Consider the following 176,864-nt stretch of genomic DNA (forward strand, 5'->3'; position numbering starts at 1 on the left):
CCGGCGGACCGCTGGGCTGACCGCGGCCGGTTGGAGGGTCGGGTGCACCGTGTTGCACTCGGCACCGTGACGCTCGTCCGCTTCCTCCAACGGGCTCGACGGCGGGGCCGGCTCCTGGTGGGATCGGCACGTGAACCTGTACCTCCGGCTGTTCCTGCTCGCCGTGCGTGTCCGACTGGCCGGCGCGCGACCAGGACGGCGACCCTCGCTGTGGGGCGAGGCGCGCACGCCGTTCCGCGTCGTTCCGACGGACCTCGACACCCTGCGCCACGTCAACAACGGCAAGTACCTGGCGATGCTCGACCTGGGGCGGTACGACCTGCTCTTCCGGTCCGGCTTCTGGCAGGAGGCAGCGCGACGGGGCTGGTACGCGGTCGTCGCCGCGCAGACCATCACGTACAAGCGGTCCCTGACGCTCGGTCAGCGGTTCACGCTGCACACGCGGGTGCTCGGCGTCGACGAGCGTGCGGTGTACATGGAGCAGACGTTCGTGCGCCACGGCGCCGTCGTCGCCCGGGCGGTCGTGCAGGCGCGGTTCCTCCGCCGGACCGGCGGCGCGGTCACGCCGGACGAGCTCGTCGCCGCGACGGGCGGCACCACGCGGGACCTCACCCTGCCCGCGTGGGTGCACGCATGGGCCGACGCCGTGCGGATCAGCAGCAGCGAGGTGCGCTGACCGGTCGGCCACGCCGTGTCCTCCGCGCGGACGATGGCCGGCGCGCGGCGGAGGCGTAGACAGGTCGCGTGCAGCAGGAGCGACCACGCGACGACCGACCGCGCGACGACGACCGCGACGACCGGAGCCGGCGGGCCACGCGCCGGACGGTGCTCGCCGGCGGGATCGGCCTCGGCGTCGCCGGGGTGCTCGCCGCGTGTTCCCGGCCCGATCCCGCTCCGTCCGGCAGCCCGAGGCCGTCCGGGCCCGGATCGGCCGCACCCTCCACCGGCACCGGTACCCCGTCGTCCTCGCCGACCCCAGGCGGCCCGGACTCCTGGGACGCCCTCGCCGCCGTCGTCACCGGCACCCTGCTCCGGTCGGGGTCGTCCGGCTGGGACGCCGCCCGCGTGCTGCAGAACCCCCGCTACGACGACGCCGACCCGCAGGCCGTGCTGCGCGTCGCGGGCGTCGGTGACGTGCAGGCAGCCCTGGCGTTCGCCCGGAACACCCGTACACCGGTCGCGCTGCGCTCCGGCGGGCACTCCTACACCGGGTGGTCGGCGGGCGGCGCACCGGGCACCGACGTCCCCCGGTCTTTGGTGATCAGCACGCAGGACCTCGACGACGTCCGAGTCGACGGCGACACCGCGACGATCGGCCCCGGTGCCCGACTGGCGGACGTCTACGCGACCCTGGCCCGTGCCGGACGGGCGATCGGCTCCGGCTCGTGCCCGACGGTCGGCATCGGCGGACTCACGCTCGGCGGCGGTGTCGGCGTGCTCGTCCGGTCCTCCGGCCTCACCTGCGACCAGCTGACCGGTGTCACGCTCGTCACCCCGGACGGCCGGGTGCACGAGGTGTCGGCGACGGCGGAGCCCGACCTGTTCTGGGCCTGCCGCGGCGGCGGTGGCGGGACGGTCGGCGTCGTCACCTCGATGACCTTCCGGACGCAGTCCGCGCCACCGGTGCTGCTGTTCAGCATCGTGTTCCCGTGGTCCGCCGCGGCCGCGGTGGTGCGGGCCTGGCAGGACTGGGCGCCGGTCGCGGACCGCCGGCTCTGGTCGACCCTGAAACTGCTGAACGGGACGCGGCACAGCGCACCGACGGTCACCGTCACCGGCGTCTGGACGGGGCCGGAGCGCGGCGCCGACGCATCCGTCGACGCGTTCGTCGCAGCGACCGGTGCGACGCCGACGTCCCACACCGCCGACGAGCTGACGTACGGCGCTGCCGTGGTCCGCCTCGCCGGGACGCCCCAGCGGGTGTCCGAGGCGGCCACCTCGTCGATCGGGACGCGGAAGCTCACCGGGGCGGAGATCGCGGTCCTCGTCCGCCAGGCGGCCGCCGCGGGGGACGTCGCGGGCAACCGGGAGGGCGGCGTCGCCCTCGACGCCCTCGGCGGTGCCGTCGCCGACGTCGGACGCACCGACTCGGCCTTCCCCTGGCGGGACGCGCTGATGACCGTGCAGTACACCGCGGTGTTCGCCGACGGCGCGGACCCCGCCCCCTTCGACGCCTACGTCCGCGGGTTCCGGCAGGCCATGGAGCCGGCCTGGGGGACCGGTGCCTACGCCAACTACTGCGACGCGGCGATCACCGACCCGTCGGCGTACTTCGACGTGAACACCTCGCGCCTGCACCGCATCGCCGAGCAGGCGGATCCCGACGGACTGCTCGACCAGCCCCACTGGGTCTGAGCCGGACCGCCGTCCTACGATGACCGCATGGACGACGAGGACCTCGTGCTGCCGGACGCCGCCGCGTGGCGCACGTGGCTCGACGCGCACGAGGACGACCCGGACGGCGTCTGGCTCGTCCTCGCGAAGAAGGGCACCACGGAGCCGACGACGCTGACGTACGACCAGGCCCTCGACGAGGCACTGTGCTCCGGGTGGATCGACGGCCAGAAGCGCGGTCGCGACACGGCGACGTTCCGCCAGCGGTTCACCCCGCGCCGCCGGGCGTCGCTCTGGTCCGAGCGGAACGTCGGCCTCGTCGCGGCACTCGAGGACGCCGGGCGCATGCGGGACCGCGGCCGTGCCGAGGTCGACCGCGCGCGGGCCGACGGTCGGTGGGACCGCGCCTACGCCGGTGCCGCGTCCGTCGCCGTGCCCGACGACCTCCGGGCCGCCCTCGACGCGTCGCCGGCCGCCGCCGCCCTGTTCGCCGACCTCGACGGCACGAACCGCTACGCCGTGCTGCACCGGGTGGTGACCGCTCCGAGCGACACCGCCCGGGCAAACCGGATCGCGAAGCTCGTCGCCGGCCTCGCCGTCGGCGACGCCCCGTACCCCCGCCCGACGCGGTAGGGCCGTCGCCGGTTGCCGCTGGTCGGCGGTGACCAGGGGGACACCGACCCAGGAACGGGTCACGGCACGGGCGTAGACCGGATCCATGACCACTGGTACCGACACCACGAACCGTCCTGCCGCCGCATCGGGCACGTTCCGCATCGGCGGCGACCTCGAGGTCCACCGCCTCGGCTACGGCACCATGCAGCTCACCGGCCCGGGCGTCTGGGGGCCGCCGAAGGACCACGACGAGGCCGTCCGCGTGCTCAAGCGCGCCGTCGAGCTCGGCGTCGACTTCTTCGACACCGCCGACTCCTACGGCCCGTACGTCGCCGAGGAACTCCTCCGCGAGGCGCTGCACCCCTACGGCGACGACATCGTCATCGCCACCAAGGCCGGCCTCACCCGTACCGGCCCGAACGAGTGGCCGCCGGTCGGCCGCCCGGAGTACCTCCGCCAGGAGGCCGAGATGAGCCTCCGCCGCCTCGGGCTCGAGCGCATCGACCTGTTCCAGCTGCACCGCATCGACCCGAAGGTCCCGCTCGAGGACCAGATCGGCGAGCTGAAGAAGCTGCAGGACGAGGGCAAGATCCGCCACATCGGTCTGTCCGAGGTGTCCGTCGACGACGTCAAGGCCGCGCAGGAGCACGCCGAGATCGTCACCGTCCAGAACCTCTACAACCTGACCGACCGTTCGGCCGAGGAGCTCCTCGACTGGTCCGAGGAGCAGGGCATCGGCTTCATCCCGTGGTTCCCCCTCGCCACGGGTGGGCTGACCGGCACGGACTCGCCGCTCACCGAGCTCGCGGAGGAGAAGGACGCCACGCCGGCGCAGGTCGCGCTCGCGTGGCTGCTCAAGCGCTCGCCGGTGATGCTGCCGATCCCGGGGACCTCGAGCGTCGACCACCTCGAGGACAACCTGCAGGGCGCGACCATCGAACTGACGGACGCGGAGTTCGAGGAGCTGTCGAAGCTGGGCGAGTAGTCCCCACCAATCGACGGACGGGAGGCGCGGTGCCGGCTGGCACCGCGCCTCCCGTCCGTTCGTGGCCGATTCGTGACTTGCCTGCTGCCGGTCTGCTTGTGCATACTCGGTATGGGCATACGGAGTATGCCTCCGACGGTACGAGGGGGAAGTCATGAGCGTACGGATGGGCGTGCTCGCGCTGCTGGTGGGAGGACCCGGGTACGGGTACCAGCTCCGGGGGGAGTTCGAGCAACGGACCGGGGGGAGCTGGCCGCTCAACATCGGCCAGGTCTACACGACGCTCGACCGTCTGGAGCGCGACGGTCTCGTGGCCCGCGGCGACGCCGACGACGACGGACACGTCGTCTACACGGCGACCGACGCGGGTCGCGAGGCGGTCGCCCGCTGGTTCAGCGAGCCGGTGCCGGCGAAGCGCGGGCGCGACGAGCTCGCGATCAAGTTCGCCCTCGCGGTGACCGTGCCCGGTGTCGACGTCCCGCGGCTGGTGCAGGTGCAGCGTTCCGCCGCCCTCGGCACCCTGCAGGACCTGACGCGGCTCAAGCGCTCCGCCGACCCCGCGACCGACCTCGCGTGGTCGCTCGTCCTCGAGTCGATGGTGTTCCAGGCGGAGGCCGAGGTGCGCTGGCTGGACCACGTCGAGTCGGCCGTCACCCGGCACATGCCGCCACCCGCCTCCGTCACGGACGTCGCATCGGTGCGCACCGCGGAGCAAGCACGATGACCGCCCCGCTCCTCGAGCTCGACGCCGTCAGCGTCCAGTACGGCGGCGGCGCCAACGCGGTGACCGCCCTGGCAGGTGTCGACCTGCGCGTCGCGCGCGGTGAGATGGTCGCGGTCATGGGCACGTCGGGCTCCGGCAAGTCCACGCTCCTCGCCTGTGCCGGGACCCTGCTCCCGCCCACCTCCGGCGAGGTCAGGATCGACGGTGAGTGGGTCTCCGACCGCCCGTCCCGCGAGCTGTCCGCGCTCCGTCGCCGGATGATCGGGTTCGTCTTCCAGGACTTCAACCTGATCCCCTCGCTGACCGCCGTCGAGAACGTGGCGCTCCCGCTCGAGCTCGACGGCTGGAAGGCCAGCAAGGCTCGTCGCGCCGCGGAGCTCGCGCTCGAGAACGTCGAGCTGTCCCACCGTGCCACCGCCTTCCCCGACGACCTGTCCGGCGGCCAGCAGCAGCGCGTCGCGATCGCCCGCGGGGTGGTCGGCGAGCGTCGACTCGTGCTGGCGGACGAACCGACCGGTGCGCTCGACTCGCAGACCGGCGAGGTCGTCCTGCGGATGCTCCGCCGGCACGTCGACAACGGCGCCGGAGCCCTGCTCGTCACGCACGACGCGCGGCACGCGGCATGGGCGGACCGGATCGTGTTCCTGCGGGACGGCCGGGTCGTCGACGAGACGGTGTACGCCGGCGTCGAGACGCTCGTCGGTCGAGCGGCGTCGTGAGCGGCCGTCGGCGCAGCGCTGGCGACGACCGGGAACGGGTCGAACGACGCGGTCCCCGGGTGTCCCGGACGGTCGTCCGGAGCCGCACGCGCACGCCCGTCGCACTCGGCCCCGCCCTCCGACTCGGTCGTCGACTGGCCTTCGCGAAGGCCGGCCGCGCGGTGCTGATCATGTCGCTGATCGGCATCCCCACCGCGGGCTTCGCGGCAGCGGCCGTGGTCGTCCAGTCGACGCTGCCCACCGTGCAGGAGCAGCTCCGGTACGACCTCGGCCACGCGGCGGCCCAGATGCGGCTGTCGGGCCCGGACCTGCCCGGGATGCGGCAGGACCCCGTGCAGTGGCAGCTGACCGACTCCGCACGGGACAGCCCGGTGACGACCGCCGACGAGGACTCGCCCTGGGCCGAACTGCTCGACCACGTGCCCGCGGGGGCCGAGGCGATCCCGGTCCGGACCACGCAGGTGGTCGTCGCCGGCCCGGAGGTCCCCGTCGCCGTCTCCGCGGACGAGGGAGCGACGTGGTCGCCCGCCCTCGACGGGCACTGGCACGTGCTCTCCGGCCGTGCACCGACCGCGCCGGACCAGGCGATGGTGACCCCCGCGACGCTCGAGCGCCTCCACCTGACCGTCGGCGACACCCTGACCGTGACCGATCCGGTCCGCCAGCGGTTCACCGTCACGGGCACCATGCGCGACGCCGCCTCCGGCCCGGACGCCGAGGGGGTGTTCCTGCCGTCGGGGTCCCTGCCGGCCGAGCTCCCGCACTCCGTGCAGCGCGGTGGGTCGGACACGACCGTGTACCTGCCCGAGGTCGCCCCGACGTGGTCGGAGATCCGCGCGTTGAACGCCCACGGCATCGTCGTCGAGTCCCGTCCGGTCGTGCTCGACCCGCCAGCGGACCGGCTCGAGGGCGTCCCGACCGGGACGACCGTGGACGCGTACCTCGGTGCCATGGCACTGGTCGGGGTGTTCGCCGCCTTCGAGGTCGCACTGCTCGCGGGTGCGGCGTTCCTGGTCGGCACCCGGGCGGACACCCGCACCTACGCGATCGTCACGAGTGTCGGCGGTGGGCGGGGCTTCGTCCGTGCGGTCGTCGCCGGTTCCGGGCTGGTGCTCGGTGCGGCGGGTGCGCTGCTCGGCACCGCGCTCGGTACGGGGCTCGGCGTGCTCGCCTTCCACCTGCTCGACGACGGCAACGTCGGGACCTGGCCGGGGCTGCACGTGCCGACACTCGCCCTCGTGACGATCGCGGCGGTCGCCGTCGCCGCCGGACTCGTGGCGGCCCTGGTCGCGGCCCGTTCGGCGACGCGGGTCGACGTCCTCGCGGCCCTCCGCGGTTCCCTGCGCCCCGCGGCGGCCCGTCCCCGGACGGAACGTCGGCGGCGGGTCTGGGTCCCCGTCCTGGTCGTCACCGGGACGGTGATGACCCTGGCGTGCGGTGCCGGCGTGCTCCTGCTCAACGACCGGCCCGTGCAGCAGGACCGTTGGGCGGTGCTCGCCGGCGTCGGGGTCGCGCTCGGGCCGTGCCTGGTGCAGCTCGGCGTCGCCCTGGCGTCGCCGTGGGTCCTGGCCGGCGTCGCACGGCTCTCGGCGCGCCTCGGCCTGTCCGCCCGGATCGCCGCGCGGGACGCCCGGCGCAACCCGGTCCGCACGGTCCCGGTGCTCGCGAGCGTGATGAGCGTCGTGTTCGTCGCCTCGGTCGTGATCACGTGGAGCGCCTCGGAGCACGCCCGGTTCGTCCGGGGGTACGAGTACACGACCGCCGTCGGGGTCGCGACCGCGACCGTCTCGCTGACCGACCCCGACGGGTACGGCGACGGGTACGACGCCGCCGTCACCGACCGGGCCGCGCGCGTGCTCTCCGGAGCGTTGGACGGCGTCCGGCTGCACGTGCTCGCCGTGAACCGCGAGGACGCCGGCCAGGAGTCGACCACGATCACCACGCCGCACGACTTCGTCCGGCGGGACTGCCCGACCTCCGACACGACCGGCTGTGCGACCTTCCTGCAGAGCGTCGGGAGCGGTGAGCCGCACATCGCGGCGGGGACGCTCGACGACTACGCCCTGCTCACCGGGCACCGCCCGTCCGCCGAGGTCCGACGGGCGCTCGCGGACGGCGAGGCCGTGTCGCTCTGGCCCGAGTACGTCCACGACGGGGCGGTCCGGATCGACAGCTTCCGGGACCGCACGATCGACGACGCCGCACTGCTCGAGGACACCCGCCCCGACGCCTCGACGACGATCCCGGCCGTGGTCGACGTGCAGACGCCACGGATCAAGATCGGGGTCTTCATGACCCGCGAGACCGCGGCGGCACACGGGGTCCCCCTGGTCGACGGCCTGCTCGCGATGCACCTGTCGCAGGACCTGACCCTGTCCCAGTACGACGAGCTGTCGTCCGCGTGGCAGAGCAACGGCGGCGCGGACCGGGAACGATGGGGTGGTCCGGGCTTCGCCTACGAGCGCGGACCGGTGGACGAGCAGGCGACGGTGCAGGCCCTCGTGCTCGCCCTCGCCGCGGCGGTGACGATCGGCGCCACGGCCGTCGCCGTCGGGCTCGCCCGGTCCGACGGTCGCCTCGACGACGAGGTCCTCGACGCGATCGGGGCCGCACCGGTCCTGCGCCGGCGGGTGTCCGCCTGGCAGGCAGCGATCCTCACCACCGTCGGCGCGGTCGTCGGCACGCTGCTCGGACTGCTGCCGATCCGGGCGCTCACCCTGCGGTTCGACGGCGGCCCGACGGGGACCACGCACCTGCCGTTCGTCGCGGACTGGCCGGTGCTGGCCCTGCTCGCCCTGGGGCTGCCGCTGCTCGTGACGGCGGGCACCTGGCTGACCGCCGGCCGGGGCCGTCGACCGGTGGTGCGCCGTGCGCACTGACCGCGAACCTGTGAGCCGCCGCGAGGACCCTCAGCCACGCCGCCGGTTCCCCAGGTCGGGGGACTGGTCCGCGCGGTCGATCCGCGGGATACCTGTACCTGTGACCCGCACCACCCGCCTCGCCCTCGTCGCGAGCATCGTCTCCGCCTCCTGCATCGTCGGCGCCGGCGCCTTCGTCCTCTCGTCGACCCACACCGCCAGCGCCGACGACCGCCCGGTCGCCGCGGCGGTGGGCACGCGGGTCGAGCGGAGCGCCGAACTCCCCCGGCCGAGCACGCCGGACCAGGTCGTCACGGGGGCCCTCGACACCCCCGCGCTGTCCGACGCCGTGCCGTTCGCGTACGCCGGGGACTCGATCACCGCCCGACCCGACTCGTGGCTGCACCAGCTCGAGGCAGACGACCGGCTGCACGCGGTCGGCGGCTACGCCCACAGCGGGTACCGCGCCGACCAGGTGCTCGCCGAGATCGGTCCGGTGCCGCAGGCCCGCGTCCTCGTGGTCGAGGTCGGCACGAACGACGTCAACCAGGCGGTCCCGACCGAGCGGACGATCGCGGGCGTCGACGCCATCGTGCGCAAGGTCGGGGCGGAGCGCGTGCTCGTCGTCGCCGGGCCGCCCGCCGACTGGACGTGGAGCCGCTGGGGAGCCGACCGACGCACCGGACAGCTCGTCCTGACCGACGCGCTGCACGCCGACGCCGACCGGCACGGGTGGGCCTTCGTCGACCCCTTCCGGGCGATCCGCGCCGCGGACGGCGCCTACGTGCCGGGCACCTCGCCCGACGGCATCCACCCGACGGCCGAGGCGAACCGCGGCGTCGCCGCGGCGATGGCCGACGCGATCGAGCGCACCGCGCGCTGACCGCGACCACCGACGGACGGAAGGCCCGTGGCGACCCCGCCACGGGCCTTCCGGCCGTCCCGGCTCACTCGGGCAGCGGCTCGGCGTACGTCCGGAAGTCCCCGCGCTCGGTGTGGATGGTCCAGAGGCGCTCGGCGATGGCCGCACCGGAGTGGTCGTCCTGGCCGTCGTCGATGCCGAACGGGATGATCAGCTGGCCGACGTGCACCTGCTCCTCGGCGACGGCGTCGTGCAGGAGCTGCGCGTAGGCGCTCTCCCCGGCGAAGGCGACGGAGGTCCCGGTCACCCGCGCGCCCGGACGGACCGCGCTGCCGCCGTTGACGAACAGGATCGTGCCCTTGCCGATGGCCCGCATGCCGGGCAGCACCTGGCGCACGGCGTTCACGGAGCCGTAGACCGAGAACTCGATCGGGCCGACGAGGTCCTCCGCCGTGGTCTCGAGGACCGGACGCATGTACTCCTTGGCCGGCAGCGGGCTGTACTGCAGCACCTCGATCGGGCCGAGCTGCTCGGTGGCGGCCTCGAGGGCGGCGCGGAGCGAGTCCCCGTCCCGTACGTTCGCGGCGAAGCCCTGGGCGCGGTACCCGGAGTCGCGGAGCTCGGCGGCCAGCGAGTCCAGCCGGTCCTGGTTGCGGGAGATCAGCGCGATGTCGAAGCCCTCGCGGCCGAAGCGGTCCGCGACGGCGAGCCCGAGGCCCTTGCCGGCGCCGACGATGGCGATGGTGGTCATGGATGGTCCTCTCCGACCGGGAACGATGTGCTGCCGACGGTAGGCCGGTGCGCGCAGCGGTGAGGGGTTGTGCCGGGAACCCCCAGGGCTTTCCCGACCGCAGCGTGTGGACTCGCACCACGACCCGGGAGGAACACCGTGGACAGCACCCGCACGACCCGCAGCACGCTCCGCAGCCGCCGCACCTGGTCCGCCGTCGGGCTGGCCGCCGTGACCGCCCTCGCCCTGGCCGGTTGCTCGGACGACCGGAGCGCGACCGACTCGGGCGACGCCGCGCAGAGCAGCACCGCCAGCCCGCCGCCCGACCTCGCGGCCGGTCAGGTCGCTCCGGACGGTGCCACCTCCGACGTCGTCAGCGGGCTCGAGGCCCCGTGGTCGGTCGTCCCGGTGGGCGACGACGGCGACGCGTTCGTCAGCGAGCGGGACTCCGCCCGCGTGCTCGAACTGCGCGCGGACGGCTCGACGCGCGAGGTCGGCACGGTCGCCGGCGTCCGGCACGGCGGCGAGGGCGGACTGCTCGGCCTCGCCCTGCACGACGACGACCTGTTCGTGTACTCGACCGCCGAGGACGGCAACCGGATCCAGCGCTACGAGCTCACCGGGGACACGGGCTCGTGGCGGCTCGGTGACGCCACGACCGTGATCGACGGCCTGCCCGCGAACACCTTCCACGACGGCGGCCGGATCGCGTTCGGTCCCGACGGCATGCTCTACGCGAGCGTCGGGGACGCCGGCAACCGGTCCGAGGCGCAGGACCGCGACTCGCTCGCGGGCAAGATCCTCCGGATGACGCCCGACGGCGCGGTACCCGACGACAACCCGTTCGACGGCTCCCCGGTGTGGTCGCTCGGCCACCGGAACGTGCAGGGCATGGGCTGGGCGGCGGACGGCACGATGTTCGCCGCGGAGTTCGGCGAGAACCGCTGGGACGAGCTCAACGTCGTCGAGCCGGGGAAGGACTACGGCTGGCCCGAGGTCGAGGGCACCGGTGGCGAGGACCGCGGCTTCGTCGACCCCGTGCAGCAGTGGTCCACCGACGAGGCGTCGCCGAGCGGGCTGACCGTGATCGGTGACACCGTCTTCGTCGCGAACCTCAAGGGCGAGTCCGTGCGGGGTGTGCCGGTGTCCGACCCGTCGACCGCGACCGAGTACTTCGCCGGGGACTTCGGCCGCATCCGGACGGTGCTGCCCGGGCCGGACGACACGCTCTGGTTCGTGACGAACAACACCGACGGCCGCGGCGACCCCCGCGACGGTGACGACCGGATCGTCTCGGTCCCCCTGACGACCGGCAGCTGACGACCGGCAGCTGACGGGGGTTCCGGCAGCACCTCGTTGCCGTGGCCGTGCCGTCGTAGCGTGGAGCGCATGGACCACCGTGACGAAGCCCGAGACTTCCTGTCGAGCCGTCGCGCCCGGATCACCCCGGAGCAGGCCGGCATCCGGACCTCCGGGACGCGGCGACGCGTCACCGGCCTCCGGCGCGAGGAGGTCTCGGGCCTGGCAGGGGTGAGCATCGACTACTACACCCGGCTCGAGCGCGGGAACCTGCAGGGCGTCTCCGACAGCGTGCTCGACGCCGTCGCCACCGCGCTGCAGCTCGACGCGGCCGAGCACGAGCACCTGCGCGACCTCGCACGACACCAGAACGAGCCGCCGCGCCGGGCCGTTCGGAACGTCCGGGTCGCCGCCGTGCGACCGGAGCTGCAGTACCTGCTCGACGTCGTGACCGAGGCCCCCGCGATGATCGTGAACAACCGCCAGGACATCGTCGCCGCGAACGCCCTCGGGTGGGCCCTGCACGCCGCGCTCGTCACCGGGGACCGCCCGATGAACTTCTCGCGCTTCATCTTCCTCGACACCCGGGCGCGGGACTTCTACCAGGACTGGGACCGCGCGGCGCACACGAACGTCGCGATCCTCCGGCGCGAGGCCGGCCGGAGTCCGCGCGACCGGGACCTCGCGGCGCTCGTCGGCGAACTGTCCGTGCGCAGCGAGGACTTCCGCCGGCTGTGGGCCGCGCACGACGTCCGACGGCACTACGCGGGCGTCAAGGCGTTCGACCACCCGGTGGTCGGCCCGATCGAGCTGCACTTCCAGTCGCTCGAGCTGGCGGAGGACCCCGGCCTGAGCCTCACCGTCTACCCCGCGACGCCGGGCAGCCCCACCGCCGACGCGCTCCGGGTCCTCGCCTCGTGGGCGGCGACCGAACGGATCGCCGACCGCGCGACCGGGCGAATCGCCGACCGCGCGAGCGGGCGGACCACCGAACGGGAGGACGCGTGAGCGACACCTCGTCGGTCGAGACCGCACGGGCGCTGCCGGCGTCGTCGCGCTGGGACCGTCTCCGCTTCCGCTGGCACGCCGAGCAGGAGATCCACGACCTGACCCGCGACCGGGAGCACGAGGAACGCGTCGTCGCCGAGGCGACCGTCCGCCTGCAGCCCGGGCCGTGGAACATCGCGCTGCTGTTCCGTCGGGACGCCGGGTCCCGCCGGTGAGCGCCGCGATGACGACCGGTCGCACGGTCCTGTTCGCCGTCGCGGGCGGAGCGGCCGTCGGCAACCTGTACTGGGCGCAGCCCCTGCTCGACGACGTCGCCGCCGACCTCGGGACGTCCTCGGCGCTGGCCGGGCTGCTCGTCACCCTGACCCAGGTCGGCTACGCGCTCGGCATCCTGCTCGTGGTCCCGCTCGGCGACGTGCTCGACCGGCGTCGGCTCGTGCCGGGCGTGCTGCTCGCCTCGGCCGTCGCACTGGTCGGCGCGGCCGTCGCCCCGGGGTTCGCCACCCTGCTCGTCGCGCTCGCCCTGGTCGGCACGACGACGGTCGCCGGGCAGCTGCTCATCCCGCTCGCGGGCGACCTCGCCGACCCTGCGGCGCGGGGCCGGGTGGTCGGGACCATCGCCTCCGGGGTGCTGACCGGCATCCTGCTCAGCCGGACGGTGAGCGGCGTGATCGCCGGGTTCGCCGGGTGGCGCACGGTGTACGTCGTCGCCGCGGTCGCCGCGGTCGTGCTCGCCGTCCTGCTGCGGCGGGCGATCCCCGAGCTGCCCCCGCGCGAGCGGGTGGCGTACCCCCGGCTCATCGGCTCGGTGTTCCGCGCCGTCGGTGCGCACCGTGCGGTCCGCGTCACGCTCGTGATCAGCGCCGCCGTGTTCGCGGTCTTCACGATGTTCTGGACCTCGCTGACGTTCCTGCTCAGCGCCCCGCCGTACGGTTGGTCGACGACCGCGATCGGTGCCGTCGGACTCGTCGGGCTGGCCGGTGCGGTGGCCGCGCAGCGGGTGGGACGGTTGCACGACCGCGGGTGGTCGGTGCCGGTCACCGGCGGTGCGCTGGTCCTGGTCCTCGTGTCGCTCGTGGTCGCCGGGCTCGGTGCCGGATCGGTCCCGGTGGTGCTCGTCGCCGTCCTGCTGCTCGACGTGGGCGTGCAGGCGACGAACGTGCTCAACCAGACGCGCCTGTTCGCGATCGACCCCGCCGCGCGGAGCCGGCTGAACACGGCCTTCGTCACGAGCAACTTCGTCGGCGGTGCGATCGGCTCGGCCGTGGCCGGGGTGCTCTGGAACGCCGGCGGGTGGACCGCGGTGACGATCGGCGGTTCGGTGCTCGTCGGCTTCGCGACGACCGTCTGGGCCGTCCACCGGCGCCGTGCGCTCGTGGTGCCGGAGCGCACGGCGTCCGCCTGACGCGACCGCGACGACCGCGACCACCGCGCAGCCCCGCGCAGCCTAGAGCAGCCCCCGGCCGGACCCGGTGCCGTCAGGGACGGAAGGACGCGTCGACCGCGAGGTCGCCGTGCTCGGCCTGCCACCGCAGGGCATCGCGGACCGTCTCGGACGCGGTGTACGCCGGTGCGTACCCGAGCAGCCGCTGCGGCTTCTCGGTGCTGAACACCTGACTGCGCGACAGGTGCTCCCAGCTCGCGTCGGCGTGCTCGGTGGCCGTGGTCTCGCGGAACCGGTCCCAGCTGACGGACTCGAGCCGTGCCTCCCGGCCGGACCACGACGCGACCAGCGCGGCGTACCCGCGCACGGTGAGCGCCGTCGGGGCGGTGGCGAAGAAGTCCTCACCGGCGGCGGCGTCCCGCTGCTCGACGGCCAGCTGGAAGAGCTGGGCGACGTCGTCGGCGTGCACGTGCGCCATCGACTCGGCGCCGAGCCCGGGGACCTCCACGACCTCGCCCGCGGACAGCCGGGTGACGACCGTCGGGTCGAGGTTCCCCAGCGGGCCGATCGGCAGCCACCCCGGACCGCTGATGTGCCCCGGGTGGATCGAGGTCGTGACGACACCCCCACCGGCGATTTCCTGCTTGAGCATCCGGGCGATGGCGTCCTTCTGGGTGCCGTACTCACCGAAGGGCGGTGTTGCCGTCTCCTCCGTGATCGGCAGGACGTGCGAGACGCCCGCGCGCCAGATCGACCCGCAGTGCACGAGGTGCGTGCCGCTCCCCCGGAGCGCACGGACGAGCTGCTCGGCGGACTCGAGCGTGAAGCAGACGAGGTCGACGACGGCGTCCGCGGCGAGCGCCGCGATGCGGTCGCCGAACGTGCCGTCGCGGTCCTCCTGCTCCCGGTCAGCGGTGACGCGCTCGATGCGCTCCCACTCCGGGGCGTCGGCGTACGGGGTGCTGGTGCCGCGCGAGACGGCCACGACGTCGTGGCCGGCGCGGACGAGACGGGGGACGAGGAACGTGCCGATGTGGCCGGTGGCTCCGATGACGACGATGCGCATGGCGCTCACGCTAGGCGCGCGTCCCCGGGAGCGGCAGGCCCTGGTGGTGCCCCCGACGTCACGAACGGGAGGCGCGGGTCGTGGCCGACCCGCGCCTCCCGTCACGTCGTGGTCGGGTCAGACCGTGCGGACCGCCTGCACCGACCCGGCGATGACCGCCGCGTCCTCGGCGACGGCACCGACGGCGTCCGGGAGCCCGGCGCTGCTGAGGAGCTTGCGCGCGGCCCAGCCCGCGAAGCTGCCGACGATCGCGCCGACGCCGCCGAGGATCGCACCCTCGAGGCGGAGGTCGCGGCTGCCGGTCGTGCCGAGCGCCGCACCGGCGAGCGCACCGGCGCCGATGCGGCCGATCAGCCCGACGGGCGAGATGCGCGCGGGCGCCTTCTTCGACTTGTCACCGATGAGCTCGCCGACCGCCGACGCGACGAGCAGCCCGCGGCCGAGCGGCGTGCTGAAGGCCTTCCACTGCTGCCAGTCGCCCTTGAGGGCCTTGTTGTCGTGGTTCAGGGCGAGGACGGCCAGCGGGGTGCCGCTCCGTCCGCCGCTGAGGACCCCGAGAGCCAGGGTGCGGACCAGGGTGTGCTGTTCGTGCTGCTTGCTCATGGTTCTCCCGTCGTGTCAGGTCGGACGGTACTCGCGCACCGCTCGGGGGACGCAGCGGTCCGCGTCGTTCGGAGCCGCCCCGCGTACCGTCCCGGCCATGAGCAACGTCATCCTGTTCGGCGGCCACGGCAAGGTCGCACTCCTGGCCACCCGCATCCTCACCGAGCGGGGGCACCGCGTCACGTCGGTGATCCGGAACCCCGACCAGCAGGACGAGGTCCGCGCGCACGGCGGGGACCCGAAGGTCGCGAACGTGCAGGAGCAGTCGCTCACCGACTTCGCCGACCTGGTCCGCGGGCACGACGCCGTCGTCTGGTCGGCCGGTGCCGGTGGCGGTTCGGCCGACCGCACGTGGGCGATCGACCGCGACGCCGCGGTGCTCTCGGTGCAGGGCGCGGCGCAGGCCGGGGTGGACCGGTTCGTCATGGTCTCGTGGGCCGGGTCGCAGCTCGACCACGGGGTGCCGCAGGACCAGGACTTCTTCGCGTACGCGCAGTCCAAGATGATCGCCGACGCGGTGCTCCGCGACTCCGACCTGCAGTGGACCGTCGTCGCACCGAGCACCCTGACCGACGACGAGCCGACCGGGTCGGTCGACTGGGACGGTTCGGCGTCGCAGGTGCCGCGCGGGGACGTGGCGCACGTGGTGGCCGACGTGCTCGAGGACCCCTCCACCGCGGGGCGCACCATCCGCTTCAACGAGGGGTCGACCCCGATCGCGGACTTCCTGCGGGCGTAGTCACTGCGCTCTGGCTGTCGCGCGACGCGCGTTGCGCGACGCTCGTCGCGCGACGAGCGTCGCTGTGAGCGAACCGGGCGGACGAGGGTCGGGCTGGGTGCCTAGGTTCGGTCCATGACCGCAACCGGCACCGCCCCGACCCTCGTCTTCGTGCACGGCGCCCTCGTCCGTGACGGCGCCTGGTGGTGGCGCCCCACTGCTGACCTGCTCCTGGAACGCACCGGGGTCGCGAGCGTCGCCGTCGCCCTGCCGTCGTGCGGCGAGACCGACGCCGACGGGGGCGACCTGCGGGACGACGCGGCCGCACTCCGGGCGGTGCTCGACGCCCACGACGACGTCGTGCTCGTCGGCCACTCGTACGGCGGCACGGTCATCGCCGAGGCCGGCGCGCACCCGTCCGTCCGGCACGTCGTGCTCGTGTCGAGCTACACGCCGCCGGTCGGGGCCTCCCAGGGTTCGATCATGAGCGGCGAGCCCGACCCGGTCACCGTCCGGGTCGACGACGGTCGGATCCTGCTCGACGGGTACGACGAGGCGTCCTTCGGGGCCCGCTTCCTGCAGGACGCCGACGAGCCCCTGCAGCGCGACGCGTTCGCCCGGACGACGTCGCAGGACGCGGCGGCCTTCGGCACGACGACGACCCGGACCGGGTGGGCCGACGTCGACTCCACCGCCGTGGTGTGCACCGAGGACCGCAGCACCACGGTCGCGCTGCAGCGGTCGCACGCCGCCCGGGCGACCGCCACCGTGGAGCTCCCGACCGGGCACCACCCGTTCATCAGCCGTCCGGACCTCGTCGTCGACCTGCTCGAGCCGCTGCTCGCCTGATCCGGCTCAGGCGAACTGGGCGTAGAACGCCTCCGGCGCACCCTGGAGCGATGCCTTCACCCCGCGGCTCCACTCGTCGACGAGGACCTCGGCCACACCGGCCTCGACCCCGTCGAGCGACGCACGGGCGACGTCCGCCGGGTCGACCATCGAGCCCTCGTACCCGGCCATGATGTCGGTGTCCGCCGCTCCGAGGTGCAGCCCCTGCACGGTGATCCCGGCGGACGCGAGCTCGAGCCGCACGGCGTTCGTCAGGTTCCACTCGGCGGCCTTCGCGGCCGCGTACCCGCCCGACCTTGGGTACACGAACCACGACAGGGCGGACAGCACGTTGACGACCGCGCCGCCGCCGTTCCGCTCGATGACCGGCGCGAAGGCCCGCAGCACCGACAGCGTGCCCCAGTAGTGCGTGTCCATCTCGCGACGGGCGTCGGTCAGGTCGCCGCGCAGGAGCGACCCCGTCGTGGCGATGCCGGCGTTGTTGACGAGCAGCGTGACGTCCTGCGCGGCCGCGGCTGCGGCGGCGACCGAGGCCTCGTCGGTGATGTCGAGCGGCAGCACCTCGACGCCCTCGACGTCGACGAGCTCGGGGCGACGTGCGGTCGCGTAGACCTTGCTGGCGCCCCGCTCGAGCAGCTGCGTGACGAACCGGCGGCCGATGCCCCGGTTCGAGCCCGTGACGAGTGCGACGGATCCGGCGATGTCCATGATGTCCTCCTGCCGAGCGGGCGTCTCCCGCACCGGCTCGGCTACGGTAGGACCTGACATCAGTGTCAGGTGCAAGCACGGATCGGAGCAGGCATGCGCATCGGGGACCTCGCGGCGGCGACGGGGGCGAGCGTCCGGTCGCTGCGGTACTACGAGCAGCAGGGACTGCTCACGGCGACCAGGACGTCCGGCGGCCAGCGCTCGTACGCCGGGACCTCCGTCGAGCGGGTGCAGCTCGTGCAGCAGTTGTTCGCGGCCGGTCTGCCGAGCCGGACCATCGTGCAGCTCCTGCCCTGCGTCGACGCCGGCGTGGCCACGGCGGAGTCGTTCGCGCTGCTCGTGGCCGAACGCGACCGGATCACCGCACAGCTCGCCGACCTCGAGGCCGCCCGAGCCCGCCTCGACGAGGTCATCGCGATCTCCGAGCACCCGACGCCGGAGCACTGCCCGGCCCTGCGCGAGCCGACGACCGCCGCGGCCTGAGCCCGGGTCGGGCCCGATCGAGCTGTCGGTGGCCGGTCGTACCGTGACGGCATGCCCGAGGGTGACTCCGTCCACCGCCTGGCTGCCCGGCTCCGCAGCACGGACGGTGCCCTGGTCGCGCGGGGTGAGCTCCGCGGCGGTCCCGATGCCGGTGCGACCGTGGTCGGCCGCCGCATCCTCGCCCACGCCACGCACGGCAAGCACCTGCTGACCCGTTTCGACGACGGCTCGACCCTGCACACCCACATGCGGATGACCGGCTCGTGGACCGTCACCGCCGCCGGCCGCCGGCTCCCCGTGCACGCCGCGCGCGAGGCCCGGGTCCGGATGGCCCTCGACGACGGCCGGACGGTGTGGGGCATCGCACTGCCCGTGGTCGAACTGCTCCCGACCCGCGACGAGCACCGCGCCGTCGGGCACCTCGGCCCCGACCTGCTGCACGACGACCCGGACCTCGACGAGGCCGTCCGGCGCTGCACCGCCGACCCGGACCTGCCGGTGCGGACGGTCCTGCTCGACCAACGCCGGGTCGCCGGCCTCGGGAACCTCTGGGCGAACGAGCTCGGCTTCATCCGCGGGCTCCACCCCGACCGGCCGATCGGCTCCGTCGACGTGCCGCCCCTGCTCGAGACCGCGCGTCGGATGCTCCGGCACTCGGCGACGACGCCCGACGCGTACCAGGTGACGACGGGCGTCCTCCGCCGCGGCGAGCGCCACTGGGTCGTCGGCCGCGCCGGGCGTCCGTGCCTGCGCTGCGGCACGCGCGTCCGGGCCCGCGATGACGTCGAGGTGGTCGGCTCCCCGCCCCGCCGGGTCTGGTGGTGCCCGCGCTGTCAGCCGGCGGCCGTCTGACCGTCGGCGATCAGACGGGCCACCTGCTCGGGGCTGCGGTCGACGGTGGAGACGACCTCGGCAGCGTCGTGCAGCCAGCTCCGCGCCGCGTCCGCGTAGGGCTCGAGGCGGCTCATCCGGAAGGTCGAGAAGCCCATCACGGCGTCGTCCTCGATCCGTCGCCGCAGGGTGTCCTGGTCGGCGTGGAGCACGACGTGACGCACCGGGATCGCGTGCGCGTCGAAGCCGTCGGCGATCTCGCGCCAGTACGCCTCGACCAGCACGGTCTGCGGCATGACGAGGGTCCCGCCGACGTGGTCGAGCAGCCGACGAGCGGTCTCGACGACGAGTGGCCGCCACGGATCCCAGTGCTGGAAGTCACCGTGGTCCGGCAACGGAGGACGCACGTCCATGAGGACCTCGCCGATCTTCTCGGGGTCGAGCACGTGCGCGTCCGGCAGCATCGGCTGCAGCAACCGCGCCGTCGTCGTCTTGCCGGCCCCGTGGGTACCGTTGATCCACACGATCACCCTGCGGACGCTACCGCACCCGCGGCGGCGAGCGCGGTTCGCGACGGACCACGCGCCGGACGGGAGGCTCCCCCACCGGCCCGCCCCGCGCCTCCCGTCCGGCGCACCGGCCGTTCACCGCGGTGCGGCAGGATGGCCGGGTCCCCCAGCCCGACGACCCTCCCGGAGCAGACCGTGTCCGACCAGAAGCCCGCCGTCCTGTTCGTCTGCGTCCACAACGCCGGCCGGTCCCAGATGGCTGCGGGGTGGCTCCGGCACCTGGCGGGCGACCGCGTGGACGTGTTCTCCGCGGGGTCCGAGCCCGCGGACCGGATCAACGCGGTCGCGGTCGCGGCGATGGCCGAGGAGGGCATCGACATCGCCGGCGAGCAGCCCGCCGTCCTGACCACCGACGCCGTGCGACAGGCCGACGTCGTCGTGACGATGGGGTGCGGGGACGCCTGCCCGGTCTTCCCGGGCAAGCGGTACGAGGACTGGGCGCTCACCGACCCCGCCGGTCTGCCGATCGAGCAGGTCCGACCGGTGCGCGACGAGGTCCGTCGCCGGGTGGAGACCCTGCTCGGCGAGCTGCTCTAGCGTCCGCCGGCCCGGCTCAACGTCGGCGCGGCCCGACGGGCGTCCGAGGCGGAGCCCTCCGGGTACAGGGTGAGCCCGAGCACGGCGAGGAGCGCCAGCACCGCGAGCACGAGGGTCAGCCGGGGCGCCCGGGCCAGCAGCACCCCGAGGAACGGGGCGACGACGACGACCACGACGAGGACGCCGAAGGCGAGCCAGGGCACCTGGACGAGCAGGGTGGAGAGCAGGGTCAGGTCCTCCGGGGAGCGGGGAGGGGCAGCTCCCGCGCCTCGTCCCACGGCTCCGACCAGCCGAGCCGGTCGAAGAGCGCGTCGAGGAGCATCGCCGTGAACCCCCAGAGCGTGTGGTCGCCCTGGTCCGACCGTACCGTGAACGCCGGCCCCCGCCACTCCTGGCCACCGCGCCGCAGCACGGTCACACCGCGGTTCGCCGGGTCGAGGAGGTCGGCGACGGGGGTCCGGAACACGGCGGCGGACTCCCGTTCGTCGACGACCCGCACGGGGGTGGGCTCCCGCCACCAGCCGAGCACGGGCTGCACCAGGTGGTTCGAGTGGGCGAGCGGTACGGCCGGCAGGGTCCCGAGGACCTCGACGCCGGACGGGTCGAGACCGGTCTCCTCCCGGGCCTCGCGGAGGGCGGCGGACACGGTGTCCGGGTCGCCCGGGTCGACGCGTCCGCCGGGGAAGGCGACCTCACCGGGGTGCGAGCGGAGGGTCGACGCGCGGGCGAGCAGCAGCACGTCGAGGTCGCGGTGCACGGCCGGTGCCGCGGCGGGGCGCTCGCTGGGCGTGCGGTCGAGGACGCCGAACAGCATGAGGACCGCGGCCGCACGTGGATCGGGCGTGGCCGGCATCGCGGGGACGAGGGGCGCGGCCCCGGGAGCGGCGACGGCGGCGAGCGCTGCACGTGCGGCACGTGCGGTGCCTCCCGCGTCAGCCGGTCCGGCGCCGTCGGCCGGCGTCACCGGTCGGTGCCGTGCTCGGCCGTGTCGGTGCCGTCCGCGCTGTCGTCGGCTGGCGCAGAGTCGGCCGGCGCAGAGTCGGCCGGCGCAGAGTCGGCGGGCACGGCGGTCCGACGGGTGCGCAGGGCGCGGATGCCGACGACGGCGGCGAAGGCGACGACGGCCAGTGCGACGAGCAGCAGCAGGACGGTGTGGTGCTGGTGTCCGCCGACCGGGGCGGTTGCCTGCGTCGCGGTGATCTCGTCGGTGGTCCCCGTCACGGCGTCCGCGGTCGCCGTCGCGGTCGCGGTCGGCTCGGAGGCCGCCGTCGTGGGACCGGCGGTCGGCGTCTCCGCGGTCGCACCCGTCGACGTGAAGCCGTACTCGCCGGAGATCGGGTGCCCGTCGACCGAGACGCTGCGCCACTGCACGCGGTACGCACCGGCGGCGGTGAGGTCGACGTCCTTCGCGATGGTCGTGCCCTCGATCCGGACGTCGCCGACGGTCCGTTCGGCTCCCCCGCCGTCGGTGACGCTGATGACGATCCCGGTCTGCAGCCCGGACAGCGGCGGCTCGGACAGGGTCAGCGTGACGCGGTCGAGGTCACCGGAGACGCTCGAACCGGCCGCCGGGTCCGAGCCGACGAGGGCGTCGTGCGCGGATGCCGGACCGGCGACGAGGACGATCGGTGCGATCGCTGCGACGACGACGCTGGCGAGGAGGGCTCGGAGACGCACGGGTGCCTTTCATCGGCTGACGACCCGGCAGGGACCGGACGTCCCGAGCGTACCCGGGCTCCTCCTCGCGGAGCCGCGGTGTCAGGCCTTGCTGACGAACTGCACGTCGGACGAGCCCAGCTGCAGCTGCTCCTCGATGCCCTTCTGGTCCGTCGATCCCCACCGCTCGGCGATCTTGCCGTCGACGAACTTCGACACCTGGATGCCGCGGACCGTGAAGTCGCGACCGGTCGGCTCGTGGCCCTGGAACGGTCCGGTGTGGGTGCCGTGGATGGTGAAGACGGCGGTGATGAAGTCGTCGGTGACGACGAGCGGGTCGGCCTCGAGCGTGAGGTCCGGGAAGGCCGTCGTGAACTCGGTCCAGAAGTCGACGATGCCGGCGAGACCGGGTGCCTGTCCGGGCGCCGGGTCGTGGTCGACGACGTCCTCGTGCCAGGCCTCGTGCATGCGGCTCCAGTCGCGGGCCTCGAGGATCCCCCCGAGCTGCTCCTGTGTGGCGGCGTTCGCGTCCTTGCTCATCTGTGTTCCTCCCGTGGTCGGACGGTGAGCGTCCTGACTACGCCCGCTCCCCGTGTACGACCGGGGCGTCCGCGGGACGGCTGTCCGGTCGGCGAACGCGGGACGCGACGGACGGGAGGCGCGTGGCGACCGCGCCACGCGCCTCCCGTCCGGCAGTCCGTCCGGCCGGGGTCAGCGACCGGCGGCGAAGTGGTTCGCGACCTGGGTCGCGGTGAGCTCCGTCGTGTACACCGCCGCGAAGCGCATGGTGCCCGTGAAGTAGTAGTTCGCCGGAGCGCCCGGCCACCCGCTGATCGTGTCGTACCCGACGCGGAAGTACCCGGTGTAGTTCTCCGGTGCCGTGAACACCGTGTTCGAGGCGACGAGGGTACCGTCGAGGTACAGCCGCATGCCGTTCGCGGGCGACATCGTCGACACGACGTGGTGCCACGCACCGTCGGTCACGGCCCGCGGCGAGGTGATCACCTGCGTGGTGCCGTTGTACGAGCCGAACACGAGCTGCCCGGCGGTGTTGACGTAGATCTGCCGGTCGTGCTGGCCCGAGGTGGCGACCTGGTTGCTGCCGAAGCCGATGAGCAGCCCGCCGGCGACCGTGGTGCGGAACCAGACCTCCTCGCTGAAGGTCGTCGGGTTCACGACCGACTTCGGCGTCGACACGAAGCTGTTCGAGCCGTTGAGCTGGTACGACGAGCCGGTGTCACGGACGCAGGCGTTCGGGCTCGGCGTCGTCGCGGTCATCGTGCCCTGGTAGGTGCCGTTCGCCGCCTTGCCCGATGCGTCGACGGCGGTGGTCGAACCGGACGCCTCGCCGAGTCGGTACGCGAAGAGGGCACCGGAGGCGTCCGACGCGACGGCGGCCGAGCACGTGAAGTACGGCGCCGTCGCGGCGGAGTTGCCGCTGTTCGTGACCCGCGCGCTGTAGGCGGAGCGGGTCGGCGCGAACTGGTTGAGCATGACGACCACGGCGAGGGCGAGGACGAGGAGGGCGGCGACGACGCGGCCGTCGCGCAGGGAGCGGGCGATCACGAGGCGCGCACGGGTTCGATGCGGCCGACCGACAGGCAGAGCACGAGCGGCACGAGGCAGACGGCGATGAGCGCGGCCCAGCCGACCGGGTCGAGGTCGATGTTCGACGTCAGGTGGTAGTACCCGTTGCGGCTGAGCTCGTCGATGACGACCCGGCCGACCTGACCGTCGACGAGGTGGACGGTGTTGCCTCCGTGCGCCTCGACGCGGACCGGGAAGATGCCGGACGACACGATCGTCGCCTGGACGCCGTCGGGGCTCGAGGTGTTCGTGATCGTGGTCACGTTGACGAAGGGCTTCAGCACGAAGGCGGCGTACGAGGTGGTCAGGGCACCGCCGGCGATGCGGAGGCAGGTGCGGGTGACCCGGTCGGTGAACGCGCTCGTGAGGGTCCAGATGAGCAGGGTGCCGACGAGCAGGATCGGTGCGGCGCGGAACAGCCAGCCGAGGTGCGGCACGAGCAGCGCCGGCGTGCCGATGACGTCGTGCTGGGTGAGCGTCCACGGGTCGGTGGCGCCGTTGATGTCGCCGCGGGTGTGCAGCCCGCCGTCGGCGTCGACGGCGATGATGCGGTGCGTGTAGACCACGCCGGGGTTCGCGTCCGTCGAGAAGGTCACGACGTCCCCGACGCGCAGCGTTGCGACGTCGACCGGCATGTCGAGCACGAGGGTGCCGACCGGGGCGGCCTGGCCCATCGAGGGGGTCTCGACGACGAACCAGCGCCCGCCGGCGGAGAGGAACAGGACCGCGGCGGTGAGCAGCACGGCGGCGATCGCGGCGACGGTCCAGGCGAGGACGGTCTCGGTGCGGCTGGTGGCCCGTCCGCGCAGGACCGGCAGGTCGAGCGTGCCGCTGAGCGGGATCGCTGCGGTCTGGCTCATGTGCTGCTCCGGTGGGGGTCGGCCGCGCGGGGCGGCTGCAGGTGCGTGGTGCGCGGTGCTGTGTGTGTGGGGGGGAGGCGGCGCTCGACCGATGGGGGGCGGGTCGAGCGCCGCCGGGGTGGACGTCACCCGGCCGGAAGGGGGGAGGCCGGTCGGGGGGCGTCGGTCCTGGGGGGTGGGGGTGTGGGTGGTGCTCGCGCACCGGCGGATCGGGATCAGGGGCGACCCGCCGGTGCGCCGTCCGGTGATCAGGCCGTGAAGGTCCAGGTCATCGGGACCGAGGCCGCGAGGCCCTGGTAGGTGTTGCCGGCGGACGGGTCGAGGGTCACCGCGAAGTTGAACGGGACGCTCGCACCGGCGGCCGGGGCCGCGGGCATCGTGAAGGCCGTGGCCGCCGCGCCCTTGAAGCTGGCGAGGGTACCGCTGAAGACGGTGGTCGAGCCCGAGGTGATGACGAGGTTCATCTTGGCGCAGAGGTCGGTCGCGGTGCCGTTCTGGGCGCCGTTGTTCGACTGCGTGCAGGTGGCGCCCGGCGTGAGCGTGAAGGTCGCGGCGTTCGCGGTGCCCGTGTTCTTGATCGAGATCGCGGTGTTGACGGTGTTGCCCGGCGTCATCGTCGTGCTGCCACCGAACTTGTTGATCGTCGAGCAGGTCGCGGCGTTGGTCGAGACCGAGCCGCCGTCGGTGCTGAGGCAGGTGACGGTCGCGCCGGCGTTCTGCTCCTGCATGACGAGGGTGCCGGTGGCGGCCGAGTTGGCGTTGTTCGTGATGCTCGCGGCGAACCCCGACAGCGTGCCGGTGAGGGAGAGCGAGAGCAGGACGGCCGCGAAGATGCCGGCGAGGAGCGCCACGGGGGCGAAACGGATCCGCTTCAGCGCGGAGGTGCGGAGCTTGGTGGACACGGTGTACCTCATCGTTCGGTGGTTTGTCGGAAGCGTGGGGAGCAATTCGTTCGGGCCGACTTGCTTCAATGATCAAGATAGTCACTCGTTCACCAAGTTGACCACTCGTATACTCACCCCAGAGCGGGGGACGCCCCGTGTCCCCCCTCCGACGGAAGCAGACCAGTGACCCAGATCGACGACGCCGACCTGATGACCGCGTTCGCCGCCGTGGTGCGGGCGAACGCGAGCCTGGTCGGGCAGTTGAGCGCGCGTGCCGGCATCCACGAGAACGCCCTCCGCGCCCTCGTGCTGATCAGCGACACGGGGTACTCGACCCCCACCGAGGTTGCGGGGTACCTCGGGCTCACGTCGGGCGCGGTGACGAACATGGTCGACCGCATCAGCACCGCCGGTCTCGTCGAACGGGCACCCAACCCCGACGACCGCCGCGGCTCCCTGCTGCGCCTCCTGCCCGCGGGCGAGGCCGTGGTCGAGGACTACCGGACGCGGTACGGCGCCATGCTCCGCGCCGTCGACGGCTCGCACGACGGTGCGTTGCACGAGGTCCTCAACGCGCTGGCGACGAGCCTCTACGAACAGGCGGCCGACGCGCTCGGCGAGCGCGGGTAGACGGCGACCAGCGGGACGGCCTGGAGGCGCGTGGCAGAGTCCGCCACGCGCCTCCAGGCCGTTCTGCACTCCCCGGTTGCTTCGAACTCGAAGCAGGTGTAGCGTCTCCCCCAGATGCTTCGAACTCGAAGCACACGACGGAGGAGCACATCATGAAGGCAGTCCGGTTCCACGAGGTCGGCGGACCCGAGGTCCTGCGCACCGAGGACGTCGAGCGTCCCGAGCCCGGCGCGGGCGAGGTCCGGGTGCGGGTGGCCGCCTCGGCGTACAACGCGGCCGACGGCGGCATGCGCGGCGGCTTCCTGCCGATCCCCGTCGTCCTCCCCCACGTCCCCGGCTACGACGTCTCCGGCACGGTCGACGCGGTCGGCGAGGGCGTCGCGGACCTCGCGGTGGGCGACCCGGTGGTCGGGTTCCTGCCGATGGAGCACGACGGTGGCGCGGCCGAGTACGTCGTCGCCCCGTCCGGCGCACTCGTTGCCGCACCGACGAGCATCCCGCTCGTCGACGCCGCCGCGCTGCCCTCGGTGGCCCTCACGGCGTGGCAGGCCCTGGTCGACGACGGCCACCTGACCGCCGGGCAGCGTCTGCTCGTGGTCGGCGCCGGCGGCGTCGTCGGGAAGTACGCGGTCCAGCTCGCGAAGCGGCTCGGCGTGCACGTCGTCGCGACCGCGAGCCCGCGCAGCGCCGAGGCGGTGCAGGCGGCCGGGGCGGACCAGGTCGTCGACCACACCACCACCGACCTGCACGACGCCGTCGACGAGCGGGTCGACGTGCTCCTCAACCTCGCGCCGATCGACCCCGAGGCGTTCCGTGCTCTCGTGTCGCTCGTCCGCGACGGCGGCGCGGTCGTCAGCACGACGGCCTTCATGGCGACGCCCGGCGACGAGGACCGTGCCGTCCGTGCGGCCACCGTCTTCGTGCGACCGGACCGCGAACGCCTCACGGAACTCGTGTCCCTGGTCGACTCCGGCGCGCTGCGGGTCGAGGTCACGCGGCGCATCACGCTCGACGAGCTGCCGGCACTGCACGCCGAGGCCGAGGCGGGACGCATCGCGGGGAAGGTCGTCGTGACGGTCTGACCGCGCGTCGTGGCCGACGGGGTCCAGCGGTGCACCGCTGGACCCCGGCATGCCCCAGACTGGAACGATGCCCCAGCTCCCCGTCGTCTTCGAGGTCGGCTCCATCATCGCGCTGGTCGCGATCCTGCTCGTCGACCTGCTCATCGTCGCCCGGCGGCCGCACGTGCCGTCGCTGCGGGAGTCCGGGGCGTGGGTCGGCGTCTACGTCGGACTGGCGCTCGTGTTCGCCGTCCTCATGCTCGTGTTCGCGGGCGGGGACGCCGCCGGGCAGTTCGTCGCCGGCTGGCTGACCGAGTACAGCCTGAGCATCGACAACCTGTTCGTCTTCGTCATCATCATGGCGCGCTTCTCGGTGCCGAAGCAGATCCAGCAGGAGGTGCTGATGCTCGGCATCATCATCGCGCTGGTCCTGCGGGGCATCTTCATCCTGGTGGGCGCCCAGCTCATCGAGGACTTCTCGTGGATCTTCTACCTGTTCGGCGCCTGGCTCATCTGGACCGCCATCCAGCAGCTGCGCGAGGACGACGACGCGGAGCAGCAGGACAGCGCGCTCGTGCGACTGCTCCGCCGGCGGGTCCGGATCACGGACGACTTCGACGGCATGAAGTTCCGGGTGACGCACGACGGGGCGAAGCACTTCACGCCGCTGCTCATCGTGCTCATCGCGATCGGCACGACCGACCTGCTGTTCGCCCTCGACTCGATCCCGGCGATCTTCGGCATCACCGAGAGCGCGTTCATCGTCTTCACCGCGAACGTCTTCGCCCTGATGGGGCTCCGGCAGCTGTACTTCCTGCTCGGCGGGCTGCTCGAGCGCCTGGTCTACCTCAAGTACGGGATCGCGCTCATCCTGGCGTTCATCGGCGTGAAGCTCGTGCTGCACGCCCTGCACGAGAACGAGCTGCCGTTCCTGAACGGCGGCGAGGGCTTCGCCTGGGCGCCGGAGATCCCGACGTGGGTGTCCCTCGTGGTGATCCTCGTCGCCATGGCGGGTGCGACCGGGGCCAGCCTGGTGCGGATGCGGCGCGACGGGGAGCTCAGCCGGCGCTGATCGCGCGGGCGGCGAGCGTGGAGCCGAGCATCATCTCCATCGCCTCGCCGACCAGGCGGTCGCCGTCGCCGCGGGCGATGCGCCGCGAGGACACCAGCGACGCGATCCCCTGCACGGTGGCCGCGAACAGCATCCCGAAGGCATCTCGGGCAGCTTCATCGACGTCATCCGAGCGCGGGCCCATCGCGCTGTCGAGCACCGTGAACAGCTCCCCTGCCGCCTCGGCGACCCGGGGTGGACCGCCACCCGCCTGCGCCTTGGCCTGGAACATCAGGTCCATGAGGGCCGCGTCGTCGATGGCGAAGTCGACGTAGGCCCCGGCCACGCGGAGGAAGCGTGCGCGCACGTCGTCGCGCCGCTCCCCCAGCGCCGCGCGCACGTCGGCCGCGAGCCGCTGGAAGCCGCTCTCGGCCAGGGCGTCGAGCAGCGCCTGCCGGTCCACGAAGTGGCTCCGGGGTGCGCCGTGGCTGACCCCGGCGCGCCGTGCGAGGTCGCGCAGGGAGAGTCCGTCGACGCCGGACTCGCGCAGCACCCCCGTCGCCTCGTCGAGCAGCACCGCGCGGAGGTTCCCGTGGTGGAACGGTCGCTCGGCCATGCGGCCATCCTACCGACGTCTAGTCATTGACTACTTTCTTGTCACTGCCTAGATTGAACGCATGACCACGACACAGACCCTGCTGGTGTTCGGCGCGACCGGCCAGACCGGCCAGCACTTCACCCGACTCGCGCTCGAGGCCGGCCACCGCGTGCGCGCCGTCGCCCGGACGCCCGCCAAGCTCACGGCCCGGCACGACGCCCTCGAGGTCGTCCAGGGGAGCATCGACGCGGACCTCGACCTCGACGCGCTGCTCGACGGTGTCGACGGCGTCGTGCTCATGATCGGCGACCGGGTGGCGCAGCAGGAGCGGCTCGTGAACACCGAGTTCGTCCGCCGACTCGTCCCCGCCATGCGCCGTTCCGGCACGCGCCGGCTGCTCTACCAGGCCGGTGGCCTCAGCGCCGCGCCGGGCAAGCGGCTCATGCCGGTGCTCCGTCTCGTCCGCTCGACGATCGCGCGGTCCTTCGACGGGCAGCACCGGGACAACGAGGCCGTGATGCGGTACCTCGACACCGAGGCCCGTGACCTCGCATGGGTGGCGCACCGCGCGGGCATCGGGTCGGACGGACCCTCGAAGGGCGTGCTCCGGCGGTCGGCGACGTGGATCAGCATCGGGACGTTCGTCGACTGCGCGGCGTACAACCTGCGGCTGCTGTTCGACGACGGCGCGGTGCACTCGTGCGACGGGAGCGCCTACCGACGGGGCCGTTGAGCCACGGGGGCTCACCCGTCTACCGCTCCCCGGTCCGTCCGGTCAGCGGGGCTCGTCCACCAGGGCGACGAACCGGCTGCCGACGCCGTAGACCGCACGGCGCTCGGTGCCCGCGGCCGGGCGGGGTGCCTCGTCGAGGTCGTGGTGGTCGCAGACCAGGACCGTCCAGTCCGGCCACCACTTCTTCGGCCGCTCGGCCTCGGAGAACCCGCAGACCGCGCACTCGAGGTCGGCCCACACCCGCTTCGCACCCGTGCGGTTCGCCCGCGACTGCACGAGCCACGCGGGCGGGTCCTGCTCGATCCGCTCGAGCTCGGCCTCGCTGACGTGCGACGGGATCCCGTGGCGGGCCGCCATCTCGAGGGGGATGTCGAGCCGTACGGCGGCGTCACGTCGGGAGAGCATCCGCCCAGGGTAGGTCGTCGCGCACGCCCGTGCCGACCACGACGGCGGGCCAGGCGACGAACTCCGCACGCCGCGAGCGCACCACGCGCCATCCGTGCAGGAAGCCACCGTCACGCATGGACCGATCTTGTCCCCCGACCCCGAACATGCGCACGGCCCGAGTGGTACAAGTAGTTAGTCGAACTAGTCAGCGGTCGAGACGAGGACGCCGATCCGGCGTCACTCCCGACTGCGGCTCCCGGGCAACACCGGCGGGCTGCGTCCCCCACACGGCACTCCGGTGCCCGACCGTCCACACCGACCAACACTGCAAAGGACTTCCCATGAGCTTCCTCGGCTTCATCCTCCTCGGCCTCATCGCCGGCGCCATCGCCAAGCTGATCCTCCCCGGCCGTCAGGGCGGCGGCTGGCTCGCCACCCTCGTGCTCGGCGTGATCGGCGCCCTCATCGGCGGCTGGATCGGCGGCGCGGTCTTCAACGTCGGCTACGCCGGCTTCTTCAGCCCCCAGTCCTGGATCATCGCGATCCTCGGCGCCCTCGTCGTCCTCGTCATCTGGGGCTTCATCACCGGTCGTCGCGGCAGCCGCGCCTGACGCGACCGCACGACGGACGGGAGGCGCGGTGCCAGCTGGCACCGCGCCTCCCGTCCGTTGTGCGGTGACCAGGATCCGTTGTGTGGTGACCAGGAACGGGACGCCGTCAGGACGGCGCCTCCCAGAGTTCGATCGGCAGACCCTCCGGGTCGTGGACACGCACGAAGCGTCCGTACTCGGTGTCCCACTCCGCGCGCCGCTCCACCGGCACACCGGCCGCCTCCAGGCGCGCGACGAGCGCGTCGAGCTCGGTGACCCGGAGGTTGAGCATGACGGCCTGGTCGCTGGCGAAGGAGTCGGTGTCGGCGGGGAAGGGTGCGAAGACGGTCGCGCCCGCCTCCTGGTGCCAGGCTCGGTCGCTCCCGGCGTCCACCCCGAGGTGCTGCCGGTACCAGGCGGCACGCGCCTCCGGGTCCCGACTCCGGAAGAAGAACCCGCCGATGCCCGTCACGGTCATGGCGGCACGCTACCCCGGGAACGGCGTGCCGGTGAGCGCACTCGCAGGTCCGCCCGGAGCAGGACGTGGGAGCATCGGTCACGTGAGTCCTGTGCAGACCGACGTCCGTCAGGTCGTCGAGTCGTCCGGGAACGACCTCGACGCGGCGCGCGCACTGTTCGAGTCCGCCTACGACGCCTCCGGGTTCCTGCCCGAACGCTCCGACCGGACGTTCGGCTACCGGTTCCGCTCGGTCGGCGACGCTTCGCTGACACTCGACGCCAAGCGGTTCGACGCCCGCATGGTCGGCGAGGTCGACGCGACCAGCCACTACTTCGTCAGCTGGGTGAGCGACGGCGGCGGGGTCATGGACACCGGACGTGACGAGGTCGCCCTCGTCCCCGGTCGCCCGGTGGTGTTCCCGAGCGCCCGCCCGTTCGGCTTCGACCTGGCCGACGTCCGGCAGAACGTGGTGCAGTTCGACCGCCGTCTGCTCGAGCGGGTTGCGGCGGAGATGTACGGGACCGAACCGGCGCCGCTCCTCTTCGACCACGCCGCCGTCCCGCGGCCGCCCGCGGTCCGGGCCTGGAACGCAGAGCTCCGGGCGACCGCGCAGGTCGTGCTCGGTCCGGTGCCGCTGACACCGCTCGCCATGGCCGAGGCGACGCGACAGACCGCGACGGTGATGCTGCGCACGTTCCCGCACGTCACGGTCGTCCCGGCCGTGCCGGACGTCCCCGGCGCGCGTGGCCGGGTGCAGGAGGCCATCGAGTACATGCACGCGAACGCGGAGTCGCCGATCACCACCACCGACGTCGCGCAGCACGTGGGGCTCAGCATCCGCGGCCTGCAGCAGGGGTTCCAGCGGCAGGTGCAGGTGTCGCCGAACTCGATGCTCCGCGGGATCCGCTTCGACCGGGTGCGCGCCGAGCTCCGGTACCACGCGGTCGGCGAGGCCACCGTGTCCGAGGTCGCGCGGCGCTGGGGCTTCGCCCACGCTGGGCGCTTCTCGGCGGCGTACGCGAAGCGGTTCGGGGAGCTGCCGAGCGAGACGCTGCGGCGGCGGGGGTAGTCGGTCGGCAGGCCGGTCACCCGTCCTGCGGTCAGCGGTCAGCGGGTCGGGCGACCTGCAGGACGACCCGTCCCACGCGGCCCGCATCGACGTCCTCGTGGGCCTGGGCGATCCGCTCGAGCGGGAGCACCTCGCCGACCTCCAGGCGCAGCGACCCCTCGGCAACCGCGGCCACCAGGTCGTCCATCGCGGAGCGCTTCGCCTGCTGCGGGAAGTCGTCACTGCCGAGGAACCGGACGGTCACGTTCGCGAACAGCAGGGGCGGGAACGGCAGCGTCACGCGCTCCCCGTGTGCGAAGTACGTCGCGATCACGCCGTCGTTGGCGATGACCGCCGCGTCGAGGTCGGCGTTGGCGTCGAGCGCCACCTCAACCACCCGGTCGACGCCGTCGGGAGCGATGCGCCGGATCGCGGCCGCCGGGTCGTCGTCGAGAGCGACGACGTGATCGAGCCGCGGCAGCCTGGCCGCGCCGAGGTCGGAGGACCGGCGCACCGTCCCGATGACGGTGGCACCGCCCCACCGCGCGAGCTGCGCGGCGATCCCGCTCACAGCACCGCGGACCCCGTGCACGAGGACGATCCTGCCGGCGACGGGTCCGTCGCCGAAGACCGCCCGGTGCGCGGTGATCCCGGGGATGCCGAGCAGCGCCGCGACGTCGTCCGCGACCGCGTCCGGGAGCGGGGTGACGAGCGCCTCCGGGACGACCGTGTACTCCCCCGCCGTACCGGACGGCCGGTAGGACTGTGCGCCGTGCACGGCGACGCGGACGCCCACGAGGTCCGGATCCGCGCCCGCGCCCACCTGGTCGACGATGCCGGCGCCGTCACTGTGCGGGACGACCTCGGGGTGGGGCATCGCCGACCCCAGCCAGCCCTCGCGCTTCTTCGTGTCGCCCGGGTTCACGCCCGAGAAGGTCAACCGGACGCGCACCTCGCCGGGGCCCGGTACCGGGTCGGGACGTTCGCCGACGCGGAGTACGTCGGCTGCGGGTCCTTGCTCGTCGTACCAGGCAGCTCGCATGCTGTCGCACCCTTCGTCGGCGCCAGCCTACGTCCGGGTGGTCGGCCAGGTGGCGACCCCGAACCGTCGCCGCCGGTCAGTGCTCTTCCCGTGTCAGGGCCCGGTGCGCGTACGCGAGGCGTGCCACCGACCGGTCGGCAGGAAGACGCTTGCTGATCTCGAGGGTGGCGAGACCGTGGACCGTCGCCCACGCGACCTCGGCTGCGGTGTCGTCCTCGTCGGGGAACGCCGCACGGACGGCGGCGAAGGCACGCTGCAGCGGAGCCGGCCCATCGCCGGTCCCGAACGACAGCCCGGACGGCAGCGAGAACATGGCCTCGTAGACGCGCGGCTGTGCGGCGGCGAAGGCGAGGTAGGCCTGCAGTCTCGGGAGCGGCTCGGCCGGGACGGCCTCGAGCGCGGCCGCGATCGCGTCGAACCCTCCGAGGGCCACGGCGTCGATGAGCGCCTGTCGTCCCCCCGGGAACGCGGAGTAGATCACCGGTTGCGTCGCCCCGAGTTCGGCGCCGAGCCGTCGCATCGTGACCGCCTCCCACCCGTCGGTCTCCGCCACCGACCGAGCGGCTCGGGTGATCTGGTCACGCCGCTGGTCGAGGTCGGGAGCAGGCCGTGGAGTCATGGAGGAAGTCTAACCGTGCGCGTTAGGTAACAACGGTAGACAATGACAGCCCATCGTCGTACGCTCGTAGGAGAACAACGTTATACAACGAAGGAAGAGCACCATGTCCACCGCCGCCCTCATCGTCGCCGTCGCCGGATGCCTGTTCATCCTCTTCATCGGAGCCCGCTTCCTGATCGCTCCGACGGTCGCGACCGCCGGCTTCGGTGTCGCCGAAGACCGCCGACGCGCGTTCACCTCGATCAAGGGCGTCCGCGACGTCACCTCGGGCGTCGTCCCCCTGGTGGTGCTGCTGTTCGCCGGGCCGCACGTCTTCGGCTGGGCACTCATCGCAGCGGCGATCACGCCCGTCGGGGACGCCGTCATCGTCGTCACGAACGGCGGGACGGTCCGCCAGGCGATCGGCGTGCACGCATCGACCGCGGCCGTCCTGGTCATCGCCGGTCTCGTCCTCGCGCTCGCCTGAGACGCAGCTCGAACGTCGCCCCCCGTCCACATCCGCACGACCCGCTTGGAAGGCCCACACCGATGAACACCACGCACGACACCACCGACTCCGCCGACTCCGCCGAGGACCTCGTTCGCGCTTTCTACGAACCGTTCCGCACCGGAGACAGCAGCGTCCTCGACGACGTGCTCGCCGAGGACTGGATCGACCTGCCGCTCGCCCCCGGGCAGGAACAGGGCCCGGCCGGCATGGCCGCACAGATCACGCAGTTCCGCCGTGCCATGCCGGACTACACCGTCGAGCACCAGGACATCATCGTCCAGGGTGACAAGGTCGCGGTGCGGAACACCGTCTCCGGGACACACCGGGGCGCGTTCATGGGCCTCGAACCGACCGGCAAGCGCATCGAGATGCGGACGATGGACGTCCACCAGGTCCGCGGCGGCAAGATCGTCGCCACCTGGCACCTCGAGGACTTCGCGGGCCTCCTGCACCAGCTGAACGCACCGGTCGACGCGCCGGTCCCGGCGGCCTGGGGCTGACACCGGAGGCCTCCCCGACGACTCAGCCACGTACATCCCAGTTGCGACGCGTCGCGCTGGTCACACACTGGCAGGTAGCCGGGCGTCGGTGCCTGCCCCCGAGCGATGCGGGGGCAGGCACCAGTGTCGTCCTAGGCCGCGAGTTCGTAGTGTGAGACCTCGACGTCCGCGACGTCGCTGCCCATTCCCGCGAACATGCGCACGTGGTCCTCGCCGAGGTAGACGTCGCACTTCGCCTCGTAGAAGGAGCGGTCGTACCACGCGACGCCGAAGCGGACCTGCCCGCCTGCAACGCCGTCACGACGAGTGACGATCGCGACCTTCCAGTCGTAGTTCGCCGCGCTCGCAGCAAGACGCTCGTCCGACTCCGCGAGCTGATCGAGGCACCACTGCACCGCGTCCTCGAAGTCGAGCGTGATGGTGACATCGCTGTGCGCCACCGCTCGGCGGCCTCGGACGCGCTCCGGAACGTTTCCGGCGAGCGACACCAGTTCCGACCTGTTCATGTGTTCCTCATTCCCCTGCGGACCCCCCGCGGTCGAGCCAGCATACTGATACTCCAGTACGAGGAACAGGGGTTCGGATTTGAACAAGCTGCACACGCTCACCGCTGCGCAGGGGGTCTGCGCCGCGGGGGACGCGATCACGACCGTCGCGCTGCTGTTGGCCCTCCAGGAACGGGGCGCATCGGCGTTCGTCGTCTCGGCGCTCGTCCTCGCCGAGTTGCTGCCCTCGGTCGTCCTGGGGCCCGTCCTCGCTCCACTGCTGGACCGGATGGACGTCTCACGGATCGTCTCGGCTGCACTCGCGCTGCGGGCGCTCATCGCCATCGGCATCGCCTTCGCCCCGTCGGAGGGAGGACTGCTCCTGCTGGTCGCTGCAGCGGCGGCGGTCTCGGCGGTCGACTCCCCCGCGATGGCACTCCTGGTCCCGACCACGGTCCCCGCAGGACGTGCGGTCGCCGTCGGGTACGCCCGATCCGACACCTCTCGCACGATCGGGGCGCTCGTCGGACCGGCCGTCGCCGGGTTCCTGGTCGCGGCCGTCGGCACGCACACAACCCTCCTCGTCGACGCCGGCACGTTCCTGCTCCTCCTGACCGTCGTCCTGGCGCTGCGGCTCCGTCGACCCCCGGAGCGCACCCCGGTGACTCGGACGCCCTGGCTCCGGCAGGTCGCCGCCGGACCACGGACCCTGTTCGGTGACCGTGTCATGGCTGCGTCGGTCCTCGCACTCGCGACCGCGATCGTGTTCACGGCCATGATCACGGTCGCGGAGGTGTTCTTCATCCGGCAGGAGCTCGGACAACCCGCTGCTGTCTACGGGGTCCTCGTCACCACGAGCGCGCTCGGGCGGCTGACCGCCGCGGCGCTCGTCGCTCCACGGATCCCGCCACATCGCCAGCAGGCGGCACTCTGGAGCGGTGGAGTGCTGATGGGCTCGGGACTGCTCGTGATGGCGTGGGTGCCGTCCGTGGCGCTGACGGCGGGAGGACTGTTCCTCGTCGGCGCCGCGAACGCGGTCCAGAGCCTCGCGATCCGGTCGATCGTGCACGGACGAGCCCCGCGGGACGTGCAGGGCCGGGCCTTCGCAGCGATGATCGGCACCAACAACGCCGCGACGATGGCCGGGACCGCGGTCGGCGGTCCGGCGGTCGCCCTCCTGGGCGGTGGCGGGACGCTGCTGCTCGGCGGCGTCGGGACGCTGCTCGCGACGCTCGTCGGCACCGGGTGGCTCCTCCGCCGCGAGCCGACGTCGTGAGCGACGGACCGCAGACGATGTGGGTCGCGCCGTGGACGCGGGCAGGAGACGGACGGCATGTGAACACGGCTTGAACTGCACCAGACCGCGCGTTCGCTCTTCTCCGGATCGCAAGCGCCATCTTTATGAAGGTCGTCGCCTCCGTGTGGAGCATCCAGATGCTCGCCGACTTGATCGGTCTCACGATCGTCGTGCCCCGCGACCCACGCTGGCTGCGGCAGGATGCGCCGTTGAATCGCATGGAGCCGGGTGAACTCGCGCTGTTGCGCTCGCTCACCCGGCCCGACTGAGGTGTCCTCTGCGCAGGCAGTCAACCAGACATGAAGCTGGCCGCGAACAATCCGAAGGAGACGACGGCTATAGCGATGCCTGCCCAGAACCAGGGGAGAGCGGACGGCTCCCAATGCCGATGGCCCCAGCCATGCGTGCGGACAGACTTCGCTGCTGCAACACCGATGAGCACGGTGCCGACGAGGAACGCCGCTACAGCTCCGAGTAACACGAGTGGCTCCGTTCGCTCCTGATGGTCATTGCGGTGATCCGGGTCGATGTGCGCGGCTCTGCGTGTGACGCTTCACCGCTAGTCCGATCGTGGGCCCCCAGAAGGCTCCGATCGCCACGAGCCAGGGCGGCCAGCCCCAAGAGAGCACACCGATGAACAGAAGCACGAATGTCACGAAGCATGCAGCACTCAGGATCAGTATTGCCTTCACGGCTAGCCTCTCGTCGCGTTCACGATTGCATTCGCAATCTGACTGAGGAATGGTCGAAGGGCTCCTGCGATGGATCCAAGGGCTGCTCCCCTCAGGAATGCCGACTGCACTCCCGCGGCTGAGGCACCGGAATCTGCAGCGAGGATACCTGCCGAGATACCCCCGCCGATTGCGCCGTAAACGGCGCCGGCGGCGACGCACCCGATGAGCGGAAGTGCCGCGCAGAAGATGCCGCTGATGAGGGTCGTGAGAGCGGCAACAGCTGCTGCTCCGATGACACCTGCTGCGGAGAGCAGGCCGTTGGTGTCGGAGAAGTTGATCGGGTTCGCGTTCGAGTACAGGTACGGGTTACTTTCCTGCCCGGAGGGGTCAACCTGTGTGAATCGACCAAGGTTCGGGTCGTAGTACCGCGCCCCGAACTTGTAGAGCGGACCTTCCTTCTCGCCTCCGGCGTACTGGTACACGTTGGTCGAGATTGCCGATGTGGCGGAGCTCGACCTCGTCTCGCCATACGGCGTGTAGCTGTAGCCACCCTCGAACTGAGCAGTCGCGGAAACAACCCCGACGACCGATCCGATCATGTCGTTCATGAAGTAGTGCGTTGCCCCGCCGGCTCGATAGCCGAGGGCGACACCATTAGGTGCGCGCAGAACGCTCATGGTGCTCGTCCGGACATTCCCGAGAGCCGAGTCGAGTTTCTGCACGCTTCCAGCTCGAAGCTGAAGAGTGTTGCCCTGACCGACGGACGCGTACGTGGTGGAGCCATTCGCCTGGACCTGCGTACGGTCGCCGTACGTCGACTTTGCGCCAGTCAGTCCGTTCTGCGTGAGGCTGCCGTTCTTGTCGTACGTCCAGGTGCTCGTGCTCCCGGTCGCAGAGATAAGCTCGTTCACCGCGTTGTACCCGTACGAGATGGTCCCCTGGCTAGCGCCGGTGGAACCTGCTCGTGTCTGGCTGAGGCGATTGCCGTTGACGTCGTAGGAGAAAGCCCAACTCGCGGTGACGCTGGAACCGCTGCGCTCCGTGGCGCCCGTCAGGCGGTTGTTGCTGTCGTACGCATACGAGGTCACTGCGCCGGCGGTGACGCCGACCTCTTTGTAGCTGGTCCTGGTCTGGACCATCGAACGGTCCTTGCCCGCGTTCTGGAAGCTGTAACCGATGTCGACGACCGGCTGCCCAGTCTTGTCGGTGCCGGTGACACGCGTGATCCGGGACGCAGCGTCGCGCTTGATGTTCTGCTCTGCTCCGTACGGCATCACCCGTCGGATCTCGGTTCCGTTCGAGTCGTAGGCGAAGCGGATGCAGCCAGTTGCAGAGGCATCAAGGTCAGCAGGGCAGCTGGCGGCTGGTTCAGCGACAGATACAAGCTGGTTAGCAGCGTCATATGCGTAGGAAAGCGACAGGGACCCGTCGTTGTGCGTGAGGAGATTCCCCATCGGATCGTAGGTCGCGACTACAGAGGCGGACAGGCCCGAACCAGAAGGCGTCGCGACCTGCCTCTTGGTCTCGAGGCCGAGCGCATTGCGGGCGAAGGTGATGGTGGTCGCCGTGCCGCTGTCGGTCTGCGTCTTGGTGCCACGGAAGCTGTCGTAGGTGTTCGTGATCTTCTGACCGTTCGCGTACGTCTCAGTGACGATGTTGTCGTCGGAGTCGTATGCGTACTTCGTCGTCGCGCCAGTGCCGTCAATGACGCTGGTGGCGCGGCCGAGAGTGTCGTATGCGTAAGAAGTCGATCCGAGGGGGGACGGTGGGGTGACCTTCGTGAGGTTGCCCGCCGTGTACGTGTAGGACGTCATGGCACCCTTGCCGTCCTTCGTAGAGCACACCTGACCGGCGTATCCGCCGCAGCGAGAGCCACCCGCGACCTCGTACGTGGTCTCTCGCAAGGTGGTGTTGCTGGAACCGGTCGTGTTGGCGGTCTTCGTGAGGTTGCCGACGCTGTCATAGGTCATCGCGGTGCGATTACCGGCGTCGTCGATCTGGCACTTCGCCAAGTACGGGAGGCCCGACTGGGCAGAGCCGCACTCCGAGTTCAGAGAGTAGACCGCCTGCGCGCCAGCGCCAGTCGGGAGCTTGGTCGTGGTCTGGTTGTTCAGCGAGTCGTACGTAGCTTCCTTGATGCCGCCGGCGTTGTCCGTGGTGGTCAGGACGTCGCTGTTCGGGGTCCAGTCTTGAGCGCGGGAGCGGCCGATCTGGTCGGTTGTCTTGGTGACACGCCACTGGTCGTCCCAGGTGACCGAAGAGGTCTTCCCGCGGGGATCGGTGATCGTCGTCGTGCCATCGCCGTAGGCGAACGAAGTCTTGGCGAAGGTGTTTCCGCTCTCGCTCAAGGTGACAGATGCGATCTGCCGAACTCCCCCGTTGTAGGTGAATGTCAGCGTGCGACCACCGAGCGTGAGAGTGGAGAGACGACCGGCGTTGTCCGACGTCATCCGCCAGGAGCCCGCTTCAGTCAAGGTCTGCGAGAAGGGATCAGTATTGTAGGTGATCAAGCGGTAGCTGCTGTCGAACACCGTGTCGATCGTGCTACCGCCGTTGGCGTACTCGATCCCGATTCGCTTCCCGGTTGCATCAGTGATCGCGATGAGCTGCCCACCGGGGTTGTAGCCGTAGGCGACGCCGGTGCCGTTCCGGTCCGTACGCTTGGTGAGCCAACCCGACGAATTGAACGTCAGTTGGTCACCAGACTTGTTGTAGGTCACGATCCAGTCAGAGCCTGACTGCTTCAGCGAGATGCCCATCCCAGGAGGAGGTGTCCAGGATGAGCCGGACTTCGTGAACCGCCCGCTGGCCCCGGTGCCGTCGAAGAAGTTCACGCTGTCCGAGCTGCTGGCCAATCCCAGCCCAGCCAGGCGGAGATCGGTCTTCCAGGTACCGAGGTCGCCGGACGTGTCGTCGTTGCTGTTGTAGACGCGCTGCAGTGTGGCCGGCACGCCAGGACCGTTGAGAGCCCGCTCGATGGTGCGGATGTAGAGGTTGCCAGTACCGAGGTTCACCCCGACCACTGTGTCAGGGCCGAAGACGTTGAACTCCTGGAATGAGTACTTGCCGAGGTTGCCGATGCCGCCGTACATCCCGGGAGCACTGGCCGCGGCTGCTCGAGACTGCACACGAGCGGCAGGAGCCGCTTCGGGATAGGTCCAGGCCTTCGTTGGTGCTGCGCCTCCCGGATCGATGTCGATCTGCTTCGGCGTGAAGATCTCCGCATGCGGCGCAGCCGACGCCGGCGAGGCGATCACGCTGATGGACACGCCTATGACGGCAGCGATCGCCGCCGCGCTGAACACTTTTTGGAACCTCATTGTTGCCCCCAAGCTGTGAGAATGTTTAGGCAACGCTAGGTGCTCACGGCAAGCAGAATGGGTCGACTGATGTGAACACCGTGTAACGATCGAGCGGGCACCCACCCATGCATCAGCATCGAGCAGGGTGACCTCACGCTGTTCGCTCGCTCACCTGGCTCGACGGAGTCAGGACCGCCCCTTCGATCAGAACGGCGTTCACGACGAGCGCGATCGCCCGGGGTCCGGGGAGGCCGGCGGAGAGGAGCCGATGGCACACATCGACTGCCAACTTCGTCCCCGCGCTCACCCGGACAGTGCGAGTGCGGCTCCATCCCAGTCCTGGTCCGGCCAGTTCGGACCCGGTCGACCTTGAGCATCTGCTCCTCGGCCCGCCGGATACTCCACCCGAGGCGCAGTGTCGTGGCCACGCAGGACCATGGTCACGTCGGACTCGACGGTGAGCTGCTGAGCGATGTGGAGGTCCTGCTTCGGGGAGCGGTTCAATAATCCGCCGCTGCGCTGTGCGTGTACATCACCGCGAGGAGTTGCCTGCCGAAGGCAAGATCGCTGCATCGCTGAGGCTTCTGCTGTCGCTGGCTGTCGGGGCTCTTGTCTCACCCAGGTGGTTCGCGATCCATCTCCGCGAGGACGCCGCAATCGGACGCGCCCAGGCCGCGGGGAGCAACAACCCGTCGTCCTCCCTCGTCCGGCAAAGGCTTGCGTGCGAAGGAGTCAGGTCGCGTGCGCGACGACAAGTCTGTCGATGCCATCACTACTTGTCGCCGACCCGTCTCACGAGACTCGCAGTCGACGTGCGTGTCACTCGAATCGACCAGATAACTTGTCGCCGAATCGCGTACAACCGCGACGGGGCTGAGGGGCAACCGTCTACGACGGTACGGGTGGGCGGTCCGCACGAGGGGCTCCGTGCCCGCTTGCCTCTAAGCGCGATCCGTCCTCGCGACATCGGCACGCCGTGAGGTGGTCGCCGATCCATAAGCCGACTGGCCACCACGATGGTTGACGAGCCGACGCCGGGCGATGGTGCCCGACGCTCGTGACGTCGCGACTGTCTCAATGGCTGCCAACGGTTGAGCCGACGTTCACACAATTAGACCACGGAAAGGGGGTCGTTGCGTCGGTCGAAAAGATCTAGGAGCGATTCAACCATGTTCAAAGCCGCGTCAAAGAACATGGAAACGGTGACAAAACTGGACGTGACGTTGAAGGAAGCGGACCGGCCGTCGAACTCCTCGACCTGCTGACGCTCGAGGACCGCTGTCATCATGCTCGTGTTCCCGTGCGCGATGCCGCTCGCCATCCTCCAAATGACCAGAGGCGGATGGTGCCGAGGCGGAACCATGGTCGTTATAGAACGAAGCCGGTCGGTAACCGGTTCAAGCTTCGTCAGGTCAGCTCCCACGAGACTGGGGCGAACCGTTGCCTGGTCTTTGAGGCGTTCTTCTACGACTTCGAATCGCGGGTCGGATCTACCAAGATCGCTCAGAACTGACCGGAGCTGGCGCCGATTCTCACGAGTCAGTCTCATGGATCTCAGCAGTCGTTCATCGCGCGCCGCGGGCTGAAGCAGCCACAGCCCTGTTCCTGCCACTTCGATCGCGCTCCGGATCAGAGTGAACGATGACATGGCTAGCAGGGTCCCACCACTGCTCTCGACGCTGACCTGCAAGCCGTGAAGATGGTCCAGCGCAGCGCCGAGGAGGTTCACAATCTGGTCGGGAACAGGGTTGTACGGAGCCGCCGCTCTGTCACCGGCGAGTGAGGATTTGGGGCGTACCGCTAACTGCTGGTAGCGGTCATCGAGTCGATCACGCCGCGCGAATCCGAACTGCAGAAACAGCAACCCGCGCTCGGCGTCCGCGTCCGCCTCACGATTGTCATAGGGTCCTGAGACTTCGGCGTCATCCACGCTCTCATCATCCCTTAGTGCTGGCCGCGGTGTCGTGGCGCTTCCAGTGTGGGGCGCCGAACGCGGCTAGGTGCTGAACGAGTTCGCTGGAGCGCACCGCTTCCGCGCGTGGTCCTCTAGCCGCATCTGGTCCGATGTATCGTCCTCACGGGCCAGCTGATCGAGGACGGACGCTGAGCCGGCGCACGCGACTATCCCGACTGCCCGCGGAAGCGCGAGCTTGGATTGGTCGGGGTGGCACGTTCGGTAGGAGCGCGCCAAACTTCGACGAGGCGGCGAAAGTGAAGCAGTCTGAGTGATCGCGGCTCGTCTCGCAGTACACCGGCGACCGAGGCTGCATGATGGGGTTGAATCGGGGAGGGAATCGTGGCATTACTCGGCGTCAACGGCACCACAAACGAGCTGTGGCTCGCAGTTGTCTCGGAGGACGGTGACGTCCTAGATGCCCAGTTGCGAATCGTGCCTGCACCAGATTCGCCGCTCGCAACACAGATCCGGACTGCCCTCGATGAGGCCGAGCGACTCATCTCAACCAACGGCATCACAGTCGTAACCATTCTCGAACCCGAGACGGGCCGATTCCAACCCAGCTACTTCCAATCTGTGGTGAGGATCTCCCTGGAGTCAGCGGTGGTGCTCGCCGCAGACCGAGCAGGTATCCCTTCTGTTCGGCGGAGCCGAAAGTGGGTCCGCTCCGCGCTAGGTCTTCCGAAGATCGGTGCACTCTCGGGGCACGCCGGGGATATCGTCGATGCTCATCCCCCGCACTGGAAGGGGAAACGGGATCTCGCCGCTCTCGCGGCGCTGGCGGAGCGTCTCTCCTGATGGCGATCTTGGGAGATAAGGCGCGGGTCCGCAGGGTGCTTCACGCTCCCACCTACAGCTTCCTGCGTACCATCGACGAGGGCAGCGCTGCGGAGACCAAACTCTACGAGCACACCGTTCTCGGCGGTCTCCGTGTACAGAAGTCGATTTCCGTGCTTGGCCTCCCTGACGGCGTCGCCCGTAGTGAGCCGCGTCTTCTCGAAAGCATGGATCACCCTCATCTCATCAAAGTCAGGGACGCGCAGTGGGATCCAGATTACGATGATTCACTCAAGGTGATCACGTTCACCACCGACTATTATGAAGGGCAGAGTATTCATGCGGCACTGAACGAGGGCCACGCATTCGGCACTGCGGATGCTGTCGCGATCATCGACTGCGTTCTTGATGGGCTTCACTACCTGCACGTCTCCGCAGGGGTCGTCCACCGCGATATAAAGCCTGGCAACGTGATGCTCAACGCAGCACGGAATCAAGGTTTCGTTGGTGACTTCGGGAGCGCTGCTTACCTGGATGCCGACTCGCAGAAGGTAGATGCGTCCGGCGGGACCTTGCTCTACCGCCCGCCCGAGTACTCCTCCGGGTTGCTCGATGTGCGTAGCGACCTGTACTCGACGGGGCTGACAATGTTTGAGTTGCTGAACGGCCCGTTTGATTACCAAGCACTAGACGGAACTGTCCTGTTGCAGCGAGCGGAAGCGGGCAAGCCCGCTCTTACGCCTCGGCACCTCAGATTCCAGCCATGGGTGAGCCCAAGTCTGGTGACGTTCGTTCGACGATTGATGGCCACAAAGCCGGAAAGCCGATTCGCTTCGGCCGACGAGGCTCTCAGATCCCTACGAGGGCTGAGATATGTGGACTGGACTCCCGTCAGCTCTGCAGAGTGGATCGGGAAGTGGCCGCCACGCCAGGTGAGCGCACGCCAACGACTGCTTCGGGTGAGTTCTGAACATCTGGGCGGACGCAACGTCGGGCACGTCAGTGTGACGGCAGCCACCAGCATCGATGGTGGGCGGACGTGGAGGAATTATGCGCGCTTCGCGCGCCGCGTTCCTGAGGTGGAAGGCGCAGAAGGTCTTGCTCTTGTGTTCCGAGACGTCGAGGCTGCTGCCCAGTCGGTCGCAACTCGGTAGACCTCACTCGCCTGCTCAGCCGGAAGGCGGCTCAAGAGCTGCCTCGCCTCGGCTTGGCGGCCTGCGGCGAGCACGAATCCCGCCCGAGGGCCATGCTCAACGACTTGCAGCGAACCAGTCGTCACGGCATCCCACAGCGCGCCGGTTACGCCGGGCACCCGCAGCCCTACTTCGGGGTCGGGTCGCCATATTCGGGGTACGTCGAAACTAGCTAGAACTTCGGCGCCGCTTGCAGTCTCGCTGAGACCTGTAAGCGCTGCATGCGCGAGCCGGTGGTCGCGAGCATCTAGCCACTCGACGCCTCCAACAGCCATCATGGTTGTAAGGAGGTTTGACATACCTCGCTTAGTCATACATCTAAGGTAGCGAGGAGGTCAGACATGGCAGAGACACGACACTCAGTGAACGCCGCAGAGCTGCTCCGTACCAGCCGCGACCGGCAGGTCAGCCTGCGCTTGCAGCTCGCTTTGGACCAACGACTTGACGCGCTCGTCGAGCGCGCCATCGATAGGGGTGAGCGGACCACAAGGGCGGAGATCCTGCAGGCACTCGTGCTCGATTGCAAGCTGGATGGCGCAGAGCTCGGAGATCGGCTGCGCCACCTGCGAACTGCCACTTGTGGGGATGCCGTGCTGGACCACTCAGTCCCTGACGACAACATCTTACAGTTCTTGGGTCGTAAGCCTGGTCCGCGCACGCGGCACGCTTGAGGGTGCTGCGCTGAGGTACTACGGATTGTGGCGGTAGCCCGGCGGCAGAAGCACCGCCGGTGGTTGCTGGGTAGCGATTGCGGCTGCGCCGCGAACGATCCCGGCGGGTCTCTCACACTTCGTGCGTCCTAGGAAACTTCCACATGCGCACCGTGGTGGCAACGAGCGACGTGGAGCTCTAAGTTGCCGGGCGATCAGGGCCACGGGCGAGGCCTAGTTATAGAAAGGATCTGCATAGTCAATGCGCGACTTCCAATTGATGGTGGTCCGCGGCTGTCCGCTCGGCACAGGATGCTCGGCAAGGGCCCATCGAACGTGACGTGGGCTTCGTTGCAGGTCAATCGCCAGGTGAGTGAGGGCGTACTCGCCCGCTCGCACCCGATCGTGCAGCTGAATGAAGTCGATGTCGTCAAGTTCTGGTGCGAGCGGAGACTCGGATGGTCTCCATCGCGGCGGTGCCCACACGAGGGGTTCGTCCTCGAAGGGTCGAACGTGCCCAACCTCAGGGAACGTACCGACCATGCGGTGTTTCGGGAGCCAGGCGGCGAGGTAGTCGTCGATCGCGGATTGAAGCTCCGCACTCATCGTTGTGAGGAAGCGGGTGTAGTCGGTCGCGTCTGGCGTACCTGATTGAAATTCGAGGTGCCGCGGAAGGTCACGGGTATCGGCGGCAGTGAGTCGTAGCCAGGCGTAGCGCTGAGCGTTCAGCAGCCTTCTGCCTCTGCCGGGGTGCTCTCCGACGCTGCTACTCAGTAGGTGCCAGTCCGCTTCGGGGAGTAAGCCGCTCCATCGGAGGTATCGGCGCGCGACGTAGTTGATGGGCGACGGGTTGAGACGGAGCCATCCTGCTAACTCTCCGAGTTGCTGAAGCACTGCAGTCGCCTGTTCAGGGGTGCCGAGCATGGAAGGGCGGAGCTTCCGGCCGATCCCGGCGATTCGTTCGCTACCGCCTTCGATTCCATCACCGGCGACACGAAGCGCGTCCGCGAGTCCTCGCTGTAAAGCGGAGGGATCGGTGATGTTGTCGACGCCGAGGGGGTTCGCCCAGGTCGGCCACATGAGAGGTGGAATGAGGACGTCGGTGAGGGATTGTTCCGTCGCCAGGGCGAGGGTGTTCCAGGACCACCCGGTGCGCTCGATCCGTGGGTCCGGTTTCTCAAGAGCGACGATAAGTTCCGCGAAGCCGGGCGAGACGGCGGTGGCGTGCACGAGCCGTTGCATGTCGGGAAGGTCTCCGTCGAGTGCCCGGAGCACTCTTCCTCGCATGGGCGCGCCGATGCCTGACCAGAACTCGAGGAGGTGCGATGCGCTGCCGGGACCGGACAGCTCCTGGGTTGTGCGGACGGGTCGCGAGAAGGTGATGCGACGGATAGTCGTGCTGACCTCGGGCTCGGGGTCAGTTGCAAGGCGGTGTGCCGCCCCGATGAGCGCGCTCATGGCGAGCGCGTCGATAAATGGGCGCCCGTCGCACCGGGGCTGCAACAGGACCGCAGCGATGGTGCGCCACACGCTGGCCTCGGCACGCTCAGCCATGCATAGCTCTGATGTGCTGTCCGCTCAAAGCTGGCAGAATCTCAGCATGACAACGCGCTTCTGTCCCTACTGCAAATCGAACTCCGACGCCATGCCGCGATGGTCCTTTACTACACCCCTGGGCAGGGACGCCCAGAACTACAACCTGTACACGGTCCGCATGGTGTGCATATGCGCCAACTGCAAGAATCTGACGACAGCCAAGGTCGTGCGCACCAGGACTGACCCGGGCATGGACACAGATGCAATGCGCAAACTAACCGCACTCTCTAGTTGCGAATGGGCACCGAACAGCGCGTCAGCACCCGAATACCCTCATGTCCCCGACCACGTGGCTCGATGCGCGTCCGAGGCGCACATGAGTCATGGCATCGGAGCAGAGGCGGCCAGCATCCTCATGACCCGCACCACCATCGAAGCAACGGCTAAGAGCAAGGGCATCGAGAACGGTTCCCTCTTCGCCAAGATCGAGGCGATGAGTGACCAGAACGTGATCCGCCCCGCAACGCTTACACTCGCCCACGCGATACGAGTGCTTGGCAACGACATGGCGCACGGTGATGTCGAAGAACTGCCGACTACCGAAGACGCCGCGGATGCCCTCCACCTCATGGACATGATCCTCGAAGAGGTCTACCAAGCCACGGCAATCGCGGACGAGATCCTTGCGCGACGCACCGCCCGCGGGGAAGGGGCGTCAACGTCGCCAACGAGCTGAACCGCGTATCACCCCCCCCGCCATGAGTGTTCCTCTCCCCCGCGTTTCTGACGCGTTTTTGTCACCAGGGGGCCCCAGATTCATGCCTGAGGCGCGAAAAACCGTCAGCCGGGAGCGCAGGGCCGCCGTGACGAGCATGCTGAGGGCCACTGGGCTGCTCCGGATCCATGAGGAGGCCCCGCTCGTCGCCCTCGTGAAGTTGTTGGCCAAGGAGACGGACGAGGGCGGCGGATCACGCAGCTACTCGGCGTACGAACTCGAGTCGAACGTCGACCTGGCGAAGCTGCTCGGGTGCACCACCGCGACGCTCTACCGAGTGATGACCAGCGCGGTCGCCCCGTCGAGCAGCTTCATCGCTCGCACGAAGCTCGCGTTCCCGTCCGACTCGATCGACTCCCTGTTCTACGTCGACCGGCTCGGTGCCACTGCCGGCCTCGTGGCCGTCGAGTGGCCGACAGGCCTGGTGGCCTAATGGTCTGGCTCACCGTCGATGAGGCCGCTGCGGAGGCCCGACGGCACCCGCGGACGATCTCCGACGCGTGCCGAGCCAAGTCCCTCCGCGGGGTGCAGCGATCAGCGAACGCGTCATGGCGCACCGAGGACACCTGCCTCGACGCCTGGGTGCGGGCACGACGTGCGTTCACCAGCCGTCCGAAGATGGATCGTCAACCGGGCTCGAGGTCGGGCAGGGTCGTCGATCGAAACCGAGTGCGGTCGGGTGCTTAGCGAGAGATAGATTGCCGCCATGAGCGAGTACCGGCAGCATCCCAGTCGGACTGCCGAATGGGCGGGATCTTCGCTCGCGCCGATGCAATCGGCGTCCGATGCGGATACCGAAGTCTGGTTCGCGGTTCCCTCCGACTCCGGTGGCGTGTTCTGGGAAGCGTTGAACGCGAAGACAATCGGGCCAGACCTCGTGCAGGTTCGCGCAGTGCCCGCATGGGTGTTCGGCGTGAACTTCGGCGACACAGTGGCCACCGTCAGATCTGCGGAAGGATCGATCGTGGCAACGACCATCAGTCAGCGCGGCAACCAGGCCACCTTCCGACTCTGGCTCGGCGAAGATCCGGACCTCGCCGCGGCGTGGCTGTCGATCGCAGGACGCTACGCCCAGCGCGGGTGTCTCGTCGACGCGGTCTCGAAGAATCTCATCGCCCTGTCCTGCCCCGTCGAGAATGCGCCGCTGATCCGCGACCTGCTCATCCACGAGGAGCAGACGACAGCGCTGGTGTGGGAAGACGGCGCCCCTACCAGCTCCGTCCGTTAGCCGATCAACTATCAGACGGCCACCCGTGCCGAGGCAGCGTAGCTTCGGCTCATGTTCGCGGCAGGTGCATATGGAGACTGGTGGGCGCTGCCGGTGCTCGGCGCCATCCTGGTCTTCGGCTTGATCCTCGCCTGGTGGCGGAAGAAGAACGGCAGCGAGTAGCGAGCATCGTAGGACGATTGGATATCGGACGCTGCTGCTCTGAGTCCGTTGCCGCGCCTGAGGCCGCTGCGTCGCTGCGGTCGTCCTGCTCGCGCTGACTGTCGGCCGCCTTCGTCTCACATAGGTGGTCCGCGATCACTCGCGGTGAAGGTGCGTCAAACGGACGCGTCGCGCAAGCAGCCAGGTCTCGGGCTGCGCGGAGAGACCGTGGTGACGCAAGCCCGCGCGGGACGGCGACGAGTTGTGTGCGAAGGAGACAAGTTGTCTGCGCGGCGACAAATGTCGACTGCCAGCCAACTTGTCCGATATCGATCTTGGCTGACATGAAAGGCGCCATGACGGTCCAGAGCTACTGCCAAATTACGTGTCCGTTCTGGACGTGAACCTCAGAGACGGCAGGACCGATTGGAACTGAAGACGTTCGGCTCGCTTCGGCCCGAGTGCCGTCCATCTCAGAGGGAGACGACAGGTCGGTGCTCGCTACCCGCAAGGACGACGTCCCGGAATATGGACTCTGGGAGTTGACTAGCTGCTGCGAGTCGGTCGACCCCGAATCCAGCCTCTTCGAGCATCGCCACCGCACGTCCGACCGCGACCGGCTGCTCGCGCGGACCCAGGGGCCCTCGCTCGGGTAGTCCCTCCGCGGAAAGACGCTTATTCGCGCGCAAGTATGTTGCATCGGACCAGAGCCCTAGGCGATGGGCACGGAAGATCAAAGCGCGGAGACTGATTTTCCATTTTCGTTTCGCCGCAAGTAGCGCTTCCCAATCCGCCTTTTCCGGGAGATCCGGGAGCAGATCGTTGTCTGGCGCTAGAAACTGGGACGCGAACGTGTGTGCCTGGTCCTCAACGATCTTCGAGCCGGGCTCGACGTCCGGGTGCATGACAAGGTGCCCGAGCTCGTGAGCCGCGTCGAATCGACTGCGAGCCTTGTCGTCCTTGAAGGGCGAGAGCAGGACGAGTGGCCGGCGTCCGATGTCGGTTGAGAACGCGTCCACCTCGCGAACGTCGCTTTCCGGTGGCATTGTCAGCACTACGACGCCGGCCGCTTCGAGGGTACGAATCATGTGCGCGATCGGTCCCCGGGGAACTCCCAGAGCAGCACGCGTCGACGCTGCGATGCTGGCAATTTGGTCGACCGTCACCGCACTATCGACGAGGTGCGTTGGTACACGAAGTTCTGGAAAATCGACGTAGTCCTCGAGAACGTTGACCACAGCAGCGCCGAGCTCAGCAAACGCTAATGCTCGTTCACGAGATATTGCAGGGGTTGAGCGGAGGGAACGGAAGTGAGCGGCTTCCGTTGGAATCCGCGGGATCTCCGCACCACGCTGGAAGAAGGCAATGGGCAGTCCGAGGTTCAAAGCGAGTTGCGCAGCAACAGCGGTCGTTGGCCGGCTCTGGTTCCGCTCAAATTGAGTGATAGCCGCCGCAGACACGTCCGCGCTTCCCGCGAGGCTTGTTCGAGTGAGCCGGCGGAGTCGTCGCGCCAAGGACAGACGACCACCGTCGAAATCCTGCATTACCCCGCCAGCACGGCGGGCTCGGGCACGTCGGAGCGCGTCCGACTCAGCGCCCATTGTTGCCCTCTCGGATGTTCTTCTTCAGACGGATGTGGAGCTTCGGCTCTTCGCCGACGTTCGGCCCGAGGGGAACGTCAGGGCGGGCGTCAACGCTGTCGCCCGCGGCTTCGTCACGCCAAAGGGGCTCGGCCGCAGCCACGTGGTCGGACCGCAACGTCGGGATCGCGAGCCATCCTGCAGTAAGCGGCGTTTCACTGAGGAGCCCGTTCCAAACGAGGAAGAACTCGTTCAACGACCCGGATGCCCCAAGGCCAGAAGCGGGGAACAGTGCCTCATGCCCGTGCTCCTGATGAGGGGCTCGGTAAACATTGTCGTTACGAGACGCTGATTCGCGGCGAACGTTGCTCTCCCATTCGAGGTCTGTTGACCAGTCCGGGTGCAGACCACTGGTGGAGGGTGCTTTCACCAAGCGGATCGTCACCTCCCCGAACGAGCAGAACACAACGCCGCTGCGACGCCCGACCGTCAGGCCGGCGTCGAGGAGCACGTCGTCCCGCCGAGAACGGTAGAGCCGCTTGCCAAGGTTCTCAGAGCACTGCATGCCAAGCGACCGAGCCGTGTCGCCAAGTGCATCGTCGTAGCGAGCGACGTTCGTCGTCCACATCGACGCGACCAGATCGTGGAAGAACGCCAGAGCGCCCGCTTGCTGCAGCCGCTCGGCGACAGCCGCCGCACGAATGGCGGCCTCAGTGTCGAACGTCATCGTCTCCCCTTCAAGCAGAATCATGCCGAGGGGCTACCCCTCCTCAAGTAGGATACGCACGAGCCCGTCGGAAAATCAAGTAGCACGCCAAGATCGGCTCCGCTCACTTCCGTGAGCCCCAGACGACGCGCTCTTGAGTGCTCTCTCTCATCCCGGCATGGACTAGGCCATGCGTACCCTTCGTCTCCCTTGGCTGAGCGTCGAGTATCGCTGCGCTGAACTTCCAGCGGACTCGCTCCGAGCGTTGAGGACGCGCCACTCGCTGATGAACGGTACGTCTGAACATCGTTGTTCTCCTCCGCGAAGGCGCGTCACCCGCCGCGACCGCTGATTATCAGTGCCAGTCGATGAGGTGATTGCCGAGCGCTCCGCGGTAGACGCGGGCGCCGTGCCAGCCGTAGGGCACCAGCACGGTCACGTCCTGGTCGGTTTTGTTTTCGTTTCGCCGAGTCATTCGCATGACCGGAAGGTACGGCTGCCACGGAACCTCGCGTAGATGCGGGTTCCAGTCGATGGGGAAGATCGGCCGGTCGGACGGGATTGGGTGCCTGCGGAGGGCCCAGCGGACGTGCTGCGGCGTGCGGTGCACTGCTGCGGCGAGGGCTCTGACGGTTGTGACGCCGGAAGTGACGTGATCGTGGAGCACCGAGACGTCGATGTTGTCAATCTCGGGGCCGAGGTTGACCCCTTCTCGTCCAGCCCATCGCTGGGGCTCCCAGACAGCGGCTGATGATGTGCCGTTGCCTTGGTCGTACGCGTTCACGGCATCGATCGCGACCGCAAGCCAGGCCTCTAAGTACGCGTCGAGGGCTGCCTGCAGCTGAGCCGTCATGCGGATCTGAAAGTCCGTGTACTCAGCGGCATCTCGTCCGTTCGCGACGATCGCCCAATGAGCGGGGAGAGCGCTGATCGGTTGTGCTGTGGCTCGAAGGTAGAGGTATCGGCGTGCGTTGAGGAGCCGTCGGGGGCCGCCGGTAAAGGTGCTGACGCTGGCGCAGATCATGTCCCAGTGCGTCGGCTTGAGGAGTTGCCACCACGGCAGGTGTTGGCGCCGGGTCGCGTAGTTGATGTGCGGTGTGGACGCTGCGAGGTAGCGGGCGAGTTCGCCGAGTTGACGCAGGATCGCGGTGGTCTGCGCGGGTGCCCCGAGCATGGTCGGCCTGAGTCTTCTTCCGATGCCGGCGATCACCTCCGGTTCGGGTGCGTCCCGGTGGGTGCCGGCGAGAGCAGCGGTAAGTCCTAAGGCGAGTGATCGTTGGAGCGTTTCGGGATCGGCGCCGCCGGCCACGCTCAACGGTACCGCCCAATTCGTCCAGAGCAGTGGTGGGATGTGGTCCGCGGTCCACTCTGGGGTCCGGAGGGAGTCGCGGGGCATCAGGAAGTCGACGTAGGCCGCGACGGCTGGTTCATCGAACTCTGCTCGCACTGCGCTACCAGTCACGAGACGTTGCATCGCGGGGAGGTCCTGATCGACGGCGCGGAGGACGCGGCCTCGGAATCGCGGTCCGACGCCCGGCCAGTAGCCGAGGAGGGTCGCGGCGCTCCCGGGACCGCGTGCGCTCTGCCCCCGCTCGGAGGGCCGCGCGAACGTGAGCCGCCGGATGATGTGCCGGACCTTCTCCTCCGGGTCGAACATGAGTGCGAAGGCGGCGGCCATGAGCGCCCCCATCGCCAACGCGTTTTTCGGAGGCGCGGTTCCGATACGTGCCGTCTCGTCGAAGAGACCGTGCAGCTGGGAGGGGTCGAGCGTGGCGAGCTCGGCGATGAGAGGGACGTCGTTCGCGGCGAGGAGTGCGATGCCGACGCCGCGCAGCGTGGGGAAGAGGTGCTGTGCGTCTGGGATGAATACGTCCAGCGTGTCCCGGTCACGTCTCCAGGCGGCTGAGATCGCGGCCTGTGCGCGGACGATGGGAGCGCTTTCGTCGAAGGGTGCCTCGTCCCAGGTGATCCGCAAGTCGTGACCACACCTGCCAGCGCCGGCGATGCGTGCACGGCAGCAAGAGGGGTCGACGGGGTGAGCTTCCATGAGCGCAGGATCTGGGATGCCTTGCCCGCAGGCAGGGCATGCGTCGTGCAGTGGCACGAGGTGCGTTTCGCAGAGGAACGACCACCACAAACGCCAATGGGCGAGGAAGACGGCTGGCCGCTCGGTGAGGCACTGTGGGCAGTATCGGGTCCCGGAACCTCGGGTCCAGTTCTTCGCATGCGCGGGGAGACCGTCGTCGCCAGGCGCGAGCGCGTCGTTGACAAAGGACCGCATCATCCCGTCCAGAAGTTCGCTCGTGTCGCAGCCGACGGCGGTTGCGATGGACTGCGCGATCTCGTTCGGAAGGATCATGTCAAGGCGTCGACGATCTTCGGATCGAAGTGCACCGAGCCCGCACCATCGACTGATCGCTGCCGGGGGCTCGCCGACGTAGGCGGCGATCCGCAGCAACAGGCTCGGCAGGTGCTCTCCGGGCACGACGGTCGTCCGAAAGCCGAAGGGGACCGCGTCGTCCGGGTCGGAGGCACCCGCTCTTGGCGGCGACGCCTTCATCTCAGCGCCAGCGCTGCCGGAACGAGAACCGGCCGGCGTCCCACAGTTGCAGGCGTTGCGCGCGGCCGTCCTGGGCGCGTTTCTCCACAGCGACCAGGTCGAGAATCTTCCGGGTGATGCGCTGGTCAGCGGTCGCAGCCGCGACGTTGATGGCGCCGGATACGAGTGTCGACACGTGGCTCATGTATCCGAGGGTCGACACCCAGAGGTATTCCTCGAATTCGCTGCTGAGTACTGCTTCTCCTGGCTCGTGTCCTCTGAGCCGGATCCGTTGCTCGATGCGTTGCAGGAGCTTCCTCCATTCGGTGATCTCGCCCTTGGTGCTGCGTCGGTACGGCTCGAGCTCGATGAGCATCCAGCGCGCTTCAGACTGGACCCGTGCTGCTTCTCGAGCGCCGCTGCGCTGTGCGGCGAGCTGCTGTCGCATGTCATGGCCGGTGAGGACGACTCGGACGCCCATGTTCTGCAGTGATTTGAAGCCGTCGTGGACGTACTTGCCTATTTGCCCGTCGAAGTTGATGAATTGGATCTCATCGACGAATACCCACCGGATTCGGTGACGTTCGACTGCGCGGCCGAATGCCGCGCGAGCGTCCTTGTCGAACGGCGCGCCAACCTGTTGGCAGAGCAACGCGAACAGCTGCTGCTCCGCCTGCTTTTTCGGCAGGTCCACGATGACGACGTCCCTGCGGGGTGCGGTGAACAAGCCGTCGTCGTAGAGCGGTGCGCTGATGCCGATCCGAGCTTCCCAAGCCGCTTGGCACATCGTCTCCGCCGCGATGCGACGCATCAGCTTGGTTTTGCCAGTTCCGGGCGGCCCAGTGATGAGTGTGATCGGGATCAGGTCGGCGGTGCGGCGGGGCCGCGGGCTACGGACGGTCCGGTACTGCATTTCGGCCTCCGCTGTCTGGAGCGTGCGTGAGTAGGGCCACGAGTGGTGCCAGTCTTCGAGTGCGATGCCGTAGCGCCGCCGCTCGTCGGGCCCGGCATCGAGTTGGGGTCGGCCGGGATCGGGAACATCTGCGCCGGTGACACCGCGGACAAACGCTTGATCCTGCGCCGTCATGAGCGCCCAGCTTTGCTCGGGGTGTGGATCTGCGCCGAAGAGTCGCCGGACCGTGGGCGGGAGGCCCAGTTCGTGGTTGAGAGTCATGCGAACCGGCCGAAGAGGTCGTCGATGTCGTCTAGATCATCGTCGAGTTCGGCGCCGTCGCCCGCGTCATTGTGGCCAAGGACTTCCTCGAGGTCGTGATCCATGTCGGCCGGGATCATCGTCCCTGAGTCGAGCGCTTGCAGCCGCTCGTAGGCAGCCGCGGTCATCTCGTCAGTCCGCGACAGCTCCGACCGGCTCCCACGGATCAGGGCATCATCAGCGCGCCACCGAATGAGCAGCTGCAGCATCCGGTCCTGGAACTCCGCCCGCCGCAAGGTGAGATCGCCAACCTGCCCGCCGAGGACGGTCAGAGAGTGGTCCGAAAACTGGGGCGTGTCCTCCGTTCGGAGCACCCAGGGCACCTCCCATGCGGCTCCGTCGGGGTCGAAGCAGTACACCTGCCGCAGGTCGGACGGGTTGTAGTGGAACGTCCAGTAGCCATCACGGGAAGCACCCGGGGTACGCAGCAGGGTTTCGATGATGGGTGCGTTGAAAACCTCGTATCGGCGGGTGATGCCGTACTTCCCGAGCTTGGCGCGGAAGGTCGGCAGGAAGCGGATCCACTCGTTCTCCCATTTAGGCATCTCGACGAACCCGGTCTCGCCGACGAGTTCCGCCCATCGCTGGTACGGACTGATGCGCCGTCCGAGCTCAGCGCGAAGGCCCCGGTGCTGACGGAAGTTGTAGAGGTCCGTCCATTGCTGGTCGCGTTCCCAAAGCTGATCCCAGGTGAGGAGGGCCTCGGTGTGGAGGCCGCGTTCGTCGATCGACCCGCCGACATAGCCGGCGCAGAGTTCCTCGAACTCGGTCTTGTAGCTGAGGAAACTGCGCTCGATGAAGGCTTTTGCGCGCGGGTCACGAACGCGAGCGAACTCGACCTCGCACCCCAAGCGGGCGAGCTGGCCGACGTGGAAGTTGGAGAGGAAGTCCTTGCCGTTGTCGGTGATCAGGCGGCGAGGCGGGATCGGCCACCGAGTGAGAGCGCGCGGCATCCCAACGAAGGGACGCGGGTATACGCGGCCATCGACCGTGACCGTCTCGCGGTCGTCGACCATCGACGCGAACGCGTCGGCCACGGCGAGGACGACACCAACGCCGGAGGAGTGCTCGCTGATGGAGCGTCCGACGATCATGCGGGTGGCGGAGTCGATGATCTTCACCAGCGTGACCCGGTATGTGCGGGTCCTTCCGGTGCGATCCTTCGGGTCCCAGAGCATCACGTTCGAGGTGGTGGCGTCGATCTGCCAAAGCGACCCGGGGCGTTCCAGATGGCGCGGCGCGAAAGACTGCTTGGGTGCTTGTGCGGTGCCGTGCTTCGTCTTCGACTTGGTCTTCAGATGCGGCATCCGCTTGTGCACTCGCCCGACGAGACGGTAGAACGTCCGCTCCGACGGCGGCTTCGTGATGTCTGGAGCGGTACCGAGGAGCCAGAGGCGGAACTCGAGGTACTGCGTCTGCGTGTGCAGGGCCGGATCGAACACGCGGTCGAGCAGGAACTTCTCCACGAGGACGGGGATGTCAGCGTCGCGGTTCTTCCGACGTTCCCGCGTGTAGCGACCGTCGACCGTGGCGGTGGGGCCAGCCGCTTCTCGCTTGATAGCGCGGCTGACGCGCTTGCGAGCCGTCTCGTAGGGGATCTCGTCGTGCTCGGCGATGCGTCTCGCGATCGCGGCGATACGTTTGCGTTCGTTGTGGATCACGTCCGGGTCGACGTCCCGTAGGGGCTTGTCGTTCTCGCCTTGCCAGGGCGCGATGCCGGTATCGATGTAGCGGATGAGCGCGCGGTGGTCGTCGCGCTTGTCGATTGCGTGGTCGCTGAGCCGGTCGTCGAGGTCGTGCAGCAGCATCGACGCCGGTGGCGGGTTCTCCGGGCTGGCGATCGCTTTCACGACCGCTCGCAGCGGTCGTGGGGTCACGGGTCTGTTCGCGGCGTCGAGGAACTGCACCCACCCGTCACCCCACGACTGCACGAAGACTTGCTCGCCGTCGAACACCACCGGCATGCCCACACGCAGCTTCAGAACCCACTCTGAGTCCTTCGTCACGATGCCACCGTCCAGACGATCGACGTTGACCGGAATGGCAAGCGCATGTCGGTACGGAGGTCACGCCGCCAGAGCATCCTGCGGATCAGCATCATCGCAAACCCGGGCTCATAGCCCCGAGCCGCGACGCGCGTCACGAGCTCGACGACGGGCATGGGACGAGAACACAGCTCCGCAGCGACCGGCGCCCAACGCAGGTACGACGGCTCAGGGACGCGTGCTTCAGTGAAGTTCTCGAGATTCGCCTGCATCAGCCGCGGCATCCCCGTCCACACCTCGTAACCGATGCCGGCTTCGGCAAGGACGTCCCGGATAAGAGACGCGCGAGCCCGCCACTTCGGCGTCGACGCCTGCTCAGCGTTCTTCACGTCCACAACCAGCGGCGGCAGCCCGTCCCCAAGAAGGACCAGATCCGGCGTGTGCAGCTTGCACAGCGCTCCTGGCTCGAACGCCAGCGTGAATGGTTGCCCGCCGATGTACCTCACGGCCGGGTGGAAGTCGGCGAGGGTGATGAAGTCGCGTTCGAGATGCGACTCGGCACCGATGAGTGAGCCAGTCGTGTGCGTCCAAACCGCTACGGGTTTGTGCGCCTGCGTTAGCCGGCGGGAGAATTCCCTCATCGGATGAGCGGCGGATAGCATCTCCGCCGTCAGATCAGCCACCTGAACAGTGCGGACGGTGCGCCCGTCCGCCGAGTACCCGGCGACCACGCCTTCGGAAGGGCTCGCTGGCTTCAAGCGGTACGTCGACCACGGACGGTGAAACCGCATCCGTAAGCCCCGCACCGAGCCGCTGACTCGCACCGTCCGGCCACGGGGATGAGCCGCCCACGAGTTGAGGATCGTCATGGGGTCGGTGTCCCACTCGGCGACGCGTGTCCGGCCGCGATGTACAAGCCGTTCGCTGTCCCGAAGAAGCGTTCTAGCAAGGTCGCCTGCCCATGCAGGAAGCACGCTAGCGATTCGTACGCGTGGCGGTCGTTGAGGTCGACTGGGTTCTTCAGACGAATTGCACACCGGTGGGCGCGATGTCATGCTCCGTTCCCCCCGAGCGAAGGCGCGACCACATGGTGGCCGCGCCTGGAAGGGTGCCCCTGCACCCACGACGCGACGGGAGGGATGGACAAGGGTGCGGTCATGGCGGCACACTAATCTGACTCCGAGACAAAAAACAACCTCGGCGAGAGGATCAGTGCTGTTGCGACTTCGCCTGCTCTTTCGCCGCCCGGACCCATCTTCCGACCGCCACATTGCTCACACCGAGCGCGTCTCCGATGGCGTCCAACGTGAACCCTTCCTCGTGAGCCTGGAGCGCCAGCCGTACGCGTTCCTCGGTCGTCTCACGAAGCACACGTTCGGCGTTCCGCATTGCCTCGAGGAGAGCGTCCGCCCGCTCCTGATCCTTCACACGCTTCGGGGGACGACCCGTCCTGCGGGCAGGGGTCGATGCGTTCATAACTGCGTTCCTACGGTCGGTTCGAGCGTCGGAACGGCGCTTGCACGGCCTATGGACACGTGGAATGATCCGACGCGAACCTCGCTCGGATCAGACAGGCAGTCTCGAATTGTGGCGGGCACCACACGCGGTTTGCCGATCGCGTGCCGAGGGGTCAAAGACGACCCCTGCGAGTCGTGCCTGCCGGTCATCGTAGCTCCCCGATCTCTCCAACATCTCCCCGGCACAGAGCCGGACCAACCTCGCCATTCTCCCTCGTTTACGAGGCGAAACACCGATTTGAAGACTCTAAGAGAGGGCAAGCGGCTCGATCCGTCGCTCACCGCACCCGCAACGCGCCGGGACGTCCACGGACCCGTCAAAGCTCGTCGATCGGCAACTCAGTGACCCGCCCAGAACCAGACTCCGGTGAACCTGCTTCAGACGCCCGGATCCAGATGATCCGCGCAGCCGCCCTGCGGCTGACGGACTCGGTCCTGCGTCGGCTGCTCGAGCAATTTGCTGACGGGACGGTGTCTGCGTCCGACGCCGTCGAGAGTGCCATGAACCACGTTGATCGCAATCGTCGGAGTGACACTCATGGCGGTGACGTCAACCGGGCGATGTCGCTTGCTGATGCGGCGCTTGGCGCGGAGGGCTTGCAGGTCAGCGGCACTGCCGTTCGGGAATTGGGCCGACGAGTTGCCGAGGGGCGCATGACGGGCGACGAAGCTTCCGCCCTCATCCACGTACTCCTCGCATACGGCACCCCAAGGACGGAGGGGCCGGCTTCTGTCGCCACCCTCGACGATCGAGTCGGACCGTTCTTCGACAGCACCTCGCTACTCGACCTACTTCGACTGAGCGCCGACGCACTCGCTGCGTCGGTCGAAAATCGTGACGTGCTAGCGGTCGTTACAGCTGATGGCTTCCTCCTCTACCCCTCGTTCCAGTTCAACGAGAACGGTGAGCCCCTACCCCGACTCACGGAGGTGCTCGCTGACCTTGACCCAGACCTGGTCGACCCGTGGGGAGACGCCGTTTGGCTCAACGCTCCAGGCGATGATCTGGACGGCATGAGTCCAGCAGCTGCCCTTCGGAACGGGCGAGCTGAGGACGTGATTCGTCTGGCCGGCCAGTCGGCGTTCCGCCGCGCCCGATGAAGGCCGACGCGCAGCTCAGCTCCTCGGCCGTCTCGTTAAGCGGACCTTCATCGGAACCTATTCCGGACCACTCATCCGGACTGTGCGGCGGCGCAGTCCTTGAAAGACCCCGCCCTCACAGCTGAGCGTCCGGTTGACGACCGGTTACCGGTTCACTCGTGCCTTGCCGGTGAAGGCAGCTGAAGCCTCGCTACATCCGACGCGTCCCTGCGGCGAGTCGGAGTGCCTGGACGGAACGTCGGTGCTGTTCCGCGCGGTGGCGGCCGTTGGCGGGAGAGGGGTGTGGTGCCGCGATGACGGGGACGAGTCGGGCGTGCTCGTCCAGGGTGAGGTGTCGCATGACTCCCTCGAGAGCGATGCTCCCGTACGTGACGATCGCCTCGACGGAGGGAAGCGCCCTGAGGAGAACGCCGAGGGCATGTCGTCCCTCGTCGATGTCTGCGGGTCGTCCACGGCCGGGGAGTTCCCACGGGATGAGGTTCCAGCGGAGGTACTCGTTGCGTGCAAGTCCGGACTCGATGCGGGCTGCGCGGAACGCGGCCGCGGTCGGCCCCGGGTTGTCCTCGCTGCAGACCGCCGAGTGCGCTGCGGCAATGGTCTGCGGGCCGGGTGACTGCATGAGGACCAGCACTCGGCTGGACGTGCCGCCGGATCGTGGGTCGAAGCTCGGGACGAACCGTCGCGAGCCGTCGGGTGCGGTGCGCCATGCCTCCGCGAGGACGTTCAGCGATCGAACGTCCGCGACCTCATCCGCGAGTTCGTCAGGGGTGCTCACGCCGGCTGTGGTGGTGCGAGGAGCGTGCCGCGGATGACGGAGCCGTGGAAGGTGCGGACGGCAACGGTGATCCACGCGGCGACGAGGCCGGCGTAGTAGACGACTGCGAGGACGGCGACGACGGTGAGTCCGGAGTGCAGGGCCAGGCCGTTCAGCCCGGTGACGCAGGTACCGACGGGGAACGTGAACGACCACCACGTCAGGCTGAAGGGCAGGTGTTCTCGAGCGGTGCGGATGGTGATGGCGAGGGCGATGACGGTCCACAGCAGCGCGAAGCCGAGCATCGCGAACCCGTACACGAGCGCGACGACGAGGAGCGCGTGGGCGGTCGACGCATCAACCACGGTCGGCGCGTTCGAGGCGAGGAGGTTCACTGCGGTGATCGACTGCCCGACCGGTCCGAGGACGATCCACAGGGTCGGGACCATGCCTGCGGCGCCGACCTTGTGCTGCGCGAGTCGGTTCCAGATCAGCGTGATCACGACCAGGGACGTGACGAGGCTGAGGCCGAAGAATCCGTAGCAGGACCACAGCAGCGTCTCCCGCACTTGCCCGGCGGGTGCGTACGGCAGCAGGAGCGCGCCGGTGGAGGCGGACACCATCGGCGGGACGATCGGCATCAACCAGCCGCCGAACGCGGAGTCGGGTCCGTTCTCGTGACGGGTGAACGCCAGGTACGGCACCAGGACCGCAGTGAGCAGGCCGCCGATGGTGCCGATGCTCCAGAGGACCCAGTCGATGTGGACGGCGGCGGGGAGGCCGATCCAGTCCTTGCCGAGGAGGATCGTTCCGGCTCCGACGGTCAGGAACGCCATCGGCGGTGCCCCATAGAAGTGCGAGATCACCGGATGGAGGTGGTGCTTGGCTGCGGTACTCCGGTACCGGACCCAGTGCAGCACCATCGCGACCGTGAGGGCGACGAGCAGCACCGCCGCGATCGCCCAGACGAGTGTTGCGGCGGTGCGGAGCCCCGGGAACTGCAGCGGCAGCGACGCAGCCGCGACGGCGACGATCCCGGTGCCCATGATCGACGCGAACCAGTTCGGGGTGAGGTTCGACACGATCAGGCCGGGCCGCTCCAGCTCTCGGAACAGCCGCCGGTCGCGCACACCGTGCTCGGACGTTGCGGGTGCGTGGGCGGGATGAGCGGACATGCATCAAGCGTGCGCAAGTTGCCCACGGTTCGGGAACGGCGAACTCGTTGGCAGGGCACAATGGTCGTTTGTGGCACTGCGGCGGTTGACGGACCGGACTCTGGACCTCGACACCCTCGAGGTCCTCGTCCGCGTCGCGGAGACCGGTTCGTTGACCCGCGCGGCTGAGGTGTTGGGGGTGACGCAGCAGGCGGTGTCTGCGCGTTTACGTGCCGCGGAGCAGGCGGTCGGTCAGCCGCTGGCGCTCCGGGCGGCATCCGGGACCGCGCTGACCGACGCCGGTCGGGTGGTGCTCGGTCTGGCTGTTCCGGTGTTGGAGACCTCCCGGCGGCTCGAAGCAGGAGTCGCCGCACTCGGAGAACCCGTGGGGTCCCTCGTGGTTGCGGCGTCGCAGACGATCGCCGAACTCCTGCTGCCCGGATGGTTGCTCGCCCACCGGGCCGTGACACCCGAGGCGTCGGTGCGCCTGATCGCGGGGAACTCCGCCGCGGTGACCGACCTCGTTCGCTCCGGCGCTGCCGACGTCGGATTCACGGAGACCCCTGCTGCGCCACCTGACCTGTCCTCGCTGGTGGTCGACGAAGACGAACTCGTGGTCGTCGTCGCTCCGCATCATCCGTGGGCAAGCGCTTCGGTCATCACCGCGGATGAGCTCGCGGAGACGCCGCTGCTGCTCCGGGAGGAAGGGTCCGGCACCCGCGCCACGGTCGAGGCATGGCTCGACGACGCGGGACTGACCCTAGCGCCGCCGGCGGCGGTGCTGGAGACGACGGGCATCATCCGCGCCAACGCTCGGGCAGGCATCGCGCCCGCGGTGATGAGTCTCCGCACGGTCGACACTGACCTCGCCGACGGCGCCCTCGTCCGGGTGCCGCTGCTCGGCCCGCCACTGATCCGGTCGCTGCGTGCGATCTGGTCGGGCCACCCGAGGCCTGCTGTGACGGCGTTCCTGGACACCGCCCGCAGCTCGAGCGTCGGTGGTCAGATCAGTCCGTAGGGCAGATCCGGGTGCTGCTCGGCGATCTCGGTGAGCCGGTTGTACTTCGCGACCCGTTCCCCCCGGGCGGGTGCGCCGGACTTGATCTGCCCGGTGCCGGTTCCGACAACGAGGTCCGCGATGAACGTGTCCGTGGTCTCCCCGGATCGGTGCGACACCATGCTGCCCATCCCGATGCTGGTGGCGGTGGCAATCGCTTCGAGGGTCTGTGAGACGGTGCCGATCTGGTTCGGCTTGATCAGTGCCGCGTTCGTCAGCTGCTGTTCGCCGCCGTCGCGGATCCGTTGCGGGTCGGTGACGTAGAGGTCGTCGCCGACGGTCTGGATCCGGCCGCCGAGCGCTGCCTGCATGCGGCGGAACCCCTCATGGTCGTCCTCCGCGAACCCGTCTTCGACGCTCCGGACCGGATACGTGTTGATGAGGTGTCGGTAGTAGTCGACCAGTCCGTCCCGGTCGAGGCTTTCGTCGAGCATCCGGTAGGAGCCGGCGCCCTGGTGGAACTCGTTCGCGGCCGGGTCGAGGGCGATCGCCACCTGATCGACGCCCGGCTCGTGGCCGGCGGCGCGGATCGCGGCGACGAGCAGGTCGAGCGCTTCCTCGGGTGCAGCGATCGAAGGGGCGAAGCCGCCCTCGTCGCCGAGGCCGAGGCTGCCGAACCGGTCCCGCACCAGGCTCGCGAGGGCGTGGTAGACGTCCGCGCCGGTTCGGACGGCGTCGGCCATCGAGCCTGCGTTGACGGGGGCGATCATGAACTCCTGGAAGTTCAGCTTGTTCGCTGCGTGCGCGCCGCCGTTGAGGACGTTGAAGTGCGGGACCGGCATCCGCGGCGTCGAGCCGGTGATCTCGGCGATCCACTGCCAGAGCGGGAGGTCCGCGGCGTGGGCGAGAGCCCTGGAGGCGGCGATCGAGGTGGCAACGACGCTGTTCCCGCCGAGCCGACGGTACCCGGTGGTGCCGTCGAGGTCGGCGAGGGCGGCGTCGATCTGCCCGATCGCCGACCAGGACCGGCCGGTGAGGAGCCCTGAGATGTCGGTGTCGATCAGGTGCAGCGCCTGGGTGACGTCGCGGCCGCCGAACGCGGAACCGCCGTCGCGCAGCTCGACGGCTTCGTGGGCGCCGGTGGAGGCGCCCGCTGGGGCGTCCCCGGTGACGGTGCTGCCGTCGTCGAGTTCGAGGGACACGCGGACGGTCGGGTAGCCGCGGGAGTCGAGGATGCGGGCGGCGTGGACGGCGTCGATGGTGATCGGGTGGTCGTGGTGGGTGACGTACTCGCCCTGATGGGCTCCGTGATGGTGGATGCCGCTGATGTAGTCGTTCATGGTGACGCTCCTTCGGTTCGGGTCATACGTCGAGCTGGCGGGTGGTTGCGGGAAGCCGCGGGGAAGCGGAGGGACAACCTGCTGGCGATCACTCGGCGCCAGTGCCTCCCCGCGGCAGTCTGTGGACCCGTAGGTCACGGGTGTCGGGTGTGGGCGTCCTGTGCGGTGCGGATGATGGCTTCGGCAGCAGCACGGTCGGCCCACCCATTGGTGGTGACGTGCTTGCCGTGCTCGATCTCCTTGTAGTGGGAGAAGAAGTGCTCGATCTCCGCCAGCGTGTGCTCCGGCACGTCGGTGATGTCCTGCAGCTGCGCGAAGCGGTCGTCGTTGGCGGGGACGGTGAGGATCTTGTCGTCGCCGCCGTTTTCGTCGACCATGCGCAGCATCCCGACCGGCCGGACCGTGATGACGACGCCGGGGAACGTGGGACGGGGTAGGAGCACGAGGGCGTCGAGGGGGTCGCCGTCATCGCCGAGGGTGTTGTCGATGGAGCCGTAGTCCTGGGGGAACACCATGCTGGTGAACACCGCCCGGTCGAGCCGGATCCGGCCGGTGGCGTGGTCGACTTCGTACTTGTTGCCGCTACCGCGGGGAATCTCGATCGTGACGTCGAACAGCATGGATGCCTCCGGTTCTGGAGCGGGTGTGTGGTCCGTGGGCGGGGTGGTCACAGGGTGCCGCCGAGGAGGATGCCGGCGGTCGCGGCGGTGACGGAGACGACGAGCATTCCGAGACCGTTGATCGCGGCGGCGGTGATGCGGCCGCTGCGGGCGAGGCGGACGGTTTCGAAGCTGGCGGTGCTGAACGTGGTGTAGCCGCCCATCACCCCGGTGCCGAGGACGGCGACCGGCACCGCGCCGAGGTGGGTGGCGGCGCCGACGGTGATCCCCAGCAGCAGCGACCCGGTGATGTTGATCGTCAACGTGCCGACAGGGAGCCGGAACTCTCGGCCGGTGTTGATGAGCCCGTCGAGGAGGAACCGGCCGGCAGCGCCGGCACCGCCGCCGAGGGCGACGGCGAGGACCAGGAGCGGGCTCATGCTTCCTCCGTGCGGGGTCGGAACCAGCCGGCGACGACGAGACCGACCGCGGTCGCGATCGCGCCGGACAGGACGGTTAGGAGTGCGTAGCCGGTGCCGGCGAGGCCGTGCCCGTCGAGGAACAGGGCGGCGGTGGACTCGGCGAGGGTGCTGTAGGTGGTGAACCCGCCGAGGACCCCGGTGCCGAGGAGCAGCCGCAGCACGCGTCGGCGGCCGGCGTCGGGCCCGCGGTGCGCGAGCGCTTCCAACAGCACACCGAGGGCCAGCGCTCCGGTGATGTTGATCCAGAAGATCGACCAACTCGCCCCGCCTTGGGCGGGGAGCAGGCTACTGATGACGTCGCGGAGAGCAGTACCGGCTGCCCCACCGATGGCGACGAGGCCGACGTACCGCCACCGCAGATGCACCGGCCGCATCGCCGTTGACGGGTTGGAGACGTCGACGTCGGGGTCGGAGGGGAGCTGGTCGTCGGGCATCGGGGTGTCCGTTCGGGTGGTCATGTTCCGCCTTCTGCCGCGACCAACGCCGCGGCGTGCTGTGCTGCTACCGGATCGAGGAACGCCCCACCCCGAGGGACGAGAGCACCCGTCGGGGCGAGGTGGTACTGCACGGGTTGCCCGGTCGGCAGGTTGAGCTGCTCGAGCTCCGGGTCGGTGAGGTCGTCGATGCATGCGCAGAGTGCGCGGAGCGAGTTCCCGTGCGCGACGACGAGGACGCTCCGCCCTGACCGCACCATCGGCAGGAGCCGGTCGTGCAGCACGGGACGGACCCGCTCGATGACGTCCGAGAGCGCCTCGGTGCGTCGGAGGGCACCGTCGGGCAGGCCGTGCAGCGCGGAGCTCGACCGCAGTTCCTCCCACAGCTGCAGCGACATCGGTGGCGGTGTGCCGGTACGGGACCTGCGGAGCCGCATGTACTCGTCGTCACCGAGCGTGTGACGGGCGTCGGTCTTCGTCATCCCGGTCAGGGCGCCGTAGTTGCGTTCGTTGAGCTGCCACACCGCTTCCGTGGGCAGCTGCGTCCCGAGGGCGTCGCAGACCAGTTCGGCGGTGCGGACGGCACGGCGCAATGTGGAGGTGACCACGACGTCCGGCGTGATGTGGTTCGACCGGAGGAGCCATCCGGCTGCGGACGCTTGCCGTCGTCCGTGGGGCGTGAGCGGGACGTCGAGGAGCCCGGTGAAGGTGCCGGCTTCGTTCGCGGTGCTCTCCCCATGCCGCAGGAGCGTCAGCGTGCCAGTCACGGGGCTTCCGACGGGAGGAGGACGGTGGCGCCGACCGGGTCGTGCGGGACGACCAGCACCGGCCGGTGCTGCTGATGCGTCAGATGCGCGGCGACGGACCCGGTGAGCAGTTCCGCCATCCGGCGTCGGCCAGCCTGGGATCCGACGACGATCATCACCGCGTCACGTTCCTCAGCCACCGCAGCGAGTGCGTGACTCGGATCTCCGACCCGGGAGAGAATCTCGACGCCCACTGACCGCGCCGCAGCAAGACCGTGAATGACCCGCACGTCATCGTCGGGAAGCTGCTGCGGGTCGCTGTCCGCCGTGTCCGGGTCGATCGGTTCGATGATCTCCGACCCGTCCGCACGCATCCCCGCTGACAGCAGCGCCGGATCGACGACCACACACACCATCGGGGCGCTGAAGCGTTCAGCGACGGCAGCCGCGACACCGACGACGTCGTGCGCCTGCCCGGACTGCACACCGACGACGACAACACCGGCAGTGTTCGATTCGACCATGACATCTCCCTACCTCAGGCGTGCAGAAGCGCGACCAGCTGAGATAGGGACTGTTGTCGACGAGTGTCGAGGTTGGGTCCGGCAAGCCCCACCGCCGGGTCCGAAGACACCACCAGTATGCACCCACCACCCCATGCCCGCACCGACGATCTTCCGCACCTCGAGAACCGGTCCGCTTCGTAACGCGGGACGACAGGGAAAGAAGCTTGAAGGGCGACACTGAGCGGAGCTGCTCACAGCCGACGCGGACCGCCTCCGAGGGCCCAAGTGTCCGGTTGGGGATCGTCTAGTGAGACATCGTCTGCCTTGCGCGTGCGTGCTTTCACACGTTCGCGCCAATACCGAGATCGTTGCAGCGGAGCAAGGTTGAATTCCGACGAAGGAGGGTCCCGTGTTCGTGCTGCGAGGAGTTGGTGATGCGCTGGCGGCTGCTGGCTCGATGGGGTGGGAGATCCTCTGGCCCCTCGTGCTCGGCTTCACCCTGTCCGGCATCATCCAGGCGATCGTCCGTACGGATCAGATCACCAAGCTGATGCGCGACGACTCGCCACGCGCGATCAGTGTCGCGACCGGGCTTGGCGCCCTGTCATCGTCGTGCTCCTACGCCGCGGTCGCGCTCGCGCGGGCCCTGTTCCGGAAGGGTGCGAGCCTGAGCGCCGCGATGGCGTTCGAGGTTGCGTCGACGAACCTCGTTGTCGAGCTCGGGCTGATCCTGGCGTTCGTGATGGGGTGGCAGTTCACGGTCGCGGAGTTTGTCGGCGGGCCGATCATGATCATCCTCATCGCCCTCGGCTTCCGGCTCTGGATGCGCGGCAGGATCCTCGACGCCGCCCGTGAGCAGGCCGACAAGGGGCTCGCTGGGTCGATGGAGGGGCACGCGGCGATGGACATGTCGGTGCCGGGCGATCAGGGGTTCTGGCGACGGTTGTTCTCGAAGCCTGGGCTGACGAGCGTGTCGCAGTACTTCGTGATGGACTGGGCGTCCGTGCTCCGCGACATCATCATCGGTCTGCTCATCGCCGGCGCGTTCGATGCCTGGGTGCCGAAGGCTTGGCTGCAGGCGGTCTTCTTCGAGGGACATCCGACGTTGGCGTTCATCATCGACCCGATCATCGGGCCGGTGCTGGCGATGGTGAGCTTCGTCTGCTCCGTGGGGAACGTGCCCCTCGCGGCGGTGTTGTGGAACGGTGGGATCAGCTTCGGCGGGGTGGTCAGCTTCATCTTCGCGGACCTGATCATCATTCCGATCATCGTCATCTACCGGAAGTACTACGGCTGGAAGGCAGCCCTCTGGATCACCGGGATCTTCTACGGGGCGATGGTCCTCGCCGGCTACGCCGTCGAACTGCTGTTCACCCCGCTGGGCCTGATCCCTACGAACCGGCATCTGAGCATCGTGGCGACCTCTATCAGCTGGAACTACACCACCTGGCTCAACATCGTGTTCCTGCTGATCGCGTCGTTCCTGCTGGCCGTGTTCATCCGCAGCGGCTCCTGGTCGATGCTACGGATGATGAAGGGCGCACCCGACGACGGCGGCCACGACCACCCCGCACACGAACACTCACACGCCTGACCGCGCGCCGCGATCGAGTTGACTAGCGGACCGGTCAGTGGTGGCCGTGGACGACGGCGTGGCCGAGGCCGCGGCTGATCATCCACCGGTTCACGGGCGTGGTGATCACGAATGCGATCGCGAGGGAGAACAGCAGCGCCGTCCAGAACAGCCAGTCGCTGAGCTGCGCGTCCATCGCGCCGGGGATCGCAACGATGACGGTGTTGTCGATCAGCTCCATGACCGCGATCGACACGGTGTCCGCGGCGAGAGCGACCTTGAACGCAGCGCCGAGGCTCAGACCCGACTTGATGACGCCGCGCATGGTGAGGGCGTAGCCGAAGATGAACGCGAGGACGATTGACAGGACGATCGTGCCGGCGTTGTGGAAGCCGGCAGCGGTGCCGATGACCATGCCGAGGACCTCACCGATTGCGCAGCCGGTGAGGCAGTGCAGCGTCGCTTGCGCAGCCATCGACCACGTCGTCGCCCCGTGCCCGCCGCTGTGGCCGGCGTGCTCGTCTCCGCTCATCTGATGGTGCTCGTGCGTGTCCATGCTGCTCCGATCTGGCGCGGTCGACGCCAACAGTTCACATATACCCCTAGGGGGTACCATGCGCTGTAACGCGAAACTCCACGCGATGTTCCCGGTTCGGCCGGTCGCGGCGGGTTCGGTGTGAATCCGGACACCAGGTTGCCGCCGCCGTTCGGGGTACCGCACCATAGAAGCGCTCCTCCGACCCGTCTGCTCGAAAGACTGATGCTCACCACCGCCACCTCCCCGCGTCGCCGGCTGCTGTTGCAGGCCACGGCGACGCTGGCGTTGCTGCTGCTGGTCGGGTTCACGGTCCTGATGCACACGATGGCCGGGCACACCGCCGGCCACGAGCACCCGATGGCTGCTCCCGCAGCCACCGCCGAGCACAGCCACGTCGCCGCCGGCCACACCGAGCACGCGGCTCCTGCGACTGCGGTGATGACCGTCCTCACCGATGCGGGCTGCGACAGCGGCCTGTGTGCGCTGATGTGCTCGCTGATGGGGATGGCGTGCGCGCTGACGATCGCCCTGTTCACGTGGGCGCTGCTGCGCGCACGGACCGGCGGCATCCTCTACCTGCTCGCGCGGCTTCTCGCGCTGGCTGACCGGCTGCCGCGCCGCATCGCGGCACCGAAACCGCCATCACTGACGGCGTTGCAGATCATCCGCATCTGATCCGCCCCCAGCGGGATCCCACCCCCGATGGGTGGCCTCCGCATGCCCAGAACCGGGAGGCGTCCGCCTGCCCGGAACGCCTGACGCATTCACGGGAACGGAAGATCATGCACACCACCACCACGCGCACGCTCGCGATCGCTGCCGCGCTGACCCTCGGCCTCACCCTCGCAGGCTGCTCCACCAGCAATAGCGGCTCCGACACGGGCTCGTCGTCCTCGTCGACGTCGGCGGCGTCGGCGCACAACGACCAGGACGTGATGTTCGCGCAGATGATGCTGCCGCACCACAAGCAGGCCGTCGAGATGAGCGACATGCTCCTCGCCAAGGGCTCCGGCGTCGATACCGACGTCGCTGGACTCGCGAAGCAGATCAAGGCCGAGCAGTCCCCGGAGATCAACCAGCTCACCGGTTGGCTCAAGGGTTGGGGCGAGCCGGTCGAGTCGGAGCACTCCGGGATGGGGCACTCCATGTCCGGGATGATGTCCGACTCCGACATGACCGACCTCGACCAGGCGTCCGCGAAGGACGCCGGGAAGCTCTACCTCGAGCAGATGATCCAGCACCACAAGGGCGCCGTCGACATGGCCAAGACCGAAGTCGACAAGGGCAAGAACACCGACGCCGTCGCGATGGCGAAGTCGATCGTGTCCAGCCAGACCGAGCAGATCACCCAGATGCAAGACATGCTCGCGTCCCTCTAAACCCCGGCGTGGGTCGCGGCAGGCTCCCCCCCTTCCTGCCGCGGCCCACGACCGGCCCCACCCTCTCCTCCCTGCTCGACTTGCGTTCGGGCCACCCCACGTTTCGGCCTGCCGGCCACCACCCCTCTTGGAGCCTGCCCGTGCCTCAGCAGCACCCCCAGACCCCCGCCATTCCCGCACCCCGGACGCGCCGCGAAGCCCTCGCCGCCGAACGCGCCGCCGCAGCCCCGACCGCCAGCCGCACCCGAACCGCGACGATCACTGCCGCTGCCCAGCCGGCACTGCGGCCGCTACCGACCGTCGCGACTGCACCCGCAACACCGGTCCGCTCACTGCGGTCACGCGTTCTCGCCGCGGTCCCGATCACTGGTGCCACGGCCGCGATGGCGCTGTTCACCGCTGCCGCAGCGCTGCCCGCGCAGGCAACGACCGGCTCCGCCGCAGTCGTGTCCAGTGTCGCTCCTGCCACCGCCGAGCAGAGCTTCACCGCGTCCGGGCTGGCCCTCACGGTCGACCGCGATGGGTACACGATCACCAAGCCGGCCCCGAAGCCCGTGATCACCAAGACCGCACCCGCCTCGCAGGCCGCGCCAACGGGGGCCACACCGGCCTCGACGAAACAGAGCGTTCCCACGACCACGGGCGGCACGATCGTGAACACCGGAATCGGCGACATCCGATGGCCTGTCGCCGGAACTATCACCGTCAGCTCACCGTTCGGTCCGCGAAGCGCCCCATGCGCGACCTGCTCGTCGATTCACCAGGGCGCGGACCTCACCCCCGGCGCCGGCACCCCCATCGGAGCTGTCGCTGCCGGCACTGTCCGAGTGTCGACAACGCACCCCGAGTACGGGCAGTACGTCATCATCGACCACCAGATCGACGGTCGCCTCGTGTCCACCCTGTACGCGCACATGATATTCGGCTCCTCGCCGCTTCGCCCAGGCGACACCGTCGCCGTCGGGCAACTCGTTGGCCTCGTCGGCAACACCGGCGCGAGCACCGGTGCGCACCTGCACCTGCAGGTCATGCCTGGCGGCACCACACCCATCGACCCGATCCCGTGGCTCACCGCCAACGCCGGACGAACGCTGTAGCACCTAGCCCCAGCGGTGTCCAACCAGCCATCGGCTATTAAGACGGGTGGAGGGGGCGCCCTCGTATAACAATGCGAGTCAGCGCCCACTGCCTTGTCGGAGGCCTTGGAGGTAGGCGTTGTAGTTGTCGAGCTCAGTGTCTCCATGCCGGTCGGCTTCGCGAGTGGCGCGAGCGGCTTTTCGGGAGTCCTGTCGCTGCCAACGGATGATGCTGGCGAGCAGGATGATGGCGACCGGTAGCTCGCCGTACGTCCAGACCAGACCTCCGGCGAGTTGCTGATCGCGAAGTGCGGTGGTCTCGAACTCGGCGCTCGGCGAGGCGAATGTCGCCACAAGGGGTGCGCTGCTGAACATCAGGGTGAGCCCGAATGCGGCATGGATCTGCATCTCGACGAACGCATCGACGATGCGGATGACGTACGACGTGCGCCGGGGAAGTGGGTCAACGGTTGCGAGCGGCAGCATGATCACTGTGCCAAGAGCCACGAACGTCAGTTGGAGCGCGATTCGACCTGCTTCCGTGGAGAGAAGCGCATCCGCTGCCCCGGTGAGGTAGAGCCCGAAGAGGGGCACGACGAGCAGCGGCACGACTGCCAGCGGATGCAGGATCAGCCGGGCGAACGGGGATCGGAGAACGCCGACCGCCAGCCTGAGCACACGGCGGCCGAATCCGCGACGCGGCATGCCTCGCAGGAGCACCGTTCCCGGGGAACCGAGAATCAGCAGCGGCGGGACGATCAGCAGCAGAGTCAGCTGCTGGAACATGAACGCTGAGAGCAGCTCGCGGCTGTAGGTCTGGAGGCCGGTTGTCGTCGCTGTGAACATGACCGCGCACCCGAGGATGAACACCACGGCCCGACCGAGAGCTGGGGCACGCGGTCCGCGCCGGGCGTTGACGTACAGGACGAGGTAGGTCGTCGCTAGGAGAACAGCGACGACCGCTACGGGCGACAGCGGTCCCGTCGCCCAGGACCAGAGGACGTTCGAATCGAGACGGGGCATCGTTACAGTCGCTCCTGCTGTTCAACCGGGCAGCTCCGTCGAGCTCGTTCTCGGTGAACGCTGTCGGTGAGTGGCGGTTGCATCGTTTCCTCGTCTGCGGTGGTGACGGCTGATCGCGTTGAGTCGGCGACTCAGCGGGGGGAACTGGGTCGTCGTGGCTTGGTCTCAGATCGGCATCGTGGTTCCGGAGATGAGGGCTTGCATGGCGTACATGATGCGTGTCCATACGCCGGTGACCATGGCCGCGCCGGTGAGGATGAGGATCGCGCCGCCGATGATGTTGACCGCGCGGATGTGGGTGCGTAGGAACCGGACGGTGTTCTTCGCCCAGCCCAGTCCGGCTGCGATGAGGACGAACGGGATCCCGAGGCCGAGGCAGTAGGCCAGGCCGAGGAGTGCGCCCCGGCCCGCGGTGCCCGCGTCGAGGCTGAGTGCGGTGATAGTGGCGAGGGTGGGGCCGAAGCACGGGGTCCAGCCGAGACCGAAGGTCGCGCCGAGGAGCGGTGCGCTGGTGAGTCCCGTGGGTGGCCGCCAGGACGTCCGGACGGTGCGCTGCAGTGGGCGCAGTAACCCGATGAAGGCTGCTCCCATCACGATGACGATGACGCCGAGGAGCCTGATGATGAGGTCCTGCCATTGCACGAGCCAAGTACCGAGGGCGCCGAACAGTGCACCGTAGGCGATGAACACTATGCCGAATCCGGTGACGAACAGCAGCGCGCCGATGATGGTGCGTCTGGTCGTGGATGCGGCGACGGATCCGGTGACGTAGCCGAGGTAGCCCGGCACGAGTGGCAGCACGCACGGGGATGCGAAGGAGATCAGGCCGGCGAAGAGCGCGATCGGGATCGCTGCAATCATCTGCCCGCTGAAGACGGCTTCCTGCCAGTTCATCGTTCCAGCTCCTCACGTGGGCAGGTTGCGTCGAGCGAGGTCATCGCAGCTTCTCTGACGTCGAGGTCGCCGCGTTGGTGGTGGCGGTGGTAGCTCCGCGGTGGCGGCGTTTGGACGGCGAGGTGCGTGCGTAGGTGAGGGCGAGGAGGCCGACGCCGACCGCGATGGCGATATCGGCGATGTTGCCGATGGCCAGATTGGCGTAGTTGATCATGTCGACGACGACGCCGCTGCCGAATTGGTCGCCGCGGGCGAGCCGGTCTAACAGGTTGCCGACGGCGCCGCCGAGCAGCACGCCGACTCCTGCGGTGTATTTCGGCGGGATGCCGAGGACGGTTCGGGTGAGGAGTCCGATGACGACAACGGTCGAGGCCAGCGACAGGATCCAGGTCGTGTCGCTACCGAGGGAGAACGCTGCCCCGGTGTTGAAGGCCAGCCGCAGGCCGAGCAGCTCTCCGACGAGGGGGATCGTCCGGTGCGGGTCGAGGTGCCAGAGGGCCCACTGCTTACTGATCTGGTCGAGGACCGCGATGGCGGTACCGGTGACGATGACCGCGATGAGTGTGCGCCGGGATCGCCAGCGTGATCGTTGTCGGTCAGCGCCGACGGGTGCGGGCTGCGTCATCGGCGCAGCTCGTCGTCGATGAGTGTGGACAAGGTGCCGGGTCCATCGATCGCGCCGACGATGCGAGCGGCGACGCGACCCTTGGTGTCGAGCACGATGGTGGTGGGGACAGCGTTCGGGGCTACTTCACCGGAGAGCGCCAACTGCATCCGGGCCTGATCATTGTCGAGCACGCTGGGGTAGGGGATGTTGAAGCGCCGTTCGAAGGCGTCCGCTGTGCCCTTCGCGTCGCGGACGTTCACGCCGATCATTTGCACGTTCTGGTCCTGGTAGCGATCCCAGACGGTATTGAGGTGCTTCGCTTCCGCGCGGCACGGCGGGCATGCGGCGTACCAGAAGTTGAGCACGACGACCTTGCCCTGAAGGTCGGCGGAGCGCATCGGTTCTCCGTCCGAGGAGACCTCGTCGAAGTCGATGACGGTTTTCCGGTTCGCAGTGGGCACTTGGGTGACAGTGCCGTCCCCGGAGACGTAGTTTTTCGTGCCGCCGTCACGGTATTGCGCGCTCAGACCGGTGTTGGTGTCGCTGTTGGAGGAGCAGCCGGTGAGCACGAGCGCGCTGCTGACGGCGAGCACAACGGTTGCCACGATGATCCGGGTTTGCCGGGGCCTCATTGGGCTTCCTCGAGTGCTGCGTCGACGGCGTCCTGCAGGTCGGTGTACGACTGCAGCGTGACCGGTTTGCCGTTGATGAAGAACGTCGGGGTGCTGCTCACACCGAGCTGGGTGCCGAGGTTGACGTCGTCCTGGATGAGCTTCTGCACGCTGGAGCTGTCGACGTCGCGGTCGTACTGTCGCATGTCGAGGCCGAGGTCTTCGGCGTAGCCGCGGAACCGGTCGGCCTGGGAGTCGGTGCCCCGCTCACCCCACTCGGCTTGCGTCTCGTACATCCGCTGGTACATCGGCTCGAGCTGGTTCTGGCGAGCTGCTGCTTCGACTGCGCTTGCGGAGGTGCGGGAGTTGCCGTGTCCGGGGAGCGGGAAGTAGCGGAACCCGAACGTGATCTTGCCGGCGTAGTCCTTCCGGAGCTGTTCGACGTAGGGGTAGAACGCACCGCACGCTTCGCATTCGAAGTCGAGGAACTCAACGACGGTGATCGCTCCGTCGCCTTCCTCGCCGAGTACGTGCGTCGGCGTGAGCGCTTCAGCTGTGGCCGCTGCCGTGCTGGCTGGAGTACCAGCACGGGTGTTTTCGATGTTCGCCCGGATGACGAACACGGCGATGAGGATGATGACGAGCGCTCCGGCGATGACGCCGGAGATGATGCCGATGCGGGCGCTTTTGGTCATGTGCTGGCCTTTCAATCACGCGCCGCGCGCGTTGAGGAACGGTGTCGGGGGGACGGGGGTGCCGTTCTGACGGATCTCGAAGTGGAGGTGACAGCCGGTGGACAGGCCGGCGTTACCGACTGCGGCGACGGTCTGGCCGGCGCTGACTTTCTGGCCAGCTCGCACGAGCACCCCCGAGGAGAACATGTGCGCGTAGTTGCTGGTGACGCCGCCGCCGTGGTCGATGGTGATGAGGTTGCCGTAGTCGCCATAGGGGCCCGCGTAGGTGACGGTGCCGGCAGCGACGGCGTAGAGGCCGGTGCCGCACGCGGCTCCGAAATCGTCGCCGGCGTGCAGCCGGTAGTAGTTGAGAATTGGGTGGAGGCGGTTGCCGTAGGCCTGGTACGACGAGTACGACCGGATCGGTTTCGTCCATCCGGACGACGACGCGGCCCCTGGGTTCCCGCCTGGTGCAGCCGCTGAGTCTGCAGTGCTTGGTGGGGTCTGTGCTGCGCGGGCCGCAGCTGCTGCTGCGGCGATCCGGGCAGCTTCCGCTCGGGCTGCTGCGACGCGGCGCCGTTCCGCTTCTGCGTACGCCGACTCGGTGTTGAGCGTGTGGTCCCGCAGGACTGCAAGCTGGTCGGTGAGTTCCTGCTTCCGGGATCGTTGCGCCGTCTCGGCCTCGGCAGCCTCTGTGGCGGCTGCCGTAGCGGCAGCGAAGGTGTCAGCTGCCTTCTGCTGCAACCGGTCCCGTTCGCGGCGGGCGGCGGCTGCTTGCTTGGTTAACGCCTCCGCGGTTCCGGCGCGGGTTGCCGCGTCCTCGAGCGCAGCGTTCATGGTGTCGGTCACCTTTGACGCGGTGCCGAGCCGCTCGAGGAGGGTGTCACTATCCGCGGTGATCGATGCGGTCAGGTCACGCCCGGCCGACCGGGACAGGTACGCCGACCACGCCGCGATCTGCTCCTCAGCGCCTGCTGCTTCTGAACGGGCGGTGCTGGCTTGCTTGGTGAGGGTGTCGTACTTGCCGGTTGCGGTGTCCGCTGCATCTTGCGCAGTTTGCAGCTCCTTGCCGCGGGCTGCTGCAGTCTGCTTCGCTGCGGCGGTCGCGGTTTCGAGCTGCTGCACCAGGGCAGTGATCTCCGCGGCTTTCGATTCCGCGGCCGCTTCACTCTTCCGCGCCTCGAGCACATCAGCCCATGTCGGCGCGGTCGCCGCGGCGGCGGGGACGGCTATGACAAAGCTGGCGACGGCGACAGTGAGGGCAGTCACGGCGGCGAGGACATGCCGGCGCATCACTCGGGTGCCTTCGGGCGGCGGCGAGTGAGGAGAAGAATCCCGACGATTGCCACGATGAAGAGGGCGGTCAGGCCGGCAAGGACCCAGATTCCGGCGCTGTTACTCGGGGCCGATTCCGCGCCGGAGGCGGCAGGAGTCGCCGCGGATGACGCTGCAGCTGTCGGAGTGGGGGTCTCCTGCGGGGTTGACGCGGATGGGGTGGGGGAGGGTGTGCTGCCGGTGGAGGTGAACTGGTAGCTGCCGGAGATGGGGTGACCGTCGACAGACACGCTCCGCCAGGTGACGGTGTAGGAACCGGGCGTGGTGATGGTGATCGGCTTGGTGAGGGTGCTGCCGTCCACGGTGATCTGGCCGGTGGTGACTTCTTCATCGTCCGGGTCGACGACGCTGATGATGATGCCGCTCTCCAGCGCTGCGAGCGGCGGCTCTGAGTACGTCAGGGTGATCTGGTCGAGGTCCCCGGCGACAGTACTGTCGGCGGCTGGGTTGGCGGACGCGAGGGCGTCGTGGGCTGCGGCTGGGGTTGCGGTGACGAGGACAGCGGCGAGGACCGCAACGGGAACTGCGGTGGCGATCAGAGCGCGAAGACGCACGGGGAACCTTTCCTAGAAGACACGGCCAGCGTTGGCGCGAAGCCACGTGTCCGGATTGATGGGCGTGGTGCCGTCCTGGTGCACTTCGAGGTGCAGGTGCGCGCCGGTGCTCCGGCCGGAGGAACCGACGAGACCGACCCGGTCGCCTGCGGCCACGGTCTGCCCGACCCGCAGCGGCGAGGAGCCGACGATCATGTGTGCGTAGAGGGTGGAAACCAGTCGACCGTTGATGCGGTGGTCGATGATCGCGTACTGGCCGAATTCCGAATGTCGGCCGGCGACGCGCACGGTGCCGGCAGCGACGGCACCGATCGGCGTCCCCATACCAGGCGTCAAATCCAGCCCCTGGTGGGCGCTTGAGCAGGTTGCGCATGGGGCGATCCGGTACCCGAACCCGGAGCTCATCGGCACCGGGCCGGGGAACGGCCACTGCACGTCCCCACCGCCGGTCGACGCCCCCACTGCCGGTATTCCTGACGAGCCTGCCGACGTCGCGGGGGCCGGTGCAGGGGCGGAGACCGTGAAGCTGTCGCGGGTGAGGTTCGGGTCGAGTGCTGCGGCTGCGACGGTCAGTGTCTGCGCGGGCGCCGCAGTTGCTAGTGGCATCCCGGGTGTGGCCGCGACCGCAGTCGGGCCCGGGAGGGCTGCGGACGCGAATAGCACCACCGCTGCCGCTGCCGCCGTCGCGGCTGCAGCTGACGGGACGGGACGCGCCCGACCAGCGGACGTTGCGACTGGAGCCGGCGGCGTCACAGTCCGGCGAGGGGTGCTGCGACCACCGGTTCCTGCAGTCACCCGTCTGCGGGTGACGGGGCGCGAACGGGTTTCGAGGCGCTCAGCGGCAAGGGCTTCACGGCGGGTCAGTGGAGCCAAGGGACGTTCGGAGTTGGCAGGGGTGGGTGCGGGAGTATTCACGCGTCGAAAGGTCTTCCGGTGAGGTGCGGGCAGGACGCAACTGACGGCCCCGCAGCGCAGGGTCGTCTGGAAGAGTGATCAGACGCGCGCGATCGAGAGCACCGTCAGCGATACCGCTGATGGTGCTGCCATACGCCGCGGCACCATGGCCACACGGGCGAGCATCTGCGACAGGGTGAACAGCGACCGCCGCGGCGAGGTGATCGCTGCCAGCGCGGCGACCGCGCCAACGACCATCGCCGCCAACCCGAGCAGGGCGCAGAAGATGCTCGCGGCACCATGCTCCGCATCCACATGCGTCGCCGCCGGGTCGACTTCGGCTGTGTCGAGGGCAGATGCGACGGCGCCGGTGAGCGTCGGGATTGCTTCGTCGGTGTGGCTGGCGAGGTTCTGCAGTGTTAGCGCACCCAGCAGCAGCAAGACGGCAGCAACGACCGCGGTGACTGCTCGAAGCAGCCGGAGCGGGAGGTCGTGGCGAAGTGTCGTCATGATCATGTGGGGGCCGTGCGCGGCTTCATCCAGTGTGCAGGACGCGTTCGCGCCGCACAGACTGGATGGTGGCGTGTTGCCGCCGCGCTGATTGTCGGGGATCCGGATGGGAGAGCACTGCAAACCGGCGCCAGTGGCGGGTCGTGCTGCTGTTGGGCTAGTCACGGTCGTTGAGGGCGGCGAGCCGGTCGTTGTAGGCGGTCAGGTCTGCGTCGCCGTCCCGGTCAGCTTGCCGGTCGAGGCGTTTCGCGGTGCGCTCTTCCGAGCGTCGCCAGTTCCGGACGACGAGGAGCGCGACGAACACCATCGGCAACTCACCCGCTCCCCAGGCGATCCCGCCGCCGGTGCGTTGGTCCGCCAGGAGCGCTGCGGTGTCGGTCTGTCCGAGAGCACGGAACCAGTCGAGCGCGTACACGGTTGCGCTGCTCATCACCGCGACGCCGAAGAACGCGTGGAACGCCAGCGTCGCCAGCAACGCGATGATCAGGATCGGGTACGGCGGCCGGCGGGGGCCGGGGTCGATTCCGACGAAGACCCAGAAGAACAGGTACCCGCTGAGCACGAAGTGCAGCACCATCGCGACGTGCCATTCATGGGACTGCATCGACGCTTGGAACGCACCTGTGAAGTAGAACGCGACCAGTGAGCCGGCGAAGATGACACCGGCGACGGCGGGTTGGGCGAGGAACTGCATCCACTTCGAGTGCACGAACAGCAGCAGCCACTCGCGGGCGCCACGGGAGCCGTCGTTGCGGATCGGCAGGGTCCGGAGGGCAAGGAGAACTGGACCGCCAAGGACCAGCGGCAACGGGACGAACATCATCAGCAGCATGTGCTGGATCATGTGGCTGGAGAAGTGGATCATGCCGTACACGGCGGGGCCGCCGTTCATCGTCCAGATGAACACCGCGCAGCCGAGCACCCAGCTGATCGTGCGACCGATCGGCCACCGATCGCCGCGCTGCCGTAGTTTCCGGACGGCCAGGAGATACCAGACGATCCCGGTCACGGCGAGGGCGGTCCACACCCAGTCCCAGTGCCATGCGGTGAGAAACCGTTGAAGCGTCTGCGGATCCGGGTACGTGTACCCGATCAGCCCGTCGCGCGTGTCCGCGCCAACTGTAGGGGCCTGTGGGATCGGCGGCTGGCTGCGAGATACGGCCACGGATGCGCCGATGGCGATCGCCATGAACACGATTTCCGCTAACGCGAACCGGACGAACAGCCGTCGGTTCGTGGGCTCGCGCAGCAGCCCCGGGACGATTTTTCGTCGTTGGACCGCACCAGCAACGCCGAGGAGCACCAGAGCTCCAGCTTTCACGGTAATCAGCCACCCGTAGGAGGTGGTGACCAGGTCCAGCGGGCCGGTGAGACGGAGCGAAGCGTTCACAACGCCGGAGAACGCGACCGCGCCGAACGCCCACCCGGCAAGGGCCGAGTAGCGGGCGATGACCCGGCCGGTGGCACCCTTGGTGCGGGTCCGCAGCAGCAGCACCGCGACGAGCCCCCCGACCCATACGCACACCCCGACGAGGTGAATCGCCAGGGAGTTCACGGCGTTGGCGTGTTCCAGGGAACCCGCGGCGTGACCGGAGAGAGATAGTGGCAGCAGCGCGAAGAGCGCAGCAACGGTCGCGACAGCGAGGGTCGTTACGCGAGTCGCGAAGGCGGCGAGGACTGTTGCAATCAGCGCCGCGATGGCGGACACCAGGTACACCTGGCCTGCCTCCAGGCGGAACAAGAACTCCGGGAAGATCCGGTTGAACACGGCGCTGCCGATGGGAGCGCCAATTGTGTTCGCGCCGGTGAACACGATGCCCGCGACAGCGGCGAGGAACCAGACTGCTCCCGATGTTGCCGCCCACCGGGCAGCACGGTGTTGGACGCTGGAGACAGCGCCGTGGTCGGTGCGGCGGGCCGGCAACGCGAACGCGGCCACGATCAACAGCCCAACAGTGACGGCCGCCATCGCGTCATGTAGGACTCGTGCGACGGGCATGCCCCAACGGACGAGGCTGCCGGCGTCGACGAGCTGCGTTTCCTCGTTCAGCGCGCCGGTCATCGTCAGGCCGAGCAGCGCGCAGCCAAGGGCAACGGGCACGGCGACGGTCAGCACCGTCACCGTATTGGCACCCTGTCGGCTGAGCTGCTGAGGGGCTGTGGGAGCGGTCACCGAAGCCACCTGCCTGCGCGGGTTTGGGTGCGGTGGTCGGTGCGGGGCATGGAGTCCGATCAGGTGTGTGGGGTGTGCTCGTGCTGCGTGTGACCGGCAGGTTCGAGCTGGAATGTCGAGTGCTCGACGCTGACCTCGAAATGCTCGGCGACACAGGTCTGCAGCTCATCCAGAAGCGCCGGCAGTGAACCGTCTGTGAAGGAGTCGCGGTCGACGATGACGTGCGCCGTCAGCACGGGCAGTCCGGTCGCGATCTGGCTGGCGTGCAAGTCGTGCACATCCACGACGCGGTCCCGTTCCAGGAGGTGCTGCCGCACCGCGTCGAGGTCCAGACCCGACGGGGTGGTCTCAAGCAGCACGCTCACTGTCTCACGAAGCAGCTTGAAGGCCCGCGGAAGGATCAGAACGCCAATCAGCAACCCCGCAATCGCATCCGCGCCACCCCATCCGGTGACCGTGATGACGAGCGCGGCGACGATGACCGCGACGGACCCGAGCGCGTCATTGACGACCTCGAGGAACGCCGCCCGAAGATTGAAGTTCGCGTTTCGTCCGCTGACCAGGACCAGGATCGACGCGATGTTGCCGACCAGGCCGATCACACCAAACGTCAGCAGCCCCGCCGAAGCGATCTCCGGCGGCGCGAACAACCGCTGAACACCCTCGATCAGCACGAACAGACCCACCGCCAGCAGCACCGCAGCCTGCGCGGTCGCAGACAGCACTTCCGCGCGAGCGAACCCCCACGTGCGCTTCGCTGTGGCCGGTCGGCGTGCGAGGTTCGCTGCGATCAACGCGGTCGCGAGGCCGCCGGCGTCGGTGAGCATGTGTGCCGCATCGACCAACAAGGCGAGGCTGTTGGTCAGGATCGCGCCGACCACTTCCGCGACAAGGATCGTCGCCGTGATCGAAAACGCGATTGCGAGGCGCTTGCGATTCACTGCGTGCGCGTGCGCGTCCGCGGCGTGGTCATGTCCGGTGCTCATGCGTCGTGCTCCGCACTGTGGTGGTGTCGCACCACGTCGCCGACCGTGTGCTCGGCTTGGAAGATGGCGTCGTGCACGAGCTTGTTCGCGTGGTCGTTCGCCAGCCGGTAGAACACGCGATTGCCCTCCTGCCGGGTGGTCACCATCCGCGCCATCCGCAGCTTCGCCAGGTGTTGAGACACCGCCGCCTGCGACCGGTCGACCGTCGCCGCGAGATGGTTCACCGACAACTCGTCCTCCCGCAACGCCAGGATCAGGCGAATCCGGGTGGGATCAGCGAGCATCGAGAAGATCTCGGCCGCAACCTCGACGTGAGCATCGTCAAACTCCGACAGTCCCACGTTCGAATATTCGCTCATGCGAATATCCTTGCATGGCGAGCAGGCAGACGGCAACGCCGTGTCCGTCGGTTTCTGTAGTCGACAACTACCAGCTACACGTCATTGGAGACTGTATAGTCACCGCATGCTGACCATTGCTTCGCGGCTTGACGTGATGACCCGTCTCGGACGTGCCCTGGCCGATCCGTCCCGAGCCCGGATCCTGCTTCGGCTGCTGGACGAACCCGGCTACCCGGCACGCCTGGCGGACGAGCTGCGGTTGACCCGCACGAACGTGTCGAACCACCTTGCGTGTCTCCGCGGCTGCGGCATCGTCGTCGCCGTCCCGGAGGGGCGCAGCACCCGGTACGAGATCGCGGACCCGCACCTCACGCGAGCGCTGGGCGCACTGGTCGACGTCGTTCTCGCCGTCGATGACGGCGCCGAGTGTACGGACGAGGACTGCGACGTCCCGCTGTGCTGCGGAGCCGGCGCATGAGCGCCGCGATGCAGCTTGGTGCGCCCCTGACCGCCGCGCGTCGGACGCTGTTGCAGCGACGGGTGCGGTGGATCGTCGCCGCGACGATCACCTACAACGTGATCGAAGCCGTGATCGCGATCGCCGCCGGCACGGTGGCGTCCTCCACAGCGCTGATCGGGTTCGGTCTCGACTCCATCGTGGAAGTGCTCTCCGCTGGAGCGGTCGCGTGGCAGTTCGCCGGCCGCGACCCGGAAGCGCGCGAGCGCACCGCGTTGAAGGTCATCGCGGTGTCGTTCTTCGGCCTCGCGCTGTACGTCACCGTCGACGCCGGCCTCACCTTCGCCGGGCTTCGCGAGCCAGAGCACAGCACCGTTGGCATCGTCCTCGCCGCGGTGAGCCTCGCGGTGATGCCGTTCCTCAGCTTGCTGGAACGGCGCACCGGGAAGGAACTCGGCTCCGCGTCCGCTATCGCTGACTCGAAGCAGACCCTCGTGTGCAGCTACCTGTCCGCCGCGGTCCTGGTTGGCCTACTGCTGAACACGCTGTTCGGGTGGACTTGGGCTGACCCGGTGGCGGGGCTGGTCGTGGTGGTCTTCGCGGTCCGGGAGGGGTTGGAGGCCTGGCGCGGCGACGCGTGTAAGCAGCCGGTGTCGGCGCTGACCGGTGAGCGCGACGTCGACACCTGCGACTGCTGCTGACGGGCTGGGCTCCTTGTGCAGCGCGGGGAGCGGTTCCTGCTCGACTGGTTCGAGTTCGAGGCCATCGCGGACGGGTACCGGCTCTGGTCTGCGGACGATCGAGAGCCCGTCGCGGACGTCGAGGCGCTGCCGGAACAGTGCCAGGTGTGCATGCTCCGCTCGGGGCTCCGGTTCCGATACGACAGTCTCGATGACGTCGAGCGGCGGGTGGGTGCATGTCGCCTGCTCGGTCTGTAGGGGTCTCGGCAGACCGTCCCGCGGCCCATCTGGCTAGGGCGTGTTGATCAAGAGGTTCCGCTCCTCGGTGGGTGAGTCTTGAACGGTGACGCGACAGGAGATCTCTGACGAGGTGTGGGCCGTGATGGAGCCGTTGATGCCGACGGTGACCGGTCGGTCGCGGCCGTGGACGGATCACCGGCTCGCTATCGAGGGGATGGCGTGGAAGTACCGGACCGGTGCGCCGTGGCGTGACGTTCCGGAACGGTTCGGGAAGTGGAACTCGATCTACAAGCGGTTCAACCGGTGGGCCGGGGACGGCACCTGGCAGAAGCTGCTCACCGAGGTGCAGAAGCAGGCCGACGCCGCTGGGGAAATCGACTGGGTCGTCTCGATCGACTCCACGATCGCGCGCGTGCATCAGCACGGCGCGACCCTCGCCCGGGACACAGGGGGCTGTGCCGAATCACAAGAATCCGTGGTCCGAGCCGCCTGATCACGGGATCGGACGCTCCCGCGGCGGGCTGACGACCAAACTGCACCTGGTCTGCGACGGCCGCGGCCGGCCGCTGAGCATGATGATCACCGCCGGGAACATCAACGACACCACGATGATGAGCGCGGTGCTGGAGAACATCCGCGTTCCCCGCGACGGGAAGGGCCGCCCCCGCACCCGCCCCGACCGGGTGCTCGCCGACAAGGGGTACCCCTCAAGGGCGAACCGCGCCTGGCTCCGCGACCGGAGGATCGCGGCGACCATCCCCGAGCGGGACGACCAGATCGCGCACCGCCGCAAGAAGCCGGGCCGGCCGATCGCTTTCGGCGACAAGCAGAAGGAACGCTACAAGGGACGCAACGTCGTAGAACGCTGCTTCAACCGTCTCAAGCAGTGGCGCGGCATCGCGATGCGCTCGGACAAACTCGCCCGCAACTACCGAGCCGCCGTCAGCCTCGCCGCGGCGCTGATCTGGATCAAGACCGATCTCCGCCGAGCGCTTCGCGCTCCTGCAGCGTGCGCTCAAGCTGTCCCACCGTCGGCGCACCCGCAAAGCCGCGCTCGGTCAGATAGACCCTGCACGCCAAGTCGGCAGTGTTCCCCTGGGACGGGAACAAGTCCTGACCGTCCAGAAGAATCGTGGGCGAGCCCGCGAAACCAGAGCTCACCGCCTCAGCCTCGGTGCGGATCAACACGAACTCCACCGGAACATCGCCCCGTCCGATCGAGTCGAGCACCAGCCGTACTCGATCGCCCGCCTCCTGCCAATTCGGGCAATCCTCGATATGCAGCACCTGGATCTTCATACGCCCATTCTCTCGCGCAACTCGCGGCGGCTGGCCACCCCGCACCTTCTTGATCAACACGCCCTAGGAAGACGGGCCATTGGTGCTTGCAATCTCACATGAGGCACCCCTATCGATACAAGTCAAGGTAGAGCTCTCCTTCCCGAATGAGGGTTGGCGTTTTTTCGGCGGCTACTTCTTCCCAAGGCGGGCTCGTCGCAGTTCTGCGACGATGCGTGCCCGCTCGGGGTCTCTGGCCAGCGTGCGATCGTCGACGACGTCCACGATGTGCTTGACCAGCTCCACGACCTGCTTGCGCAGGAGGAAGCCGAGCACGGCGAGGACGACCGTGATGACGCCGGTCAGGATGGTGCCGCCGAAGGCCGTCAGCATGTCCACCGTGGTGTCGGTGATGGGCATGTTGCCTCCTTCGGGTTTGGCCGTGTGGCCAGCCCGCCCGTTGTGGGCGGGGGTCTAGAGCGTCGGAAGCCGACGCGAGCGCCCGGTGGGCGAGTGGTACCCCTATGCGGGAGCGGTCGGCTTGCTGTGTGCTCGCGCGTTGCGGGCATGGAAAAGGCCGGCCCTGACGGGACCGGCCTGTTCGTGGTGCTCGGGTGCTGCGCTGAGGGCAGAGTCGTTCCGAGCGGTTCCAGCCTACGATTCAGGCCGGACATGACGAAAGCCAGTCCGATGGACTGGCTTTTTGCGCGCACTAATGACGCGTGCCACAGCATAGCGGGTTTGGGAACATACCTGCAAGCATGCGGATCGGGGCGTGCCGCTCCTGCTCAGGAGCCGGCGTGGGGGCTTCGGCGTTCGACGAGGACGTTGTCGCGCCACTGTCCGGCCCACGGCCCGAACGTCATGAGGCCGATGCGTTCGCGGGTGCCGAGTTCGCGGAACCCGTGGCGGGCGTGGAGGGCTCGGGAGGCGGTGTTCTCGGGGAAGATCCCGGACTGGATGGTCCAGATGCCGGCTGCCTCGGTCGACGCGATCAGTGCGTCGAGGAGCAGGTGTCCGACGCCGCGGCCGCGCGCTGCGGCGGCGACGTAGACGGAGTGCTCGACGACGCCCCGGTACACCGGCCGGGCGGAGGTCGGAGAGACCGCCACCCAGCCGAGGACCTCGTCGCCATCGACGGCGACGAACCGATACTCGGGCAGCTTCCCGTCGTCGAATGCCTCCCAGGTCGGCGGTTCCGCCTCGAACGTCGCGTTCCCGGTGGCAATGCCCTCCCGGTAGATCGCCTCGACAGTTGGCCAGTCGGCGGCGGTCATCGGCCGAATGGAGACCGGGGTGTCGTCGGTCATGGGTGCAGGAGCTCGTCCTGGATGCGAGCGGCGACGGCGTCGCGCATGGGGCGTACGTCGTCGGGGGACCAGGAGTCCGGGTCCGGGAACGACCACTGCAACACCGTCCCGCGGGGCGTCGCGGGAAGGTTCAGGCCGGGCTTCATCAGCACGACGACGTCGGCCTGATCCAGCAGCTCGGGCGTGACCTGCCGTGGGGTGCGGTTGCTGATGTCGAGGCCGAGTTCCGCGACGGTCACGGCGATCGACGGGTTCACCTCGTTGGCGGGGGCGACCCCTGCGGAGGTGGCGGTGTAGCGGTCGTCGGCGGCGAGTTCGAGAAGGGCTGCGCCGAGTTGGGAGCGGCCGGCGTTGTGCTTGCAGATGAACAGCACGGTGGGCTTGTCGGTCATGTGGGGTCCGGTTCAGTTCGTGCAGCAGGAGCTGCTGGCGGGCGGCGCGGCCGGCGCGGGCGCGGCGCAGCACGACGACCCCTCAGCCGCTTCGGTCGTCGCGGGAACACCGCAGGAGGATGAGCCGCCGACATCGGTGGTGCAGACGCCGGTCTCGGGGAGCACGAGCTGCACGTCGCGGGCGGCCTGGTGGTCGCCGGCGAGTTCCGCGGCAATGGAGCGGACCTGCTCGTACCCGGTGAGGAGCAGGAACGTGGGGGCGCGGCCGTAGGACTTCATGCCGGCGATGAAGAAGTTCGGCTCCGGGTGCGCCAGCTCCGCGACACCGTGCGGCGGAACGGAGCCGCAAGAGTGCAGGTTCGGGTCGATCAGCGGCGCGAGCGCCCGCGGTGCTTCGACAATGTCGTCCAGGCCCAAGCGGATCTCGCGGAGCATGTCGAGGTCAGGCCGGAACCCCGTCGCGTTCACCACAACGTCCACGATGACGGTGAACGGCTCCCCGGAGCGGCGGCCGGTGACGGTGACTTGGTCGCCGTCAGGACGGACGTCGTCGATCTCGAACGAGGCAAGCTGGTCGACCTGCCCGGACTCGACGAGCCCGTGCACATTCGAGCCGAGCTGCCCGCGTGCGGCGAGCCCGTCAGCGGCGTCCGCGCCGAGGCGCGCAGTGCCGGCGTTCCGGATCGCCCACAGCAGCGTCGTGCCCGGTTCGTCCTTCGCGAGGGCGGCGAGCTTGATGAGCGTGTTCGCGGCCGAGTGGCCGGCACCGACGACGAGGACCCGCTTCCCGGCGAATCGTGCCCGGTCGACACCGAGCACGTCGGGCAGAGCGTGCGCGATGCGGTCGCCGAGGTCGGCTGTGGGGTCGAGGCCGGCGGCGGTGAGCGGGTTCGGGGACGTGTACGTGCCGGAGGTGTCGACGACGGCGCGGGCGGTGACGTCCTCGACGCCGTCCGCGGTGTGGAGGCGGAGGAGGAATGGGGTGTCGGCGCGGCCGGCGGAGCGGGTGCGGTCCATGCCCTGCCGGGACACCGCTTCGACGCGGACCCCGTACCGGATCACCGGTGCCAGCTCGGGCGTCTGGGCGAGGGGTTCGAGGTACTGGGCGACGAGGTCGTGGCCGGTCGGCAGCGACGACCGGCGCGGCTCAGCCCAACCGGTGGGTTCGAGGAGCCGGCGGGCGGCGTCGTCGATGACGTACCGCCACGGGGAGAACAGCCTGGTGTGCCCCCACGCACGGACGGACGTGCCGACCTGGTCGCCGGCTTCGTAGACGACGACGGGCAGACCCTGCTCGAGCAGGTGCGCGGCCGCGGCGAGCCCGACGGGGCCGGCGCCGATGACGGCGACGGGCAGCCGGGTGAGGCGGTCCGCGTCGGCATGGGGTGGGACGGTGAGGGTGAGCGTCATGGTCATGGTCCTTCCGGTGGTCAGGCGGATGCTTCGGCGGGCAGTAGCTCGGCCAGGAGCGCTTGCACGCGGGTCTTGATCTCGTCGCGGATGGGGCGGACGTCGTCGATGCCCTTCCCGGCGGGGTCGGTGAGGTCCCAGTCCTCGTACCGCTTGCCGGGGAAGATCGGGCACGCGTCGCCGCAGCCCATCGTGATGACCGCGTCGGACTCGCGGACGGCGTCGGTGGTGAGGATCTTCGGCTGGTTTGAGGCGATGTCGATGCCGTCCTCCGCCATCGCTTCGATCGCGACGGGGTTGATCTGGTCCTTCGGCGCGGAGCCTGCAGAGAGGACCTGCACGCGGTCGCCACCGAGGGTCTGGGCGTAGCCGGCGGCCATCTGGGAGCGGCCGGCGTTGTGGACGCAGACGAACAGGATCGTGGGGGTCGCGGTCATGGCGGTGCTTTCGGTAGGCGTGGGCGTGGTCATCGGATGAGGGTGAGCCAGCCGGCGAGGGCTGTCAGGGTGACGGCGAGGACGGGGACGGTCAGCACGATGCCGGTGCGGAAGTACTGTCCCCAGCCGATGTGGATGCCCTTCCGGTCGAGCACGTGCAACCACAGCAGGGTCGCCAGCGACCCGATCGGGGTGATCTTTGGGCCGAGGTCGGAGCCGATGACGTTGGCGTAGATCATCGCCTCGTGGGTGAGCCCGGTCGCGCCGGCTCCGCCGATCGCGAGGGCGGCGATGAGGACGGTCGGCATGTTGTTCATCAGCGACGCGAGGATCGCGATCACGAATCCGACCCCGAGCGCGGTGACGAGGACCCCGTGGTCCCCGAACACGTCGAACAGGCGGGCGAGGTAGTCGGTGAGGCCCTGGTTCTGCAGCCCGTAGACGACGAGGTACATGCCGATCGAGAACAGCACGATCTGCCACGGGGCCTCTCGGATCGTCTTCCACACCGGAATCACCCGCCCCGACCCACCACCGGGGCCACCACTGCCGGCGGTGACGGTGGCGGTGCCGCCGGTGGTGACGAGGACTGGGGACGCCGCCTGGCGGGCGAAGAGGAACGCGGGTTGCCGGGCGGCGACGAGCACGATCACGACCGCGCCGACACCAGCGACGGCGGCGAGGGGCACCCCGAGCGGGTCGGCGGCGAAGTAGCCGACCAGCAGCACGGCGAGGACCACCCATCCGGCGCGGAACGTCGCCCGGTCCTTCACCGTGGCGGTGGGCCGGGTGAGGGCGAGGACGTCGTACTGCTTCGGGATGCTCCGGCCGAAGTACGCCAGGAGCATCCCGAGGGACGCCAGCACGGACACGATGCCGACGGGCACCATGACGGCGGCGTACTCGGCGAAGCCGAGGCTGAAGTAGTCGGCGGAGACGATGTTGACCAGGTTCGACACCACCAGCGGGAGGCTGCCGGTGTCGGCGATGAACCCGGTGGCGAGGATGAACCCCAGCGCCGCCTTCGCTGGCATGTTCAGCGCGCGGAGCATCCCGACGACGATCGGGGTGAGGATCAGCGCGGCCCCGTCGTTGGCGAACACGGCCGCGATGACCGCGCCGAGGCCGACGATCAGCACGAACAGCAGCCGACCGTTCCCGCGGCCCCAGCGGGCGACGTGGAGTGCGGCCCACTCGAAGAACCCGGCCTCGTCGAGGATCAACGAGATCAGCACCACCGCGACGAACGTCAACGTCGCGTTCCACACGATCCCGACCACCGTCGGCACGTCCCCGAGCCCAACGACCGTGGTCGCGAGGGCGGTGACCGCGCCGATGAGTGCGGTGTAGCCGATCGGGAAGCCCTTGGGCTGCCAGATCACCACCACGAGCGTCGCGACGAAGATCGCCGCGGCGACGACCGCCAGCACCATCAGCCGCACACCCCAGCCGGGTTGGCTGCCGCGGAGGCGCGTTCCCAGCCCTGCGCGGCGACCTGCACGGCATCCCACGGGGACCCGAGCGGCGGCGTGTAGCTGAGGTCCAGGTCGATGACGTCGTCCACCGAGAGGCCGGCGTGGAGGGCGGTGGCGAAGATGTCGATGCGCTTGCTGATCTCCGCGGACCGTTCCCCGACGATCTGCGCGCCGAGGAGCTTGCCGGACGTGTGGTCGCCGGTGACGCTGATCGTCAGCGGCACTGCACCCGGGTAGTACCGCTTGTGGTCATCCGCGACCGTCAACCGGCTCAGCGGCGATACGTCCAGCGGGGCGGTTTCGTGGTGGCGGAGGCCGGTGCGGGCGGCGACGAGGTCGAACACCTTCACCACCTGCGTCCCCACCGAGCCCGCGAAGGTCCGGGACCCGCCGAGCATGTTCTCCCCGGCGACGCGTCCCTGCTTGTGCGCGGTTGTCCCGAGCGGCAGCCAGGTCGTCCCGAGCAGGCGGTGGTGTGTCACGACGCAGTCACCCGCTGCCCACACGTGCGGCACCCCGGTGCGCATCTGCTCGTCGACGACGATCGCGCCGGCCTGCCCGAGCTGCGCACCTGCCGCGACCGCGAGATCCGTCACCGGCCGCACCCCGACACAGACCACCACGAGCGCGAACGTTCCGGCGGCGTCCCCAAACGTGGAGGTAGTCGCGACGCTCCACTGCCCGCCGCCAGCGGGCGTGATTCCGGTGACGGTCGCACCGGTCAGCACCGTCGCACCGTGCCGACGGACCTCCTCGGTGACCAGGGACCCGAGTCCCGGGTCGAGGGTGGAGAGCACTTCCGGGCCGCGCTGGATCAGCGTCGTGTCGAACCCGCGGGCGACGAGCCCCTCGGTCATCTCGAGACCGATGTAGCCGGCGCCGACGACCGCGACGCGGCTGCCGGCAGGCAGGAGCTCCAGGGCGGCGACAACCTGCTCGGCGTCGGTCATCGAGTGCAGCAGGTGGATGCCGGGCTTACCGAACGGGATCCCGGCCGGGCGGACCGGCTCCGCGCCGGTCCCGATCAGCAGCTCGTCGTAGGCGATCTGCTCCTCACCGGCCGGGCCGGTGACGGAGAGCAACTGGCGGTCGACGTCGACGGCGGAAGCCCAGGTGGAGGAGCGGACGGTCATCCCGGCGGCTTCGAGGTCTCCGCGGGTGCGGTGCGCGAGAGACGCTTCCGTAGCGACGTCGCCGGAGACCCAGTAGGGGATGCCGCAGATGGAGAAGTTCGGGAACTCGTCGGCGAGGACCACCGTCACGTCGGTCGACGGGTCCAGCTCACGGGCGCGGAGCGCTGCGGCGATGCCGGCGTCGCTGCCCCCAACGGCAACAAGGTGAGTCATCGGGTCGGTCCTTTAGATCGATCGGAAGTCGAGCAGGAACATCGAAGCACGTCGATATCGATGAACGCAAATATAGACCTGCATCGAAGGGCGTGGGATGATGGTGCGATGACGACGATCGAGCTGCTTCCCATCCAGGACGTCACCGCATGCTGCTCGCCTGTCACGACGGAAGCGATGACGCAGGAGTCCGCCGAAGTCCTCGCGAAGTCGTTGAAGGCGATCGCTGACCCTGCGCGGCTCCGGCTGATCTCGATGGTTGCCGCGCACGAGGGTGCAGAAGCGTGCGTCTGTGACCTGCAGGAACCGCTCGGCCTGTCTCAGCCGACCGTGTCGCACCATCTCAAGGTGCTCGTCGACGCCGGCATCCTGCACCGGGAGAAGCGCGGCACGTGGGCCTACTTCTCCCTCGTCCCCGGCGCCCTCGAATCAGTCGCGGCACTGCTCACCTCACCCACCCGCTGAGATCACCAAACTCACCTCGCGATGAAGCCTCCGCACGGTGAGGATGAAGACATGACCGACGAGCAAGAATCCAACCCAATTGCGGACGCCCGTGCACAGATCCGTTGGATGATGGAGGAGCAACGCAAGCAGCCGAAGGTGTTCACCGAGGTGAAGGACAGAGACCTTGTCACCTTGATGGACCGATTCGCTGGATCGCTTGAGTTCAACTCGATGCTCGTTGCTTCGCAACTGATCGCGGAAGTCAGCCGACGACAACTGTGGGATGCCGTCATCGAGCGGCGCACCGCCATGCTTGCTTTGGGACATCCCGACGAGGACCGAGCGACACTCCGAGATCGTGCGCAGCTGGAGCTGGACCACTTCCGGAACGAGCACTTCCCAGTCGACCCTGACATCTTCGGTGATGACGGAGCAAAAGCAGAGGCAGCTTGGAACGGCTACATCCAATTCTGATCGAACGATCGAAACCCGCGTCCAGCAAAGCGGTAGAGCATGGGACCGTGGCGGCGACCACTCCCAACGAGCCCGACGACGGAGACGGCACGCTGAGTCAGCGACCAGTACGACGTCGCGGGAGGTTCGCGTGGCGACGGTAGTGCTCGAGATCCGCTATCAATGGCCGGCGCATCAGGTCGACCACTCTGCGGTCCGCCGTCACTTCAACGCTCCCCGCCTGACCGTCGCCGGCGAGGAGAACGGGCCAGAGACGTTGCGGTTCCAACCCGATGCGACTCAACGGGCCACTCTGACGTGGGTCCTCGGGGACCGAACCATGTGGACGATTGAGCCACCCGGCGAGACGCTGCCGGAGCCTGCGGAGGCATGGGACGACTGGCAGAAGCAGGCGGACATGGCGCTGTGGATGTTCCGCGGCGATCTCGCCAGCAGAGGTAAACGTCACTCAGTGGTCTACGCCCTACTGACCGGTGAGGTTGTGTTTTACGCAGCGGACGGAAACACCATCATGCGGTACCCCCATGAACCAATCCCGGACGAGACGCCGGAACCCGACGGCTACGTCGCAAGTGAGCTCGGAAAGGCGTGGGCCGACAACTGGGAGTTCGGTTTCGAGCCCTTGTCCGGCGATGAACGCGACTACGTTGGCCTGATTTGGCAGGCAGATGAACATCGATGGCTGGATGCTGGCACGTACAAACCGGTCGACAAAGACGAATACCCGGAGCTAATCAGCTTCGCCGAGCAGGATCTCCAGCGCATCCGCCGCGCTGAAGAGATCGCAGATGAGTGGTACGAGGCGTACCTACTGGTCCTCATCAACCTGTTCCCTGGCGGAGTCAGCATCGAGCATCGACGACGGGCAGTTCGGCACGACGATCTGAGCGCCGGGCTGGCGTAACGCCGAGTAGGGACACACCACTCCTCGCGGGCGCCGAGGTAGCGAGCGGTCACGACGCCACCGCGTGGTCACTCAGGTCTGAGGAAGACCGGCGGGACTGCCAAATAACGTGTCCACCTCCGTATTTCAGGACACGTTGTGTGGCAGTTGGACACGTTCGTTGGCGGACGACAACAAAGTCCCCTACTGCGGCATGTCCACGAACCTCGAGAACATCCCGTGGAACGCCACCGTGATCGTGTCCGTCGGCCCGTTGCGGTGCTTCGCCACGATCAGGTCCGCCTCACCCTGCCGCGGGTTGTCCTTCTCGTACGCCGACTCACGGTGCAGCAGGATCACCATGTCGGCATCCTGCTCGATCGACCCCGACTCACGCAGGTCGGAGATCATCGGCTTCTTGTCCGCACGCTGCTCGGGACCACGGTTCAGCTGCGACAGCGCGATGACCGGCACGCCGAGCTCCTTCGCCATCAGCTTGAGGGCACGCGAGAACTCCGAGACCTCCTGCTGGCGGCTCTCGACCTTCTTGCCCGAGGTCATCAGCTGCAGGTAGTCGATGACGACGAGCTTCAGGTTGTGCTGCTGCTTGAGTCGGCGGCACTTCGCCCGGATCTCGACGAGCGTCATGTTGGGGGAGTCGTCGATGAAGAAGGGTGCGTCGTTGATCCGACCGCGGGTCTGCGCGATCGTGGTCCAGTCACGGGAGTCGACGGTGCCCTTGCGCATGTTCTGCAGGGGCACGCTCGACTCGGCGGACAGCAGGCGCATGGCGATCTCGGCGCGGCCCATCTCGAGCGAGAAGAACGCGGCGGTTTGGTCGTGCTTGAGCGCGGCGGCGCGGCACAGGTCGAGCGCGAGCGTCGACTTGCCGAGTGCGGGTCGGGCAGCGACGATGATGAGCTGCCCGGGGTGGAAGCCGTTCGTCAGGGCGTCGAGGCCGCTGAACCCGGTCGGCACGCCGGTCATCTGCCCGTCGCGGCCCTTCGCGGCCTCGATCTCGTCGATGGCCGCGCCGATGGCGTCGGTCAAGGGGACGTAGTCCTCGGTCTGCACGCCGCCGGCGACGTTGTAGACCTCTGCCTGGGCGCTGTTGACGAGGTCGGTGACCTCACCCTCCGACGCGTAGCCCATCTGCACGATGCGGGTGCCGGCGTCGACCAGGCGGCGGAGCACCGCCTTCTCGGCGACGATGGCCGCGTAGTAGCCGGCGTTCGCGGCGGTCGGCACCATGCTCGTGACGCTGTGCAGGTACTCGGCGCCGCCGGCGCGGGACAGCAGGCCGGTCTTGGTGAGCTCGTCGGTGACCGCGATGACGTCGGTCGGCTCGCCGTGCGAGTAGAGCGACAGGATCGCGTCGAAGATGACCTCGTGCTTGGGGATGTAGAAGTCCACACCGCGCGCGGTCTCGATCACGTCGGCGACGGCGTCCTTCGACAGCAGCATCCCGCCGATCGTCGACTGCTCCGCCAGCAGGTCGTGCGGCGGGGTCCGGTCCACCCCGCGGTCGGCCAGGTCCTGCGGGGACGGATCGAGATGCGCGATCGACACACGGACTCCCTCTTGTCGGTACTGGCACGGACCGCGGTCCGCACCGGCTGTTCTACCCCGGACGACCGACACCCCTGCTGTCGCCGAGTCGCTGGGCCAAGCTACGGGGACAGAGTTATCCCCAGCAAACGCACCTGTGGATAACTCTGTGGACTGTCTGCGGAACACGCCGGACCGGCGTGTGGACAACTGTGGACGAACGTGTGGACAACCACCTGTGGGAACACATGTTCGACCGCTTGACCTGGGGTTTCCTGTTCCACACGATGTGTGGAAAACCGGGCTTCAAGTGCACCTTGAACCTTGATGGATCGGCCCCGTGAACTGTGCAGAACCGCTTGACAACAGCGATGGTTGTCCTGGGCGTTCTCGGGCTGCTCCCAGGATCAGCGGACCGCCGCAACCGGTAACCCGCCAGGTCAGACGAGCGCGCCGGAGCAGCAGCCCGCCGCCCGGACGAGCGAACCGACGAGATCAGACGAGCGCGCCCGACTCGGAACCCGCCCGCGTGCCAGCCGGCACCATCGGCACCTGCAGGGTCGACGCCAGCCCCGTACCGAGGTGCACGAACGCCGCCCCCGGCACGATCCGCGACGAGATCGACGACCGCGCGATCCGCACGCCGATCAGGTCCCCGGCCAGGGTGTCCTGCGGCGAGAGCAGGGCACCGCGGCGGTTCTTCTTCGCGTCGACCTGCCACCCGCCGAACCCGGCCGCCAATCCGGTCGTGTTGCCGCCGAGCAGCATCCCCTGCCGGTTGTCCACGGCCGCCCGACCCCAGTCCCGCAGCCACCGCGCCGCGGAGCAGTCGATCAGGAGCTCCCCGTCGTCGACGACGAGCACCAGGGGCGTCCCGTCCGGCGCCAGGACCGGTTCGAGCTGCTCCTGCGTCACGTCGTCCCCGCTGAACACCGCACGGACGCCCGGCAGCCCCTCGAGGTCCCGCACCGGCCCCGGCCGCGGCGCGAGGACGACGAGCGACGTCCCACCCACGAGCAGCGACCGCGCCATGGCGGCGAGCATCGTCGACCGTCCGGAGCGCGAGGGCCCCGCGACGACGAACGTGCCGCCACCGGTGGACAGGTCGACGGTCTGCAGCTCCATGTCGTCGCCGCCCACTCCGGTCACGGCGACCATCGGCTGCGGCTCCGGTGCGGACGACAGCGCGAGTGCGGCGTCCAGGTCCAGGTCCTTCGGCATCGCGTCGACCCGGAACGGCCGCGGCGACGGCGGGACCGGCGACGCCGCGCGCAGCTCCTCCGCCAGGTTCCGCACCGCGGTCGTCTGTCCCTGCCCGGAGACGTCGGCGCCGAGGGTCGCGAAGTGCACCTCGGTGCCGGACTCGGCGCGGAACCCGCGACCGGGCGGGATCGACGCGGGCAGCTTCCGGTGGTTGATGCCGGCGAGCGAGTAGTCGAGCCGGTCGGTCAGACGGAGCACGACCTTGTCGCCGGTCAGCGTCGACATCCGCGACGCCAGCAGTGACCGGTCGCCGGACACCACGACGTGGATGCCGGCGGCCGCGCCGTCGCGGAGCATCGACTGCACCGCGTCGGTCAGGGCGCCGCCGTCGACCTCGCCGAGCGAGGTCGTGAAGTTCTCCCACCGGTCGATGAGCACGAGCACGTGCGGCAGGCGTTCGCCCTCGGGCGCGAGCAGCCGCTGCTCGGTGATGTCCGCGGCCGACGCCGCCGCGATGAGGTCGTGCCGACGCGCGGTCTCCCGCGTCAGCCGGTCGATCAGCCGCGTGGCGCGCTCGACCTGCGTGCGCTGGACGACGGCGCCGCAGTGGGGGAGTTGCTGCAGCGACGCGAGCGCCCCGTTCCCGCAGTCGATCGCGTACAGGTGCAGGTCGGACGACGGGACGGCGCGCGCCGCCGACGCCGCCAGGCTGCGGAGGGCCGACGACCGCCCGGAGCCGGGGGCGCCGACGACGAACTGGTGGGTGAAGCGGGTGAGGTCGACCTCCGCGGCGCGCTGCTCCTGCGTGTCCGGCAGGTCCTCGAGACCGACCGCGAAGCGCAGCCCCTCCTCGGAGGACGCCGCCGCACGACGCGTCCCGACGGCGGCCGACGCCACCTCGGCGAGCGGCAGCAGCTCGGGCAGCGGCGGCAGCCACGGGCTGTGCACCCGCCCGATGCCGAGACGGTCGCGGGCGTCGCCCATCGCCTGCACCAGCACCGACAGGTCGGTCGCGGCGGTCGCGCTGTCGCTGCGCGACGGGCGGGCGGGCGGTGCGGTGGCGAAGTCGCGCCAGTCGAGCACGCGGACGAACGGGAGGCCCGTGGCCGGGTCCTCCTCACCGGCCCACCGACCGCCGACGCGCGCCGACTGGAACGGCACGACCGACGAGTGCCCCAGGCGCGCGTACGCGCGCCCCGGCACGCTCTTCGGGATGCGCGCGGCGTCCGCGACGTCGATGACGTCGGTGCTCTCGCCCGAGTCGGTCATGCGCAGCGCGACGCGCAGGTTCGTGTTCGCGCGGATGTCCGGGCCGACGACGCCGCCGGGGCGCTGGGTCGCCAGGATCAGGTGCACGCCGAGCGACCGGCCCCGCTGGGCGATGCCGATGAGGCCCGTGACGAAGTCCGGCAACTCGGTGACCATCGCCGCGAACTCGTCGATGACGAGCACGAGCCGCGGCATCTGCTCGCCGGCACCGCCCCGGGCGAGGTGCGCCTCGTGGTCCTCGATGTCCTTCGCGCCGGACGCCGCCAGGATGTGCTCGCGGCGGGTGAGCTCCGCGCGGAGCGAGCGCAGCGCCCGTTCGACCAGGTGCTGGTCGAGGTCGGTGACGAGCCCGACGGTGTGCGGCAGGTCCGACGCGACGCTGAAGGCCGCACCGCCCTTGTAGTCGACGAGCACGAACGTCATCCGGTCCGGGCGGTTCCGGAGCGCGAGCGACGCCACGAGGGTCTGCAGGAACTCGGACTTGCCCGAGCCCGTGGTGCCGGCGACGAGCCCGTGCGGACCGTCCTTCACCAGGTCGAGCTCGAACGCGCCGTCGATGCCGACGCCCACGACCGCGGCCGTGCTCGTGCCGGACCCGGCCCACCGCTCGGCGACGGTCGCGCCGTCCGGCTGCGGCAGGTCCACGACGTCGAGCAGCCGTGCCGCGTCGGGCACCAGCCCGTCGCCGTCCGACCCGCTGGTGTCGCGCAGCGGCGAGGTCCCGCGCGCCACGTCGTCGAACCAGTCGTCCCCGACCCGGTCGGCGAGCACGAGCTCGACCGGGGCGGCGAGCTGCCGGCGGAGCACGAGCTGTGTCGGGCTCCGGTGCGCCACGGTCGCGACGCACTCCTCGGGGAGCTGCCACTCCTCCTCGTCGATGCACACGAGGCGGATGCCGCACGCGGGCCCGTCGCGGAGCAGCCCGACGACGCCGGGCATCGCGCGGAGCCGACGTGCGCCGTCGAGCACGACGACGATCTCGGGGGAGAACCGCGACCGGTTCATCCCGTTCTTCTGCCGCTCGGCCCGGCGCTCTGCGAGCACCTGGGTCAACTCGGCCAGGCGGCGACCGATCGTCTCACCGTCGGCACCGATGAGCGCGAGCGCCTCCTGCCCACCGGTCGGCCGGAGGTGGGGGAGCCAGAGCGTCCACGCCCACGCCGGCACGTGCTGCTGCGCCGTGAGCACGACGAACTGCACCTCGCGCGGGCTCTGCGTCACCGCGAGCTGCCCGAGCACCCACCGCCCGAGCTCCCGCGGGGACTCCCCGGCCCCGGCGATGCCGAGCACGCCGACCTCGGCGAGGGGCACCGTGACGGGCACCCCGCGGGTCGTGCGCGGTTCGTGCGCCAGTCCGTCCAGGTCGCGGTCGTCGACGACCGTCACGCTCGACGGCAGGTCGCCGGTGCCGATCCGCACGTGCAGGTGGTCGCCGTCCGAGGGCCGACGCTCCCACAGCCGTCGCCCGGGGGTCGTCGCGACGACCCGCAGCGACGCGGCGTCGAGCGACGAGGTCCGCCGCTGGTCCCGCTCGTCGAGCACGGCCTGCTCGATCGCCGCCTCGAGCGCCGCGACCCGTTCCCGGTGCTCGGCGAGCTGCTTGCGGTGGCTCTTCTTGCCGGTGCGTCGCGAGCTGATGGTCTGTCCGATGACCATCATCGGCGTCATCGCCGCGAAGAGCAGGTAGAACGGCGAGTGGAAGACCGTCGCCATCACGATGCCGAACATCGCCGGCACGAACACCATGATCCACGGGATGGCCGAGCGCTGCGGGGCGACCGGCGGCTTCGGGATCCGGAAGTCGGTCTTCAGGAACGGCGGGAGCAGCCGCGGCGGCCGGTTGAAGTCGAGCTGCCCGGAGTCCGGCGGCCGGAGCAGCATCCGGTCGACCACCTCGACCGGGCGCACGCTGAGCACCGTGTCGCCGAACCGCACCAGAGCCCCGGGCGGCCAGGCGGTCCACGCGTCGGTGACGGGCTCGTCCTCGAGTGCCGGCACCGGCTCGTCCGCCGGACGCGCACCGTCGTCCTCGGCCGGGGCGAGGCGGACCGTCACCGACCCGTCGAACGCGGTGCGTGCCTCCAGGCCGGGTCGTCCGTCGGCGTCGGCGTCGGCTCCGACCGCGGCCGCGCCGTCGTCCGCCAGCGCGATCCGGACCGTGCCCGGCGACAGCCGGCGCACGCGGCCGGCGTCGACCCCGCCCACCACGAGCAGGTGCACGACACCGTGCTCGGGCTCCGGGCGCACCGCGCCGCCCACGTGCAGGACGGCGCCGTCGACCAGGCCGCTGCGCTCGAACGGGACGTCCCCGTCCGGCGCGTCGGCGGGCATCGGCGCACCGCCGGTCCGGCGGACGAGCGCGTCGACCACCGTCCGCATGGGCGTCCGCCCCGCGGCGTCGACGAGGACGTCCGAGGTGTCACCCGTGCCGTCGTCGACGACGGTGACGACGACCCGCATCAGGCCTCCGCCGGCACGTCGTCGCGCTGCGCCGTGTCGGCTCCCGCGGCCGGGTCGACCGGGACCGACCGGCCGAGGCCGGCCCACTGCAGCGTGCCGAGGACGTCGGAGACGTGCGTGCCGTCGCGTCGCGCCTCGATCGTCCAGCGGGCGAGCGGGTGCGGGGCCACCGCGATGCAGGCCCACCGGCCGCCCGGCCGTTCGAGCAGTCGGGCGAGTTCCCGGCCGTCCTCGCCGGAGGGCACCCGCGACACGACCAGGAGGCCCGGGGTCGCGTCCGCCGTGACCGCCGCGATCGCGTCGCGCACCGACACCGCCGTGCCCGCCCGGGTGCCCGTGCCGACGCCGAGCACGGTGGTGCCGACCGCCCAGGGGGCGGTCTGCAGCTGCTCGACCAGGCGGACCAGCAGGGCCTCGCGGGCGGCCGGTTCGCCGCGGAGGGCGAGGATCCCGCCCACGCGGCGCAGGTCGACCAGCACGGTGTCGTCCCGGTCGGTGCCGAACGACACGACCGTCGCGAACTCGACCGGCGCGCCACCCGCGAGCGGCACCGCCTGGAGCGCCCACGTCGGGGCGGACCACGTGCGGCCGTCGGGCGTCGCCGTCCACGGCGCGGGCGGGGCGATCGTCGGCGAGGCGACGTCGATGCGGACGGTGGTCCCGATCGTGATGCGCACCGCGCCCGGGAACAGCACGTTCGCGGCGGCGCACGATGCGTCCACCGCGCGCAGGACCCGGTCGACCGCCCACGCGGCCGCGGGGTCGCGACGCACCTGGTCGGCCCAGGCCAGGGCGTCCGTCGAGGTCCGGCGGCGGAGCGCGACGATCGTCGGGACCACGAGGGCCAGGGTGGCGAGGAGCACCACGACCGACATGGTCACGAGCAGGTGCGACTCCGGCGTCAGGAAGGACCAGGTCATGCGCGCGCCTCGGCGATCTCGGTGATCCGGCGCTCGAGCGGGGTCGGCTCGGCACCGGGGACGTCGGTCCAGCGGAAGGTGGTCATCACGGCGTCGAACAGCATCACCAGGGCGTCGGTGAGCCGGTCGGCGGCCTCCGGGTCCTCCGGGTCCGTCCGGCTGATCGCCGAGAAGGACATGAGCACCCAGCGTCCGGGACGGTGGGGGACCGGGATCGTGTAGGTCACCTGGCGGTCGTCGACGACGGGCAGGTCGTCACCGATGCCGGGCAGCTCGGTCGCGACGTCGGCACGGCGGACGGTCTGCTCGGTGCGGGCCGCGATCCCGCCGTCGACCTCGCGCAGGCCCGTGTCGTCGGGGTCGCGCCGGGTCGGCAGGGCGTCGGCGAGCAGCTGGGCGATGACCTGCTCGGGCGCCTCCTCGCTCTCGTCGTCGACCTCGGACTCGATGATCGACACCGGCGGGGTGTACCCATCGACCGGCTGGACCGGCATGTAGACGGCGGTCGCGCCGCTGTCGCCGGCCTCGACGACCGCGGACGTCAGGCGCTTGCGCATCTCCTGCCGGAGCGGCTCGGCGCGGTCGCGCGGCAGGTCATCCGGCAGGGCGCGGGCGATCACGGCCCGGACGGTCTCGCCGAGCTCGGCGCGCTGGTCCTCGCCGGCGGGCAGGCGTGCCCACCCCGGCGGGACGACGACCAGGAACGATGCGGTGGGTCCGGTCATGCGTGCACCTCGTTCTCGACGGCTGCCAGGAGTTCGACGACGACCGGTGCGAACACCGGGACGAGCGCCAGGTCGGTCGTCCGCCACCGCACGTGGGTGTCGACCCCGTCCGCGCGGCGCACGGCGGTGACCGTGGCCCAGATCGCCCCGGCGTCGTCGAGGTCGTAGCGGATCACGACGGGGCCCTCGCCGCCGACGTGCTCCGGTAGCTCGTCCACCGACGGGGGCTCGACCGGCAGGCCGCCGGTCGCCCCGGCCAGGTCGAGGAGCTCAGCGGTGCCGCCCTCGGACGGTCCGACGGTCACGACGACCGGCAGCGGCCAGTTGCCGGGCACCACGAGCGAGGCGACCAGGCGCTGCGCCGGGCCGAGTGCCGCGCGGTGCTCCAGCAGCGTCGCGAGGGCACCCGGCCCGTCGAGCTCCGCGGCGGACGGCCGTCCGTCCTCGCGGTCCAGCCGTGCCACGGCGTCGAAGAGCTCGAGCGTCTCGGCCCGCCAGGCCGGGTCGGCCTCGTCCGGGTGCGGGACGAGGAGCCAGGTGGCGCCGTCGGTGGTGATGCTCGACGAGACGGTGGCGGTCGTCATGGTGGTCCTCCGGTCGGTTCAGCGCTGCGCGGCGGGCACGGTCGGCAGGTCGGTCACCGGGTGCTTGTGCTCGGCCACCCAGTCCGACCACGGGCGGGACTGGTCCGCACCGATGCCGATCGGACCGATCACCAGGCCGGCGATCGCGTTGCCCTTGCCCCAGGCGCTCATGAAGCCGTTCGCGCCGGCGTGGTACCACGGTGCCGCGGTGACACCCGACCGGAGCCGGTTCAGCTTCTCGAAGTCATGCAAGCGGTCGCGGGTGAACTGGAAGTCGACACCACCCAAACGCTCGCCCCAGTCCTTGAGACCACCACGGGTACCGACCTCGGTCCAGAACTGCTTCTTCACGAGCTTCGCGTCGTTCGCGATCACCTTGTGGATCTTCGTGACGTTCCACCAGTTCGGGTTGTCGGCGAACTTCGCCGCGAACGACGCCTCGGTCCCGATCCACTCCACGTCGACGGCGTCACGACGACCTCGGGCCCGTTCCAGTGCCCGCGTCGCCTTGCTGATCTGTGCCTGCAGCCCGTCGAGCTGCTTCGTGATCGTCTGCGTCTGCGCCGACGACATCGGCCGGGCCAGCCGCCGGTCGAGACTCGCGCGGTCCCGCTTCAGCGCCTGCAGCTGGTCCTTCCGGACGCCGACGGCCTCGTGCGCCTTCTTGCTCGCCCCGGCGAACTTCGAGGTCATCGCACCCTTGGTGGCCTTGATCCCGTTGCTCACCGCGGTCGAGGTGACCTTCGTGATCGCGGTCCCGAGCCCGAGCGTCAGGACGCCGACGACGGCCATCACGAGGTCGAAGACGTTGCCCTCGCCCATCGCGAACGTGGCCGCCTGCGCGATCAGGGTCATCCCCGCGGAGATCGCCCCGAGGATCGCCCCGATGCCGAGGCCCGGGATGAGGAACGCGAACACCGCCAGGACGATCCCGATGATCGTCAGGATCTTGATGAGCATGTGGATGAACTTGTACCAACCGGAGTCGTGCAGCCCGTCGCCCCACGCACCGCGCATGGTGCTCGCGGCCCGCTGACCCGCCGAGGTCAGCTGGTCGCGGGCGTCCTGCAGCTTCCGCTTCGCCGCCGCGACCGCGCCCTCGGCACCGGAGATCCGCTCGGCGCGCTTCTGACTGTCCGAGGTGTCCTCGGGGGTCGGCTCCGTGCCGGCCTGCTTGGCCGCGGCGACCGGGTCGGCCAGCCCCTGCGCCGAACCGAGGTCGCCCTTCGCGGCGATCGCGTCCTGCAGTGCCTGCCAGGAGGTGCCCATCACGGTGCCCGCCGACCGGTCGGCTTCGTCACCGACCGCGTTCGCGAACCCCTGCAGCGCCTCGCCGGCGGCCCGGTAGCGTCCGGTCATCTGCTTGAGGGAGCCCGACACGTCCTTCGCCCGCTTGCGGATGCCGTCGACGGACTCGCCCTTGCCGACGCCCTCGTCGCCGCTGCCGACCTTGTCGAGCGTGGCGGCCGTGGTCTCCATCTGCTCCGCCATGTCGCGGTAGAAGGCCGCGAGCTCGAGCACCTTCGCGGGCTGCGTCGCGATCGGGTCGCCGGCCTCGTCGAGCGCGGCCCAGTCGCCTGCGCGGCCCGCCATCAGGCCGTCTCCTCGTGCGACTGCAGACCGTCCTTCAGCTGCTGCTGCAGGTCGGTCCAGGTCTCGATCGAGTTCTGCAGGTTCTTGTCGAGCTTGTCGACGTTCTTGCGGATCTTCTCGCGGTGGAGCTTCCAGTCGCCGCTGAAGTCCGAGAAGGCGTCCTGCAGGTGGGACTCGCCGAAGACGCCGTGGTACTGGCCGTCGTCGGACTTCTGGTGTTCGAGCTCGTCGTTGATGGCGTGCACCTTCGCAGCGCTGTCACTGAGCTCCTGGCTGATCACGAGGTCAGGCACGGGTACCTCCGGGGGAGACGGGGATCGGGAACGGGAACGCCCCGGTCGACGTCGCTGACGGGAGCGTCGACCGGGGCGCAGGACGCGCTACTTGATGGCGTTCGCGAGTTCCTGGTCGGTCTGCTGCAGCGCCTCGGCCGCCTTGTTGAGGTACATCGACATGCCCTCGAGACCCTCGATGGTCTTCGTCGCACCGTCGTTGAACTCCTGGTACGAGCTGCCGAACGCCACCGAGGACTGGTCGGTCACGTACCCACCGGAGATGAGCGAGTCCACCAGGGCCTTCAGCTCACGCAGCTTCGAGGTGATGTCCTGCTCACCGTTCACGAGGCGGGTCGCGGCGTCCTGCATCTCGCCGTAGGTCACGTTCAAGTTGGGCATGGCCTGCTCCTGTCGTTCGTCGCGCCCCCCGGTCGAGGGACACCGGGAACGTTATTCCAGAGCGGAACGATCTCGGGGGGTACATTTCTCGACGCGGTCCAGTCCGACGTCTGCACAGTGATGTGCACATTCCAGAACATCGGCGTCGTGGCACGGCCGATCCCGAGCGGTATTCACATGCCACCGCGCGGTGGAGACCGACGGGTATCGGCGTGTCGCGGTGCGGGAATCGGCCCGGTGTCCCCCGGAAGACGGACCGGTTCCCGGACGCACACGGCGCTCACGGCGTGGTGAGCGCTCCCGTCGCGTCCTTGTAGCCCGGCACGCGCTCCTGGTCCGTGCCCCACCCGGTCGGCTTGATGCCCTGCCCGTAGGCGAAGGTGTTCGCCCAGCTGGCGATGACGCGCCCGCCGGACGCCCAGGAGTGCCACGTCGGCGACGCGGCGATCGCGACGCCGTACTTCGACCACATCTCCTTCTGCATCTTCGTCATCTCGATCTGCCGGTCGACGCTGAGCAGCCGTTCCCACTGCCATCCCTTGCCGCCCTTGCCGAAGACGTCGGCGATCTTCGCCTTGTCCTCGTTCCACAGGGCCTTGCCCGGGTGCCACCAGTTCGGCTTCTCCTTGAAGCCGTCGACCACGTTCTTCGTCCTGGCCAGGTCGAGCTTGCCCTCGGCCGCGGTGATGTCCTTCCTGATCGTCGCCAGGCTCTCGCGCGCGTTCTTGAAGGCCGAGAAGTCCTTCGCGCCGAGCGCCTCGTCGATCTTCAGGTCGCGAGCACGCTGCAGCCCCTGGAGCTTGGACAGGGTGTCCTTCTGCAGACCGACCGTGCCCTTCGCCAGGCCGGCCGTCTTGAGCGTCGACACCGCCTTCGTCAGGGCCCCGCCGACCCCGACCAGCACGAGCCCCACCGCCGAGGTGATGACGTCGAGCCACGAGCCCTCGCCCATGGCCGCGAGCGTGATGTTCGCGACGAGGGTCACCGACGCCGCGACGGCCGCCATGAAGGTCAGGATCCCGACCCCCGGGATGAGGATCGCGAGCGCCGCGAGGGCGATGCCGATGTAGGTGAAGATCTTGACGAGGATCTTCAGCAGCTTCGAGAAGAACGCCTTGATCTTGTCGCCGAGCGTGTCGTGCAGGCCGTCGTCCCAGGCCGCACGGATGGTCGACGCCGCCTGGCGCCCGGCACCGTTCAGGGTGTCGACGGCCCGTCGGAGCTTCGCGGTCGCGGCGTCGGCTCCCGCGCGGGCGTCGTCCGTCGCGCGGTGCTTCGCGTCGACGGCCCCCTGCTCGTCGGCGGTCAACGGCGGGGCGTCCTGCGCCCGACCCTGCGACGGGTCCGCCATGCTCGCGGCGCGCGATCCCGCTGCCGATGCGTCCTCCGCCTCGCGCAGCGCCGCCGCCGACTCGTCGAGTGCGGTCTCCAGCGACGGCAGGTACCCGGTCAGGGCGTCACGGATGGCGTCGTAGCGGCCGGACATCTTCTGCAGCGACGACGCGACCTCGCCGCTCTTCTTCCGGACCGCGTCGGCCGACTCTCCCTTGAACTGCGACTGGTCGCCCTCGCCGATGCGCTTCAGCACGTCGGCCTCGCTCCGGATCTCGTCCGCGATCGACCGGTAGTAGTCGACGAGCTCGTGCACGACCTGCGTGTCGGCGACGATCGGGTCCGAGGCCTCGCCGACGAGCGACCAGTTCCCTCCGCGGGCGGGCATCAGGCGGCCGCCCCGTCGGTCGGGTGCGACTCGGTCGTCAGCTTGTCGTGCAGGTCCTGCTCGAGGGCCGACCAGTGCTCGACGGACTTCTGCATCTTGTCGTGCAGGTCCTTCACGGCGCCCTTCATCTTGTTGCGGTGGATCTTCCAGTCGCCGGAGAAGTCGTGCATCGCCTGCTGCACGTCGTGCTGCCCGTAGACCTCGGTCAGGGCGCGGTCGTCCGACTTCTGGTGCTCGAGCTCGTCCGAGATGTGCTGCAACTTGGTGGCCGAGTCCTCGAGGACGGCCTTGGTGATGATGAGGTCTGCCATGGGTGCTCCCGATCGCTGCCCGTCCGGTGGTCCGGTGGAAGGTGGGACGGGCGGCCCGCGAGGGGGCCGCCCGTCGTCCGGAGCGGTCGGGGACCGACCGCCCGGTGTCCCGCGCTACTTGATGGCGTTCGCGAGTTCCTGGTCGGTCTGCTGCAGCGCCTCGGCCGCCTTGTTGAGGTACATCGACATGCCCTCGAGACCCTCGATGGTCTTCGTCGCACCGTCGTTGAACTCCTGGTACGAGCTGCCGAACGCGACGGACGACTGGTCCGTGACGTAGCCGCCACTGATCAGCGAGTCGACGAGGGCCTTCAGCTCACGGAGCTTCGAGGTGATGTCCTGCTCACCGTTCACGAGGCGGGTCGCGGCGTCCTGCATCTCGCCGTAGGTGACGTTCAAGTTGGGCATGTCGTGCTCCTGGTCTCGATGTCGTTCGCCTCCGGAACCGGAAGCCGAGACGACGGTACCGGCGGGGATGCCCCCGAACGGGGGTGTTCGAGGGTTGTTCACCTGGAGTTCCGCAGCACGCGTCGGCGATGAACTCGACGTGCACACCCGACCGTCCGGCGGACGCGACCCGCGGGCACGACGAAGGGCGGGCCTCCCGGAGGAGACCCGCCCTTCGACGGTGGTGGCGCTGCCCTACTTGGCGGCGACGACCTGGAGGGAGATCACGGCGGTGATGTCCTCGCGCAGGCGGACGGTGGCCTCGTGGTCACCGACGGTCTTGATGGTCGCGGGGACCTCGACCTTGCGCTTGTCGAGCGAGCCGACGCCCTGCGCCTGGACGGCGTCGGCGACGTCGCCCGGACGGACGGAGCCGAACAGACGACCGTCCTTGCCGGCCTTGACGGTCAGCTTGATGGTCGCGTTCTCGAGCTTCATCTTGAGGTCCTGGGCCTCCTCGATGGTGGCGAGCTCGCGAGCGGCACGGGCCGCACGGATCGACTCGACCTGCTTCTCGCCGCCCTTGGACCACGCGACGGCGAAGCCCTGGGGGATGAGGTAGTTGCGGGCGTAGCCGTTCTTGACGTCGACGACGTCACCGGCGGAACCGAGGCCGGAGACCTCGTGGGTGAGGATGAGCTTCGACATGGGAAGTCCTCCGATCAGCGGCCGGAGCCGGCGTAGGGGAGGAGCGCCATCTCACGGGCGTTCTTCACGGCACGGGCGATGAGGCGCTGCTCCTGGACGGAGACGCCGGTGATGCGACGGGCGCGGATCTTGCCACGCTCCGAGATGAACTTGCGCAGGGTCGCGACGTCCTTGTAGTCGATGACGCCGACCTTGATCGACTTCGCGGGAGCGGCGTTCTTGCCGCCCTTGCCGCGAGGCTTCCGGCGGTCGCCGGTGCTCTTTCCAGCCATTGTGATTCCTTAGAGAAGAAGAAGTTGTGTGTCCGTCGGACCGCTGAGGATCAGAACGGGGTCTCGTCGTCGTACGAGCCACCGGGCTGGCTCCACACGTCGTTCGACTGTGCGTTGCCACCCTGCTGGCCGCCCTGGGGCGACCACGGTGCGTCCGACTGACCGCCGCCGCTGTTGTTGCTGTTGCCGTTCCAGCCGCCGCCCGCGCCCTGGCCACCGGAGGCGTTGCCGCCACCGACCTGGCCACGACCGCCACCGGAGCCACCCGCGGCACGGGTGACCTGTGCGGTCGCGTAGCGGAGCGACGGGCCGATCTCGTCGACCTCGAGCTCGATGCTCGTGCGCTGCTGGCCCTCACGGTCCTGGTAGGAGCGCTGACGCAGACGGCCCTGCGCCATGACGCGCATGCCCTTCGTCAGCGAGCCCGCCACGTGCTCGGCGAACTCGCGCCACACGCTCGCCCGGAGGAACAGCGCGTCGCCGTCCTTCCACTCGTTCGCCTGACGGTCGAACGTGCGAGGGGTGGATGCGATGGTGAAGTTCGCCACCGCGAGCCCGTTCTGCGTGTAGCGCAGCTCGGGGTCCGCGGTGAGGTTGCCCACCACCGTGATGACGGTTTCGCCGGCCATGAGCTACTCGGCGGTCGCGGTCGCGTTGGCGGCCTTGCGGGCCGCACGGGCCTCGTCGCGCTGCTTCTGGGCGGCGACCTGGGCGATCGCCTCCTCTGCGCGGAGGACCTTCGTGCGGAGCACGGCCTCGGAGAGACCGAGCTGACGGTCGAGCTCCTTGGCGGCCTCGGGGCTCGAGGTGAAGTCGACGACGGCGTAGATGCCCTCGGACTTCTTCGCGATCTCGTAGGCCAGGCGACGACGGCCCCAGACGTCCACGTTGTCGACGGTGCCACCGTCGTTGCGGATGACCGCGAGGAACTTGTCCAGGCTGGGAGCGACGGTGCGCTCGTCGATCTCGGGGTCGAGGATCGCCATCAGTTCGTACTGGTGCATGCGGAACCCACCTCCTTTGGTCTCGGCGGCTCCGGGCGGTTCCCGGAGCAGGAGGGTTGATGCATGTGTCCGGACACGCAGGAGCGCGTGGACAACCCCACTAGCCTAGCTCACGGCCTGGAGGCGCGCCACCGGCTGTGCAGAGCGGCTCCGGCCCGCCAGGCGGTCCCGTTCGGTCCGGCAGTCGCGTTCGGTCCGGCGGTCGGGCTGTCAGGCGGTCGCGTCGCGTTCGGCCCACCAGGCGCGCAGGCGCGCCTCGGCCTCGTCCGCGCCGAGGGGTCCCTCGTCCATCCGGACCTCGAGCAGGTACCGGTACGCCTCGCCCACGGCGCGTCCCGGCGAGATGTCGAGGATCCGCATGATGTCGTCGCCCGTCAGGTCCGGCCGGATCGCGTCGAGCTCCTCCTGGTCGGCCAGGGTCGTGATGCGCGCTTCGAGGTCGTCGTACGCGAAGCCCAGCCGGTCGGCCTTCCGCCGGTTCCTGGTGGTCACGTCGGAGCGGGTCAGCTCGTGGAGCCGCTCGAGCAGGGGACCGGCGTCCCGCACGTACCGGCGCACGGCCGAGTCGGTCCAGGCGCCCTCGGTGTAGCCGAAGAACCGCAGGTGCAGCTCGATCAGGCGGGCGACCGCGGCGATGGTGTCGTTGTCGAAGCGCAGCGCCCGGAGTCGCTTCTTCGCGAGCTTCGACCCGACCAGGTCGTGGTGGTGGAAGCTCACCGCCCCGCCGGGCTCGAGCTTCCGGGTGGCCGGCTTGCCGATGTCGTGCAGGAGCGCCGCGAGCCGCAGCACCGTGTCGGGCGCCTCGCCCGGGTGCCGCTCGGCCTCGTACCCGATGGCCTGCTCGAGCACGGTGAGCGAGTGCTCGTAGACGTCCTTGTGGTGGTGGTGCTCGTCGATCTCGAGCCGCATCGCCGGCAGCTCCGGCAGGAACCGCTCGGCCAGGCCGGTGTCGACGAGGAGCCGGATCCCGGGGACCGGGTCCGACGTGTCCAGCAGCTTGACCAGCTCGTCCCGCACGCGCTCGGCGGAGACGATGTCGATCGAGTCGGCGAGCGCGGTCATGGCGTCCCGGACCTCGTCGGACACCGTGAAGCCGAGCTGTGCGGTGAAGCGCGCGGCCCGCATCATCCGCAGCGGGTCGTCGCGGAACGACACCGGTGCGGCCTGGGGCGTGTGCAGGCGCTGCGCCAGCAGGTCCTCGACGCCGCCGTGCACGTCGACCAGCTCGCGCTGGGGGAGTCGGAGTGCCATCGCGTTCACCGTGAAGTCCCGGCGGAGCAGGTCGTCCTCGATGGTGTCGCCGAACGCGACCTCGGGCTTGCGGGTCTCGCCGTCGTAGACGTCGCTGCGGTAGGTCGTGATCTCGACCTGCTCGCCGCGGATGCGTGCGGCGATCGTGCCGAACTGCCGACCGACGTCCCAGGTCGCGCTCGCGATCGGCTCGACGATCGCGAGCGTCTGCTCGGGGGTGGCGTCCGTGGTGAAGTCGAGGTCGGTCACGGGGCGGCCGAGGAAGGCGTCGCGCACCGGTCCGCCGACCAGGGCCAGCTCGTGTCCGGCGTCGGCGAACGACCGAGCGAGGAGGGCGACGGGCTCGGTGGCGGCGAGTGCGTCGAGTCGTTCGACGGCCTGGGCAACGGACTGCATGACGGACCTCATCCTCCCAGAAGACCGTCCACGAGTTCTGCACGGACCGAGCGCCCACGGGATCGTCCCCGTCTGCCCCTCGTACACTCGTGCTCGGCCGGAACCGACCCTCGGGCCTCCCTGTATGCAGATCCTCCGCTCCACGCTCGCCGCCGCAGCGACGGCCCTCGTCGCCATCGGTCTCGTCACCACGCCCGCGGCCACCGACGCCGTCCTGGCAGCCGGGACCTCGACGACGCACACCGCGGCGTCCGGCACGACCACCCGGACGGCCGAGCCGACGGCCGCCGACCAGGGTCGGACCACCGTCTCGATCGCACCGGCGGACCGCGGGATCGTCCGTCGCGACGAGGACCTCGAGCTCACCCTCACCGTCACGAACGACACGGACCGGGACGTCCCCGCGGGACGGGCCGAGCTCGACATCTTCCGGTCCGAGAGCACGCGCGACGTCCTCGCCGACTGGCTCGACGACACCAGCACGTCCGGTTACCTCGGCGCCCCGATGGACACGGTGGACGTCCCGGCGGTCCCGGCGCACCGGACGGTGACCCAGACGGTGACCATCGTGCCCGGCAACGTGGCACTCGGCGGGTACTCGTCCTTCGGGGCCCGACGCATCGCCGCCGAGTACACCGCGGGCGACACCACCGCCGTCGCACGGTCCGCCGTCACCTGGTACCCGGACTTCCAGCAGGCCCCGCTCGGCGTCTCGGTCGCGATGCCCGTCACGCTCCCCGCCACCCCCGACGGGGTCATCGGTGCGAACGCCCTGGCCGCCGCGACCTCCGTCGACGGCACACTGCAGCAGCAGCTCGACGCGGCGGAGGACCACAACGTCGCGGTGGCGGTCGACCCGCGGATCATCGCCTCGATCCGACTCCTCGGGCAGGACGCCCCCTCGACGGCGACGGCCTGGCTCGACCGGCTCGAGGGACTCCGCAACGAGACCTTCGCCCTGCCGTGGGCCGACGCCGACGTCACCGGGCTCCGGCAAGCGGGTGCGGACGGCATCCCGGGCGTCATCTCCCTCGACCAGCAGGTCGACGAGGACCACTTCCCCGGCGCGAGCACCCCGACGCCGACCCCGATGGGCCCCACGGCCTCCGCCACCCCGGGCGACACGGCGTCGCCGTCCGACGTCCCCACCCCGACCGAAGACGCCACCGCCGGCAGCACCGGCACCGAGACGGCACCGACCCTCCCCACCACCCGGGAGCTGCTCGACTTCCCCTGGTCGCTCGACGACGTCTCCTGGCCCGTCGAGGGCACCGTCGCCACCGACGACCTGCCCGCCCTGGCGAAGGCCGGCACGGACACGACGATCGTCTCGAGCGGCAACACCTCCGCCGGTCCGGACACGACCGTCGCCGCGTCGGAGCGGATCGGCGACCAGCGCGTGCTCGTCTCCGACCAGGGCATGTCCGCCCTGCTGCGCGACGCGGCCGGGGCCACCGACCAGCAGCGCTGGGACGCGGCGATGGCGGAGCTCACCGCCACCATGGCGACCGCCGCACGGGCCGGCTCCGCCACGAGCCCCGTCCTGCTGACCCTCGGGCGCGACTGGCCGAACGACTCCGCGCGGTTGGGCCAGGCGCTCGACGCCATCGAGGGCACGCCGTGGGTCGCCCCGGCCGACCTCTCGACGGCCGCGAAGGCGACCGCTGGCTCGCTCACCCTCGCGCCGGCCGACGACGGCGAGCAGCGCCTCGCGCAGCTCCGGCGCCTCGTCGCCTCCGAGCGTGACCTGATCGGCTTCGCGTCCGCCGTCGACGACCCGGTCGTGGTCACCGCCCCCGCACGCCTCGACCTGCTCGCCCTCGCCTCGAACGCCTGGCGGGTGGAGCCGGACGCGCTCGACACCGCCGTCGACGCCCAGGTGCAGGACTGGACCCGGACCACGAGCGAGGTGAGCATCCCGGACTCGAGCTCCCTGACGCTCCTCGGGGACCGCTCGTCGTTGCCGGTGTCGATCCGGAACCGGTCCGAGTACCCGGTCACGGTGCGCCTCACCGTGCAGCCGTCGAGCTCCGCCCTGCGCATCGTCCGCAACGACATCCTGGTCGAGCTCCAGCCGCAGTCCTCCACCCGTGCGACGGTCCCGGTCCGCTCCGTCGCGAACGGCAAGGTCACGCTGACGATGTCGTTGACGACACCGACCGGCGTCACGATCTCGCAGCCGTCCACCGTCGAGCTCAACGTGCAGGCGCAGTGGGAGACCGTCATCACCGCCGTCGCGGCGATCGGCCTCGTCGCGCTGTTCGGCTTCGGCATCTTCCGCAGTGTCCGGAAGCGCATCCGCCGCCGCAACGGCGAGCTCGACGACGAGGACGACGACGACCCGAACCGGCCGCTCGAGGTCCAGCCCGACGCCCCCGGTGCGCCCCGCCGGACGGGAGGCACGCCCACCGTCGCGCAGGCGGCTCCCGCCGCCGCTGCGGCCGGCACCACCACCGTGACGGCTCCCACGCGACCCGCACCGCAGCAGGCGGGTCCGCGTCCTGCGGACGCGCCCGTGCACGACGGGGGTGCGCCGCGCCTCCAGTCCGGACCGCGCGACGAACCCGTCTTCGACCCCGACCGTGAACCCGAGGAGCCGACCATCAGCACGCAGCAGCAGCCCGCCGTCGACGCGGAGCCCGCGGCCGAGCGGAACCTCGGACGGGCGAGTGCGATGCTCGCGGCGGGCACGATGCTGTCGCGCGTCCTCGGCTTCGGCAAGACGTTCGTCCTCGCGTACGCGATCGGCCAGGCCCACTCGCCGGGTGCCGACGCCTTCGCGCTCGCGAACCAGCTGCCGAACAACATCTACGCGCTCATCGCGGGCGGCCTGCTCTCCGCGGTGCTCATCCCGCAGATCGTCCGCTCCATGCAGCAGAGCCGCGACGGCGGGACGGCCTACGTCAACAAGATCGTGACGCTCGGCGCCACCGTGTTCGTCGTCATCGCGGTCGTCGCGACGCTCGTCGCGCCGTTCCTCGTCTGGCTGTACAGCCAGCAGGCCGGCGGCGACGGCAAGGGCTTCACGCCGGCCCAGACGGACCTCGCGGTGGCGTTCGCCTTCTGGTGCCTGCCGCAGATCCTCTTCTACGCGCTGTACTCGCTCCTCGGCGAGGTCCTCAACGCGAAGCAGGTCTTCGGCCCCTTCACGTGGGCACCGCTGCTGAACAACGTCATCGCGATCGCCGGTCTCGTCGTGTTCATCGCCATGTTCGGCGGCCAGGAGCTGAACTCCTCGGTGGGTGCCTGGACCCCGCTGAAGATCGCGGTGCTGGCGGGCAGCGCCTCGCTCGGGGTGCTGGCACAGGCCGCGTTCCTGCCGTTCTTCTGGAAGCGCGCCGGCCTGTCGTTCCGGCCGGACTTCCGCTGGCGCGGCGTCGGGCTGAAGGCGACCGGCACGGCGGCCGGGTGGCTCTTCGCGATGATCCTCGTGACGCAGCTGGCCGGGATCGTGCAGTCGCGCGTCGCCTCGCTCGGCACGGGTGCCGCGGGCAACGCGGTGCTGCAGAACGCCTGGCTCCTGTTCATGCTGCCGCACTCCATCTTCGCGGTGTCGATCGCGACGGCGTACTTCACGCGGATGAGCCACGACGCCGAGCGCGGGGACCTGGACGCCGTGCGGCGCAACCTGTCGCTCTCGCTCCGGATCGTCGGGCTCTTCACGGTGTTCGCGTCCGTGGCGCTGATCGTCGTGTCCGTGCCGTTCGGACGGATGTTCGCCGGCACCTTCGACCAGGCGCTCTCCATCGGCGCGGTGCTCCTCGCCTACATGCCCGGACTCGTGCTGTTCAGCATGCTCTTCATCATCCAGCGGGTGTTCTGGGCGATGCACGACCACCGGACCCCGTTCCTCATGCAGTGCGTGCAGTCGGTGCTGTTCGTCGTCGGCGCGCTGGCCGTCGCCACCTTCCCGCAGTCCGTGGTCGGTGTGTCGATCGCCGCGTGCACCACCCTCGCCGGCACGGCCCAGACGATCGTCGCGCTCGTCCTGGTCCGCCGCCGCCTGGACGGCATCGAGGGTCCGGTCGTCACCCGCTCGCACCTGCAGTTCGTCGTCGCCGCGCTCGTCGCGGGTGTCGCCGGTGCCGGCGTCGTGACCGCGCTCGGCGCCTTCGCGGCGGACGGGTTCGCGATGTCCGACCGCACCGGGGCCTTCGTCACCATCGTGCTCGCTGGCGCCGTCATGGCGGGCGTGTACTTCGGCGCACTCGTCGTCGCCCGCAACGGCGAGGTCTCCGGCGCGGTGTCCCTGCTCCGGAAGCGTCTCGGTCGCTGACCACCGCCTGCGCGCACACCGGATCGGCGGAATGTCCCGCCGCTACCATGGGTTGACCCGGTCAGTACGCAACGGAAGGGCACCAGGCATGCGCCAGCTCATCATCATCGGTTCCGGTCCCGCCGGGTTCACCGCCGGCATCTACGCCGCGCGCGCGGAGCTCAAGCCCCTCATCGTCGCCTCGAGCGTCGAGACCGGCGGCGAGCTCACCAAGACCACCGAGGTCGAGAACTTCCCGGGCTTCCCCGAGGGGATCCAGGGCCCGGACCTCATGATCAAGATGCAGGAACAGGCCGAGAAGTTCGGTGCCGAGGTCCTGTACGACGACGCCGTCTCGGTCGACCTGACCGGTGACGTCAAGAAGGTCACCGTCGGCTCCGGTGAGACGTACGAGGCCCTCGCGGTCATCTACGCCACGGGCTCGGCGTACCGCCACCTCGGCCTCGCCGACGAGGAACGACTCTCCGGCCACGGGGTGAGCTGGTGCGCCACGTGCGACGGCTTCTTCTTCCGCCAGAAGAACATCGCCGTCGTCGGCGGCGGTGACTCCGCGATGGAGGAGGCCACGTTCCTCACCCGCTTCGCCGACAAGGTGACGGTCATCCACCGCAAGGACTCCCTGCGGGCGTCGAAGATCATGCAGGACCGCGCGACGAACGACCCGAAGATCGAGTTCGCGTGGAACAAGGAGGTCACCGCCATCCAGGGTGACTCCGCCGTCACCGGCGTGACGCTCAAGGACACGGTCACCGGCGAGGAGTCCGAGCTCGCGCTCGACGGCCTCTTCATCGCGATCGGCAACGACCCCCGCACGCACCTGATCCACGGCCAGATCGACATCGCGCCCGAGGGCACGATCGCGGTCGAGGGCCGCTCCTCGAAGACGAACCTGCCGGGCGTCTTCGCCGCCGGTGACGTCATCGACCCGACCTACCGCCAGGCCATCACGGCCGCGGGTTCCGGCACCGTCGCGGCGCTCGACGCCGAGAAGTACCTCGCAGAGCTCGACGACGCCCTGACCGACCAGGCCGAGGGCGTCACCCCGGAGTCGCCCGCGACGATCGACGTCGAGGCCGCACGGGTCTGACCCACTCGGAATACCGCAGCGGCGCCGCCGTTGTACCCACTGAACTTCTCGAAGGAGCACACATGTCCAACGCAAAGGCCGTCACCGACGCCACCTTCTCGGACGAGGTCCTCAAGTCCGACAAGACCATCCTCGTCGACTTCTGGGCCGAGTGGTGCGGCCCGTGTCGCGCCGTCTCGCCGATCCTCGACCAGATCGCCGCGGAGCACGCCGACAAGATCGAGATCGTCAAGCTCAACGTCGACGACAACCCGCAGTCGGCCATGAACTACCAGATCACGTCGATCCCGGCGATGAAGGTCTTCAAGGGCGGCGAGGTCGTCAAGACGGTCATCGGCGCGAAGCCGAAGCCGGCGCTCGAGGCCGACCTCGCAGAGTTCCTGGCGTAGTCCACCCCAGCACCACCGGACGGCCCCGTTCTCCCCGGAGAGCGGGGCCGTCCGCCGTTGCCGGGCGCGGCCTGCGCGGCGTACCCGGGCGCGGGCTGCGCGTGGCAGGGCCACAGCTTCAGGATCGGCCCCCGCCTCCCACCGCGGATCCGGCAACGGATGTCGTAGTGTGGCGGGAATGTCCCACTGAACGGAGTTCACGATGACGAACGGCAACAGTCTCGACCCCTGGTACGACTCCTACGCCCAGCGCACCGCCGGGCTGAGCGCCTCCGAGGTCCGAGCCCTGTTCGCCGTCGCCTCGCGGCCCGAGGTGGTCTCGCTCGCCGGCGGCATGCCCTACGTCTCCGCGCTGCCGCGTGAGCTCGTCACCGGGTCGATCGACCGCGTGATGACCGAGGACGCCGCGATGGCGCTGCAGTACGGCGGGGGACAGGGCCTGCGGTCCCTCCGCGAGCACATCGTCGACGTGATGAGCCTCGAGGGCATCCGCGCCAGCGCCGAGGACGTCGTCGTCACCACGGGGTCGCAGCACGCGCTCGACCTCGTCACGCGGCTCTTCATCGACCCGGGCGACGTCGTCCTGGCCGAGTCGCCCTCGTACGTCGGTGCCATCGGGGTCTTCCGGTCGTACCAGGCGGAGACCGTGCACGTGACGACCGACGAGCACGGCCTGGTGCCCGAGGCGCTCCGCGAGGCCATCGCGAACCTCCGGACCCAGGGCAAGCGGATCAAGTTCCTGTACACGATCCCGAACTTCCACAACCCGGCCGGTGTCACGATGAGCCGCGAGCGTCGCATCGAGGTGCTCGACATCTGCCGCTCGAACGGCATCCTCGTGCTCGAGGACAACCCGTACGGGCTCCTCTGGTTCGACGAGCCCGCGCCGCAGGCCATCCGGTCCATCGACGACGAGGGCGTCGTGTACCTCGGGTCCTTCTCGAAGACCCTCGCACCGGGATTCCGGGTCGGCTGGGCCCTCGCACCGCACGCCATCCGCGAGAAGCTCGTGCTCGCCAACGAGTCGGCCGTCCTCGCTCCGAACTCCTTCGGCCAGTACGTCGTGAACGCCTACCTGGACGCCGCGGACTGGAAGGGCCAGGTAGACACCTTCCGCGGCCTCTACGCGGAGCGCAGGGACGCCATGCTGTCCGCCCTGGGGGAGTTCCTGCCCGACCTGTCGTGGACGAAGCCGAACGGCGGCTTCTTCGTCTGGCTCACCCTGCCCGAGGCCCTCGACTCAAAGGGCATGCTGCCGCGCGCGGTGAAGGAGCTCGTGGCCTACACGCCCGGTACGGCGTTCTACGCCGACGGACGCGGCGGTGGCAACATCCGACTGTCGTTCTGCTACCCGACGCCCGAACAGATCCGACTCGGCGTCAAGCGCCTCGCGACCGTCGTCAACGACGAGCTCGAACTGCTCGAGACGTTCGGCCACGCCACCCGGCCGAACGTCCGCGAGTCGCGCACCTCGGTCGTCGCGCCGCCGCCGAACGTCTCCTGACCAGCACTTTCCGTTGTAGTACCACCCGGAGGACCCTCGCATGGCCGAGCTCACCCGTCGTCACGTCGTCGTCGTCGCGGGAGGGATCTCGCACGAGCGGGACGTCTCCCTCCGGTCCGGGCGGCGCGTCGCGGACTCGCTGACCGGGTACGGCTGGAAGGTCGACCTGCGCGACGCCGACGCCGGGCTGCTGCCCGCAGTGCGTGACGATCGGCCCGACGTCGTGTGGCCGGCGCTGCACGGTGCCTCGGGCGAGGACGGCGCACTGCGGGGCATCCTGGAGGCGCTCGACATCCCGTTCGTCGGCTCGCGTTCGACCTCGGCCCGTCTCGCCTGGGACAAGCCCACCTCGTCCGCGCTCGTCGCTCGTACCGGCGTGCGGACGCCCCGGTCCGTCACGCTGTCACACGACGTCTTCCGGGAGCTCGGCGCGGTCGGTGTCCTCGAGGCCATCGCCGGCGAGCACCCGGTACCGCTCGCCGTGAAGCCCGCTCGCGGCGGGAGCGCCCAGGGAGTCACGCTCGTCGAGGATCCGCGCGATCTCCCGCGCGCGATGGTCACGGCCTACACCTACTGCGACGACGTGGTCGTCGAGCAGCTCATCCGGGGCACCGAGGTCGCGGTGGGGATCATCGACACGGGTGACGGCCCCGTGGCGCTCTCCGCCGTCGAGATCGTCCCGAAGAACGGCCCGTACGGGTTCGAGGCGCGGTACAACGCGGGGGAGACGACCTTCTTCACGCCGGCACGCCTGGCGCCGCAGTTTGCCGAAGCTGCCGCGGACGCGGCGAAGACTGCGCACGCCGCACTCGGGCTGCGCCACCTGTCCCGCGTGGACCTCATCATCGACGGGGCGGGCACCCCGTGGTTCCTCGAGGCGAACGTGTTGCCGGGGCTCACCGAGACCTCCCTCGTCCCGCAGGCACTCAGTGCCTCCGGCTTCGACCTCGGGTGGACCTACGCCGAGCTGGCCGAGCAGGCCATCCGCGACCACCGCGGCTGATCATGCACCGGCTCGATGTTCCACGTGGAACGTCGATCGCGCGGACAGTCTTGATCGCCGCCGGTGCTCTGAGCGCAGTGCTCGCGTGGGGAGAGGCCGTACACGCGCGGGCACACGCTCGACAGGAGCTCGAGCTCCCCCCGGAGCGTGCACGAACGGCACGGGTCTCGGAGGCTCTAGGAAATCGTCGAGGCACCCCTGCGCGGTGCGCCGTCCTCGTGCTCGGCTTCGCCGACCGCGGTCCTCGGGCCCACGCGGTCACCCGCTGGCGGGCTCGTATCGGCGCCCGTACCGCGGCACGACTCGTAGCCGAGGGCTTCGCAGTCGAGGTCGTGGCCTGCGGGGGAGCCGTGCGCGGAGCAGTACCCGAGGCCGACCTCCTGGCCGAGGCGTTGCGGGAGGCTGGCTGGCAGGGCCGAATCCTCCTGGAACGCGAGAGCACGACGACGTGGGAGAACATCGCGTCAGCGCGTGCACTCGTTGGCGACCGCAACGCGATCAGCATCTGCGCGAACGGTCTGCATGCAGAGAAGGCCCGTGCGTACCTCCGACGCCAGGATCCGGATCTCGGCTCCCGGCTGGTGTCAGCGGACGACTACCGCTTCCCCGAGATGAGTCTGCTCAAGCCCGTGTTCGCCGTCGTCGGCCTGAACAAGCTGCGTCAGCTCTGCCGGGCCGACTCGCACGGCTGAGCGCGTCGCAGCGCTGCAGCATCACGGTCGGTAGTCGGTTCGCTCCTGCGGCGGGTCGAGCGGAAGCTGCCGTGGGTGCGCACGGCCGTCGATGCCGGCGAGCACCGTCGTCACCGATCGCATCAGGATGCTCCAGGCGGTCGCGACCAGACCGGGGCGCCGCGTATCCTCGAACGCGTCGTCGCCCCATGGTCGATCTCGCTGCTGTTCCCTCACGGCCCCTCCTCCGTCGTCGGTGGCTCCCACGCTAGCGGTCGGCCGGGTCCGGGTCGAGAAACATCCGAGCGCCACCTTCGGACGGCCGCGGTCACGGTCACGGTCACGATCACGGATGGTTCCACGTGGAACATCCGTGACGACGCAACACGTGCCACGAACCTCTCCTACTGCGGTCCGCTGCACGGCTCCCTGCGGGACGTTCTGCGCGGCCGCCACCCTGGAGGACGCCCGACGCGCCCGGTCCCGGCAGCGGGGCGTACAGCGCCCCTGAGGGGATCACTCCGCGACGTCGCGGATGCCCAACTCCCCGAGGATGCGGTCGAGGTCGTCACCGTTGGCGAAGTCGATCGTCACCGAGCTCTTGCGTGCCCCGACCGCGATCTTCACGCGGGTGTTCAGCCGGTCGCCGATCCGCTCCGCCAGGTCGTTGAAGTGGGCCTGGCGCTTCGACGGCTCCGGCTTGGCCTTCACAGGCGTCTTCGTGGCGAGCTGCTGGGCGATGGCCTCGGCAGCGCGGACCGACAGGTCCTCGTTGACGATCTTCTCCGCGAGGTACTCCATCGCCTCGGCATCCGGCGCCGCGAGGATCGCCCGTGCGTGTCCAGCCGACAGGACGCCCGCGGCGACGCGGCGCTGCACGGGGGAGGGCAGGCGGAGGAGGCGGATGGTGTTGGTGATCTGCGGGCGTGACCGACCGATGCGCTGCGCGAGCTGCTCCTGCGTGATGCCGAAGTCTGCGAGGAGCTGCTGGTAGGCCGACGCCTCCTCGAGTGCATTGAGCTGTGCGCGGTGCAGGTTCTCGAGCAGAGCGTCCCGGAGCATCGCGTCGTCCGGCGTCTCCTTGACGATCGCCGGGATCGTGGCGAGCCCGAGCTCCTTCGTCGCGCGCAGCCGCCGCTCGCCCATGATGAGTTCGTACTGCGGCTCGGTACCACCGGCGCCGGGGATCGGGCGCACGACGATGGGCTGCAGCACACCGATCTCGCGAATCGAGTGCACGAGCTCCTGGAGCTCCTCCTCGCGGAACTCCTTCCGGGGCTGCTGCGCGTTCGGCACGACGTCGAGCGGGTTCAGGTTCGCCAGCCGAGCGCCCGGGACGGCGACGAGGTCCTCAGCGGTGCCGCCCGAACTCGGCGCCGATGCCGGCGAGCCACCCGTGGGGAAGAAGACATCGACCGGTCGGTCCTGCTGGTCCGACACCGTGGGGATCAGTGCGCCGATCCCTCGCCCGAGTCCGGTTCGCTTCGGTGCCATCAGTGCTTCGCTCCTCGTGCTGCGATCTCGGCTGCTGCTTCCAGGTAGGACAACGACCCGGACGAGTTGACGTCGTACGACACGACGCTCTGGCCGTAGCTCGGCGCTTCGCTCACCCGCACTGATCGGGGGATGACGGCGCCCAGCACCTGGTCACCGAAGTGCTCACGCACGTCCGCGGCGACCTGGTTCGACAGGTTCGTCCGGCCGTCGAACATCGTCAGGAGGATCGTCGAGACCCGCAGGTTCGGGTTGAGGTGCCGCTCGATGAGCTCGATGTTCCGGAGCAGCTGGCTGAGGCCCTCGAGCGCGTAGTACTCGGTCTGGATCGGGATCAGCACCTCCTGAGCGGCGACGAACGCGTTGATCGTCAGGAGGCCGAGCGAGGGCGGGCAGTCGATGAAGACGTAGTGGTACGGCTCCTCGAGCGAGGAGAGGTACTGGTCGAGCGCGGTCCGCAGCCGCTGTTCACGCGCCACGAGGGAGACGAGTTCGATCTCCGCGCCCGCGAGGTGGATCGTCGCGGGGACACACCACAGCGTCTCCGACTCGGGGGAGCGCTGCACGGTGTCGGCGATCGGTGCCTCGTCGACGATCACGTCGTAGATGCTCGCGACCTCGGCCTGGTGGTCGACGCCGAGCGCCGTCGACGCGTTGCCCTGCGGATCGAGGTCGATGACGAGCACCCGAGCCCCACCGTGCGCCAGCGCTGCCGCCAGGTTGACCGTGGTGGTGGTCTTGCCGACCCCGCCCTTCTGGTTCGAGACCGTGAAGATGCGCGTCGCATCGGGCAGGGGGAACTGCTGCGTCGCGATCGCCCTGCGCCGGCGGTTCAGGTCGGCGACCTCGCGTGCGAGGGGCGTCGACGAGTCGTAGTTGGTCGATGAACTCAACGAAGGCCTCTTCCCCGGTTCGGTGTTCCACGTGGAACATCGGCATCCTCGCGCCCCGTGGAACCGGGCCGAGCAGCAGCGTCAGTCAACTGTAGCCCGGAAGACGCGGGTGGTCTCCTCGACCACACCGTCCCCGAGCTCGAGGACCTCGACGTCGGCGAGTCGCTTCCGCAGGATGACCTTGCGGGCCTTCTCGATCTCGTCGTCGACCCGGGCGCCCTTCATCAGGATGAGCTGCCCACCGGACCGCACCAGCGGCACCGTGAGCGGGATGAGCTTCGAGAGCGCGCTGACCGCTCGCGCCGTGACCTGGTCGACGACGACGGAGTCGGCGACGTCCTCCGCGCGGCCCCGGAGGACCGTCACGTTCTCGAGCCCGAGGCGGTCGGCCTCGGCGTTCAGCCAGTCGCAGCGTCGCTCCATCGGCTCGATGAGCGTGAAGGACACGTCGGGTCGTGCGATCGCCAGCACCAGGCCGGGCAGGCCCGCACCGGAGCCGACGTCTGCCACGCGGCCGTTCGCCTGCAGCAGCGGCGCCAGCAGCGCAGAGTTGAGGATGTGTCGCGTCCAGAGGCGTGGCAGCTCGAGCGGTCCGATCAGACCGAGCTCCTCGCCACGGCGCGCGAGCTCACCCGTGAAGGACCGAGCCAGCTCGATCCGGTCGCCGAAGAGCGTGACCGCGGCCGCCGGCTCCTGCTCGAGGACCGGCGCTGCGTCGTCCGTCATCGGGTGACGACCGTGTGGCGGTCTCGTCCCTCGCCCTCGGACTCCGAGTGGAAGCCCTTCTCGGCGACCAGGTCGTGGACGAGCTTGCGCTCGTACGACGACATCGGGGGGAGGGCGGCCGTCGCCGAGCCGGCCTCGATGCGCTCGACAGCGGTGTCGACGAGCCGCTGGAGCTCGGTCGCACGGGCGTCCCGCGACCCACCGACGTCCAGGATGAGCCGGCTGAACTCGCCGGTCTCCGCCTGCACGGCGATGCGCGTGAGCTCCTGCAGCGCCGACACCGTGTCCGGCTTCGACAGCACACGCAGGGCGCCACCCTCGTCGGTCACCGAGAGGTAGACGCGACCGGCGCGCTCCTCGATCTCGATGTCGCCGTCGAGGTCGCAGATGTCCAGCAGTTCCTCGATGTAGTCGGCCGCGATGTCGGCTTCGTCACGAGTGTCGTCCTCGACGCTCGTGGCCTCCGCGGTCGCGCCCGTGCCGGCCGTGGCCGTCTCGGTCGTCTCGGCGGCGGCGGTGTCCTGCTCGGTCACTTACTTCTTCCCGTTCTTCTTGGCGCGGTTCTTGCCCACCGGCTGCTGCCGCTGCGTGGTGACACGGACGGGCTCGACCTCGACGGCACCGACACCCGCGCCGGCCTCGGCGAGCAGCGGGGTGCCGCGTCGCTGTGCCTTCTTGGCGAGGCGGGCCTCGCGGGCGAGGGCGGCCTCGGAACCCGGCGTCGGCATGCTGCGGATGACGAAGTACTGCTGCGCCATGGTCCAGATGTTGGAGGCGAGCCAGTAGAACATGACGCCGAGCGGGAAGCTCAGGCCCGAGATCACGAAGACGAGCGGGAGGATGTACAGCATCATCTTCTGCTGCCGGTACATCGGCGACGCCTTGGTCTCCGGCGACATGTTCTTCGCGACGAGCTGCAGCTGGGTGACGAACTGCGACGCCGTCATGACCACGATCATGAAGCCCGCGATGATGCGGACCTCCCACCCGGAGGCGTTCGTGAAGGTCTCGTGCAGTGGCGCTCCGAACAGGGCGGCGTTGCCGAAGTCCTGGGCCAGGGTGTTCGTGAGCAGACCGATGCCGGTCTTGTTGATCTGCGCCTCGTGCAGCACCGAGTACAGCGAGAAGAAGATCGGCATCTGGATGAGCAGCGGCAGGCAGGAGCTCAGCGGGTTCGTCCCGGTCTCCTTGTAGAGCGCCATGGTCTCGCGGCTCATGGCCTCGCGCGAGAACTGGTCCTTCTTGCCCTTGTACTTGTCCTGGATCTTCTTGAGCTGCGGCGCGACCTCGAGCATCCGGCGCTGCGACTTGATCTGGCGCACGAAGATCGGGATCAGCGCGGCGCGGACCACGAAGGTCAGGAAGATGATCGACAGCACCCAGGTCAGACCGGCGGACGGGTCCATGCCGATCGACTCGAAGATCCAGTGGAAGGCCACGAGGATCGCCGAGACCACCCACTTCAGTGGCCAGAGGATCGTTCCGATGAAGTCCATGAGGACGGTCACGCCTTTCGAGTGCGCTGGGGGAGCAGGACCGGGCGACGGGCATCGCCGGACGGCTGTGGGGACGACGAGGACGGGGGGAGCACGAACCCGAAGCGGCTCAGCCGGAAGGGACGGGCGCGCTCACGCACGTCGTCGATCCCGCCGGCTGCCCACGGGTTGCAGCGTGCGATCCGCCAGGCGCCCATCGCCGAGCCGCGGACGACGCCGTACTGCTGGATGGCCTCGAGCGCGTACCGGGAGCACGACGGGTGGTAGCGGCAGACGTTCCCGTACAGCGGCGAGACCACCGCACGGTAGGCGCGCAGCACGACCACGCACACGTTGCGCGGGAGCAACGCGACGACCCAGGCCAGCCGGGTCCACAGGGTGCGGTTCATGCTGCCTTCTCGAGCCCGCGCGCGAGGGAGCGCGAGACGTCTCCGAGCAGGGTAGGCCATGTGGCCTGCGCTGCGGCTGGCAAGGCCCTGATCACCACGTCGTGGCCGGTAGGGACCTCGGTCAGCAGGCCGTGCGCGATCGCCTTGAGCCGTCGTCGCACGCTGTTGCGCGTGACGGCGTTGCCCACGGTCTTCGCGACGATGAAGCCGAAGCGCGTGGGACCGTCGGGCGGGACCTCGGCGCCGGCGGGGCGACGGACCACGGATACGACGACGTGCGCCGTGGCGCTCCTGCGACCACGACGCACGACGGACCGGTAGTCCTCACCGAGGACGATGCGGTTGGCGCGTGCCAACACGATCGCTACCGGGTCCCGATCCGGGACCGGACCGAACGCTGCCCGGATCCGTACCGCGCAGGCCCGGACACCGTGGACGCGTCCAGCGGAGCGGGGTGCAGTGCGGACCGGCGCAGCGCGATCAGGCGCTGAGCTCGGTGCGGCCCTTGCTGCGGCGCGCGGCGAGGATCGCGCGGCCGGCACGGGTGCGCATGCGGGCGCGGAAGCCGTGCTTCTTGGAGCGACGACGGTTGTTCGGCTGGAAGGTGCGCTTGCTCATGATGATCTCCACACGGCTGCGCGCGAGGATGGGCCCGGCGCGAACCGTCACGTATGTCTACAGCCGCTCGACGAGGCCGAACAGCACGATGGGCGCGACCGAATGGCCGCAGTCAACTGGTTAACGGTACGTGACAGCGGCGTGGAGGTCAAACGGCGCCGGGCGGGTGCTCCGCCACCGGCCTGCGCACGATCATCATCCACATTGGGGAAAACGTGCGTTCGGTACGACACGCTCCGACCCTTTACAGTGGTGTGATCGATCGGCCCGTTCCGCGGAGCGACGGGGGAGTCGCCTCCCCGCCCGCGACCTGGTCGACGTGGACAGGACTGTGGACAACCCTGTGGATCACCGCCCGGGGCGACCGTGACCAGGACCGACGAGGGTGCCGCCCGGACACGACCGCCCGTTCGCCGGGCCCGACCACGTCCGGGGCCGCCCGACAGCAACCGACCACCGACAGCAGACCAGGAGACGATCGCGACATGACGATGCCGGCCGACCCCGTCGAGGACCTCTGGTCCTCCGTCCTGGGCCTCCTCTCCGAGGACGACCGCATCACCCCGCAGCTGCACGGCTTCCTCAACCTGGTCGAGCCGAAGGGCGTCCTCGCCGGCACCCTCTACCTCGAGGTCCCGAACGACCTGACCCGCGGGATGCTCGAGCAGCGCATCCGCATCCCGATCACCGAGGCCGTCTCCCGCGTCGGTGACGACTCGGTCGCCAACTTCGCGATCACGGTCAACCCGGACATGGCCTCCGAGCCCCGCGTCGACCCGGTCGTGCCGAGCCACCTGCCGGAGTACGCCGAACCGGTGCAGCAGCCCGTCGAGCAGAGCGCCGCGCCCCGGCAGTACATCGAGGCGCCGTTCGTCCCGAGCCAGATCGACGCACCGGGCACCAGCGGTCGCCCGGAGTCCCGGCTCAACCCGAAGTACAACTTCGACAACTTCGTCATCGGCTCGTCGAACCGGTTCGCCCACGCCGCGGCGGTCGCGGTGGCCGAGGCGCCGGCCAAGGCGTACAACCCGCTCTTCATCTACGGCGACTCCGGTCTCGGCAAGACGCACCTGCTGCACGCGATCGGCCACTACGCCGAGAGCCTCTACCCGGGGATCCGGGTGCGGTACGTGTCGAGCGAGGAGTTCACGAACGACTTCATCAACTCGATCGCGAACAACCGCTCGAACCAGTTCCAGCAGCGGTACCGCGACATCGACATCCTGCTGATCGACGACATCCAGTTCCTCCAGGGGAAGGACTCCACGCAGGAGGCCTTCTTCCACACGTTCAACACGCTGCACGACCACAACAAGCAGGTCGTCATCACGTCGGACGTCGCGCCGAAGCACCTCACCGGGTTCGAGGACCGGATGCGCTCGCGCTTCGAGTGGGGCCTGATCACCGACGTGCAGGCGCCGGAGCTCGAGACGCGCATCGCGATCCTCCGCAAGAAGGCGCAGTCCGACCACCTGCAGGTGCCGGACGACATCCTCGAGTTCATGGCGTCGAAGGTGTCGAGCAACATCCGGGAGCTCGAGGGCACGCTCATCCGCGTCACGGCCTTCGCGAGCCTGAACCGCACGGCCGTCGACATGGCCCTGGTGCAGACCGTCCTCAAGGACCTCATCACGCTCGACGACGACAACGTGGTCGCGCCGACGGACATCATCAACCACACCGCGGAGTACTTCAAGCTCTCCGTCGACGACCTGTACGGGTCCTCGCGGTCCCAGGCGATCGCGACGGCCCGGCAGATCGCGATGTACCTCTGCCGTGAGCTCACGAGCCTGTCGCTGCCGAAGATCGGCCAACTGTTCGGCAACCGCGACCACACCACCGTGATGTACGCGAACAAGAAGATCACCGAGCTCATGAAGGAGCGCCGGTCGATCTACAACCAGGTCACCGAGCTGACCAGCCGCATCAAGCAGGACCGCCGCTACCGCTGACGCGAGCGGGACCACCCGACGGACGGGAGGCGCGGGGCCAGACGGCACCGCGCCTCCCGTCCGTCGTTCCGTCACCATCCCGTCGACGACCGTGCGGCAACGCCGCGACCACCTCGGATCGGCCCACTCCGGCGCGCATCCACCATCTGAGACGGTTCCATGCGCCGAGTTTCCCCCAGTGTGGAAAGCCTGTGGATAACTGTGGATGACACGCGGTCCCGTTGTTCACAGTTCTGCCCCAACCTGTGGAGACTGGGGATGGAAGCGGATAGATGACTTTTCTTCATCCCGAGGCCGTCAACACGGGACTCACAACTCACACGTGTGTAGTTCCCTGTGGAGAAGCGGGATGCACAGAGTTATCCACACTGTGCACAGGCGTTAACACCATTGATCCTGGTTAACGATGAAGTTCCGCGGGCCAACCTTGTGGACGGCGGGATGCCAAGAAATCCGGGCCCTGCTCCGCTGTGCCACAATGGGGCGGCCGGACAGTCCGCACCGATCGACAGGGGTCCCAGCTGTGAAGTTCGAGGTCAACCGGGACGTCTTCTCCGAAGCCGTCTCCTTCGCGGTGAAGCTCCTCCCACAGCGCACGACCCTCCCGATCCTGTCCGGTGTCCTGATCCACGCCGAGGGCGACCGGCTCACGCTGTCGTCGTTCGACTACGAGGTCTCGGCGCAGACCTCGATCACGGCGCACATCGAGGACTCCGGCACGGTCCTGGTCTCCGGTCGGCTGCTGAACGACATCGCGAGCCGCCTGCCGAACGCCCCGGTCACCTTCACGACCGAGGAGTCCCGGATCTCGGTCACCTGCGGTTCGGCGCACTTCACGCTGCTGTCGATGCCGGTCGAGGAGTACCCGACGCTGCCCGAGGTCGGCGAGCAGACCGGCGTCATCCCCGGCGACTCGTTCTCGGAGGCCGTGTCCCAGGTCGCCGTCGCCGCCAGCCGCGACGACGTCACCCCCGTCATCACCGGCGTGCAGCTCGAGGTCGGCGACAACGACCTGTCCCTGATCGCGACGGACCGCTACCGCGTCGCCGTCCGGACCATCGCGTGGGACTCGGGCCGTGTCGGCTCGGACCCGCTGCACGCCCTCGTCCCGGCCCGCACGCTGCAGGAGGTCGGCCGCACGTTCGGTTCCGCCTCGACCGTGTCGGTCTCGATCAGCGGCACCTCGGACCGCGAGCTCATCGCGTTCCACGCCGACGACAAGACGGTCACCTCGCTGCTCATCAAGGGCAACTACCCGCCGGTCCGCCGGCTCTTCCCGGAGACGGTCGACGACCACGCGGTGATCAACACCGCGGAGCTGGTCGAGGCCGTCCGACGGGTCTCCCTCGTCCTGGAGCGCGAAGCGGCGCTCCGGTTCTCCTTCTCGGTCGACGGGCTCACGCTCGAGGCGATCGGTTCCGAACAAGCGCAGGCGTCAGAGTCGATCAGTGCGTTGCTGACCGGGGAGGAGACGGTGGTCTCGCTGAAGCCCGCCTTCCTCCTGGACGGGCTGAACGCGGTGCACTCCGAGTTCGTCAGGATCTCCTTCACCAAGACGGAGAACCCCAACAAGCCGGGCCCGGTGCTCATCACCGGCCAGACCTCGCAGGAGGCTCCGGCGACGGACGGGTACCGGTACCTGCTGCAGCCCAATCTCCTGCTGCGATAGCGGCAGCCGTACCACTGCGCTGACTCGCGACGAGCATCAGCGCGACGACGAACAGAAGAGGAAATCATGCACATCGGTCTTGTCGGCCTCGGTCGCATGGGCAACAACATGCGTGCCCGTCTCCGCAACGCAGGCATCGAGGTCACCGGCTACGACGCGAACCCCGCCGTGTCGGACGTCGCCGACCTCGGCGCCCTCGCCGCCGCACTGCCCGAGGGCAAGAAGCTCGTGTGGGTCATGGTCCCGCACGGCAAGATCACCCACGACGTGATCACCGACCTCGCCGAGGTCCTCGGCGAGGGCGACCTCGTCATCGACGGTGGCAACTCGAAGTGGCTCGACGACGAGGTGCACGCGAAGCAGCTCGACGCCAAGGGCATCCGCTACATGGACGCCGGCGTCTCCGGTGGCGTCTGGGGCAAGGACAACGGCTACGGCCTCATGGTCGGCGGCGCCCCCGAGGACGTCGAGTTCGCCATGCCGGTCTTCGACGCGCTGCGTCCCGAGGGTCCCCGCGAGGAGGGCTTCTCGCACGCCGGCGGCGTCGGCGCGGGCCACTACGCGAAGATGGTCCACAACGGCATCGAGTACGCCATCATGCAGGCGTACGGCGAGGGCTACGAGCTCCTCGAGGCCAAGGACATCGTCCACGACGTCCCCGCGGTCTTCGCCGGTTGGCAGCGCGGCACCGTCGTGCGCTCCTGGCTGCTCGACCTGCTCGTGCTCGCCATCAACGAGGACCCGAAGCTCGACGAGCTCGAGGGCTACGTGGACGACTCGGGCGAGGGCCGTTGGACCCTCGAAGAGGCGATCGAGCTCGCGGTGCCGATGCCCGCGCTCTCCGCGGCCATGTTCGCCCGCTTCGTCTCGCGTCAGGGCAGCCAGTCCCCGACGATGAAGGCCGTCGCGGCGCTCCGCAACCAGTTCGGCGGCCACGCCGTCAAGAAGGCGTAGCTCAGGTAACCACCTGAGCTCGTCTCGGCCCGCGTGCACGTCGACCACCTGCAACTCACCGACTTCCGGAACTACCGGGAGGCGGAGGTCGACCTCGCACGCGGGCCGAACCTGTTCGTCGGACGGAACGGGCAGGGCAAGACCAACCTGGTCGAGGCCATCGGCTACCTCTCCACCCTCGGGTCGCACCGCGTGCCGACGGACGCCGCCCTCGTCCGCCAGGGCTGCGACGCGGCGATCGTCCGCGCGCGCCTGGCGCACGAGGACCGCAGCATCCTCGCCGAGGTCCAGATCAACCGGACGGGCTCGAACCGCGCGCAGGTGAACCGCGCGGCGATCAAGCCCCGGGAACTCCCGCGGTACTGCACGAGCGTGCTCTTCGCGCCCGAGGACCTGGCGCTCGTCCGCGGTGAACCGTCAGGCCGCCGCCGGATGCTCGACGAGCTCCTCGGCCAGATCGCCCCGCGGATGCAGGGCGTGCTCGCCGACTACGACCGGACGCTCCGGCAGCGCAACACCCTGCTGAAGTCGGCCCGTGCCACCGGTGCCCGCGCCGGGTCGCTCGCGACGCTCGACGTCTGGGACGACCGGCTCGTGGCGTTCGGCTCCGAGATCGTCGCGGCGCGCGACCACCTGACCCGACGGCTCGCCCCGTTCGTGACGGACGCCTACGCGACCGTGGCGGGCGAGCGGCACGAGGCCACGATCGCGGGCGTGCTGAGCATCCGCGGCGGCGACCCCGAGGACGCCGGCGCGACCGACCCGGTCCTCGGCACCCCGGAGGAGCCGGTGTCCGTGGCCGCCGCGGCCGAGGCGTTCCGCGCGGCGCTCGAGCGCCGTCGACGCGACGAGCTGGACCGCGGCCTGACCCTCGTCGGACCCCACCGGGACGACGTGCTCTTCGAGCTGAACGGGTTACCGGCGCGCGGATACGCCAGTCACGGCGAGTCCTGGTCGTTCGCACTCGCCGTGCAGCTCGCCAGCGCCGCGGTGCTCCGGGCCGAGTCGACGCTCGGCGACCCGATCATCATCCTCGACGACGTCTTCGCCGAGCTCGACGAGTCGCGCCGGGAACGCCTCGCCGGCGCGGTCGCGGACTACGAGCAGGTCCTCATCACCGCGGCGGTGTTCGGCGACGTGCCCCCGCAGCTCGCGGCGCACACGGTCCGGATCGAGGCGGGCACGATCGTGACCGACGAGGTGGACGCCTGATGCCGAAGCCGTGGCGGCCCACCGAACCCGCACGGGTCTACCGACACCTGCGGGCGGTCCTCGGCGACCCGTCCCTGCGCACCGTCGACGCCCGACGCCGGCGCTCCCGCGAACTCGACGCCGACACCGTCCCCTACGGATCCGGGCGCGAACCGCGCGGACTCGGCGACGTGGTCGGCTCCCTCGCCCAGGAGCTCGGCTGGACGGAGCCGCTCGCCCGCTCCGAGCTGTTCGTCGACTGGCCCGCGGTGGTCGGCGAGGAGCTCGCGAAGCACTCCCGCCCGATGACGATCGACGACGGTGCGCTCGTGATCCGCTGCGACTCGACGGCCTGGGCGACGCAGCTCCGGCTCATGCGCGCGACGGTCACGACGACGATCGCTGAACGGCACCCCGAGGCCGGCGTGCAGTCCATCCGGGTTTCCGGGCCGGACGTCCCCACCTGGAAACGCGGCCCCAGGACCGTCCAGGGGCGCGGTCCTCGCGACACCTACGGTTGACGGGACGAAATCGTCCTCGGGGACGAAGAACTCCCGTCCAGCGGCGGAATCAGCCCCGGGGGCGGGGGTCGCTGCGGTAGACTGGCGAGTGCAGTGTGCGGGCGTTCCGCGCGCAGGCAGGAGCAATCCCGACATGACATCAGAATCTGACGACGACCGGACGATCCCGCAGGACGAGACCGAGCAGGCCCCACCGACGGAACCATCGTACGGCGCAGACCAGATTCAGGTGCTGGAGGGGCTCGAGGCCGTCCGCAAGCGCCCCGGTATGTACATCGGTTCCACCGGTCCGCGCGGTCTCCACCACCTGGTGCAGGAGATCGTCGACAACTCCGTGGACGAGGCCCTCGCCGGGTACTGCGACACCATCGACGTCACGATCCGTGAGGACGGCGGCGTCCGCGTCGTCGACAACGGCCGCGGCATCCCGGTCGACGTGCACGCGGCCGAGGGCGTCTCGACGCTCCAGGTCGTGCTGACCGTCCTGCACGCCGGCGGCAAGTTCGGCGGGGGCGGCTACGCGGTCTCCGGTGGTCTGCACGGCGTCGGTTCCTCGGTCGTGAACGCCCTGAGCTCGGAGCTCGACGTCGAGGTCCGCCGGCAGGGCAGCGTCTGGCGCCAGAGCTACACCGACGGCGTCCCGGTCGCACCGGTCTCCCAGGACGAGGCGACCGAAACCACCGGCACGACGATCACGTTCTGGCCGAACGCCGACATCTTCGAGACCGTCGAGTTCGACTACGAGACGCTCCGCACACGCTTCCAGCAGATGGCCTTCCTCAACAAGGGCCTCCGCATCAACCTCACCGACGAGCGCACCCCGGACGAGGGCGAGGACGCACGGAAGGACTCCTTCCGCTACGAGCGCGGGCTCCCCGACTACGTCGAGTACCTCAACGCGCAGAAGAAGGCGGACCTCGTCCACCCGGACGTCATCGCGATCGAGGCCGAGGACACCGAGCGGAAGATCGCGCTCGAGCTCGCGATGCAGTGGAACACCTCGTACCAGGAGAGCGTCCACACCTTCGCGAACACGATCAACACGCACGAGGGCGGCACCCACGAGGAGGGCTTCCGCGCTGCGCTGACGAGCCTCGTCAACCGGTACGCCCGCGAGACGAAGATCATCAAGGAGAAGGACGACAACCTCACGGGTGACGACATCCGCGAAGGACTGACGGCCGTCATCTCCGTGAAGCTCGGCGAGCCGCAGTTCGAGGGCCAGACGAAGACGAAGCTCGGCAACACCGAGGCGAAGTCCTTCGTGCAGCGCGTCGTCGGCACCGAGCTCACCCACTGGTTCGAGAGCAACCCGGCGCAGGCGCGCGACGTCGTGCGGAAGGCGATCCAGGCCTCGCAGGCCCGGCTCGCCGCGCGCAAGGCCCGCGAGACCACCCGGCGCAAGGGGCTGCTCGAGTCGGGCGGCATGCCCGGCAAGCTCAAGGACTGCCAGTCGAAGGACCCGACGCTGTCGGAGATCTTCATGGTCGAGGGTGACTCCGCCGGCGGTTCCGCGGTGCAGGGCCGCAACCCGATGACGCAGGCGATCCTGCCGCTGCGCGGCAAGATCCTCAACGTCGAGAAGGCCCGCCTGGATCGCGCACTCGCGAACCAGGAGATCCAGTCGATGATCACGGCGTTCGGCGCCGGCATCGGCGAGGACTTCGACCCGGACAAGGCCCGGTACCACAAGATCGTGCTCATGGCCGACGCGGACGTCGACGGCCAGCACATCACGACGCTGCTCCTGACGCTGCTGTTCCGCTACATGCGGCCGCTCATCGAGCGCGGCTACGTGTACCTCGCACAGCCGCCGCTGTACCGCCTGAAGTGGTCGAACTCCGCGCACGAGTACGTCTTCAGCGACCGGGAGCGCGACGCCCTGATGGCGTCCGGCCTGGCGGCCGGCAAGCGCATCCCGAAGGACAACGGGATCCAGCGCTACAAGGGTCTCGGCGAGATGGACTACAAGGAGCTCTGGGACACCACGATGAACCCGGACACCCGTACGCTCCTGCAGGTCACGCTCGAGGACGCCGCCGCGGTCGACAGTGTCTTCGCGACCCTGATGGGTGAGGACGTCGAATCGCGACGCCAGTTCATCCAGCAGAACGCGAAGGACGTCCGCTTCCTGGACATCTGACCCGGGTCCCCGTCTCGAGCCGGACGGGAGGCGCGGTGCCAGCCGCGCGTCCCGGTCCGGACCACCTGTGGTCGCGCCCACCGCGACGAACGTCACCACGGCCTCCAGGCCGTCAGAAAGGGAACGCAAGCCAATGGCTGACGAGAACGAGAACGGCGCCGACGAGCAGCCCGAGATCGTGCACGGCGACAGCGGGGACATCGTCGTCTCCGGCGACCGCATCTCGCAGGTCGACCTGCAGCTCGAGATGCAGCGGTCGTACCTCGACTACGCGATGTCCGTCATCGTCGGTCGTGCGTTGCCGGAGGTCCGCGACGGCCTGAAGCCGGTGCACCGGCGCGTGATCTACGCGATGTTCGACGGCGGCTACCGGCCGGACCGCGCGTTCTCGAAGTGCTCGCGCGTCGTCGGCGACGTCATGGGCCAGTTCCACCCGCACGGTGACAGCGCGATCTACGACGCGCTCGTCCGCCTCGTGCAGCCGTGGTCGCTCCGCTACCCGCTCGCGCTCGGCCAGGGCAACTTCGGTTCCCCGGGCAACGACGGCGCCGCGGCCCCGCGGTACACCGAGACCAAGATGGCGCCGCTCGCCATGGAGATGGTCCGGGACATCGACGAGGACACCGTCGACTTCCAGGACAACTACGACGGCCGCACCCAGGAGCCGGCGATCCTGCCGGCCCGCTTCCCGAACCTGCTCGTCAACGGGTCGGTCGGCATCGCGGTCGGCATGGCGACGAACATCCCGCCGCACAACCTCCGCGAGGTCGCCGAGGGCGCGCAGTGGGCGCTCGCCCACCCCGACGCGACGCGCGAGGAGCTCCTCGGCGCGCTCATGCAGCGCATCAAGGGTCCGGACTTCCCGACCGGGGCGCAGATCCTCGGGACGAAGGGCATCCAGGACGCCTACCGCACGGGCCGCGGCTCGATCACGATGCGTGCCGTCGTGAACGTGGAGGAGATCCAGGGCCGCACGTGCCTGGTCGTCACCGAGCTGCCGTACCAGGTCAACCCGGACAACCTCGCGATCCGCATCGCCGAGGGCGTGAAGGACGGCAAGCTCTCGGGCATCGCCGACATCCGCGATGAGACCTCGGGTCGCACCGGCCAGCGCCTCGTCATCGTGCTGAAGCGCGACGCCGTCGCCAAGGTCGTGCTGAACAACCTGTACAAGCACACGCAGCTGCAGGAGAACTTCGGCGCGAACATGCTCGCGATCGTCGACGGTGTGCCCCGCACGCTGGCGCTCGACGGGTTCATCTCCGCGTGGGTCGACCACCAGATCGACGTGATCGTCCGTCGGACCCAGTACCGGCTGCGCGAGGCCGAGAAGCGCGCGCACATCCTCCGCGGCTACCTGGCGGCGCTCGACGCCCTCGACGAGGTCATCGCGCTCATCCGCCGGTCGCCCGACGTCGAGGAGGCGCGAACGGGCCTGATGGACCTGCTCTCGGTCGACGAGATCCAGGCCCGCGCCATCCTCGAGCTGCAGCTGCGCCGCCTGGCCGCGCTCGAGCGGCAGAAGATCCACGACGAGGCCGACGAGCTCGAGCGCAAGATCGCCGACTTCCAGGACATCCTGGGCTCGGAGACCCGGCAGCGCACGATCATCGGCGACGAGCTCGCGGAGATCGTCGACCGCTTCGGGGACGACCGTCGCAGCGAGATCATGCTCGGCTACGACGGCGACATGTCGATCGAGGACCTCATCCCCGAGGAGGAGATGGTCGTCACCATCACCCGCGGCGGGTACGTCAAGCGCACGCGCAGCGACAACTACCGCTCGCAGCACCGCGGTGGTCGTGGGGTCAAGGGTGCTCAGCTCCGTGCGGACGACATCGTCGAGCACTTCTTCGTCACGACGACGCACCACTGGCTGCTGTTCCTGACCGACCAGGGCCGCGTCTACCGGGCCAAGGCGTACGAGCTGCAGGAGGCGAGCCGTGACGCCAAGGGGCAGCACGTCGCCAACCTGCTCGCGATGCAGCCCGACGAGCAGATCCAGCAGGTGCTCGACATCCGTGACTACGAGGCCGCGCAGTACCTCGTCCTCGCGACCGAGCAGGGTCTCGTCAAGAAGACCGCGCTGACCGAGTACGACACGAACCGCACCGGCGGCATCATCGCGATCAACCTCCGCGAGGGCGACAAGCTCGTCCAGGCGCTGCTGGTCGACGAGACCGACGACCTGCTCCTCGTGTCGAAGCACGGCATGTCGCTCCGCTTCACCGCGACGAACGACACCCTGCGCCCGATGGGCCGCTCGACCTCCGGCGTGAAGGGCATGTCCTTCCGCGGCGACGACGCGCTCCTCGCGGCCCGGGTGGTCTCGGACGACGGCTACGTCTGGGTGATGACCGAGGGCGGGTACGCCAAGCGCACCGCCGTCGAGCACTACCGGGTCCAGGGCCGTGGTGGCCTCGGCATCAAGGTCGCCAAGCTCGCGGCCGACCGGGGCGACCTCGTCGGGGCGCTCATCGTCGGCGCGGACGACGAGGTGCTCGTCGTGCTGCAATCGGGCAAGGTGGTAAGGTCCTCCGTGTCCGAGGTGCCCGCCAAGGGTCGCGACACGATGGGTGTGGTCTTCGCGAGGTTCGCGGAGAACGACCGGATCATCGCGGTGGCTCGGAACAGTGAGCGGAACCTGGACGACCAGGACGACGCCGAGATCGAGCCTGCGGGCCCGGTGGAGACGGTCAGCCCTGACGAAGCGGCCCCGGACCCCGCCGACCCCGCCGACACCGAGCCTGTCGAGGACGAGGCCGGAGAGGACCAGTCGAACAATGAGTAGTGTCGCCGAGAAGCTCCAGAAGAAGGCGAAGCGGCCCGTCGGCACCCGTCAGGTCCGCCTGCGGCTGGTGTACCTCGACTTCTGGTCGATGGTGAAGCTCAGCTTCCTCATCGCCCTCGCCGGGTCGATCGTGATCGTCGTCGCAACGGCGCTGGTGTGGGTCATCCTCAACCAGACGGGCGTGTTCACGCAGATCGACGCCCTGCTGCGGGACGTGACCGGGCAGAACAGTTACTCGATCATGGACCAGTTCTCCCTCGGGCAGGTCCTCGGGTTCTCCGTCGTGGTCGGCATCCTCAACGTGGTCGTCGGCACCGTGCTCGGCGCGATCGTGAGCGTGCTCTACAACCTCAGTGTGCGGATCACGGGCGGGCTGCTCGTGGGCTTCACGAACAACTGACACACCCGGCCGGGTGGGTTCCCACCGCTCGATTTCGTTCTGCGGGATCGTTGGGGTAGGCTTTCATCCGGTCTGAGGGGCTATAGCTCAGGCGGTTAGAGCGCTTCGCTGATAACGAAGAGGTCCAAGGTTCAAGTCCTTGTAGCCCCACCACTTCCCTCCGGGGCCGGTACGCTGGCCCGAACGGGGCCTTAGCTCAGTTGGTAGAGCGCCTGCTTTGCAAGCAGGATGTCGGGAGTTCGATTCTCCCAGGCTCCACTCCCGCAAGCCCCCGGGTGCCACGTCGTGGCCCCGGGGGCTTCGTCGTGTGCTCGCGCTGCTCCGCTCCGCTTCGTGGTGGTGGTGGTGGCGGCTGCTGCGGTGGGGGCTTCCGAGGTTCCGCAATTGCGGCATCTCGCGCGGCTGGCGGGCTCTCCGTGGGACCCGGACGGCGACCGGGCGGCGTGTTCCGGGACCTCGCGGGGTGCATGCGGGCGCGTCTCTGGTGCGGTGCGCCGGACGGGAGGCGCGTGGCGGGGGTGCACCGCGCCTCCCGTGCGACAGACGGTCACCCGTGCGCCGCAGAGGCCGGTCCGCTGTGACGAGCGTCGTCCACTGCGCTTCGCCACGGCTCCCACGGAAGCTGGGCGGGTGATCCTCGCGCCGTGGGTTGCCGAGCGGGCAGGACATGCCGCGTGCGTGGCGCCGAGCGGGCGGTTCCCGTCGCCGTCGACCGCCGAGCGATGCGGAAGCGGCCCGCTCACGGCGGTCTCGGCGGTGGCGCGCAACTCGGGTCCTCGGTCCAGGCATCCGGTTGTCCAGTCGCCGAGCGGGCAGGACGTGCCGCGAGCGTGACGCCGGGCGGGCGCGATCTGTCGGCGGAGGCTGCTGAGAGTGACGGAAAGTGTCCGCTCGCGGCGGCGGGCGGGCCGGCGCGGGACGACGAAGGGCCCCGGCGCAGTGCCGGGGCCCTTCGATCGAACCGGGAGGTCAGGCGGCGGGCTTCTCCGCCGAGTCGGCGTCGTCGGCGACCCAGAGGTCGTCGTCGGCGCGGAGCGTCTGGTACGCGGCGTAGGCGGCACCGGCGACGGCGACCACGCCGACGACGATCAGGGCGACTCCGCCGAAGCCGAGCCCCTTCTTCTGCTGGCCGGGCGTGTACTTCGCCGCGACCTTGCCAGCCTTCTTGCCCTTCTTCTGGGCTTCCTTCACGATCTTCTTGACGCGCGGGTCCTTCGCCAGGTCCTTCACGCTCAGCACGGAGCCGGCGGTCGCGACGAGACCGGGGACGACCTCGGTCTGGAAGCGGTGCGAGGCGCTCTGCGCGGCCGACGTCGCGGCGTGCACGCCGGTGGCGACCGCGGGGCGGATGCCGTTGTCGATCGCGTTCTGGACACGCGGTGCGATGTCCTTGCGAGCCGCGTCTGCTGCGTGCGAGCGGGCCTCGGCGAGGATCGCGTTCGCGTGCTCGAGGACCTTGCGCTGCTCGCCGAGGAGCGAGGCGGTCTTGCCCTTGAGCTTCTTGATCTGCTTCCGACGCTTGCGCGGGATCTCGATCGTCGTCATCTGGTACCTCCATCGGAACGGCGTGACCCCCATCCTGCCACCGAGCACCCTGACAGGTCACGGATCGTCGGCTGTGTGATCCGTGTCACCGTCGGGAGTACATGCGAGAATCGACACATGTCTCTGCACACCGCTGTCGCAACGATCCACACGAACAAGGGCGACGTCCGCGTCAACCTGTTCGGCAACCACGCTCCGAAGACCGTCAAGAACTTCGTCGACCTCGCGACCGGCAAGCAGGAGTGGACGCACCCCGGCACGGGCAAGGTCTCGACCGACAAGCTCTACGACGGTGTCGTCTTCCACCGCATCATCAAGGACTTCATGATCCAGGGCGGCGACCCCCTGGGCCAGGGCATCGGTGGCCCGGGCTACCGCTTCGACGACGAGATCTCCCCGGAGCTCACGTTCCAGGAGCCCTACATCCTGGCGATGGCGAACGCCGGTATCCAGGGTGGTCGTGGCACGAACGGCTCGCAGTTCTTCATCACCACCGTGGCCACCCCGTGGCTGCAGGGCAAGCACACCATCTTCGGTGTGGTCGCCGACGACGAGTCCCGTGCGGTCGTCGACGCGATCGAGGGCGTGCCGACCGACGGTCGCGACAAGCCCGTCGACGACGTCGTCATCGAGAGCATCGACGTCGAGGACGTCTGAACTCGGTGACCGACCAGGGCTCCGACCGGGCGAACTACTGCTACCGGCACCCCGACCGGCAGAGCTTCATCCTCTGCCAGCGGTGCGGACGGACGATCTGCACCGAGTGCCAGACGCCGGCCGCCGTGGGTGTGCACTGTCCGGAGTGCGTGCGTGAGCAGCGGGCGCAGTTCCAGTCGAACCGTCGCGCGTCCGGCGCACCGAGCAGCCTGACGGTCGCTCGGCGCCGGTTCGCGATGGTCGACCAGAAGGCGACCGTGGTGATCATCGCCGTCTCCGTCGTCATCTGGTTGGTGAACCTGCTCTCCGGCGGCCTCGTCAACCAGTGGTTGGCCTACTGGACGCCGCTGGTGGGCACGCAGCCGTGGCGCCTCGTCACCGGCCTGTTCGTGCACTCCTCGTTCCTGCACATCGCGTTCAACATGCTCGCGGTGTTCATCTTCGGGCGGATGCTCGAGAACCTGCTCGGCACGTGGCGCTTCCTGGCGCTGTACTTCCTGGCCGGGCTCGGTGGCGACCTCGCCGTCTCCCTGTTGACGCCGGGGACGCCGGTGGTCGGAGCCTCGGGCGCCATCTTCGGGTTGTTCGCGGCGTTCTTCGTGATCCAGCGGAGCCTCGGCAACAACGCCGTGCAGCTCCTGGTCATCATGGGCCTCAACCTGCTGCTCGGCTTCCTGCCCGGGGCGAACATCTCCTGGCAGGCGCACGTCGGCGGGATCGTCCTCGGGTTCGTCACGGGGTTCGTGTTCTCGAAGACCCGGAACATCCGGCAGCGCCGGCTGCAGGTCGGCCTGCTCGTGGCCGAAGCGGTGGTGCTCGTCGCCGGCATCGGCGCCGCGTACCTCACCGTCGGCGGCTACGTGATCGGCTGATCGGCCGCACGGCTCCTCGAACGCCCCGCTCCACCACTCGGTGGAGCGGGGCGTTCGTTCGTTCTCCACACCTCGGGCGCGAATTCTCCACAACTGGGGGCATCTCGGTGAGTTACACCGATGTGATTATCCCCACTGTGGACTCCGCTGTGGATAACTCGGGGGCCGGGATGTGGATGACCGTGTGGAATGTGTGGAGAACTGTGGACAAGCCACCGTTCTGGTGTGGACGAGCGTGCATCAGCGACCGCGACCCTGTGGAGAGCGCGATCGAGGCCGGAACGACGACGCCCGCCGTACCGAGGGGTACGACGGGCGTGTGGTGGTCGGAGAGGGTCAGCGCCACCGGGTGGTCATGAGGAACCCGACGAACATGATGCCGAAGCCGATGAGGATGTTCCAGGAACCGAGGGTCGGCACCGGCAGGGTCGTGTTCGAGATGTAGAAGACGATCACCCACGCGAGGCCGACGAGCATGAAGCCGAACATGACCGGCTTGAACCACACGGGGTTGGGCTGGTCACCCGCCGTGTCGACCGAGTCGGCTCGGGTCCTCCGGGCGGGCTTGGTGCGGTCCTTGTCCTTGGCCATGGCCGGTATCCTACCGTGACCGCGTGTGTGGGAAGACCCTCAGGAGCCTGCGCACATCCCCCACGAGTACGGTGATCCGACCATGACCAAGATCCTCGTCATCGACAACTACGACAGCTTCGTCTACACGCTGAACGGGTACGTGCAGCAGCTCGGCGCCGAGACCGACGTCGTGCGCAACGACGCCTTCGCCGAGGACGAGATCGCCGAGCGCATCGCCGACTACGACGGCGTGCTGCTCTCTCCGGGTCCCGGCACACCCGCGGACGCCGGCCTGTCCATCCCGACCGTGCACGCCGCGATGGCGGTGGAGAAGCCCCTGCTCGGGGTCTGCCTCGGGCACCAGGCCATCGCCGAGGCCCTCGGGGCGACGGTGACGCACGCCGAGGAGCTCATGCACGGCAAGACGTCGCAGGTCGACCACGACGACAGCGTGCTGTTCACGGGGGTGCCGCATCCCTTCACGGCGACCCGCTACCACTCGCTCGCGATCGTCGACGGCACCGTGCCCGACGAGCTCACCGTGACCGCCCGGACCGGCGGCGGCGTCATCATGGGCGTCGAGCACCGGGACCATCCGCTCTACGGGGTCCAGTTCCACCCCGAGTCGGTCCTCACCGAGGGCGGCTACCGGATGGTCGGCAACTGGCTCGAGACCACCGGTCTCGAGGGCGCCGCGGAGCGGGCGGCCGCGCTCAACCCGCTGATCGCCGAGCACCGCGCCTGAGCGCACCGACCGCCTGCGACAGCAGCGCGTCCGGGGCGCGACGATCGCGCGAGAGGTGCGCGGCGGGGGACGGTACCGGCTGACCACGCCGGACCGGCGGGGCGGGCGCGAGCCGTGCCTCCCGGCCGGACCGAGCGGTCGCGACAGCGTGCGCGGACTACTGCCCGTCGCCGCCCTGGTCGCCGCCGCCCTGGCCGCCGTCACCCTGACCACCGTTGCCCTGGCCGCCGTCCTGCGCGGGTGCCGACGGCTGCTGCGACGGCTGCCGAACCGGAGCGGCGCAGTAGGTGAGGACGACCGTGCTGCCCTGGGCGATGTCACCCTCCGGGGCGCTCTGCTGCGTCACCGTGTTGCCCGTGCAGGTGTAGGTCGGCGACGCCTGCACGTCGAGCCCGAGGTTCGCGAGCGTCGTGTTCGCCGCCGAGATCGGCTGCTGCGTGACGTTCGGCAGCCGGACCTTGCCGTTCGACACCGTCAGGTTGACGACGGAGCCCTTCTCGAGCTGCGTGCTGCTCGCCGGGTCGGTGCTCATGACCGTGCCCTCCGGCACGTCCGGTGAGTAGTCGGAGTTGATCGCGCCGACCTCGAAGCCCGCTGCCTCGAGTGCCTGCTGGGCCGCGTCCTGGCTCTGCTTCGCCACGTCGGGCACGGCGACCTGCTCCGGTCCGAGCGACACCACCACGCGGATGCTCTGGTTGCGGGCGACGTTGGTGCCGGAGCCGGGCTCCGTGCGGATCACGGTGTCCTTCGCGACGTCGTCGGAGTTCTCGCCGACCTCCACGGCGCCGAGGTCGCGCTTCTCGAGCTCGCCGCGCGCGGAGTCCCACGTGGCACCGACGACGTTCGGCACCGACACGGACGACGACACGGGGGCCTTGCCCGGCTGGAGGTTGGCGACGAAGAAGACGACGCCGGCGATGACCGCGGCGGTGAGGATGATGCCGAGCCAGATCCACGCGACCGGCGGACGGTTCTGCGTGCGCTGCGGACGGTGTTCCGCGGTGTCGTCGTCGAGCTCGCGGAAGGCGACGGCCGGGTTCGACGTCGTGCGCGGGTTGACGCCGAACAGCATGGTCGAGGCGTCGTGCGCGGCGTTCTGCTGGAGCGTCCGCGTCGAGACCGGGACCCGACCAGCGGCGGCCTGCTGCAGGTCGGTCCGGAACTCGGCGGCGTTCTGGAACCGCCGGGTGCGGTCCTTCACCATGGCGTGGAGGGTCACGGCGTCGAGTGCCGGCGACACGTCCGGCGAGAGGGTCGACGGGGCGACCGGCTGCTCGCTGACGTGCTGGTAGGCGACGGCGACCGGCGAGTCGCCGGTGAACGGCGGTCGGCCGGTCAGGAGCTCGAAGAGCACCACGCCCGTGGAGTAGAGGTCCGTCCGGGCATCGACGGTCTCGCCGCGCGCCTGCTCCGGGGAGAAGTACGACGCGGTGCCGAGGATCGACGTCGTCTGCGCGACCGTGGCGGAGGTGTCGGTGATCGCCCGCGCGATGCCGAAGTCCATGACCTTGACCTGGCCGCTGTGCGTCACCATGACGTTCGCGGGCTTGATGTCGCGGTGCACGACGCCGGCGCGGTGCGAGTACTCGAGGGCGGTGAGGATGCCCTCGGTGATGCGGACCGCCTCGGCCGGGGCGAGCGGGCCGTCGTCGAGGACGTCGGACAGCGCGCGGCCGTCGACGTGCTCCATGACGATGTAGGGCACCTGCACCTCGGCGCCGGAGGGCTCGGTGACCGTCTCCTCGCCGGCGTCGTAGACGCGGACGATGGTCGGGTGCGCCATGCGGGCGGCGGCCTGTGCCTCCTGCCGGAAGCGGATCCGGAAGGCGGGGTCGTTCGCCAGACTCGGCTTGAGGAGCTTGACGGCGACCTTGCGTCCGAGCCGGGTGTCCGTGCCCACGTGCACCGTCGCCATGCCGCCGCGACCGATGACGTCACCGATCTCGTAGCGGTTCGCGAGGAGCGTGATCCCCGCGGTCACACCTTCAGGCACGTACTCCTCCGAATGTCCGTCCGAGTCAGTGTACGGCAGCCCTCTCTGGTGGGAGGCTGACCACGGGGGCCGCCGACGAACCGTTACACAACGGTGTCGACAGCCCCCGTTCGGGTGTCGCTCAGTTCGAGTCCTGCGGACCGCTGCTCGGGTTCGTGCCGTCGGACGGGTCCTGCGTCGGTTCGGCGGATGCCTCCCACGTGGCGGTCGCCGAGTCGGAGTTCTCCGAGGCGGCGAGCGTGCCACCGGACTGGCTCGTGCAGGTCACGTTGTACGCGAAGACGACCTGGTCGCCCGCGGCGTCCGCCTGGATCGTGACCGCGGTCGACGAGGTGTCGCCGGAGGTCGCGCCCGAGGCGTCCTTGCCGTTCGACACGGTCCACGTGTACTTCGACACCGAGTAGCCGTCCGGGCACGTCGCCGCGGACCAGCTGAAGGTGACCTGACCGGTCTCCGACACGGTGCCGGCGTCCGGGGTGTTCGGCTTGTTGGCCGTCGGCGGGGTCGTGTACTGCGTGATCGTGACGAGTGCACCCTTGGTCACGCTCCCCGTCGGGGTGAGGTCGGCCACCGTGTTCGCCTGGTCGGCGGACGGTGCCGGGCTGCCGTCCTGCACGGTCACCTCGAAGCCGAGACCGCGGAGCGCCGACGCGGCGTCGTCGGTGGCGCGGCCGACGTAGTCGCTCTTGTTGAGGAACAGGCGCGATGCCGTGGGCGTGGCGCTCGGCGTCTGGCTCGGCGGCGGGGTGGTCCGCGTCGGTGCCGGCCGAGACGACGAGGCACTCGGGTCGGGCTGGCTCGAGCCACCGAGCGCGAACGCCGCGACGACTGCGCCGATGACGAGGAGGGCGACGATGCCGACGACCCACCAGATCCAGGCGCGCTTCTTCCGCGGTTCCTCGTCCTCGGGCCCGACGGGCGAGCCCGGGGTACCGGGCGGACCACCGACCGCGCCACCGGCTTGGGTGCCGATGAGCGCCGTCGCGGCGTCGTTGCCGGCGCCCTGCGGCGGGTTGAACGCGACCGTGCCGTCGCCGCCGATCGCGGGGACCGCCACGGTGGCCGCCGCGACGTCGCCCCGGCGCAGGGCCTGGGCCGCGCGGGCGAGGTTCGCCGCGGTGGCGGGCCGGTCGGCCGGCTTCTTCGCGATGCAGGAGAGCACGAGCGCGGAGACCGGCTCGGGCACGTCGCCGGGCAGCGCGGGCGGCTGCTCGTTGATGTGCGCCATCGCGATCGCGACCTGCGACTCCCCGGTGAAGGGGCGACGGCCGGCCAGCGCCTCGTACGCGACGATGCCGAGCGAGTAGATGTCCGTGGACGGCGAGGCGGGGTGGCCACTCGCCTGTTCCGGCGACAGGTACTGCACGGTGCCCATGACCTGACCGGTGGCCGTCAGCGGCACCTGGTCGGCGATGCGGGCGATGCCGAAGTCGGTGATCTTCACCCGACCGTCGGGCGTTATGAGCAGGTTGCCGGGCTTGATGTCGCGGTGCACCAGGCCGACCGCGTGCGCGGCCTGCAGCGCGTTCGCGGTCTGCGCGACGATGTCGAGCACCTTGTCGACCGGCAGCGTGTGCTCCCGCTCGATCATGGTCGACAGTGCCTCGCCCGGGACGAGCTCCATCACGAGGTAGGCGCTGCCGTCCTCCTCGCCGTAGTCGAAGACGTTGGCGATGCCCTCGTGGTTGACGAGGGCGGCGTGCCGGGCCTCGGCGCGGAAGCGCTCGAGGAAGCCCGGGTCGCCGAGGTACTCGTCCTTCAGGATCTTGAGTGCGACGGTCCGGCCGATGACGAGGTCGGTCGCCTGCCACACCTCGCCCATGCCGCCGATCGCGACCCGGGAGGAGAGCTGGTACCGCCCACCGAAGGTGAGTCCGCTGGTGGGTCTCATTTGTTCAGCACCGCCTCCATGACCTTCTTCGCGACCGGAGCCGCGACCGTGTTGCCGACACCAGACTGCCCGAGCCCGCCGCCGTTCCCGACGACGACCGCGACGGCCACCTCGGGGTTCTTCGCCGGGGCGAACCCCGTGAACCAGAGCGTGTACGGGTCGCCCGTACCGCCTTCCGCCGTCCCGGTCTTCCCGGCGACGTCGACACCGTCGATCCTGGCATTCGTGCCGGTCCCGCTGCTGACGACGCTCTGCATCGCCTCGGTCAGGTCGGCTGCCTCGGAGCCGGACAGCGGATCGCTGTACTGCTTCGGCGAGAAGGACTGGACGGTCTTCAGGTCGCTGGTCGTGACCGAGTCGACGAGCGTCGGCTGCATGACCTTGCCACCGTTGGCGATCCCCGCCGAGACCATCGCCATCTGCAGCGGCGAGACGCGGACGCTGGCCTGGCCGAAGGCGCTCAGCATGAGCTGGGCGGTCGAGTCGACGTCGGGGTACTGGCTCGCGGTCGCGCGCATCGGGACCTCGATCGCGTCACCGAAGCCGTACTCGTCCGCGACGGACTTGATGGCGTCGTAGCCGAGCTTCTGGCCGAGCTCCGCGAAGGGGATGTTGCACGAGTTCTGGATCGCCGTGCGCAGCTTGACCGTGTCGCCACCGCCGCAGGAGCCGCCCTCGGCGTTGTTGATGTACGACGAGGTGCCCGGCAGCTGCAGGCGTGACGGATTCGGGAACTCGGAGTCGAGGTCGTACTTGCCGTCCTTGAGGGCCGCGGACGCCACGATGAGCTTGAAGACCGATCCGGGCGTGTACAGGTCGCCGCCGATCGCGCGGTTCTGGAGCGGCGTCGGGGTCTGCTGGAGCAGGGCGTCGTACTGCGCCTTGACCTCGGCGGTGTCGTGCGAGGTGAGCGCGTTCGGGTCGTAGTCGGGCTTCGACACCATCGCGAGGATCTTCCCCGTCGACGGTTCGATCGCGACGACCGCACCCGTGTTCGTGCCGAGCGCGTCGTACGCCGCCCGCTGCACGTCGGGGTCGATCGTCAGGTTGACGTTGTCGCCCTGGACGTCCTGTCCGGTCAGGATGGCGTTGAGGTTCTGGAAGAACGACGCGTCCGAGTTGCCGGAGAGCACGGCGTTCTCGGCGCTCTCGATGCCGGCGTTCCCCTGACCGATCGTGAAGTACCCGGTGACGGCCGAGTACAGCCCGCCGTTCGTGTACTTGCGCTGGTACTGGTACTGGTCGTCCGAGGGGGTCGACTCGGCGATCGGACTGCCGTCGACCAGGATCGCGCCGCGCTTGGTCGAGTAGCTGTCGAGGATCGTGCGCGAGTTCCGTGAGTCGGCGCGCAGCGAGTCGGCGGCGAAGAACTGGATGGACGTGGTCGACACGAAGAGCGCGACGAACATGAGCACGATGACGGTCGAGACGCCGCGGAGCTGTCGGTTCACCGGGTGCGCTCCTTCCTGGACGATCCGCGACCGCGAGCGGCGGCCGGGATCGCGCCCTGCTGGACGCGTTGTTCGGCGGGGATCGCGTCGGTGAGGCGCAGCAGCATCGCGGCGATGATCCAGTTGGCGATGAGCGACGATCCACCAGCGGCCATGAACGGCGTCGTGAGCCCCGTGACCGGGATGATCCGGGTGATGCCGCCGACGACGACGAAGACCTGCAGCGCGATGATGAAGCCGAAGCCCACGCCGAGGAGCTTGCCGAAGTCGTCCTGCGCCATGAACGCGACGCGCAGGCCCCGGGATGCCAGGACGATGAAGAGCGCGAGGATCGCGAAGACGCCGATGAGCCCGAGCTCCTCGCCGAGCGACGCGACGATGTAGTCCGCGTTGGCGACCGGGGTGATGTACGGACGCCCCTGCCCGAGGCCGGTCCCGGTGATGCCGCCGTTCGCGAAGCCGAACAGGCCCTGGACCAGCTGGTAGCTGCCCTGGGTCTGCCGGTCGAAGATCGTCTGGTCGAACGGGTCGAGCCACTGCTCGAACCGGCCCCGCACGTACACGAGGACCGACTGCGCGACGAGGGCGCCGCCGACGAAGAGGCCGAGGCCGATCACGACCCAGCCGAGCCGGGCCGTGGCGACGTAGATCATCACGAGGAAGAGCCCGAAGTAGAGCAGCGCCGTGCCGAGGTCGCGCTGGAACACGAGGACGGCCATCGCGGCGGCCCACATGACGAGGATCGGGCCGAGGTCGCGCGCTCGGGGGAACGTCATCCCGGCGAACTTCTTGCCCACGATCGACAGCGAGTCGCGCGCGGTCACGAGGTACCCGGCGAAGAACAGCGCCATGGTGATCTTCGCGAGCTCACCCGGCTGGAACGAGAAGGGGCCGATCCGGATCCAGACGCGCGCACCGCCGACGTTCGACCCGATGCCCGGCAGCATCGGCAGGAGGAGCAGCGCGATGGTGGCGGCCATGAAGATGTAGCGGTACCGCTGCAGGAAGCGGTGGTTCCGCACGGCCAGGAGCGTGATCGTCGCCAGGACCATGGCGAGCATCGTCCAGACGATCTGCTTGACGCCGATCGCGTCCCAGCCGGTCAGGCCGTTGTGGACGTCGATGCGGTAGATCTCGGCGATGCCGATGCCGTTGAGCACGAGCGCGATCGGCAGGACGAACGGGTCCGCGTTCTTGGCGACGACCCGGAGCACCACGTGCATGACGAGCGCGAGTCCGAGGATGCCGCCGCCGACCCACAGCACGCCGGTGTCGAACAGGCGTCCCTTGGTGCCGAGCTGCACGAGCACCATCGCACCGGCGCAGATGCCGCAGGCGATGACGAGCAGCACGAGCTCGAGGTTCCGGGCGCGGGCGGGCTCACGCAGCTTGATCGTGATCGCCTGCGTGAACGACTGCGCGGTCGCGGCGCTCACCGACGGGCTCCCGGCGACGCGGAGGGCGAGGCGCTGCCCGACGGTGCGGCGGAGCGGGACGGCGTCGGCGTGGGTGACGACGATCCGCCGTCCCCACCGGTGCCGGCCTGGTCCTGCCCGGTCTCAGCGGCCTTGCGCAGGCGGTCGACGATGTCGCGCGCGTCGGACAGGGACTGCGCGTTGATCGTCGAGCGGACGTTCTCCCGCGTGTAGTCGGGCAGCGACGAGACGGTGACGTCGGTGTCCTCGTACACGTCGGAGAGGGCGATCGGACCGATCGACTGCTGCACGCCGCGGTAGATCGCGACGGTGCCGCGGTCGGTCCCGACGTAGTAGTGCGCCTGCGTGATCCGCCAGCCGAGCCAGACGGCGCCGACGAGGGCGGCGACGGCGACCACGAGGGCGATCGTCCACGCGATCCGACGACGGATGCGTCGCCGGCGGTCCTCGGCGATGAGCTCGGCGAAGAACTGGTCGGACTCCGGCTCGAAGTGCGAGTCCTCGGGGGCGGTGGAGACCTTGAGCGGGTGGAGCAGGATCGTGGGGAGGCGGATCGGCTTGCGACCGGTCGACGCCTCGAACGTGAGCGGAGCGGCCGCGGACCCGACGGTCGTCGCGGCGTCGTCGTCGTCCTCGGGCTCGGTGTCGGTGACGTCCATGACGACGACGGTGACGTTGTCCGGGGCGCCGTGGTCGAGCGTCTCCTTGACGAGTCGCTGCGTCACCTGGTTGGCGTCCATCGTGGACGCCAGCGCGTGCCGGATCCGCTCCTCGGCCAGGTACGACGACAGACCGTCCGAGCAGAGCAGCCAGCGGTCCCCGGTCTGGATGTCCATGACGGCCGTGTCGACCTCGGGCGCGGCGTCGACGTCGCCGAGCACGCGCATGAGCACCGAGCGGCGCGGGTGCACGGCCGCCTCCTCCGGCGTGATCCGGCCGCTGTCGACCAGCCGCTGGACGAACGTGTGGTCCGACGTGATCTGCTGCAGCTCGCCGTCGCGCATCCGGTAGATGCGCGAGTCGCCGATGTGGGCGATGGCGATCTGCTCGCCGACGCGGATGAGGGCGGACACCGTGGTGCCCATGCCGGTGAGCTCCTGGTGCTCGAAGACCGTCTCGGTGACGAGCTGGTTCGCGGCGATGAGCGCGGACTGCAGGGCGAACTCGGCGTCGTGCGCGGAGGGGAACTCGCGGTCGACCTCGCGGATCCGGCGGATGGCGATCGCCGAGGCGACGTCGCCACCGGCGTGCCCGCCCATGCCGTCGGCGACGGCGAACAGGTGCGTGCCGGCGTACCCGGAGTCCTGGTTGTTGGCGCGGATGCGCCCCACGTGGGACACAGCGGCGCTCAGCGTGCGAGCCGTCATGTCCCGGTTACCGCCGCAGCTCGAACGTCGTCGTCCCGATCGTGATCGGCGTCCGTTCCGCGACGTGCACGGGAGCGGTCACCTTCTGACCGTCGACGAACGTGCCGTTCGTGGACTCGAGGTCGGACAGGACCCAGCCGTCGGCCCGGAGGTCGAGGCGGGCGTGGTTGGTCGAGGTGTAGTCGTCACGGATGACGACGTTCGACTCGCTGGAGCGCCCGATGGTGATGGGGCCGCCGCCGAGGGGCATCTCGAGGCCCTCGCGCGAGCCCTCGGTGATGACGAGCCGCGTGGGCGTGCCCGTGGCGGACGGACGCTGCTGTCCGCCGGCGGGCTGGCCGATGATCTCGGTGAACGCACCCGCCCCGGCGGGAGCCGCGGCGGCCGCTGCCGGCACCGTCGGGGTCGTCGGACCGGACGCGCCGGCCTTCGGATCGGTCGGGACGGTGCGGACGCGTTGGCCGAACAGGTCGCTCCGCAGCGCGAAGACGATCACGAAGACGAACAGCCACAGCACCGCGAGGAAGGCGAAGCGCAGGACGAGCAGGGTCAGGCCTGTGGTCATCGAGCACCTCCGTCGCTCTCGGGGATCACCCGGAACACCATACGGGTACGACCGATCTCGATGGTCGAGTCCGGCTCGACGATGGCCTGCTCGAAGCGCTGCCCGTCGAGCTTCGACCCGTTCGTGGACCCGAGGTCGTTCGCCTGGGCGTGCTCGCCGTCCCAGATGACCTCGACGTGCTTCCGGCTCGTCCCGGTGTCCGCGATGGTGATGTCGGCGTCGGTCCCGCGCCCGATCACGGTGCGGCCGCGTCGGAGCCGGTGGCGCTGCGACCCGATGTCGAGCACGGCGACCCAGGCGACGTCGCGCTGCACGGTCGAGGCGTCGATCTCGAGGAGACCGGTCGAGAGCGTGCCGTCCTGTTGCAGCCGGATCGAGACCGGGCCGGAGAACGAGTAGTTCTGCGCGACGGCGTGCTGCTGCACCATCTGCGTCAGTTCGTCAATGAGCGGCTGGCCGACGTCGTGCATGCGTGAGTGGTCCGGCGGGGCGAGCCGCACGGTGAACTCGTTGGGCACGAGGATCCGCTCGCGGGAGACCACGGCCGCCTTCGTGTCGAGCTCGCGGCGCAGGGCGCTCGAGATCTCCACGGGCTGCACGCCGGAGCGGAAGGTCTTCGCGAACGCGCCGTTCACGGCGCGCTCCAACCCACGCTCGAAGCTGTCCAAGAGGCCCATGTGTCTTCCCGGTCGTCGGTCAGGGACCCCTGCATGGTAGTGGCTGGCGCTCCTGCTCGTCTGTGCGTGGTCACGGGCACCGTCCGCCGCGTGCTAGTGTTGCCGGGCTGGCGCGAGTGGCGGAATTGGTAGACGCGCACGGTTCAGGTCCGTGTGCTGGAAACGGCGTGGGGGTTCAAGTCCCCCCTCGCGCACCAGGTGAGGAACGGCCCCCGGGAGGAATCCCGGGGGCCGTTCCGCGTTCCCGCCCGGTCGTGTCGACCCGGAAGACCCGGCCTGGAGGCTCGCCCCGCCCCCGACTCGTCGGTCACCCGGTCGGTCGGCACGGTCCGGCGCACGGCCGGGTCGAGCGGAGCGCTCGGTGCCCGGGCAACGGGGTCGACACCCGGACGGGGCATCCCGGGTCGGGGGGTTGACCACCCCGCGGAGCGTTGCGCACACTGATCGGCGTCGCTCCGGGTCCGTCCGGTGCTCGTGCCCCAGGAGGACCATCGTGCGGACGCCGTCCGTGACCGCTGCCGCGGTCGCCCTCTCGACCGTGCTCGTCGCGATCGTGTCCACGTCCGTCGGGGTCGCGCCCGCCGAGGCCGCGTCGACGTGCAGCGGTGACCGCATCACCGTCCGCGACCTCGGCCGCGGGTGCGCCGTCGAGCGCGGTACGGTCACGCTGCCGGACGGCCGTCGCTTCGTGGTGCCGTCGCCCGGCACGACCGTGTCGGCGCTCCCGGTCGCGGCCGCGGGCGCGGTCGACCCCGGGGACGTCTCGATCACGAACACGGGTCGCTCGGGCGTCGCGGTGGCGGTCGAGGGCGAGTGGTCCGGTGCGCCGGCGGCGATCCGGAAGGTCCGGAGCCTGCACGAGCGGCTGACCGGTGGTGGTACGACCGCGCACCCGATGGCGGCGACCGCGACGAAGCCCGCTCCCGCGTCGAGCTGCACGAACCGGACGTACGCGCTGCTCGGGTACCGGTGGACGTCGCCCGTCCGCTGGTCGTCGAACCCGTCCGGGGCCCGGGCGACGGACGCCGCGGCGCTCAGGGCGGCCGCGAACGCCTGGACCGGGACCCTGAAGACCTGCGGTCGGACGATCACCTCCGGTGCCGCGAACACCTACCTCGGCACGACCACGCAGGCTCCGGCCGTCACGGCGAACGGTGGGTGCGGTTCGCCGAGCGGTGCGAGCGTCACCGGGTGGGGGTCGCTGCGCTCGGGCACCCTCGCCACCACGTGCGTGTGGTCGCGTTCCGGTGTCGCGGTCGAGATGGACCAGCGGTACACGACCTCGTACGCGTGGTCGTCGTCGGCGACGTGCTCCGGCGCGCGGTTCGACCTGCGCGGCGTCGCGACGCACGAGTGGGGGCACACCTACGGGCTCGGCCACACGGCGCAGGCGTCCGGGCTCGTCATGAAGCCCGCGTCGTCGCAGTGCGACCTGGCGCAGCGCACCCTCGGGCTCGGCGACGCCCTGGGGATCGACGCCGCGAGCTGACCTCAGGCGGGGGCCGGTCCGTCCTCGCGGGCGCCCGCCAGCCCGTGGTCGTGCGCGTAGACGACGAGCTGCACGCGGTCGCGCAGCGCGAGCTTGCCGAGGATGCTCGAGATCTGCGTCTTCACGGTGGACTCGGTGACGAACTCCCGGGCGGCGATCTCCGCGTTGGAGAGCCCTCGGGAGGCCCACCCGAACACGATGCGCTCCCGGTCCGTTAGCGTCTGGAAGGCCTCGGGCTGCGGGGCCGGTGCCCGGTCGACGTCCGCGCCGAACAGCTGCGACAGGTCGTTCGGCGCGATCACCGAACTGCCCTCGTGGACGGCCCGCACCGCCGCGAACAGGAACGGCGGGGTGGTGTCCTTGAGCAGGAAGCCGCTCGCGCCGAGGCGGATCGCGGTCGCCGCCGCCGGGTCCAGCCCGAAGGTCGTGAGCACCACCACGCGGGGGAGCGGTCCCTCGACCTCGCCGGAGAAGAGCCGACGCACGGTCTCCACCCCGTCGACGCCCGCCATCCGCATGTCGAGCAGGACCACGTCGGGGTGGAGCTCGCGGACGCGGTCGAGTGCCTCGGCGCCGTCGGAGGCCTCGCCGACCACCTCCATGTCGGGCTGTGCGTCGAGCACGACGCGCAGCCCGGCGCGGAAGAGCGCCTGGTCGTCGGTGAGCAGGATGCGGATCGGGTCGGTCATCGTGTCGTCCCCCCTCGGACGTCGAACGGGATGCGGGCGCGCGCGACGAACACGGCGTCCAGCACGGCGGCGTCGAACGACCCGCCGATCGTGGTCAGTCGGGTCTGCATGCCGGTCAGCCCGCGCCCGGAACCGCGGGTGCCGGCGACCGTCGGCTGCTCGCCGGTGACGGGGCGCGCGGCGAGTTCCTCGAGTCCGAGCGCGCCGCCGACGGGCAGGGCGGCGGTCGGCACGGCGTTCTCCACCTCGAGCACGAGGTCGGCCGAGCGCCAGGTCTCGCGGACCTCGACGGAGCCGCCGGGCACCCCGTGGCGCAGCGCGTTCGTGAGCATCTCCTGCAGGACCCGTCGTGCCGCCGTGCCGTGCACCGCGCCGAGGGGCCGGGCGACACCGCGGACGGCGTGCTCGACGTCGACGCCGGCCTCGCGGATGCCGCGGACGATCTCGTCGAACGACGTCGGGTCCGCTGCGGCCTCGGACCCGTCGATGTGCCCGAGCACCTGCCGGACCTCGACGAGGGAGCTGCGGGCGGTGCTCGCGATGGTGGCGCTGACCTCGCGGATGCGGGCCTCGTCGTCGAGGAACGGCACCGAGTCGGCCTGCGCGATGATGACCGCGAGCGAGTGCCCCACGACGTCGTGGACGTCGCGGGCGATGTCGGCGCGGATGCGTTCGGCCTCGGCCTCGTCGACCGCGCGGGTGGCGACGGCCTCGGCCCGGTTCGCCACGGCCTCGGCGCGGCTCGCGGCCGCCTCGGCCTCGGCACGCCGTGCGGCCTCGGCGACCTGCGAGCGGACGGCCCGCCCGGCGAGTCCGCCGGCCCACACGGAGAGCAGGACGAGCGACGGGGCCGCGAGGACGAGGGCGACCTGGTCACTCGGCCCGTTCAGCAGCAGGGCGTAGCGGTAACCGGTCGTGGAGAGGTACATGGATGCCGAGACCCCGGCGACGACGGCGAGCATGCCGGCGACCACGGCCTCGGTGCGGGTGCCGAGGACGGCGGCGGTGCCGATGACCACGGCGATGGCGAGGTCGACGAGGGAGGGGCGCTCGCCGCCCGTGACCTGCACGGCCCCGAGGACGACCGTCATCACCATCGCGCCGCTCGGCGTCAGGCGGCGAAGGGCGATCGCGGCGCACGCGGCGACGACCGCGAGCAGGCTCGCGCGCTCGAGCTCGAGCTCGATCGGCGCGGTGAAGAGCAGCGCGGCGAGTGCGGCCCAGACGAGGTCGGCAACGATCGACCGGGTCCGCATCGGCCGGAGGAACGTGCGCCGGTCCGTCACGGCTCGATCATCGCACGACGGCCGCGCGGCCACCGGCTCACGGGACGGGCGACATCGCGACGAGCGCGACGGCGGTCACCACGACGATGGCGGCGCAGGTGGCGAGGGTGGCGATCACGTGCTTGGTCGAACTCTCCATGCCACCGAGCCTCGCCGACCGCCCGGTACCGGGGCATCGGGCGGAGGGACGAAGGCCGTCGTCCTGCAGGACGAAGCGAGCACGGCTCGTGACCCGCCACGCGTCGGACGGGAGGCCCGTGGCGGCCGCACCGCGCGCCTCCCGTCCGGCACGGCGTCCCGTCAGATCGTGAGCTGCCCGAGCACGCGGTGCGCGATCGACACGGACTCGCCGCTCACCGCGGACCGCGGTGAGGCGAGGAACGCGACCAGGTCCGCGATCTGCTGCGGGCTGGACTCCCCACCGGCGCCCCGCTGCACCTCGGCGGCCGGCTCGTCCGTCACGGAGCCGGGGTTCACGACGTTGACGGCGACGCCCGTGCCGGCCACCTGGTCGGCGAGGTTCTTCGCGATGATGCTCGTCGCCGCGTTCCGGAGCGACGTCGTGACGTTCCCGGCCAGGTAGGCGTTCTGCCCGCTGATCACCACCACGCGCCCGGACCCGGCCGCGCGCTGGTGCGGCAGCACCGCGTTCGCGACCCGCAGGAAGCCGAGGGCCTTGCCGTCGATCGCCGCCGCGACCTGCTCCGGGTCCGACGCGCGCTCGGGGTCGAGGGTGCCGGCCGCCGGCGCCGCGGTCACGACGAGGACGTCGATGCGGCCGTGCTGCTCGAACACCCGGGAGACGGCCGCGTCGACCGACTCCTGCGAGGCGGTGTCCATCGCGACGGCGTCGTCGCCGTCCGCGCTCCGCGAGGCGACCACCACCCGCGCGCCCTCCCGACGGAGGGTCTCGGCGACGGCGGCGCCGATGTACCCCCGTCCGCCGACGACGAGGGCGACACGGTCACGCAGTTCGAGGTCCATGCCGCACACCGTAGGCCGATCCGGCAGCGGCGGTCCGCGCGATCCGGCCATCGATCCCGCGCCATCCGTCCAGCCCGGACGGGCACCCAGACGGCCGCGCGGACCGTTGGCACCGACGACCCGACCGCCAGCGAAGCAGGAGAACGCGATGTACTTCCACAAGCAGGAACTCCAGTTCAAGTCGACCCCGGACAAGCCGGACGCCGTGTACGCACGCAAGCTGCAGGAGGTGCTCGGCGGTCAGTACGGCGAGATCTCCGTCGCGATGCAGTACCAGTTCCAGGCGTGGAACATGCACATGCCCGGCAAGTACCGCGACATGGTCTTCGGCATCGGTGCCGAGGAGATGGGCCACGTCGAGATGCTCGCGACGATGATCGCGCAGCTGCTCGAGAAGAGCCCCCTCGGCATCACGGAGGACGCCGTGCAGGACGACCCCACGGTCGCCGCGGTCGTCGGGGGCACCGACATCCAGCAGGGCATCGTCGCCGGCGCGGGCGCGCGCCCCGTCGACAGCAACGGCAACCCCTGGCAGGGCAGCTACATCACCGCGAGCGGCAACCTGCTCGCCGACTTCACGGCGAACGCCAACGCCGAGATGCAGGGCCGGGTCCAGGTCGCCCGGCTGTACCACATGACCGACGACCACGGCGTGCGGGACCTGCTCTCGTTCCTCCTGGCCCGCGACACGATGCACCAGAACATGTGGGCCACGGCCGCCGCCGAGCTGCGCGAGAAGGGGATCGAGGACTTCCCCGTCCCGAACAAGTTCCCGCAGGCGAAGGAGCACACGGAGTTCAGCTACCAGTACCTGAACTTCTCGGACGGGAAGCAGGCCGGTGACGGCCCGTGGGCGAGCGGTCCGTCGTTCGACGGCAAGGGCGAGTACTCGTACCACGACGGCCCCACCTCGTCGGTGCCGATGCCGCCGCCCACGCACCCGGACGTGCGGTTCTACGGCACGACCGAGCTGCCGAACGTGGTCGAGAAGACAGCCGGCCTGGTGCAGGACAAGCTGAACAAGGAGTGACGGTCACCCGGGTCGCCCGACGGGATCGTCCGGCGCGACCCGACGGCGGACGGGAGGCCCGGTGCGAGCGTGCACCGGGCCTCCCGTCCGTCAGGTGGTCACTGCTCCGCGCCCACGGTCGCCAGGGCGGCCGTGTCGTCGTCCGCAACCGGTCGCGGCGGCTCGAAGATGCCGGACCACATCCGCGTCGCGCTCCACAGAACGATGAGCGCGACCGTCCCGGCGGCCGCCGCGAGCCACGGCACGACCGGGATCTCCGACCAGGCGTCCGGCGCGACGAGCCAGGTGAGGAAGCTGCCCGTCGTGCTGCCGGCCGCGCCGAGGAGGACCGCGGTCCGGCGGTCGAGGCTCGTCACGACGAGGGCCGCCGTGACGACCGCGACGGCGAGGAGCGCGTTGATGAACGTCGTCACCGCGCCCCCGCCTACTGCTCGGCGGTGCCGACCGCGAGCTGCTGGGCGCCGCCACCGGTGGTGACGTCGATCCGGCGGGGCTTCGCCGACTCCTTGACCGGGATCGTCACGCTCAGCACGCCGTTGTCGTACGCGGCGGTGACGCGTGCGGTGTCGAGGTGGTCGCCGAGCGTCAGCTGCCGGACGAACGTGCCGGGCTGGCGTTCGCGGGTGAGCCACTGCGAGCCCTCCGGAGCACCGAGGGTGCGCTCCGCCCGGATGGTGAGCACGGAACCGTCGACGTCCACGTCGACCGAGCCCGGGTCGATGCCCGGCAGGTCGACGTCGAGGACGTAGTGGTCACCCGTGCGGTACAGGTCCATCGGCATCGAGCGCGGAGCACCGGCTCCGGCCCCGAGCAGGGAGCCGGCGAGTCGGTCGAGCTCGCGGAACGGGTCGAACTGCATCGTCATCGAGATCAACTCCTTCGTGTCCTGGTTGAGTCCCCTCGACTCAACTGCGATCTGTTGTAGCACTCTCGCCTCAGGAGTGCCGAGAGACCGCTCGGAAGCAACTGGGAGTCAGGATGCGGGCGGCGGGGTGATCTCGCGGTGCAGGCGCTCGAGGGCGGGGAGGGCGGCGGCCAGCGCGGCGCGGTCGTCCGCGGACAGGCGACCCAGGGCGTCCACGAGGACGGTGGTCGCGGCCTCGTCGTAGGTGCGGAGTCGCTCGGTCGCGAGCGGGGTCAGGTGCACGGTGGCCCGCCGTCCGTCGCCGCCGACGAGCCGCCGTTCGACGAGGCCCGCCTGCTCCATCGACGACACGAGGTTGCTGACGGTCGAGCGCGCCAGGCCGAGGCGGGACGCCAGTGCCGACGGTGCGGAGCCGGCCTCGTCGGCCCCGAGCGCCCGCATGACCTCGACCTGGGCGTCCGGGATGTCGGGCAGGCCGGCGGCGACGCGCGAGGTCCGCAGGAGCGTCCGGCGGAACGGACCGATCCGGTCGCTCAGGCGCCGTGCGACCCGTGCCGTCTCATCCCCGGTACCCCGCATGCTCGGCAGACTACCAGGCAGTTTTGTTTGCAACAAAACCACTTCGGGTGCACGCTGGGGACATGGACACCACCACCTCCGTCGAACACCCCGAACCGCCCCAGGACCTGACCGGCATCGTCGGCCACCGCTTCGTCTACACGTACGCCAACGGCTGGCAGTACGAGATGTACGTCAAGAACGCCACGACCATCGACTACCGCATCCACACCGGCCACGTCGGCGGTCGCTGGGTCAAGGACCAGACGGTCGACCTCGTCGCGCTGGCGCCCGGCGTCTACAAGGTCTCCTGGAACGAGCCGACCGGCACCAGCGTCGTCGTGAACGTCCTGCCCGAGCAGCGCGTCCTGCACGGCACCATCTTCTTCCCGCGCTGGATCGAGCTCGACGGGCAGAAGACCGTGCTCTTCCAGAACGACCACCTCGACGAGATGCAGCGGTTCCGCGACGAGGGACCGACCTACCCGATCTACGTGGTCCCCGAGTTCGCGCACATCACGCTGTTCGAGCACGTCGGCGAGGACGACGAGTCCGTGGTCGACACCGCGCCCGGCGACCTGCCGGCCGGGTGGGCGGACCGGACGAACTGATGGGTGGCGTGCCCCTGCGCGGGGTCGACCCCCGGACCACCGCGACGACCCTCGAGCACCGCGGGTCGACGATCCGCGGGTGGCAGTGGGAACCGCGGGACGGCGCCGCACGGGACGCCCCCGTCGTGCTGCTCGTCCACGGCTTCAGCGACAGCGCCCTCGGCGGTCACCAGTTGTTCGTGCAGACCGCACGGCACCTGGTCGCCCGGGGCGCGGTGGTCCGCAGCCACGACCGGCTCGGACAGGGCGCGAGCGACGGCGAGTTCGCCGACATCACCATCCGTGACGAGGTCGAGCAGGTCGTCGCGATGATCCGCGCCGCCGACCGGGGGCAGGGCGTGCACGTCGTCGCGCACAGCCTCGGCGCGGTGGAGTCGGCGCTCGCCGCGGCCCGGGTGCCGGACGCGGTCCGCAGCCTGACGCTGTGGTCGCCGGCGGGCGTCGTCGTCGACGACATCACCGAGCACGACGCGATCCAGGGCCAGCCCCTCGCCCCGGCGCGGGAGCAGGGGTGGTTCGACTTCGGTGGGATGGTGCTCGGCACGGCGTTCATCGCCGACGTCGAGGACGGTCTCGACGTGTACGCGCCCGTCGCCGACTACACCGGCCCGGCGGACGTCGTGCACGGCACCGAGGACGCGATCGTGCCGGTGTCGTACGGGCGCCGCTACGCCGAGCTCCTGCCGGGCGCCGTCCTGACGGTCGTCGAGGGGGCGGACCACGGGTGGTCGTCGGTGCCGTTCCGGCAGCGGCTGCTCGAGGTGCTCGACGCGCGGCTCGGCCTGGCCTGACGCGACCCTTCCGCCCCCGCTTCCGGAAGAGGCGGGGGCGCGGGCGGGGGTCAGCTCACCTGGCCGGAACGGGCGCCGGACCACAGGTCGACGTCGAGGACGCCGACCGAGTGCTCGTCGATCCGGCGGAGCTCGTCGTCGGTGAACGACAGGTTCCCGAGCGCCGCGACGTTCTGCTCGAGCTGCTCGACGCGCGACGCACCGATCACGAGCGAGGTCACCCGCTCGTCGCGGAGCGCCCACGCGAGCGCGAGCTGCGCCAGGCTCTGCCCGCGCTCGGACGCGATGTCGTTCAACGCCCGGAGGTGCTCGACGACCTCGTCCGTCAGGGTGCCGGCGTCGAGGGACTTGCCCGCCGCCGCGCGCGAGTCCGAGGGCACCCCGTCGAGGTACCGCCCCGTGAGCAGGCCCTGCGCGAGGGCGGTGAAGCCGATCACACCGAAGCCCAGGTCGCCGGCGGCGTCGAGGAGCCCCTCGGTCTCGATCCAGCGGTTGAGCATCGAGTACGAGGGCTGGTGGATGAGCAGCGGGGTCCCGAGGTCGCGGAGGATCGCGGCGGCCTGCCGGGAGCGCTCGGCGTCGTAGGACGAGATGCCGACGTACAGCGCCTTGCCCTGCTGCACGGCGGTGTGCAGCGCGCCCATCGTCTCCTCGAGCGGCGTCGAGGCGTCGAGGCGGTGCGAGTAGAAGACGTCGACGTAGTCGAGGCCCGTGCGCTGCAGGGACTGGTCGAGCGACGCGAGCACGTACTTCCGCGAGCCGCCGCCCTGACCGTACGGGCCGGGCCACATGTCCCACCCGGCCTTGGTCGACACCACCATCTCGTCGCGGTACGGCCGGAAGTCCTCGCGCATGAGCCGACCGAAGTTCACCTCGGCCGCGCCGTAGGGCGGCCCGTAGTTGTTGGCGAGGTCGTGGTGCGTGATGCCGAGGTCGAAGGCGCGGCGGCTGATCGCACGCTGCGTCTCGAACGGCTTGTCGTCCCCGAAGTTGTGCCAGTAGCCGAGCGAGAGCAGCGGCAGATCGAGGCCCGAGCGGCCGGTCCGGCGGTAGGGCATGGAGTCGTAGCGGTCGTCCGCGGCGATGTAGGCCATGGGACCCATCCTGGCCCCGCCCCGTGGGGTGCTGCGCGAACCGTACAGAACGCAAAAGGTTCGTTGCGCTGATCGTTCGCGCCGTGAAACAGTTCTGCCGTCCGGGCCGGACGACACCGACGGACGCCACCGACGCAGGAAGGCGGGACCACGCATGCACAGCACCTACACCGGGATGCCGAGGACCGCACGACCCACCGTGACCTCCACGCGGGTGGGCCTGACCGACCCGGCCGTCATCGACGCCTACGTGTCCCGCCGGATCCACGACCCGGCGCTCCTGTCCGTGCGGACCGAACCGTCGTACGCTGACTTCTTCACGGCGCCCACCGCGTAGCCACCCGCTCCGACCGGATCCGCCCGACAGAGAGACCCGACCCGCAGATGCCACTGACCGTCGTCCGCCGCGAGCACGTGCACCTCTACGCCCGGGAGCCGCGGTCGCGTGCGGCCAAGGTCGCCGTGGACGCCCTGCTCCGGCTGCAGCACGCCGAGGAGCAGCAACTCGAGCAGGCCCGGACCGAGAGCGGTCTGACGAAGAACGAGTTCCTGACGGTCCGGTACATGCTGCAGGCGCACCGCGACGGGCGCGCGATGGGTCCGAAGGACCTCGCGGTGATGCTCAACGTGTCGAACGCCTCGGTCACGAAGATCGTCGACGGCCTGGTGGCGAAGGGCGACATCGTCCGCGTGCCGCACCCGACCGACCGGCGCGCACAGGTGCTCGAGCCGACGGTGCAGGCCGCCGAGAAGATCGACTCGTCCTACGCCCGGTTCCACGAGGCGGTCGTGGGCGTGATGGACCACCTGTCGAGCGAGGACAACGAGGTGCTCGCGCGGTGCCTCACGCAGATCACCGACGCGCTCGCCAGCGGTGCCCCGACCCCGGTCGACGAGTACACGGTCGACCCCGACGGCGCCGCGGAGCCCATCGACTCGTAGTGCCCCGGCGTGGGTGGCGCGACGAGGGCGTCCCGACGAGGGTGGCGCGAAAACCTTCCAGCGGTAAGTTGGGGGGATGACGCACGAGGTCGACGACGACGCGACCCCGCCCCGGCGCGGCGGGTACCGCAAGGGCACCGAGCGTCGCGCCCAGATCCTCGACGAGATGATCCGGATGGTCGCCGCGCAGGGCGTGGACGCCTCGTCCCTCCGGTCGGTGGCCGACGCGCTCGGCATCACCCACGCCGCGCTCCGGCACTACTTCCCGAGCCGCGACGAACTCCTGCTCGCGGTCTACCGCGAACACGAGGTGCGCGAGCAGGACGCCCCCGACCGGATGCGGTCGGCGATCGGCGACATGCGCGAGAGCGCCTCGCGGAACCGCGAGGTGCCCGGGCTCGTGCAGCTGTACACGACCCTCGCGGCCGACGCGGTGCAGGAGGGGCACCCCGCGACGCGCGACTTCATGCGGGAGCGCTTCACCCGGCTCCGCGCGGACCTGGCGGAGCTCATCGCCGCCGACCAGGCAGCCGGACGCATCCGGGCCGACCTCGACCCGGTCGACCTGGCGAGCCTCGGCATCGCCGCGTCCGACGGTCTGCAGGTCCAGTGGCTGCTGGATCCGGAGGCCGTCGACGGTGAACGCGTGCTCCGGCTGCTCGAGACGATCATCCCGCCCGCGGACGGCTGATCCCGGCAGACTCGGGTGGATCGCGCGGTGGGGTGACCACGCGACGGACGGGAGGCGCGGTGCCGGGCCGCCCCGTGCCTCCCGTCCGTCGCATGGTGACGCCTACTGCGCCGGCGCACCGTCCGCGATGTTCGCCGTGATCGCGTCGATGTAGGCCGCGCGCTCCTCGCGGCTGTGCGGCCGTCCCGGCACGCCGGGCCGCTCCTCCCACGGTCGCGGGCCGGACTCGTGGCGGTACTCGACGCCGAGGGCGTCGAGCCGTGCGAGGTGCTCCTCGAGCCGTCGCCGGAAGTCCGCGACGTCCCGCGGTCCGGCGACGTCGGCCGACCAGAGTGCCTCGGACAGGGCGACCACGCGCGGGAACAGCTGGTAGTCGAGCCGACGGACGGTGTCGACGTGCTCGGTCCACATGTTCGCCTGGCCGCCGATGACGTGCGCGCGCTCCTCGTCGGTCAGCGAGGTGGGGACCGGGTCGAACGCGTACACGTCGTCGAGCGTCAGCACGATCGACACCGGGATCGGCTCGTTCGGCAGGTCGCTCTGGCGGTAGTCGAGGTACACCTGGTCGTCCGGCGTGGAGATGACGTCGTGCCCCCGGCGCGCTGCCGTGACCGCCCCCTGCAGACCGCGCCACGACACGACGGTCGCGGACGGCGAGAGCGTCCCGCCCTCGAGGATCTCGTCCCACCCGAATGCCCGACGGCCGTGCGACTCGAGGTGCGCGGCGAGCTGCCCGACGATCCACGCCTGCAGCTGCTCCTCGTCGTGGAGCCCGAGCTCGCGGATGCGCTCCTGGATCCGCGGGTCCTCCTCCCACTGGTCCTTCGGGCACTCGTCCCCGCCGAGCCCGATGTACTCGGAGGGGAACAGCGCGACGACCTCGTCGAACACGTCGCGGAAGAACTGCACCGTGCTGTCCTCGGCGTTCAGGACGTCGTGCGCGATGCCCCACTCCGTCCAGACGTCGAGGTCGCGCTCGGGGTGCACGCCGAGCTCCGGGTAGGCGGCGAGGGCGGCGCGGACGTGGCCCGGCGTCTCGATCTCCGGGACCACGGTGACGAAGCGGTCCTCGGCGTAGGCGACGATCTCGCGGATGTCGTCCTGGGTGTAGGAGCCGCCGTGCGGGCGGCCGTCGTACCCGGCGACCCGCAGCGTGCCGTCGGCGTCCGGGACGTGCGCGCCGACCTGCGACTCGGTGCGCCAGGAACCGACCTCGGTGAGCCGCGGGTACTTCTTGATCTCGATCCGCCAGCCCTGGTCCTCGGTGAGGTGGAAGTGCAGGCGGTTGATGCGGTGCACCGCGAGCTGGTCGACCAGGCGCAGGACCTCGGCCTTCGTGCGGAAGTGCCGGGCGACGTCGAGCATCACCCCGCGCCAGGCGAAGGCCGGGGCGTCCTCGACCACCGTCGCCGGGAGCACCCACCCGTCCGTGCGGACCCGTCCGCGGCGGTACACGTCGGCGGGCAGGAGCTGCAGCAGGGCCTGGACGCCGTAGAAGACGCCGGCCGGTGCGCCGCCGGTGACGACCACACCGTCCGTGGTGACCTCGAGCCGGAAGGCCTCGGAGCGGTCGCCCCCGGGGCCGGCCGGCAGCCCCTCGGGGTCGGTGGCGATCCGCAGGGCGACGACCGGCACGTCGGTCACTCCGCCGGCACCGAGGAGGGGCAGTCGGGTGGAGGCGCGGAGCACCTGCTGCAGGTACTGCGCGACCGGCTCGGCGGCCGGGTCCGCGGCGACGCGGGTCCGCTCGTCGAGCGTGAACGTGCCGACACCGTCGACGCGGGAGCGGGGCTGGGGGATGAGCATGCGGTGCTGTCCTTCCGGGGGCGGGTCAGAGGCGGAACGGGTTGGTGCGGGTGACGGCCAGCAGGTACCAGGCGGTCGCACCGGTGTGGAGGCTCGCGTAGTAGAGGTCGCCGAAGCCGGTGTCGAGGCCGTCGGAGGACGCCGAGACGATGCCCCGACCGTCCCCGTTCGGCTCCGTGCGCTGCGCGAGCTGCACGCTGTCGAGGATCGACGTCGCACGCGCCCGGTCTCCCCGCGCACCCCGGGCCTCCAGGGCGAGTGCCAGGTGGCCGGACCCCTCGAACCAGACCTTGCTCGTGTCCGCGTCGGAGAACGACGGACCCGTGTACGGCCCGTCGTGCGCGGTCAGCCGGTCGAGCACCCAGGTGACCGACGACGAGTACCGACGGTCGAGCGTGGCGAGGTACGCCCACGTCTGCACGTCCTCCGGGATCGGGGTGCGGTTGATCGTCGTGCCGTCGGGGTCGGTGCCGGTCCAGAGGTGCCCGTCGGTCGGGTCCTGCATCGCGCGGACGAACGACTCGGCCAGCGCGGCACGGCGCGCCCACGTCCGGTCGCCGGTGAGCTGGGCGAGCTGGGTGAAGAAGCCCGTGACGTCGATGTTGTGCTCGGTCGACTTGTAGGTGATCGGCTGGTCGTCCGCGTTCCGGCCGCCCGTGTAGCCCGCGGGTCGACGCGCGTCGTCACGGGCGTTCGTCTCGATCCACGTGCCGAGGCGGAGCGCCCCGTCGAGGAACCGACGCTGTCGGGTCACCGTGAACAGCCGGCAGAACGCCAGGCCCACCCAGGACTGGTTGCCCGTGTACGCCGCCGGCGAGCCGATGTCGATCGGCCGCGGGGGATCCGCCACCGGGAAGGTGTCCGGCTGGTACGAGGCCCGGGTGCGGCCGTCGCCGATCGGGTCGGCCGCCTGCAGGGCGAGGAGGGCGTCGCCGAGCGCCGTCGCACGCTGCACGTCACCGCGTCGGCGGCGTGCCAGCCAGGCGAGGACCATGAGTGCATCGTCGTAGGCGAAGGAGGACACGAACTCGGTCGGCAGCGTCGCGAAGTACCCGCCGGAGTACGAACGTGGCAGGCGGGGCGCGCTGCCCGCGCCGTACTCGTCCATGCGGAGGTCGAGGTAGTCGTAGGCGAGGTCCCGCGACCGGCTGCGCGAGAGCACCGGGCGACCGGGTCGGTGCGTCGTGGCTGGGGACGCGGCGCCGCTCGGGGCGGCGGACGCCACGCTCGGCGTACCGAGGGCGACGGCGGCCGCGGCGACGGTGGCGGCACCGCCGAGCACCATCCCGCGTCGGGTCAGGGTGGGCGGCGTACCGGGTGTCCGGTCGCCGGGGCCGCTCCGGGGGGCGGACGGACGGTTCGTCTCGGTCATGGGTTGCTCACTTCCGCCGCATCGGTGCGGCGATCGGTGGATCCGTGCAGGGGAGGCGGTGCGGGCGGCCGGTCGGTCCGCGTCAGGCGGGCGCGATGGCTGACTCGGGCGCGGTGAACGCGGCACCGAGTGCGGCGAGCGGCTGGTCGGTGGGCGCGAGGAGCACGCGGGACGACAGGCCGAGCGACGCGACGAAGGGGGAGGAGCGGGCAGCGGCGTCGAAGCAGGCACGCAGGGGAGCGAGCAGGCGGTCACCGAGGACGGCGAGCCCGCCCCCGATCACGACCGACTCGACGTCGACCGTGACGACGAGGATCCGGACCGCCGAGGCGACGCCCGCGACGAAGCGGTCCCGCACGGCGATCGCGGTCGGGTCGCCCGCGTCGGCGCAGTCGAAGAGGTCCGTCGCGGCGTTGCCGGCGTGCCCGGGCCACGCGGTGGCGAGCGCGGACCCGGAGGCGACGGTCTCGAGGCAGCCCCGCTGCCCGCACACGCAGGGCAGTCCGTCCGCCAGGACCGGGACGTGGCCGATCTCGCCGGCGTTCCCCCGCGCTCCGCGCCAGAGCCGTCGGTCCACGACGAGTCCGGCCGCCAGACCCGTGCCGATGTTGAGGTACGCCCGCGGTCCGTCCAGCTGCATGGCCTGCGCGGCACCGAGGGCGGCGACGTTGACGTCGTTCTCCACCTGCACCGGCACCCCGAGCGCGTCGGCGACCAGCGGGCCGAGGGCGACCTCGGACAGCCCGAGGTTGACCGCGTGACGGACCCAGCCGGTCTCGTGGTCGATCAGCCCCGGGATGCCGATGCCCACCGCGGTCGTCGGTGTCCCGGTCCGGTCGACCAGGGACCGGATCACCCGCAGGGTGTTCGCGAGCACGGCGTCCGGTCCGGACCCGGTCGCGACGCGCACCCGGTCGAGCACCGCACCGGACGGCGCGACGGCGACGCCGTCGATCTTCGTCCCGCCGATGTCCAGGCCGATCCTCATGGTGTTCCCGTCGTCAGGGCGAGCGACCTCGCCGTCGAGGACGCCGCGTCAGGGCAGCGCATGCGGGTTAGTAAACACGCCTAACTGTCCCCTGGCAAGCGTCTTCTGCGCCACGTTTCCCCGAGATCACGCGGATGTTACGGCTGCAGATCGGGGGTTGACAGTGGATTAGGAACGGTCCTTTACTAAGGCAACTGCTCGACGAGGGAGATCTGATGGTGAACGAGACGGATGCTCCGGCACCCTTCGCCCCGCAGCTCCGCCGCCCGCGGAGCAAGGCGCTCCCGCAGCACAGCCGGGCCCTGAACCGGTCGCTCATCCTGCAGACGCTCTTCACCGACGGCGCGATGAGCCGAGCCGACCTGTCGCGCCACTCGGGCCTCACCCGGCCGACCGTGTCGGGCCTCGTCGCGGAGCTCGAGGCCGACGCCCTCGTCACCGAGCTCGGGCCGCGCGGCGACCTCCGCGTGGGCAAGCCCGCGACCCTCATCAACCTGAACGTCGACGCCTTCCACATCGTCGTCGTCGACCTGTCCGTTCCGGACCACTTCGTCGGCGCGGTCACCAACCTGCGCGGCGACGTGGTGGACAGCGCCAGGATCGAGGTCGACGGTGCCGTCGGGGACCAGGCGCTCAACCGCATCATCCGCCTGGTCGAGCGGCTCTCCGCGATGACCTCGCGCCGCCTGCTCGGGATCGCCGTCGGGTGCCCGGGTGTCATCGACGAGACCGGGACGGTCCTCGACTCGGTGGCCCTCGGCGGCGGCCTGCCCCTCCAGCAGCAGCTCGCGGACCACTTCCGACTCCCCGTGCACGTGCTGAACGACGCCAACGTCGCCGCACTCGGGGTGCACGCCTTCGAGGCCGACCCGACCCGCGACCTGCTCGTCGTCGCGCTCGAGCACGGCGTCGGCACGGGCATGGTGCTCGGCGGGCGCCTCGTCCTCGGCGAACGGTACGCCGCCGGTGAGATCGGGCACCTGACGATCGACGAGGACGGCGAACCCTGCCCCTGCGGGCGGCGCGGGTGCCTCGAGGTCATCATCGGGGCCGACCACCTGGCGCGACGGCTCGACGCTGCGCCCGCCGCCGACCGCGGGGCCCTGCTCGGCTCCGCCGGCGACACCCTCGGCCGTGTCCTCGCCCCGATCATCAGCGCGGTCAACATCACCGAGATCGTCGTCACGGGACCGGCCGAACTGGTCGAGGGTCCCTTCGTCGACGCGGTGCACGCCACGGTCTCGGCCCGGACGCTCGCGAGCGTCGGCGACGACCTCGCCGTCACGGCCACCTCCACCAACAGCGACCTGATCCTCCGGGGCGGAGCAGCGTTCCTGCTCGCCGCGGAGCTCGGGGTCAGCTGACCCGACACAGCAGAACGACCACCAAGGAGAAGCAATGCGTACGAAGAAGTTCGCGGCAGCAGCTGCCGTGGCCCTGACCGTCGCCCTCGGGATGACCGCCTGTTCCAGCGCCGGCAACGCCGGCGCCGGTGGCAGCGGTGGCACCAAGGCGATCGGCGACGTCGAGGGCGACGGCAAGACGCTGACCGTGTGGGCGATGACCGGGGACTACTCCGACGGGACCATCGCCGCGATCAACGAGCAGTTCGAGAAGGAGACCGGCGCGAAGGTGAAGGTGCAGATCCAGCAGTGGGACGGCATCACCACGAAGGTGTCCACCGCGCTGGCGACCAACACCCCGCCGGACGTGATCGACCTCGGCAACACGCAGGTGGCGAGCTACGCCGCGAACGGTGCGCTGCTCGACCTCACTCCGTACAAGAAGGACCTCGCGCAGGGGCAGACGTGGCTCGACGGCCTGTCCGACCCGGCGACGGTCGACGGCTCGCTGTACGGCGTCCCCGGGTTCGCCGGTGCGCGGTCGGTCATCTACAACAAGCAGATGTGGAAGGACGCAGGCATCACCTCGGCGCCGACCACGTACGAGGAGCTCACCGCAGACCTCGACAAGGTCAAGGCGAAGAACGCCGAGAGCGACTTCTCGGCCTTCTACCTGCCCGGGCAGTACTGGTACGCCGGCATGCAGTTCGTGTGGGACGCCGGCGGCGAGATCGCCACGGAGGACGGCGGCAAGTGGAAGGCCGGCTTCGGCGACGCGAAGGCGCAGCAGGGCTTGCAGGACTTCAAGGAGTTCGCCAACGCGTACTCGACGAAGGCGTCGGCGACGCTCAACACCGACAGCCCCGACATGACCCAGGTCTTCGCGGACGGCAAGTCCTCGGCGATCCTCAGCACCAGCGGCGCGCTCGGGCTCATCGAGAAGGCGAACCCGAAGATGACCGCCGACGCCCTCGGCACGTTCCCGTTCCCGGGGAAGTCCGGGAAGACCCAGCCGGTCATGCTCGGTGGCTCCGACTGGGGCATCGCGGCGAAGTCGAAGAACTCCGACCTGGCGCTGGCGTGGGTCAAGATCGCGACGAGCCCCGACGTGCAGAGCAAGTACGTCTACGGCGACACCGGGTGGATCCCGAACAGCGCCGAGGGCATCAAGGCCGCTGACTCGAGCCTGAGCGAGATCAACAAGGCGTTCTTCACCGCCGCGCTCAACTCGAAGGCGACCCCCGCGAACGCCCGGTGGGCGGACCTCGAGGGCGACCTGAGCATCAACGACCTGTTCTCGAGCATCGTCTCCGGATCGAAGACACCCGAGCAGGCCGCGGCGACCTTCGACGAGGCCGCCGACAGCACCCTCAACAAGCAGTAGGACGACCCAGCAGGACGGTGCGGGTGCTCCGGCACCCGCACCGTCCGACCCTCACGGAAAGGCCAGACGTGACTGTCTCCGCCACCCGCCCGAGCCTGGAGCGCCCGGACCGTCCCACACGCGCACGCGGCGATCGCCCCGGCGGCCCCCCGCGGCGCCGCACCACCCGCTCGTCCGCCCCCTTCTGGCTGCTCACGCCGGCCGGACTGGTGCTCGTCTTCGTGACGGTCGCCCCGATCGTCTTCCTGGTCTTCACGTCGTTCACCGACTACGACCAGCGCTCGCTGTTCACCGGTGCCTACGACGCCGTCGGCCTCGCGCAGTACGGGCAGATCCTGACCGATCCGGCCTTCTGGGCGGCGCTGGTCCGGACGGTGCTGTTCACCGCCGCGATGGTCGTCGGCAGCATCCTCATCGGAGCGGGCGTCTCCCACCTCATGACCCGGCTCGGCGTCGTGCTGCGGTACGCCGTCACGATCGTGCTCATCTTCGCGTGGGGCATGCCGAACGTGGCGTCGTCGCTCGTGTGGAACTGGCTGTTCCAGCCCGGGTACGGGGTGGTCAACTGGGCCCTCACGCAGCTCCGGGTCTTCGGTGACATGACCGACACCGACTGGGGCAACAGCGCCGGGCTCGCCTACACGTCGATCTGGATGCTCGTGGTCTGGCAGGCGGTGCCGTTCATCGCCCTGACGCTGTACGCGGCCGAGACCCAGATCCCGCTCGAGGTGAAGGAGGCCGTCCGGCTCGACGGCGGTTCCGAGTGGACCGTCTACCGCGTGGTGACCATCGAGTACCTCCGCCCGACGCTCCTGCTCGTGACGATGCTCTCGATCATCTGGGACTTCAACGTCTTCAACCAGATCTGGCTCGTCTCGCAGGGCGGTCCCGACGGGGCCACCTCGACCCTGGGCGTCTTCACCTACGTCACGGCCTTCGTCGGGCACGACATCGGCACCGGGTCCGCGGTCGCCGTGATCGCCGCGCTCATCCTCATGGTGCTCAGCGCGCTGTACATCCGGAACCTCGTCCGATCGGGAGAAGACCTGTGACCACCGCGATGCCGACGGGCGTCCCCGTCGAGGCCGACGTCCCCGCAGCCGTCCCGACCCCGAAGGGCGTCGCGGCGACGAAGCGGATCCGCCGTCGTCGTCGCCCGGTCCGCTGGATCAGCAGCACCATCGCGGTCGTGTTCTGCCTGGTGTGGATCTTCCCCGTCTACTGGATGGTGAACACCGCGTTCAAGCCGCGGTCCGAGGCCCTGACGAGCACACCGCTGTTCGCCCCCGCCCACCCGACGATCGAGAACTTCGTCACGGCGTTCACCCGGGCCGACTTCCTCGTCTACCTCGGGAACTCGACGATCGTGGTCGTCGGAGCCGTCGTGCTGTCGCTCGCGCTCGGCATCCTGGCGTCGGCCGCGCTGTCGCGGTTCCGGTTCCGCGGGCGCCGACCGATCCTCGTCGCGATCCTGCTCGTGCAGATGCTGCCCGGCACCGCACTGCTCATCCCGCAGTTCCTCATCTTCAACCAGGTCGGTCTGACCGGCACCTACGCCGGGCTCATCCTGGCGTACGTGGCCGCGGTGCTGCCGTTCTCGATCTGGGTGATGCGCGGGTTCTTCCTGGCGATCCCGATGGAGGTCGAGGAGGCCGCCCGCATCGACGGCGCGAGCACGTGGCAGGTCCTGACGAAGGTGCTCTTCCCGCTGGTGATGCCGGGGATGATCGCGACGAGCGTGTTCGCGTTCATCGCCGCGTGGAACGACTACATCGTGGCGTACACGTTCATGCAGGACCAGGCGCAGTACACGTTGCCGGTCTGGCTCGCGTCGTTCACCACGCAGACGACCGGAACCGACTTCACGGGGCAGATGGCGGCATCGGTGCTGTTCTCGCTGCCGGTCGTCGTGTTCTTCATGATCGTCCAGCGCAACCTGGTCTCGGGGATGTCGGCCGGCGCCGTCAAGGGCTGACCGCCGGACGGGAGGCGCGGTGCGGGCCCGCACCGCGCCTCCCGTCCGTCCGGTGGTCGCGGCACAGGCCCGCACCCGCTGCTGCGGTCCGGTCAGCCCCGGCTCGTGACCGGGCTCGGGGGACCGAGCAGCCGCGTGGTCCAGTCGGCCAGGGCGGCGGTCGCCGCCCTGGAGACCGCCGCGCCGGGCACCATGCTCGTGAACCCGTGGAACGCGCCCGGCCAGACGTGCAGCTCGGCGTCGACCCCGGCCGCCCACAGGGCACTCGCCCAGGCGACGGTCTCGTCGCGGAACACCTCGGCGCTGCCGCAGTCGATGTAGGTGCGCGGGAGCCCGGACAGGTCGTCCGCACGGGCGGGTGCCGCGTACGGCGAGACGTCGGCCGTACCGCGTCGGTCGCCCAGGTAGGCGCCCCAGCTGAAGTGCATCGCCTGTCGGTCCGCGATCCCCACCCCGTCGATCTGGCGCGTCGACACGGTGTCGTCGCGGTCGTCGAGCATCGGCGAGACCAGGACCTGGGCGAACAGCTCCGGCCCCCGGCGGTCACGCGCCAGCAGTGCGGTCCCGGCAGCGAGCCCGCCGCCGGCGCTCTGGCCGGCGATGACGATGCGTGCGGGGTCGATGCCGAGCTCGTCCGCGTGGTCCGCGACCCACACGAGCCCGGCGTAGCAGTCCTCGACGGGGGTGGGGTCCGGGTGCTCCGGGGCGAGCCGGTAGTCGACGCTGACGAGCACGACGTCGTGGTCGAGCAGCCAGTCGTCGTAGGAGTCGAGGTTGCCGAGGTGGTGCCCCATCACCATCCCGCCGCCGTGGATCGTGTAGACCGCGGTGGTCGGGCCGGTCCGTCCGGTGCGTTGGATCACCGCCAGGTCGATCGGGACGCCGAGGTGACCGGGGACGCTGACGGTGCGGCGCTCGTACCCGCGGGCGCGCAGGCGGTCGTCGAGCTCCTGCTCGGTGACCTCGAGCGCTCGCATGCGGGGGAGGGCGGCGGCGTCGATCGTGAACGGACCCCGGGCCGTCAGCGCGGCGAGGAAGACGTCGAGCTCGGGGTCGAACGGCGGGCGGATCGTGGTGTCAGGCACGGGAGGACTCCTGGGAGGTGGTGGGTGCGGGCTGCTGCGTGGACGGGAGGGGAGCGGAGGTCGGTGCGGGGTCGGTGCGGCGCCGTCGACCGCGCAGGATGCCGACGCCGACGAGCAGTGCGGCGGCGCAGGTGACGACGGCGCCGGCGACCTGGACGGCACCCAGGACCGCCGTCGTGTGGGCTGCGGTGGGGTGCGCCACCGTGACGCTTCCGGGGACGAGCACGGCGAGGACCGTGCCGGTGGCGGAGATACCCACCGCGGTGGCGAGCTCGCTCGCGGTGTCGACGAGTGCCGCGCCGATCGAGGTGCGGTCGGCGGGCAGGCCGGCCAGGACGTTGTTGCCGGCGACCGCACCGACGACCCGCATGCCGACCGCCACCAGGGCGAGTGCGACGGCAACCGCGGGGTAGCCCGTCCGACCGGCGACGGTGAAGACCGCCAGGCCGACGACGACCGCGGTGGCGCTGGTCCACGCGGCACGCTCGAGCCCGACGCGCCGCACGAAGGGTCCGACGAAGCGTCCGGCCGCGAGCAGGACGACGACCTGCGGCAGGGTGCCGACGGCGGCGAGTGCGGGCGGCCACCCCCAGGCGGACTGGAGCTGCAGGGTCACCAGCCACGAGAGCCCGGCGGTCGCGAGGCCCGCGGCCGCCTTGTGCGCGAGCCCGCTGGCGACGAGCGGCCGGGCGAGCAGGGCGAGGTCGAGCATCGGCGACCGGGCGGTCCGCTCGCGCAGGACGAACCCCGCGACGGCCGCGATCGTCGCGGCGGCGACGGCCCACGCGGCCGTTCCGGCACCCTCGACCGCGAGGGTCGGCGTGACGAGGACACCGGTGACGGCGGCCGTCCCGAGGGCCGCGCCGAGCAGGTCGAGCGGCTCGCGGTGCAGGTCGTCGGGGCCGTCAGGGCGCACCCCGGCACGGATACCGACCAGCGCGACCAGGGCGATCGGGGCGTTCGCGACCAGGAGGACCTGCCACGGGGCCACCGCCAGGACGAGCCCGCCGATCGTCGGCCCGACCGCGAGCCCGACGAGGCCCGCGGTCGACACCACCGTGAGTGCGCGGACCCGCAGGTCGTCGGTGGCGACGAGCCGGAAGGTCAGTGCCATCGAGCCGGGCGTCGTCATCGCGGCGGCGAGCCCCATCAGGGCACGGACGACGACGAGCTGCTCCACCGACGTGACGAGGGGGGTCGCCGCGCTGACCAGGGCGAGGAGCACCAGGCCGGTGAGCATCGTGCGCCGTCGGCCGAACCGGTCGGCGACCGACCCGAACAGGAGCATGAGCCCGCCGAACGCCACGGAGTAGGCGCCGGAGACCCACTGCAGCGACGTGGTCGATGCGGAGAGGTCCCGTCCGATGGTGGGCAACGCGACGGTGAGGACCGAGTTGTCGAGCATCTCGAGCAGGAAGACGGCGGACAGTCCGGCGAGGGCGACCCACACGTCGCCCAGACGGACGGGCTCGGTGCGGGCGGGTGGGGTGTGAGCAGGCGGGATCTGAGCAGGCACGGGTGCACTCCTTCGATGAAGAAGTGGCGACTCCCGTGAGACGCGTGCTCGCTCCCGTCCGCCGGAGCGGAGCAGGATTTTTCCCTCTGGGCGTGACTGTACCGCGATCACGGTCGACCGCGCCACCACCGGGTGTACGCAGGATCCATGAGCCGTCCCCGCAGTCCCTTCCGTGGCCTCCGCGCCCTCGTCACCGGCGCCAGCGGGGGGATCGGCGAGGCGCTCGCCCTCGGGCTCGCCGCAGCCGGCGCCGACGTCGTGCTGGTCGCCAGGTCCGAGGGGCGGCTCGGCGCGCTCGCCGAGCGCATCCGCCGCGACCACGGCGTGACGGCGACGGTGCTCCCCGCGGATCTCGCCACGGCGGACGGCGTCGACGGGATTGTCGAACGGCTCGAGGGCACCCGGGTCGACATCGTCGTCGCGAACGCCGGGGTCGGCGACCACGGGCCCTTCGTCGCCGCGACCGACGAGCGGCTCCGGACCCAGGTCGACCTCAACTGCACCGCGGTCGTCCGGCTCGTGCACGCGTTCCTGCCCGGGATGCTCGAGCGGCGGGTCGGCGGCGTCATGACCGTCGCGTCGACCGCCGCGTTCCAGCCGACCCCGCAGATGGCCGTCTACGGCGTGACGAAGGCGTTCGTGCTGTCCTTCACCGAGGCGGTCTGGCAGGAGAACCGGGGGAGCGGGGTCCGGTTCCTCGCACTCTGCCCCGGCCCCACCGCGACGGGCTTCTTCGACGAGGCGGCGCGGGGAGCGGGGTCGGCGGGCGTCATGGAACGCGGGCGGCAGTCGGCTGAGCAGGTCGCGGCCGTGGGCCTCCGGGCGTTCGCGCGGCAGGGCGGCCCGACGGTGGTGTCCGGCCTCGGCAACGCGGTGACGGCGAACGCGCACCGGTTCGTCCCGCGCGGACTGATGGCACGGATGTCGGCGCTGGTCACCGGCGGGGAGTGATCGTCAGCGGACGCTGGTCACCGGGAGGGGCTGCTCACCCGTAGCCCTCGTCGTACAGCCGCCACCCGTCGGCGGTGTGGCGGAAGCAGAACTGCCACCCCTCGAGCGTCCCCGGGTCGTCGCCGGTCAGGTTCGTCTGCGTGACGTCCACCGGGATGCACTGCACTGCGACCCCGCCGTTCTCGTCCGCGGGCCGTCGCTCGACGGTGCCGACGTTCCGGTGGGCGAGCAGGTCCGGGTGCTCGTCGAGCCAGGACGTCGGCTGCCGCTGCCCGCACCACGCCTGGTCGGGTGACGACGGTGCGTGCGCAGCCGTGAGGGCCTCGGTCACCGCGCAGTCGTGGGCCTCGGCGGCGCGGAGGTACACCCGCAGGACCTGCTCCGACGAGGCGCTCGCCGGAGGGAGGCGCCGCGCGGTCTCGGCAGCGTGCTCGAGGTGCACGCCGATGCCGGCCCCCGTGGCGACGACGGCCAGCGCGGCAGCCGCCACGAGGACCGGCAGGCCCCGTCGTCGTGGAGCTCGGTCGTGCGTCGTGTCCGTGGCGCCTCCTTCGACAGCGGTCGGATCCCCCTCGTCCCGACCCTGACACGGCACCGCTCCCGTCGGCATCCTCCTGCGGGACGAAGCCGACCGGCCGGTCGGCTGGTGAGGACGGGTGCAGCGGTGGAACATCACGCTCCGCCGGTGATGTGCGGTGGCGGTACAGTCGGGACATTCCGTCAAGGAGGTGATCATCATGTCGAAGGGCAGAAGACGATCGTTCGCTGTCTCGGTGCGCCTGAAGGCCCGAGCCGTGGCGTCGGTCCTGACGAACGTCTGGGTCGCGGTCGCCGTTGCCGTGGTGCTGCTGGTGGCCGGCTCTGCGTTCTTCTCCAGCACCGTGGACACGCCCTGTCAGTGGGTGGGCGCGGCGCTCAACGGGCTCGCCGTGGGGGTGAGCGGCGTCTACGTCGGCACGACGGCTCGCCATCACCGTCGACGGGACACGAGGCCCTGAACCGACGGACGGGAGGACGGTGCCAGCTGGCACCGTCCTCCCTCGTAAGCTCGGTCGGCGCGCCCCGCACAACGCTTCGCGTTGCCGCTGAGCGGGGCGCGCCCGTCCTGGTGGCTTGCTACGCGTCCACGCCCTCCGCGAGCACGGCGGCCGCGGGGTCGAAGTCCTCGGGCAGCGGCTCCGGCTTCGTGATGCGCGAGGTGATCTCGACCGCCTGGCCGGAGTCCGCGGCGTCGCGGATGCCGAGCATCACGTCGAGCGCGTGCGACGCGACGGCACCGGAGGCACGCTCCGGGCGGTCCTCGGCGATGGCGCGTGCCATCTCGACGACGCCCGTGCCGCGACCCCACGTGGAGCCCTTGTGCTCGAGGGTCGTCGGCTCGTCCTTGCCGAGCGTCCACAGCGTGCTGTCGCCGTCGAAGACGTTCGGGTCCGGGAGCACGATCGTGCCCTCGGAGCCGTTGATCTCGACGAAGCCGTTGCGGGGCAGGGCGTGCTGGAACGACAGGGTCGTCTGCGCGGACTGGCCGTCGGCGAACGAGATGAGCGCGGCGTGGTGCGTGGGCACCTCGACCGGGAACTCGGTGCCGGCGCGGGGACCCGAGCCGATCACGCGGGTCTCGCGCGACTTCGACGCCACGGCCTGCACGCGCGAGGCGGAGCCGAACGCGTGGAGCAGGGTCGTGACGTAGTACGGGCCGATGTCGAACAGCGGACCGGCGCCCTGCGCGTACAGGAACTCGGGGTCCGGGTGCCACTGGTCCGGGCCGGGCACGTGGAACATCGTCGTCGCGGTGAGCGGCGTGCCGATGTCACCCCGGGCGATGGCGCGGATCGCGGTCTGGATGCCGGCACCGAGCACGGTGTCGGGGGCGGTCGCGTACCGCACACCGGCGGCCGACGCGGCGGCGAGGAGCGCCTGGGCGTCCTCGGCCGTGGTGGCGACCGGCTTCTCGCTCCAGGTGTGCTTGCCGGCGGCGATGATCTGCTGTCCGACCTTGGCGTGCTCGGCCGGGATCGTGATGTTGACCACGATCGAGATGTCGTCGCGGGCGAGGAGCTCCTCGACCGTGCCGGACGCGGGCACGCCGTACTTCTCGGCCTGCGAGGCCGCGCGCTCGAGGATGAGGTCGGCGACCATCAGGACCTCGACGTCGGCGAACTGCGTCAGGTTGGTGAGGTACTGGTCCGAGATGTTGCCGGCACCGATGATGCCGACTCCGACGCGGGTCACTTGTCGTTGCCCTTCAGCCACTCGAGCGACTCGGTGATGCCCTGGAAGACGTCGCCGGAGTACGCGTCGAACTCGACGACGCGGATGGCCTGCGGCGCGGCGGCGAGGATGCCCGCCACGTCGACGTCGCCCTGGCCGGCCGGGGTCTGGTTCTCGAAGGCACGCTGCAGGGCCTCGGGCACGACGAGCGCGCTCTCGGACGAGGGCAGCGCGGTGAGGATGTCACCGTCGACCTTGCCGTCCTTGACGTGGATCGCGACGACGCGGTCGCCGAGCGACTGCAGGACGGCCGGGGCGTCGGCACCGCCGACGGTCGCCCAGAAGGTGTCGACCTCGAGGACGGTCTCCGGCGAGAGCTGCGACACGAAGAGGTCGTAGACGGTCCGGCCGTCGACCTTGTTCGTGAACTCCCACTGGTGGTTGTGGTACCCGAACTCGAGCCCACGAGCGGTGGCCTCGGCGGTGAGCTCGTTGACGCGCTCGGCGATCTTCGCGACGTCGTCGGCGGTCTGCCAGCGGTCGGTCGGGATGAACGGGTCGATGACCGTCTGGATGCCGAGACGCTCGGCGGCGTCCCAGATCGGCGCGGTGTCCTCGGCGTCGATCACGGCGACGTGACCGGACGGGGCCTTGAGGCCGGTGGCGGCAAAGGCCTTCTCGAGGTCGGCGGCGCGCTCGACGAACGCGTACGGCTCGACGTTCTCGTAGCCGATCTCGCGCACCCGGGCGATGGCCTTGTCGAGGTCTTCGGCGATGGCGTCGCGCAGCGAGTACAGCTGCACAGAGGTGGTGGGCATGGCAGAGGGCTCCTTCGGTCCTGTCTGGGTGTCGCGGCATCTGGTGTCGCAGCCCGTCGAGGATCGATGCTCCCCGGCGAGATCGCTCACGACGCTACCCCAAAAACCACCCGCTGTGTAGTTTTTGTCGCGCGTCGTCCATCGGCAATCTGCGCAACACGTGTCGCACGCAGCCCGAGCGATGTATGCTCGCCGACGGAAAACCTTGCAGCACAAGGTTTCCGTTCGACTCAAGGAGGCGTCATGAGCACACCCGAACCCGGCAGCCGCGCAGTGCTGGACCCGGAGGGCATCACCCAACCCGTCAGCACCATGCGGGTCGGCATCGGCTACCAGGTCGCCCTGTTCCTCGGGCAGTTCGGCCTGTTCGTGGCGCTCATGGCCCCGGTCTACGTGAGCATGCAGATCAAGGCGCAGGCCCTGGTCGGCGACGACGCCGCGACCGTGATCGGCTCGGTCCTGCCGATCGGCGCGTTCGGCGCGCTCATCATGAACCCCCTCGCCGGTGCCCTGTCCGACCGCACCCGCACCCGCTGGGGTCGTCGTCGCCCGTGGCTGCTCGGCGGCGTCGTGGTCTTCGCGATCGCCCTGGCCTGGATCGCCTACGCGCCGGACGTCCTCAACCTGACGCTCGGCTGGCTGCTCGCCCAGCTCGCGGCGAACGCCACGCTCGCCACGCTCCTCGCGAGCTTCGCCGACAACGTGCCGCAGCTGCAGCGCGGCCGGGCGTCGAGCATCATCGCCCTCGCGCAGAACACCGCCGTGCTCGCGGGCACCTACCTGTCGGTGTTCTTCGTGGCGAACCTGCCGGTCCTGTTCATCGCGCCGGGCATCCTGGCGATCGTCCTCGTGCTCGTCTACGCCCTCGTCGCCCGCGACGAGCTCCCGACGTACCCGCTGAAGCGGTTCACCTGGCTGAACCTCGTCTCGTCGTTCTGGACGAACCCGATCAAGAACCCGGACTTCGCGTTCGCGTGGTGGTCGCGCTTCCTCATCATCCTCGCGACCTTCATGTTCACGACGTACCGCCTGCTCTACATGCAGGAGCACCTCGGGATCGACAACCTGCAGGACGCCACCGCGGCCGTCGCGTTCGGCGTGCTCCTGTACACGCTCGCCCTGCTCGTGAGCGCGGCGCTGTCCGGCTGGGCGTCGGACCGGCTCGGCCGCCGCAAGGTGTTCGTCGGTGGGTCGACGGCGTTGTTCGCCGTCGGGCTCGTGGTGCTGGCCCACGCCGACACCGTGACCGGGTTCTACGTGGCCGAGGTCGTCATGGGCTTCGCCTACGGCATCTACTCCGCGATCGACACCGCGCTGGTCGTCGACGTCCTGCCGAACGCCGACCGGCCGGGCAAGGACCTCGGCGTGATCAACATCGCCAACGCGCTGCCGCAGTCGCTCGCTCCGGCGATCTCGCTGTTCTTCCTGTCGATCGGCAGCGTGCACGCCGACAACTACACGCTCATGTGCTGGGCCGCCGGGGTGGTCGCCCTGCTGGGCGCCCTCGTGGTCATCCCGATCAAGCGGGTCCGGTAGCGGCGGTCGCGACACGCGACACCGGACGGACGGGAGGCGGGGGGGGCCCGGGGCCCCCCCCCCCCCCCCCCCCCCGGGGGGCCGGGGTCCCGTAACCGGAGGGGCAGCCCCGCCCCCCGCCCGTAGGCCCCCCGCGCGGCCC

At 69.9% G+C, this 176,864-nt stretch carries 183 protein-coding genes, 3 tRNA genes and 1 pseudogene (1 of these 187 running past the window's edge); 80 read left to right on the forward strand and 107 right to left on the reverse strand.

Translation table 11 applies throughout. The features are described 5' to 3' along the window. The 9 genes from QUG92_RS06185 to QUG92_RS06225 all read left to right on the forward strand — a co-directional run. Positions 1–20, forward strand: the end of a protein-coding gene (locus tag QUG92_RS06185; protein WP_182045265.1) for a hypothetical protein. Its footprint begins 214 nt before the window's first position; 20 of the gene's 234 nt are visible here — the last part of the coding sequence; its start codon lies off the left edge, out of view; its stop codon occupies positions 18–20. Positions 21–130: 110 nt separating this feature from the next. Beyond that, positions 131–676 (forward strand): acyl-CoA thioesterase, encoded by a 546-nt coding sequence (locus QUG92_RS06190; protein WP_289458077.1) that lies wholly within the window; start codon positions 131–133, stop codon positions 674–676. Positions 677–744: 68 nt separating this feature from the next. Further along, positions 745–2,355: an FAD-binding oxidoreductase gene (locus tag QUG92_RS06195; protein ID WP_182045263.1), complete on the forward strand. Its 1,611-nt coding sequence runs from the start codon at positions 745–747 to the stop codon at positions 2,353–2,355. A 27-nt stretch (positions 2,356–2,382) separates the two neighbouring features. Next, positions 2,383–2,967 carry a YdeI/OmpD-associated family protein gene (locus QUG92_RS06200; protein ID WP_182045262.1) on the forward strand — a complete coding sequence of 195 codons (585 nt, stop codon included), beginning with the start codon at positions 2,383–2,385 and terminating at the stop codon, positions 2,965–2,967. A gap of 85 nt (positions 2,968–3,052) precedes the next feature. Next, a complete protein-coding gene (locus QUG92_RS06205) occupies positions 3,053–3,934 on the forward strand; it encodes an aldo/keto reductase (RefSeq protein ID WP_182045261.1) in 882 nt (293 codons plus the stop codon). 154 nt (positions 3,935–4,088) lie between these two features. Beyond that, positions 4,089–4,658, forward strand: coding sequence for a PadR family transcriptional regulator (locus tag QUG92_RS06210; RefSeq protein ID WP_182045260.1), 570 nt, complete (start codon positions 4,089–4,091; stop codon positions 4,656–4,658). Next, positions 4,655–5,377, forward strand: coding sequence for an ABC transporter ATP-binding protein (locus QUG92_RS06215; RefSeq protein WP_182045259.1), 723 nt, complete (start codon positions 4,655–4,657; stop codon positions 5,375–5,377). Before QUG92_RS06210 ends, QUG92_RS06215 begins: the two co-directional genes overlap by 4 nt. 59 nt (positions 5,378–5,436) lie before the next feature. After that, complete coding sequence (locus QUG92_RS06220) at positions 5,437–8,256, forward strand: ABC transporter permease family protein (protein ID WP_289458079.1); 2,820 nt, start codon at positions 5,437–5,439, stop codon at positions 8,254–8,256. 100 nt (positions 8,257–8,356) lie between these two features. Then, complete coding sequence (locus QUG92_RS06225) at positions 8,357–9,118, forward strand: SGNH/GDSL hydrolase family protein (RefSeq protein WP_289458080.1); 762 nt, start codon at positions 8,357–8,359, stop codon at positions 9,116–9,118. A 64-nt stretch (positions 9,119–9,182) separates the two neighbouring features. Here QUG92_RS06225 and QUG92_RS06230 read toward each other — a convergent pair whose 3' ends face one another. Beyond that, complete coding sequence (locus tag QUG92_RS06230) at positions 9,183–9,848, reverse strand: SDR family NAD(P)-dependent oxidoreductase (protein WP_289458081.1); 666 nt, start codon at positions 9,846–9,848, stop codon at positions 9,183–9,185. A 138-nt stretch (positions 9,849–9,986) separates the two neighbouring features. Here QUG92_RS06230 and QUG92_RS06235 point away from each other — a divergent pair, with 138 nt between their 5' ends. The 4 genes from QUG92_RS06235 (at position 9,987) to QUG92_RS06250 (ending at position 13,539) form a co-directional block, all read left to right on the forward strand. Then, positions 9,987–11,147, forward strand: a complete 1,161-nt coding sequence (locus QUG92_RS06235; RefSeq protein ID WP_259346004.1) for a PQQ-dependent sugar dehydrogenase — start codon at positions 9,987–9,989, stop codon at positions 11,145–11,147. Between the two features lie 69 nt (positions 11,148–11,216). Then, positions 11,217–12,134: a helix-turn-helix transcriptional regulator gene (locus QUG92_RS06240; RefSeq protein WP_182045255.1), complete on the forward strand. Its 918-nt coding sequence runs from the start codon at positions 11,217–11,219 to the stop codon at positions 12,132–12,134. Beyond that, on the forward strand, positions 12,131–12,349 hold the full coding sequence (locus QUG92_RS06245; protein WP_069713153.1) for a hypothetical protein: 219 nt from the start codon (positions 12,131–12,133) through the stop codon (positions 12,347–12,349). Before QUG92_RS06240 ends, QUG92_RS06245 begins: the two co-directional genes overlap by 4 nt. Positions 12,350–12,357: 8 nt before the next feature. After that, complete coding sequence (locus QUG92_RS06250) at positions 12,358–13,539, forward strand: MFS transporter (protein ID WP_182045344.1); 1,182 nt, start codon at positions 12,358–12,360, stop codon at positions 13,537–13,539. A gap of 73 nt (positions 13,540–13,612) precedes the next feature. Here QUG92_RS06250 and QUG92_RS06255 read toward each other — a convergent pair whose 3' ends face one another. Then, positions 13,613–14,584: an NAD-dependent epimerase/dehydratase family protein gene (locus QUG92_RS06255; RefSeq protein ID WP_182045254.1), complete on the reverse strand. Its 972-nt coding sequence runs from the start codon at positions 14,582–14,584 to the stop codon at positions 13,613–13,615. Positions 14,585–14,701: 117 nt separating this feature from the next. Beyond that, positions 14,702–15,187, reverse strand: a complete 486-nt coding sequence (locus QUG92_RS06260) for a DUF4126 family protein (RefSeq protein WP_069713151.1) — start codon at positions 15,185–15,187, stop codon at positions 14,702–14,704. Between the two features lie 97 nt (positions 15,188–15,284). Between QUG92_RS06260 and QUG92_RS06265 the strand changes: the two genes are divergently transcribed. Both QUG92_RS06265 and QUG92_RS06270 read left to right on the forward strand, forming a co-directional pair. Then, positions 15,285–15,926, forward strand: coding sequence for an SDR family oxidoreductase (locus QUG92_RS06265; RefSeq protein ID WP_182045253.1), 642 nt, complete (start codon positions 15,285–15,287; stop codon positions 15,924–15,926). 114 nt (positions 15,927–16,040) lie between these two features. Then, positions 16,041–16,754, forward strand: coding sequence for an alpha/beta fold hydrolase (locus QUG92_RS06270; protein ID WP_289458083.1), 714 nt, complete (start codon positions 16,041–16,043; stop codon positions 16,752–16,754). A 6-nt stretch (positions 16,755–16,760) separates the two neighbouring features. Here the strand turns inward: QUG92_RS06270 and QUG92_RS06275 are convergent, their stop codons facing one another. Beyond that, positions 16,761–17,462 (reverse strand): SDR family oxidoreductase, encoded by a 702-nt coding sequence (locus QUG92_RS06275; protein WP_289458084.1) that lies wholly within the window; start codon positions 17,460–17,462, stop codon positions 16,761–16,763. A gap of 93 nt (positions 17,463–17,555) precedes the next feature. Between QUG92_RS06275 and QUG92_RS06280 the strand changes: the two genes are divergently transcribed. Both QUG92_RS06280 and QUG92_RS06285 read left to right on the forward strand, forming a co-directional pair. Further along, a complete protein-coding gene (locus QUG92_RS06280) occupies positions 17,556–17,945 on the forward strand; it encodes a MerR family transcriptional regulator (RefSeq protein WP_182045250.1) in 390 nt (129 codons plus the stop codon). A 51-nt stretch (positions 17,946–17,996) separates the two neighbouring features. After that, positions 17,997–18,797, forward strand: coding sequence for a DNA-formamidopyrimidine glycosylase family protein (locus QUG92_RS06285; RefSeq protein ID WP_289458085.1), 801 nt, complete (start codon positions 17,997–17,999; stop codon positions 18,795–18,797). Here the strand turns inward: QUG92_RS06285 and QUG92_RS06290 are convergent. Beyond that, the gene (locus tag QUG92_RS06290) at positions 18,779–19,306 is read right to left on the reverse strand and encodes an AAA family ATPase (RefSeq protein ID WP_289458086.1); all 528 of its coding nucleotides are present in this window, start codon (positions 19,304–19,306) and stop codon (positions 18,779–18,781) included. The two genes, QUG92_RS06285 and QUG92_RS06290, sit on opposite strands and share 19 nt — an antisense overlap. 132 nt (positions 19,307–19,438) lie before the next feature. On the opposite strand from QUG92_RS06290, the gene QUG92_RS06295 reads away from it, so the two are divergent. Next, a complete protein-coding gene (locus tag QUG92_RS06295) occupies positions 19,439–19,882 on the forward strand; it encodes an arsenate reductase ArsC (RefSeq protein WP_434533041.1) in 444 nt (147 codons plus the stop codon). Here QUG92_RS06295 and QUG92_RS06300 read toward each other — a convergent pair. The 7 genes from QUG92_RS06300 to QUG92_RS06330 all read right to left on the reverse strand — a co-directional run bounded on the left by QUG92_RS06300 (position 19,879) and on the right by QUG92_RS06330 (position 24,887). Beyond that, positions 19,879–20,085 carry a hypothetical protein gene (locus QUG92_RS06300; protein ID WP_289458087.1) on the reverse strand — a complete coding sequence of 69 codons (207 nt, stop codon included), beginning with the start codon at positions 20,083–20,085 and terminating at the stop codon, positions 19,879–19,881. The genes QUG92_RS06295 and QUG92_RS06300 overlap by 4 nt on opposite strands. 26 nt (positions 20,086–20,111) lie before the next feature. Then, entirely contained in the window at positions 20,112–20,846 is a 735-nt protein-coding gene (locus QUG92_RS06305) for an NUDIX hydrolase (protein ID WP_411469341.1), read from the reverse strand. Then, a complete protein-coding gene (locus QUG92_RS06310; RefSeq protein ID WP_289458089.1) occupies positions 20,843–21,559 on the reverse strand; it encodes a copper resistance CopC family protein in 717 nt (238 codons plus the stop codon). The genes QUG92_RS06305 and QUG92_RS06310 overlap by 4 nt, the downstream gene beginning before the upstream one ends. A gap of 81 nt (positions 21,560–21,640) precedes the next feature. Further along, the gene (locus tag QUG92_RS06315) at positions 21,641–22,078 is read right to left on the reverse strand and encodes an ester cyclase (protein ID WP_289458090.1); all 438 of its coding nucleotides are present in this window, start codon (positions 22,076–22,078) and stop codon (positions 21,641–21,643) included. Between the two features lie 171 nt (positions 22,079–22,249). Continuing rightward, positions 22,250–23,104, reverse strand: a complete 855-nt coding sequence (locus QUG92_RS06320; RefSeq protein ID WP_289458092.1) for a LamG domain-containing protein — start codon at positions 23,102–23,104, stop codon at positions 22,250–22,252. Further along, complete coding sequence (locus tag QUG92_RS06325; protein ID WP_289458093.1) at positions 23,101–23,985, reverse strand: S26 family signal peptidase; 885 nt, start codon at positions 23,983–23,985, stop codon at positions 23,101–23,103. The genes QUG92_RS06320 and QUG92_RS06325 overlap by 4 nt, the downstream gene beginning before the upstream one ends. A gap of 248 nt (positions 23,986–24,233) precedes the next feature. Next, entirely contained in the window at positions 24,234–24,887 is a 654-nt protein-coding gene (locus tag QUG92_RS06330; protein WP_069712731.1) for a COG1361 family protein, read from the reverse strand. Between the two features lie 165 nt (positions 24,888–25,052). Between QUG92_RS06330 and QUG92_RS06335 the strand changes: the two genes are divergently transcribed. From QUG92_RS06335 to QUG92_RS06345, 3 genes are all read left to right on the forward strand, one after another. Beyond that, positions 25,053–25,499, forward strand: a complete 447-nt coding sequence (locus tag QUG92_RS06335; protein ID WP_289458095.1) for a MarR family winged helix-turn-helix transcriptional regulator — start codon at positions 25,053–25,055, stop codon at positions 25,497–25,499. Positions 25,500–25,651: 152 nt separating this feature from the next. Then, the gene (locus QUG92_RS06340) at positions 25,652–26,581 is read left to right on the forward strand and encodes an NADP-dependent oxidoreductase (RefSeq protein WP_289458096.1); all 930 of its coding nucleotides are present in this window, start codon (positions 25,652–25,654) and stop codon (positions 26,579–26,581) included. Between the two features lie 67 nt (positions 26,582–26,648). After that, positions 26,649–27,632: a TerC family protein gene (locus QUG92_RS06345; protein ID WP_069712603.1), complete on the forward strand. Its 984-nt coding sequence runs from the start codon at positions 26,649–26,651 to the stop codon at positions 27,630–27,632. Here QUG92_RS06345 and QUG92_RS06350 read toward each other — a convergent pair. Further along, a complete protein-coding gene (locus QUG92_RS06350; RefSeq protein WP_289458097.1) occupies positions 27,619–28,227 on the reverse strand; it encodes a TetR/AcrR family transcriptional regulator in 609 nt (202 codons plus the stop codon). The two genes, QUG92_RS06345 and QUG92_RS06350, sit on opposite strands and share 14 nt — an antisense overlap. Positions 28,228–28,288: 61 nt before the next feature. On the opposite strand from QUG92_RS06350, the gene QUG92_RS06355 reads away from it, so the two are divergent. Beyond that, positions 28,289–28,942 (forward strand): NAD(P)-dependent oxidoreductase, encoded by a 654-nt coding sequence (locus QUG92_RS06355; RefSeq protein WP_289458099.1) that lies wholly within the window; start codon positions 28,289–28,291, stop codon positions 28,940–28,942. Between the two features lie 42 nt (positions 28,943–28,984). On the opposite strand, the gene QUG92_RS06360 is transcribed toward QUG92_RS06355, so the two are convergent. Both QUG92_RS06360 and QUG92_RS06365 read right to left on the reverse strand, forming a co-directional pair. Continuing rightward, complete coding sequence (locus QUG92_RS06360) at positions 28,985–29,347, reverse strand: hypothetical protein (protein ID WP_069712607.1); 363 nt, start codon at positions 29,345–29,347, stop codon at positions 28,985–28,987. Continuing rightward, entirely contained in the window at positions 29,331–29,465 is a 135-nt protein-coding gene (locus QUG92_RS06365; RefSeq protein WP_289458100.1) for a hypothetical protein, read from the reverse strand. Before QUG92_RS06365 ends, QUG92_RS06360 begins: the two co-directional genes overlap by 17 nt. A gap of 205 nt (positions 29,466–29,670) precedes the next feature. On the opposite strand from QUG92_RS06365, the gene QUG92_RS06370 reads away from it, so the two are divergent. Further along, complete coding sequence (locus QUG92_RS06370) at positions 29,671–29,940, forward strand: GlsB/YeaQ/YmgE family stress response membrane protein (protein ID WP_289458102.1); 270 nt, start codon at positions 29,671–29,673, stop codon at positions 29,938–29,940. Positions 29,941–30,046: 106 nt separating this feature from the next. Here the strand turns inward: QUG92_RS06370 and QUG92_RS06375 are convergent, their stop codons facing one another. After that, positions 30,047–30,397 (reverse strand): VOC family protein, encoded by a 351-nt coding sequence (locus QUG92_RS06375; protein ID WP_289458103.1) that lies wholly within the window; start codon positions 30,395–30,397, stop codon positions 30,047–30,049. Positions 30,398–30,479: 82 nt separating this feature from the next. Here QUG92_RS06375 and QUG92_RS06380 point away from each other — a divergent pair, with 82 nt between their 5' ends. Further along, positions 30,480–31,448, forward strand: coding sequence for an AraC family transcriptional regulator (locus QUG92_RS06380; RefSeq protein WP_289458104.1), 969 nt, complete (start codon positions 30,480–30,482; stop codon positions 31,446–31,448). A 31-nt stretch (positions 31,449–31,479) separates the two neighbouring features. Here QUG92_RS06380 and QUG92_RS06385 read toward each other — a convergent pair whose 3' ends face one another. Continuing rightward, positions 31,480–32,469 carry an NADPH:quinone reductase gene (locus tag QUG92_RS06385; RefSeq protein ID WP_289458105.1) on the reverse strand — a complete coding sequence of 330 codons (990 nt, stop codon included), beginning with the start codon at positions 32,467–32,469 and terminating at the stop codon, positions 31,480–31,482. Between the two features lie 76 nt (positions 32,470–32,545). Then, on the reverse strand, positions 32,546–33,088 hold the full coding sequence (locus tag QUG92_RS06390; protein WP_289458106.1) for a TetR/AcrR family transcriptional regulator: 543 nt from the start codon (positions 33,086–33,088) through the stop codon (positions 32,546–32,548). 103 nt (positions 33,089–33,191) lie between these two features. On the opposite strand from QUG92_RS06390, the gene QUG92_RS06395 reads away from it, so the two are divergent. Further along, a complete protein-coding gene (locus tag QUG92_RS06395) occupies positions 33,192–33,554 on the forward strand; it encodes a DUF4267 domain-containing protein (RefSeq protein WP_289458108.1) in 363 nt (120 codons plus the stop codon). Between the two features lie 62 nt (positions 33,555–33,616). Next, the gene (locus tag QUG92_RS06400; RefSeq protein WP_289458110.1) at positions 33,617–34,078 is read left to right on the forward strand and encodes an ester cyclase; all 462 of its coding nucleotides are present in this window, start codon (positions 33,617–33,619) and stop codon (positions 34,076–34,078) included. Between the two features lie 131 nt (positions 34,079–34,209). On the opposite strand, the gene QUG92_RS06405 is transcribed toward QUG92_RS06400, so the two are convergent. Continuing rightward, positions 34,210–34,671 (reverse strand): hypothetical protein, encoded by a 462-nt coding sequence (locus QUG92_RS06405; RefSeq protein ID WP_289458112.1) that lies wholly within the window; start codon positions 34,669–34,671, stop codon positions 34,210–34,212. Here QUG92_RS06405 and QUG92_RS06410 point away from each other — a divergent pair. Beyond that, positions 34,664–35,839: an MFS transporter gene (locus tag QUG92_RS06410; RefSeq protein WP_289458113.1), complete on the forward strand. Its 1,176-nt coding sequence runs from the start codon at positions 34,664–34,666 to the stop codon at positions 35,837–35,839. The genes QUG92_RS06405 and QUG92_RS06410 overlap by 8 nt on opposite strands. Before the next feature lie 125 nt (positions 35,840–35,964). Next, a complete protein-coding gene (locus tag QUG92_RS06415) occupies positions 35,965–36,129 on the forward strand; it encodes a hypothetical protein (protein ID WP_289458114.1) in 165 nt (54 codons plus the stop codon). A 425-nt stretch (positions 36,130–36,554) separates the two neighbouring features. On the opposite strand, the gene QUG92_RS06420 is transcribed toward QUG92_RS06415, so the two are convergent. Beyond that, a complete protein-coding gene (locus QUG92_RS06420) occupies positions 36,555–39,839 on the reverse strand; it encodes an RHS repeat-associated core domain-containing protein (protein WP_289458115.1) in 3,285 nt (1,094 codons plus the stop codon). 1,108 nt (positions 39,840–40,947) lie between these two features. Next, complete coding sequence (locus QUG92_RS06425) at positions 40,948–41,766, reverse strand: hypothetical protein (protein WP_289458117.1); 819 nt, start codon at positions 41,764–41,766, stop codon at positions 40,948–40,950. Positions 41,767–42,132: 366 nt separating this feature from the next. Between QUG92_RS06425 and QUG92_RS06430 the strand changes: the two genes are divergently transcribed. Then, the gene (locus QUG92_RS06430) at positions 42,133–42,591 is read left to right on the forward strand and encodes a hypothetical protein (protein WP_289458118.1); all 459 of its coding nucleotides are present in this window, start codon (positions 42,133–42,135) and stop codon (positions 42,589–42,591) included. Next, positions 42,591–43,724 (forward strand): serine/threonine-protein kinase, encoded by a 1,134-nt coding sequence (locus QUG92_RS06435; protein WP_289458120.1) that lies wholly within the window; start codon positions 42,591–42,593, stop codon positions 43,722–43,724. The genes QUG92_RS06430 and QUG92_RS06435 overlap by 1 nt, the downstream gene beginning before the upstream one ends. 398 nt (positions 43,725–44,122) lie before the next feature. On the opposite strand, the gene QUG92_RS06440 is transcribed toward QUG92_RS06435, so the two are convergent. Together QUG92_RS06440 and QUG92_RS06445 are read right to left on the reverse strand one after the other, a co-directional pair. Further along, positions 44,123–44,365, reverse strand: coding sequence for a hypothetical protein (locus QUG92_RS06440; RefSeq protein WP_289458121.1), 243 nt, complete (start codon positions 44,363–44,365; stop codon positions 44,123–44,125). A gap of 282 nt (positions 44,366–44,647) precedes the next feature. Then, a complete protein-coding gene (locus QUG92_RS06445; RefSeq protein ID WP_289458122.1) occupies positions 44,648–45,967 on the reverse strand; it encodes a hypothetical protein in 1,320 nt (439 codons plus the stop codon). Between the two features lie 358 nt (positions 45,968–46,325). Between QUG92_RS06445 and QUG92_RS06450 the strand changes: the two genes are divergently transcribed. The 3 genes from QUG92_RS06450 (at position 46,326) to QUG92_RS06460 (ending at position 47,952) form a co-directional block, all read left to right on the forward strand. After that, positions 46,326–46,685 carry a DUF4145 domain-containing protein gene (locus QUG92_RS06450; protein WP_289458124.1) on the forward strand — a complete coding sequence of 120 codons (360 nt, stop codon included), beginning with the start codon at positions 46,326–46,328 and terminating at the stop codon, positions 46,683–46,685. Between the two features lie 136 nt (positions 46,686–46,821). Then, a complete protein-coding gene (locus QUG92_RS06455; RefSeq protein ID WP_289458126.1) occupies positions 46,822–47,157 on the forward strand; it encodes a hypothetical protein in 336 nt (111 codons plus the stop codon). A 273-nt stretch (positions 47,158–47,430) separates the two neighbouring features. Next, positions 47,431–47,952: a DUF4265 domain-containing protein gene (locus QUG92_RS06460; protein ID WP_289458128.1), complete on the forward strand. Its 522-nt coding sequence runs from the start codon at positions 47,431–47,433 to the stop codon at positions 47,950–47,952. 614 nt (positions 47,953–48,566) lie between these two features. On the opposite strand, the gene QUG92_RS06465 is transcribed toward QUG92_RS06460, so the two are convergent. From QUG92_RS06465 to QUG92_RS06495, 8 genes and pseudogenes are all read right to left on the reverse strand, one after another. Next, positions 48,567–49,181, reverse strand: coding sequence for an ImmA/IrrE family metallo-endopeptidase (locus QUG92_RS06465; protein ID WP_251155637.1), 615 nt, complete (start codon positions 49,179–49,181; stop codon positions 48,567–48,569). Between the two features lie 279 nt (positions 49,182–49,460). Beyond that, a pseudogene (locus tag QUG92_RS17110) lies at positions 49,461–49,694 on the reverse strand (helix-turn-helix domain-containing protein); the annotation flags it as partial. Continuing rightward, entirely contained in the window at positions 49,684–50,424 is a 741-nt protein-coding gene (locus tag QUG92_RS06470) for a hypothetical protein (protein ID WP_289458133.1), read from the reverse strand. The pseudogene QUG92_RS17110 and the gene QUG92_RS06470, both read right to left, overlap by 11 nt. Before the next feature lie 310 nt (positions 50,425–50,734). After that, positions 50,735–52,864: a TniQ family protein gene (locus QUG92_RS06475; protein ID WP_289458135.1), complete on the reverse strand. Its 2,130-nt coding sequence runs from the start codon at positions 52,862–52,864 to the stop codon at positions 50,735–50,737. 76 nt (positions 52,865–52,940) lie between these two features. After that, the gene (locus QUG92_RS06480; protein WP_251155639.1) at positions 52,941–54,005 is read right to left on the reverse strand and encodes an ATP-binding protein; all 1,065 of its coding nucleotides are present in this window, start codon (positions 54,003–54,005) and stop codon (positions 52,941–52,943) included. 83 nt (positions 54,006–54,088) lie between these two features. Next, a complete protein-coding gene (locus tag QUG92_RS06485; RefSeq protein ID WP_175326774.1) occupies positions 54,089–56,137 on the reverse strand; it encodes a TnsB C-terminal domain-containing protein in 2,049 nt (682 codons plus the stop codon). Then, positions 56,134–56,985: a TnsA-like heteromeric transposase endonuclease subunit gene (locus QUG92_RS06490; protein ID WP_175326773.1), complete on the reverse strand. Its 852-nt coding sequence runs from the start codon at positions 56,983–56,985 to the stop codon at positions 56,134–56,136. The genes QUG92_RS06485 and QUG92_RS06490 overlap by 4 nt, the downstream gene beginning before the upstream one ends. Before the next feature lie 340 nt (positions 56,986–57,325). Next, positions 57,326–57,592, reverse strand: a complete 267-nt coding sequence (locus tag QUG92_RS06495) for a helix-turn-helix domain-containing protein (protein WP_175326772.1) — start codon at positions 57,590–57,592, stop codon at positions 57,326–57,328. A 437-nt stretch (positions 57,593–58,029) separates the two neighbouring features. Between QUG92_RS06495 and QUG92_RS06500 the strand changes: the two genes are divergently transcribed. Next, complete coding sequence (locus QUG92_RS06500; RefSeq protein ID WP_175326771.1) at positions 58,030–58,734, forward strand: hypothetical protein; 705 nt, start codon at positions 58,030–58,032, stop codon at positions 58,732–58,734. 771 nt (positions 58,735–59,505) lie between these two features. Here QUG92_RS06500 and QUG92_RS06510 read toward each other — a convergent pair. Next, entirely contained in the window at positions 59,506–60,663 is a 1,158-nt protein-coding gene (locus QUG92_RS06510) for a TDT family transporter (RefSeq protein ID WP_251155641.1), read from the reverse strand. Between QUG92_RS06510 and QUG92_RS06515 the strand changes: the two genes are divergently transcribed. Continuing rightward, positions 60,662–61,660, forward strand: coding sequence for a LysR family transcriptional regulator (locus QUG92_RS06515; RefSeq protein WP_289458142.1), 999 nt, complete (start codon positions 60,662–60,664; stop codon positions 61,658–61,660). The two genes, QUG92_RS06510 and QUG92_RS06515, sit on opposite strands and share 2 nt — an antisense overlap. On the opposite strand, the gene eno is transcribed toward QUG92_RS06515, so the two are convergent. From eno to QUG92_RS06545, 6 genes are all read right to left on the reverse strand, one after another. Then, positions 61,645–62,979: a phosphopyruvate hydratase gene (gene eno, locus QUG92_RS06520; protein WP_251155643.1), complete on the reverse strand. Its 1,335-nt coding sequence runs from the start codon at positions 62,977–62,979 to the stop codon at positions 61,645–61,647. The two genes, QUG92_RS06515 and eno, sit on opposite strands and share 16 nt — an antisense overlap. A gap of 134 nt (positions 62,980–63,113) precedes the next feature. Further along, complete coding sequence (locus QUG92_RS06525) at positions 63,114–63,599, reverse strand: inorganic diphosphatase (protein WP_251155644.1); 486 nt, start codon at positions 63,597–63,599, stop codon at positions 63,114–63,116. Positions 63,600–63,646: 47 nt separating this feature from the next. Beyond that, entirely contained in the window at positions 63,647–64,018 is a 372-nt protein-coding gene (locus QUG92_RS06530; RefSeq protein WP_251160802.1) for a fluoride efflux transporter FluC, read from the reverse strand. After that, positions 64,015–64,518, reverse strand: coding sequence for a fluoride efflux transporter FluC (locus QUG92_RS06535; protein WP_289458147.1), 504 nt, complete (start codon positions 64,516–64,518; stop codon positions 64,015–64,017). Before QUG92_RS06535 ends, QUG92_RS06530 begins: the two co-directional genes overlap by 4 nt. After that, complete coding sequence (locus QUG92_RS06540) at positions 64,515–65,261, reverse strand: 2,3-bisphosphoglycerate-dependent phosphoglycerate mutase (RefSeq protein WP_251155647.1); 747 nt, start codon at positions 65,259–65,261, stop codon at positions 64,515–64,517. Before QUG92_RS06540 ends, QUG92_RS06535 begins: the two co-directional genes overlap by 4 nt. Next, complete coding sequence (locus QUG92_RS06545; RefSeq protein ID WP_175324845.1) at positions 65,258–65,764, reverse strand: universal stress protein; 507 nt, start codon at positions 65,762–65,764, stop codon at positions 65,258–65,260. The genes QUG92_RS06540 and QUG92_RS06545 overlap by 4 nt, the downstream gene beginning before the upstream one ends. A 391-nt stretch (positions 65,765–66,155) precedes the next feature. Here QUG92_RS06545 and QUG92_RS06550 point away from each other — a divergent pair, with 391 nt between their 5' ends. Next, complete coding sequence (locus QUG92_RS06550) at positions 66,156–67,340, forward strand: permease (protein ID WP_289458153.1); 1,185 nt, start codon at positions 66,156–66,158, stop codon at positions 67,338–67,340. 34 nt (positions 67,341–67,374) lie between these two features. On the opposite strand, the gene QUG92_RS06555 is transcribed toward QUG92_RS06550, so the two are convergent. Then, positions 67,375–67,851, reverse strand: coding sequence for a DUF4396 domain-containing protein (locus QUG92_RS06555; protein ID WP_251155649.1), 477 nt, complete (start codon positions 67,849–67,851; stop codon positions 67,375–67,377). 228 nt (positions 67,852–68,079) lie between these two features. Between QUG92_RS06555 and QUG92_RS06560 the strand changes: the two genes are divergently transcribed. The 3 genes from QUG92_RS06560 (at position 68,080) to QUG92_RS06570 (ending at position 70,333) form a co-directional block, all read left to right on the forward strand. Next, complete coding sequence (locus tag QUG92_RS06560) at positions 68,080–68,532, forward strand: hypothetical protein (protein ID WP_251155650.1); 453 nt, start codon at positions 68,080–68,082, stop codon at positions 68,530–68,532. A 107-nt stretch (positions 68,533–68,639) separates the two neighbouring features. Further along, the gene (locus QUG92_RS06565; RefSeq protein ID WP_289458158.1) at positions 68,640–69,236 is read left to right on the forward strand and encodes a DUF305 domain-containing protein; all 597 of its coding nucleotides are present in this window, start codon (positions 68,640–68,642) and stop codon (positions 69,234–69,236) included. Between the two features lie 383 nt (positions 69,237–69,619). Further along, positions 69,620–70,333, forward strand: a complete 714-nt coding sequence (locus tag QUG92_RS06570) for a M23 family metallopeptidase (protein WP_289458160.1) — start codon at positions 69,620–69,622, stop codon at positions 70,331–70,333. A 78-nt stretch (positions 70,334–70,411) separates the two neighbouring features. On the opposite strand, the gene QUG92_RS06575 is transcribed toward QUG92_RS06570, so the two are convergent. From QUG92_RS06575 to QUG92_RS06630, 12 genes are all read right to left on the reverse strand, one after another. Beyond that, the gene (locus QUG92_RS06575; RefSeq protein WP_175325089.1) at positions 70,412–71,335 is read right to left on the reverse strand and encodes a cytochrome c oxidase assembly protein; all 924 of its coding nucleotides are present in this window, start codon (positions 71,333–71,335) and stop codon (positions 70,412–70,414) included. Between the two features lie 165 nt (positions 71,336–71,500). Next, positions 71,501–72,229, reverse strand: a complete 729-nt coding sequence (locus tag QUG92_RS06580) for a cytochrome c biogenesis CcdA family protein (RefSeq protein WP_175325090.1) — start codon at positions 72,227–72,229, stop codon at positions 71,501–71,503. A gap of 40 nt (positions 72,230–72,269) precedes the next feature. Beyond that, positions 72,270–72,854: a signal peptidase II gene (locus QUG92_RS06585; RefSeq protein WP_175325091.1), complete on the reverse strand. Its 585-nt coding sequence runs from the start codon at positions 72,852–72,854 to the stop codon at positions 72,270–72,272. Continuing rightward, positions 72,851–73,441: a TlpA family protein disulfide reductase gene (locus tag QUG92_RS06590; RefSeq protein WP_251155653.1), complete on the reverse strand. Its 591-nt coding sequence runs from the start codon at positions 73,439–73,441 to the stop codon at positions 72,851–72,853. Before QUG92_RS06590 ends, QUG92_RS06585 begins: the two co-directional genes overlap by 4 nt. Before the next feature lie 23 nt (positions 73,442–73,464). Continuing rightward, complete coding sequence (locus tag QUG92_RS06595; protein ID WP_175325093.1) at positions 73,465–74,142, reverse strand: DsbA family protein; 678 nt, start codon at positions 74,140–74,142, stop codon at positions 73,465–73,467. A 15-nt stretch (positions 74,143–74,157) separates the two neighbouring features. After that, on the reverse strand, positions 74,158–75,390 hold the full coding sequence (locus QUG92_RS06600) for a M23 family metallopeptidase (protein ID WP_251155654.1): 1,233 nt from the start codon (positions 75,388–75,390) through the stop codon (positions 74,158–74,160). A gap of 23 nt (positions 75,391–75,413) precedes the next feature. Then, positions 75,414–76,010, reverse strand: a complete 597-nt coding sequence (locus QUG92_RS06605) for a copper resistance CopC family protein (RefSeq protein WP_175325095.1) — start codon at positions 76,008–76,010, stop codon at positions 75,414–75,416. Positions 76,011–76,022: 12 nt separating this feature from the next. After that, positions 76,023–76,616 (reverse strand): M23 family metallopeptidase, encoded by a 594-nt coding sequence (locus tag QUG92_RS06610; protein WP_344714282.1) that lies wholly within the window; start codon positions 76,614–76,616, stop codon positions 76,023–76,025. A gap of 387 nt (positions 76,617–77,003) precedes the next feature. Beyond that, positions 77,004–77,420 (reverse strand): hypothetical protein, encoded by a 417-nt coding sequence (locus QUG92_RS06615; RefSeq protein ID WP_175325097.1) that lies wholly within the window; start codon positions 77,418–77,420, stop codon positions 77,004–77,006. Between the two features lie 151 nt (positions 77,421–77,571). Further along, positions 77,572–79,536 carry a bifunctional copper resistance protein CopD/cytochrome c oxidase assembly protein gene (locus QUG92_RS06620; RefSeq protein ID WP_251155655.1) on the reverse strand — a complete coding sequence of 655 codons (1,965 nt, stop codon included), beginning with the start codon at positions 79,534–79,536 and terminating at the stop codon, positions 77,572–77,574. Positions 79,537–79,646: 110 nt separating this feature from the next. Further along, positions 79,647–80,573 carry a cation diffusion facilitator family transporter gene (locus tag QUG92_RS06625; protein WP_175325098.1) on the reverse strand — a complete coding sequence of 309 codons (927 nt, stop codon included), beginning with the start codon at positions 80,571–80,573 and terminating at the stop codon, positions 79,647–79,649. Further along, complete coding sequence (locus QUG92_RS06630) at positions 80,570–80,932, reverse strand: ArsR/SmtB family transcription factor (protein ID WP_289458172.1); 363 nt, start codon at positions 80,930–80,932, stop codon at positions 80,570–80,572. Before QUG92_RS06630 ends, QUG92_RS06625 begins: the two co-directional genes overlap by 4 nt. A gap of 106 nt (positions 80,933–81,038) precedes the next feature. On the opposite strand from QUG92_RS06630, the gene cmtR reads away from it, so the two are divergent. The 4 genes from cmtR to QUG92_RS17155 all read left to right on the forward strand — a co-directional run bounded on the left by cmtR (position 81,039) and on the right by QUG92_RS17155 (position 83,643). Continuing rightward, a complete protein-coding gene (gene cmtR, locus QUG92_RS06635) occupies positions 81,039–81,392 on the forward strand; it encodes a Cd(II)/Pb(II)-sensing metalloregulatory transcriptional regulator CmtR (RefSeq protein WP_289458174.1) in 354 nt (117 codons plus the stop codon). Further along, positions 81,389–82,072 carry a cation diffusion facilitator family transporter gene (locus tag QUG92_RS06640; protein WP_289458176.1) on the forward strand — a complete coding sequence of 228 codons (684 nt, stop codon included), beginning with the start codon at positions 81,389–81,391 and terminating at the stop codon, positions 82,070–82,072. The genes cmtR and QUG92_RS06640 overlap by 4 nt, the downstream gene beginning before the upstream one ends. 322 nt (positions 82,073–82,394) lie before the next feature. Further along, complete coding sequence (locus tag QUG92_RS17150; RefSeq protein WP_007929259.1) at positions 82,395–82,784, forward strand: IS5 family transposase; 390 nt, start codon at positions 82,395–82,397, stop codon at positions 82,782–82,784. After that, entirely contained in the window at positions 82,747–83,643 is an 897-nt protein-coding gene (locus QUG92_RS17155; protein WP_434533042.1) for an IS5 family transposase, read from the forward strand. The genes QUG92_RS17150 and QUG92_RS17155 overlap by 38 nt, the downstream gene beginning before the upstream one ends. Positions 83,644–83,761: 118 nt before the next feature. Here QUG92_RS17155 and QUG92_RS06655 read toward each other — a convergent pair whose 3' ends face one another. The 7 genes from QUG92_RS06655 to QUG92_RS06685 form a co-directional block, all read right to left on the reverse strand. Then, the gene (locus QUG92_RS06655; protein WP_175325514.1) at positions 83,762–83,989 is read right to left on the reverse strand and encodes a hypothetical protein; all 228 of its coding nucleotides are present in this window, start codon (positions 83,987–83,989) and stop codon (positions 83,762–83,764) included. 368 nt (positions 83,990–84,357) lie between these two features. Continuing rightward, on the reverse strand, positions 84,358–84,879 hold the full coding sequence (locus QUG92_RS06660; RefSeq protein ID WP_175325515.1) for a GNAT family N-acetyltransferase: 522 nt from the start codon (positions 84,877–84,879) through the stop codon (positions 84,358–84,360). Next, on the reverse strand, positions 84,876–85,271 hold the full coding sequence (locus QUG92_RS06665) for an arsenate-mycothiol transferase ArsC (RefSeq protein WP_175325516.1): 396 nt from the start codon (positions 85,269–85,271) through the stop codon (positions 84,876–84,878). Before QUG92_RS06665 ends, QUG92_RS06660 begins: the two co-directional genes overlap by 4 nt. Before the next feature lie 12 nt (positions 85,272–85,283). Further along, entirely contained in the window at positions 85,284–86,681 is a 1,398-nt protein-coding gene (locus tag QUG92_RS06670) for an FAD-dependent oxidoreductase (protein WP_175325517.1), read from the reverse strand. A 20-nt stretch (positions 86,682–86,701) separates the two neighbouring features. Next, on the reverse strand, positions 86,702–87,118 hold the full coding sequence (locus QUG92_RS06675) for an arsenate reductase ArsC (protein ID WP_175325518.1): 417 nt from the start codon (positions 87,116–87,118) through the stop codon (positions 86,702–86,704). Positions 87,119–87,147: 29 nt separating this feature from the next. Next, complete coding sequence (locus tag QUG92_RS06680; protein ID WP_289458184.1) at positions 87,148–88,551, reverse strand: arsenic transporter; 1,404 nt, start codon at positions 88,549–88,551, stop codon at positions 87,148–87,150. Next, entirely contained in the window at positions 88,551–89,939 is a 1,389-nt protein-coding gene (locus tag QUG92_RS06685) for an FAD-dependent oxidoreductase (protein ID WP_289458186.1), read from the reverse strand. The genes QUG92_RS06680 and QUG92_RS06685 overlap by 1 nt, the downstream gene beginning before the upstream one ends. Positions 89,940–90,047: 108 nt before the next feature. Between QUG92_RS06685 and QUG92_RS06690 the strand changes: the two genes are divergently transcribed. The 3 genes from QUG92_RS06690 (at position 90,048) to QUG92_RS06700 (ending at position 91,764) form a co-directional block, all read left to right on the forward strand. Next, entirely contained in the window at positions 90,048–90,404 is a 357-nt protein-coding gene (locus QUG92_RS06690) for an ArsR/SmtB family transcription factor (protein WP_058724395.1), read from the forward strand. 51 nt (positions 90,405–90,455) lie between these two features. Next, positions 90,456–90,860 carry a hypothetical protein gene (locus tag QUG92_RS06695; RefSeq protein WP_175325521.1) on the forward strand — a complete coding sequence of 135 codons (405 nt, stop codon included), beginning with the start codon at positions 90,456–90,458 and terminating at the stop codon, positions 90,858–90,860. Positions 90,861–90,990: 130 nt separating this feature from the next. Beyond that, entirely contained in the window at positions 90,991–91,764 is a 774-nt protein-coding gene (locus QUG92_RS06700) for a hypothetical protein (protein WP_251154403.1), read from the forward strand. A 183-nt stretch (positions 91,765–91,947) separates the two neighbouring features. On the opposite strand, the gene dnaB is transcribed toward QUG92_RS06700, so the two are convergent. The 16 genes from dnaB to QUG92_RS06780 all read right to left on the reverse strand — a co-directional run bounded on the left by dnaB (position 91,948) and on the right by QUG92_RS06780 (position 108,768). Next, positions 91,948–93,312 (reverse strand): replicative DNA helicase, encoded by a 1,365-nt coding sequence (dnaB, locus tag QUG92_RS06705; protein ID WP_069712620.1) that lies wholly within the window; start codon positions 93,310–93,312, stop codon positions 91,948–91,950. A gap of 474 nt (positions 93,313–93,786) precedes the next feature. Further along, entirely contained in the window at positions 93,787–98,223 is a 4,437-nt protein-coding gene (locus tag QUG92_RS06710) for an FtsK/SpoIIIE domain-containing protein (RefSeq protein ID WP_289458194.1), read from the reverse strand. Further along, positions 98,223–99,143 (reverse strand): hypothetical protein, encoded by a 921-nt coding sequence (locus QUG92_RS06715; protein WP_289458196.1) that lies wholly within the window; start codon positions 99,141–99,143, stop codon positions 98,223–98,225. The genes QUG92_RS06710 and QUG92_RS06715 overlap by 1 nt, the downstream gene beginning before the upstream one ends. Further along, positions 99,140–99,868 (reverse strand): hypothetical protein, encoded by a 729-nt coding sequence (locus QUG92_RS06720; protein ID WP_289458198.1) that lies wholly within the window; start codon positions 99,866–99,868, stop codon positions 99,140–99,142. The genes QUG92_RS06715 and QUG92_RS06720 overlap by 4 nt, the downstream gene beginning before the upstream one ends. Continuing rightward, positions 99,865–100,452 carry a P-loop NTPase family protein gene (locus tag QUG92_RS06725; RefSeq protein WP_182045201.1) on the reverse strand — a complete coding sequence of 196 codons (588 nt, stop codon included), beginning with the start codon at positions 100,450–100,452 and terminating at the stop codon, positions 99,865–99,867. The genes QUG92_RS06720 and QUG92_RS06725 overlap by 4 nt, the downstream gene beginning before the upstream one ends. A gap of 18 nt (positions 100,453–100,470) precedes the next feature. After that, positions 100,471–102,045: a hypothetical protein gene (locus QUG92_RS06730; RefSeq protein WP_182045200.1), complete on the reverse strand. Its 1,575-nt coding sequence runs from the start codon at positions 102,043–102,045 to the stop codon at positions 100,471–100,473. After that, positions 102,045–102,338, reverse strand: coding sequence for a hypothetical protein (locus QUG92_RS06735; protein WP_069712626.1), 294 nt, complete (start codon positions 102,336–102,338; stop codon positions 102,045–102,047). Before QUG92_RS06735 ends, QUG92_RS06730 begins: the two co-directional genes overlap by 1 nt. 87 nt (positions 102,339–102,425) lie before the next feature. Continuing rightward, positions 102,426–102,719, reverse strand: coding sequence for a WXG100 family type VII secretion target (locus tag QUG92_RS06740; protein WP_058748771.1), 294 nt, complete (start codon positions 102,717–102,719; stop codon positions 102,426–102,428). A gap of 280 nt (positions 102,720–102,999) precedes the next feature. Next, on the reverse strand, positions 103,000–104,439 hold the full coding sequence (locus QUG92_RS06745; protein WP_289458204.1) for a WXG100 family type VII secretion target: 1,440 nt from the start codon (positions 104,437–104,439) through the stop codon (positions 103,000–103,002). Next, positions 104,439–104,750, reverse strand: a complete 312-nt coding sequence (locus tag QUG92_RS06750; RefSeq protein ID WP_289458206.1) for a hypothetical protein — start codon at positions 104,748–104,750, stop codon at positions 104,439–104,441. Before QUG92_RS06750 ends, QUG92_RS06745 begins: the two co-directional genes overlap by 1 nt. Positions 104,751–104,864: 114 nt before the next feature. After that, positions 104,865–105,158 (reverse strand): WXG100 family type VII secretion target, encoded by a 294-nt coding sequence (locus QUG92_RS06755; protein WP_058748771.1) that lies wholly within the window; start codon positions 105,156–105,158, stop codon positions 104,865–104,867. 234 nt (positions 105,159–105,392) lie between these two features. Further along, positions 105,393–105,845: a 50S ribosomal protein L9 gene (gene rplI, locus QUG92_RS06760; protein WP_069712629.1), complete on the reverse strand. Its 453-nt coding sequence runs from the start codon at positions 105,843–105,845 to the stop codon at positions 105,393–105,395. Positions 105,846–105,859: 14 nt separating this feature from the next. Then, the gene (gene rpsR / locus QUG92_RS06765) at positions 105,860–106,117 is read right to left on the reverse strand and encodes a 30S ribosomal protein S18 (protein WP_017887834.1); all 258 of its coding nucleotides are present in this window, start codon (positions 106,115–106,117) and stop codon (positions 105,860–105,862) included. 50 nt (positions 106,118–106,167) lie between these two features. Continuing rightward, positions 106,168–106,746, reverse strand: coding sequence for a single-stranded DNA-binding protein (locus QUG92_RS06770; protein ID WP_289458274.1), 579 nt, complete (start codon positions 106,744–106,746; stop codon positions 106,168–106,170). 3 nt (positions 106,747–106,749) lie between these two features. Then, a complete protein-coding gene (gene rpsF, locus QUG92_RS06775) occupies positions 106,750–107,121 on the reverse strand; it encodes a 30S ribosomal protein S6 (protein ID WP_069712631.1) in 372 nt (123 codons plus the stop codon). A 210-nt stretch (positions 107,122–107,331) separates the two neighbouring features. Continuing rightward, complete coding sequence (locus QUG92_RS06780) at positions 107,332–108,768, reverse strand: CCA tRNA nucleotidyltransferase (protein ID WP_069712733.1); 1,437 nt, start codon at positions 108,766–108,768, stop codon at positions 107,332–107,334. 124 nt (positions 108,769–108,892) lie between these two features. Between QUG92_RS06780 and QUG92_RS06785 the strand changes: the two genes are divergently transcribed. The 6 genes from QUG92_RS06785 to QUG92_RS06810 all read left to right on the forward strand — a co-directional run bounded on the left by QUG92_RS06785 (position 108,893) and on the right by QUG92_RS06810 (position 117,719). Further along, positions 108,893–113,044, forward strand: coding sequence for a DUF6049 family protein (locus QUG92_RS06785; protein WP_289458278.1), 4,152 nt, complete (start codon positions 108,893–108,895; stop codon positions 113,042–113,044). An 88-nt stretch (positions 113,045–113,132) separates the two neighbouring features. Then, complete coding sequence (gene trxB, locus QUG92_RS06790; RefSeq protein WP_289458280.1) at positions 113,133–114,131, forward strand: thioredoxin-disulfide reductase; 999 nt, start codon at positions 113,133–113,135, stop codon at positions 114,129–114,131. Between the two features lie 62 nt (positions 114,132–114,193). After that, on the forward strand, positions 114,194–114,520 hold the full coding sequence (gene trxA / locus QUG92_RS06795; RefSeq protein ID WP_022832611.1) for a thioredoxin: 327 nt from the start codon (positions 114,194–114,196) through the stop codon (positions 114,518–114,520). Between the two features lie 202 nt (positions 114,521–114,722). Continuing rightward, the gene (locus QUG92_RS06800; RefSeq protein ID WP_289458285.1) at positions 114,723–116,024 is read left to right on the forward strand and encodes an aminotransferase-like domain-containing protein; all 1,302 of its coding nucleotides are present in this window, start codon (positions 114,723–114,725) and stop codon (positions 116,022–116,024) included. A 40-nt stretch (positions 116,025–116,064) separates the two neighbouring features. Next, positions 116,065–117,027, forward strand: a complete 963-nt coding sequence (locus QUG92_RS06805; RefSeq protein WP_289458286.1) for a D-alanine--D-alanine ligase family protein — start codon at positions 116,065–116,067, stop codon at positions 117,025–117,027. Between the two features lie 2 nt (positions 117,028–117,029). Further along, positions 117,030–117,719 carry a YdcF family protein gene (locus QUG92_RS06810; protein ID WP_289458288.1) on the forward strand — a complete coding sequence of 230 codons (690 nt, stop codon included), beginning with the start codon at positions 117,030–117,032 and terminating at the stop codon, positions 117,717–117,719. A 21-nt stretch (positions 117,720–117,740) separates the two neighbouring features. Here QUG92_RS06810 and QUG92_RS06815 read toward each other — a convergent pair whose 3' ends face one another. The 9 genes from QUG92_RS06815 to rpmH form a co-directional block, all read right to left on the reverse strand. Then, the gene (locus tag QUG92_RS06815) at positions 117,741–117,935 is read right to left on the reverse strand and encodes a hypothetical protein (RefSeq protein WP_289458289.1); all 195 of its coding nucleotides are present in this window, start codon (positions 117,933–117,935) and stop codon (positions 117,741–117,743) included. Positions 117,936–118,214: 279 nt separating this feature from the next. After that, entirely contained in the window at positions 118,215–119,192 is a 978-nt protein-coding gene (locus QUG92_RS06820) for a ParB/RepB/Spo0J family partition protein (RefSeq protein ID WP_289458291.1), read from the reverse strand. Then, positions 119,192–120,085, reverse strand: a complete 894-nt coding sequence (locus QUG92_RS06825; protein WP_069712637.1) for a ParA family protein — start codon at positions 120,083–120,085, stop codon at positions 119,192–119,194. Before QUG92_RS06825 ends, QUG92_RS06820 begins: the two co-directional genes overlap by 1 nt. An 81-nt stretch (positions 120,086–120,166) precedes the next feature. Continuing rightward, positions 120,167–120,811, reverse strand: coding sequence for a 16S rRNA (guanine(527)-N(7))-methyltransferase RsmG (gene rsmG / locus QUG92_RS06830; RefSeq protein ID WP_289458295.1), 645 nt, complete (start codon positions 120,809–120,811; stop codon positions 120,167–120,169). Next, positions 120,808–121,344 carry a Jag family protein gene (locus QUG92_RS06835; RefSeq protein WP_289458297.1) on the reverse strand — a complete coding sequence of 179 codons (537 nt, stop codon included), beginning with the start codon at positions 121,342–121,344 and terminating at the stop codon, positions 120,808–120,810. Before QUG92_RS06835 ends, rsmG begins: the two co-directional genes overlap by 4 nt. Further along, entirely contained in the window at positions 121,345–122,307 is a 963-nt protein-coding gene (yidC, locus tag QUG92_RS06840) for a membrane protein insertase YidC (protein ID WP_289458298.1), read from the reverse strand. Positions 122,308–122,315: 8 nt separating this feature from the next. Beyond that, positions 122,316–122,696: a membrane protein insertion efficiency factor YidD gene (yidD, locus tag QUG92_RS06845; RefSeq protein ID WP_182045845.1), complete on the reverse strand. Its 381-nt coding sequence runs from the start codon at positions 122,694–122,696 to the stop codon at positions 122,316–122,318. Further along, on the reverse strand, positions 122,693–123,055 hold the full coding sequence (gene rnpA / locus QUG92_RS06850) for a ribonuclease P protein component (RefSeq protein ID WP_289458300.1): 363 nt from the start codon (positions 123,053–123,055) through the stop codon (positions 122,693–122,695). The genes yidD and rnpA overlap by 4 nt, the downstream gene beginning before the upstream one ends. A 121-nt stretch (positions 123,056–123,176) precedes the next feature. Further along, entirely contained in the window at positions 123,177–123,314 is a 138-nt protein-coding gene (gene rpmH, locus QUG92_RS06855; RefSeq protein WP_289458303.1) for a 50S ribosomal protein L34, read from the reverse strand. A 485-nt stretch (positions 123,315–123,799) separates the two neighbouring features. On the opposite strand from rpmH, the gene dnaA reads away from it, so the two are divergent. The 10 genes from dnaA to QUG92_RS06905 all read left to right on the forward strand — a co-directional run bounded on the left by dnaA (position 123,800) and on the right by QUG92_RS06905 (position 135,193). Beyond that, positions 123,800–125,266, forward strand: a complete 1,467-nt coding sequence (gene dnaA / locus QUG92_RS06860) for a chromosomal replication initiator protein DnaA (protein WP_069712642.1) — start codon at positions 123,800–123,802, stop codon at positions 125,264–125,266. 523 nt (positions 125,267–125,789) lie between these two features. Then, a complete protein-coding gene (gene dnaN / locus QUG92_RS06865; RefSeq protein WP_069712643.1) occupies positions 125,790–126,935 on the forward strand; it encodes a DNA polymerase III subunit beta in 1,146 nt (381 codons plus the stop codon). 66 nt (positions 126,936–127,001) lie between these two features. Then, positions 127,002–127,889, forward strand: a complete 888-nt coding sequence (gene gnd / locus QUG92_RS06870) for a phosphogluconate dehydrogenase (NAD(+)-dependent, decarboxylating) (protein WP_182045847.1) — start codon at positions 127,002–127,004, stop codon at positions 127,887–127,889. Between the two features lie 33 nt (positions 127,890–127,922). Further along, positions 127,923–129,101 carry a DNA replication/repair protein RecF gene (recF, locus tag QUG92_RS06875; RefSeq protein WP_182045848.1) on the forward strand — a complete coding sequence of 393 codons (1,179 nt, stop codon included), beginning with the start codon at positions 127,923–127,925 and terminating at the stop codon, positions 129,099–129,101. Then, positions 129,101–129,601, forward strand: coding sequence for a DciA family protein (locus QUG92_RS06880; protein WP_182045849.1), 501 nt, complete (start codon positions 129,101–129,103; stop codon positions 129,599–129,601). Before recF ends, QUG92_RS06880 begins: the two co-directional genes overlap by 1 nt. A 133-nt stretch (positions 129,602–129,734) precedes the next feature. Beyond that, positions 129,735–131,744, forward strand: a complete 2,010-nt coding sequence (gene gyrB, locus QUG92_RS06885) for a DNA topoisomerase (ATP-hydrolyzing) subunit B (RefSeq protein ID WP_182045850.1) — start codon at positions 129,735–129,737, stop codon at positions 131,742–131,744. Between the two features lie 133 nt (positions 131,745–131,877). Continuing rightward, complete coding sequence (gene gyrA / locus QUG92_RS06890; protein WP_289458307.1) at positions 131,878–134,535, forward strand: DNA gyrase subunit A; 2,658 nt, start codon at positions 131,878–131,880, stop codon at positions 134,533–134,535. Continuing rightward, positions 134,528–134,935, forward strand: a complete 408-nt coding sequence (locus QUG92_RS06895) for a DUF3566 domain-containing protein (RefSeq protein WP_069712649.1) — start codon at positions 134,528–134,530, stop codon at positions 134,933–134,935. The genes gyrA and QUG92_RS06895 overlap by 8 nt, the downstream gene beginning before the upstream one ends. Positions 134,936–135,011: 76 nt before the next feature. Next, positions 135,012–135,088: transfer RNA gene (locus QUG92_RS06900), tRNA-Ile, on the forward strand. A 32-nt stretch (positions 135,089–135,120) separates the two neighbouring features. After that, positions 135,121–135,193, forward strand: a tRNA-Ala gene (locus QUG92_RS06905). A gap of 711 nt (positions 135,194–135,904) precedes the next feature. Here QUG92_RS06905 and QUG92_RS06910 read toward each other — a convergent pair. Further along, positions 135,905–136,480 (reverse strand): hypothetical protein, encoded by a 576-nt coding sequence (locus QUG92_RS06910; protein WP_083263886.1) that lies wholly within the window; start codon positions 136,478–136,480, stop codon positions 135,905–135,907. Between the two features lie 117 nt (positions 136,481–136,597). Here QUG92_RS06910 and QUG92_RS06915 point away from each other — a divergent pair, with 117 nt between their 5' ends. Beyond that, positions 136,598–137,137, forward strand: a complete 540-nt coding sequence (locus tag QUG92_RS06915) for a peptidylprolyl isomerase (protein WP_069712650.1) — start codon at positions 136,598–136,600, stop codon at positions 137,135–137,137. Positions 137,138–137,142: 5 nt separating this feature from the next. Further along, complete coding sequence (locus QUG92_RS06920) at positions 137,143–138,009, forward strand: rhomboid family intramembrane serine protease (protein WP_182045854.1); 867 nt, start codon at positions 137,143–137,145, stop codon at positions 138,007–138,009. A 336-nt stretch (positions 138,010–138,345) separates the two neighbouring features. On the opposite strand, the gene QUG92_RS06925 is transcribed toward QUG92_RS06920, so the two are convergent. Then, the gene (locus QUG92_RS06925; RefSeq protein WP_069712652.1) at positions 138,346–138,600 is read right to left on the reverse strand and encodes a cell division protein CrgA; all 255 of its coding nucleotides are present in this window, start codon (positions 138,598–138,600) and stop codon (positions 138,346–138,348) included. Between the two features lie 82 nt (positions 138,601–138,682). Here QUG92_RS06925 and QUG92_RS06930 point away from each other — a divergent pair, with 82 nt between their 5' ends. After that, the gene (locus QUG92_RS06930) at positions 138,683–139,327 is read left to right on the forward strand and encodes an anthranilate synthase component II (protein ID WP_069712653.1); all 645 of its coding nucleotides are present in this window, start codon (positions 138,683–138,685) and stop codon (positions 139,325–139,327) included. A gap of 157 nt (positions 139,328–139,484) precedes the next feature. On the opposite strand, the gene pknB is transcribed toward QUG92_RS06930, so the two are convergent. The 7 genes from pknB to QUG92_RS06965 all read right to left on the reverse strand — a co-directional run bounded on the left by pknB (position 139,485) and on the right by QUG92_RS06965 (position 148,707). Beyond that, positions 139,485–141,320, reverse strand: a complete 1,836-nt coding sequence (pknB, locus tag QUG92_RS06935) for a Stk1 family PASTA domain-containing Ser/Thr kinase (protein ID WP_259346072.1) — start codon at positions 141,318–141,320, stop codon at positions 139,485–139,487. A gap of 121 nt (positions 141,321–141,441) precedes the next feature. Next, positions 141,442–143,211 carry a protein kinase domain-containing protein gene (locus QUG92_RS06940; RefSeq protein WP_289458317.1) on the reverse strand — a complete coding sequence of 590 codons (1,770 nt, stop codon included), beginning with the start codon at positions 143,209–143,211 and terminating at the stop codon, positions 141,442–141,444. Continuing rightward, positions 143,208–144,662, reverse strand: coding sequence for a peptidoglycan D,D-transpeptidase FtsI family protein (locus QUG92_RS06945; RefSeq protein WP_182045856.1), 1,455 nt, complete (start codon positions 144,660–144,662; stop codon positions 143,208–143,210). The genes QUG92_RS06940 and QUG92_RS06945 overlap by 4 nt, the downstream gene beginning before the upstream one ends. After that, positions 144,659–146,098 carry an FtsW/RodA/SpoVE family cell cycle protein gene (locus QUG92_RS06950; RefSeq protein ID WP_182045857.1) on the reverse strand — a complete coding sequence of 480 codons (1,440 nt, stop codon included), beginning with the start codon at positions 146,096–146,098 and terminating at the stop codon, positions 144,659–144,661. Before QUG92_RS06950 ends, QUG92_RS06945 begins: the two co-directional genes overlap by 4 nt. Continuing rightward, the gene (locus QUG92_RS06955; RefSeq protein WP_182045858.1) at positions 146,095–147,465 is read right to left on the reverse strand and encodes a Stp1/IreP family PP2C-type Ser/Thr phosphatase; all 1,371 of its coding nucleotides are present in this window, start codon (positions 147,463–147,465) and stop codon (positions 146,095–146,097) included. The genes QUG92_RS06950 and QUG92_RS06955 overlap by 4 nt, the downstream gene beginning before the upstream one ends. A 7-nt stretch (positions 147,466–147,472) precedes the next feature. Beyond that, entirely contained in the window at positions 147,473–148,030 is a 558-nt protein-coding gene (locus tag QUG92_RS06960) for an FHA domain-containing protein FhaB/FipA (RefSeq protein WP_182045859.1), read from the reverse strand. Further along, positions 148,027–148,707, reverse strand: a complete 681-nt coding sequence (locus QUG92_RS06965) for an FHA domain-containing protein (RefSeq protein ID WP_289458326.1) — start codon at positions 148,705–148,707, stop codon at positions 148,027–148,029. The genes QUG92_RS06960 and QUG92_RS06965 overlap by 4 nt, the downstream gene beginning before the upstream one ends. Positions 148,708–148,817: 110 nt before the next feature. Here QUG92_RS06965 and QUG92_RS06970 point away from each other — a divergent pair. Both QUG92_RS06970 and QUG92_RS06975 read left to right on the forward strand, forming a co-directional pair. Then, positions 148,818–148,904, forward strand: a tRNA-Leu gene (locus QUG92_RS06970). A 296-nt stretch (positions 148,905–149,200) separates the two neighbouring features. Next, positions 149,201–150,196 (forward strand): matrixin family metalloprotease, encoded by a 996-nt coding sequence (locus tag QUG92_RS06975; RefSeq protein ID WP_182045861.1) that lies wholly within the window; start codon positions 149,201–149,203, stop codon positions 150,194–150,196. Between the two features lie 2 nt (positions 150,197–150,198). On the opposite strand, the gene QUG92_RS06980 is transcribed toward QUG92_RS06975, so the two are convergent. From QUG92_RS06980 to QUG92_RS06990, 3 genes are all read right to left on the reverse strand, one after another. Continuing rightward, positions 150,199–150,885, reverse strand: coding sequence for a response regulator (locus tag QUG92_RS06980; RefSeq protein ID WP_069712661.1), 687 nt, complete (start codon positions 150,883–150,885; stop codon positions 150,199–150,201). Further along, positions 150,882–152,171, reverse strand: coding sequence for a sensor histidine kinase (locus QUG92_RS06985; protein ID WP_289458330.1), 1,290 nt, complete (start codon positions 152,169–152,171; stop codon positions 150,882–150,884). The genes QUG92_RS06980 and QUG92_RS06985 overlap by 4 nt, the downstream gene beginning before the upstream one ends. A gap of 300 nt (positions 152,172–152,471) precedes the next feature. Beyond that, the gene (locus QUG92_RS06990) at positions 152,472–153,155 is read right to left on the reverse strand and encodes an SDR family NAD(P)-dependent oxidoreductase (RefSeq protein WP_289458332.1); all 684 of its coding nucleotides are present in this window, start codon (positions 153,153–153,155) and stop codon (positions 152,472–152,474) included. 148 nt (positions 153,156–153,303) lie between these two features. Between QUG92_RS06990 and QUG92_RS06995 the strand changes: the two genes are divergently transcribed. Further along, complete coding sequence (locus QUG92_RS06995; protein WP_069712663.1) at positions 153,304–154,185, forward strand: manganese catalase; 882 nt, start codon at positions 153,304–153,306, stop codon at positions 154,183–154,185. A 98-nt stretch (positions 154,186–154,283) separates the two neighbouring features. Here the strand turns inward: QUG92_RS06995 and QUG92_RS07000 are convergent, their stop codons facing one another. From QUG92_RS07000 to QUG92_RS07010, 3 genes are all read right to left on the reverse strand, one after another. Next, positions 154,284–154,598 carry a hypothetical protein gene (locus QUG92_RS07000; protein ID WP_289458335.1) on the reverse strand — a complete coding sequence of 105 codons (315 nt, stop codon included), beginning with the start codon at positions 154,596–154,598 and terminating at the stop codon, positions 154,284–154,286. Between the two features lie 11 nt (positions 154,599–154,609). After that, a complete protein-coding gene (locus QUG92_RS07005; RefSeq protein ID WP_289458337.1) occupies positions 154,610–155,050 on the reverse strand; it encodes an Hsp20/alpha crystallin family protein in 441 nt (146 codons plus the stop codon). A 108-nt stretch (positions 155,051–155,158) separates the two neighbouring features. Continuing rightward, positions 155,159–155,629: a MarR family winged helix-turn-helix transcriptional regulator gene (locus tag QUG92_RS07010; RefSeq protein ID WP_182045867.1), complete on the reverse strand. Its 471-nt coding sequence runs from the start codon at positions 155,627–155,629 to the stop codon at positions 155,159–155,161. 62 nt (positions 155,630–155,691) lie between these two features. Here QUG92_RS07010 and QUG92_RS07015 point away from each other — a divergent pair, with 62 nt between their 5' ends. Both QUG92_RS07015 and QUG92_RS07020 read left to right on the forward strand, forming a co-directional pair. Then, positions 155,692–156,219, forward strand: a complete 528-nt coding sequence (locus tag QUG92_RS07015) for a phenolic acid decarboxylase (RefSeq protein ID WP_069712667.1) — start codon at positions 155,692–155,694, stop codon at positions 156,217–156,219. Continuing rightward, a complete protein-coding gene (locus QUG92_RS07020; RefSeq protein ID WP_289458341.1) occupies positions 156,219–157,010 on the forward strand; it encodes an alpha/beta hydrolase in 792 nt (263 codons plus the stop codon). The genes QUG92_RS07015 and QUG92_RS07020 overlap by 1 nt, the downstream gene beginning before the upstream one ends. A 50-nt stretch (positions 157,011–157,060) precedes the next feature. Here the strand turns inward: QUG92_RS07020 and mgrA are convergent, their stop codons facing one another. Next, positions 157,061–158,104, reverse strand: a complete 1,044-nt coding sequence (gene mgrA / locus QUG92_RS07025; protein WP_069712668.1) for an L-glyceraldehyde 3-phosphate reductase — start codon at positions 158,102–158,104, stop codon at positions 157,061–157,063. A gap of 154 nt (positions 158,105–158,258) precedes the next feature. On the opposite strand from mgrA, the gene QUG92_RS07030 reads away from it, so the two are divergent. From QUG92_RS07030 to QUG92_RS07040, 3 genes are all read left to right on the forward strand, one after another. Next, complete coding sequence (locus tag QUG92_RS07030; protein ID WP_289458344.1) at positions 158,259–158,441, forward strand: hypothetical protein; 183 nt, start codon at positions 158,259–158,261, stop codon at positions 158,439–158,441. A 47-nt stretch (positions 158,442–158,488) separates the two neighbouring features. Further along, entirely contained in the window at positions 158,489–159,046 is a 558-nt protein-coding gene (locus QUG92_RS07035) for a MarR family winged helix-turn-helix transcriptional regulator (RefSeq protein WP_289458348.1), read from the forward strand. Between the two features lie 76 nt (positions 159,047–159,122). Further along, on the forward strand, positions 159,123–159,737 hold the full coding sequence (locus tag QUG92_RS07040; RefSeq protein ID WP_182045873.1) for a TetR/AcrR family transcriptional regulator: 615 nt from the start codon (positions 159,123–159,125) through the stop codon (positions 159,735–159,737). Between the two features lie 102 nt (positions 159,738–159,839). On the opposite strand, the gene QUG92_RS07045 is transcribed toward QUG92_RS07040, so the two are convergent. The 3 genes from QUG92_RS07045 to QUG92_RS07055 all read right to left on the reverse strand — a co-directional run bounded on the left by QUG92_RS07045 (position 159,840) and on the right by QUG92_RS07055 (position 163,903). Further along, positions 159,840–161,543, reverse strand: coding sequence for a beta-N-acetylhexosaminidase (locus tag QUG92_RS07045; protein WP_289458350.1), 1,704 nt, complete (start codon positions 161,541–161,543; stop codon positions 159,840–159,842). Positions 161,544–161,568: 25 nt separating this feature from the next. Beyond that, the gene (locus QUG92_RS07050) at positions 161,569–162,915 is read right to left on the reverse strand and encodes an AGE family epimerase/isomerase (protein ID WP_289458352.1); all 1,347 of its coding nucleotides are present in this window, start codon (positions 162,913–162,915) and stop codon (positions 161,569–161,571) included. 82 nt (positions 162,916–162,997) lie between these two features. After that, entirely contained in the window at positions 162,998–163,903 is a 906-nt protein-coding gene (locus QUG92_RS07055) for an ROK family protein (protein WP_289458353.1), read from the reverse strand. 215 nt (positions 163,904–164,118) lie between these two features. Here QUG92_RS07055 and QUG92_RS07060 point away from each other — a divergent pair, with 215 nt between their 5' ends. The 4 genes from QUG92_RS07060 to QUG92_RS07075 all read left to right on the forward strand — a co-directional run bounded on the left by QUG92_RS07060 (position 164,119) and on the right by QUG92_RS07075 (position 168,605). Then, the gene (locus QUG92_RS07060) at positions 164,119–165,267 is read left to right on the forward strand and encodes an ROK family transcriptional regulator (protein ID WP_182045877.1); all 1,149 of its coding nucleotides are present in this window, start codon (positions 164,119–164,121) and stop codon (positions 165,265–165,267) included. Positions 165,268–165,301: 34 nt separating this feature from the next. Then, positions 165,302–166,630 carry a sugar ABC transporter substrate-binding protein gene (locus QUG92_RS07065; protein ID WP_289458356.1) on the forward strand — a complete coding sequence of 443 codons (1,329 nt, stop codon included), beginning with the start codon at positions 165,302–165,304 and terminating at the stop codon, positions 166,628–166,630. Positions 166,631–166,698: 68 nt separating this feature from the next. After that, positions 166,699–167,682, forward strand: a complete 984-nt coding sequence (locus QUG92_RS07070) for a carbohydrate ABC transporter permease (protein WP_220456187.1) — start codon at positions 166,699–166,701, stop codon at positions 167,680–167,682. After that, positions 167,679–168,605, forward strand: coding sequence for a carbohydrate ABC transporter permease (locus QUG92_RS07075; RefSeq protein ID WP_220456188.1), 927 nt, complete (start codon positions 167,679–167,681; stop codon positions 168,603–168,605). Before QUG92_RS07070 ends, QUG92_RS07075 begins: the two co-directional genes overlap by 4 nt. A 92-nt stretch (positions 168,606–168,697) precedes the next feature. On the opposite strand, the gene QUG92_RS07080 is transcribed toward QUG92_RS07075, so the two are convergent. Both QUG92_RS07080 and QUG92_RS07085 read right to left on the reverse strand, forming a co-directional pair. Next, positions 168,698–169,690, reverse strand: coding sequence for an alpha/beta hydrolase (locus tag QUG92_RS07080; protein WP_289458361.1), 993 nt, complete (start codon positions 169,688–169,690; stop codon positions 168,698–168,700). Further along, positions 169,683–171,206 carry an MFS transporter gene (locus tag QUG92_RS07085; protein ID WP_289458364.1) on the reverse strand — a complete coding sequence of 508 codons (1,524 nt, stop codon included), beginning with the start codon at positions 171,204–171,206 and terminating at the stop codon, positions 169,683–169,685. Before QUG92_RS07085 ends, QUG92_RS07080 begins: the two co-directional genes overlap by 8 nt. Positions 171,207–171,353: 147 nt before the next feature. On the opposite strand from QUG92_RS07085, the gene QUG92_RS07090 reads away from it, so the two are divergent. Beyond that, positions 171,354–172,157 carry an SDR family NAD(P)-dependent oxidoreductase gene (locus QUG92_RS07090; protein WP_289458365.1) on the forward strand — a complete coding sequence of 268 codons (804 nt, stop codon included), beginning with the start codon at positions 171,354–171,356 and terminating at the stop codon, positions 172,155–172,157. Between the two features lie 34 nt (positions 172,158–172,191). On the opposite strand, the gene QUG92_RS07095 is transcribed toward QUG92_RS07090, so the two are convergent. After that, positions 172,192–172,647, reverse strand: a complete 456-nt coding sequence (locus tag QUG92_RS07095; RefSeq protein ID WP_289458367.1) for a hypothetical protein — start codon at positions 172,645–172,647, stop codon at positions 172,192–172,194. Between the two features lie 238 nt (positions 172,648–172,885). Between QUG92_RS07095 and QUG92_RS07100 the strand changes: the two genes are divergently transcribed. Continuing rightward, the gene (locus QUG92_RS07100; RefSeq protein WP_289458369.1) at positions 172,886–173,155 is read left to right on the forward strand and encodes a hypothetical protein; all 270 of its coding nucleotides are present in this window, start codon (positions 172,886–172,888) and stop codon (positions 173,153–173,155) included. Positions 173,156–173,273: 118 nt separating this feature from the next. On the opposite strand, the gene QUG92_RS07105 is transcribed toward QUG92_RS07100, so the two are convergent. Beyond that, entirely contained in the window at positions 173,274–174,389 is a 1,116-nt protein-coding gene (locus QUG92_RS07105; RefSeq protein WP_182045881.1) for a Gfo/Idh/MocA family protein, read from the reverse strand. Further along, a complete protein-coding gene (locus QUG92_RS07110) occupies positions 174,386–175,186 on the reverse strand; it encodes a sugar phosphate isomerase/epimerase family protein (protein ID WP_182045882.1) in 801 nt (266 codons plus the stop codon). The genes QUG92_RS07105 and QUG92_RS07110 overlap by 4 nt, the downstream gene beginning before the upstream one ends. Positions 175,187–175,429: 243 nt before the next feature. Between QUG92_RS07110 and QUG92_RS07115 the strand changes: the two genes are divergently transcribed. Beyond that, entirely contained in the window at positions 175,430–176,722 is a 1,293-nt protein-coding gene (locus QUG92_RS07115; RefSeq protein WP_289458373.1) for an MFS transporter, read from the forward strand. Positions 176,723–176,864: the final 142 nt, after the last annotated feature.

The organism is Curtobacterium citri (assembly GCF_030362955.1).
Taxonomy (GTDB): domain Bacteria; phylum Actinomycetota; class Actinomycetes; order Actinomycetales; family Microbacteriaceae; genus Curtobacterium; species Curtobacterium citri.

Excerpts from the sequence above, each read along its gene's own strand:
- QUG92_RS06200 (WP_182045262.1), top strand. The coding sequence starts at position 2,383 with ATGGACGACGAGGACCTCGTGCTGCCGGACGCCGCCGCGTGGCGCACG.
- QUG92_RS06205 (WP_182045261.1), top strand. The coding sequence starts at position 3,053 with ATGACCACTGGTACCGACACCACGAACCGTCCTGCCGCCGCATCGGGC.
- QUG92_RS06210 (WP_182045260.1), top strand. The coding sequence starts at position 4,089 with ATGAGCGTACGGATGGGCGTGCTCGCGCTGCTGGTGGGAGGACCCGGG.
- QUG92_RS06215 (WP_182045259.1), top strand. The coding sequence starts at position 4,655 with ATGACCGCCCCGCTCCTCGAGCTCGACGCCGTCAGCGTCCAGTACGGC.
- QUG92_RS06230 (WP_289458081.1), bottom strand. The coding sequence starts at position 9,848 with ATGACCACCATCGCCATCGTCGGCGCCGGCAAGGGCCTCGGGCTCGCC.
- QUG92_RS06240 (WP_182045255.1), top strand. The coding sequence starts at position 11,217 with ATGGACCACCGTGACGAAGCCCGAGACTTCCTGTCGAGCCGTCGCGCC.
- QUG92_RS06250 (WP_182045344.1), top strand. The coding sequence starts at position 12,358 with ATGACGACCGGTCGCACGGTCCTGTTCGCCGTCGCGGGCGGAGCGGCC.
- QUG92_RS06255 (WP_182045254.1), bottom strand. The coding sequence starts at position 14,584 with ATGCGCATCGTCGTCATCGGAGCCACCGGCCACATCGGCACGTTCCTC.
- QUG92_RS06260 (WP_069713151.1), bottom strand. The coding sequence starts at position 15,187 with ATGAGCAAGCAGCACGAACAGCACACCCTGGTCCGCACCCTGGCTCTC.
- QUG92_RS06265 (WP_182045253.1), top strand. The coding sequence starts at position 15,285 with ATGAGCAACGTCATCCTGTTCGGCGGCCACGGCAAGGTCGCACTCCTG.
- QUG92_RS06270 (WP_289458083.1), top strand. The coding sequence starts at position 16,041 with ATGACCGCAACCGGCACCGCCCCGACCCTCGTCTTCGTGCACGGCGCC.
- QUG92_RS06275 (WP_289458084.1), bottom strand. The coding sequence starts at position 17,462 with ATGGACATCGCCGGATCCGTCGCACTCGTCACGGGCTCGAACCGGGGC.
- QUG92_RS06280 (WP_182045250.1), top strand. The coding sequence starts at position 17,556 with ATGCGCATCGGGGACCTCGCGGCGGCGACGGGGGCGAGCGTCCGGTCG.
- QUG92_RS06285 (WP_289458085.1), top strand. The coding sequence starts at position 17,997 with ATGCCCGAGGGTGACTCCGTCCACCGCCTGGCTGCCCGGCTCCGCAGC.
- QUG92_RS06295 (WP_434533041.1), top strand. The coding sequence starts at position 19,439 with ATGGCCGGGTCCCCCAGCCCGACGACCCTCCCGGAGCAGACCGTGTCC.
- QUG92_RS06315 (WP_289458090.1), bottom strand. The coding sequence starts at position 22,078 with ATGAGCAAGGACGCGAACGCCGCCACACAGGAGCAGCTCGGGGGGATC.
- QUG92_RS06325 (WP_289458093.1), bottom strand. The coding sequence starts at position 23,985 with ATGAGCCAGACCGCAGCGATCCCGCTCAGCGGCACGCTCGACCTGCCG.
- QUG92_RS06340 (WP_289458096.1), top strand. The coding sequence starts at position 25,652 with ATGAAGGCAGTCCGGTTCCACGAGGTCGGCGGACCCGAGGTCCTGCGC.
- QUG92_RS06345 (WP_069712603.1), top strand. The coding sequence starts at position 26,649 with ATGCCCCAGCTCCCCGTCGTCTTCGAGGTCGGCTCCATCATCGCGCTG.
- QUG92_RS06350 (WP_289458097.1), bottom strand. The coding sequence starts at position 28,227 with ATGGCCGAGCGACCGTTCCACCACGGGAACCTCCGCGCGGTGCTGCTC.
- QUG92_RS06355 (WP_289458099.1), top strand. The coding sequence starts at position 28,289 with ATGACCACGACACAGACCCTGCTGGTGTTCGGCGCGACCGGCCAGACC.
- QUG92_RS06360 (WP_069712607.1), bottom strand. The coding sequence starts at position 29,347 with ATGCTCTCCCGACGTGACGCCGCCGTACGGCTCGACATCCCCCTCGAG.
- QUG92_RS06365 (WP_289458100.1), bottom strand. The coding sequence starts at position 29,465 with ATGCGTGACGGTGGCTTCCTGCACGGATGGCGCGTGGTGCGCTCGCGG.
- QUG92_RS06370 (WP_289458102.1), top strand. The coding sequence starts at position 29,671 with ATGAGCTTCCTCGGCTTCATCCTCCTCGGCCTCATCGCCGGCGCCATC.
- QUG92_RS06375 (WP_289458103.1), bottom strand. The coding sequence starts at position 30,397 with ATGACCGTGACGGGCATCGGCGGGTTCTTCTTCCGGAGTCGGGACCCG.
- QUG92_RS06385 (WP_289458105.1), bottom strand. The coding sequence starts at position 32,469 with ATGCGAGCTGCCTGGTACGACGAGCAAGGACCCGCAGCCGACGTACTC.
- QUG92_RS06390 (WP_289458106.1), bottom strand. The coding sequence starts at position 33,088 with ATGACTCCACGGCCTGCTCCCGACCTCGACCAGCGGCGTGACCAGATC.
- QUG92_RS06395 (WP_289458108.1), top strand. The coding sequence starts at position 33,192 with ATGTCCACCGCCGCCCTCATCGTCGCCGTCGCCGGATGCCTGTTCATC.
- QUG92_RS06400 (WP_289458110.1), top strand. The coding sequence starts at position 33,617 with ATGAACACCACGCACGACACCACCGACTCCGCCGACTCCGCCGAGGAC.
- QUG92_RS06415 (WP_289458114.1), top strand. The coding sequence starts at position 35,965 with ATGAAGGTCGTCGCCTCCGTGTGGAGCATCCAGATGCTCGCCGACTTG.
- QUG92_RS06435 (WP_289458120.1), top strand. The coding sequence starts at position 42,591 with ATGGCGATCTTGGGAGATAAGGCGCGGGTCCGCAGGGTGCTTCACGCT.
- QUG92_RS06445 (WP_289458122.1), bottom strand. The coding sequence starts at position 45,967 with ATGGCTGAGCGTGCCGAGGCCAGCGTGTGGCGCACCATCGCTGCGGTC.
- QUG92_RS06450 (WP_289458124.1), top strand. The coding sequence starts at position 46,326 with ATGAGTCATGGCATCGGAGCAGAGGCGGCCAGCATCCTCATGACCCGC.
- QUG92_RS06455 (WP_289458126.1), top strand. The coding sequence starts at position 46,822 with ATGCTGAGGGCCACTGGGCTGCTCCGGATCCATGAGGAGGCCCCGCTC.
- QUG92_RS06460 (WP_289458128.1), top strand. The coding sequence starts at position 47,431 with ATGAGCGAGTACCGGCAGCATCCCAGTCGGACTGCCGAATGGGCGGGA.
- QUG92_RS06465 (WP_251155637.1), bottom strand. The coding sequence starts at position 49,181 with ATGATTCGTACCCTCGAAGCGGCCGGCGTCGTAGTGCTGACAATGCCA.
- QUG92_RS06470 (WP_289458133.1), bottom strand. The coding sequence starts at position 50,424 with ATGATTCTGCTTGAAGGGGAGACGATGACGTTCGACACTGAGGCCGCC.
- QUG92_RS06480 (WP_251155639.1), bottom strand. The coding sequence starts at position 54,005 with ATGACGGCGCAGGATCAAGCGTTTGTCCGCGGTGTCACCGGCGCAGAT.
- QUG92_RS06490 (WP_175326773.1), bottom strand. The coding sequence starts at position 56,985 with ATGACGATCCTCAACTCGTGGGCGGCTCATCCCCGTGGCCGGACGGTG.
- QUG92_RS06495 (WP_175326772.1), bottom strand. The coding sequence starts at position 57,592 with ATGAACGCATCGACCCCTGCCCGCAGGACGGGTCGTCCCCCGAAGCGT.
- QUG92_RS06500 (WP_175326771.1), top strand. The coding sequence starts at position 58,030 with ATGATCCGCGCAGCCGCCCTGCGGCTGACGGACTCGGTCCTGCGTCGG.
- QUG92_RS06515 (WP_289458142.1), top strand. The coding sequence starts at position 60,662 with ATGCATCAAGCGTGCGCAAGTTGCCCACGGTTCGGGAACGGCGAACTC.
- QUG92_RS06510 (WP_251155641.1), bottom strand. The coding sequence starts at position 60,663 with ATGTCCGCTCATCCCGCCCACGCACCCGCAACGTCCGAGCACGGTGTG.
- eno (WP_251155643.1), bottom strand. The coding sequence starts at position 62,979 with ATGAACGACTACATCAGCGGCATCCACCATCACGGAGCCCATCAGGGC.
- QUG92_RS06525 (WP_251155644.1), bottom strand. The coding sequence starts at position 63,599 with ATGCTGTTCGACGTCACGATCGAGATTCCCCGCGGTAGCGGCAACAAG.
- QUG92_RS06530 (WP_251160802.1), bottom strand. The coding sequence starts at position 64,018 with ATGAGCCCGCTCCTGGTCCTCGCCGTCGCCCTCGGCGGCGGTGCCGGC.
- QUG92_RS06535 (WP_289458147.1), bottom strand. The coding sequence starts at position 64,518 with ATGACCACCCGAACGGACACCCCGATGCCCGACGACCAGCTCCCCTCC.
- QUG92_RS06545 (WP_175324845.1), bottom strand. The coding sequence starts at position 65,764 with ATGGTCGAATCGAACACTGCCGGTGTTGTCGTCGTCGGTGTGCAGTCC.
- QUG92_RS06555 (WP_251155649.1), bottom strand. The coding sequence starts at position 67,851 with ATGAGCGGAGACGAGCACGCCGGCCACAGCGGCGGGCACGGGGCGACG.
- QUG92_RS06560 (WP_251155650.1), top strand. The coding sequence starts at position 68,080 with ATGCTCACCACCGCCACCTCCCCGCGTCGCCGGCTGCTGTTGCAGGCC.
- QUG92_RS06565 (WP_289458158.1), top strand. The coding sequence starts at position 68,640 with ATGCACACCACCACCACGCGCACGCTCGCGATCGCTGCCGCGCTGACC.
- QUG92_RS06570 (WP_289458160.1), top strand. The coding sequence starts at position 69,620 with ATGGCGCTGTTCACCGCTGCCGCAGCGCTGCCCGCGCAGGCAACGACC.
- QUG92_RS06575 (WP_175325089.1), bottom strand. The coding sequence starts at position 71,335 with ATGCCCCGTCTCGATTCGAACGTCCTCTGGTCCTGGGCGACGGGACCG.
- QUG92_RS06580 (WP_175325090.1), bottom strand. The coding sequence starts at position 72,229 with ATGAACTGGCAGGAAGCCGTCTTCAGCGGGCAGATGATTGCAGCGATC.
- QUG92_RS06585 (WP_175325091.1), bottom strand. The coding sequence starts at position 72,854 with ATGACGCAGCCCGCACCCGTCGGCGCTGACCGACAACGATCACGCTGG.
- QUG92_RS06595 (WP_175325093.1), bottom strand. The coding sequence starts at position 74,142 with ATGACCAAAAGCGCCCGCATCGGCATCATCTCCGGCGTCATCGCCGGA.
- QUG92_RS06610 (WP_344714282.1), bottom strand. The coding sequence starts at position 76,616 with ATGCCACTAGCAACTGCGGCGCCCGCGCAGACACTGACCGTCGCAGCC.
- QUG92_RS06615 (WP_175325097.1), bottom strand. The coding sequence starts at position 77,420 with ATGATCATGACGACACTTCGCCACGACCTCCCGCTCCGGCTGCTTCGA.
- QUG92_RS06625 (WP_175325098.1), bottom strand. The coding sequence starts at position 80,573 with ATGAGCACCGGACATGACCACGCCGCGGACGCGCACGCGCACGCAGTG.
- QUG92_RS06630 (WP_289458172.1), bottom strand. The coding sequence starts at position 80,932 with ATGAGCGAATATTCGAACGTGGGACTGTCGGAGTTTGACGATGCTCAC.
- cmtR (WP_289458174.1), top strand. The coding sequence starts at position 81,039 with ATGCTGACCATTGCTTCGCGGCTTGACGTGATGACCCGTCTCGGACGT.
- QUG92_RS06640 (WP_289458176.1), top strand. The coding sequence starts at position 81,389 with ATGAGCGCCGCGATGCAGCTTGGTGCGCCCCTGACCGCCGCGCGTCGG.
- QUG92_RS06655 (WP_175325514.1), bottom strand. The coding sequence starts at position 83,989 with ATGCCCATCACCGACACCACGGTGGACATGCTGACGGCCTTCGGCGGC.
- QUG92_RS06660 (WP_175325515.1), bottom strand. The coding sequence starts at position 84,879 with ATGACCGACGACACCCCGGTCTCCATTCGGCCGATGACCGCCGCCGAC.
- QUG92_RS06665 (WP_175325516.1), bottom strand. The coding sequence starts at position 85,271 with ATGACCGACAAGCCCACCGTGCTGTTCATCTGCAAGCACAACGCCGGC.
- QUG92_RS06670 (WP_175325517.1), bottom strand. The coding sequence starts at position 86,681 with ATGACGCTCACCCTCACCGTCCCACCCCATGCCGACGCGGACCGCCTC.
- QUG92_RS06675 (WP_175325518.1), bottom strand. The coding sequence starts at position 87,118 with ATGACCGCGACCCCCACGATCCTGTTCGTCTGCGTCCACAACGCCGGC.
- QUG92_RS06680 (WP_289458184.1), bottom strand. The coding sequence starts at position 88,551 with ATGGTGCTGGCGGTCGTCGCCGCGGCGATCTTCGTCGCGACGCTCGTG.
- QUG92_RS06685 (WP_289458186.1), bottom strand. The coding sequence starts at position 89,939 with ATGACTCACCTTGTTGCCGTTGGGGGCAGCGACGCCGGCATCGCCGCA.
- QUG92_RS06690 (WP_058724395.1), top strand. The coding sequence starts at position 90,048 with ATGACGACGATCGAGCTGCTTCCCATCCAGGACGTCACCGCATGCTGC.
- QUG92_RS06695 (WP_175325521.1), top strand. The coding sequence starts at position 90,456 with ATGACCGACGAGCAAGAATCCAACCCAATTGCGGACGCCCGTGCACAG.
- QUG92_RS06710 (WP_289458194.1), bottom strand. The coding sequence starts at position 98,223 with ATGCGGGTCGTCGTCACCGTCGTCGACGACGGCACGGGTGACACCTCG.
- QUG92_RS06715 (WP_289458196.1), bottom strand. The coding sequence starts at position 99,143 with ATGACCTGGTCCTTCCTGACGCCGGAGTCGCACCTGCTCGTGACCATG.
- QUG92_RS06720 (WP_289458198.1), bottom strand. The coding sequence starts at position 99,868 with ATGACCGGACCCACCGCATCGTTCCTGGTCGTCGTCCCGCCGGGGTGG.
- QUG92_RS06725 (WP_182045201.1), bottom strand. The coding sequence starts at position 100,452 with ATGACGACCGCCACCGTCTCGTCGAGCATCACCACCGACGGCGCCACC.
- QUG92_RS06730 (WP_182045200.1), bottom strand. The coding sequence starts at position 102,045 with ATGGCGGGCCGCGCAGGCGACTGGGCCGCGCTCGACGAGGCCGGCGAC.
- QUG92_RS06740 (WP_058748771.1), bottom strand. The coding sequence starts at position 102,719 with ATGCCCAACTTGAACGTGACCTACGGCGAGATGCAGGACGCCGCGACC.
- QUG92_RS06745 (WP_289458204.1), bottom strand. The coding sequence starts at position 104,439 with ATGCCCGCCCGCGGAGGGAACTGGTCGCTCGTCGGCGAGGCCTCGGAC.
- QUG92_RS06750 (WP_289458206.1), bottom strand. The coding sequence starts at position 104,750 with ATGGCAGACCTCATCATCACCAAGGCCGTCCTCGAGGACTCGGCCACC.
- QUG92_RS06755 (WP_058748771.1), bottom strand. The coding sequence starts at position 105,158 with ATGCCCAACTTGAACGTCACCTACGGCGAGATGCAGGACGCCGCGACC.
- rplI (WP_069712629.1), bottom strand. The coding sequence starts at position 105,845 with ATGTCGAAGCTCATCCTCACCCACGAGGTCTCCGGCCTCGGTTCCGCC.
- rpsR (WP_017887834.1), bottom strand. The coding sequence starts at position 106,117 with ATGGCTGGAAAGAGCACCGGCGACCGCCGGAAGCCTCGCGGCAAGGGC.
- QUG92_RS06770 (WP_289458274.1), bottom strand. The coding sequence starts at position 106,746 with ATGGCCGGCGAAACCGTCATCACGGTGGTGGGCAACCTCACCGCGGAC.
- rpsF (WP_069712631.1), bottom strand. The coding sequence starts at position 107,121 with ATGCACCAGTACGAACTGATGGCGATCCTCGACCCCGAGATCGACGAG.
- QUG92_RS06780 (WP_069712733.1), bottom strand. The coding sequence starts at position 108,768 with ATGCAGTCCGTTGCCCAGGCCGTCGAACGACTCGACGCACTCGCCGCC.
- QUG92_RS06785 (WP_289458278.1), top strand. The coding sequence starts at position 108,893 with ATGCAGATCCTCCGCTCCACGCTCGCCGCCGCAGCGACGGCCCTCGTC.
- trxB (WP_289458280.1), top strand. The coding sequence starts at position 113,133 with ATGCGCCAGCTCATCATCATCGGTTCCGGTCCCGCCGGGTTCACCGCC.
- trxA (WP_022832611.1), top strand. The coding sequence starts at position 114,194 with ATGTCCAACGCAAAGGCCGTCACCGACGCCACCTTCTCGGACGAGGTC.
- QUG92_RS06800 (WP_289458285.1), top strand. The coding sequence starts at position 114,723 with ATGACGAACGGCAACAGTCTCGACCCCTGGTACGACTCCTACGCCCAG.
- QUG92_RS06805 (WP_289458286.1), top strand. The coding sequence starts at position 116,065 with ATGGCCGAGCTCACCCGTCGTCACGTCGTCGTCGTCGCGGGAGGGATC.
- QUG92_RS06810 (WP_289458288.1), top strand. The coding sequence starts at position 117,030 with ATGCACCGGCTCGATGTTCCACGTGGAACGTCGATCGCGCGGACAGTC.
- QUG92_RS06820 (WP_289458291.1), bottom strand. The coding sequence starts at position 119,192 with ATGGCACCGAAGCGAACCGGACTCGGGCGAGGGATCGGCGCACTGATC.
- rsmG (WP_289458295.1), bottom strand. The coding sequence starts at position 120,811 with ATGACGGACGACGCAGCGCCGGTCCTCGAGCAGGAGCCGGCGGCCGCG.
- yidC (WP_289458298.1), bottom strand. The coding sequence starts at position 122,307 with ATGGACTTCATCGGAACGATCCTCTGGCCACTGAAGTGGGTGGTCTCG.
- yidD (WP_182045845.1), bottom strand. The coding sequence starts at position 122,696 with ATGAACCGCACCCTGTGGACCCGGCTGGCCTGGGTCGTCGCGTTGCTC.
- rpmH (WP_289458303.1), bottom strand. The coding sequence starts at position 123,314 with ATGAGCAAGCGCACCTTCCAGCCGAACAACCGTCGTCGCTCCAAGAAG.
- dnaA (WP_069712642.1), top strand. The coding sequence starts at position 123,800 with ATGACGATGCCGGCCGACCCCGTCGAGGACCTCTGGTCCTCCGTCCTG.
- gnd (WP_182045847.1), top strand. The coding sequence starts at position 127,002 with ATGCACATCGGTCTTGTCGGCCTCGGTCGCATGGGCAACAACATGCGT.
- QUG92_RS06880 (WP_182045849.1), top strand. The coding sequence starts at position 129,101 with ATGCCGAAGCCGTGGCGGCCCACCGAACCCGCACGGGTCTACCGACAC.
- gyrB (WP_182045850.1), top strand. The coding sequence starts at position 129,735 with ATGACATCAGAATCTGACGACGACCGGACGATCCCGCAGGACGAGACC.
- gyrA (WP_289458307.1), top strand. The coding sequence starts at position 131,878 with ATGGCTGACGAGAACGAGAACGGCGCCGACGAGCAGCCCGAGATCGTG.
- QUG92_RS06895 (WP_069712649.1), top strand. The coding sequence starts at position 134,528 with ATGAGTAGTGTCGCCGAGAAGCTCCAGAAGAAGGCGAAGCGGCCCGTC.
- QUG92_RS06910 (WP_083263886.1), bottom strand. The coding sequence starts at position 136,480 with ATGACGACGATCGAGATCCCGCGCAAGCGTCGGAAGCAGATCAAGAAG.
- QUG92_RS06915 (WP_069712650.1), top strand. The coding sequence starts at position 136,598 with ATGTCTCTGCACACCGCTGTCGCAACGATCCACACGAACAAGGGCGAC.
- QUG92_RS06925 (WP_069712652.1), bottom strand. The coding sequence starts at position 138,600 with ATGGCCAAGGACAAGGACCGCACCAAGCCCGCCCGGAGGACCCGAGCC.
- QUG92_RS06930 (WP_069712653.1), top strand. The coding sequence starts at position 138,683 with ATGACCAAGATCCTCGTCATCGACAACTACGACAGCTTCGTCTACACG.
- QUG92_RS06940 (WP_289458317.1), bottom strand. The coding sequence starts at position 143,211 with ATGAGACCCACCAGCGGACTCACCTTCGGTGGGCGGTACCAGCTCTCC.
- QUG92_RS06955 (WP_182045858.1), bottom strand. The coding sequence starts at position 147,465 with ATGACGGCTCGCACGCTGAGCGCCGCTGTGTCCCACGTGGGGCGCATC.
- QUG92_RS06960 (WP_182045859.1), bottom strand. The coding sequence starts at position 148,030 with ATGACCACAGGCCTGACCCTGCTCGTCCTGCGCTTCGCCTTCCTCGCG.
- QUG92_RS06965 (WP_289458326.1), bottom strand. The coding sequence starts at position 148,707 with ATGGGCCTCTTGGACAGCTTCGAGCGTGGGTTGGAGCGCGCCGTGAAC.
- QUG92_RS06980 (WP_069712661.1), bottom strand. The coding sequence starts at position 150,885 with ATGACCGACCCGATCCGCATCCTGCTCACCGACGACCAGGCGCTCTTC.
- QUG92_RS06990 (WP_289458332.1), bottom strand. The coding sequence starts at position 153,155 with ATGGACCTCGAACTGCGTGACCGTGTCGCCCTCGTCGTCGGCGGACGG.
- QUG92_RS06995 (WP_069712663.1), top strand. The coding sequence starts at position 153,304 with ATGTACTTCCACAAGCAGGAACTCCAGTTCAAGTCGACCCCGGACAAG.
- QUG92_RS07005 (WP_289458337.1), bottom strand. The coding sequence starts at position 155,050 with ATGACGATGCAGTTCGACCCGTTCCGCGAGCTCGACCGACTCGCCGGC.
- QUG92_RS07010 (WP_182045867.1), bottom strand. The coding sequence starts at position 155,629 with ATGCGGGGTACCGGGGATGAGACGGCACGGGTCGCACGGCGCCTGAGC.
- QUG92_RS07015 (WP_069712667.1), top strand. The coding sequence starts at position 155,692 with ATGGACACCACCACCTCCGTCGAACACCCCGAACCGCCCCAGGACCTG.
- QUG92_RS07020 (WP_289458341.1), top strand. The coding sequence starts at position 156,219 with ATGGGTGGCGTGCCCCTGCGCGGGGTCGACCCCCGGACCACCGCGACG.
- mgrA (WP_069712668.1), bottom strand. The coding sequence starts at position 158,104 with ATGGCCTACATCGCCGCGGACGACCGCTACGACTCCATGCCCTACCGC.
- QUG92_RS07030 (WP_289458344.1), top strand. The coding sequence starts at position 158,259 with ATGCACAGCACCTACACCGGGATGCCGAGGACCGCACGACCCACCGTG.
- QUG92_RS07035 (WP_289458348.1), top strand. The coding sequence starts at position 158,489 with ATGCCACTGACCGTCGTCCGCCGCGAGCACGTGCACCTCTACGCCCGG.
- QUG92_RS07040 (WP_182045873.1), top strand. The coding sequence starts at position 159,123 with ATGACGCACGAGGTCGACGACGACGCGACCCCGCCCCGGCGCGGCGGG.
- QUG92_RS07045 (WP_289458350.1), bottom strand. The coding sequence starts at position 161,543 with ATGCTCATCCCCCAGCCCCGCTCCCGCGTCGACGGTGTCGGCACGTTC.
- QUG92_RS07050 (WP_289458352.1), bottom strand. The coding sequence starts at position 162,915 with ATGACCGAGACGAACCGTCCGTCCGCCCCCCGGAGCGGCCCCGGCGAC.
- QUG92_RS07055 (WP_289458353.1), bottom strand. The coding sequence starts at position 163,903 with ATGAGGATCGGCCTGGACATCGGCGGGACGAAGATCGACGGCGTCGCC.
- QUG92_RS07060 (WP_182045877.1), top strand. The coding sequence starts at position 164,119 with ATGGTGAACGAGACGGATGCTCCGGCACCCTTCGCCCCGCAGCTCCGC.
- QUG92_RS07065 (WP_289458356.1), top strand. The coding sequence starts at position 165,302 with ATGCGTACGAAGAAGTTCGCGGCAGCAGCTGCCGTGGCCCTGACCGTC.
- QUG92_RS07090 (WP_289458365.1), top strand. The coding sequence starts at position 171,354 with ATGAGCCGTCCCCGCAGTCCCTTCCGTGGCCTCCGCGCCCTCGTCACC.
- QUG92_RS07110 (WP_182045882.1), bottom strand. The coding sequence starts at position 175,186 with ATGCCCACCACCTCTGTGCAGCTGTACTCGCTGCGCGACGCCATCGCC.
- QUG92_RS07115 (WP_289458373.1), top strand. The coding sequence starts at position 175,430 with ATGAGCACACCCGAACCCGGCAGCCGCGCAGTGCTGGACCCGGAGGGC.